The sequence below is a fragment of the Eggerthella guodeyinii genome (assembly GCF_009834925.2).
Taxonomy (GTDB): Bacteria; Actinomycetota; Coriobacteriia; order Coriobacteriales; family Eggerthellaceae; genus Eggerthella; species Eggerthella guodeyinii.
This window is the reverse complement of sequence record NZ_CP063310.1, coordinates 3550820-3778557: the sequence shown is the minus strand read 5'-3', so window position 1 is coordinate 3778557 and position 227738 is coordinate 3550820. Positions and strand designations below refer to the sequence as shown.

The following is a 227738-nucleotide window of genomic DNA, read 5'->3' as shown; positions in this document are numbered from 1 at the left end:
TGCGAGGTGCGCGAACGGGAGCTGGCGGGACGCGTCGAGGTGGAGGCGGCGTTCAACTCGGTGGTGCCGTGCCGGTTGCGGCCGCTGTGCCGGTACTGCCCCTATTGGCGCGACCCCGATCAGGAGCTGATGACGATCGAGGACATCCTGGAGAACGTGCGGCACCTGCGCGAGCGCACGGCCATTCGCCAGTTTCACCTGAGCGGCGGGTCGGAGCGCGGCGAGGGGGACGGCGGCATCGTGTCCATCGTCGAGGCCATTCGGGCTGCGGGGTTCGAGGACATGGACATCGTGGTGAACTGCGGCGCCTCGTTCTCCGATGCCGATTTGCAGCGCCTCGCGCAGCTGCGCGTCAAGCGCGTGTTCTCCGTATTCGAGACGACGAACCCGCAGGTGTTCGCCGAGACGAAGCCCGGCGACGATCTGGACGAGAAAATGCGGTTCGCGCGGCGCATCGCCGCAGCGGGCATGGAGGTGGGCTCGGGGCTCATGGCCGGCTTGGGCCCGCACGAGCATGCGTGCGCGGACTACGCGAAAGCGCTGTTCGACCTGGCAGCCATCCCGAACCTGGCCTGCGTGTACGTCTCGAAGTTCCGCCACGCGGCGCGCATTCCCATGAACGGCCATCCCGAGTGCTCGCTGTCCGAAGCGCGTGCGCTGGTGGCCGCAGCGCGCCTCGTGCTGCGCGACGTGCACATCCGCGCCGCGGCGGGCTGGGGCGCGGACGAGGGCGCGGCGGCGGCCGACGCGGGCGCGGGATCGGTGACCGTCGCGTGCAGCTTCTCGAAAGGGCCGGGCCATTGGAGGCGCCCGGAGGATGCCTAGCTGGTGAGGGCGAAGCGGTTGCGGTCGTAGGAGATAATGCCCTCGCGCTGCATGCGGCTGAGCTCGCGCGACAGCGCGCTGCGCTCGATGTAGAGGTAATCGGCCAGCTCTTGGCGGTTGTAGGGGATGCTGAACGTGCGCGAGCCGGCTTCCTGGGAGCGTTCTTGCAGGTAGGCAAGCACTTTCTCGCGGGTTGACCGGTTCGCGAGCGTGTCGAGGCGCTTCACCAGCTGCATGTTCATGTCGGTGAGCGAGGCCACGAGGTTGCCCTTGATGCGGTTGATGTGCTTGATGCAGCAGGGGCAGCCTTCGATTTCCTGCGAGATGCTGAAGTCGATGGTGGCGCACGGGCCGGTGGCCACGATGTCCAGGCAGTTCGCCACGCAGAACTGCGGCGCCAGCTCGCTGGCGACGACGGCGTCTTCGCGGTAGCTGCCGAGGATCGACCGGTTGCCCGCGGCATCGTAGCGCACGATGAGCGCCTCGCCCTCGATGAGGTAGCGCGTGCACGACGTTCCGTGCGCCCGGCCAGCCAGGATGTCGCCCTTTTCGAACCGCGCGACGCGCGCGTTCAGGCAGCGTAGCACGGAGGCGCGCTTTTCGGCGGGGATGCCTTCGAGCAGCGACAGCTCGTCAACGGGTGCGTCGATGGTGGGAGAATCCGTATCGCTCATAACCGCTCCGCTCGGGAAGGAATATTCTGGTAGAAGTATAATACAAAAGGCTTCCGTCGCGTGTAGCGGCGGAAGCCTTTTGCGGAGAGAATCAGATCCTTCGGTAGGTTACGCCGATTGCTCCTGATGCCGATCTTTTCCAGGGCCGGTCTCCTTGATCTTCATAAAGCAGATAAAGTTGATGATGTATACGAGGCCGAAAGCGAAAAGCGTCCACCGCAATCCGAAAACGTGCTGGGCCGCATACGTGGACAGCCCGGACAGGGGCATGAGCGCATCGGTCATGAACCCGCCGACGATGGGGGACAGGAACCCGAAAATGAAGCCGATCGCGGTGATGAGGGCGAACGATGCCCCCGCCTTCGAAGCGGTCATGCCTTTGAGCTCCATCGGGACGCAGTACAGGGATGGCAGCCAGAAACCGTTTCCGAATGCGTACAGGGAGATGCCGATGAGCACGAACACGACGGAGACGTTCGCGCCAAGCGTTGCGATGAGGATACCGGCGAATTCGACCACTGATCCAACGAGGAACTGCGGCTTGCGCTTGCCTACCTTGCTCATGACCATTCCGCCTGCAAGGCATCCGATGAGCCCGATGCCGGGAAACGCAACCGAGGAAGCGAACCCTGCGATCGCATCGGAAAAGCCGCCCGATTCGGCAATGAACATGGGCAGGATGGTGGCGATGAAAGAGTAATTGATGTAGTCGAGGCTGAAGGCTACCACCAGCAAGCGAATCGCTTTGCGCGACCAAAGATCACGATACAAGTGTTTTTCCTCGACGCTCTCGCTCTCGTCGAGTGGGTCGGCGTAGTTAGGAAGGTTCTTCGCTTTCACGAACAGAACCCATACGGCAAGGATGACCAGGGCGATCAGCCCCCATATGCCAAGGCTGAACTCCCAGCCGAATAGCGAGGCGATTGGCGCTACCGCCGAGAAGCAGATGAGGGTGCCGATGAACGGGAAGAAGCCGTTCAGTGTGTTCATCTTCTCGCGACCTTTCGGCTTGAACCACTGCATGATAGCAGAACCGATGAACGGCACGCCGAATCCGAAGCCAAGCCCGAAAAGAGCCCTGCCGACGAGCAGGATGAGGTACGAACTCGACGCTGCGAAGTTGAGGAGCGTGCCGAACGCGACGAACCCCATGGTGAGCACGAACAGGTTGCGCGTGCCTATCTTGGTGTCGAGCGATGGACCGACGAGGCATCCGACGATGATGAACGGGTACATGATGTTGACGGGCAGGTTGAGGAGCGAGTTGTTGTCGAGTACCCCAAAATGCTCACCCAGGTTCAACAGGATGGGAGCCGGGGACATTTGAAGGATATAGCAGGTCAAGATGCCGAAAAACAACAAAGCAACCACTGCGGTGCCCGTCTTTTTCCCTGAAGGATTGTGAGCCATCGTGCTTCCCCTTTCAATAAGGTTCGGTGCGACGGCGATCTCGTTCCGCCGTCGCACCGGAGGATGTAGAGCCTACTTCGCCAGCGATTTCGGCACCTGCCTGGAGAAGCAGTGTATGCCGCCTCCCAGGATGTTCAGTGCGTAGGTGTTGATGCCGACGACCTCACGGCCGGGGAAGCATGCATGCAGCACGCGCAGCGCTTCGGCATCCTTCTCCTTGATGGCGTCGGGCAAGCCCTCGCTCCAATACTGCTGCGCGATCACCTTTTTGTTCGTGATGATGAAATTGGTGTAGCTTTGCGACGCGACGAAGGTGATGTCGCCTTCGGTATCCTTGGCGGCCGTCTCAAGGGTGCGCCCTACGTATCCGGCCAGCAGGCAGTCCTTGTCCTTGCCCTTGAAGTCGGCGGTATAGTACTGCACTTCGGGGACGGGGATGCGCACGATATTGAACGGCTTGCCGTCGAGGTTCGTTTGCTTGCTCAGGTATTCGTAGGCTTCGTCGAAGCGTTCTTTGTTCAGGCGGGCGATCTCGTAGCGCTGTGCCTCCTCATCGGAGATGAAGCCGAGCACGATGGTGTTCTCGTCGCAGAAACGCGCCATCTCGTCCATGTGGCAGTTGGCGCCGCCGGCCTTGAACGCCGTGGGTTCGTTGTCGGGGCCGGGAACGGGGCCGTCGCAGCAATCTTCGTCGTCGTAGGTGCCGCGGGGCACCCAGAGAATCTTCTCGATGCCGGCCGGACGCTTCATTTCCTGCTCGAATTCCTCTTTCGTGTACTGAGGGTTCCGTTTGGTCAGTTCGGTCTCCTCGGTGGTGAGCAGCACGCCGGCACCGTTGAACTCGCGGTCGCCTCCCTCGCTTACCAAGCGGGTGAACAGCACGGTTTCGATGCCGACGGTTTTCGCGTGCCAGCGGGAAACGCATTCCGTGACGGCTCCTTCGCGATGGTAGACCGTCGCGCCGCCCACGCCCCACATGCATTTGTTGAAGGATATGACCGCGCGCTCTCCTTCGTCGTTCATGACCACTTCCGCGCCGTAGTCGCGGGGCCAAGCGAGCGTGGCGCACGGCATGAACGTTTCCTCGTCGCCCTCTTTGATGATGACGGTGTCGGGTTCGAAGTCGACGAGCTCGACGTTGTCGGTGGGAATGCCGCGCGTGCCAAGCGTTTCGAGGATCTTCGAATGGTCGCATCCGCGCGCTTGGATGAGAACCTTCACCACGGGGACGAGCTCCTCGATGACGTTGAGGTACACGTCGAGCTGGGAGTGATCCTTCCAAACGAACTCTTCGTAAGGCCAGGTGACCAGGATAGATTCCTGTTCGGCCCACTCTGCAACGGCATGGTAGTTAGTGCTGGCCATGGTTCTTACCTCTTTCCGAGAAGGGTGGTTTAGTAGGCGTAGTTGGGCTCTCGCACGGTGAGCATGTTCTCCAGTTTTCCCAAGTAGTAGTCTTCCATCTGCTTGGAGGGATGCGTGCGATGCGGGTAGAGCAGGTAGGCGAGGATGCCCTTTTCGGCGTGGAGACGATTCTCCGCCTGGGGCAGCAAGGCCGATTGCGGGCCGTCCCACACGTCGTCGGTGATTTCCCAACCGCGGTTTCCCGGGAGGAAGTGCATGACCCAAGCCGTCGGCTTTGCCTTGCTCATGAGCTCGGCATTGACGGAGTACTTGGGATAAAACGTCGACTTGGCAAGCTCTTCGGGAAGGCGCACGTCGTAATACCAGGTGACGCCTGTATAGATGAAATCAACTTGATCGATGTAGGCGTAAGGGTCGTCGGTGACGATGAGCTTCCCGCCCGATTCGGCGCATTGGGCTTCGATATGGGCTCGCCAGTCGTCGCCGATGGAGTACTCTTTCGGGGAGCACAGCACGATGGTCATGCCCAGCTTGCTGAACAGCTCCTCTTGTGCCTTGAGCGTTACGCAGCAGCTGTACGGCGAGTCTTCGTTCGAGCTGCAATCGCCGATGTACATGAAGACGACGTCCTTGAGGCTCTTGTCCTTGGGCTTGCGCTCGATGACGGTGAGCAGGTCGGCGATGACCTGGCTGGGGTGGCGAGCGCTGTCGAGCATGTTGATCACCGGAACGGTCGAGTTCGACGCAAGCGCCTCAAGCACGGAGCTGTCGTTGATGCGCGCCGAGATGCCGTCGCACATGCTTGACAGCACCGCGGCAGTCTCCTTCCATGTTTCATGGGAGCCGGCGTGGGTTGCCTTCGTGTTCAGGAACAGCGCATGGCCGCCGAGCTGCGTCATGGCGGCCTCGAACGAAACGCGCGTGCGCGTGGACTCCATCGCGAACAGCATCGCGAGGCTCATGTCCTTGAGCAGCGGCGGTCGAATGCCCTTTTCGTACGCCTCCTTGAGCGTGATGGTGACGTCCATCAAATCCATGATCTCGTCCTGGGTGTAGTCTGCGAAACTCAGGAAATGCTTCACCTCTGCCATGCTGGGCTTCCTTTCTCTTGGCGGGCGCCACCTGCGATGCCGCCCCTCTATCCGGTAAACTACCAGCTGCGAACCTACTCAATCTATGACCTGACGAGGTGATTGCGATGGGTAGTTTTTGTCGAGGGGAATAACCCTCCTAGTGCCTGGAGACGTGCGAATCCATAACCCATGATCGTCGGGATAAGCTATGACTTTGAACATCAAAGTTCCTGGTAAACCGCTAAAAACGACTTTGATTCCTGTTGGATATGACTCGGGTGATGCGGGAGTATTGAGCTATAATCAGGGTGGTTGTGCTGAGATAATCGCGGAGTACTCGCAGTATGTTCGGGGGCGGCATGGACGATGTAAGCGATTTCTGGGTGGGCGAGGCGTTCTCTCTCGTAAACGATACGATATACGGGATATACAACGACGACCTCATGGACGTGTATCCGAAGTACTGCGCGCGGCTTGAGGCGCTTGTCCCCTTCGACGGATACTTCTATTCCTACTTCTATTACGATTCCAATCGGTGCAAGGCCTTCAATTTCGAAGCGAGCTCCAATATCCCCTCGGCATCTATCGAAGAGTATGTCGAAAAATATTGGGCGATCGATTACATCCGATGGTTTTTGGACTCGTCTGCCTCCGAGGTGTTTCGCGACACCGATGTGATCAGCCCGCTCGCGTACGAACAGTCGGCTTTCTTCAGGGGTTGGCTTGCTCCGCTCGGGTTCTTCTACTCGGCCATCGCGCCGGTGTCCAGCTGTGAGAAGACGATCGTTTCGCTCGACCTGATGAGGTCGAAGGACTCGGGCGACTTCTCGGATTCGGAGTTGGTGTTGCTACAGGGCTTCAATCGCCATCTGTGTTCTCGTTTCGTGGGCGAGTTCCCGCAGGGCATCACAGAAGCGCACTTCAAGGGGTTGAAGGGCAGCCTCAAGGATACGTTTTCATGCACGGATCGGGAGATGGACGTGATCGATCTGCTCGTGGCGAAGAAGAGTCGAAGCGAGGTGTGCGAGGAACTTTTCATCAGCGCAAACACACTGAAGAAGCATATCGCGAACATCTATCGGAAGCTGGGCGTATCCAGCGCGAACCAGTTTTTCCAGAAAGTTGCCGAATTCGAGAACCGCCCGCGATCGTGAGGAACGCGGGCGGTTCGAGGAGGGGGATCGGGTAGGTTGAAACGTTACGCCAGGTCGCCGGCTATGTGGCGGACGGCGTGGCGGGCGAACGTGATGGTGCGGCCGCAGGCGCAGCCCACGATGTACTCGGGGTAGTTGTTGCCGAAGATGCTGCCCGAGCAGTCGCCCGCGGCGTAGAGGCCCTCGATGGGCTTGCTCTGGGCGCCGAGCACCTGCATGTCCTCGTTGATGCGCAGGCCGTCCACCGTGGTCAGCAGCGAGCCGCCGTACCAGATGCCGTAGAACGGGGCCGTGCGCAGCTCGGACAGGCGGTAGGCTTCCTTGCCGAAGTCGGCGTCTTCCTGGGCGTCGTAGAAGCCGTTGTACTTCTCCACCTCGGCCAGGAACGCTTCCTTCGCCTCGCCCTGGAAGCCCAGCTTGTCGGCCAGCTCCTCGATGGTGTCGGCCTTCACCATGGTGCCCTTCTCCAGCTGGTCGGCATAGATCTCGTCGAGCGGGGTGTCGGCTTCCTTCGCCAGCAGCTGCTGGGTTTGACGCGAGCAGCCGATGGTGCTGAAGCGCTTGACGTCTTCCTTGAGGTTCGAGTCGAACACCTGGCAGAACACGCCGCCCTCGTGCTCGGCCGCCGCGAAGCAGCAGAAGTCGTAGGGGGTGGACTCGTTCACGAAGCGCTTGCCGTCGCGGGTGACCTTCATGAGCGGTTGCGAGCCGAGGTTGAACTGCTTGTCGGTACCTGCGAACGTGGCCACCTCGCCGGGGCCGCTGATGATGCCCGCGTTCTCGCCCGGCTTCACGGCGCCGCGGTCGAAGATCATCGGCGCGCCGATGCTGTCCTTCTGCGCGCCCGCCCACATGCCGGCCTTGATGCCCTCGCCCACGTTGTTCGGCGAGCCGTACTGCAGCGTGACGCAGCGGTCGACCATCGGGTTGCACGCGCGCAGCATCTCGGCGTTGCTCGTGTAGCCGCCCGTGGTGAGCAGCACGCCCTTCGCGGCGTCCACCTGGACGTATCCGCCGTCGGCCTCGAAGATGGCGCCCGTCACCTTGCCGGCGTCGTCCTGCACCAGCTTCACCAGCTTGTGGTTGTAGGTGACGTCGTAGCCCTTGTCGTTGATGTAGGACAGCAGCACCTTGTTGCGCTCGAGCGCTTCGCCGGCGGCGTCCTTGCCCGAGTAGTAGTGCTCCATCGGGAACAGGGCGAAGCTCGTGCCGCCGGTCTCGTGGTCGATGTCGTTGTCGAAGGCGCATGTCATGCCGGCCTCGGTGAGGATGGGGTCGATCCAGTCGACCACGCTGGCGCTCTCCTTGATCCACACGCGGATGACGCGCTGGTCGCACTGGCCCGAGGCGTAGCGCGAGAACTCGTTGAGCAGGCGGCCTTCGTCCACGTGCGCGCCGGCGGCCTCGGTGTACTTCGTATTGATGGCGCCGAACCAGTGGCGGCTGCGCTGGATGGAGCCGGACTTCTCGCACAGTATGAAGTCGAGTCCCAGGTCGGCGGCCGTGGCGGCTGCGGCCATGCCGCCGTTGCCCGCGCCGATGATCAGCAGGTCGGTCTGCTTCGTCTCCTTGATGTCGCCGGCCGTGATGTCGGGCGCGCTGCCCAGCCAGTCGGTTTGGGCGGACGCGTCGGCCTTGGTTTCGGCGGCATCGGCTTTCGTCGCGTCGCCGGACGTCTCGGCTTTGGCTTGCGGGGCGCATCCGGCCAAGCCGAACGCGGCGAGCGCGCCCGTGGCTGCGGCGCCCGTCAGGAAGTTTCGACGCGAAAGACCCTGTTCTGCGATGTTCTTCATGATTGTTCCCTCCTGAGAAACGATTGGTGAACCCTGGGGCCATCATGCCGCGCCGCGCGGGCGCTGTCCTCACCGTCAGGGGACCAAGTTCGCGCATTCGTCGCGTCCGCTCCTCTCACCCCCGTGGTACCAGAACGGTGGTTTCCCCTTGTCAGGCGGGGGTGAAGTGCGGTAGGCTTGCCTGCATCGGGGAAGCGGGCAACGGCCGGGGGAGGCGTATGATCGAGGTACGGAACACCATCAACGCGACGTGGGTTCGCTGTCTCGTCGCGTTGATCGCCGAGCTGTTCGGCACATGGCTGACCAATGCGGCGCTGTACCCGCAGTACATCGGCGTCATGTCCGAGGCGCGCGACGCATCGTCGCTCGTGGGCGTGATAACGCTCGTGGCGCTGGCGGTGTGGGCGCTCAAGAAGCCCTCGTCCATCAACGAGACCACCCTGACGGCGGGATCGTTCGTGCTGTACTCGGCGGGGTTCGCGCTCATCGTGCTGGGCATCGCGCAGCAATCGGCTCCCCTGCTGCTGGCGGGTGCATGCGTGCGCTCGGTCGGGTCGCGCTGGGTGGTGGTGCTCATGGGCATCTCGCTGTGCAAGCTCGACAAGCGCTCGTGCATGCTGTGCATCGCGTCGGCCCTGGTGGCAAGCTACCTGCTGCGACTTCCGTACATGGGCGCCGACGCGACGGTGAGCATGGCCACGCTGTTCCTGCTGCCGTTCATCATGTACGCCGCGTGCCGCCCGCTGGCGCTCGACATGCTCGCCGTCATCCGCGAGGCGGTGTCGCCGGCGGAGACGTCCATCACGCAGCCCGCGTCGTTCGTGCCGTTCGCGCACGGGCTGTTCGTGGCCATCTTCATCTTCCGCATCGCGTACGGGTTCGCGTTGACGTTCGGCTCGATCGACGGCAATCCGCAGCAGACGTTCTTCGGCTTGATGCCCATCGCCATCCTCTTGGTCATGGCCCTGCTGCCGAAGGTGCCGAAAGCGGATGTGTTGTACCAGGCCGCAGCGCTGTTCGTGGTGGGCGGGTTCCTCGCGGTGGTGGTGCTTGTGGGCCGCGCGCCCGGCGACATGGCGTTCGCGAACGGGCTGCTGTACGCGGGCAGTGAGTGCTTCGATGCGCTCATGTGGTTCGTGCTGGCCTCCATCGGCGCGCGCAACAAGGTGAACGCGCTGGCCGTGTTCGCGTGGGGACGCGCGGCCTCGTCGGCAGGCCTGCTGTGCGGCGCGACGGTGGGGCATGCGGTGAACGCCACGCCCGATCCGCTGACGGTGTCGGTGGGCATCGCGGTGGTGCTGTTCCTGTTCGTGGCGATGAACTTCACGGTGCTCAAGCCGTTCGGCTTCCAGGCAACCATCGACGGCGTGCAGTCGGTTGAGCCCGTCGCGGCGGCGGCCTCGGTGGGGCTTCCGGAGAAAAGCGCCGCCGTGGCCGCGCGGTACCGGCTGACGCCGCGCGAGACCGAGCTGCTCGAGCTGCTGGCGCACGGGCGCAACGGGCCGTTCATCCAGGAGAAGCTCGTGCTGTCGCGCAACACGGTGAAGACGCACGTGGCGAACATCTACGGCAAGCTAGGCGTGCATTCGCAGCAGGAGCTCATCGACCTGGTGGAGCAGGCCGACGAGCGATAGGGGGCTCGAGGGATTGTCGCGCGGATGCGCTACTCGCGTTCGGCCTCTTCGAGCTTGCGCCGCATGGTGCCCTTTCTGCGGCTGACCACGAGGTAGGCCGCGAGGGCGACGATGGCCACGAACGACATGGCCTCGAACAGGCCGCGATAGCCCCACACCGGCTGCACGATGCCCAGCAGCAGCGGGCCCACGCCCACGCCGATGTCGAGCAGGATGTAGAACGTCGAGTTCGCCAGGCTCAGCCGGTCGTCGGGCGCGATGCGCACGGCCAGCGCCAGGCCGCTGGCCTGGATGGTTCCCACGCCGAATCCCAGCAGCGCCGCCGCGATGAGCATGGCTGCGGGCCGGTACACGGTGGCCAGCAGGCCCATGCCGAAGATGAACGCGATGAATGCGGGGATCATCACCGCGCGGTCGCCCTTGCGGTCGAACAGCTTGCCGGTGAACGGACGCGTGACGAACGTCGCGATGGCGTAGACGACGAAGAAAAAGCTCGCGGGCGCTTCGAGCCCGCTTTCGGCGGCGAACGGCGTGAGGAACGCGAGCAGGCTGGAGTAGCAGAAGAACAGCAGCGCGCATACGGCGCTGATGGGAACGACGCTCGTCTCGAGGTAGTTCGCGATGCGCGGGCGCGGCACGCGGAAGCCGCCCGCTCGCTCGGTGCGCTCGCCGCGGGCGATGTCGTTCGCCTTCTGGGCCACGCGTTCGGACGGCACGGGAGTCTTCGGCACGCGAACTTGCGTTGCGGCCAGCAGGCAGGCGCCGGCTACTGCGGCGGTGACGATGAACAGCGTTTGGAACCCGGCGTTCTGCGTGAGAAACATACCCAGAAACGGCCCGATGGCCGCACCCAGCGTGACCGACAGCATGTAGTAGCCCACGCCCTCGCCTTTGCGGTTGTCGGGCACGAGCGCCGTAACGATGGTGCCGATGGAAGTGGAGCACATGCCGAAGGCGATGCCGTGGAGCAACCGCACGACGAACAGGAGCCAAAGCCCTACGCCGACCAAGTACAGCGCCGAAAACGCGACTTCCAGCACCGCTCCGATAATCAGCAGGCGCTTGCGGCCAACGCGATCCATGATGCGGCCGCTGAAGAGGCGTGCGATGAGCGCGCCGATGACGAAGATGCTGGCGGCGAGCCCTGCGGTGGACGCAGCCGCATCGTACGTTTTCATGGCGTAGTCGGCGACCACCACCATAAGACCGTAATAATTGAGCATGACCAGGAAATTCACGGTGGTCCCGAAGACGAAGTCCCTCGTCCAAAGCTTTTCCCGCGCTGTGGTGGCCATGTTAACGTGTCGCCCGGTCTTTCGTTTGCGGGGCGGGCGCGTCTTTCGCGATGAGCACGGCGATGGGGGAGCCCTGCACCACGGCGTAGCTGACGCTGCCGAGGAATCCCTTGACGCCGCCCTGCCCGCGGCTGCCCATGACGATGAGGTCGCACCCTTCGTCCTGCGCGCATTTCAGCAGGAGGTCGGCCGGCGAGCTGCCCTTCAGCAGGTGGGTGTGGGCCCTGTTCGGCACCTCGTCCGCCAGCTGCTCCATTTCGGCCAGCACCTTCTTCGCCTCGTCGAGCAGGACGGTCTCGGCGCCGGTGCCCAGGCCGTACAGCTTCACCACGTGGACGAACACGAGCTCGACGCTTTCATCCTGCGCGCCGATGGAGCGCGCCAGCTCGAGCGCTTTGGCGGAGGGTGCGGAGCCGTCGTAGGCAACCAGGACCTTGGAGCACCACATGGGCATCACGGCCTTTCTTCGAGGGGATGTGCCGTTCCCTCGATTGTAGTACGAATCGTTTCGGATTGGATAACGGCACGGTGGCAAGGGGTAGACGGTCTTGCGGGCGCGAAGATGTGCGGCTGGTGTTCGTCAACATAATCATTGACCCACCCTGCTTGCCCGGCTAAAATGAGTACTCGCGCATTGCTGCGAACGTGGGCCGTTAGCTCAGCTGGTAGAGCAGGGGACTTTTAATCCCAAGGTCGCGGGTTCGACTCCCTCACGGCCCACCATTTTCTTTTTCGCCGCAGCGTGTCCGAGCGTTTCGCTCACTGGGCCATCGTCCAACGGCAGGACTCTGGTTTTTGGTACCAGCTATCCAGGTTCGAATCCTGGTGGCCCAGCCACATTCTTGACGCGCTGTGGAAGGAATCTGCATGAACGCGCTGACGAAGAGACTGATGGCTCTGGCTTGTGCGGGTGCTTTGGCCGTCGCATTGGCCGGCTGCGCGTCGGGCGAGGCTGAAAGCCCGCAAACCGATGGCGGCTCGAATGCTCCTGCAGCTCAGGAAGAGCAAAAGCAGCCGCTCGATCTGACGGGCGAGTGGAAGCAGGTCAACTCCAATGCCGAGGACAGCTACCAGGTTGCGACCATCGGCGACGGGGCTATCGTGGTGAACTGGGTCGGCGACGGCGGCGACACGAAATCGCTGTACTGGGCCGGCACGTATGTGGCTCCTACCGAGGCCGCCGATAGCTACACGTGGGAGTCCCAGAACGACACGGCTCAAACCGCGAACGCTCTCATGGCGTCGGGTGACGAGACCAAGACGTTCGCCTACGAGAACGGTCAGATCAGCTACGAGCTGACAGCCCTCGGCACCACCATGACCGTGAAGATGGAACGCCAGTAACGCATTCGACCGCGCGTTGACGAGCTCCCGCTGCCCCGACGATTTGGAATCGTCGGGGCAGCTTGCTTGCTAGAGGACGATGAGGCGTGCGCGGAACGCGGAGATGACGCCGCCGTTGCCGGCGTAGTCGTCGCCGTATCCGCTGGTGTCGGAGGTGTCCACCATGTTCGCGAAGAAGCTGCAACCGACGTTCGCCACCGCGTACTCGATGCCGAGCCAGCCGGTTGCGTCGGGGTGCTGCGTCTCGTAGTAGCAGCGCACGCCCGTCACGGGCGAGCCGTCGCCGGCGCAGCCGTTCTCGAGGTCGTTCGCGTCGTAGCCGCGCACGGCGGGCAGCCAGCCGTTGTGCTGCGTGCATGCCTGGTACCAGCCGGGCATGTCGACGGCGAGGTAGAGGATGGGCGAGCCGTCGCCCGCGTAGCCGTCGCCCGAGCCGGACGTGTCCCGATGGTTCACCATCTCGGGCAGCCATCCCTGCGCTTGCGAGCACACGCGGTAGCGAAGGTCGGGAACGGTGGGGCTCGAGCCGGGGTCCGGCGCTTCCCAGGAGGGTGCGCTCCCGTTGCCGGCGTAGCGCAGGATGCCGTCCCAAGGATAGTCGTAGTAGGGCCGCGTGTTGGACTCCTGGCCGGTTTGGTCGCCCTCGCGGCCCCCGACGATGCCGCCGTTCTCGTTGATGCTGAACTGCATGAGCACGTCGGGGACGGCCGTCTTGCACATGGCCGTGTGGTCGCGCTCGTTGAGGTAGACGTCGCCCGGCTGCGCGACGTAGCTCATGGGCTCCCAGGCGAAGTTGCCGGTCGAGCACATGCAGCGGCGCATGTTGCCGGTGTAGGTGGCGCCGCCGCAGTCCACCCCGGCGGCCTCGTAGGCGCTGATGACGGCCGACGAGCAGTCGCGGTCGCCCCCGGCGAAGGAGTAGGCCTTGCCGTCGACGACGAGCGTCTCGCGGATGCCGTTGCCCCAGCGGTTCGAGCCCTGGGTGTAGCCGTGGCCGTTGTCGCCGTCGTGCGACACGAGGTGCTGCATGATCCGGACGGCCACTTCGTTCGGGGCGGCCATCAGTTGCTCCTCGCGATGGAGGCGACGTTCGCGCCCTCGTCCACCTCGGGTATGCCGACGACGCTGGTCAGCAGGCTCACGACGGCCATGGTCGCCGCCACGCCGAGCATCTGCGGCCAGTCCAAGGCCACGATGCTCACCAGGTCGGCGCCGATGAGCGTGATCAATGCCTGCGCCGCCGTCTTGACGGCGCGGATGGCGGCGGCTGCCGCCCACCGGCCGATGCTGGAACGCTTGTCCATGGTTGCGGGTTCTCCTTCTTCCGTCGTTGCGGTGCACATCACCGCGGGTTGCATCGTTCGCTCTGCGGCGATGCGTGGCTCGGCTGCTGTCGCATCGGCAGGACCGTTGAGGCGATACCTCATCACGGGCTCGTGGTCTTGGAGCACGGCATCGTGCGGGGCGTCGTCTGGTATCGTTCCGCTCAATTCGACGAGCTCGCCTGATTCGAGGCGCGTTTCCCAATGGCCTTCCTCGGGAACGTCGATCACGATGGCGACGTCCTTGCCGCCGTTGGGGTATTCGGCTACCACTTCTTCGTGAGACTCAGCTTCGGCATCCACCACGTAGCGGTGGAACACGCTGCGCCATTCGCTGTAGAGCTGGCCTTTCGTCAGATCGGGGTTGATGAGGGGGTTGTTGTTTTCGTCGAGTATGATCATGATTCGTCCTTTGCTAGGCGGTGCGTCGCCACGCGTAGAGGGTCTGATAGGCCGGCATGTTGTTCCAAGATTTGTTGCCAAGTGTTTTCTTCGATCCGATTGCTGGAGAGCCGATGTCCGTCCATGCAGAGTCGTTTGTTGCGATGCAGGGCTGGGGAACGCTCTCCCCGTTCGTATACTTGAGCCCCGAGTCGTATATGTAAGATGAGTTAAAAACTAGATTCATCGCATGGGTGTGGTTGAAGTCGATTGCAACACTGTTCGAGCCGCCGGTGGCGGTGCCGGCGTTGAAGTAGGGGAATCGACCGGTGATGGCCGTCCAGGTTCCTCCGAACAGCGAGGCGGGGCTGGTCGAAACGTAACTGATGTATACGGCGCCAACCGGGTAGGCGAGCAACCCGATGGCCTCCTTCGTCGTAACGCCGGTGCCTCCTCTCGCCACGGGAAGGGTGCCGCTCGTGATGTCGGTGGCCGCGTGCTTGTGGTTGGTCGGCGCATACCCCTCCGTGGGGCGATCTCCTCCGACGACCGAGATGGCAAGCCACTCCGTTTCGTTTACGAGCAGCGCGACGCGATCGCGCACGTTGGGATGGCAGCAACGCACGACGGGAACGGTTTCTTCTTGGCCGTCCGGCCGGACCGACAGAGTGGTGTCCGAGTCGAGGGCGGTGACCGTGCCGAAGCGCATCTTCAAAGGACGCTGGGTTGGACGTCCTGCCATGAGTTGGGCGATTTCAAACGCATCCATGGTCGTTCCTTTCTCCTATCGAGTGCTGAACATTGCGAGCAGGGCCGTGGCCATCGCGCCGGCGCATGAGGTGACGATGACCCAGTACAGCCGCTGCAGCTGTGACAAGATGGCATCCATACGAGCTATGAGCTGGGTTTTCTCGAAATCCCGATCCTCAAGCTCGTCAACGCGCTTGTCCAACCGTGTAAAGTGCTCCTCATGAGCGGTATGGTTGTCGCAAAACGCCATGCCCTTATCCTTTCAGGCAGCGTTGGAATTCGGTGGTGCATTCCATGCCGGGGCGCAGGGCCATGGTCTGGCGTACGGCGACGAGGTCGTTTCGCCGAATGCCCGCGCGGTCGTACACGAAGTCGCAGACGTCGCCCATGGTCATCGGCAGGTAGGCATGGACGATTTCGAACGTTTCCGCAATCGATGTTTTTGCCGCTAGCAGCGACGCCGCCTTCGCTTCGAGCTCGTCGCTGCCGGCGATGTCGCTGATGCTTTCCTTGTAGACGATGCGCCGTCCTCGTGCGGCAGTGGAGAACGGACTGGCCGGGTCGTTGTTCTCCGCTGTGGCGGCCAAGGGCGCATCGTTGCTCGCGCTCGTGCACGTCACGGTGACGACGTTCGGCACTGAAAACGTGTCGCATTCGCGCACGACGCCGCTGCGGTAGACGCAAGCGTCGTCGTCTCGCAGCGTGAAGGAGGGCGCGCGATCCGCCGGGTTGACGTAGGGGCGCAGCAGTACGTTGCCGAACCCGTCGCAGGTGGCCGATTCGAAGCCGGCGAAGCTTAAAAGCCAGTTGACGGCATCGAGCTTGCTGGCGTCCTCGTCGTCGAACACCGCAGGAGCGGTCAGTTTAGCCGTCGATGTCGACGCCACCACGTCGAGACCGGCTCCGGTGACGAGCTCCTTCGCCTTCTCGAGCGCTCCGTCGCCCGCCGCCAACACGAGCGGGGCTTCGAGTGCGTCTTCGGCGAGCACCTGCAGCACCCCGTACAGGTCGGCCGTGCCTTCTTCGATGGCGCCGCGGTAGGTGCTCGACGGGGTGGCCACGAGGTAGGTGCCGTGGGCGATGCTGATCCGCTCGCCGGTTTGCGGGTCGAAGCTGTCGGAATACACGCGCAGCAGATCGCGCCCGAGATCCGGTTCGTCGACGTAGGTGAGCGAGCCGGAAACCTTGATAGCCGTTCGATCGTTGCGTTCGAGAGAGCCGCCGGTGATGCCGACGAGTTCCTCGGTCTCTTGGCGATCATCCCACGTGACGCGCACGTACCTGAACGTGTCGATGCGACCGCTAGAGGACCAGTCCATGCGCCCTCACCTTCCTTCCGCTCAGTTCCACGCCTTTGACCAACGGATTCGCTGAGGATGTCGACAGCTTGCACGTGATATGCGCGGGCTCTACGGCGCCGTGAGGATAGCGGACGATCTTGATGCCGCGATCGTTCGCTAGCCGCTCGAATGCGGAGGCCATCGATGGCGCGTCTGCCCAGTCGTCCGGCGTCGTGTCAGCACGCCACCAGACGCTGCCCGAGATCTCGGATGAGGTTTGGGTGGCCGATCCGTAGAACACGAGCGGGTCCTCGTTTCCCTCGGTGTCGATGATCTCGCTGTCGGGCTGTCGGTCGGTGCTCCATGCCACGTCCATCGCCACCTTGGCCACGTCGGCATAAGAGTGTGAGGCGTTGAAGTTGATGAACACGAATCCGCGGGACGGCACGACGACGGGCGTCTCATTGAGCGAGGTGAGCCCGTTGTCGGTGTAGGCCACTACGCGGTACGTGAGCTGCTGATCGAGCGGAGGATACTGGTCGACCGCGCCCGTGCCGGATGGCACTTTGTCGGCGATGCAGGTCAGACGCCCGTCTGCGTTTTTCCGGAAGATGCCGAGCGATGCTGTCGCCGGCAGGTCGACGCCGCTGTGGTCGCCCGAGAAGCAGGAGATGGAGACGCGCCCGTAGACGGAGTCCCGCTCGACGATGAGCTCGGGGACGGCCGGTTCTCGATATGCGGTCTTGAACGTGCGCGTTGTCTGCACGCCAAGCGACGACGTGGATATGGCGGAAACCGTGATCGTGAATGACGAATTATTTTCGGGCAGCATTTCGTTGGAGCCAATATCGATGGTTTTCGTCTCGCCCTGGATCGTTTTGGAAAACAGCGTGGTTCCGTCGCTCGACTTCACGGTTACGGTTGCCTGCTGCTGTCGGCCTGAGGGATCGCCATAGTCCCAGGCTACACGGACGGGCACGTCGATGAGGACCTGGCCGTCGGCGGCGGGGGACGTTATGGTGACGGTCGGCACCTGGTAGACACGGAACGTGCGCGTGCTCGACCATGCGCCGAAATCGGCATGCGCGCCCTTCGTGCGCACGCGCCAGGCAACGGTGGCATTGATGTCCCAGGTTGCAGCAACGTCGAGGTACTGCTTGTCGGGTGCAGCATGCGTGGTCCAGGTGGTGCCGCCGTCGATTGACGTCGCGACTTCCGCGCTCGTCTGCGCGCTTCCGTCGATGGGGTTGTGCACCCACGTGAAGCGCACGGTTTGTTGGGTTTTCGGCACCACGACGCCCGAAGCGGGTGCCAGCAGGGTGGGGGCGGAGGGGGCGATGATGGTGATCACCTTGTTGGAAGGTTCCGACCAGGCGCTTGCGAGGGGGTTTCGCGTGGTGCGGACGCGATAGTAGAACGTTCCGCCGCCTGGCGTGTCCTCGAATGACGTGACGTTGCTGGACGTGATGGTGCGTATGATCGCCCACGTTGAGGAATCGGTCGAACGCTGCACTTCGGCCGCCGTGGCCGTGAGCGCGGGGTTGTCCATCGTCACGGTGACGACGGTCGCCGTCTTGCGCACCGCCGTGACGTTGGTCGGTGCCGCCGGCGTGTTGTAGGTGGTGCCCGACTCCTTGTATCCGCTGTTGCCGGCGGCGTTGCTTGCGCGGACGCGGTAGGCATACGCATGGTTGGCGCTGGTGGATGCGTCGACGTACGACGTCGCCGTGCCGGAGACGCTCGCGATCTGCGCCCACGAGCCTCCGTCGATTCGGCGCTCAACCTTGATGGCTGCGTACAAGCCCGACACCGACGTGCCCAACGTCCACGAGACGGTGTTCTTCGTGTCGGAGTTGCGCGCGTTCGTGCAGGCGGTGCAGCTCGGCGGCGTGGTATAGGTGAAACCGGAGGTGGCATACGCGCTGGATCCTGCGGAGTTGCTGGAGCGGACGCGGTAGCGATACACGTGGCCGGCGGCCGTGGCGGTATCGGCGTAGGAGGCGCTGGTGCCGTCAATGCTTGCGATCTGGCTCCATGTGCCGTTGTCCACCTGCCGCTCGACGAGGATCGAAGCGTACGGATGCGTTGTGTCGGGGTGGTTCGTCCAGCTGAGGTTCATGCGGGCGTCGCTCGCGCGTGCGGCCGTCAGCGCCGTGACCGGCTTGGGGGCGTACACGGGCAGCGCGGGGATGGTGACCCAAAGTTGGGCCTCCGCCGATCCCGCCCACGCGCCGTAGCCGTTGACCGTCGTGCCACGAACCCAGGAGAAGAACTTGAGCGAATAGGAAGCGCTTCTCCTGTTGAACGGGCCGAATTCGCGGGTGTAGTCGGCGACGGTTTCGGTGCCGTTGAGCACGCCGCTCGCCGAGTCGCTTGCGAGGGCGTAGCCGCTGCTCTCATAGTAATATCCGACGTAATTGTAGACGCCGTACTGATACGCGGCTTCCCATCCTGATCCGGAGGTGGCCACGCCTCGCACGGAAACCCAGACTTGCGTGTCGTTCGATCGGCTGATCGAGGCCTCCACGCCGGCATACAGCGCTCGTTGGTCTCCGTAGGGTTGGTTTGCGCTTGACCATTGCATTGCTACATCGCCCCCATTCGTATCTGACGGCGGACGCCGTTCCAGAGCGTGGTTGCCGCCTTCGTGGCGGTTGGGTCTCCGGAGAGGTCCACCTTTTCAATCGTGTAATAGTTGTTCGTCACGGAGCCGAACGTGCCCAAAGCTGTGGCCAGCGCCTCGTTGAGCCCGAAGCCGCTCACCAAAGTGCCGATGGCGCTGCGGGAGAGCTCTGGCATGTTGAGCCCGACGGGGATGTCGATGGCGGGGAGGTCGGTTTTCGCTGCATCGACCACGTCGTCGGTCAGCGACTTCATGGCATCGACGGCGTCCTGAGCTTTGTCGGCGATGCCGTTCGCGAAGCCTTCGGACACGTATCCGCCGATTCCCTTGAACACTTTCGACGGCGAAGCGATGCCCAGCAGCGACTTCGCCCAGCCGATCGCGTCGTCGATGACGCCTCCGATTGCGTTGATCACGCTCTGGGCGGCACCGGTTATGCCGTCGACGATGCCCTTTATCAGGTTCTCGCCGGCGGACATCATGTCGTCTGCAAAGCCCTTCACCTTGTCGATGCCTTGGCGAATCAAGTTGCTCAGCGCGTTGCGCAAGTTGTCGAGCACTTGGGGAACCGCTTCCACCACCTTCTGGAAGAGTTCTCGCGCTTTCGTTCCCATAGAGTCGAAGAACGTCGACACGTGGTCGATGCCTTTTCCGATGAGCTCGCTGACTTTGGACAGCAGCGAGTCGATGATTTTGGGAACCGCGTCGGCAATGGCCATGAACAACGTGACGGCGGCCGCCAGCAGCACGGGAATCAGGGTCGGCAGCGCTTCGCATACCGCATCGATGACCGTGGGAATGGCGTCGATGAGCGCAGGGATGATCTGCGGCAGAGCTTCCACCAGCGCCGTGAATAGCTGAATACCGCCCTCGATGAGCTGGGGCAGGAAGGCGACCAACGCCTCGATGAAGCCGGTGATGAACTCGGGAAGCTTTTCAAGCAGAGGGGGAAGCACTTCGATAAGCGCTTGTCCCAGAGCGAGAAAGAATTGCAGGCCTGCTTCCAGGAGGGCTGGCATGTTTTCGATGAGGGCGGAGCATAATCCTTCGATGAAAGTGGGAAGCTGCTCGATCAAAAGGGGGAGGACTTCGGTTAAGGCGCTGACGAACGTGGTGAACAGCTGAATACCCGCTTCCAGCAGCGTTGGTGCGAGTTCGACGAGCGCTTCCCCAAGCGATACGAGCATATCGGCCAATCCGGCGATAAGCGTCGGCAGCACTTCGGGCAGCACTTCGACGATCCGGCTGAAGGCATCGACGAAGGCGCTGGTAAACGCCGGCATGATTTCCACGACTTGATCGACGAACTTCGGAAGAGTTTCGCTGATCTGCTGTGCGACTACGGGAAGGTTCTCGGTGATGCTCGTCAAGCTGGCGATGGCCTCGTTCGCCATCTCCCCCAGGTTTTTGCCGCTTCCCACTGCCGAGATGCCGAGCGCGAGCAAACCTCCAGCGAGTGCGCCCACCCCTGCGGTGGCGGCGGTGATGCCCTTCGACATCCTCCCTGCTATCGAGCCGATGCCGCTCAATGCAGAGGACAGGGCGCCGCCCGTTTTCTCCGAGATGCCAGAGAAGTGCTCGCTGAATGCGGCGGCCGCATCGGACGCGGCTTTTCCGAGCGAGCCGGTCAGCGTCGACAGCACGGGTCCGACCTTCTCGGTGATGCCGGAGAACTTCTTGGCCACGGCGTCGCCGATGTCGGCGAGCTTCTCCGCAACGGCGTCCTTGATCGCCCCGAACCGGTCGGCGATGGGGGAGATCAGCCCTTTTACGGCATCTCCGAGCCCCGACAATTTCGAGGCAGCGCTCTTGATGGCGTCGAATTGCTCGGATGCGACTTCCGCTGTTTTCCGAAACGCCTCGACGGCGCCGTCCTTGAACGTTGTAGCCGCGTCGGCGATGGCGCTGCCCATGTTTTTGACACGCTCGATGACAGAACTCACGAGTTCGCCGAGGGCGGACTGGATGGTCTTTTGGGCGGTGAGGGCGCTTTTCACGATGCCGGTGATCGCGCCGGTCAGATCGGTCAGCGACTTGGGAACTCCGGCGATGTTTCCAAGCTTGGCGAAAGCCGCTCCCAGTTGGGCAAGCTGCTTGTTGGTTTCCTGCACCAGGGTGTTTACCGCTTTGGTGAACCGCTCGGGGTCGAGCGTGGCTTCGACGGTGACTTCGGTATCAGGCATGGGGCTTCCCCCTGTTCTTCAGGCTGGTTGTTTTCATTGACTGCTCCTTTGGGTTTCAGACGGTTCGTGCGTACGTGAGAAGAACCTCCTTTCTCTCGGTGCGATCCGTAGAATGTCAGGGGTGTCACTTGCGTTCGGTTGGAAAAATCGAGCCCCGCGCAGGGGCGCGGGGCTCGATTCGATATCTGCATTGCGGATGGCGCGACGATGTCTATACGCCCAGAGCCCAGCGGTAGCGGAGGTTGGTGAGGGCCAGAGCCTCTTCCTCGGTTCGAGCTGGCAGCATGAGGGCGGTTTTGCGCTTCATGAGCCGTTCGGAGGCATCGCGTCCCATCTTCTTCTCGTCGGGAACGGCGCCGCGCACGCTGATGGCGTCCATCGTGCTCGAGGCTTCGCTGAGGTTTCGAAACAGCGACCAGAATTGCCACCAGTGCAGGCGCAGCGTTCGGTCGGTCAGATCGAGGCCGTATTCGCGCTGGAAGTCGGCGATGACGCGGCCGGCGTCCCAGTCCCAGTCGAAGACGCGCGTGCCGGCTCCTGCGCGCCCTCCGGTGGGGGAAGGAGGGCGGGGCTCGAAGAGGTTGAAGAATCCGAGCGCCGCCTCGAGGGCGGCTTCCGGATGCTCGACAACCGCTTCGGGCAGCTCGAGGGCCCCTGCGCGCGACGACGCGGTTCCGAAATACAGGAACAGCAGGGTGCGCGCTTTGTCGTCGTCGCCCACCGTGGGATCGTCGGTCAGCCTCATGACCTGGATGCCCGTTCGATGCGATGCGTTCAAGGGAACGCAGGCCCCGCCAACCGCAACGGTTGACGGTGCCTGCTCCAGAAGGATGTTGGGATCCATAGCCTAGGCGTCGGCGTTCTGCCAATCGATGTCGGGCAGATAGGTGCTGAGCGTGGCTTTGAACGAGGTGTCCACGCGGCTCTTCGCTATCTCGGAATACAGGTAGGCGAACAGCTCCAACCCGTCGATGAAATCGAACGGCCGGTTCGCGAACACGTCCTCGAACTGCTCTTTGCCCAGCAAGGCGATCAGGTAGTTGTGCACGTCGGCGGACAGCGCGTTGGTGCGACCCTCGGTCATCTTCGCGTAGTCGGTGTGCTGGAGCTTCTCGCTCCAGCGTTCGACTTTGTCCAACATGGAGGCGTCGCCCATGTTGATGGCGTACTGCTTGCCGCAGATCGTGACGTCTACGGTGTGGCTGGAAAACTCGAATCCCATGTCATCTCCTTCTTCGTGTGGTCGGTGCTATCCCTGCGCGGGCGCGTCGCCGGCGGCGAACGCCTTGGTCGTCGGATTCCACGTGCCTTCGGTCCAGCCGTCGTCGGCCATGCTCAGCGAACCGCCCGTGACCACCGGCTGACCGCCGTTGGCGTTGCTCGGGTCCGCGGGGTTGAACATGAAGGCCGCCATGTCGGCCGTCTGCGCGCTTGCCGTGCCCAGCCACGTGTACACGCGGCACACCTCGCAGGCGAGGTCGGACTCGTTGCGGTGTTCCATGACCCATGCCTCGAGGGCGCCGCCCTTCACCGTGTCCTTGGTCCAGTTGATGGAGCACGCACGGCCCTGCACGAACGTGGGGGACACCTTGCGGTCGAGCCACGCAGGCTCGTAGGTCTTGGGGTCGGCGCTCGGCTCCCACGTCAGCAGCTCGGTGGCCTGCGTCCACGTCGGTTCGGCGCTGGTCCCGGTGTTGATGTAGTACTCAAGCTCGTTGCCCCACACGGGTACGGTGTTTTCGCTCATAGTGTTGTTCCTCTCATCGATGCGCTTGGTATTTCAAGGTGAGTTCGGTTTTCCAGTCGGCATGGCCTTCGGTCGAGTCGATGCGACTGGGCAGGGTGTCCGACGAGACTCCCCAGGGCGTGCGTCCGGCCCCCAAATCGATTTCGGCCCGTTCGACTTCCGACGCGATGCGGGCGAGGAGCGCTCGTGCATCAAGCCGTCCCTGGTCATCTTCGGCGATCAAGTGCAGCTCCAGGGAGAATCGATAAACCGCGATGCAGCTGCCGTCGAGATAACGCCGTTCGACGGGATCACCTCCCAGCGTCTGCATGATGATGCAGGGAAGCTGAAGAGCGTCCGTCGGGGCGTGCTCGTACGTGCAGCTTTTGATTTCAGAAGTTTGGGCGATGACCGCCTCGAGGGCTTCGAACACGCAGGCGGCCACGTCGACGTGCTCCGTACGGGGGTTCGTCATTGCGTTCACCTCCTTTCGTTTGATCGAGCGGGCGTTCCGGATGCGGTCCGAATCGGGTTCGTGCTCGGTTCGGCGTTCGCAACGGGTTCAGGATGTCGAAGGTGTCACCGGAAAACGGGCGAGAACCTCATTCCGGTCGATTCTTCTTGCGCGGATTGGTTCCGGTCTTCTCGCGCATGCGACGCAGCCTCGTCTTCGCGGCGTCGTAGCGGAGTTTGAGCACGCGACATTCCCAGGTTTCCATGGCTTCGAGATAGCGGGCGTCTTCGGCGCTCCGTTCGGATTGCCGCGATGCGGGCACGTATTTCTTGCAGGGGTAGGGCGGCAGGCGTTTCGTGGCGCGTTCGGCTTCGGTTTTCTCGTAGATGGCGCGCTCGCGGGGCTTCATGGTGGCAAGCGCATCGGCGCACGCTTCCTCGCGGCGAACGAGTTGCTCGCGCATCGTGCAGACGCGACACCAGCCGGTGCTCTTGCTGACGCTCGTGCGCCAGGTGGCGCATCGATCGCACCAGACGAGCTTGACCGTCGGCTGTTCGAGGGGCAGGCTCAGCTCGAGGGCCGCTCGCTCGACGGAGGCCGTGTCGCGCTCAAGCGCTCGGGCGATGTCGGCAAGGGGCTGTTTTCCCGCGGCGTTTCTCAGGTAGGTGCGCTCGGGCTCGCTCCAGGGGCGCGATGCGAACGGGGTGCTCCGGGACGATCCGTAAGGTTGTGTCATGGCGGTTCCTTTCGAGCGCAAGAATGTCGGGACGAGGCCCTGCTCCTGGTCAGAGTAGAGCCGGCACTAAAATTACAGTGAGTGTCACTTATTCTGATTCGAAAGGTCAGGAATATGCATGCTCGGAACGGGCATTTGACGGGGTACTGTCGCGATAACGGCAGATTGAACTGGGAAGATAGAGCATTGATAGTCCATGTGCACCTGCCAACCTTCCCGAATCGTATGCCTGCTGGTCAGTGTTATACTATAATTAAACTTATATATCTTGTAAAGATTAATTATAGTAAACTATAGATCATTGAGGTTTTGTTGAGTCTGGGAGATTGAGGTCATGATGGGGGTTGGCGAAGGCATCAGGCGGATCCGTTCGCTGCATGGATTGACGCAGGAAGAGCTGGGGAAGATCGCCGGCGTTTCGTCGATGGCGGTGTCGCAGTGGGAAAACGATCGTGCCGTTCCCCGATTGGGAGCCGTGCAGCGCATTGCCGACCACTTCGGCATCAGCAAGAGCGAGATCCTCGAAAGCGAGGCGGCCGAGCGCGTCGTCGGGTCGGTGCACTACGAAGTGACGTCGCTTACCGCGCCCGTGTACGGTCGCATATCGGCGGGCGATGCGCTTGAGATGCTGCCTGCAGACGATGAGGCCTACGTCATCCCCCCCATTGCGAAGAACCATCCCAACGGGTTCTTCCTCACGGTCTCGGGCGATTCGATGGACAAGATCATGCCCGATGGGTCGCTCGTTTACTTCGACAAGGACGTGGACGTGCGCAGCGGCGACATCGTCGCGGTCACGGTGAACGGCGACGATGCCACGATGAAGCGCATTTTCTTCGCGGGAGACACCATCGTCTTGCATCCCGAAAGCAACAACCCCGCGCATCGCGACCGCTCCATCGATGCAAGCGACCCCGACGCCCCCAACGTCCGCATCCTCGGAAAAGCCGTCTGGCACTACCTCGTCTACGACGACCGGTTGTAGGAGCGCAAAGGGGCCGCAGTCGAAAGATTGCGGCCCCTCGTAGGTTGGATTCTACTTAGCTTGCAGCGCCTTTACCAATTTTGTGAGTTCGTCGAGCTTTGTCTGCATCTTCGGAATCTCTTCATAGGCGCTGAGTCCGTACGTTCGCGCCCAGGTGAGCAGCTGCCATGCGGGGATGTCGCTGCCGCCGTGCGTGTCGGTGATCCCGTGGTCCCAGACGTCGTCCTCGGCGTTCATGGCGTAGTAGCGACCCCACGACAAGTGCTGGTATGCCGGGTACGTTTTTCCGTTCGGGTCGGTGATGGGAAAGTTCCAGATTTCAGATGCAGTAGGCATGTCGCCACCTTCTCCTTCGTTGTCCAATACGCGTCGCACCATCCACGTGATGCATCCGTAAGCCTCCATCCAGGTCTGAGCCCTTTTCTCCGAAGGTCCCATGCCTCCTGGATGGCCGATCATCGTGCCGTTGCCGCAATACACTTCGATGTGGCAAAGGTACTGCGAAAAATCCCAAAGGTCGCGATAGCTTGCTGTCATGAGGATCAGGTCGCCCGCTCGCAGTTCGTTCCACGGAATCTCGCTCGGGTAATGCCCGCGTGCGATTTCGAGTCCGGCACTTGATTGTTCTCCGGTCCAACCGCCGACGTCGATATCCGCTACTTTTCGATACGCCCATCTGACGGCACCTGAGCAATCCGTGCCCCCATAGCGTTCTGGGTCGGAGCGTTGCGGTTCGTCGTTGGTGTAGTACCACGCCCCAGCAACTGAACGCATTGCTGAGACTATGTCACTTCCCGTTGCCATTGCTCACCTCCTCTGCTATGTGGCAAGCGAGCATCTCGTCATTTTCGATGACTTCGCCATTGCCTTTCGGAGGATGATCCACCTCTTCGTTCATCGATGCTCCTTTCCTTCCTCCGGCCGATACTGCATCGCACGTGCCTCGAGGCTTGGACGACGTCGTCCTGCGCGACGATTGCATCATGCCGAAGGTGTCACTTCTCTCTGCTTCCCTCCTTGACTGTGCCCTTGGGGCACGGGGTAGGCTCTTGGTGCTTGAAAGGACGAGAGACGGGAGGAGACATGGGGGAAGAACGACTCGTGACCCGGCGGACGGCGGTTGGGGGTGCGCTCGCGCTGGGCGCGACCGCGATGACGCTGGGCTGCCTGGGCGGCGCACGCGCGCCCGCGCATGCACAGGAGGGGGCCGGCGCGCCCGCTCCATCAGGGGAGACATCGAAGCAAACGCAATACGGATTCCTGCTCAACGTGAAGAACTGCGTCGACTGCGGCGAGTGCGTGGAGGCGTGCCGGCTGTGGAGCCGCACGCCTGCAAGTATCGAGGCGCGGCGCACGGTGAGCACGTACGAGATCGCCGGCAAAGAGGTGCACGTGTCCACGTCGTGCATGCACTGCGCGGTGCCCGCATGCGCGTCGGTGTGCCCTGCGGGCGCCATCTCGAAGGGAGACGGAGGCGTGGTGACGGTGGACAAGGACCGCTGCATCGGGTGCAAGTACTGTTATCAAGCGTGCCCCTACGGCGTACCTCACTACACCTCGTCCGGCATGGACAAATGCGACTGCTGCCTGGGCAGCGGCGTCCCTCTCGGCGAAGTGCCCCATTGCGTGCGCGCCTGCAAGGTGGACGCGCTGAGCTACGGGCCGCTCGACGACCTCGTGGCGCAGACGAAGGGCAGGGCTCAGCGCGTCGACGGCAGCACGGGCCCCTCGTATCTGCTGTTGCGTTCGTGAGGAGGGGAACATGGAACCAATGCAAACGATATGGGGATGGCAACCGGCGCTCTACCTGTTCTTAGGAGGCGTCGGCGCGGGCGCATTCATCGCGGCGGGCATGCTCGTGCTCACGGATCGCGAAGGGTCGCGCAGCGTAGCGGGCGCATCGATGTGGGCGGCTCTCGGCTGCCTGGGCGTCGGCCTGCTGTTGCTGCTGTCGGAGCTGACGAATCCGGTGCGCGGTCTGTTGCTGTGGCAGAGCTTCAGCAACGGCTCATCGTGGATGACGTTCGGCGCTTGGGCGGCGCTGCTCGCGCTCGTCGCGTTCACGGTATCGGCGCTGCTGGTCACCCGCACGACGCACGCGTTCGTGCTGAAGCGCTGGCCTACGTTCGCCGCGCGCGAGCATGCGGTGTGCACCGTGCTCGTGTGCGCGGGCATGGCGCTGGCCACCTGCGTGGCCGTCTACACCGGCATGCTACTCATGAGCGTGCCGGGCGTGCCGCTGTGGAACACGTTGCTGCTGCCGTGCCTGTTCACGGTGTCGGCGCTCGACACGGGCGTCGCGCTCGTGGAGGTGGTGTCCGTCGTGCTCGCGAAACGGGAGGAACTCGAAGCTCGGTCGCGCCGTCTACTCAAGGGCTCGGTGGTGGCGCTCGTGGTGTTGGAAAGCGCGGTGCTCCTGCTATTCGTGCAGACCATGCTGGCCGGCAACGTGACGAGCGCCTGGTCGCTGGGTTCGCCCGCCGCCACGGCGACGATGTCCGCGCAGATGCTGACGACGGGCTCGCTGGCCCCGTTCTTCTGGGGCTTGCTCGTGGCATGCGGTCTTGTGGTGCCGCTTGCGGCGGCGCTCGTCGGCCTCGTCGTCGGCTGCAAACGGGAGAAGCCGAGCGCGGCCGTCCATGTGGTTGCGGCCGTGGGCGCGATCGGGGCGCTCGCAGGAGGTTGCACGCTTCGATTCCTCGTTCTGCTGGCCGGCGTTCACGCCGACCTCGTGGCGGATTCGGTGATGAGGCTTTTCTCGTGACACGCGGGCGCCGCATGCGCGCCCGGCACAACAACATCGCACCGCGACGGTGCATCGGATAAGGAGGAATGGTCATGCAAGTAAGGAAGATCGGCCTGGTGATAGCTTCGATGTCGTGCGTAGTGCTCGTCGCTGCATGCGCCGGATGCGCGCAGCCGGCAGAGGAGTCAACGCCCGACCCCGAGGTGGTCACGCAGTACCTACCCGAGGTCATCGAGCAGGATGACGGCACGCGCATCCAGCGCACGCCGACAGAGGGCGAGATCACCACGGCGCTCGACACCTCGTATACGTACCACCTGCCCGAGGGGGCGTACCCGTTCAACACGTACTACCTGAAAGCCGACGACAAGGGATGCAACTCGTGCCATGACGACCTGGCGCAGACGCTCAACGACATGGAGGCGTTCGACCACGTCGACCTGTCGAACTCGTTCGGCATCCAGACGACCGTGCAGATGTGCAAGGATTGCCACACCTTCGGCTACGGCTATCAAACGAACCAGAACTCGTTCGGATCGCTCATCCACGGCATCCACGACACCACCGACAAGGCCGAATGCTGGAACTGCCACGTGGGCACCGGCACCGGCGACGGCATGGAGCTGTGGGACGAGAAGAAGCACTCCCAGCTGCGCGGCATCACGCCGGTGGCGGACGTGACGGGCGACTTCTCGTTCAGCCAAGACAAGACCACGCCGGTGGTCGATCTGTTCGACTTCGGCTGGGACTACTTCGATCTGGACTACCTGCGCACCGACAACACGAAGAACGACGTGCCGCTTGACCAGGAGATGTACGATACGTGGACCATTACGGTGAGCGGTGCCGTCGACCACGAGGTCACCTACACGCTGCCTGAGCTCATCGATAAGTACCAAAGCGAAACGAAGCCCATCACGTTCCACTGCACGCTCAACCCGACGGGCGGCCCGCTCATCGGCAACGCCGAGTACACGGGCGTCCCGCTCAGCAACCTGCTGGAAGAGGCGGGCATCAGCCCGGACGCGGGCGCGCTCACCTTCATGGCTCCCGACGGGTTCACCGAATCGGTGCAGATGGCGAACTTCTCCGAGGCGTACGTCTGCTACGAGATCGACGGCGAGAAGCTGCCGTGGAAGCAGGGCTACCCGGTTCAACTCGTGGTGCCGCATTCCGGCGCTCCGGCCAGCGTGAAGCAGATTTCCGACATTGTGGTGAACACCGCTGACGAAGCTGCCGAGATCCACGAGTGGAACGGCTGGCCCAAGGAGACGGAGAGCACGGCGTACTACACTCCTGAAGGATGGCCCTTCACCGACGACAACGGCTATCAGAACAAGCCAAACGTCGCGCTGTTCGATTTCCAGGAAGGCCAGGTCATCGAGACGAATAAGCCCTACACGTTCACCGGGTACGCCACGGCGTGGGACAAGCAGATCGCCGCGGTGGAGTTTTCGATGGACGGCGGTGTCACGTGGACGCGTTTCGAGACGCCGGGCGTGTCGCGGGACAATTGGGTCATCTGGAACTTCACGTACACGCCCGACACCGATTCGGCGTACGTGTTGTCCATTCGCTCGGTCACCGATGAGGGGGACGTGACCGCGGAGCCCATCGAAGTCATGTTCAACGCTCAGTCGAAGTAGCGGGGGAGGAGCAGCTATGAAAGCAACGGGAAAGAAGCTTGCGGGTTTGATCGCGGGCGGCGCTTTGGTGGTGTCCACCGCGCCCGTCGCCCAGCTCGCGCTGGCGGACGAGCCGGGTGCGACGGCCGAAGGCGGCGGTTCGGCATCGCTCGCCCAGGCGGTGGTGCATGCGATCGCGAACGAAGGCGCGAACGAGACGATCGAGCATGTTCAGGGCGCGTTCGCGTGGAACCAGAACGTCGTCACCGACAATGAAACGCTTGCACGCACGCTGTACGACGGCTCGGCGTACTTGTGCGGCGCGCAGGGCGCGGAGGCGACGGGCGCTGAGCGGGCGAGCGCGACGAGCATCGCCTCCATCCGCGTGACGGGCGACGTGGGCCATGCGTTCACCGCCTCCATCGACGAGTTCTTGCAGAAGGCGCCGATGAAGAAGATCATGGGGTGCACGTGCGCCGGCAATCCGGCCGATGGGCGGGCGAGCGCGAACGCCGAGGTGGGAGGCTTCCAGCTGGCGGCCCTCATCGACGAGGCCGACCCGGTGGAAGGCGCGAACACCATCACGTTCACCTCGGCCGACGGCTACGAGGTGGCGCTGCCGCTGCGCTATGTCACGCAACGGTACAGTCTCATCGTCACCACGGTGAACGGCGATCCGGCCGACAGCGTCATCGGTTGCTCGAACCAGCTGTGGCTGGGCTCGACCGCCGCGCGTTCGTTCGCGCGCGACGTGGTGGAAATCGCCATCACGGAGGAGGCCGAACCTCCTACAGCACCCGGTGCGCCGGCGAGCGCGAACACGCCGAACGTCGGCGTGACGAAGGCGGCGTCATGATCGGCACGGTGAGGGGCGAGGCGGGGCGACCCGTTACTGTGGAAGGCTATGCGCAGGATTTCGGCTTCCCCGTGGCGGCCGTGCAATTCTCGTGCGACGACGGCGGCACATGGACGACGTACGACACGCCCGATGCGGCCGATGACCGCAACGTAAACTGGACGTTCACGTTCACGCCGCCGCGTTCCGGACGCTACGAGCTGCTCGTGCGCGCCGTGAGCGCCGACGGGCGCGCCACGCCGCAGCCTGCGCGGGTGGCAGTGGACGTCGCGCCCGCTCGATAGCGCTTGAACATCCCAACGCGCCAAGCGCCCGCGGCGGCTCGCGGGCGCTTGGCGCATGCTTATCGCTCGACTGTGAGTTCGTGGCAGCTTTTAGGAGAAATTCGTCGTCGGACGCTCTCGTGTGGTGGCGAGACAAAAACCGATAGAGCTTCGACCAGGTACGATGCAAATTCCAAGAATCGACGTGGCTTGAATCAGCCGATTATTTCTGCTGGAACGACGAATATCTCCCGAAAACTGCCACGAATAGCTGCGGCGGCCTTACGCAGGCGTGAGCGCCGTTCGGACCGTTGCGAGATCGCGGCCGTCAATCCAGCAGTACGGGGAGCTCCAGCTTGTAGAGCATCTCGCGGCCTTCGAAATGGAACGCCGGCGTCTCGGCGATGATCTCGCCGTAGTAGTCGCCCGCTACGCAAAACCCATGCTCGTCGGCGTAGTCCAACAACGCGTTCAGGCCGTCGATCTCGCTGTTGTGCTGGGCCTCGTCCGAGTAACTCTGCTTGTACAGCGTGAGGTAGTCGCCGGCGGGGAAGGCCTCGGCTCCGTACGTGCGTGCCACCTCGTCGTCTTCGACGATGATGAACGACGCGTCCAGCGTGAAGTCGCGCCGCTCCAGGTTCTCTTTTGCGATACGGCAGCCCACGTGGTGGAACAGCGAGGGCGGCAAATCGTGGTCGAGCATGTGGCGCTTCGTCAGGCGCAAGTTGAGCTCCCATTCCTGCAAGAACGGCACCACGTTGTAGTCGAGCACCCGGGAGTTCGGGTTGAAGATTTCGAACGCGAGGACGTGCCGTCGCGGCATGTGCTCGAGGATGACGGTGTCGAACAGGGGCTTGTTCTGGTAGCGGCGGTAGTTCGTCAACAGCTGCGAGGCGTTCTGCCGCGCGATGGACAGCCGCAGGATCTCCTCGTCGATGGCGGTGCGATGCTCCTCCAGCAGCTTGACTAGGCTGGCCGAGTCGTCATCGAGCAGCTCCTTGATCTCGGCCAGCGAAATCCCCAGGCTTTGCAGCTGTTGAATCATGTCGATGGTGGAGCACTGATCGTACGAGTAGAAGCGATACCCCGTCTCCTCGTCAACGCGGTGCGGTTTCAAGAGCCCCATCTCGTGATACAGCCGCAGCGTTTTCTTGGTAATGCAGTTCAGTTCGGCGAACTTGCCGGTGGCCAGATCGTTCACGATTTCCCCCTTCTCGCGAACATCTATAGTACCATTGCCGGCATCCTAAATGGGTGTCCCGAATGGGGACTGTCTCCGTTCAGGACGTTTAGCCCAGCAGTTCGAAAGGCACGGCGTCTCCGATGCCGGAGGTTGCTAGGACGTCGCCGTCGGTGGTGACGAACACGGCTTCGAGCGCGGGGTCGGCTTCGACGAACGCGAGCGCGCGGTCGGCTCCCATGATGATGAGCGCGGTGGAGAGCCCGTCGGCGTCGAGCGAGGTGCGCGCCACCAGGGTGGCGCTCAGCAGGTCGGTCTGCGCGGGGAAGCCGGTGCGCGGGTCGAGGATGTGGTGGTACAGCGTGCCGTCCCGCTCGAAGGCGCGCTCGTAGACGCCGCTCGTCACCACCGACCCGTCGCGCACGGACACGGTGGCGAACGAGTCCAGCAGCGGGAGCGCACTCGAGGGGAGGGGCTTGCGGATGCCCACCCGCCACGGCGTGCCGTCGGGCTTGCCGCCCATCACGGCCACGTTGCCGCCGAGGTTGACCAGGGCGTGCTCCACGCCGCGCTCGCGCAGCAGCGCCAGGATGCCGTCGGCGATGTAGCCCTTCGCGATGCCGCCCAGGTCGATGCAGGCTTGCGGGTCGCGCAACGTCACGGTCGTCCCCTCCACGGAAACGCCGCGGTAGTCGACGTGCCGCAGCGCCGCGGCCATGTCCTCGCGCGCAGGGATCACCTGCTGCTTGAAGTCCCACCGCTGCGTGGCGCTTCCCATGGTCACGTCGAACAGCCCGTCGGATCGTTCGCAGTACGACAGCGCCGTTTCGATGAATGCCGCCAGCTCGGGGTCGACGTCGGTGGGGCGTCCCTCCGCGCGGTTGAGCCGGAACAGCTCGCTTGCGGGGTCGACGCGCGAGAACAGGAACTCGGAGCGGTCGCACCACGCCACGGCCTCGTCGAGGATGGCCTCATCGTCGGTTGAAGCGCTGATGGTGTTCGTGGTGTTGAACCGAAAGAAATCCCGAGAAACCATGCCGATCCCTTCAAGCTGGCTCGCAATACGTTACCAAACCAGTATACTTTCTTTTGGCGCGCGTCGGGAGGGCGGCGCACAAGCGGCGCGTCGGACGATCGCGCGGCTCGCGAACGGCGGAGGGAAGGCGTATGGCGCGACCCGAACAACGAGGCATCGGCATCATCCAGCGATTCGACGCGTTCGACACGCTCGCCTTCTTCGCGTTCTGCATGAGCGTGCCGCTGTTCCTTCCCGTGCTCGAACTGTGGCACGGCATGACGGCACCGGTGTCCGCGTCCTGGTCGTTCTTGCCGTCGGTTCCCTTCGCCAGCGCGATGTCGTTGGCGGCCATGTTCACGGCCCTCGCGTTCCTCTTCATCTGCCTGCTCAAGACGGCGCATGCGCGCGTGAGCCGCACCATCATGCTGGTGGCGCTCGTCTGTTACGCCGTGGGGTACGCCCTGCTTGACCTGTGGAGCTTCGGCATGCTCGACGGATCCCTCGTCGAGGCCGGCTGCGGGCTCATGATGGGCTTCGGGGCGGCCGTCATGTGCCTCGTGTGGGTGAGCAGGCTGCACGTGCTGGAATTCAGGCGCGCGCTCATGGTGACGTGGGTGGCCGGCTGCGCCCTGTTCGCAAGCGCCGCCCTGCTGCCGCTTCTGGGGGCGACGCCGGCGCGCATCGTGCTCAGCGTGGCGGCGGCGCTGTCCGTCGCGGGTTGCGCACGGCTGTTCTTCCGCTCCGAGCGCGAGGACGAGCGATCGGCGCAAACGGGCGTGAACTGGTGGGACGTGTTCGGCCATCTCGACGTGTCCGTGGTGGAGGGGACGGGGGACTTCAAAACGCCGCTCGCCCGCGCCCTGTTCTTCGCGGTGATGCCGTTCGCCATGCTGCTGCTGTTCGTGGCCGACAACAGCCTGGCGCAGGCGATGGACTGGGGCGTGGCCCCGCTCGCGCTGGCGGGTGTGCTGGCGATGGCGATCATGGTGCCGCTCATGCGCATGAAATCCGACCAGGCGCTCATCAACTTCTCGTACCGTTTCTTCCTGCCGCTCGTCGCCTTCGCGGCGTTCGCGGCCACGACGTTCGTCGATCCGCCGCTGCAGCGCGCGGTGATGGTGGTGGGCTCGCTCGCGTTCTGCGCCGTCTACGCGCTCGTGATGTCGGCGATGCTCGTCACCATGGCGGGGCGCATGCGCTCGCTCGCCCTGCCGGCCGCGGGCATCATGATCATCGTCGGCTGCCTGGTGTGCCTGCTGTCGGACGCCAGCATGGACTCGGGCGTGCTGGGCGCCTACCAATACCAGGTGCTCATCGTGCTGTTCGTGGCGATGGCCGTGGTGCTCATGGTCACGCCCAGCTCGCGGTTGTGGCGCGTGATGCTCGAGGGCATCGATGCCGTGGAGTCGAGCGCCCTCGACGCTCAGGAGGGCTACGTCCGCCGCTGCGCCGAGCTGTCGGAGGCGTACCACCTCACCGCGCGCGAGGCCGAGATCTTACTGCTGCTGGGCCGCGGCCACACGTCGAGCTTCGTGGCCGATGAGCTGACGGTGGCGGAATCCACGGTGCGCAGCCATCGCAAGAACATCTACCGCAAGCTCGACGTCTCGTCGCGCGAGGAGCTGTTCAAGCTGCTCGACGGCGAGGGCGATCGGGGCGACGAGGGCGTTTAACCGTTCTCCCCCTTTTCGTTTAGAAGGAAAACACCAGGTAAAAGCCAAGTTCCCTCGTTTTGACGATGGATTCGGTTCCCGATAGCCCGTATGGTGGCCCCGTTGTCCAGGGATACCAAAGGGAGGCTCTTATGGAACTGCAGGTCACTCGTCGTGATTTCTTCAAGGGTAGCATCGTGGTCGCGCTGGGCGCGGCGGGCGCCGGCGTGCTCAGCTCGTGCGCGGGTGGAAACGCCGCAGCCAAAACCGACGGCGCGACGGCCGCCGCCGACGCGGGCGACGCCGCCAAGACGGTCACGCTTCATCGCGGCTATGGCGCAGCGCACGGCGACAAGTGCTTCACCAGCGTGGTCGTCGCCACGGCCGAGGACGGAACCATCCTCGCCGCCAGCGTGGACGACTACCAGTTCATGGCGGCCGACTCGGCGGGCATCACGCCCGTCCCGAACTCGGACGCCGGGTTCGCGGCCGGCTACGCCGAGGGCCAGGTGCTCATGTCGAAGACGCAGAACAACGATGCGTACTCGGCCATCATGAAGGAGAAGGCGCAGGCCACCACGCCGTGGCTCACGTCGATGAAGGCTATCGAGGGCTACTGCGCGGGCAAGAAGGCCGCCGATCTGACGAAGACGAACCTCGACGCGGTGTCGGGCGCCACCCTCGTCGACGCTCCCAACTACCTCAAGCTCGTGTCCGACGTGGCCCAAAGCGGCGACATCGTGACGACCGGCACGTACGCCGGCGACGGCTCCGACCTCAAGCTGGGCCGCGTCAACGCGGCGGCGCACGGCGACAAGGCGTTCGCCGAGGCCGTCTCGCTCGTGCAGGGCGACGTGCTGGTGGCTGCGAGCATCGACGAGTTCCAGTTCAGCGACGCGGCCACCGACGGCCTCGTGCCCGTGCCGAACTCCGACGCCGGGTTCGCCGACGGCTACGCCGAGGGCGTGGTGCTCATGTCCAAGTCGGTGAACTCCGACGTGTACAGCGCCATGATGAAGGAGAAGGCGCAGGCCACCACGCCGTGGCTTGGATCCATGTCCGCCATCGAGGCGTTCATCGCCGGTCAGAAGATCGCCGACGTGAAGGCCAAGGGCCCCGACGCGGTTTCGGGCGCCACGCTCGTCGACACCGCCGGGTACGTCGAGGCCGCCGTTTCGGCTGCCAAGACGGCGTAGCGTCCCCGCGTTCCGTTCCCCTCCGCGAAGCGAGCCGGTCGTCCTGCGAACCGGCTCGCTTCGCCGTTGCCGCAGACGTTTCGCGCCGTGCGGTGCCGGGCGATGCGAGGCGCCCTTCGCCGTCCCGCTTGCGTATAATGGACCAGAGAGATCAAGGAGGCGGTTCATGGACGGTTTGCCGTACGGATGGCGGGAGCGCTCGCCCAAACAAGTTGCCGCCATCGTGCTGCTCATCCTCATGGCGATGGTGCTCAGCTTCGTCGAGCTGCCCGTGGTCCCGGGTGCCGAGTGGCTGAAGTACGACCCGTCGGGCATCGTGTCGCTTTTGGCCACCATCCTGTACGGGTCGTGGATCGGCGTGGGCGTGGCCGTGGCCTCCTGGATTCCGCACCTCGTCACCGACCCGCTGGGCGCGTTTATGAACATCATGGCCACTGTGTCGCTCATCCTCGTGGTGGGCACGGTGTACCGCCGCAAGCCCTGCCTGCTGCATGCGGTGCTGGGGTGCGCCGCCGGAGTGGTGGTGTCCTCGGCGGTCTCCATCTGCCTGAACTTCGTCGTGACGCCGCTGTACATGGGCGCCGCCTACGAGCAGGTGGCCGCGTTGGTACTGCCGGCGCTGCTGCCGTTCAACGTGTTCAAGGCGCTGGCGAACTCCATCGTGGCCATCGTCTCGTACCGCAAGCTGGCCTCGCTGCTCGAAGATCAGGAAGGTAACCCGCTGGCTTCCGGGCGCGAACGGTTGTAGCTATCGACATTACAGCGATGATATCCTATAGTGTGAGAGCCGCGCAGGCCCGATAACGAAGAGAGGAGCTTCCTCTATGCAGATATCCAGCAGGTTCACCTTGGCGGTCCACATCTTCGCCTGTATCGATACGTTTCACGACGACAGGAAGGTCACGAGCGACTTCCTCGCCGGCAGCACTAACGTGAACCCCGTCATCGTGCGCAAGATATTGCTGCAGCTGAAGGCGGCGGGCCTCATCGACGTGGCACGCGGCCGCGGGGGCGCGACCATCGCGAAGCCCCTGGCGGACATCACGTTTCTCGACATCTACCACGCAGTCGAGTGCATCGGGGACGACAAGCTGTTCCATTTCCACGACAACCCGAATGCCGCTTGTCCGGTGGGGCGGAGCATCCATTGCGTTTTGGACGACAAGCTCGACCGGGTTCAGAAGGCGATGGAGGACGAGCTTGCCGGAATCACGCTCGAGGACGTAATGCGTGATGTCCGAACGTGCATCGACGAATAGCGTCAGAGCGACGATCGCGGGAAAGGGGCTTGAGCCCCTTCTCTTTTGCCAAATTTCATTGTAACCATTGACATTACAACTAAGCGACCTTACTATACAACTTGTAACCAAGACGGTTACAAATAGCCGATACCTTATAGGAGGATCATCATCATGAAGAACGTAGTCGAGTTCCTTACTGCGAATCCGGTCCAGTACCTGGCCACCGTCGGCCGTGACGGAAAGGCGAAGTGCCGCCCCTTCATGTTCGCGGGCGAGAAGGACGGCAAACTGTGGTTCGACACCAACATCACCAAAGATGTCTACAAGGACATGCAGGAGAATCCCGAAATCGAGATCAGCGTCTCCTCTCCCGATTACGCATGGATCCGCCTGCACGGCACGGCCGTCTTCTCCGACGACATGGCCGTCAAGGAGATGTGCATTGCCAACCCGATCGTGAAAGGCCAGTACGAGACTGCCGAGAACCCGATCTTCACCGTGTTCTATCTGGACAACCCCCATGGTTCCATTGCCGACTTCTCCGGCAATCCTCCGTACGAGTTCTAATCTCCGATAGGCAAGGACGCAGCCCCTCGTGCTGCCGGTCGCGTCTGCGATCGGCAGCACGAGGGGCCGTATCGACGGTGGAAGAATTCCTGGCAACCCGAACCAGCGTGAAGAAGGCGGTCATCAATGTTTTCAAAGACATCGACAGGGAGGTCTACGAGGGATTGCTCCGGTAGCGTCGACGGCCTACGGGCGGCGCTCGATAGGGCGGACGCTGTACTGATCGGTGCCGGATCAGGGCTTTCGACCGCTGCCGGCTTCACCTATTCCGGGGCGCGCTTCGAGCGGTTCTTCTCCGACTTCATCGACGCGTACGGCATCCCGGATCTCTACACGGGAGGATTCTGGCCTTTCAGCTCGCTGGAAGAACGGTGGGCATGGTGGAGTCGGCATATCTACTACAACCGGTACGTGCCTGCCCCCAAGCCCGTCTACGACGATGTGCTGCGACTCGTGCGGGACAAAGACTATTTCGTGCTGACGACCAACGTCGACCACCAGTTCCAATCCGCAGGGTTCGACAAGAAGCGCCTGTTCTATATGCAGGGCGACTACGGCTTGTGGCAATGCTCCGCGCCGTGCCATAGCGAAACGTACGATAACGAGGCTGCCGTGCGCCGCATGGTTTCCGAACAGGAGAACATGAGGATACCCTCCGGGCTGGTGCCCCGTTGCCCGAGATGCGGCAGGCTCATGACCATGAACCTGCGCGTCGACGGCTCGTTCGTGCAAGACGAGGGCTGGTATCGGGCGAAGGACCGCTACGACGATTACCTCCGTCGCCATGAGGGCATGCGCGTTCTGCTTCTGGAGCTTGGCGTGGGGATGAACACCCCTGTTTGGATCAAGTACCCGTTTTGGCGCATGGCGGAGCGTAACGAAAACGCCACGTACGCTTGCCTGAACCTTGGCGAGACGTATGCGCCTCCCGAAATCGCAGAAAGGTCGATATGCCTTGACGATGATATCGAATCAACGTTGAAACGTCTGATCGGATAAGCGTTCGCGGCAAGAACGTCCTGTACGCCGACACGCGCGTTGCGCAAACGTTGCAAAATCGCTCTTGACCCTTCGGCGGAATAGCCTAGAATAGGATGACATCAAGGACGCGAGCGCTTCTGAGCGCATCGAACGCGTCAAAGCCGACAAGGCGGCTGCGCTTCGCGCGAATACCTGGCGGTCCCGTTTCTGCGACGCGGACTGCGCGGCACGACCGCACGCCTGGCAAGCAGGTAGCATTCGGACCAGAAGGTTTGTTGGAATTCTGCGTCCTCAAATTCTCGTGTACATAACCGAATACTTTTGGTATCATCTATGGTTGCTGCTTAACGACGATATGCTTGAAGGAGCACTTTTGACCAAAGAAGATGTTATCGAGCTCGAGGGGACCGTCCTCGAAGCGCTGCCAAACGCTATGTTTAGGGTGGAGCTCGAAAATGGGCACAAGATATTGGCCCACATTTCCGGCAAGATGCGCATGCACTACATCAAGATCCTGCCGGGCGACAAAGTGACGGTCGAGCTGTCCGTCTACGATCTGAACCGCGGACGCATCACCTACCGGTTCAAGTAGCACCGCAAAGAGGTGCAGGTTGTGTCAACCTGTGCAGGATTTGTGTGCAAAGAGGGGGCTTGCGCCGTGCGCAAGCGGCACGAAGAGGAAAGCTATCACCTGCGGCTGGGTGTAACGATAGATATAAGAACGCATTAACCGAAAGGAAATGATTATGAAGGTACGTCCTTCGGTCAAGAAAATGTGCGATAAGTGCAAAATCATCCGACGCCATGGCAAGGTCCTCGTTATCTGCGAGAACCCGCGCCATAAGCAGCGTCAGGGCTAGGAAGAAAGAGGAGATATAACCTATGGCACGTCTTGTTGGTGTCGACCTTCCTCGCGACAAGCGCATTGAAGTCGGCTTGACCTACATCTACGGCATTGGCATGACCACCTCCAAGCAGATTCTTGCTGAGACCGGCGTTGACGGCAGCGTCCGCGTCAAGGATCTCACGGAGGATGACCTCACGAAGCTGCGCGACTACATTCAGGCGAACATCAAGGTGGAGGGCGACCTGCACCGCGAGGTTTCCCAGAACGTGAAGCGCCTCATGGAGATCGGTTGCTATCGTGGACTCCGCCATCGTCGCGGCCTGCCCGTTCGCGGACAGCGCACGCACACGAACGCGCGCACGCGCAAGGGTCCTCGTAAGCAAATCGGCGGAAAGAAAAAGTGAGGTAGTCTCAAGTGGCAGCTAAGAAAAACGTGCGCACGCGCATTAAGCGCTCTGAGCGTAAGAACATCGCCGTCGGCGCTGCGCATATCAAGTCTACGTTTAACAACACGATCGTGAGCATCACCGATCCTCAGGGTAATGTGATCTCCTGGCAGTCTGCCGGCACGGTTGGTTTCAAGGGTTCGCGCAAGTCCACGCCGTTCGCTGCGCAGATGGCCGCCGAGGCCGCTGCGAAGACGGCTATGGAGCATGGCCTGCGTAAGGTTTCCGTGTTCGTGAAGGGCCCGGGTTCGGGTCGCGAGACGGCTATCCGCTCTCTGCAGGCCGCCGGCCTCGAGATCGCCAGCATCCAGGATTGCACACCCATTCCGCACAACGGTTGCCGTCCGCGCAAGCGTCGTCGCGTGTAACTGAAAGGATCTAAGAATTATGGCTCGTTATACTGGAGCGGACTGCCGTCTGTGCCGTCGTGAAGGGGCGAAGCTTTTCCTTAAGGGCGATCGCTGCTACACGGAGAAGTGCGCACTCGAGCGCCGCAACTACGCGCCCGGCGAGGCCGGCAAGAAGCGCATCAAGGAAAGCGAATATCGCAACCAGCTGCGCGAGAAGCAGAAGACCAAGCGCATCTACGGTGTGCTCGAGAAGCAGTTCCGTCATTACTACGATCTCGCCGGTCGTCAGAAGGGCGTGACGGGTGAGAACCTGCTGCGCATCCTCGAAAGCCGTCTCGACAACGTCGTGTACCGTCTCGGCTTCGCGAAGTCTCGCGCCGAGGCTCGCCAGCAGGTGCGTCACGGTCACATCACCGTGAACGGCCGCCGCGTCGACATCCCGTCGTTCCGCGTCAAGCCGGGCGACCTCGTGGCCGTCGCGCCGAAGGCCAAGGACCTGCTCGTCATCAAGAGCGCGCTCATCTCGAACGAGCGCGTGCAGGTGCCTGCATGGCTCGAGGTCGACATCGAGAAACTTCAGGGTAGCGTACTTGCTCTTCCGCAGCGCGATCAGATCGATCTGGACATTCGCGAGCAGCTCATCGTCGAGCTTTACTCGAAATAATCGCGGCATAGTTAGGAGGCTTATCCCACATGACAGAGTTCATGAGGCCTACGGTAACAACGGAAGAAGTCAACGACACTGTCGCACGTTTCGTGGTCGAGCCGCTCGAGCGCGGTTACGGCTACACGTTGGGCAACTGCATGCGCCGCGTTCTGCTCTCCTCGCTGGATGGTGCGAAAGCCACCGCCATCCAGATCGAGGGTGTGCAGCATGAGTTCACGACGGCTGAAGGCGTCATCGAGGATATCACCGATATCGTCTTGAACGTCAAGGGGCTCGTGTTCTCCGCGTTGAACGATGACATCGAGGAAGCCACGGCACATGTGTCGGCGGAGGGTCCTTGCACGGTGACGGGTGCCGATCTCGACATCCCCACCGAGTTCACGCTGGTCAACCCGGAGCACGTCATCGCCACGGTCGCCGACGGCGGCCAGCTGGACATGACGGTTCGCATCGGCGTGGGCCGCGGATACGTGTCGGCCGAGCGCAACAAGCGCACGGAAGATCCTATCGGGGTCATCCATGTGGACTCGCTGTTCTCGCCGGTTCGTCGTTGCACGCTCAACGTTACCGACACCCGCGTGGGTCAGCGCACCGACTACGACAAGCTCGTGCTGGAGGTTGAGACGGACGGCAGCATCACGCCGACCGAGGCCGTGTGCCGCGCGTCCAACATCATCAACCAGTACATGGGAGCGTTTTTGAGCCTGTCCGACGTCGTCGACGAGGAAGAGGGCGAAGTTCCGTCCATCTTCGCGCCGGAGGGCCAGGAGTCCAATGCCGAGCTGGACAAGCAGATCGAGGACCTCGACCTGTCCGTTCGCTCGTACAACTGCCTGAAGCGTGCCGGCATCCACTCGGTGCGCCAGCTCGTTGAGTTCTCCGAAAACGACCTGCTGAACATCAGAAACTTTGGTGCGAAGTCCATTGAAGAAGTGAAGGACAAGCTCATTTCCATGGACCTCAATTTGAAGCTATAGGAGATACGAATCATGCGACACAACTACAAGGGCCGCAAGCTGGGCACTGACTTCAGCCACACCAAGGCCATGAAGAAGAGCTTGGTGAACGCCCTGTTCCTGAACGACCGCATCAAGACGGTCGAGTCCCGCGCCAAGGAGATCCGTCCGAACGTCGACAAGATCATCACGTGGGCCAAGCGTGGCGACCTGCATTCTCGTCGTCTCGCCATCGCGGCTCTGGGCGATAAGGATCTCGTGCGCGAGATCTTCGAGAAGGTCGAGCAGGGCATGTTCGCCGACCGCCAGGGCGGCTACACCCGCATCATGAAGCTTGGCAACCGCAAGGGCGACAACGCTCCTATGGTGATCATGGAGCTCGTGACCGAGCCCGTGAAGAAGAAGGAAGAGCCGAAGCCCGCCGCCAAGAAGGCGACGAAGAAGGCTGCTCCGAAGAAGGTCGAGGCTGCTGAGGAGGCTCCCAAGGAGGAGACCGCCGAAGCCAAGGCCGAGGAGAAGGTTGAGGCCAAGGTCGAGGAAGCCGCCGTCGAGGCTGCCGAGAAGGCCGAGGAAGCTGCCGCCGAGAACGCGGAAGCCGCCAAGGCTGAGACGGCCGACGCCAAGGAGGAAGAGGCTGCCAAGTAGCCCTTCTTTCCAGATAGTATTCCGAACGGGGACCTGCGGGTCCCCGTTCTGCGTTTCGGGGCCTGCCATCGAGGCGTTGCAGCTCCGTTGTCGCGCGGTTTCCCCACCGCGCCTATCCCCGTTCTACCATACAGAAAGAGGCGCTGCCGTTTCGGTACGCGCCGTATCTCGTTGAAAGAGGATCGTATGGCAGAACACACCACCGCTCCGGAGCCGGCTGAACAGGCTCCCGTCGAGGACGATGGCAGCCCCGACATGGCTGCCGAAGTCCTGCGCCATGCGCAGGATATGACCGACGACATCTTCCGTCACGGCCCCGAGGCCGCCGGCGACGTGAAAGCCCACGTGCAGGACATGACCGGCGACGTGCTGCATCACAGCCGCGTGGCCGCCGGCGACGTGAAGCGCGAGACGCCCGTGCTGATCGGCCACTTCTGGGAGACGCTCGGCGACCTGTTCGGGTCGGGCAAGGACGAATCCGAGAAAGCGGACGCGTCGGACGAGGCGTCGGACGACGGTACGAAGGATTAGAGGACGGCGAACCCCGGACGCTGTCGCACAGCCGTTTCGCTATCGTAGCGCTGCGGTGGTCGAGCGCGCGGGTCCCCCTCAGTACAATTGAGGGGTGAAGACGTCAAGCAATGCACGGTGCTTCGCGCCGTACGAAGTGAAAGGAGTCCGACATGGTTAAGACAACCACGAAGGAAGACATCCGCATCGACAAGGACGATGCTGAGGAGCTGAATCGCGAGGCGGCTGAAGATCTCGAGCGCATCGAGTACGAAGTGAAGCGCGAAGCCGAGCAGTACGTGGAAGCCGTCGACGGCGACGGCAACGAGAAGGAATCCGTCGAGGCGGCTGCCACCGCCTTCGATTTCGATCGAGCTGAAGCCGAGACGGAAGAACTGCTGATCAAGACAACCGGCGAAGCCGACGAAGCGTAACCCGACACCCCAACTTTTATTCGGAAGGAATACGATCATGGCTCAGAACGATACGACGAACGACGTGAAGAACGCGGCGCAGGATGCGGCGCACAACGTGAAGAACACCGCCCAGGATGCCGCCCACGACGTGAAGAACAACGTCAAGGACGCCTATCACGAGGCGAAGGCCGGCATGGCCGAGCGCAAGGCCGAGGACGACGCCGCGAAGAGCGAGCACCAGGTGGCACAGCAGACGGGTGACCCCGCGGCCGCCATGCGCGCGCAGCAGCACGAGCAGCGTCGCGACAACAAGCCCGAGGACTTCATGGAGTCCGTGAAGGACTCGCTGGGCAAGGCCGGAGAGGCCGTCAAGGAGGCCGCCGTGGAGGCCAAAGACAACGTCAAGGAAGGCGTCGATCACATCAAGGCGCGCATGTAGCGTCGCTTGGCGCAACGCGCATCTCCGCAATCCCTGCAATCCTCGAAGCCCGCGGCCGTGCTGCGGGCTTCTTCGCGCCTACGCGCGGCGCTTCGCCGGAAAGCGATGCTTCGAAGCGCCTGCTTGCGTGATGGCGGGCAACGCTTTGAGCACGCCGGCGGCGACGGAGCCGGTGAGCGTGCCCATGACGCAGGCGGCGATGAGCATGACGGGCAGGTTGATGAGGATGGCGGTGGTGTGCATGAGCGCCATCGCCATAAGCAGTTGGCCCGCGTTGTGCAGGATGGCGGAGAGAACGCTGGTGGCCACGATGCCGAACAGGTCGAGCTTCCAGGCCGCCAGCATGCCGACGAAGGCGAGCGCGCTGCCGGCCAGGCTGTACAGCATCATGGAGGGCGCCCCTACGAAGAAGGAGATGACCAGCACTTTCAGTATCATGATGCCGAGCGCCCAGCGCGGTCCCATCAGGTACAGGGCGATGAGCACCGCCACGTTGGCCAGGCCCAGCTTCACGCCGGGGATGGTCACCGGCAGCACGATGGTGGACTCGACGTAGCACAGCACCAGGGTGAGCGCCGCGAACAGCGCAAGGCGGGCGACGCGGAGGCTTCTCTCGGTCATGTTAGTTCTCCTCGTCTTCCACGATGCCCACGATCAGCTTGTGCGGCATGCAGATGATCATCTCGGCGGCGTTGTCGATGGAGCCTTGGTCGATGCAATCGTGCCCCGGGCAGTCCGAGGATTCCATGCGTGCGGAGCCATCGGCCACGGTGACGACGTTCGTTCCCAGCGAGGTGGTGAACGTGTAGGAGCCGTCTTGGTCGAGCGGCAGCAGGTGCGTCTGCCCGTCGCCGTCGGCGACCTGGAGTTGGCGGTGGTCGGCGTTGGCGGCAACCGCCAACTGGATGCCGCCCCAGGCCAGCAGCGAGGCGGCCAGCACGGCGGCGATGAAGATGATGCCCGTCTTACGAGGGCGGGCCGATGCGGGATGCTTCATAGGGCTTCGATCTCCAATCCGTCCGTCGAGGTGACGGTTCCGTCGGTTCTCATGTACACGACCTGCATGTCGCCCTGCTGCTGCACGAAGCCCGGACCGTCGTCGGGCCCCATGAGGAAAGCGATAGTGGACAGCGCGTCCCCGTCGAGGGAGCGCTCGCTGACGATGGTAGCGCTGGCCGTTCCGGTGCGCGCGGGCATGCCGGTGCGCGGGTCCAGCAGGTGGTGGTAGAGGACGCCGTCGCGCAGGAAGCTGCGCTCGTTGATGCCGCTCGTCACCACCGAGCGATCCGCGACCGACGTGGTGGCGAACAGGGTTCCGCGCGCTTGGTTGGGGTCTTGCAAGCCCACGCGCCATGCGCTGCCGTCGGGCTTCGTGCCCAGCGCGTACGTGTTGCCGCCCAGGTTGACGAGCGCGCTGCGGCAACCGTTGTCGCGCAGGAAGCCCACGATGTCGTCGGCGATGTAGCCTTTCGCAATGCCGCCGAGGTCGAGCTTTGCCAGCGGGTCGGTGAGGGTGACGGTGCGTTCGTCCAGGCCGACGGTGCGGAAGTCCACGTGCTCGAGCGCGTCGTTCAGCGCCGCGTCGTCGGGGACCACGCCGTTCTTGAAATCCCAGAGTTCGGACACGCTGCCGATGGTGGGGTCGAACAGGCCGTTCGAGAGCTCGCTGTAGCGCAGCGCCGCGGCCAGCAGCTCCGCGGTTTCCCCGTGCACCTCCACGGGCATGCCGTCGGCGTGGTTGATGGCGTAGACGTCGCTGCCCTCGAGCGTGCGCGAGAAGATGCGCTCGAAGTACTGCAGGCGCTCCTCCACCTGGGAAAGCGCTTCACCGGCTCCGTAGGCTTCGATGGTGACGACGGTGTCGAAAGCGAACGCGGACAGCTTTTCGGGTTTGTCGGCGTCGCCTGCCTCCGATGCGTCCGCGGACGCGATGGTACCGCAGCCGTGCAGGCAGGCGGGAACGGCCGCCCCGAGAAGGGTGAGCGCGGAGAGCGAAACGAACGATCTGCGGGTGAGCATGTTCCTCGTCCTTCCTCGGTTCGAGCGGGGTTCAAGGGGTCCTCGGCGCCGCCCAGGGAGGGGGAGGGGGCGGCGCCGAGGCCGTGCGATGCGGAGCGTGTGCGCACGCGTCCGCGCGGGTCGGTTAGTTCTGGGCGATGGCTTCCGCAGCCAGCTTCCCGGAGGTGAGCGCCCAGCCGTTGTTGGCGCCGGAGGGCGAGTTGGAGCCCATCACGCCGCCGACCACTTCGCCGGCCGCGTACAGCCCCGCGATCGGCTGATCGCTCGTGTTCATGACCTGCAGCGACTCGTTGATGACGAGGCCGCCCATGGTGGTGGCGTAGCGGGGCTTCTGCTCCACCAGGTAGTACGGGCCGTCACCGATCTTGTTCTGCAGGTACTCGCCGGAGCGGCCGAATTCGTCGGTGCCGGCATCGACGCCTGCGTTGTACGCGTCGATCGTCTGCTGCAGCGTCGCAGCGTCCATACCGACGGTTTTCGCCAGATCTTCGATGGAGTCGCCGTGGGCGAATACCGGCGTGGAGCTGCCGTTCTCCTCGAGCCATCCCTCGACGGCCTTCTCGCTGAAACCGGTGTCCTTGAGCTTGGTGCTCCACACGTCGTAGTTTTCCTGATCCATCAGCAGGTACAGCATGGAATCGGTCTGCTCGACCTCCGCTTCCAGGATGTCGTGGTTGCTGGCCTTCTCGTTGACCACGCGCTCGCCCTCGGGGTTCACGAGGATGGCGCTCATGGGCCATACGAGGATGTTCCCGTCGATGGTGGACTTGGCGCGACCGGCCGAAACTTCCACGCCGTTGGGGTAGCGCTTGGCGTACTCGAGCATGCGGGTGGCCGCGTTCACGTCGTCGGCGGTGGCCATGGTCAGGCCGTCGCCGGTGGAGGAAGCCAGGCCGTAGTAGAGCGAGGTGTCCTTCAGCTCGTCGGTCAGCCACTCGTCGCTGTTGCCGTAGCCGCCGGTGGCCAGCACCACGGAGTCGGCCTTGATGGTGTAGGTGGTGCCGTCTTTGGCCGTGGCCACCAGGCCGGTGACCGCGCCGTTGTCGGTGGTCAGCTTGTCGGCCGTCGTGCTCAGCAGCACCTCGGCGCCGGATTCGGCGACGGCCGTGCGCAGCGACTCGGTGGCGCCGGCGCCACCGCCCGCATAAGCAAGCTCGCGGTCGTGGGTGTACTCGGCCAGGTCGTGCAGGCCGCCTTCCATGTTGTACTCGACGCGGCAGAACTCGTGCACCCAGTCGGTGGTTTCGCCGACGTTGTTGGCGTACAGGCTGATGAGCTCGGGCACGCAGATGTCCTCGCCGTTCGCCTGGAAGTCTTCGATCATCGACTCCGCGGAGTCGTCGGTGACGCCCGCTTCCTGCTGCAGCTTGCTGCCCGTAACCACCTGGTTGCCGCCGCTCACGGAGATGGAGCCGCCCAGGCGGTACGTCTTCTCGACGAGGATGACGTGCTTGCCCAGCTCTTGCAGGCGGATGGTGGCCGCCATGCCGGCACCGCCGCCGCCCACGACCACCACGTCGGCTTCCTTCTCGACGGTGGCGGTGGACTGCTCGGAGGTCGGCACCTTCTTGAGCGCGCTCGCGTCGCCGCCGGCCTGCTCAACCGCGTCGGTGACGGCGGCGATCAGGCCCATGCTGGAAAGCGTGGCGCCCGACATGGTGTCGACGCCCAGGCTTTGGTACTTCACGATATCTTCGGGCAGCGTCTCGAGCGCGCCCGTTGCCACCGTGGGGGTCTCGGACTGGGAAACCACGTCGATGGACTCGATGGCGGTGTCGCTAAACGTCACCTCGACGGTGATGTCGCCGCCGTTGCCCGAGCCGACGCCCGTGTACGTGCCGGCGTTGTAGTGCGCCTCCTGGGTGGACGAGCTGCTTGTACCCTGGGGAGCGCAGCCGACCAGCCCCGAGAAAACCAGCATCAAGCTCAGCGCGCATGCGAAGAACCATGCGCCCCTTCCCCTCGATCGAACGACCCGTTGCGATGCGGCGGGTTCGGTCCGCTTCTCTCTCATCGTACCTCCTTCGTCAGTGTTCATTGCAGAGCCTCCTGCTCCTTGCCGCATACTACGAAGGACGGGGATGCGCCGGTAGACCCCCAACGGGTTCACTTTGCCGTCGCGGGGGATGCGCCGGCGCGCGGCCCGTAGACCCCAAACGGGTTCATTTCGGCGTTTCTCCACGTCGATGCGGTATAGTGTTCCCGAACATCACGGGGAAGGGGTGCGGTGCGGGCATGCAGTTTCTGAGAACCATACGACCGAGCCATCTGGGTCTTATGACCATCCACATCTGGATATACTGCACGACCCATCGTCCCAGCCCGACGGACGACGTGTCCATCATGTCGGTTATGTACCTGGCGCTGTCGGCGTTCCTGATCGCGGTGGTGCTGGGCTCGAAGCGGTGCGCGCTGTCCGATGCGGCGAAGCGACGGTTGGACGTGGTTGCCGGCGCATGCATGGCTGCGGCGGCGCTGCTGCTCGCGTTGCCGCTCGCCTCGGAGGCGGTGGGCACGGCGCTGGGAGCCGCGCTCGGCGGCATCGGGGTGGGCTGGGCGTACATGCGCTGGGGCGAGTTCTACTCAGAACTGGACATCCACTATGCGACGCCGCTGATCTTCCTGACCATGGCGCTGGGTTCCGTGGGCAAGACCATCGTCGACTTCCTTCCCGCCGCGCCCGCCACGGTGGTGCTCGCGTGCCTGCCGCTGATCACCTTCGCCGCGATGCGCCGCTCGCTTGCGACCGTCCCCGACGCGCCCCAGCCCGCGCGCTACTACAACGAGCGCACCGTCGGGTCGCTGTGGCGGCTGGTGGCCGGCATCGCCGTGTACAGCCTGACGGTGGGCATCATCCAGTCGCTGTTCCTGGAGGCCGAGCCTTCTCCCTACTTCGCGTCGGTGCTCGTGCATCACGGCGGCGAGGTGCTGCTGTCGCTCGCGCTGTTCGTGTGGGTCGTGGGATTGAAGCGGGGGCTGAGCTTCAGCCGCACGTGGCGGCTCGTGCTGCTGCTGGTGGCTACCGCGCTCATCTTCGCACCGTATCTGGAAGAGGTGTTCGGAAGCTACCTGTTCGCGCTCATCCGCATCGCGCAGACGTTCCTCATTCTGTTCCTGTTCCTGGCGCTGGCCGACATCGCCCGGCACAGCACGTACCGGCCCATCACCGTGTTCGCGGCCGGTTGGGTGGCGTACTCGCTGCCGTTCGCGCTGGGGAAGATGGCGGGCGACGCGCTGCAGACGTGGGGGCACGATGCCTCGATGATCATGTCGTTGATCGTGTGGGTGCTGGTCATCGCCACGTTGTTCTTCTTGGACGAGTCGTCGGCGGGCAATCACCTCGTGTTCACGGAGCTCAACGACGGCGGCGACGAGGACACGCCCGCCAAGCGCATGGGCGCCATGCAGCAGACGTTGGACGAGCCGGGTGCCGCCGACACGCTGGCGTTGCGGTGCGCGGCCATGACCGAGGCGTACGCGCTGACGCCGCGCGAGAGCGAGATCCTGGAGCTGCTGGCGCGCGGGCGCAGCAAGGCGTACATCGCCGACGCGTTCTTCATCTCCGAGAATACGGTGCGCGGCCACGTGAAGCGCCTGTACGCGAAGCTCGACGTGCACAGCAAGCAGGAGCTGGTCGACCAGGTGGAGGCCGTCGAGATCTGACGCGCGCGGCGGTTCGCTAGGGTCGCGCCGATCGCGCCGACTGCGCTGATCGCGCTGATCGTGCGGGATTGTCAACCCGGTTGGTGCGCGGCGAGGGGCGTTGTGGCATACTGCCAGCATGCGCATCAACGTCAGCTCTTACATCCCAGGAACCTCGCCGGTGCACGCGTGCGACGCGCGCGTGAAGATCGTGCTGCTCGCGGCGTATTCCGTCACGTTGTTCCTCGTGCGCTCGTGGGCGGGCATCGCGCTGTGCGCGCTGCTGTTCGCCGCGGTGGCGGCGGCGTCGCGCGTTCCGATCCGGCGGTTCTTCGGCCTGCTGGTGCCGGTGTACGTGATCGTGGCGTTCACCGTGCTGTTCAACGGGTTCTCGTTCGACGTGTCGCAAGCCGTGGTCGAGGCGCCGGCAGCGCTCGGCGACGTGTCGGCCGGCATCTTCACAACGTGGGCTCCCGTGCCGCTGATCGGGTCGTTCGGCCTGGTGCCGGCAGGGCTCGCGCGCGGTTGCTTCTTCGCGCTGCGCATCGTGCTGCTGGTGGTGGGCAGCCTCGTGGTCACCTACACCACCACGTCCACCGATTTGACGAACGCCCTGGGCGACTTCCTGCGCCCGCTCAAGCGCATCGGCGTTCCCAGCGACGACATCGCCATGGTGTTCTCGCTCGCGCTGCGGTTCATTCCCGTGACGGCCGAGGAGTTCGGCCGCGTGCACGATGCTCAATGGGCGCGCGGCGCGTCGTTTGCCGAGGGCAGCTTGTGGGAGCGGCTGCGCGCGTGGCAGACGGTGCTCATCCCCCTGTTCGTGGGGCTGTTCCGCCGCGCCGACTCGCTGGCCGTGGCCATGGACGCACGCTGCTACGGCGCGCCCGACGCGGAGCGTACCTCGTTCGCGCCGCGTGCGTTCTCGCTGTCGAGCGGCGCGGTGCTGGCCGCAGGGTTGGCGGCGTGCGCGGGGATGGCCGTGTGGCTGTAGGAGATCGATGCATCATTTGATGTCGTTTTGGCTGGCTCATAGTATACTGATCACATCAAATGATGTGATTTGGGGTGTTGCATGGGGGAGGCTGCCGAACGCTGGAAGATAGAAGAATAAGAAGGCGGGTTGATGATGGAGCCTGTGAAACGGCTGCTATGCGAGGACTGCCGGGAGGAAGTCGACGCGACGTACGAGACGCGACACCATGTCGAGGAAGTCCGCGGCGTGACGGTCGAGGCCGATATCGAGCATTTGATTTGTCCGAAATGCGGAAGCTCCATCGGATGGGCTCCCCTTGTCGACGAGGGGTTCGAAAAGCTCTATCGAGCATATCGAGAAAAAGCGGGCGTTATGCAACCCGAGGAGATCGTGGCGTTGCGGAAGAAGTACGGGTTCTCCCAGCGGGTGTTCGCGGCGATCCTCGACATCGGCGTGGCCAGCCTGCAGCGCTATGAGCGCGGTTGCCTCGCCTCCGATTCCCATGCCCAGCTGCTGGCCAACGCGCGCGACCCTCGATTCTTGCTGAAGTGCCTGGAGCAGGGCGCGCGCAAGCTCTCAGATGAGGAGCGGGCGAGCGCGCGCGACGTCGTGCGGAAGCGCGGCGTGTCCCGCATCGACTACGCGGTGATCCGGTTCGACGCGATGGACGGGATTGCGCGAGGGGAAGGGCTCGATACCGGCATGCGCCTGTTCGACCCCGATCGCGCTCGCGAGACGGTGGTATACCTCGCCGAGCATGCGCGCGACCTGTACCGGACGAAGCTGAACAAGGTCCTGTTCTACCTCGATTTCGCGGCGTATCGCGAAACCGGTGCGGGGTTCACTGGCTTGCGATACGCCAAAGCGCCGTTCGGTCCGGTGCCCGATCAGTTCGAGCTCTTGATGGCGGGGCTGATCGACGGCGAGGCGCTTTCGCTGCGTGAGCAGGGCAACGGCCAGGTGGTCGTTGCGGAACGCCCGGCGAACCCGGCCGTGTTTTCCGCATCGGACATGAGCCTGCTCGAGGCGGTGTGCTCGTTTGCCGACGGGTTCGCCTCCGCCTCGGCGCTGTCCGACTACTCGCATGGGGAGCGCGGGTGGCTCGAAACGGAGGTCGGCGATCTTATCTCGTACGAATTCGCCTCCGACTTGCGATGGGACGGGGGAAGCTCGTGCTGAGGATCGGGGAGTTCTCGCGGTATGCGCGGCTGTCCATCCGCATGCTGCGCCACTACGATGCCGAGGGCGTGCTCGTGCCGGCGGCGCAGGATCCCGCGTCGGGGTACCGGTTGTACGCCGTCGAGCAGCTGGCGCGGGCGAACCGCATCAAGGCGCTGCGCGACCTGGGGTTCCAGGTGCGCGACATCAAGCGTCTGCTGACGCTGGACGACGACGCGTTCGCCGACGAGCTGCGCTGCCACCAGCGTACGCTCGACGCCGAGGCGGCGCGTGTGGAAGAGCGGCGGACGGCGTTGCGGGGCCTGCTGGGCGCCGTGGAGGCCGGGGAGGCGCGGCAGGCGTTCGAGGTGCAGATGAAGAGCGTGCCGGCCTACGACGTGGTGACGCTGCGCATGGAGCTGCCCGACTACGACGACGAGCGTCTTGCCTGGGAGCGGCTGGGCGCGCTCATGCACGAGCACGGCATCGAGCCGTCGAAGCCGTACACGGAGTTCTGCACGTTTCCGGCCGACCGCTCGGAAGAAGCGGACGTGCGCGACGGCGTGATCGTGGAGGTGTCGGTGGCCACGGACGCGCGCCCGACGTGCGGCGAAGGGGCCGGCGACGAAGGCTGCGGCCTGCGCTTCCATCGCAGCGCGGCGCTGCCGCAGGCGGCGAGCATCATGGTGTACGGTCCCTACGACCGCATCGCCGGGGCGTACGCGTCCTTCGCCCGCTGGTTGGAGGAGCACCCTATGCTGCGCGCGGCGGGCGATACGCGCGAGATCGCGCACCGCGGTTGCTGGAACGCCGACGACCCGTCCGACTATCTCACCGAGTTGCTGATTCCGGTCGAAAGCGCTTGACCCTCACATCGTGTCAGGGGATAGGCTCCTGGTTGTGCTCCGTCGGCTTGCCAGCCGACGGAACCGCCGACGCTGCGACCGTACGTGGCACCCGGCCTTCACGCGATGTCAAGGACTCACGTACCGAAGTACGCTTCGCCCTTGCCATCCCGCGAATTCCGGGCACCACGTACGCTCTCGCTGACGTTGCAAACTACCTGCGATGAGAGGAGCTTTCCATGGAGGAGTACGTCATTCGCCCGATCGGGCATGTCGAGGCGCACGAGGATGGCAGCGCCACGTTGAGGATCGACGAGCCGTACCGCGCCGGGCTGCGCGGGTTGGACGGGTTCGGCCACCTCGAAGTGCTGTGGTGGAGCCACCTGGCGGACGCCGACGAGCTGCGCGGCCTGGTGGACGCGGGACGCCCGTACGTCGGGCTCGACTACGACCTGGGCATCTTCGCCACGCGCAGCCCGATGCGCCCCAACCCGGTGTCGCTGACCACCGTCGAAGTGGGCGCGATCGACGTCGAGGCGGGCACCGTGGAAACGCCGTACCTCGACGCCGAGGACGGCACGCCGCTGGTCGACCTCAAGCCCTACACGCCCAGCATCGATCGCATCGCGACCCCGCGCGTGCCCGCCTGGTGCGCGAACTGGCCGAACGACGTCGAAACATCCGGTGATTTCGACTGGGGCGCCGTGTTCCGGTTCTAGATTCCTTGTTCTAGCGCGGTGAAACGACGCGCAGCCCGGACGCGGAGGGAGAGCGTCCGGGCTGCGACGGGAAGGGGCGAATGCTATTCGGCGCCCGCCAGCTTGCGGCCGGTGACGTAGCCGAACGTCAGGCACGTGCCGCCCAGGTTGTGACCCGGGAAGTGCGTGGAGTAGCAGTTGCAGTACATGTCGCCCACGGTGGATCCGAGGCAGTACAGGCCCTCGATGACCTCGTTGTCCTCGTTCATCACCTGCATGTCGTCGTTGCAACGGATGCCGCCGGTGGTGGTGAGGAACCAGGGCGTGCACTTGATGCCGTAGAACGGGCCGTTCTTGACGGGCAGCAGCAGCTCTTTGCGCTTGCCGAACTCCTCGTCGACGCCCTTGTCGCAGTAGCCGTTGTAGGCCTCGATGGTCTTGAGTGCCTCGTCCTTCGGCAGGCCCAGCTCCTCCACGAGCTTCTCGATGGTGTCGGCCTTGATCATCTTCACCTCGATGTCGCCCGAGCCGTTCATGTTGATGGTGCCCGGCCCGTCGATGGTGGTCTGCCAGTAGGCGCGCACGTCCTCAGGCGTCTCGAACACCTTGGGGCCGTCCACGTAACGGTGGTTCTGCCACTGCGGCTCGTTCGCGTAATCGTCGTCCCAGATGGCGTACGCGTAGTGTCCTTTCTCGTGGGTGAGGGCCAGCGCGCCGTGCGAGATGACGTTGTCCTCGTTGGTGTAGCGGCGGCCGTCCGAGTTCACCATGAGGCCCTGGAATGCGCGCACCTGGCGGGTGATGGAGCGCCACTGGAAGCAGAAGATCATGGGCGTGGGCGTCTCGTTCTTGTCCACGGCCGCACCCGCCCAGTACGCCATCTTGTGGCCGGAACCGTCCCAGATGCCGCCGAAGTCGGTCTGGTGCGCGGCCCAGGGGATGAGCTTCTCCAGCATCTCCTTGTCCTGGCCGAAGTCGCCCGTGGCCATGACCACGCCCTTCTTGGCGTTGAACCGGGCGTAGCCGTCGCCGGTCTTCGCAACCACGCCCACCACCTTCTCGCCGTCTTTGACGAGCTGCTTCGCCTCGGTCTGGTAGCGGATGTCCACGCCTTCCTTCGCGCAGTACGCCGCCATGTTGTCGCACACGTCCTGCTGCGGGTTGTCGTCGGGGCCCTTGCCGTTCGGGCCGTCGAGGAACTCGTGCGTGCCGGGGAACTCGCCGTTGATGTTCTCGGGATCCTCGTACCAGTGCTCCATGACGGGGGTGAGGTCGCTGCCGCCCACGGAGCTGGCCGTGGTCATGCGATCGATGAGCCAGTCCATGGCCTCGCCCGAGCGGTTGAAGTGCGTCATCCACTTGCGGCCGTCCACGCGGTAGGAGTGGTAGCCCATCATGCGCTTGTAGCGCTGGGCGATCTCCTCCACCGAGCACTCGTAACCCTTCTCCTTCGTCAGCTTCGAGTTCATGGCGTAGATGGAGCCGCCGCGGCCCACCACGTGGTCCATGCGCTCGAGCAGGACCACGTTCAAGCCGTTCTCGGCGGCCGACAGCGCGCAGCACAGGCCCGAGAAGCCCGCGCCCACGATCACGACGTCGGCTTCGACCGTCTCTTTGATGTCGCCGTCGGCGATGGGCTCGGGCGCGGTTTCGAAGTCGTAGGTGCCCGTCGCGTCCTTCGCGCTGGCCTTGGAAGCGCCGGCCGTGCCTTCTTTCGGCTGGGCCGCGCATCCGACGAGCGCGCCCGCGCCCGTGACGGCGGCGGTTGCCGCCGCGCCTGTGACGAAGGCTCCCTTCAGGAAGCTGCGTCGATCCATGCTGGGGATGGCTTCTTGCGTCATGATGATCCCTTCCTCCTTGACGAACGGCGGCCTGCGAAACGAAACGCCGATGCCGCCTGCCCCGTGCCCTCCGCACCGAGCTCTGTCCGCACCGTATCACGGGGCGCTCGGGCGTTTCGTCGCCCGTCGCAGGGAAAACGCCGCATCGTCCGTTTTCACCCCGAGGGGTGAGGCGCGACGAGGTATCCTGAACGCAGGGAGAAAAGGGAGGGTTATGCCGAACGAACACGTGCGCAATCTGTTCAACGCGCCGAGCGAGCGGCGCGGCGTCGTCGCGGGCGTCTGCCAGTCGGCGGCGGGGCGCGGGCGCATCGCGCTGACGAGCGCCTGCTACACGGTATGGCTGATCGCATGCTGCCTGGGGCCTGCGGTGTCGGTGCCGCTCGGCGGCGGCGCGGCGGCGGCCGTGCCGGCATGGACGGGCCCGCTGCTGGCCATGGCCGTGGCCAGCACGGTGATCGCCGTCTGGTTCAAACGCACGCGTCGCGTGCCGGACGGCCCGTCGTGGCTGGTGGCGCTCGCGTCGATCATGACGCTGGCCGCGGCGCTCCATCTGGTGTGGGCGTTCGACCGCTCGCTGCCGAGCGCTGCGGATGCCGCCCTGTACGCGCTGATGAGCGTGCTGGCGGGCATCGGGGCGGCGCTGTTCCGCGTGGAGATCGACCGCGTGTTCGGATGGATCGGCACGCAGCAAACGCTGTACCAGGGCATGCTGGGCACGCTGGCGGCCCTCGTGCTGACGACGGCGGGGTTCGCCGGCGGCGACGACGCGACGGGGGCGCCGCTCGCGCTGTCCGGCATCGCGCTCGTGCTGCCGTTCGCGGCGATGCTGCTGCTGCGTCGCGTCGTGGGCAGCTTCCCGCGCATGCGCTACTTCCAGCACGGACGCGACGTGCCGCTGCCGTTCCCCGCCAAGTTCGTGGCGACGTCGGCGGTGCAGGGCGTTGCGGCGGGCGTGCTGTACATGAGCCTGTTCCTGTTCGGCGTGCCCGCTTCCGGGTCGTCGAACACGGCCGTCGGGCAGCTGATCGCGGTGGTGCTGCTGTTCGCGACGCTTGTGTTCTTGCGGTTGGACTTCAACCGGTTCATCTACAAGGTGGCGTTCTCGTTCGTGGCCGTCGGGTTTCTGCTGCTGGCAGCGCTGCCGAGCGCGCCGCAGGTGGGCTTCGTGGTGCTGGCTGCCGGGTTCTGCTACCTCGACCTCGTGCTGTGGAGCCTAGGCGCCTGCCTCATGAAGAACATGGGGCTGCCCGCCACGTGGGTTGCCAGCTGCCCGGGCGCGGCGCTGTTCTTCGGCGTGCTCGTGGGCGGGGCGGTGACGCACGCAGCCCTGGGCGGGCGTCCGCTCGAGGATGCGGCGATGCTCGCCAGCTTCGCCGCGTGCTTCCTGTTCGCCTGCGCGCTGTTCCTGTCGAGCGGCAGCAACTTGAAGTACGGCTGGGGCACCGTGCTGCCGGGCGAAGGGAGCCTCGAAGCGGGCGACCTTGCGGGCGTCGTGCGGTTCGTGGCCACGGAACGCGCGGTGACGCAGCGGGAGACCGAGGTCATGCTGCTGTTGGCGCAGGGTAAGTCGCGCCGCGCCATCTGCGAGGAGCTCACCGTGTCGCCCGACACGGTGAAGACCCACGTGCGCGCCATCTACCGCAAGTTGGACGTGCATTCCCAGCAAGAGCTCATCGACCGCATCGTGGCCGAGCGCGAGCACCTCGTCGACGACGCCGACGAGGTGGCGCTGGGGTAGGGACGTGGGACGGTTTCGCTCCGGCGACCGCTTGTCGACAATGGTGGGGAAACGGTCAAAGGAGCGGTGGCTGCGCTTCCGACGTGCTATGATTACCGCGAAGTGCATCTTTGCCGTGCCGATGCGGCAAAGCGGAAAAACCTACTAGGAGGCATGCATGAGCGTCATCATCGATGTGTTCGGTCGCGAGGTTCTCGACTCGCGCGGCAACCCGACCGTGGAAGTGGAAGTCGTGCTGGAAGACGGCGCGTTCGGCCGTGCCGCCGTGCCGTCGGGCGCTTCGACGGGTGCGTTCGAAGCCGTCGAGCTGCGCGACTGCGACAAGGGTCGCTACCTCGGCAAGGGCACGCTCGACGCGGTCGCCCACGTGAACGAGGAGATCGCCGAGGCGCTCATCGGCGTCGAGGCCGACGACCAGCGCTTCATCGACGACATCATGCTGCAGGTGGACGGCACCGACAACAAGGGCGCGCTGGGCGCGAACGCCATCCTGGGCGCGTCGCTGGCCTGCGCCAAGGCCGCTGCCGAGTCGGCCGAGCTGCCGCTGTACAAGTACGTCGGCGGCGTGAACGCGCACCTGCTGCCCACGCCTATGATGAACATCCTCAACGGCGGCGTGCATGCCGACAACAACGTGGACTTCCAGGAGTTCATGATCATGCCGGTGGGCGCCAGCTCGTTCGCCGAGGCGCTGCGCTGGTGCGCCGAGATCTACCACACGCTGAAGAAGGTGCTGCACGACGCGGGCCTCGGCGGCGGCGTGGGCGACGAGGGCGGCTTCGCCCCCAACTTCAAGACGAACGAGGAGCCGCTCGAGTACGTCACGAAGGCGTGCGAGGCTGCCGGCTACAAGCCCGGCGTGGACATCATGTTCGCCATGGACCCGGCTTCCACCGAGTTCTACAACGCCGAGACGGGCAAGTACGTGCTGGCGGGCGAGGGTCGCGAGCTGACGAGCGCCGAGATGGTGGACTACTGGGAAGCGCTCGTGGAGAAGTACCCGATCATCTCCCTGGAAGACGGCATGGCCGAGGAGGACTGGGACGGATGGAAGGCGCTCACCGATCGCATCGGCGACCGCGTGCAGCTCGTAGGCGACGACCTGTTCGTCACGAACTCCAAGCGTCTGGCCAAGGGCATCGAGATGGGCTGCGCGAACGCCATCCTCATCAAGGTGAACCAGATCGGCAGCCTCACCGAGACGCTCGAGGCCATCGAGATGGCAAAGCAGGCCGGCTATGCCTGCGTTATGAGCCATCGCTCCGGCGAGACCGAGGACACCACGATCGCCGACCTGGCCGTGGCCGTGAACACGGGCCAGATCAAGACGGGCGCGCCGTGCCGCTCCGACCGCGTGGCGAAGTACAACCAGCTGCTCCGCATCGAGGAAGAGCTGGATACCGCCGCCCAGTACGCCGGCATGAACGCGTTCTACAACATCAACCGCTAGCGGTTGCGAGGGCTTGACGGCCCTCGGGTTCGGCGAAACGGAAAGGGCTGCCTGTGGGCAGCCCTTTTTCATGCGGGGAAGGGGCGAGCGCGCTACGCGCCCACCTGCATGTCCATGTCGGGGGCGGGGTGCTCGAGCGCGCCCTGGGCCAGCATCTCGGCGCCCACTTCCACGTACTCGTCTCCGGCTTCGGTGCACATGAGCGCCACCTCCTCGTCGGACAGCGTGCGCGACACGCGCGCGGGCATGCCCATGATCAGGCTCCTCGGCGGGAACTCGCGATGCTCGGGCACGAGCGCGCCCGCAGCCACCACGCACTCGTCGCCGATCTTCGCGCCGCTCATGACGATGGCGCCCATTCCCACCAGCACGTTGTCGCCGATCTCGCATCCGTGGATGATGGCACCGTGCCCGACCGTGCAGTGGCGGCCGATGATGGCGGCGTCGCCCGACGACACGTGAACGAGCACCCCTTCCTGAAGGTTCGATTCGTCGCCCACCACGACGGGCTCCAGGTCGCCGCGCAGGTGCGCGCCGGCGAATACGGTGACATCGCGACCGAGGGTCACGTCGCCGACCAGGCTCGCGGCGGGGGAGATGCGTGCGGTGGGGTGGGCTTTCACGCGATGGTAAAGCGGTTTTTCTGCTGCGGTCATGGCGGTCTCCTTATGCGTTGGCTCGGTTGCTCGCTTCCATTATCGCCGAGGGGCGCGGCCGCGGCCATCGGCAGATCGCGACGATTGGGTGGAGCGCGCATTCGCCGCGGCGTCCGCGCGGTTGCCGAAGCCGTCAAACTTGCTGCGCAACACTATACTGCAAGCGCTATAATGGGCCGACGAAGGAAAGGGATGTGCAACCATGCCAGAAATGATCTCACTTGAAGAGGCCCGCGCGCTCGTATTGTCGCACGTGGCTCCCTTGCCGGTGGAAACCGCGCCCGTGCTGGAAGCGGTCGGCCGCGTGGCTGCCGCCGATTTGAAAAGCGATATCGACATCTCGCCGTTCGCCCACTCGGCGATGGACGGGTTCGCGGTGCGCGCGGCCGAGCTGGCCGGGGCGTCGCCGGAGACGCCCGTGGAGCTGGACGTCGTCGCCGAGATCGCGGCCGGCGACGTGTACGAGGGGCCCATCGCGGCGGGCCAGTGCGTGCGCATCATGACCGGCGCGCCGATGCCCGACGACGCGGACTCCGTGGTGAAGTACGAGATCGTCGACGTGGTGACCGGCGATGGCAAGCCCGGCAGCCGCGTGGCGTTCGCCGCGCCTGTCGACGAGTGCTCCAACGTGCGCGAGGCGGGAGAAGAGGCGAAGGCCGACGAAGTGGTGGTGTCGCAGGGCGAGGTCATCGGCTCGGCCGGCGTCGGGTTCCTCGCGGGCTGCGGCATCGTGGAGGTGCCGACGCACCGCCGCCCGCGCGTGGCCGTCATCTCCATCGGCTCCGAGCTGGTGGACCCCACCGAGGTGCCTACGCCCGGCAAGATCCGCAACTCGAACAGCTATGCGCTGGCCGCATGCGCGCAAGCCGCCGGTGCGGTGCCCACCATCCTTCCCATCGTGGAGGATACGAAGGAGGCTCTCGCGGCGGCCGTGTCCACGGCGGTGGACCAGTACGACTTCGTCGTGACGAGCGGCGGGGCGTCGAACGGCGATTTCGATTTCATCAAGCCCGTGGTGTCCGAGTTGGGCGATCTGCTGATGACCACGGTGAACATGCGTCCCGGCAAGGCACAGACGTTCGGCATCGTGCGCGGCACGCCCGTGTTCGGCCTGCCCGGCAACCCGGCGGCGGCCTACGTGGGCTTCGAGATGATCATCCGCCCGGCGCTGCGCAAGATGCAGGGATACGCGCACTTCGAGCGCCCGTCCGTGATGGCGAAGCTGTCGCGCGACGTGAAGAAGAAGGACCCGCGCCGCATCTTCCTGCGCGGAACGTTGTACAAGGACGAGGGCGGCGACTACGTGGTGGCGCCGGCGAAGAACCAGAGCTCGGGCCTGTTCGGCGTCATCCAGCGCAGCAACTGCATGGCCATCCTGCCGGAGGGTCTCGACTCCCGCACTGCCGGCTCGCCCGTCCAGTGCGTCCTGCTCGACGTTTCCGAAGAGGTGAGTTTGTAGATGGAGCCTATCACGTTTGCCATTATCACGTGCTCTGATACGCGTGGAATGAAGGAGGATACGGCGGGCGCGGCGCTCGAGGCGCTCATCGCCGAGAACGGCTGGACGTGTGCGAGCCACGTGGTGGTGCCCGACGAGCGGCCGTTCATCGCGTCGGCCATCGTGCGCGCCTGCGACGAGCAGGACGTGGACGTGGTGCTGACCTGCGGCGGCAGCGGGCTCTCGCTGCGCGACGTGACGCCCGAGGCCACGATGGACGCCTGCGAGCGCAACGTGCCCGGCATCGCCGAGGCCATGCGCGCCCACTCGCTGGCCATCACGCCGTACGCCATGCTGTCCCGTGCGCTGTGCATGCAGCGCGGGCGGCACCTGGTGATCAACCTGCCCGGTAGCGAGAAAGCCGCCCGCGAGAACTGGGACGGCGTCGTGAAGGCCCTCCCGCACGCCGTCAAGATGATGGCCGGCGGCGGCCACTAGCTTCCGTTCGAGTGCGCCGCAAGCCCTCCGTTCCGTTCTGGGCGCGAATCGGCACCCATGCCAATAAACAGGTAGAATCAGGCCCCTGGAAGGCGCGAGGGAATTGCGCCACCAGGGGTTTTGCGTATCACGGCGACGACGAGCCTTGGAAAAATTGGCATAGGTCCCGATTCGCGCCCAGAACGGAACGGAGGGGGGCTTGCCTCTCGCTCAGAACCCTACGGTCATGTGCAGGTGGTAGAACACGATGCGGGTGACGAAGACGGCGAGCAGCACGAGGACGCCGGCGGCGACGCGCAGGGCGAGCGTCGTGCGGCGGGATTGGACGCGCTTGAGCGACAGGCCAGCCAGCGCGAGGGCGACCGCGCCCACGGCGAGGTGCACCCCGATGGTGGTGGGGTAGTACGGCGCCAGCGTGCTGGCCGAGAATTCGTTGTTCGCGATGCCGCCGAGGCTGCCCTGGTGCAGCGCGAGCACGACGGTTCCCGCCACGAGGGCGAGGCCGGCCAGCACGACGAGCGCGCACTCGAGGGCGCGCGGCCGAACCCGTGCCAGCTCCAGGAACAGCAGTCCCAGCACCGGCCCGGCCAGCAGCGCGGCCAGCACGAGGTTCGCCGGCGTGTAAGGCGTGTCCCAGGTGGGAACCGTGTCCACGCCGTACGCCATCGACGTGCACGCGATGAGCGCGACGCCCGCCAGGCAGGCGAGCGCCAGCCACGGTTTCGCCACGGCGTCGGGGAAGCGCTCCTTGAACGCCATCATCCAGTACGAACCCACCAGGAACAGGAACGCCACGGCGCTCAGCACCTCGTTGGACAGCGGCGAGCGGCCGATGCCCGAGAACACGTGCAGCGCGTTCGCCGGCGTGCCGAGATGGGTGGCCGACGCGATGAACCCCACGAGCACCACGCTGAACGGACACGCGATCATGCGGTCGATGCGCACCGACGCCGCGTGGTCGTGCGACCAGAGCCGCACGAGCGCGAGCGCCAGGAACGCCACGACGCCCGCCGGTGCGAGCGAGGTGAACAGCCCGAGCGAGAAAGCGTCGAATCCGCTGGTCATAGGTGAATCTCCGTCCGGTTGACGATGCTTCCTCCCCGCTCCTCGGCGTGCGCGACCGCGGGCGACGGCAGGATGAGGAGGTTCGGCTGCGTCGCCGTCTCGTCGGGCAGGGGCAGGATGGAGCGCACCGTGTCGGGGTGGCGGCTTGTCAGCTCGGACACGAGGCCGAACTCGAGCGCGCGCACGGGGCAGGCGTCCACGCAGATGGGCTGCTTGCTCTCGGCCACGCGATCGCGGCAGCCGTCGCACTTGCTGCTGCGCTTCAGGTGCGCGTCGATGTGGGGCGCGTGGTAGGGGCAGGCCATGGTGCAGTAGCCGCAGCCGATGCACTTGCTGGCATCGGGCCATACCAGCCCCAGCTCGTCTTTGTGCATGGCGCCGGTGGGGCACACGCGGGTGCAGACGGGGTTGTTGCAGTGGTTGCAGGAGACGGACACGTGGTACGCGAACGCGTCCTGGGAAAGCGAGCCGTCCGCGTCGAGGTGCCACGAACCGCCCTCGTAGTCGATGACCATGCGAAAGGCCATGTCGGGGCCGTGATCGTGGTAATCTTTGCACGCCAAGACGCAGGTTCTGCACCCGGTGCAACGCGTGTTGTCGTAGAAGAATCCCCGTGGCATGATGCCGCTTTCGGTCGAGAACGATGCAAGGTAAACGATTTTACCATGGGCTTCCCCCTCCGACGCGACGCGCCGGAGGGGGAAGCGGCCAAGGGAGGGTGCTTACGCCACGCCCGTCACTTCCTTTTCGTTGGCGATGGCGCCGGTGGTGTCGCCGGGATCCTTCGCCGCGGGGCAGGGAAGGATGGCGATGGAGGGCGTCGTCTGGTCGGGCGACGGCATCGGCGCGATGCCGGCCACCGTCCCCGCGTGCTTCGAGCGCAGCTCCTCGATGTCGCCGAACTCGAGCGCGCGCAGCGGGCAGGCGTCCACGCACAGGGGGTTTTTGCCCTCGGCCACGCGGTCGGCGCAGCCGTCGCACTTCACGCCCTTGCCCAGCTCCTTGTCGACGATGGGCACGTTGTAGGGGCACGTTTCCACGCACACGCCCGCGCCCGTGCATTTCTCCTGATCGATGGCCACGAGGCCCGTCTCGGTGTCCTTTGTGATGGCGCCCTGGGGGCACTTGGCCATGCATGCCGGCATGGCGCAATGCTGGCAGCCCAGCGACACGTGGTAGGCGAACGCGTCGGACGTGTAGGTGCCGTCGCCCGCGTCGGTCCAGGCGCCGCCTTCGTAGTCGTACACCTTGCGGAACGCGATGGTGGCGGACAGGTCCTTGTAATCCTTGCACGCCATCTCGCAGGTGCGGCAACCCGTGCAGCGCGTGCTGTCGAAGTAGAATCCGTACTGAGTCATGTCGTCTTTCCCCCTTTACGCCTTGGTCACTTGAGCGATGATGGAGTGCGCCGGGCCGTTGCCCTTGGCGTACGGCGTCGGCCGGTACGTGGTCAACGTGTTGACGCACGCGCCCTCGTCCACGCGATCGCCGCTCATGTTGGCCTTGTGCCACGCGCCCTGCGGGATGCCGATGGTGCCGGGGATGATGCGAGGCGTCACCTTGGCCTCGATGCGGATCTCGCCGGCCGGGCTCTTCACGGCCACCGTGTCGCCGCTGGCGATGCCGCGCGGCTCGGCGTCCGCGGGGTTGATCCACAGCTGCTGGCGCGCCACCTGCTCGAGCTCGGGGATGAAGCCGAACGAGGAGTGGGTGCGGCTCTTGTGGTGGAATCCGGCGCAGTACAGCGGGTACTCCTCCGTCGTGGTGCCGTAGCCCTGGAACCCGGGGGTGAACACGGGGATGGGGTTGATCGTGTCGCCCTCTTCAAGCTCCCAGGTGGAGGCGATCTCGGCAAGCTGCTCGGAGTAGATCTCGATCTTGCCGGACGGGGTGCCCAGCGGGTTCTTCACCGGGTCGGTGCGGAACGCCTCGAGGCCGATGCAGGGCTCCAACGCGCGCTTGTACACGCCCTGCTCCTTGATCTCGTCCCAGCTCGGCATGTTGCCGTCAGCCTTCGCGCCCGCTTCGTAGAGCTCCTTGATCCAGTCTTCCTGCGTCTTGCCCTCGGTGAAGGCGTCCTTCATGCCGAACTTGTCGGCGATGTCGGCGCACACGTCGTAGCTCGTGCGGCACTCGCCCGGCGCGTCCTGCGCGGGCCCGCCCACCACGACGGCCGTGTAGTACTCGGAGTAGCCCTGGGTCTGCATGTTCAGCTGCTCGGAGCGCATGGCGTCGGGCAGCAGGATGTCGGCGTACTTCGCGGAGTCGGTCATCACCGTGTCCCACACCAGGATGAACTCGCACTTGCTCTCGTCGGCCAGGATCTCGTGCGTGTAGTTGATGTCGCCGTGCTGGTTCGTCAGGCAGTTGCCGGCGTAGTTCCAGATGAACTTGAAGTCGCTCTGCAGCTTGTCCGCGCCGATGACCCCGGCGTTGGTGGCGGTCATGTCCTTGCCGTGGTCGACGGCGTTCACCCACTGGTACACGGGGATGGCGGTCTTCACGGGGTTCTCGAACGGCAGGCTGCCGACGAGGTAGGTGGGCGGTTCGGCTTCGCGCTGGCCGGTGTTCGTGCCGGGCAGGCCGATCTTGCCGATGAGGATGGGCAGCATGCAGATGGCGCGCGTGGCGTCCTCGCCGTTTGTGTGGCGTTGCGGACCCCAGCCCTGCACGATGAAGGGCGCCTCGGCGGCGGCGATGTCGGCGGCAAGCTCGCGGATCTTGTCGGCCGAGATCTGCGTGATGGGGGCGGCCCACTCAGGGGTCTTCTCCACCATGTCGTAGCCGGTGCCCATGATGTAGTCCTTGTAGGACTTGCTCTGGCCCTTGGCGCTCTCGGGCATGGTGTCCTCGTCGTAGCCGACGCAGTAGGTGTCCAGGAACTCCTTGTCCACCAGGTCGTTCGCGATCCATTCATGCGCGATGGCCGAGCACAGCGCGGCGTCGGTACCGGTGCGAATGGGCAGCCACTCGTCGGGATGGCCCGAGGCCGACTCGTTCAGGCGGTAGTCGATGTTGACGATCTTGCCGCCGCGCCCGACGACGGCCTCGCGCACCTTCGCGAAGTCCCACACCGCGTTCGCGCCGCCCATGCGGGTTTCCGCCGGGCTGTTGCCGAACATCACGACGAGGTCGGACGCGCGCTCGGCCTCGGAGAACGAGGAAGCGTTCACGGCGTCGTACGGGCTGAAGACGCTGCCTTTCTCCTTGTCGCTGCCGTACATGAACGGCATGATGGCCTGCAGCATGTTCGTGGAGTAGTCGTACGCCTGGTTGACGTAGCCGCCGAGGAGGCTGAGCAGGCGCAGGCCCGGCTGCTTGCCCGTGCACGAGTACATGCCGGTGGCGTAGTTCACGTACACGGCCTCGTTGCCGTACGTGTCGATGACGCGCTTGAGCTCGCTGGCGATGGTGTCGATGGCCTCGTCCCAGGAGATTTCCTCGAACGCGCCCTCGCCGCGCTTGCCGACGCGCTTCATGGGCTTCGTCAGACGGTCGGGGCTGTTGAGCCAACGGCGCATGGAGCGGCCGCGCAGGCAGGCGCGCGCTTGCAGGTCGGTGTCGCCGGTGTTGTCGGTCTCCATGTAGACGATCTTGCCGTCTTGGGAGTGCCACTGGAAGATGCAGTTGCCGCCGCAGTTGACGTTGCACTGGCTCCACGCGATCTGGTCGGTGGCCGCTGCCGTGCCCTCGCCGGCCGCGTCCTGCTCGCCCTTCGGCGTGCAGCCGTAGAGCGCCGTCGATCCGGCGGCGCCGGCAAGCGCCAGGCCGGCCAACGATCCCTTGACGAACGTGCGGCGCGACAACGTCGATTCGTTCATGGTCATGGTTCCCTCCTCTAAATCCGATTGTTCCTCTCGCCTTTTCAAACGTACCCGAAACAACCGGCCGACGAATCACACTCGTCATGTGATTTAAGAGCAAAACCCCAGGTGGGGATTATCATCATTCCTCGAAACCCCCCGATCGGGGTCCCACCTATGCTACCATGCTTAAGCATCACGAGACGGGGAGGGGGTTGCAGGACCATGGCTCGAACGATGCCGCGCATGCACGTGTCCAGTTGGGGCTACGCATGCTTCCTCACGGTGAACGCCACATCCATTTGGGGCGGCGTCTTCCCGTTTTTGCCGCTGGAGTTCCAGACCGCCGAAATCACCCTCACGTTCTTCTTGGCGCAGGCGCTCGCGTTCGGCGGCGCGTTCGTGGCGAGCATGTTCGGGTCGTACTACTTCCCGCGCGGGGCGCGCGTGATGCTCGTGTCGCTGAGCGCCATCCTCGTGTTCGCCGGCTCAGCCTGCCTTATCGCCGCCATGTACACGACGATGATCACGCTTGCGCTCGTGTTCGCCGGCGGCGTGCTGTTGGGCATCGGATGCGCGGGCATGTTCATGCTGTGGCAGCGCTACTTCGCGTCGTTGTCGGCGACCGAGGGCAACCTGCGGCTCATCGTGGGCACGGCCATCGCGCCGCTCATCTACTTCGCGCTGTACCTCGTGCCCATCGCGTTGACGGCGTTCCTCATCCCGCTCGTGTTCGTGCCCCTGTGCGGCCTCTGCATCGCGCTGTCGGTGCGCGAGATGCAGGTGGACCAGCCCATGTTTGAGGATGTCCCGCAGCAGCATCCGCGCGTGTATCGGCAGGTGGTGGCCGACTATTGGCGCAGCGCGCTGTGCGTGGGATCGCTCGCGTTCGCCAGCGGCGTCATCCGCGGCATCGCGCTTTTGCACGAGGAGATCGGGGCGGTGGTGAACAGCGCGTCCATGCTGGGCTCGCTCGTGTCGGCGGCGGTGCTGCTGGTGCTGTGGTACCGCATGAGCTTCCGCTTCGGGCTGACCTCGGTGTTCCGCGTGGTGTACCCGCTCATCATCACGGGGTTCCTGCTGCTGCCGTTTTTGGGCGCGACCTACCTCAACCTGTTCGCGGCGCTCACGTACATGGTGTTCTCGCTCGTGCAGATGCTCATGATGATGCAGTGCGCGCAGATCTCGCGCGATCGCGGCATCAACCCCGTGTTCATCTACGGGTTCTTCGGCGGCGTGGCCTACATCATGCAGAGCGCCGGTTTCCTGCTGGGGTGGGTGAGCGATTTCGTGTCGGTGGACGGGCGCGAGTGGCTGTTCGTCGTGGCCATGGTGTCGAGCTACGTGCTGGGCCTCACGCTGCTCGTGGCCACCGGCACGCTGTTCAAGCCGCTCGTGGCGAAGGGCACGGTGACGGCCGACCCCATCGAGTTTTTGGCGGCCGGCGTGTCGGAGGAGCCGCGGCAGCAGAAGGCGGCCAAGCCCGCAGCCAAGCGCCGCCGCAACCGCCCCTCGGCTTCCGAGGATGCCGGCGTCATCCGCGACCGCACGTCGAAGCAGTGCCTCATGCTGCAGGAGGCGCACGGGCTGTCGACGCGCGAGACCGAGGTCATGGAGCTCATCGCGCGCGGCAACAGCATGGCATCGATCGCCGAGCGCCTGGTCATCAGCGAGAACACCGTGCGCACGCACGCGAAGCACATCTACACGAAGCTCGACATCCACCGCCGCCAGGAGCTGCTGGACATGCTGGAGGGGTGAGACCCTTTGCGATGCGGCGCGGCGTGCGCGCCCGCAGGCCGCGTCTCCGCGCCCTAGGGCGGTGGGGAAAGCGCCTTGCCTCCTTCCCACCCCTCGTGCCAGTGCTATACTGATGCCCGATCGACTGAAAGGCGTAGAGCATGGCACAGGATCTTCCCAACGGGTTCACCGGTTTCTCGCAGCGCAGGCCCAACGGCTTCGTGTCCGCGAGCGCGGCGATGGGCACGCCGCGGTACGTGGGCGCGCAGCCCCCCGCGAACGGCGCGGCCGGCAGCAGGGGCGCGTACGAGGCGGCCACGGCAGCGTTCAGCAGCGGCGCCGAGGGCGCGTTCCAGTACGCGCGCGACCACGCGCGGCCCGATGGTGAGCCGGCCCAGTTCGATCCCGACAAGCTGCGCCTCATCCCCGACATCGACCGCCGCTGGGCGTGGACGGAGATCGACCTCAACGCCATCCGCCACAACACGAGCGCGGTCAAGCAGCGCATCGACAACGGCGTGCGGCTCATGGCCGTGGTGAAGGCCGACGGGTACGGTCACGGCGCGGTGCGCTGCGCCAAGACCGCGCTGAACTCCGGCGCCGACTACCTGGGCGTGGCCACGGTGAACGAGGCCATCGAGCTGCGCGAAGCGCTGGTGAACGCCCCCATCCTCATCCTGTCGCAGCCGCCCGAGACGGCCATTCCGCTGCTGCTGGCCTACAAGGTCATGCCGAGCGTCTACACCTCCGAGTTCGCCATCCAGTACGCCGAGGCGGCCGACGCGTTCGGCGTGCGCGCACCGTACCACCTGGCGGTGAACACGGGCATGAACCGCATCGGCGTGCGCCACGACGAGGTGGTGGAGTTCATGGGCCAGGTGAGCTTCCATCGCGCGCTCGACCTCGTGGGCACGTTCACGCACTTCGCCACCGCCGACTCGGCGGAGACGCTCGACTTCCAGATCCAGGTCAAGCGCTTCATCGAGGCTATCACGGCGCTGCGCACGGCGGGCGTCAACCCCGGCATCGTGCACGCGGCGAACTCGGCGGCCGCCATCCGCTATCCCGACGTGCAGTTCGACATGGTGCGCCTCGGCATCGGCATGTACGGCCTGCATCCGTCGGGCGTCACGCGCCCGATGATCGATCTGCGCCCCGTCATGAGCGTGCACGCGCGCATCACCGACGTGCGCACCGTGCCCATGAGCGAGGGCGTGAGCTACGGCATGAACTACCGCAGCCCCGGCAGCGTGAAGATCTGCACGGTTCCCGTGGGGTACGCCGACGGGCTGCGCCGCGGCCTGTCGGGCCGCACCGACGTGATTCTCAAGGGCCAGCGCTGCCACCAGGTGGGCAACATCTGCATGGACCAGTGCATGTTCGAGGTCGATCTGCGCGTGTACGGCAGCCGTCGCCGGCTCGATCCCCTGATCGGCGACGAGGTGCTGCTCGTGGGGCGCGAGGGCGATTCCGTGATCACCCTCGACGACATGGCGAACACGCTGGGCACCATCAACTACGAGCTGGCCGTCGGCTTCGCGTTGCGCATGCCGCGCGTGTACGTGTAACAAGGGAGGACTCGCATGACCAAGCCGCATATCCCGCTCGACGAACTTCGCTCGCAGGTGGAAGGGTGCCGCAAGTGCCCGCTGGCCGACGGGCGCACGCAAACCGTGTTCGGCGTGGGCAACCCCGAGGCGCGCGTCATGATCATCGGCGAAGCGCCCGGCAAGAACGAGGACCTGCAAGGCGAGCCCTTCGTCGGCGCGGCGGGCAAGTATCTCAACGAGCTGTTGGCGGTGGCGGGCCTCACGCGCGAGGACGTGTTCATCGCGAACGTGCTGAAGTGCCGCCCGCCGGGAAACCGCGATCCGCGCCCCGAGGAGATCGAGCTGTGCACGCCCTACCTGCGCGAGCAGACGCGCACCATCGATCCCGAGTTCCTCGTGACGCTGGGCAACTTCTCCACGAAGTTCATCCTGAAAACCGATATCGGCATCACGCGCCTGCACGGCTCGGTGCAGCGCGCCGGCAAGTTCAAGGTGTTCCCCATCTTCCACCCGGCGGCGGCGCTGTACGACGGCTCGAAGCGCGAGGCGCTCGAGAACGACTTTGCCACGCTGGGCGAGTTGCTGCGCGCAAGCGATGCGGAGAAGGTTGCGGCGGCGGCCGCGGCCGCGGCCGCCGAAGCCGCCAAAGAGCCCGAGCAGCCCACGCTGCTGTAGCGATTTCCTGTGCTTAATGAAAGACATTATCAATTACTTTCATTAAGCACTTAAGCTCGCCGTATTGCAATGTGGGATTCGGCTATCGAGGTGCCGAATCCCACATGTTGAAGGAACCTACCTAAAAGGATTCTTGGAGGGCATGGAGGGCTTGTAGGCCGGGTTCTTCACTTTTCCCGAACCCATGCATTTCGGGCACGTGATAGCTCCACCGGTATCCGGCCTTTTGATGACGCCTTGCCCCTGGCAGTTTCCGCAACGCATATACTCTTCCATACGGCACCCTTTCTCTTTAATGCGAGTCATGTTTGAGTCAAATGCATTACCTAGACGAAACGATTAACGCATTTTTTTGATGAGGCGTTTTGCCGTTTCTTCGTCGCAAGATTCGCCGTTTTCGATCAACATCTGACGGACTTTCTTCCAGTCGTCTGCCGTCGAAAGGCTGGAAAGCTGATTCAATTGCGATGTGGTCAACCGACGCAAAATCTCTTCTTCGAGTCCCATGTTCTCTCCCTTCTCGTTGATGTTCGTATCGTGAGTCGTCGCGATGCGAACATGCCTGCAAACTGTATTGTTCTCCTTTATTCGATCCAGCTTTCCACTATGTCCTGAATCGTTTGATTGAGGGCGGAGTAGTACATACGCTCTTCTTCAACGGCAGCCGTATCGGTAACTGCTTTTCTGAGCGCTCCGCCCACGGAAAAGGCCCCCTTCGATTCTGCAACGTTTAGCCGTTGCATGCCGGCAGAAGGCGAGCCGTGTTGGACGATGGCGACTTCAAGTATTCCAGCGACTTTATTCAACCCTACGAGGAAACCGCAGTAATTCGAACGTTCTGTAAATTTGAAGAGGATGCCAGGCTGAACTTTCTTGCTGAGCAGACCTCCTGTTTGGATATCGTCGTACTGAGCGGAAACGGCGATCGAGCACTGCGTTTCCATGTGCTCGACAACGGAGGCTCCCAATGATCGAGCCAATTCTTCGGCATCGATGCCGGCTGCTCCGGAAATTCTCTCAGTCCATTTGCAAAACGGATTTTCCGGCAGAGGATCTTTGTACTTGAACACGTTCGCTCCTTCCGAATTTCACCATGGTTGATCCGGTGCAATAAAGGTTGCAAGTGAGCGACGCTTGGCAACTTGCGGCAGCTTTCACCAGCGAAAGCCATTATCGCGACGGCAACAGTTACATTTTATACTGGCGCCAAGAGAAGAAACCTTAGTTGTTTGTACATGATTTCGTTTAATAATTACATAGCCTTTATGGGCGAAATAATGTCGGATTTGAATCAGGGTGGCTTATAGCCACTTCTTGCGTTTGAACAGGATGATCTCGACGATGACGAGGATCACGGACACCGCGATGATGGTCTGGTAGCCCCAGCGCCAGTCGAGGCCGGGCATGTTCGCGAAGTTCATGCCGAACCAGCTGGTCAGCAGCGTGAGCGGCGCGAACAGCGTGGTGATCACCGTGAAGAACTGCATCGTGTTGTTCTGCTGCAGGTCGATTTGCGTCTGGTACAGCTCGCGCAGCTGCAAGCTGTATTCCTTGAGGGTGAGCGAGCGCTTCAGCAGGCGCTCGGCTTGGCGCTCCAGCACGAGGAACAGGCGGCTTTCCTCGTGCGTGAGCAGCTTGTTCTCGTTTTCGGCGATGCCGCTGGCCATGTCGACGAGCTGCTGGTAGTACGTGTCGATGCGCAGCAGCTTGCGCCGGAACGTCAGCATGTTGCGGCTGCTGGCGTCCATGCCCCGGTCGATGATGGACTCCTCCACGTCCTCCATGCGGTCCTCGAGGTCGGCCAGGAACGAGAGGTCGTTCTTCACGAGCAGCTTCATGAATTCGAACAGGCAATGGCCCACGGTGGGCTGCTTCACGATGTGCTGCGTGGCGATGACGTCGAGCACGGGGGCGCAGGTGTCGCCGTCGTCGAGGAACACGAGGTGCGTCGCGTCGAGGTAGAACGCGAAGCAGCGCGGGTCGAACAGCACGTGGTCTTTGTCGGGCACGGCGAACGAGCCGATGAGGCAGTGGGGGAACACGTCGAGGTAGGTGTTCTCCACGGTTGAAATCGAGCGCAGCGATGCTCGCATGTCGGGGCTGAGGAAGCGCGCCTTGTCGATTTCGAGCGTGGTCAGCACCTCGACGATGGGCTGATCTGCATCGATGGGCGTGCCCGCGGGGGCGGGCTCCAAGTGGTTGTTCAGCAGGTAGAGGTGGGCCATCGTGCGTTCTTTCAACGGGGCTGAGGCGGTGCGCCCGCGTGTCGGGCGATTCCTCAGCTTACCACGCAGCATTGCCCCATCCCGCCCCCGGCGCCGCCCGTAAGGGGATTGTTGACGCCTGTCGGGGCGCTGCGAGAACCCTTCCGGTGGGATTTCCTCCACTGGCCGGGTGGAAACACGCTTGAAACAAAGGGGCTGGGACCCCTTTGCTATACTGGCGATAACATCTACGAGACGGCACCGCTTTCGGTGCTGCTTTTGTATCTGAGACGAGAAGGGCGAAGACGTGTATCCCATCGAACAGGTAGAGGCGCTCAATCCCGAGGTGACGCGCATGGTGGTGCGTGCCCCCGAGATCGCGAAAAAGATCAAGCCCGGTCAATTCATCATGCTGCGCATCGACGAGCAGGGCGAACGCATCCCGCTCACCATGAACGACTGCGACGCGCAGGCCGGCACCATCACGATCATCTTCCAGGCGGTGGGCGCCACCACCATGCGTCTCGCCCAGATGAAGGCGGGCGACGCGCTGCTCGATTTCGCCGGGCCGCTGGGGAACCCCACCGAGCTCGCAGGTGCGAAGCGCGCGTGCGTCATCGGCGGCGGCTTGGGCACGGCTATCGCGTTTCCGCAGGCGAAGTGGCTGCATGACAACGGCTGCGAGGTGGACGTGATCACCGGCTTCCGAAACAAGGACCTCGTGCTGCTGGAAGACGAGATCAACCGGCATTCCACGCGCCAGATCATCATGACCGACGACGGCTCGAACGGCAACAAGGGCCTGGTGACGCAGGCGCTGCAGCAGCGCATCGACGAGGGCGCGGACTACGACCTCGTGCTGGCCGTGGGCCCCGTCATCATGATGAAGTTCGTGGCCGCCACCACGAAGCCCTACGGCATCAAGACGTACGTCAGCATGAACCCGCTCATGATCGACGGCACGGGCATGTGCGGCGGCTGCCGGGTGAAGGTGGGCGACGAGTACCTGCACGCGTGCGTGGACGGCCCCGACTTCGACGGTCATCTGGTGGATTTCGACGACGCCATGCGCCGCGGCGTCATGTACCGCAGCTTCGAGAGCGCGGCGCGCGAAGGCCGCGATTGCAACGAGCGGAAGGGGGCCTAGCATGGCGCGGATGAGCTACGAAGCCAACAAGCAGAAGACGCGCGTCCCCATGCCGGAGCTCGACCCCGTCGAGCGCGCGCAGACGTTCGAGGAGGTGGCGCTGGGCTACTCCGAAGAGGAGGCGGTGACCGAAGCGCGCCGCTGCATCCAGTGCCCGAACACGCCGTGCGTGAGCGGTTGCCCCGTGGGCGTGCCCATCCCGCAGTTCATCGCGCAGGTGGCCGAGGGCAACTTCGCCCGCGCGTACGCCATCGTGAAGAGCGCGAACTCGCTGCCCGCCATCTGCGGCCGCGTGTGCCCGCAGGAGACGCAGTGCGAAGGCGTGTGCACGCGCGGGAAGAACGGCGAGCCCGTGGCCATCGGGCGTTTGGAGCGCTTCACGTCCGATTGGGCGTTCGAGCACCCCGAGGAAGCGGCTGCGGCCATGGAGGCGTTCGCGCGCGAGGCCGAAGGCGGCGAAGCCGATGACGACGCGCCGACGTCCGTCGATCTCTCCGGCAAGCGCGTGGCCGTCGTGGGCTCGGGCCCGGCGTCGCTGACGTGCGCGGGCGAGCTGGCGAAGCTCGGCTGCGACGTGACGGTGTTCGAGGCGCTGCACAAGGTGGGCGGCGTGCTGACCTACGGCATCCCCGAGTTCCGCCTGCCGAAGGACCTCGTGCAGCGCGAGGTGTCGAAGCTGGGCGACAAGGGCGTGTCGTTTGAGGTGAACGCGCTGGTGGGCAAGCTCTACGACATCGATGAGCTCATGGAGGACCGCGGCTTCGACGCCGTGTTCGTGGGCACGGGCGCGGGCCTGCCCAGCTACCTGGGCATCGAGGGCGAGGGCCTCAACGGCGTGTCGGTGGCAAGCGAGCTGCTGACCCGCGTGAACCTCATGAAGGCGTATCTGTTCCCTGAGTACGAGACGCCGGTGTACGCCGGCAAGAAGTGCGTGGTGGTGGGCGGAGGCAACGTGGCCATGGACGCCGCGCGCACGGCGAAGCGCCTGGGCGCCGACGTGACCGTGGTGTACCGCCGCGGCCGCGACGAGATGCCGGCGCGTGCCGAGGAAGTGCACCATGCCGAGCAGGAGGGCATTCACTTCCAGCTGCTGACGAACCCGACGCGCATCCTGGGCGACGAGAACGGCTGGGCGTCGGGCGTCGAGTGCGTGCGCATGGAGTTGGGCGAGCCCGACGCGAGCGGGCGGCGCCGTCCGACGGTGGTCGAAGGCAGCGAGTTCGTCATCGACATCGACATGCTGGTGGTTGCGGCGGGCTCGAAGACCAACCCGCTGATCGCGAAGACCACCCCGGGGCTCGAGGTGACGCCGCGCAGCCTGATCGTGGCCGACGAGCGCACAGGAGCCACGTCGAAGCCGGGCGTGTTCGCCGGCGGCGACGCCGTCATCGGCGCGGCAACCGTCATCCTCGCCATGGGCGCCGGCAAGCGCGCGGCAGCGGGCATCGCGGAGTATCTGGTTCCGAAGGCCTGACGGCCTTCGGAACCCGCCGACGCTGCGCCGCGAAGCAAGTCCCCGAAGGGGGCGGGGCGCTGTGGCACCCGATCTCGCGGCGAGGCCGAGGACTCGCGTACCGAAGTACGCTTCGCCCTCGCCCTCCCCGCGAGATCGGGCACCACAGCGCCCCTCGCTGACTTACTGCGCCAACCCGCGCGCCCATTATGCGCCCTGCGGGCGCATGGGCGGGTCGCTTCGCTCCCGCCCGACCACCCGCGCGGTTGTTCTCGCGCTGCGCGCGAGGCGCGGGTCGCTTCGCTCCCGCGCGTTTCGCGCTTGCGCGCGAACGAATGTTTCACGTGAAACATTCGTCTCGATCCCCATCTCATCAGGAGGTCCCTATGTCGTTCGATCCTATCGCCTACATCAACGAGCCGCGCTGGTTGGAGTCGCGGCTGGGGCTCGACCGCATTCGCGAGCTGCTCGACCGGCTGGGCCGGCCGCAGGATCGCCTCAAGTTCGCCCATGTGGCGGGCACGAACGGGAAGGGCTCGACCTGCGCGTACCTGGCCTCCATCCTCCAGGCAGCGGGGCTGCGCACGGGGCTGTTCACCAGCCCGTACCTCATCACGTTCGAAGAGCGCATCCGCGTGGATGGCGCCAACATCACGCTCGACGAGCTGACCGAGGCGACGCTGCTCGTGAAGGAGCAGGCCGAGGCCATGGCCGACCATCCCACCGAGTTCGAGCTGATGACGGCGGTGGCGCTCGTGCACTTCGCGCGCCGGGGCTGCGATATCGTGGTGCTCGAAGTGGGCCTCGGCGGGCGCCTCGATTCGACGAACGTCATCGACGCGCCCGAGGCGGCCGTCATCGCGCGCATCGGCCTCGACCACACGAAGCTGCTCGGCACCACGCTGGCCGCCATCGCGGGCGAGAAGGCCGGCATCGTAAAGCCGGGATCCGCCGTGGTGTCGTGGCCGCAGGACGCCGAAGCGATGGCCGTGGTCGAGCAGACGGTCTCGGCGGCGGGCGATACGCTCACCGTGCCCGATTTCGCGTGCTTGAACGTGGGCCCGGTGGAGTGGGGCGCTTCCGGCGCGCCCGCGCGCTCGTTCTCGTACGGGCGCTTCGCCGACCTGCGCACGAAGCTGCTGGGATCGTACCAGCCGGCGAACGCGGCGCTGGCCATCGAGGTGACCGAAGCGCTGCGCACGCGCGGATGGGCCATCGACGACGACGCGGTGCGTCAGGGCGTCGCAGGCGCCGCCTGGCCGGGGCGCTTCGAGATCGTGCGCGCGGGGGAGGGCGAGCCGACCGTCGTCGTGGACGGCGGGCACAATCCCCAGGGTGCCCGCGCGCTCGTGGATTCGCTGGCCGACGTGTTCCCCGGTCGCAAGCCCGTGTTCATCATGGGGGTGCTTGAGGACAAGGACTACCCGGCCATGCTGGAAACCGTGATGCCGCTCGTCGGGGGGTTCGTGGCGGTGACGCCCGACAACCCGCGCGCTCTTTCCGCCGACAGGCTGGCGCGCGCCATCCGCTGGACGGGGCAGGACGTGCTGGGGTGCTCGGCGCACATGCGGCCTCACGTCGCGCGCGACATGGCCGACGCGCTGGCGAAGGCGCGCGAGCTGGCGGGGGCCGACGGCCTCATCTGCGCGTTCGGCAGCCTGTACTCGGTAGGCGCGCTGAAAGAGCAGCTGGAGGGGTAGACGTCTTCTGCCCGGGTGCTGCGGGGGGGGGGGTCGGAATGCGTGCGTTGGGGCAGCCCCTCCCCATGGCGCGAAAGGGCGTCTGCGGCCTAACGACCGCACGTCGCGCCGATTCGGCAAGGAAGCGGCATGCGATCGGCGCGGAGCAAGACGCGCGCATGCCGAAGCTTCCGCCGCGCTAGGGAAGAGGATAGGCCTCTATTCCCTATTCTGCAGCAGGTCGATCAATTCCTGCTTCGAATGCACGTCGAGTTTCGTGTAGACGTTCTTGGCGTGCGTGCGCACCGTGTTCTCCGACAGGCACAGCGCCTCGGCGATGTAGGACTTGCTGCGTCCCTGGGCGATGAGCAGCGCCACTTCCGTCTCGCGCTCCGAGAGGTCGAACGCGTCGCGGAACCACTCCTGCGGGTCCGGCTGGGCCTGCGCGCTCGGCATCGCCGCGGGGGCCGGCGTCGAGGCTCCCGCCCCTTCCATCTCCGCTCGCCTCGTCTCGCGCGCCGCGCCCGCCGCGCTTCGCCGGGCGGGAGCCGCCACGTCTTCGGTGAACAGCGGCCGCAGCTTCAAAATGCCGTCCGACAGCAGCAGCGCCATGCTGGCGGCCAGCGCGAACACCACGATGCCGATGACGGCGGTCACCGCGTACGACGAGGCCCCCATCGCGCCCAGCACCATGATCAGCACGCGGCCCGCGTCGCGCGACAGCACGCGCGACGCCCAGGCGAACCCGTACACGGCGTACACGTCGGTGGTGGTGTGGCGCGCCACGTCCTGCAGCGTGATCCACAGCACGCCCAGCATGAGCGTGTCGGCGATGTTGACGGTGGCGATGGCCAGCCCCGTGAAGTGCCCGGGGAACACCGACAGGATCAGCATGCCCGCGGCCACCAGCATGATCTCGATGCGCCAGAGGAACGAGAAGCTCAGCCGCTTGCGCTTCACGATGAACCACCAGATGATGAACAGGCTGATCACCACGACGCCCATCTGGTGGACGACGCGTTGCAGCGCGTCCATGGGCACAGGCTCGCCGGCGGGGAAGCCGCGCGAGATGCCCAGCGCCAACCCGAACACGGCCAGGCCGCCGAAGATGAACAGCATGGTACTGCGCGGCTCTTTGTCGTAGATCGGCTCGGGCGCGGGCTGCGGTCCCACGTCGGTCTTCATGGCGCGCTGGTAGCACAAGAGGGCGATGGCCGGCATGAACATGCTCACCGTGTAGCTGAGCGCCTCGGGCAGGAAGCTGAGCGCCAGGCCGCCGAGCGATCCGAGGGCCAGCGACAAGAATCCGTACAGCACCGACTGGCGCAATCCCAGCCGCACGTACGCCGCCGTCCACATGCCGCCGCCCAGCGCGCCGCCGATGCCGGCGCACACGCTGGCCACCGCCAAGATATCGACGGCACCGGTTTCCTTGCCCGCCAGGATGAGCACGGTGGAGAACGTCATGACGGCGAAGCCGAGCCACGCCACCGTCGTGCGGTTGCCCTTTGAGAACGGCTTGCGCAGCGCGATGGCCGCGCCGATGACCATCACCAGGCCGTACGCGAGGTTGTTGACCACCGTGAACAGCCCGTCGTCGCTTTGCGTGTACGACGCGAACAGGTTCACCTGCAGCCAGACGCGCGTGGCCGCCAGCCCCAGAAACGACGGCAGGAAGGCGCCGCCCATGAGGGCGCGCATCTGATTCGTTCGAGCGGTTGCGCTCGCGTGCGGCATCGATCCTCGATTCTTGCAGGGGGACGAAGTACGGCAACCAGTATATACGAGCACGCCCGAGCGCGTGCACTACGCGTAGTCTGCGCCTCACACCTTCCGGGTGAAACCCGGCGGCATCGGGTGTTTTTCACCCGGAAGGTGGCTTCTGAGGTGCGCGCATCGTGCGTAGAGTGCAGGGCATGAAGCATCACCCCAGGGAGGAAAGGATCAATCATGACGGGAATCAAGACGGGACGCACCGCCACTGCTGCCACCGAGACGACGAGGGCTTCCATGCCGCTGACGCGCCGGCAGTTCGCTCAGGCGCTGACGGGCGGTTTGGCCACCATGGCGTTGGGCAGCCTGTTCGGCTGCGCGCCGCAGCAGGCCGCGGCGGCCGAGGCGCACGAGACAGTGGACTTCGACGTGGTGGTTCTGGGCGGCGGCGGTGCCGGCGTGACGGCGGCGGGCCAGGCTGCGGCGGCCGGCGCGAAGACCGTGCTGCTGGAGAAGATGGCGTGGCTGGCCGGTTCCAGCTCGCTGGCCCTCGGCACGTTCTACGGCGCGGGCACGCAGCTGCAGAAAGCCGCGGGCATCGAGGACGATCCGTCGGGGCTGCTCGACTACTTCCTGTCGCGCGGCGGCGACAAGCTGGACTACGACGTGCAGAAGTTCTGCGCCGAGCACTTCGGCGAAACCATCGACTGGCTGACGGGCGAGCTGGGCGTGCCCTTCAAGGAGACCGTGTCGAAGAAGGGCAAGGATCCGGTGCCGCGCGGCCACAACTGCGCCAACAACGCCATGGACGCGCTGCGCGCCGTCACGGCGTACGCTCAGGAGCACGGCGCCGAGTTCCACTTCGGCACCACGGTGGAATCGCTTGTGGTCGATGACGGCGGCGCGGTGACCGGCGTGCTCGCAAAGCGTGGGAACGGCTCGACGGTGCTCTACAACGCGAAGAACGTGATCGTGTCCACGGGCGGGTTCTGCCGCAACGTCGAGATGATCGACGAGTACTGCCCCGACTACTCGGGCGTGTACACCGAGGTGGGCGTCGGCTGCACGGGCGAGGGGCTGCAGATGGGCCTCGACATCGGCGCGGACTACGTGGGCCACGGCGGCACGAACGGCATCCTCGCCTGTCCCGTGGAGCCGGGCCAGTCGAAGCTCATCAGCAACAAGGCGCTGTGGATCAACTCCAAGGGCGAGCGCTTCGCCAACGAGGCCGGCCAGACGCACGACATCTACTACGACGTGGCGCACTTCGACGATCAGAAGTTCTTCGCGGTGTACGACCAGGCCATGGTGGACGCGCTTGACGAGGATCTGCGCAGCAAGCTCGACTTCGGCTTGGAGCAGGGCATGTTCGCGAAGGCCGACACGGTGGCCGAGGCGGCGGCAGCGCTCGGCATCGACGGCGCTGCGGCGCAGACGGCGCTCGACGCGTACAACGAGCTGGCCGCGTCCGGCGAGGATACCCAGTTCAAGAAGAAGGCCGAGAACCTCGTCCCGCTCGCGGAGGCTCCCTTCTACGTGCTGACGATGGGCGTGTGCACGCACGGCAGCTTCGGCGGCTATCGCGTGAACACCGAGTTCCAGGTGCTCGACACCGACGGTCAGCCCATCCCGCACCTGTACGCGGCCGGCGAAGTGTGCTGCGGCACGTTCGTCTACGACGACTACCCGGCGGGCGGGTGCGGTCTGAACTGGTCCTACACCTCCGGTCGCTTCTCGGGCGCCAACGCGGCCAAGGCGGCGCTCGCGTAAGGTTTTCCGCTGGCCCGATTCTCCCTGGACAAGCGAAGGCCCGCCGATCGGCGGGCCTTCGCGGTGCTGCTGGATGGTACTGCGTGCGCTGTCGCGCTTACAGCGAGTCGATGTACTCCACGAGGCTGCCCACGGTGTCGAGGCCCTCGGGCTCGCCGAAGTCCACGTCGCAGGCCTCTTCGAGGTCGCAGATCAGCTCCACCATGTCGAGCGAGTCGATGCCCAGCGAGTCGAACGTCGAGCTCTCCTCGACGGTGCTCGGGTCGATGTCGAGGTTCTCCTCGAGGATGGTCTTGATGGTGTCGATGGTTGCCATGCCGCTCCTATCGTCTAGTTTCGGTGGCACCCATTGTATCGGACAACGCGCGAAGAGTTAACCGACGGGCAGGAGTTCGGTAATCTCCACAAAGGTGCACACGGCAAGCTGCTCGTCGGCGTCCTTCAGCTTCCCGATGACGGATTCGTCTTCCACGAGGGTCGCTTTCACCACCGAGCCCTGGTGGCGCAGCTCCTTCGTCTCGGCCGTCGGGTTCGGCACGTCGAAGGCGATCATGCCGATCTTCGCCCGCTCGAAGTTCGCCTTCGTCTGGTTTTCGGCCCAGGCGAACGCGACGTACGTTCCGTCGATCATGGCCGCGGGCACGAAGATGGCGATGTTCGGCGTGCCGTCCTCGTTCGATGTGGAGACGACGCATTCGGTCTGGTACGCCATGACGGCGTCTTGCAGCTGCGTTTCGGTGAAGGTGGTGTACTTGTTCGTGGCCAAGCTTGCGGAGGATACCGCGTCGACCCACTCGTGCACTTCGCCTGCGCTCGCACCCGCCTCTTGCTGCGGCGCTTCGGCGGCGGCGCTTTGCTGCTGCGGCGCGCATCCCGACAGGCCCGCGCCCGCCATGATGCCGAGAGCGCCCGTCGCCGCGATACCTTGAATGAACGAGCGTCGGTTGAGCTGCTTGCCCTGAGATTGTTCTTCCATGGTTCATCCCTTCTGACAGAGGGGCGCGCATCCGCTCGCCCCGTTCCCTTGCTTTCTGGATTCTGCCTCGAAGACGGCGGTTCACCGTGCCGCCTTTTGCGGTATTTCGCCCCGTTTCGCCTCTGCCCTGTTTTGCGGTATTTTTCGTTTTGGCCGTTTGAGGCGCGAGGTGTGCGGGGCATCGGGGCCGTTCAACGGTTAGAATACGGAGGTACTTGACGCGAGAGGGGATCATGCAAGACAGCCGCTACGCAACGCAGGCAGCAGACTACCGCCGGTTCTTCGTCAACGGTCGGACGCTGGCGCTTGCGCTGGGATACGGGCTGTTCCGGGGTGCCAATTCCCTGCTGTACTCCTCGGCGCTCGCTTCGGTTCCCACGTCCACGCTGTTCATCGCCGACATGTCGTTCTCCATGACAACCGCACTGTCGTCGCTGCTGTGCGCGCTCACGGTGATGGCGCTTGCGTGGAAGGGCCTCATCCCCGGCTTCCGCCTGCCCGTGGTGCTGCCGGCGCTGCTGCTGCTCCTGGTTGCCGCTCCCGCCGTGGCTCCTTGGATCGCCCCCGGCTCATCGGGGGTGTTCGTGCTCCTGGCGCTGACGTACGGCGTTGCATCGACGTGCTTGAACCTCTCGTGGCTCGAGGTGGTGGCCCATCAGACGCCGGCGCGGATCGCGGGCATCCTGGCGCTGGGCATGCTGGTGAAAAGCGTGATCACGTTGGCGTGCGGCAGCCTCATGGGCGTGCCGTTCGTCGTCGCGGTGGGCGTGCTGCTCGTCGGCGCGGTCGCGTTGCTGCTGCGCGCGAGGGGCCGCGCGTGGCTCGATTCCTCCGAAGACGACGCGGCGCCCGCGACGTTCAAGGCATATCGCCAGGGTGCGATGGGAATCGCCGACGCGTTGGTGGTCTCGATCGTCCTCGAGGCGACGGTGAGCATCCTCAACGGGTTCTTCCTCGGCGTCGCCACCGACGGGTCGGGCATCATCTCCGCCGTCGGGGCCATTTCGGCGGCGCTCGTGTTCTGCTTCGTCGTGGTCGTCGTCGCCCGCGCGGTGGACGTGGAGCGGCTGTACCGCTATCTGTTCCCGATACTGCTGGCGCTGGTGGTGCTGCTGCCGCTCACGCTGGGAAGCTGGGCTTCGCAAGCGCTCCAGGGCCTGCTGGTGCTCGTGTACGAGTTCATCTCGTTCAGCGCGCTGTACTTCATCCTGTGCCAGATACAGCGGAAGAAGCTCAAGACGTACGTGCTGTTCGCGTTCGCCACGGCGTGCATCCGCCTGTCGCAGCTGCTGTTCGGCATGGCGGGCTATTGGCTGGGAGAGGCGTCGGGCAGCGAGGCCGAGGGTTTGTACTGGATCGTCACCATCGCGGCGGTGTACGGGCTTTCCATGCTGCTGCTGTACCTGACGCGGCGGCGACCGTCGACCGACGAGAAGCGCGTGATCGTGGTCACCGGGGAGGATCGTTTCGCGGCGCGCGCCGAAGAGCTGGCGGCCGAATACCGCATCACGGCGCGCGAGTCGGAGATCATGCTGCAGCTTGCGCGGGGCCGCTCGGCCGCGTTCATCGCCGACGAGCTGGTGTGCTCGCCCGCCACGGTGCGCACGCACATGAAGAACATCTACGCGAAGCTCGGCGTGCATTCGAAGCAGGAGCTCATCGACCTGTTCGCCGACTGAGGGCGGCGCGCACGGCAAAGGAAAACGCCGGCGATGTGGAATCCGCCGGCGTTCGTTCGTGCGAGGTTGGGGAGGCGAAACCGCTTACTCCTCCGCCTGCTTGAGGAGGCCGTAGCCGCCGTCGTCGCGACGGTACAGCACGTTCACGAGGCCGCTGTCGCGGTCGGTGTAGGCGAAGAAGTCGTGGCCCAAGAGGTCGATCTTCACGAGCGCTTCCTCTTCGGTCAGCGGCTCGAACTCGATCGTCTTCACGCGCACCACTTCGTCGTCGGACAGTTCCTGCATGAGCCCGTCAACGTCCAGCTCGCCGGCGGCGGAAGGCTCGATGCGGATGGTCTCGTCGGCGGCGCGCAGCTTGCGGTCGACCACCTTCGTCTTGTACTTGCGCAGCTGGCGGACGACCTTGGCGGCGGCCACGTCGATGGCGGCGTACATATCCTCTTCGTGTTCTTCGACGCGAATGATGTGGCCCTTCGTGCGCAGCGTGACTTCGCAGACGGCAGGGCGAGGATTGGCGGGGTTCTTCTCAACGAACAGCACGATTTCGGCTACGAGCGGATCGATGTCCATGACCTTCATGGAATTGCCGATCTTCTCCTCGGCGTACTCGCGCAGCGCGTCGGTTACAGGCATTTTGCGTCCGGTGACGGTAATGCTCATAGCGATCACCTCTTACCTCGTTGCGAATAAAAAAACAGCTCGGTCGTTGTCATCGCACCTGGTCATACGAGCGAATGGGTGATATGCCCTCCACGCGAATCCCAAGCCGACTCCTAACGCCTAAGCTGATGAGTACAGAATAGCGCAATTCATGATATTTTGGCCGGGCATTTTACTTTGTTGTGAAATCGATCTAAAAACGGGTAACAATCGAGCGGACGCACCAGGTAATTGGGGGATAATACGGCAAACGACGAAGCCGAAAGGGCGACATGACCGAACAGAATCAAGACGGAACGCAGCGCATTTTCATCAACGAAGTGCAGCGTCATCAGGCACGATACAGGAAACTCATCCAATTCACCCACTCGTCGACGAAGGCGGCCGGCGTCATGCTGCTGGCGGCCGTCGTGGCGCTCATCGTGGCGAACACGGGCGCGTACGAGGCGTTCTTGGAGTTCTGGCACACCGAGGCGGGCTTCTTCTTCGGCGACGCGTTCGCGGGCATGTCGCTGGCGCACGTGATCAACGACATCTTCATGGCTGTGTTCTTCCTGCTGGTGGGCTTGGAAGTGAAATACGAGCTGACGGTGGGCGAGCTGACGAACATCCGCCAGGCGCTGCTGCCCATCATGGCTGCCATCGGCGGCGTGCTGGCCCCCATCGGCATCTACCTGGTGTTCAACGCGACGAATCCCGAAACCGTGCAAGGCTGGGGCGTCCCCACCGCCACCGACATCGCGTTCGCGCTGGGTATCCTGGCTTTGTTGGGCAACCGCGTTCCCAGCGGCGTGCGCGTGTTTTTGAGCACGCTGGCCGTGGCCGACGATATCATCGCCATCCTGGTGATCGCCGTCTTCTACGGCCACAGCCCGTCGATGTTCTGGCTGGCCATGGCCGCCGTCGTGCTGGTGGTGCTCGTGCTGATGAACCGCAACCACATCTACTCGCTCGTGCCGTACCTGCTGGTGGGCGCCGTGCTGTGGTACTGCGTGTTCATGTCGGGCGTGCACTCCACCATCGCGGGCGTGCTGCTGGCGTTCGTCATCCCCTCGGGGTCGCGCGTGAACCTCAAGAGCTTCATCACCTGGTCGGGCGACAAGGTACGCGAGGCACGCGATGCGTTCCAGCCTGAAACGCCGGTTATCGCGCAGGGCGACTACATCAAGACCGTGACGGCTCTCAGCCGCGTGGCGGGCCAGGTGGTGCCGCCGGCGACGCGTCTCGAGCACAAGCTGTACCCGTGGGTGTACTTCGGCATCCTGCCGCTGTTCGCGTTGACGAACGCCGACGTCAGCTTCATCGGCATGGACGTGGGCGCCATGCTCACCGACCCGGTGCTGTACGGCGTCATGCTGGGCCTGCTGCTGGGCAAGCCGCTGGGCATCATGCTCATGAGCTTCATCATCGTGAAGAGCAAGCTGGCCTCGCTGCCCGAGAACGTGAACTGGTTCCATATGCTGGGCGCCAGCATCCTGGGCGGCGTGGGCTTCACGATGGCCATCTTCGTGGCGAACCTCGCGTTCACCGACGAGATGCACATCGCCACGGCGAAGCTGGCCATCCTGGCGGCGTCGCTGATCGCGGGCGTGCTGGGCTTCGTGTTCCTGCTGCTGCAGGCGAAGGCGGCGCAGAAGCGCGGGGTGGCGTACCTGTCGGCCAGCGGCGACGACGTGACGCGCCAGACGGCGGGCAGCGAAGCGGCGCGCGAGACCGAGGAGCTGCTGCGCGATATCGAGGACCCGAGCCTCAAGAGCGAGGTCGAAGAAGCGAAGAAGCGCGGCGGCGTGTTCGAGATCGTCGTCGACCTGGGCCCGACGGGCCTGCTGGGCGGCGGCTCCATCGGCGATGTCCGCGAAGCGGTGCGCAACGAGGTGGTGCGCGTGCTGAAGGAAGAGGGCAAGGACGACCTGCTGGAGCAGATGCAGCGCGACTTCGACGACGAGGGGAAGCCGCCCCTGCTCAGCGTGGAGGAGGCCCTGGTGCGCGAAGGCGGCGAAGAGGCGCGCCAGCGCGCGCTGCATCGCGAGGAGGAGGACGTCGAGGGCATGGCGGGCGCGCCCGACGCGCCCCGCGAGTCGGGCGCAGTCGATGCACCCGGCGCTTCCGGCGATCCCGACTCCGAGAGCAAACGGTGATCGCGCCGTTGCGCTATACTTTTTAGTCTTGATAGTCTTGACGATGGAAACTGCGTTGCGAAGGAGCGATATGGAAGCTGCCGCTATCGTGTTGGCCGCGGGTGCGGGCACCCGGATGAAGTCCAAGAAGCCGAAGGTGGCTCACGAAGTGCTGGGTAAGCCGCTCGTTCGCTGGGTGGTGGACGCCGCGCGCGATGCGGGCGTCCAGCGCGTGGTGTCCGTGGTGGGGCATGCGCGCGAGCAGGTGGAGCCGCTGGTCGGCGACACGCAGACCGTGGTGCAGGTGGAGCAGAACGGCACGGCGGGCGCCGTGGCCGTGTGCAAGGACGCGCTGGCCGACTTCGACGGCTCGCTCGTGGTGCTGTCGGGCGACTGCCCCCTCATCACGTCCGAGACCATCGCGCGCCTGGTGGCCACGCGCGAAGAGGCGGACGCGGCCGTGGTGGTGCTCACGATGGAGCTGGACGACCCGTTCGGCTACGGGCGCATCGTGCGCGACGAGCAGGGCGCGGTGGCGCGCATCGTGGAGCAGAAGGACGCGACGCCCGAGGAAGCGGCGCTCGGCGAGTGCAACTCCGGGTTCTACTGCTTCGACGCCCGCGCGCTGTTCGCGGCGCTCGAGCAGGTGAGCAACGACAACGCCCAGGGCGAGTTCTATCTGACCGACGTGCTGGAGATCTGCCGCAACGCCGGCCGCCCCGTGCTGGCGCTGGCCTGCGACGATGCGGCCGAGTGCCTTGGCGTGAACTCGCGCATCCAGCTGGCCGAGGCCACGAAGCTCGCGCAGCGCCGCATCAACCGCGCGCATATGGCCGCCGGCGTGACCATGGTCGATCCTGAGCTCGTGTGGATCGGCCCCGACGTGACCATCGCGCAGGACGTGGAGCTGCTGCCGAACGTCACGCTCATGGGCTCGACGAGCATCGGCGAGGACAGCGTCATCGGCCCCGACTCGCGCCTGACCGATACGACGGTCGGACGGGGTTGCGTTGTGGACGAGACGGTGGCCGTCGAGGCCCAGGTGGACGACGGCGCCACGTGCGGCCCGCGCGCGTACCTGCGTCCGGCGGCGCACCTGTGCGAGGGTGCGAAGGCCGGCACCCACGTGGAGATCAAGAAGTCCACGGTGGGGAAGGGCTCGAAGGTGCCGCATCTGTCCTACATCGGCGACACCACCATCGGCGAGGACGTGAACATCGGCGCCGGCTCCATCACCTGCAACTACGACGGCAGGAAGAAGCACGCCACCACCATCGGCGACGGCGCGTTCATCGGCAGCGACACCATGATGGTGGCCCCGGTGAACATCGGCGCGGGCGCCATCATCGGCGCGGGTTCCTGCATCACCAAGGACGTGGCGCCCGATTCGTTGGCGCTCACGCGCCCCGAGCAGCGCGAGATCCCCGGCTGGGCCGCCAAGAAGCGCGGATAGCAAGGATAGCGACACGAAGGGGAGGGGCGACGCGGTCGCCCCTCCCCTTCGTTTCTACCGCATCGCTTGCAGCAGCGTGAGCGCGTCGCCGGGTGTGAGCGCGGCCACGGGGGCGTGCTTGATGAGCAGCTCGTCGCTGGTGATCAGGTACGTCGCGTTCGACCGTTGCGCCGCGGCGACGATCAGGTTGTCCTCGAGGTCGTTGTGGAGGTTGCGGAGGCCGCATGCTTTCCACAAGTCCGATTCGTCTGACCCTACGGCGGTGGCCTGTTCCCGCATGTTGCCCACGCATCCCCAAGCGATTTCGGTCGCTGCCGCCGCATCGCGTTCGGTGAGCCTGCCGTTCTCGTTGCGCATGTCTCGCTTGAAGGCGTTCGCGGTCAGGTAGAACACGTCCTTGACGATGGCGGTGGGGTACAGCAGCGGATAGCCGTGCTCATGCGCGAATAGCATGAAGGACATCGCTGCGGCATGCCCTGGACGGTTGGCAAGAAAGTAGTCGAGCCAGATGTTCGTGTCGACCAGAAGGGAAGTTTGCTGGCTAGGCATCGAGGCCCCGTTCCCGAAGGCGCTCGAGCAGGGCGTAGTCGCGCATCTCTTCGTACGATGCGTTCATCGTCCAGTCCGAAGGCTTGATTCCGTGTCGCTCGTACGCATCGGCGACGATGTTCGCGCCCCTGATCGTGATTTCCCGCCGCCGCGCGCGCTCTTCCTCGGCTTCGCGCTTCTCCGCTTCGTCTTCGGCGTCGAACAGGTTTTCTATGGCGCGCGGGTTGTGCGCGTTGTTCGCGGCGTAGTCCCACAGCTTGCGAATCGCCTGCGACGGCGTGTAGCCGGCGCGCTCCAGCGCCGCATCGCCGCGCTCCTTGAGCGAGCGGCTGATGCGCGTGTTCATCTGCACCATGTCCGTTGTCATCGCGTACCTCCTCATTCGTTGCTATACGTATAGTATAGCAACGAATAGGCGTAAAGCAATACGCGGCCTCTATCCTAGGACGGGGAATCGCTGGGGGTGCGCGCGGCTTGCATCGTGCCGAAGGCAGAGCTGCGTGTATACTGGCGGAAGGATTGTCGGGCGAGAAGGGGCGGCGGCTGTGGAGAGCGAACCGGTTCGGAGCCATCGGGGGCGGCGCGTGGCGATCGTGCTGGGCATCGTCGCGGTGCTGGCGCTGGTGGGAGCGCCCTTGGCGCTGTCGGCAGCCATCTATGAAGACAACTTCGGCTCGCGTTTGCATACGGCGGCGTTCACGGAGCGCAGCCCCGAGGAGTTCCCCGGCCTCAGCGAGCGCACCTCCACCTTCGTCTCCGACAAGGGCCAGCAGCTCGCGGGCTATCTCTACACGTCGGCCGACGCGGGCGTGGCCGAGGACGGCGCGGGCGCGAAGGGCGTCGTCGTGATCGCGCACGGCCTGGGCGGCGGGTGCAACACGTACATGGACGTGGCGAACCGCTTCGCGGCCAGCGGCTACGCGGTGTTCGCCTACGACGCCACGGGCAACGACCGCAGCGAGGGCGACGCCGTCGGCGGGCTGCCGCAGGGCGTCATCGACCTCGATCGCGCCCTCGACACCGTGGCGCAGGACGACCGCCTGCGCGACCTTCCCGTCATGCTGTTCGGCCACAGCTGGGGCGGTTACGCGGTGGGCAGCGCGCTCGCCGACCATCCCGAGGTGAAGGCGGTCGTGTCCGTTGCGGGCTTCGACACCTCTGCGGCCATGCTCGAAAGCCAGGGCCGGCAGATGGCGGGCGACGCCATCGTGCTGCTGATGCCGTACCTGTCGCTGTACGAGCATCTCAAGTTCGGCTCCTACGCCGACGCGTCCTCCCTCGAGGGGTTCGCGTCGTCGCAGGCGCAGGTGCTCGTGCTGCACAGCGCCGACGACGCCACCGTGCCGCCCGAGACGGGCATCGACCGGTATCGCGAGGAATTCGGCGACGATCCGCGCTTCACGTTCGTCGAGTTCGAGGATCGCGGCCACAGCTTCCTGTACTACTCGGACGAAGCGCGCGACAACATCGCCGCGTTCAACGAGGACTACTACGCGTATTGGGAGGCCAACGACGGTGCGAACGACGCCGACCTGATGAACGCGTGGCGCGCCGAGCATTTCGACAAGGGGACCTGCCTCATGCTCGACGAAGACCTCATGAGCAGCATCGTGTCCTTCTACGACGAGCAGGTGCGTTAAGCGCCGGTTACCCCAGGTCGTTCCCCTTGCTCATCCATTATTGGTGGCGTTTTCGCACCCTCGGTCACCCATAAATATCCGGGTGCGTCGCGTTCTTTCACGAACAACGGACGTTTCCCCTCCGCTCGCTGCGCCGTAAGGTAAAGCTGCTCGAAGCCAGACGAGACGAGCAGAAACGGGGGAACCATGAGCAACGACACGCAGGCCGCAGCCGCAACCGCAGCTGCGCCGGCCGCCGACGAGGCCGCCGCAATTGTCGACGCCGTCGTCAAGCGCCTCAACGCCAATCGCGCCAACACGCTGGCGCTGTGCGCCGTGCTGGCCGTGTGCGAGCGGCGCATGCCCTATCGCGATGCCGAGGCGCTCATCGACGAGCGGCCCGAGCTGAACCTCAGCACGCAGAACGCCCACGCGCTGCTGCGCATCATGGTGGATTGCGGCGGCGTGGAAGCCGTCGAGGTTCCCGAGCCCGCGTACGCGCCGGGCGAGGAGAAGCAGGACCGGCCCATCGACTACACCGTGGAAACCACCGCAGCCGGCCGCGCCGCGCTCGCGCGGTTCGAACCTACGAAGCGGTTCGCCGACGTGCTGCGCGACGAACCCGCGGTCTACGCGCAGGCGTACGCCGCCGTGCTCGCCCTCTGCGAGGACGGCGCGACGAAGGCCGCCATCGAGCGAGCGCTCGAGGGCGACCCCGCGCTCGGCGACCCCAAGCAGGTGTATCCCAGCTATTTCATCTCCAAGTTGGAGACCGTAGGAGGTCTTACATGGGACGGCTCGTGGAAGACGACGGATGCCGGCCGGCAGATGCTGGCCATGGTCGGGTAAAGCGCTGCCCGATCGCCCTGGCTCCGCGCGCGAGCGGGCGTTCCATCTGAGATACGAGCAACCAAGCACCACCGGCAATGACGAGATACAAGACGAGATACAAGGAGGAGGGAACATGACACAGCCTACCATCACGCGACGCAGTTTCGTGAAGTCGGCGGCGGCGCTGGGCGCCGCATGCGGTCTGGGCGTTGCCGTGAGCGACGACCTCGTGCACGTCGATCCGGCGCATGCCGATACGGGCGGCGACGTGAAGATCGTGAAGACGGCCTGCCGCGCCTGCATCGCAAGCTGCGCCGTGCTGGCGCATGTGAAGAACGGTCGCGTCATCAAGATCGAGGGCAATCCCGAAAGCCCCATGAGCCAGGGTGGCCTGTGCGCGAAGGGTATGGCCGGCATCCAGGCGCTGTACCATCCCAACCGCAACAAGTACCCCATGCGCCGCGTGGGCGAGCGCGGCCAGAACCAGTGGGAGCGCATCACCTGGGACGAGGCCATCACCGAGATCGCCACGAAGCTCATCGAGATCGACGAGAAGTACGGCTCGGAATGCGTGGCCGTGTCCACCGGCGGTGGCGGCAACCCGCACTTCAGCAACGTGAAGCGCTTCGGCGAGGCCATCAACACGCCCAACGTGTGGGAGCCTGGCTGCGCGCAGTGCTACCTGCCACGCATGGGCGCCTCGCAGCTGTCGAACGGCATGGGCAAGCCGAACAACCTGTCCTTCAGCGACTCCAATGGCTGGGACTACTACTTCACCGACTCGCCGGTGGACTCCCTCGTGCTGTGGGGCACCGACCCGGCCAACAGCTCGGTTGCCACGGGCGGCCGCGCGCTGGCCGAGCTGCGAGCTCGCGAGCAGGGCTTGAAGACGGTGGTCATCGACCCGCGCATGACGATGGACGCCGCCAAGGCCGACGTGTGGCTGCCCATCCGCCCCGGCACCGACGCCGCGCTGCTCATGGCGTGGACGAAGTGGATCATCGACAACAAGAAGTACGACGAGGACTTCTGCACGAACTGGACCAACATGCCCTACCTCGTGAACCCTGAGACGCGCCTGACCCTCAAGCCCACCGAATGCGGCCTCGAAGGCACCGACGCCGATTACGTCATCTGGGATCCGGCGCAGGGCAAGCCCGTCGTGCTGGAGTACCCCATGAACGAGGGCGTCACCCCGCCGCTGTTCGGCACGTACGAGATCGACGGGAAGCAGTATCCCACGGGCGGCCAGCTGCTCAAGGAGAGCGTGGAGGAGTTCACGCTGGCGAAGGCGGCCGAGATCTGCTGGCTCGACGAGGGCCAGATCGAGAAGGCGTTGGAGATCTACACGACGGGCCAGTCCGGCATCATGCAGGGCGTGCCCATCGACCAATACGAGCAGTCGCAGCAGTGCGCGCTCGGCGCCCTCAACCTCGAGTACCTCATGGGCAACGTGCAGAAGCCCGGCGCCATGCTGCAAAGTTTCAAAGCCTGCCCGGCGCGCGACCAGATTCCCAACACGCCGCGCTTCCTGAAGAAGGAGAAGATGCTCAAGCGCCTGGGCGTGCAGGAGCACAAGGGCCTGCTCGACTGGGACATGGCGTTCATTCCCGCGGTGTTCAAGGCCATGAAGGACGGCGATCCCTACCAGATCCATGCATGGTTCGAGCGCTCCGGCAACAAGCACGTGGTGCTGGGCAACGCCACCTGCCTCGACGAGATCGTCCCGAACCTCGACTTCGTTTGCCACATCTTCATGTACCCGACGGCGTTCTCCGTGCTGTGCGCCGACATGCTGCTCCCCTCTGCCGAGTGGCTGGAAACCAACCTGGTCATCCCGCAGCTGAACGCCATCGTCATCCGCCAGGCGGTCACCCACCTGTTCGAGACGGTGGAGGAGGGCCTCATCTGGACGCAGATCGTGCAGAAGATGGCCGAGATGGGCAACGTGCATGCGCAGGAGGCCTTCACGGCCGAGGGCACGAACGGCATCCCGATGTACAAGAACGAGTACGAAAAGCAGAAGCTGCACCTCAACAACCTGAAGATGAGCTGGGAGGAAGCGGCCGAGAAGGGCGTGTTCGAGTGGTGCACCGAAGAGGAGTACCGCACGTACTACGGCTATAAGGCGGTTGACGAGGCCACCGGCAAAGCCAAGGGCTTCGGGACGCCTTCCAAGAAGTGCGAGGTGTACTGCGAGTCCAACACCATCCTGGGCCGCACGGGTTTCCCCTGGTCGCAGTGCTTCGAGGAGAAGAACCTCGTGCTGGAGCCGGCGTCGAAGGATTACGAGCCGCTGTGCTACTACAAGGAGCCGGCTGAAAGCCCGCTCACGGACACCGAGTATCCCCTCGTGCTGACCGAAGGCCGCCTGCCGATGTACCACCACGGCACGCTGCGCAACATCCCGTACCTGCGCGAGATCTACCCCGTCCCCGAGATGTGGATCCATCCGGACGACGCGGCAGCCTACGGCGTGGAAGACGGCCAGTGGTGCACCATCGCCAGCCGTCGCGGCGAGACGCATGGCAAGGCGCGCGTGACCACGGCCATCGCCAAGGGCGTCATCTACCAGGAGCGGTTCTGGGCGCCCGAGCTGCTGGACACCGATCCCGAGCGCGCGTACAAGGTGATGAACATCAACGTGCTGACCAAGAACGATGAGCCGTACAATCCCGAGTACGGCACCTATACCCTGCGCGGCTTCCAGGTGAAGGTCACGCCTGACGCGGCCGCACCCGAAGGCGTGTGGACCGAGCCCGAGCAGTTCGAGCCCTGGATGCCGCAGCCGAGCGATCCCACCGAGGAGGTGTTCGAGTATGGCGCATAACTGCATCGTCGTGAACCTCGACCGCTGCACGGGCTGCTATTCCTGCGAGATCACGTGCAAGATGGAGAACGACATCGCCCTGGGCGAGCATTGGAACAAGATGCTGCAGCGCGGTCCCTTCGGCGACTATCCGAACATGACGCGCTATCCGCTGCCCACGATGTGCCAGCAGTGCGCCGACGCGCCGTGCGTGCACGTGTGCCCCACCGGCGCCAGCTACCGCGACGGCAACAACGTCGTGCTCATCGACCGCGAGAAGTGCATCGGCTGCAAGTACTGCATGATGGCCTGCCCCTACGGCGTGCGCGACTGGAACAAGGCGTCGCAGACCGTGGAGAAGTGCACGCTGTGCGGCCACCTGACCGCGAACGGCGAGCTGCCCGCGTGCGTGAAGAGCTGCAGCGCCGGCGCCCGCTTCTACGGCGACCTCGACGATCCGAGCTCCGACGTGTCGAAGGAGCTGGCGAAGTACGATGCGGCCGACATCCACGAGCTGCCGAACGTGGGCAACAACCCCTGCACGAAGTACATCATGACCAGCATGCACGGCGAGTGGATGGAAGGGGTTGAGTAGCATGGACATCCAATGGTCCCTCGTTCTGTTCACGGCCATCGCCAGCTGCGGCACCTGGGTGTCGGTGGGCGTTGCCGTCGACGAGCTGCGCGGATGCACGAAGCGCACCAACCTGTTGGCGTCGGTGACGGCGCTCGCGCTGGCCGTGGTGGGCGGCATCGCGTCGGTGACGCACCTGTCGCACCCCGATCGCATCATGGCCGTGCTCAGCCACCCCACGCCGGGCATCTTCCTGGAAGCGCTGCTCATCGGCCTGTTCATCGTGGCGGTAGCCGTGTACCTGATCCTGTTGAAGCGCGATGCGTCGGCCGGGGCGCGCAAGGCGGTCGCCGTGGTTGCCGCGGTCATCGGCATCGTGTTCAGCTTCGCGAGCGGCTACTCCTACCTGATGGAGGCGCGCGCCACGTGGAACACCATCGCGCTGCCCCTGGGCTACCTGGGCTTCGGCGCGGCCAGCGGCTTGAGCCTGTACCTGCTGCTGGCGGCCCTCAAAGGCGAGGCCGCCGAAGCCGTCAAACTGGCGGGCGCGGAAACCGCCGTCGGCGGCGTGCTGGCGCTTGTGAGCGGCCTGGCGTTCGGTTTCGCGTCGGGCGCGGCTACGGGCGACGCCGCGGCCATCTTCTGGGTGGCCCTCGCGTGCGGCGGGCTCGCGCCCCTCGTATGCGGATGGCTGGCACGCAGCAAGCCCGCGTCGGGTGTGACGCTGGCGGGCATCGCTTTCGCCGGCGGCATCATCGGCTCGATCGCGTTCCGCGCCGTCATGTGGATGGTGGGCACGGCGGTGGCCAACTACTTCGGCATCGTCCTGTAGGTTCGCTCCGGCGGCGCCGCTCGGCGGTGCCGCCGGATGCACGAGGAAGGGGGCTGCGATGGAGCAGCATGATCGCGACGAGCTGGCTGCGGTGAACGCCGCACGTCAGGGTTTTTACGAGTTTCTGGCCAGCATGTACAAGCTGGAGCTGACCGACGAGCAGATCGAGGCGCTGGCGAAGCAGGAGCTTCCCGTCGACGCCGCGTACGTGGGGGCGGGCTACGGCATCGTGAAGGAGTACCTGCGCCATCGCGATGCGGGCACGCGCCAGGAGCTTGCGGTGGACTATGCGCGCGTGTTTTTGTGCGCGGGCATGTACGAACAGCTGATGGCGCCGCCGTACGAGTCGGTGTACACGAGCGAGGAGCACCTGCTCATGCAGGACGCGCGCGATTCCGTGGTGGCGTGCTACCTCGACGAGGAGCTGGGGTTGCCGGCCGACAACACCACGCCCGAAGACCACCTGTCGTTCGAGTTCCAGTTCATGGCGAAGCTCGTCGAGCGCGCGAGCGCGGCGCTCGAGGCGGGCGACGCGGCGCGTTACGCCGAGCTGTGCGCGAAGCAGCGCGCGTTCTTCGACGAGCACCTCGCCGCCTGGGTGCCGCGCCTGTGCGCCGACGTGCGCGCGTACGCGACCACGTCGTTTTACCGCGGCATCGCCGACATCACCGAGGGCTTCCTCGAGCTGGAGGACCAGATGATCGGCCAGAGCGCCCAGGCGGCGTGAGCCATGGCCGCGTACACGCGCCGCGCGTTCGCGGGCTTCTGCACCGCGGCGGTGGCGTTCGTGGGGTTCGGCGGGGCCGTGAAAGCGGCTGACGGCGCGGCCGAAACCTCGCTGGTGCGGCCGCCGGGGGCGCAGGACGAGCTGCGCCTGTTGGCCTCGTGCGTGAAGTGCGACCGTTGCCGCAGCGTGTGCCACACCGGGGTCATCGGCGTGGCCGAGGTGGGCGACGGCGTGCTGCGCGCCCGCACCCCCAAGCTGAACTTCCATCGGGGAAGCTGCGACTTCTGCGGCGACTGCCTGCGGGTATGCCCCACGGGCGCCATCGGGCCCTTCGATCCCGACGTCGACAAGATGGGCGTGGCGGTGGTGCAGAAGGATCGCTGCGTGGCCTACTACCAGGGATGCGTCGAGTGCCAGAAGGCGTGTCCGTACGAGGCGATCTCGCTGGACGGCAGCGGCCACCCGGTGGTGGACGACGCCCGCTGCAACGGGTGCGGCGTGTGCGAGGACGTATGCCCGGCGCTCGTGTACCGCAGCTTCGCCGGCGGCTCGCGGCGCGGCATCGTGGTGGTGAGCCCCAGCGCGTACGAGCGGCTGGGGAAGACGGTGGTGGAGGACGAGAGCGAGATGAGCGCGAGATGAAACGGAACTCCAACCTGCTGCGCACCCTGTCCGCGCTGGCGGTGATCGCGCTCGCGTGCGTGGGCCTGGCGCTGCACACCGGCACGGGCACGCCTTCGGCCTGGGGCGTCTTCGACGTGGCGGCCCTGTGCCCGCTCGGCGCGGTGGAGGCGGCGCTCGCCAGCAAAACCGTAGTGCCCCCGATGCTGATCGCGCTTGCGGTGGGCGTCGTGCTGGTGGTGCTGTTCGGGCGCGCGTTCTGCGCCTGGGGCTGCCCGATCCCGCTGCTGAGGCGCATCTTCGGCCTCAAGGAGCCGAAGCGCACGCGCCGCCCGTCCGACGCGCTCGACCTTCCCGCCTCCCAGCGCGGCGGCGCGGCCGACTCGCGCAACTGGGTGCTGGGCGGCGCGCTGCTCTCCACGGCCGTGTTCGGGTTCCCGGTGTTCTGCCTCATCTGCCCGGTGGGCCTCACGTTCGCCACCCTTATCGCAGTGTGGCGCCTGTTCCAGTTCAACGAGGTGGCGCTGTCGCTTTTGGTGTTCCCGGCCATCCTCGTGCTGGAGGTGGCAGTGCTGCGGAAATGGTGCAGCCGCTTCTGCCCGCTGGGGGCGCTGCTGTCGCTCGTGGCGCGCTTGAACCGGACGTTTCGCCCGGTGAGCAACGAGGCTGCGTGTCTGCGCTCGTCCAAGGGCGAGCCCTGCCATCAGTGCGCCGAGGTGTGCCCCGAAGGCATCGACCTGCACGACGCGTCCGTGTCGGCCCCGCTCAACGAGTGCACGAAGTGCCGCGCGTGCGCCGATGCCTGCCCCATGCATGCCGTCACGTTCCCGTTTCTGGCGACGCGCGGCGATCGCGACAAGGCGGCGGGCGGGACGGCCGAGGCGGGGGAAGATGAGCGGGTGCTAGAATAGACCGAGACCATACGGGGAGCGCGGCGCAGGCGATGGGCCGCGCGATGGGGAGGTTCATGATGCGTACGGAGGAAGCGGGCAACGGACGGGGCGATCGTGCGCGGTTTTCGGCATCGAGGCTGCTCGAGGACCTGGACGAACAATGGCCCAGCATGAAGTTCCTGGGCTTCGGCGCCTACTACGCGTGGATATTCCTGTGCTACAACAGCGACGTGCTGTACGGATGGGCCGGTCCCTCCGTGGGAAACAGCGCCATGCTGGTTATGTACTTGGCATCGACCACGGCGCTGGGGCTCGTGCTCATCGTCGCCGGCGTATTCCATCGCGTTGCCGCGCGCATCGTCGAGTCGCGCCTGATGGTGGCCGTGATGGCGGGAGTGGCAACCGCGGCAACGCTCGTGGTGGCGTGGTCGTCGCCGTCCGGGGCGCAGGACGCGCTGTTCGTGGTGGGCTGCGCGCTCACCGGCGTGGGCACGGGGTTCGTCGCGCTGCGCTTGGGATCGATGTACAGCACGGTGGGCGCGCGCCAGGCGTTCATGTACACGGCGGGATCGTTCATCTTCGCCGGCATGCTGTACTTCGTCTGCATCGGGCTGCCGCAACCGGTGGGACTGCTGATGACGGCCAGCCTGCCGCTGCTCGCGGTCGTGTTCACCATGGCGGCCGCCCGCGCCTCGGGCCGGCAAGTCGAGGACGTGGTTCCCATGCGCGAGCTGCCGCGCGGCTACTTCATCCGCCTCGTGGTGGCGGTGGCGGTGTTCTCGGTGATCGCGGGCGTGGTCAAGGGGTTCATGGCGCTGCAGCAGCCGCTTTCGTCGATCACCGACCAGGGCGTCATCATCGTGTTCGCCACCGGGTGCACGGCGGTGCTGCTGTTCGTGCTGGTGGGGCTGCTGGTGCGCGAGTTCGACATCAGCCAGCTGTACTATCCCATCATCATCCTCACGTGCCTGGGCAACCTCGCGGTGCCGCTGTTCGGCGGCTTGGGTGTCATCCAGGGCGAGCTGGTGAGCATCGCGTACAACCTGTTCATCCTCATGGTGTGGTGCCTGCTGGCCAACGTGGCGAACCGCACCGACCTGTCGTACGTGCGCGTGTTCGGCTGGGGCCGCGGCGCATCGGCGGCGGGCACCACCATCGGCTGGTTCGCCGGCTCGTCGTTGGCGCCCGTGCTGATGGAGAACGCCAGCAACATGGTGGCGCTTGCCATGGGGATGGTGTTCGTGCTGCTCGTGGTGTCGATGGTCATCCTCAACGAGCGCACGATCGGCACGGCGCTCAAGAAGACCCGCAACGCCCAGACCAACCAGGCCACGGGCGATTTCTTTCCCAGCGGCAGGGGGCTCGAGGGCGGGTCGGACGGTGCGGCGCCGGGCGCGGGCGAGGACTTCCCGCGCGAAGGGGCCTGGACGAAGAGCTGCAACGCGCTGGCCGAGCAGGCGGGCCTGTCGACGCGCGAGCGCGACGTGCTGTTCCTGCTGGGGAAGGGCTACACCATCGAGTACATCGCGGGCGAGCTGGGCATCTCGTTCAACACGGCGAAAAGCCACATCCGCAACGTCTACGCGAAGGCGGGCGTGCACTCCAAGCAGGAGCTGCAAAGCCTGATCGAGGAAGGCAAGAACGTGCGCTAAGCCCTTTTGCGCGCGGCGGAGGCTCAGGGGTGCGCGCTCGTTCCCCGCCCACCCCTTCCTTGCGGTCAATCTGCGAAGATGGCCAAGTTGCCCCTGTGCGGGCGTGCTGCCTGCGGATACAATAGTGCCCATGAGACAGGGGGCGACGGCTGCGGGGTGCGGCGGCCCCAGGGTGAAACGAAGGAGCGCGCACATGACGGAAGTGCAGAAGAGCATGGCCTTGTTCTCGGGGTCGGTCAACCCCGAGCTTGCCGAGGAGATCGCGAAGGACCTGAACGCGTCGCTCGGCAACGTCAAGCTTGAGAAGTTCGCGAACGGCGAGATCTACGCGCGCTACCAGGAGAGCGTCCGCGGCGCCGACGTGTTCCTCGTCCAGTCGGTGTGCGGTGCCGTCGGCTACGACGTGAACGATGCGCTCATGGAGCTGCTCATCATGGTGGACGCCGCGAAGCGCGCCTCGGCCCGCTCCGTGTCGGCCGTCGTCGCCCATTACGGCTACGCGCGCCAGGACCGCAAGGCGGCCCCGCGCGAGCCCATCACCGCCAAGCTGGTCGCCGACCTGCTGGCTGCCGCCGGGGTGGACAACGTCATCACCATCGATCTGCACCAGGACGCCATCCAGGGCTTCTTCGACCTGCCGGTGAACCACATGACCGCCATGCCCATCTTCGTCGACTACTTCCGCAGCATGGGCCTCGACAAGGAGAAGCTGTGCGTGGTGTCGCCCGACGTGGGACGCGCGAAGGCCGCCAAGAAGTTCTCCACCATGCTGGATTGCGACATCGCCATCATGCACAAGGACCGTCCGAAGCACAACCAGGCCGAGATCACGGCGCTCATCGGCGACGTGCAGGGCAAGGTGTGCATCCTCAACGACGACATGATCGACACGGCCGGCTCGCTGGTGGCCGCGGCCACCACGCTCAAGGCGAAGGGTGCCGAGAAGGTGTACGCGTGCGCCACGCACGGCCTGTTCAGCGGCCCGGCGTACGATCGCATCGCGAACTCCATCATCGAGGAGGTCGTGGTGACGAACACGGTGCCCGTGCCGCTCGAGCGCCAGACCGGCAAGGTGAAGGTGCTGTCCGTGGGCCCGCTGTTCGCGAAGACCATCAGCAACGTCTACAACAACGGCTCCGTCGCGTCGCTGTTCGAGTAGGGGGTTCCGCTGTTCTACGAACAGCGGAACGGGCCGACGCTGCGAAAGGCCGTGGCGCCCAATCTTCGCGCGATGGCGAAAGCTCGCGTACCGAAGTATCCCCTGCGGGGACTTCCTTCGGGGCGCGCTTCGCCTCCGCCATCCCACGAATCTCGGGCACCACGGCCTTTCTCGCTGAATGTACGAACGACTTGCGAGTGGAAAGCTGGTTCTCATGTTTTTGATCGTGGGCCTGGGGAATCCGGGCGCGGAATACGAGCATACACGGCACAACGCCGGGTTCGACACGGTGGATCTCATCGCCGACGAGGTGGGCGCGCGCTACTGGAAGACGGAGTGCGGTGCGCTCACGTCGAAGGGCGTGTATCGCGACCACGACCTGGTGCTGGCCAAGCCGCAGAGCTACATGAACACGTCGGGCGGGCCGGTGAAGCAGCTCATGAACGCGTACGGCGTGGATGCCGAGCATCTCATCGTCGTGCATGACGAGCTGGATATCGACCCGGGTACCGTGCGGGCGAAGTTCGGCGGAGGGCACGCGGGGCACAACGGCCTGCGCTCCATCTGCGACAAGCTGGGCACGCGCGACTGGTACCGCGTGCGCGTGGGCATCGGGCGTCCGCCGGGACGCATGCCCGTGGTGGATTGGGTGCTGTCGCAGCCCAAGAAGGACGCCGCGGACGACTTCGTGCAGGCCACCGACCGCGGCGCGCAAGCCGCGTTGTCGCTGGTGCAGGTAGGTTTGGAGAAGACCCAGCAAGCATTCAACTAACGCGCACCCGCCCTCGCGGCGGGTGCAATGCCAACCATGCGAAACCTGAAGCATGGCACCTCCTTATTTCATGTTGTATACTAACCTGAAATAAGGAGGTATGCATATGGGCACGCTGCATAAGGAGTTTTGGGCGAGCGAAGGCCAAGGGCGCACCCGTGCCGAGCGACGCAGCGGGTCGTACGAGTATTATCTTCCCACCCCGCTCGCATCGCTCCACATGGCGCTCGAGCCTGATGTGGTGGGGGACGTCGCCCGTGCGGAACGTGCTATCGAGAAGCTCAACGTCGAGGCCGAGGCGCTCCATAGCTCGGAAGGGATCGCGCGCCTCTTGCTTCGGGCGGAAGCCGTGTCCTCGTCGCGTATCGAAGGTTTGAGCATCGGGGCGAAGCGTTTGTTGAAAGCCGAGGCCAACCTCACGGATGGATCGTTTCGGCACGACGAAGCGGCTACGGAGATCGTTGGAAACATCCACGCCATGCAAGATGCGCTCAACGCCGCGCAAGGTCCGGGTCTTGTCACGACGGAAACGATCCTTCGCATTCACCAAAGACTCTGCGCCGATACTCGCATCGAGCGTTTCGGTGGGATGATCCGCGAGCGGCAGAACTGGATAGGGGGAAACTCTTACAACCCCCTGGGTGCCGAGTACGTTCCGCCGGCACCTCGGCACGTTGCGGGCTTGCTTGACGATCTTGCCGGATACTGCAACGACGAGGTTGCGTCCCCCGTGCTTCAGGCGGCGTTGGCCCATGCTCAATTCGAGAGTATTCACCCATTCGTGGACGGGAACGGAAGAACCGGCAGGGCTCTCGTACATCTCCTATTGAAGCGCCGGGGTCTCGCGCCTAACCTGGTACCGCCCATCTCGCTTGTGCTTGCGACGCATGCCGAATCGTATGTGAGCGGACTTGCTGGATTCCGTTCGCTCGATTCCGATGAGGAGGGTTTGCATGACGGCATCAACGACTGGGTTTCGTTTTTCGCCGGAGCATGCCTGACCGCTTGCGAGGAGGCCGCTGCCTTTGAAGAGAGCGCCGCTCGCTTACAGCGCGAATGGCGCGAGAAGCTCGGGCCGATCCGAGCGAACTCCGCGCTCGACGTGCTGCTGCCCGAGCTCGTCGGAATGCCCCTGTTCACGATGAAGATGGCAGCGGCGTCGACGGGTCGAGCCGTCAGCGCGGTCACCTTGGCGGTGAACAAGTGTCTCGAGTCGGGTATCGTGGTGCTCATGAGGGACCAGAAGCGCAATCGCGGCTTCGAGGTGCCAGACGTGATCAACGAGTTCAACATCTTCGAGCGCCGGCTTGCAAGCCCTGCCGGCAACACCGTCGTGGCAAAGCCGTCGCGTGCGGTGCCCGACAGCCTCTCGAAGAAACGCAGGGGAGTAACGTCGTCGCACTAGTTTGTTGCCGTTCAACTAACGCGCACCCGCCCTCGCGGCGGGTGCGTTTTCATTTCAGCAGCAGTAAGAATTCCACGAGTACGAAGCCGGCGAGGAACAGCAGCAGGCCGCCGATGGCGCGCGCTTGCTGCTTGTCGGCTCCCGTGCGTTTCTCGAGGTCGCTCGTGCCGGGGTGGAAGTTCACGAGCGAGAGGCCCTTTCCGGTGATGAGCATGTAGAACGCCGGTGCGAGCATGGCTAGCAAGGCGAGCCCGAGCAGCACGTACACGTACAGCTTGCCGACATCGACAGGCAGCGTGAATTCCGTCAGCTGGAAAGCCGCGAAGAGATAGACGGCCTGAACGCAAGCCATGATTGCATACAAGATGGCGAACGTGGGAAACATAGCGGTTACGGGGCCGTTGACGACAATCCAGTCTTCCCGCCCGGTTTCGCGCTGTCGCTCTACTACGGTGTAAAGCCCTACGAGGGCAAGCTCGATCACGGCGATGATGTCCGCTGCGACGAACAGCTCGGCTTTCGATCCCCATCGATCGGCCCCGTTCGTTCCGTAGTGCAGCGGGACGATGTCTGGCAGGAACGGCTGGGCCAGCGCGGTGAGGAGAACCGGCAGCGCGGCCAGCGCGAGCAGCACCGCGATGCGCGCCCGGCTCATGCGGTAGGCGGGCGGTTCGAGCTTGTCGCTATCGCTTTCGGCCATAGGCGCCTCCTTCCGTCGGAATTCCAGTATACCGGAATCGAAGGGTCGGCCGTGCCGGTGCGGCTCCAAAGGGGGAGCTGTGACGAGTTCGAAGGTGGTTTCGGACGGTTTGCGCTGATCTGTCGAGCGTGAGCGCTGCCGTCCGCGCTCCGTAGGCCGTGTTTGCATTTTCCGGATAGGGCGCTTGGGATATACTGGAATGCGCTGGTTGAAACGGAGGGTAGGCGACGTGCAAGCATGAAACGAGTGAAGAGCGAGCGAATGAGCGTGTACGCGCTGTTCGCCATCGTCGTGCTGGCGTCGGCGTCGGGCAACCTTTCGCAAACCGCGGTCAACGCCATGCTGGGCGACATCATGATGGAGTTCAACCTGACGGTTGAACTGGGGCAATGGCTGACCACCGTCTACATGCTCGTGCTGGGCATCACCGTTCCGGTGGCCACGTTTCTCTCGCGGCGCTTCTCGGTGCGGCAGCACGTGTTCATTGCGCTCGCGTTCTTCCTCGTAGGGGCGGTGGCCGATCTGCTCGCGCCCAACTTCGGCGTGCTGCTGGGCGGCCGCGTGTGCCAGGCCGTTTCCACGGGTATGCTCATGCCCCTCATGCAGACCATCGCCATGACGCGCTTCCCGCGCGGCCGGCAGGCGACGGCGATGGGCATCGCCGGCATCGCCATGGGCTTCGCGCCGAACATCGGCCCCACCATCGGCGGCGCGATGAGTTTCTCGCTGGGGTGGCGCAGCTTCTTCGTGCTGCTCGTGGCCATCATGCTGGTGCTGGGCGTGGCGGCCGCGATCGCCATCAGGCCCTCGGCGGCTCCCGACAAGGGCGCGCGGCTCGACGTGGTGTCGCTCACGCAGTCCACGCTGGGATTCGGCGGCCTGTTGCTGGCGTTCTCGAACGCGAGCAGCTTCTCGTTCGAGAGCCCGTTCATCTGGGTGCCGCTCGTGCTGGGCGCGCTGTTCCTCGTGCTGTTCGTGAGGCGGCAGAAGCGCGTGGACGATCCGCTGATCAGCATGGATATTTTCGCGTCGCCGCAATTCCGCGCAGGCTTCATCGCTCAGAATTTGCTGAACGCTTCGTTCATGGGCGTGACGCTGATCGTGCCGCTGTACGTGGAAGGCCTGTGCGGCGGCACCGCGCTCGAGGCCGGGATGGTGCTGTTGCCCGGCACCGTGACCGCGCTCGTGCTGAACCCGTTGGCGGGCGTGCTCACCGACAAGGTGGGCGCGCGCCCGGTCGCGCTCGTGTCGGGCGCGTTTCTGGCGACGGGAGCCGTGCTCATGTCGTTCCTCAACGCGGACACGCCGCTGTACGTGACCACGTTGTGCCAGGCCGTGCGCGCCGTGGGCGTGTCGGGGCTCGTGGGGCCGCTCACGTCGTGGAGTCTCGCGCAGCTGCCGCGGCCCATCGTGGCGGACGGCTCGTCGTTCTGCATCTCGGCTCGTCAGGCGTGCGCGTCGCTCGGCACGTCGGTGATGGTGTTCCTCGTCGCCGTGGTGGGCGCGTCCGCGGTGGGGGTGGCGAATCCGGCGCTGGCCTACCAGCTGGCCTTCGGCTTCTCCGCCGTGATGGCGGTTGCCACGCTGGGCTACATCGCGGCGAAAGTGCGCTAGCTGCGAAACGTGCACGAGCGCAGCGAGCGGAGCGGTGCGCGACCCATCTTCGCCCGAAACACACGCTTCGGGTGCGAAAACCGTGTTTTACGGGCGAAAACGAGCCGTCTCTTCAAGATAGACGAGACGCTCTTCGGCAATCGTGCGAATCATGGCGTAGAGGTCCTGTTCCAATGTGCAAACTTCCTCCTCGGTTTTCGCGGTTGCGTAGATTCCGGCGGCCATGGCCCGTATCGTGTCCAGTGCTTCGTTGTATGTGTTCATTCGCGTCTCCGACCTCAAGTTGTTGTTGATTTGCTACACCTCAGTTTACTCGTTTTCCGTAGCGTATCGAGTATGGACATTCGGCTGGCATTGGGTTTGAGGATCAAGGAGCTGCGCGACGAGCGCGGCCTTACTCAGCGTCGCTTCGCGGAAACCGCGGGCATCGATCGAAGCTATCTGGCGGCCATCGAAAACGGCACTGTCAACGTGGGTATCAAGACCATTGAGCGCATTGCTTGCGGGTTCGAGCTCCAGGTCGGCGAGCTCATGCGCGATCTGTAGTTCCCTTAGTACGCCAGCGGGTTGTCCTCGAGGCCGTATTGGGCGAGGCGGTCGGCGTCGTAGACGCGGATGCGGGTGCGCGTGCGCTCGAGGACGCCCTCGTTTTCCAGCGCGGCCACCAGTTTCGTGCACGTGGTGATGTGGATGGACAGCAGCTCGGACAGCTGTTGCAGCGTCAGCTTGCACTCGATATCGTACACGCCGCGCTCGTCGCATTCCTGCGTGGCGCACAGCTTCTGCAGCCACATGATCATGCGCTTCGTGGACGACTGGTAGCCTGTGTTGCTGATACGGTGCCCCATCTGGGCGAACGACATGTGGCATACGTTGATGAACTCGTAGAACAGCTCGGGGTCGTCCTGGCTCAGCTCGTAGAGCTGGCGCTGCGTGAAGGCGAACAGCACGGTGTTCTGCGCCGCGATGAAGCGCGCCTTGTAGCGGCCGATGGACGCGTAATCGTTGTACTCCGCCGAGAAGGCGTTGCCGGCGTTGCGCCAGTACAGCGGCGCCACCTCGCCCGATTCCTGCTCGAACGTGGCGATGATCTGGCCTTCGTCGATGTAGTAGTAATACAGGTCGTCGATGGTCTTGGCGCTCGTCCGGATGTACTCGCCCTTGAAGAGTTTTTTCTTCTTCCCCTGGGATATGTACTCGGCGATCTTCAATCGGCGGAACGGCTGGTTCGGTATGAGGATGGATCGGTATTCCTGCTCGGTTGCCATGGTCCCCTCTTCCTGTGGCTCGGCGAAAAACCCAGGACAATACTAGCACTTGTGACAGCAAGCCGCCAACGCCGCCGCTCGTCGCGGCATGAAACCTGGTCTGCACCAGGAAACGTCGATGCCGCCGCCAGCATCGAAGCGGGGTGAAATACGGAAATCGGTTGTTGCGGGTGCGTCTAGAAGGGGTTGTTCGTCCCGAGTAGAGTTCGCCCTAGGAGAAGCGCGAGCCGAAACGGCCGCGCACCAGGGAGAAAGGACGAGGGGATGACGAGGTACGGAATGGCGATCGACCTGCGGCGATGCGCAGGATGCGGCGCGTGCGTGGTGGCGTGCCAAATGCAGAACAACCAGCGGCCGGGCGTGTCGTGGAACAACCTCGACGTGTACGAGTGGGGCACGCAGGTGGGTCAGAGCGGCCGTGCGTATGTGCCGCATGCGTGCGTGCAGTGCGAGCAGCCGAAGTGCGTGGACGCGTGCCCCACGGGGGCGAGCGTGCGGCGCGACGACGGCATCACCGTCATCGAGTACGATCAGTGCATCGCGTGCGGGTTGTGCCTGGCCGCGTGTCCGTACGGCGCGCGCAAGCTCAACCGCAAGAGCGAGAACATGTTCGGCGCCGACGTGCCCGCGCCGTACGAATCGTACGGCGTGCAGCGCGAGCTGGTGGCCGAGAAGTGCATCTTCTGCGAGGCTCGGCTGGCCGAGGGCAAGCAGCCGGCCTGCGTGGTGAACTGCCCGGGTCGGGCGCGTTACTTCGGCGACTTGGACGACCCCGAGAGCCCGGTGTCGAAGTTCATCGCCGGCGACGAAGCGGTGCTGCGCGTGGACGAGACATCGTTCTACTACCGTCCGGTCGACGGCATGCCGCTCGACGTGCTGCCGTCCAACACGCTGGCGTCGGCGAATTCCAAGCAGGGGAAGGAAGGGGCCTAACATGAGCGAGTTCGACAACGTTTCCCGTCGTACGTTCCTCAAGGGCTCGGCGGCGGTCGCGGGCGCCGCGCTGGCCGGGGGAGCCTACGAGATCGTGCATCCCGAAGGGGCCATCGCCGAAGAGGCGCCCGTCGAGGTGAAGCACACGTACTGCGACATGTGCAACCACGTGCCGAAGTGCGGCATCGCCGCCTCGGTAAAGGACGGCAAGGTGGTGCGCGTGGAGGCGCGCGACCAGTATCCCGCGTCTCCCATCTGCGCGAAGGGCGTTTCCAGCTTGCAGGAGCTGTACGATCCGCATCGCATCACGTACCCCATGGCGCGCACGAACCCGAAGGGCACGGGCGCGCCCGAGTGGGAGCCCATCTCGTGGGACGACGCGTACGCCCGCATCGCGAGCGAGTTCAACCGCATCAAGGACGAAAGCGGTCCCGAGGCGGTGCTGTTCTACTGCGGCGATCCGAAGGAGCCGCGCGGCGCCATGCAGCTCCTTGCCACGCTGTTCGGCTCGCCGACGTACGGCTCCGAAAGCTCCACCTGCGCGGCGGCCACGTGGATGTGCTCGCAGCTGGTGACCGGACAGCTGACCATGGGCTCCGACCCCACCGACGCCACAGCCAGCTGCCTGGTGTGGTCGCTCAATCCGGCCTGGTCGCAGCCGTACCGCTTCGGCGACATGATGAAGCAGAAGGAGCGCGGCTGCAAGTTCGTCATCGTCGATCCGCGCATCACGCCCACGGTGACCGGTATGGCCGACGTCCACCTGCAGCTGCGCCCCGGTACCGACGGCGCGCTGGCGCTCGGGTTCATGCACGTCATGCTGCGCGACAACCTCTACGACAAGGAGTTCGTGGAGACGTGGACGCACGGCTTCGACGAGCTGTCCGCCTACGTGCAGGAGTTCACGCCCGAGCGCGTGGAGGAGATCACCTGGGTGCCCGCCGCCAAGCTTGAGGAAGCGGTGCATCTGATCTGCGAGAACGCGCCCGCGACGCTGGTATCCAGCTCGGCCGGCGCGTGCCACGCCACCAACGTGGGCAACTTCCAGCGCGCGGTGTACTCCATCATCGCGTTGACGGGCAGCCTGGACGTGGCGGGCGGCCTGGCCATGGGCCCGGGGCTGCCGTTCGACTACTCGGCGTCCACCGCGGCGTTCCGCCTGGAGGGCATGTACGACGAGCAGGGCTTGCAGGACAAGCGCCTGGACAAGGACGACTTCCCCGTGTGGGCGCACTACTTCAAGATGATCCAGACCGCGCACCTGCCCGAGCTGGTGGCCGACGGCAAGATCCGCGCCGGCGTGCTGCTGGGCGTGAACTCCATGATGTGGCCGCAGACGCCGGAGTACCAGAAGGCCATCAAGGACATGGAATTCACTGTGGCCATCGACTACTACATGCGTCCCTGGACGCACGACCTGGTGGACATGCTGCTGCCGGCCGCCATGTGCTACGAGCGCATGGCCCCGCCCGCCATCTTCGGACGGAAGATATTCCATCGCGACCCGGTGGTGGAGCCGGCGGGCCAGTGCCGCGAGGACTGGCAGATCATCCTGGAAATCGGCTGCGCGCTGGGCTTCGAGGAGGAGTGCTACGGCGGCAGCGTGGAGACGGCGCTCGACGACATGTACCAGGGTGCGGGCATCGACATCTCGCTGGAGCTGCTGCGCGAGCATCCCGAGGGCTTCGAGGTGCCGGGCGGCACGAAGGATGTGAAGAAGTACGAAACGGGCGGCCTGCGCAAGGACGGCCAGCCCGGGTTCAACACGCCCACGGGCAAGGTCGAGCTGGTGTCCGAGGTGTTGAAGCAGTACGGCTTCGAGGGGCTGCCGGTGTACGAGGAGCCGGTGCACAGCCCGGTGAGCACGCCCGACGAGGCGAAGGACTACTCGCTGGTGCTGAACAGCGGCTCGCGCGTGCCGTACTACACGCACTCGAAGCTGCGCGATCTGCCGTGGCTCAACCAGTTCATGCCCGAGCCGGTGGTGCGCCTGCATCCGGACGACGCCGAGGCGCGCGGCATCACGGACGGCGCGCAGGTGCGCGTGTTCAACCAGTTCGGCGAGGTGACGATGAAGGCCGAGGTCACGAACATCGTGCTGCCCGGCGTCGTCGACGTCTTCCACGGCTGGCACCAGGCCGACATCAACCTGCTGACCACGCGCGACTTCGACCCCATCACCGGATTCCCTCCCTTCCGATCCGGCTTGTGCGAGGTCGAGCGCACGGGGAAGGGCAAGCTCACCGTGTAGCGCGGTGAGCGGGGGGGGAGGGGCGCTCCGTTTCGGGGCGCCCCTCCTGCGCTACGCGCCGCCCGCGCCAAGCGCGGGCGAATGTTTCACGTGAAACATTTGTTCTTGTTATCCCGCGCGATGCGGAGCAAGGGGTTCTAGGTTCCAGTTCGCTTTCTTGGGGGTGACGGGTCGGCGGGCGCGGCGGGAGCGGGCCTACACTGGGGCGCAGTATGCCGCGTTCCCGCCGAAAGGGTCTTCCATGATCGCATCCGCCCGTTCCCGTCTGAGCAAGCCGCCCGCGTACCGGTGGTGGATTCTCGTTGCCAACATGCTGGCGTACGGCCAGTTCTTCCTCACCGTGCAGGTGGTGAACGCGTTCTCGTCCACCGTGCAGGACCAGTGGCACCTGGCCACGGCCGATCTGGCGCTGCTGACCACGGTGACGCTGGCGGGCTACGCGCTGGCCAGCGCGGCGGGCGGCAAGCTGCAGGCGCTGTTCGGCGCGCGGCGCACCGTGGTGGGCGGCATCGTGGTGAACGTGCTGCTGGCGGCGCTGTTCCCCACGGTGGTGGGCGCCAGCTACGAGGGCATGATGGCGCTGCGCTTCCTCCAGGGCGTCGCCGGCGGCTGCATCGCCAGCTCGGTGGTGTCGTCAACCACGCTGTGGTTCCCCGTGCGGCAGCGCGGGATAGCGGAAGGCCTGCTCATGGGCGTGCTGGGCTTCGGCTTCGCGCTGGCGTCGTTCTTCGCGCCGCCGCTGTTGAGCACGGGGATGTCGTGGCAGTTCGCGGCTGCCGTGCTGGTGGTCGCGCCGGGCGCGATCATCGCCATCGTGTACGCGACGACGGTGCGCGACCTGGGCGCGGTGTACCCCGGCACCGATGCGGTGGCCGACCTGCTGCCGCCGGACGAGGCGACCGCACCTGAGGAAACGCCTGCCGCTCGCCCCGACACCATGGCGCAGGCGCGCAAGCAGCCGCGGTTCTGGGCCGCCATCGTCGTGGGGTTCGTGAACGGGTGGCTGACCTACGGGTTCGCCACGCTGCTGCCCCCGCTGCTCACCGGCAACCTGGGGTTCTCGGGCGACGCCGTGGCAAGTATCACGTCGGCCACGTTCGTCATCACGCTCATCGCGTCGCCTCTGGGCGGCATCCTGTCCGACCGTGTGTTCGGCGGGAGGCGCTGGCCCGTGCTGCTCGTGGGCAACGCCGTGTCGGTGGTGGCGCTCGTGGCGGTGCCGTTCGTGCCGCATGGCCTGGTCACCGCCGTGCTGGTGATCGCCTACGCGTCGGTGTCGCTGTGCTGCGGCACGTTCTGGACGCTGCCCAGCGAGCTGGTGCGCCCGTCGATCGCCGCGCAATCGACGGGCTTCATCACGGCGGTCGCCAACATCGGCAGCCTGCTGACGGGTTTCGCGCTGGGGGCGCTCATCGACGCATCGGCCTCGGCACTGCCCGCCCTCTACCTGTGCGCGGCGCTGGCCGCCGTCAGCGCCGTCGCCTGCCCGGTGATCAAGCAGTAGGGGCAGGCGGGTTCGCGGCGGCCGTGCGGGCGAGGTCGGCTTTCGTGACGTCGTCGGGCAGACCCGCCTGCGGCATGTCGAGCGTGCCGGCTTTCTCGCGACGGTGCAGGTCCCACAGCATGAAAGCGGCTGCCACGATGAAGGCGCTGCCGCCGACGATACCCACGGGCATGGGGCCCACGAACGGGTTGCCGCCCGTGACCGAGAACATGATGCCCGCGCTGACGAACGCGTTCACGGCGCCATGCCCCACGGCCGCGGCGAGGCAGCTTCCCGTGCGTACGGTGACGTAGGTGAAGAAGATGCCCAGCACGATGCAGAACACGCACATGGCGGCGATGCCGGCGAACGGCCAACCCGGGTACCCTACGCCGTAGTTGTGCCCGATGATGGTGAGCGGCGCGTGCCACAGGCCCCAGATCACGCCGGTGACCAGCAGCGTCGGCACGATGCGCATATGCGTGGCCATCTTCGGCACCAGGTAGCCGCGCCATCCCCACTCCTCGCCGAACGTCGTGAAGATGTTGAGCGCGGGTCCCAAGAAGATGGCGAAGGGCAGCTGGGCGAGCAGCATCATCATGACGGCGTCGTCTGGCAGCTCGGCACCGCTGGCGGCGTTGGCCTGCTGCACCGTGGCCGTCATGGTGGACATGGCAGGGTCGAAATCCTGCGGGAACAGGAGGTAGTACGCGGCGGTGCCGATCACGGTGAGCACTGCGGGCCCGAACCAGGCCACGGCGAACCAGGGCGCGGACTTCCCGAACCTCTTCGGCTTGATCAGGCTGTTCTTGAAGCCTCGCGCGTGACGAGGCGCGTGACGAGCACGCCCAGGGCGGGGAAGAACATGGCCGCTCCGGTGACGAACTGCGCGGCGACCGGCGGTATGCCCGTCAGGGCCCCCGCCGAGACGGGATAGACCACCCCGAACTCGTACGCCCACGTCAACCCGAACGTGACGGCCAGGAAAATCACGATGCGCTTCATAGCGTCCTCCTCGCTTTCTGAGCGAACAAATGTTTCACGTGAAACATCTCGATGTGGGAAGGCGCGCTTTCCGGAACGCCCCTTGCATCTTTGTTCCATCTGTTATAGCATAAATATAACAAATAGCGGCGAAAGGATCAAGTATGAACGCAGCGGTTCCGGTTTTGGCAGTGAAGGATGTGGTGAAGACGTTCGGTGCGAAGCGTGCCGTGGACAACGTGACGCTCGAGGCCATGCCGGGGGATATATTCGGGTTCGTCGGCCACAACGGCGCTGGCAAAACCACGCTCATCCGCGCCATCGTGGGCGTGACGGGCTTCGACGAGGGCGACATTCGCATCGCGGGCCAGTCGGTGAAGAGCGACGCGCTCGCGTGCAAGCGCGTGACGGCCTACGTGCCCGACAACCCCGACATCTACGAGTTCCTCACGGGCATCCAGTACCTCAACTACATCTCGGATATCTTCGAAGTGCCTGTCGACGTGCGGGAACGCCGCATCAAGGAGCATGCGGACCGGCTGAGCCTCACCTCGGCGCTGGGCGATCTCGTGTCCTCGTATTCCCACGGCATGCGCCAGAAGCTCGTGCTCATCGGCGCGCTCGTGCACGAGCCGACGCTGCTCGTGCTGGACGAGCCGTTCGTCGGCCTCGATCCCGAGGCGTCCTTCCATGTGAAGGAGATGCTGCGCGAGCTGGCCGATCGCGGGTCGGCCGTGTTCTTCTCGAGCCATGTGCTGGAAGTGGTGGAGAAGCTGTGCAACAAGGTGGCCATCATCAAGCAGGGCTCGCTGCGCGCCTACGGTCCGACGGCCGAAGTCGTCGGCGACGAGAGCCTGGAGGACGTGTTCCTCGACATGATCGACCGGAATGCGCAAGGGTAGGGGACGGCTATGAAATCCTTCGTGCTTCTGCTGAAAATCCAGTTGTTGGGCCTGTTCGGCATCAACAAGACGCTGCACGCCGACCCGGCGAAGGCGAAGCGCACGCTGGCCATCGCGGCGCTGGCCGTGGCGGCCGTGGTGCTGTTCGCCGGCGTGTACTCGTCGGGCGTGGCGCAGGCGCTCGTCCAGATCGGCCTGCCCGAGGCCATCCCGCTCGTCGCGGTGCTCGTGGGCGCCGTGGCCGGAGCCGTGGCGGCGTTCCTCAAGACGAACGGCGTGCTGTTCGGCTTCAAGGACTACGACCTCGTGATGTCGCTGCCGGTGTCCGTCTCGTCGGTGGTGCTGTCGCGCATTGCGTCGCTGTACGCCATGAGCCTCCTGTTCGGCCTGTTGGCGATGGTGCCGGCGTTCGCCGTGTACGCGGCGAACGCGGGCGTGACCGCGGTGGGCGTCGCATGCATGGCGCTGTCCGTGGTGCTGGCGCCGCTGCTGCCGCTGGCGGCGGCCATCGTGCTGGCCGTGCTCATCGCGGCGGTGTCGGCGCGCTTCAAGCATGCGAACATCGTGGTGATCGTGCTCACCCTGGCGGCCACGCTGGCGGCCGTGTTCGGCTCGTTCGCGCTGTCCGGCCAGGCCGACGACCTGGAGGCCATGACGGCGCTCGGCACGGCGCTGACGACCCAGCTGGCATCCGCCTTCCCGCCGGCCGTGTGGGCTGCGGCGGGGATCGTCGACGGCGACCTCGTGCAGTTCCTGGCGTTCGCCGCGGTGAACCTCGTGGCGGCGGGCGTGGTGCTCGCGCTCATCGTGCGCCTGTTCGTGCCGGTGAACACGCTGCTCATGTCGTCGCGTCCGCGCGGGACCTTCTCCTTCGACGGCAAGGGCGCCGCCGGCGCGAAGGCCAGCACGCCGCTGCGCGCGCTCGTGGTCAAGGAGGCCCGGCTGTTGGTGGCCACGCCCATCTACCTGATGAACGCATGCATCGGCTACGTGCTCGTGTTCGTGGCGGCCGTCGCCGTCGCGGTGGGCACGGCGACGGGCATGGTGTCGCTCGACGCGCTGCCGCCGGAGCTCGCTCCGCTCATGGGCACCGTGCTGCCCTGGGGCCTCGCGTTCTTCTGCAGCATCTCGTCCACCACGGCCGCGTCGGTTTCGCTCGAAGGCTCGGCGCGCTGGCTCATGCTGACCGCGCCGGTGCCCGCGAGCACGGTGCTGGGTGCGAAGGCGGCTATCAACCTCATCATCGGCGTGCCGTTCCTCGTGGTGTCGGCGCTGCTCATCGCGGTGTCCGTGCCGCTCGATGCGCTGTCGGTCGCAGCGCTGTTCGCGGTGCCGCTCTCAGCATGCATGCTGGCCACGTTTGGGGGCCTCGCGCTTGACGCGCGCCGCCCGCGCTACGACTGGACCACGGTGTACGAGCCGGTCAAGCGCGGTATGCCCGTGTTCGTGGTGGTGTTCGCCGGCATGGGGTTCTTCGTGGTCGGCATGGCGGCGGCGACGCTCCTCGGCTCGGCGGGCTCGATTCTGTTGGCGCTGCTCGCGGGCGCGGGCTCGCTGGCGCTGTACCGCGCCACGGCGAAGCGCGGGCTTTCTGCATGAGGAAGATCGGCTGACGAAGGAAAGGATGTATCATGGATGGCTACGGCGAGAAAACGACGCGGCGCAACGGCGGCAAGGTGCTGGAGGGCCGTGCGGGGTTGGCGGTGGCCGTGGCGCTTGGCGCGACGACGCTGGTGTTGGCGGTGCTGCAGTGGTTCTTGCTGCCCGACCAGGTGGTGACGCACTTCGGCGTGACGGGCGAGGTCAACGGCTGGTCGCCGAAATGGTTTCCCGTGCTGCTGTCGACGGGGCTCGGGTTGTTCGGCTCGGTATGGCTGGGCTTGTCGCGCGAGAAGACGGGGCTGCTGCTGGCCGGCATCGGCGTGGCGGTGGGCATCATCGACCTCGTCGTGAACGTGTTCGTGTTCTAAACGAAGGAGGGTCTGCATGATCATCCGCATAGATCAGAAGTCGGAAGAGCCGCTGTACCTGCAACTGCGCGGTCAGATCATCGCGGCCATCGCCACGGGCGAGCTGGAGCCCGGCGCGGCGCTGCCGTCCGTGCGCGCCCTGGCCAGCGACTTGGGCATCAACCTGCACACGGTGAACAAGGCGTACGCCGTGCTGCGCGACGAGGGGTACGTGCTCATGCGCGGCCGCTCGGGCGCCTACATCGCCGACCCGTGCGAGGACGATCGCGCCGATCGCGCCCAAATCGAGCTGGCGAAGATGGAGGACGGCCTGTTCGAGCTGGCGCTGGCGCATCGCGCGCGCGGCGGCTCGTGGGGCGAGTTCCTGGAATGCGCGCAGCGCCAGGCCGCGCGCGCCTACGGGGCGGGCGAGCGGTCCGACGCGCCGGATGCGCGTGCGGCGGACGATGCGCGCGACGCGGACGGCGAGAGCGCCGTGTCGTGCGAGCCGGCGCTCGGGGGAGGTGCGTGGTAGTGGAAGGGTTCGACCCGACGGTTATCATGCTGGTCACGGCGCTGCTCGTGCCCATCGTCGGCGCGTTCATGGCCGTCACCCCGTACCTCATGCGCCGCGGCGAGGTGTTCACGGTCACCGTTCCCACGGCCGAGCAGAACGACCCGTACGTCAAAGGGCTCAAGCGCCGGTACGCCGTCATCGTCGGCGCGGCCACGGTCGCGTTCACCCTCGTCGGGTTCGCCTGCGCGGCCGCGGGCAACGTGAGCGGCGTGATGGTGGTGCTGATCGTCGGATCGCTCGCGCTGACCGCGGGCGGCTACGGGCTCATGCTGGCGTACCGGGCGAAGATGACCGCGTACAAGAACGAGCGCGGCTGGGAGGCCGACGTGCAGGAGTCCGTCGCGGTGGTGGGCGAGCAGCCCGTGCCGCACGCCATCTCGGTGAAGTGGAACCTGCTGTACCTGCCCATCATGGCGGTCACGTTCGCGGTGGGCGCGATCGGTTACGCGCACATGCCCGACCAGATCCCCATGCACATGGACTTCGACGGCACGGTGAACCGCTACGCCGACAAGACCCCGCTCGTCCTGTGGATGCCCGTGCTCATCCAGGCGTTCATGGGCCTGTGCTTCGCGTTCTCCCACTGGACCATCGCGCGCTCGAAGAAGTGGGCCGAGCCCGGTGCGCCGGCCACGTCGGCGCTGGCGTACGGCCTGTTCGCCCGCGCGCAGAGCATCTACCTCGTGGTGGGCGGCGTGGTGATCGCCATCGCGATGATCGCCATGCCGCTGTCGTTCATGAACCTGATCAACCTGGGGCAGGCGGCCATCTTCGTCATGATTGCCGCGATCGTGCTGTGCGTCGGCGGCATGGCGGTGAGCCTCGTGTACGGGCAGGCCGGCTCGCGCGTGTTCAAGCGCATGCAGACGTCCGACCAGCTGCTGGTGGACGACGATCGGTATTGGAAGTTCGGCGTGTTCTACTTCAACCCCGACGACGCCAGCCTGTTTTTGCCCGAACGCTTCGGCGTGGGCTGGACGCTCAACTGGGCGCGCCCCGCCGTGTGGGCCATCGTCGTCGGCGGCCTCGCGATAACGGTCGCGTTCGTCGTGGCGGTGATGGTGCTGTTCTAGGGGCGCCGTGCGCGCTACACGTTGTCCTCCAGGTCGATCTGCATGAGCGCCACGTTCTCGCGCAGCCGCTTGTACGAGGCGCGGGGCAGCAGCCCGTCCTCGTAGCGCGACTGGATGGCCTCCAGTTCCAGCCGCAAGCCCTGGAGCTGGAGTTCCACGGCCTTGTCCGCGGTGGTGGTGAGCGCGGTGATGGAGGGGTTCGCGGCGCGCGTGGTCTGCACGAGGCGCTGGTACTCCAGCAGCAGCGCGCTCACGTTTTCGGTGGACTCGTCCGACGTGGGCGAGGCGAGCTCGGCCTGCAGCTTCTCGATGACGTGCCCGTTGCTGCGCAGGCGAAGGTCGCGCTCGGCTTGCGCGCGCTCGGCGAGGTCGTCGCCGGGCAGCGCCTCGACCAGGCGGTGCCAGCCCGCGTGCACCAGCGTGCGCACGCGCAGGTAGGCGATCTGGAACGACACGCGATCGGCGTGGTGCTTCAGCAGGTTCTCGGTGCGCGAGAGGCGCTTGACGTGACGGTAGCCCACCAGCTGGTCCACTTCCTCGCGTTCCAGCAGGTCGAGCACGAAATCGCGCTCCCATCGGTTCGCGCGCAGACGCAGCGGCATGATGGGGTCGTCGGGCAGCTTCGTCTCGTTCTTCAAGCGGGCGATGCGCTCGTTGTAGGCGTGGATGACCGTTTGCGTGGCGGCGCGATTCTCGCTGGTCTGGCGGGCGGCCAGCTCTTCGATGACCGACCGGAGTATCTCGATGTTGGCCTGCTCCTCGTCGAAGCGGCCCTCCTCGACGGACTCCTTCTTCGGGGCGATCAGCGGCACCGCGAACGTCGCCAGCAGCATGGTGACCACGATGACGCCGCACGCCAGGAACAGCAGCAGCTCGCGCTGGGGTATGGTGAACGGGATGGTGAACACGACGGCCAGCGTGATGGTGCCCTTCGGGCCGGCGAGCGTCATGATGGCGGTGGAGCGGAGCTCGTCCATCGTCATGCGTCCTGAGCGTTGCCGGTGGAGCCGGTCCATGATCAGCACCCACAAGAACCTGACGGCCAGCATCAGCAGCGTGATGCCCAGGATGTAGCCGATGAGCACGCCGTTGTCGATGGTGACGTTGGCCCAGGTGCGCTGCATGGCGCGGGGCAGCTGCGTGCCGAGGAGCACGAACACGATGCCGTTGAGGGCGAACGACAGCACGCGCCATACGCTGGTCGATACGATGTTCATGCGCGAGACGGCGGGCCCGATGGTGCGCGGCGACACGACGTTGAGCAGGCCCGCGGCAACGACGGCGATGATGCCGCTCGTGCCCAGCCCGTTGGCCACCAGGTAGACGATGAACGGCACGAACACCTCGAACAGCACGTGGAACGTGGAGTTCTCGAGCCCCCACGAACGCACGCGGCGCACGATGAAATTGCCCAGATAGCCCAGCCCCACGCCCACGAGCATGCCGCCCACGAAGGCGAAGAAGAAGTTGGCGGTTGCGCCGACGAGCGAGAACGTGCTGGTCACCGCGGCGGCGATGGCGAACTGGAACGACACGATGCCCGAGGCGTCGTTGATGATGGATTCGCTTTCCAGGATGTTGCGGGAGCGCGCGGGAATCTTCACCTGCTTGGACAGCGAGGCCACCGACACGGCGTCGGTGGGGCCGAGCGCGGCGCCCAGGGCGAACGCGGCGGCCAGCGAGATGGACGGGATCAGCCAGTTGACGGCGAAACCGACGATGAGCGCCGACGCGATGACCAGCCCGACGGCCAGCGACAGCACGGGGCGCCTGTTCTCCCAGAGTGCCTTCTTGTCGAGGTGCTTGGCTTCGTCGTACAGAAGCGGGGCGATGAACAGCACCAGAAACAGGTTCGGGTCGAAGTCGATGTTGATCTGGGTGCCCATCACCAAGGCGATGATCAGGCCCAAACCGATTTGGATGAGCGGCGACGACGCTTTGGGAACCAGCTGGTCGATAACGGACGAGAGTAGCACGGCGGCCAGCATCAGCAGAGAGAGTTCAAGGAGCTCCACGCAATGCCTCCTTCGGAAATTGGTCGGGGGCTTCCCCCTATTGTAACGTAACGATTCGTTGACAGCGGGTAGGTCGTCGGCATTCGAGACGGCGAACCCTCGATTCGTGTATAGTGGACGGGAGAGGTCGGTGGTAGAGGGGAGGAATACCATTGGAGACCGCATACTTGCATGAATACGTGGTGTTCTCGCGTTCGCTCAACTACGCGCAGGCTGCTTCCGAGCTGTTCGTGTCGCAGCCGGCGTTGCGCGCTCACATCCACGCGCTCGAGGACGAGGTGGGGGCGCCGCTCACGGTGAAGCGCCAGGGCGCGCTCGAGCTTTCGCCCACGGGCAAGCTGTTCTTGAAGAAGGCGCGCGCCATCGTGAAGCTCACGGACGAGAGCGTCGAGGAGTGCCGCGCGTTCTCGGCCGCCTCGTCGTCGCTCGTGGTGGGCACGCTGGACTATCCGCCGTTCGAGGAGGTACTGCTGCGCGCGCTCGCCGCGTTTCGGCAGGAGCGTCCCGACCAGCACGTCGAGATCCTGTTCGCATCGGGAACATACGCGAACGTGGAGTCGGTGGCCGGCGGCAAGGTCGACGTTTCTATATTCGCGCACGTCAGGCCGCTCTGCGACCGCGCTCCCGGCCCGATCGACGTGGGCGAGCGCATAGCCTCGTTCTTCCTGGCCACGGGCGAATGCTGCTTCTGGATGAACCGATCGTGCCCCCTGTTCGAGAAGGAGCGCATCGCGGCGAGCGACCTGGACGGGTACACGCTGTTGCTGGGGAACTCCAGCAACTTGATGGACGCGGGCGGAACGGTCGCGGACTACTTCTCCGCCGCGGGCGTGCGCATAGAGCCCGACAACCAGCCCTGCGGTAACTACCTCGATCTGTACCTCTCGGGGGTGGGAGAGACGTTCGGCATCGCGCTGGCCGGGTCGCGCTCCGGTTTGCGGACGAGCCCGGATATCAGGATATTCTCGGTGGAGGACTTCGCCATCCCTTGCGACCTGCACGTGCTGTACGACGAGCAGCGCCTCGATTCCTGCGGTCGCGAATTCTTGGACGGGCTGCGCGCTCTCGCCGCGGAAGGCGTCGGCTGACGCGCGTGCGGCAAAGGGCCGCGCCGCCGGGGAGGGGGCGGCGGCGCGGCTTGCGAGCGGGCGGCGGGCGCTAGGCCTGGGCGTCGATGATGGCGCCTGCGGCCATGTAGCCGCCCACGAACGAGAGCCCCACGTCGCCGAACAGGCCGTTGAACGGCTTGCCGGCGATGTTGTTCTCGCCGTTCGATCCGCCGGCGGTGTGCCATCCGGCGTACAGCCCCTCGATGACGGCGCCTTCCAAGTCGATGACCTGCATCTGCGGGTTGATGCGCAGGCCGCACTTCGTGGCGAACAGGTTGCCGCCGATCTTCGCGCCGTAATACGGCGGGTCGCCGATGGGGATGAGCCACTCGGGATCGTACTTGTACGTGGGAACGCTGTCCTCGCCCGCCTCGCACGCCTTGTTCCAGTCTTCGACGGCTTTCACGAGCACGCCCTCGCGCAACCCGAGCTCCTGTTCCAGCTCTTCGATGGTGTCGCATTCCTTGACGGTGCCCGCGTCCACCATGATCTGGAACGCGTTGCGCCAGTCGCGCTGCCACTCGGGCACGCGGTCGACGAGCGGGTCGTCGTCGGGGATGACCTTGCCCACGCGGCACACGGACTGCTTGAAGAAGTTGTCGCCGACGAGCTGCTCGAACTTCGAGTCGAAGCACACGTACGTGCGCCCGCCCGGCTGGCTCATCTCCACGGCGCCTTGGTCGGTGAGCGCCGTGACCAGGGTGTTGGGATCGGTGTTGAGGAACGGGTAGGACGAACCGGCCGTGCTGAGGAACGGCACGCGCTGCCCCGTGCGGTTGATGAGCAGCCACGGCTGGCGCACCGCCTGGTTGCCGTCCTTGTTGACGTGCGCGTTCATGGCGGTCGCGAACTCGTCGTAGGGCTCCCACTCCACGCTGCCGTCGAAGCAGGCCACCGAGTCGTAGCCCGACAGGTCGGCACCTGCGCCGAGGCCCATGCGGATGCACGCGCCGTCGTTGTAGGGCGGCGTGGCCACGTTGACGATGCCGCGCAGGCAGGTGGGCGTGTACTTGGCCAGCATCGCGCGGTTCATCTCGAAGCCGCCGGCGGTGAGCAGCACGGCTTTCTTGCCGTGGAAGAACTTCTCGCCGTCGGGCGTCTTCGCCTTGATGCCCACCACGGTGCCGCCGTCCATCACGAGCGCGAGGGCTTCGGTGTTCGTGCGGATGTCCACGCCGTGAGCTTTGGCCGTTTCGGTCATGATCTCGAAGGGGTAGTGGTTGATCTCGATGGAGTTCTTCGCGGTGATCTGACCGTCCCAGTACAGGCTCTTCATGCCCGACGGCCCCTTGCTCGACGGGGCCCAGGGCACGTCCATCGCGTCGGCCATCCAGTCGATGCACTGCGGCCCCTCAACGGCCATGGCGTACAGCAGCTCGGGATCGACGGTCATCTGCTGCAGGTCGTTGATGTAGGTGACCACGGCGTTCGGGTCGTACGGGTAGGTGGGATAGGCCCATTCGACCTCGTTCGCCATGCGGTGGCCGCCGAGGTTCACGAACATGCCGCCGTACGACGTGGTGCCGCCCGTCTTCTCGTTCTTCTCCAGCATGATGACGCTCATGCCCGCGTCGGCGAGGCGCACCGAGCCGGTCATGCCGCCGCCGCCCGACCCCACCACGATGACGTCGGCCTCGACGTCCCACGATGCGGGCGCCTCGACGGGCTCGATGGGGGCCGCGGCCGCCTCGAACGCGGCTTTCGCCTTGTCGCTTGCGTTGCCGTCTGCGGCGGGCGCCGTCGGCGAGCACGCGGCGAGCGCCCCGCCCGCCGCCGTGGCGACGGTTGCCGTGGCGGCCGCCTTGAAGAAGCCGCGCCTGCTGAGGTGGTGCTGGTGCTGGTCGTGCTGGTTGGATGCGTGCGCTTTGTCCATGGATCCTCCTTGTTCGAGCGATGCCCCCTCCCTGGGGATGGCTCTATAGTACGGTGGGGTTTACCAGGTGAAACGCAGGGAACTCCTCCCTTGCGGCCGAAGTTGTGCGCCCTCTGATCGAAAAACGGCGCGCGCCGCCGTTTTTCCTCCTGCGCTCCGAAGCCCCGATCGGTCTCGGCCGTTTGGTATCATGGGGCGAACGAGGAGGAGCTCGTGGCGTTGAAGGAGGGGTCATGGGGACGTTGGAACGAACGCGAACGCGAACGCGGATGTGGATGCGATGGGCGAGCGCGCTCGTCGGTTTGTGCGTCGGCGCGGCGTGCTGCGCCGGGCTGATGGCGGGATGCGCGCTCTCGGGGCCATCCGTCGATCCCGAGGACCAGGTGGCGAACTGGGCGCCCGATCCTTCGAACTACGATTTCCACCTGCTGCTGGACGACGCGTGGGAGCACGGCGATTCGCTGACGTACGCGAGCGGCGAGCCGTTTGCGGTGCCGAACGACGAGACGGGCATCGCGTTCGTGGGCATCGAGGACGGCATCGCGCGCTTCCGCGCGAACCTCACCTGCGAAGGTGGCGACCCGTGGGAGCTGTACTTCGCGTGGGGAGACGTTCCCGACGTGGGATTCGTGGACGCGGGCATGCCGTTCGACGGCGTCTCGTCGGCGGAGCAGACGGCTTTCGGCCAGCCGTACTTTCCCGCCAGCACCATGACGGTGTTCCGCTGCCTCGTCTTCGACGACCTGGAGCCGGGCCCGGTGCAGCTCGATCTGCTGGCGCGGGTGCCCGACGAGGCGCTCGAGGGGGACGTGGCGCAGCAAGCCGCGGCGGCCGCGCGGCGTTTCGAGCAGACGGCGCTTACCGTGGACGGGACGTTCAAGAGCGGCGGCATGACCTCGACGTCGTACCGCCTCGCGCTGGCCGAGGGCTTCGAGGATGAGGTGCGCGCGCAGGTTGCCGGCGAGGCGACGGGCGCGCCGCTGTTCACGATGCAGCGCCTGGCGTACGACGAGATACCCGACATCGCGTGGCCGAACTGCTGGAGCGCCCTTATGCGGGAGCAGTCCGAGGGGCAGCGCGCGTCGCAAAACGCGGCGCTTCCGGCCTAGCGGACCGGCGGCGGGCGCGGCCTTCTCGTGGAGCGGGGGCCCGCTTCGGCACCATGCGCTATAATCGGCCTTCTGGGACTATGCGAAGAAGGATGGCTTCATGGCGTTTCTGCTTGGATGCGAGAAGGTGCGGGTCGAGTTCCCCACGAAAGAGGTGTTCTCCGAGGTGTCGCTGGGCGTGGACGAGGGCGACCGCGTGGGCATCGTCGGGCGCAACGGCGACGGCAAGTCGACGCTGCTGAACCTGCTGGCGGGCACGCTCGAACCCGACGAGGGCCGCGTGCTGAAGAACGGCGCCGTGCGCGTGGGCGTGCTGGGGCAGGCCGACACGCTCGATCCCGACGCGACCGTGGAGCAGGCCGTGGTGGGCGACCTTCCCGAATACGTGTGGGCCAGCGACGCGCGCATCCGCGACATCATCGCCGGGCTGGCCGGCGACATCCCCTGGGACGCGCAGGTGGGGACGCTGTCGGGCGGACAGCGCCGCCGGGTCGACCTCGTGCGGCTGCTCATCGGCGATTGGGACGTGCTGGCGCTCGACGAGCCCACGAACCACCTGGACGTGCGCGCCATCACCTGGCTGGCGAACCATCTGAAAACCCGCTGGAAGAAGGGCGCGGGCGCGCTGCTCGTGGTCACGCACGATCGCTGGTTCCTCGACGAGGTGTGCCTGCGCATGTGGGAGGTGCACGACCAGCGCGTGGAGCCGTTCGAGGGCGGCTTCTCGGCCTACATCATGCAGCGCGTGGAGCGCGATCGCCTCACGGCGCTGGCCGAGCAGAAGCGCCAGAACGAGCTGCGCCGCGAGCTGGCCTGGCTCTCGCGCGGCGCGCGGGCGCGCGCGACGAAGCCGAAGTTCCACGTGGCCGCCGCCCAGGAGCTCATCGCCGACGTGCCGCCCCTGCGCGACGAACTGGAGCTCAAGCGCATGGCCATGGCGCGCCTCGGCAAGCAGGTGGTGGATCTCGAGCACGCGACCGTGCGTTTCGGCGAGAAGACCATTCTCGACGACGTGGACTGGATCATCGGCCCGGGCGACCGCTACGGCATCGTCGGCGAGAACGGCACGGGCAAGACCACGTTGCTGCGCGTGATCCAGGGCTTGCAGCAGCTGAATGCGGGCGAGGTGAAAATCGGCAAGACCGTGCGCTTCGCCGTGCTGTCGCAGCATCTGGACGACCTGTCCGAGCTGGGCGACGACCGCGTGCGCCAGGTCATCGGCCGCTACAGCCGCCGCACGATGCTCGACGGCAAGGAGATGACGCCCGCGCAGCTGCTGGAGAAGCTGGGGTTCAAGCGCGCCGACCTCAACGAGCCGGTGCGTGACCTGTCGGGTGGGCAGAAGCGCCGCCTGGCCCTCATGCTCATCCTGCTGGACGAGCCGAACGTGCTCATCCTCGACGAGCCCGGCAACGATCTGGACACCGACATGCTGGCCGTGGTTGAGGACTTGCTGGACGCCTGGCCGGGCACGTTGCTGCTGGTCACCCACGACCGCTACCTCATGGAGCGCGTCACCGACCACCAGTTCGCCCTGATCGACGGCAAGCTGCGCCACCTTCCGGGCGGCGTGGAGGAGTATTTGGCCCTGGCCGACGCTTCCCCCTCTTCCGTGGCGGCCGGCAATCCCGCACGTCAACGCCCCGCGCGCACCGCCGACTCGGACGCCTCCGGGATAGAAGGCTCTTCCTCGCCCGAAAGCTCCCGCCTCTCCGGCGGCGAGCAGCGAACCCTCCGCAAGCTCATGCAGTCCAACGAGCGCAAGGTGGAAACCCTCAACGGCAAGATCGAGGACGTCCGCGCGCAGATGGCCGCCGCCGATCCCACCGACTTCGCCGCCCTCGGCGACTTCCAAGCCCAGATCGGCGACCTTCAGCAGCAGATCGACGCCCTCGAGGAAGAATGGATGGAAGCCGCCGAAAAACTGGGAGAGTAGCTGCGTTCGGGTTCGATCGCGTCTGCTGCGCGCGAAATCGGCTATGGTACAATTCCGCCATGGAGCAAGGGGAGGAAAGCGGAAGCGGCGAGCGCGTGCAGATGGTCGACCGGTATCTTCATACCGGTTCTTTCGCGGCGTTCAGATCGACGTTCTTGCCCGGTTTGATCCTCGCTTTTTTCGGCATAGGTTTCTACCGCCTTTGGTACCAGTTCAACTTCTACAACCTGCATTTTTCAGCCGACGTCGGCATGGTGACGGTGGGCGCGAACATCGCCCGCGTCGTGGTGATCGCGCTGCTCGTCCTGCTCGTGTACAAGGCCGGTTTCACGCGCGCAACGCGCGGCGTGTTCGTATGGTCCGGCTTCGTGCTGATGACGGCTTCGAGCTTGCTCTACCTGCTCGACCTCTTTTTCGGCACAACCGACCTTGAGGCGCTGCGCGTCGTCGTCGGGGGAATAGGCTTGGTTGGCGGCGAGATCATCTGGATATTCTTTCTCGAGCGGCTGCGTCCTGGCGAGCTGTTCTTCTATGCTGCGGGCGGGTTGGCCCTGTCGTGCGTGCTCTCGCTTGTGATGGGGTATTTGGACCCCGTTGTTTCGGGCATGATCAACCTGTTCGTCCCTGCGCTGTCGGTGTTCGCTTACTGGCAGGCGATGACGCGGCTTGACGAGCGCGCCGGGACGACGCAGATCGGCCGGGACGACGGCATGGGGAAGGCGCCGGGAACCGACACGCTCTACGAATCGGGCCCGTTTCACTCGGGCGCCGTGCACGCGCTGATCGCGTTCTTTCTCTACGCGCTGCTGTTGGGCATGGCGCTTGGATACCCCGATGGGCGTCAGCGAGAGTTGTCGCAAACGGTGCGCTCGATTCACCAGGTGCTCGTGGTGCTGCTGATCGTGTTCGTCGTGTGGCTCGTGCTGGTGCGGGGCCGTTCGTTCAAGTTGTCCGGATACTGGCTGTTCCAGAACGCGCTCATGATGGGCAGCATATGCTTTCTGATGAGCGGATCGAGCGGGTCTGAAGAAGCCAGCACGTTCCTTCTGACCAATGCGGTGACGTGCTTCTATATTCCCCTCGTGTTCTTCATCTGCCTCATTGGCCGCCATGTTCATTACCAGACGACGCTGGTGTACGCGGTGGTGTACGGGGGATCGCTGCTGTGCATGGCCGTTGGGCGCGTTGTCGTGTACGCGGTCGGGCCGACGCTCGATCACAGCTTGTGGCTGCTCATCGCGATGGCGATCGTGGTGCTGGTCGAAGCGACGCTCATCATGAGGCCCCGTTTCATGGGCGACTATCCTATCGGGTTCGAGCTTGGAGAGATGCGACGCGAGGCGTCGGTCAAGGCTGTCGAGGCTCGGGTCGTCGATCCGGTCGCAGCGTTCGCAGGGCGGTACGGCTTGAACGACACCGAGAGGGCGATCGTGTCGCTGATCGCTCAGGGTCGAAGCCGCACCTTCATTGCCCAAGCGCTCAGCTACTCGGAGAACACCATCCGGAATTACACGAGGACGGTGTACCGCAAAGTCGGCGTGCATTCGAAGCAAGAGCTGCTCGATAGGGTCGCCGAGTCGCGAGACGCGTGACGGCGAAAGATCGCCCCGGTCGCTCGCGGGGGGGCGTGCGACCGGGGCGTAAGGGAGCGCAGGGATGCGCTTAGCTTGTCGCGTGCTGCGCTGCCTGCGTGCCGGCTTGGCGCCCGAACGTGATGCAGTCGGCAATGGCGTTGCCGCCCAGCCGGTTGCTGCCGTGAATGCCGCCGGTGCATTCGCCGCATGCGTAGAGGCCGGGAATGACCTGGCCGTCCGCGTTCATGGCCTGCGTGTCGACGTTGATGCGGATGCCGCCCATGGTGTGATGAACCGTGGGAACCTTGCGGCACGCGTACCACGGCCCTTCGGTCAGCTGCTGGTCGGCGGTATTGTTTGCTTTGAAACCGAACGGGTCTTCGGTTTCGCCTGCAACGACCTGGTTGTACACGTCGATGGAAGCTTGTAGCTTTGCGGCGTCCATCTGCGTTTGCTCCGCCAGGTCTTCGACGGTTTCGCCTTTCACGATATGACCGAGCGCCAGCATGTTCTCGATGGTCGCACCATTCGCGTCAGGCTCGGTTTCCGAAGGGTAGCGCACCTTGTTGACGACGATCCAGTACGTCGATTCGGGCTGCGCGAAGATGGCCTTGCACAGCGTGTCGCGTTCGGCCCCTTCGTTGACGAACCGCTCCCCGCTCTTGTTGACGAAGATGCGGTTGCGCCCTGAGGTGCGGATGTCTTCCATGAGGCCGGTGCCGGGCGTGCCGCACGGATGCAGCTGGATGTCCGACAGCCCGACGAGTTCCGCGCCGGCTCCCTCGGCAAGCTTGAGGCCTCTCCCTGCGCGCACGGCTTGATGTTCGTGCAACCGATGGTGTCGTCGAGCTTCACGTCGGCCCACACGCCGTCGTTGACGAGTTGGCGGTACTCGACGTTGGCACCGAACCCGCCGGTGGCCACGACGATCGATTTCGCGTTCACGGTGACGTCCTGGTTGCCGCGATGCACGGCTTTCAGGCCGGCAACGGCGCCGTTCTCGAGGACGAGCTCTTTCGCCTGGGTCTCGTGCAGCACGATGAGCTGGTCGGCGTGGTCCGCGATGAACATTTCGAAAGCACGGATGTAGGTGTTCCCCGACGGTGTGGCGGGGTAGTGGCTGCGCTCGCCGAGCGAGCCGGTGGCCGATCCCGTCTCGCTCTTGAACTCCACGCCGAGCGATTCCAGCCAGTGTACCGAGTCGAGCGCGTTGTCGGTCAGATAATGGATGAGCTCGGGCGTGCCCTGCTCGTGTCCTCCTTCGTAGGTGGTCTCGTAGAACAGTTCGACGGAGTCTTCGATGCCCTGCTTCTGCTGGCGTTCCGGGTCGACCGCGTTGAGCGCGCCTTCCGAGACGTTCGTGGATCCGCCCGTGATGCCGCATTTTTCGACCACGACCACCTTGGCTCCGGCTTGCACGGCGGAGATGGCGGCCGTCAGACCCGCACCGCCTCCGCCGATGACGCATACGTCGGCATCGTAGGACGATTCGATGCTGTCGTCCGAGCCGGGGGCCTGCGCGAGGGCTTTCGCCGCATCCGCTTGCTCAGCGCAATCCTTCACGCCCTGCTGGAGGCACATGCTGGACAGGGTGGCGCCGGTGACGGAGTCCACATTGAGCGTTTGGTACTCCATGATCTCGTTTGACAGGTTTTCGAGCGCCGACGCGCCGACGCCGAGCGATTCCTGGCTCGTGCTGGTGTCGATGGCGGTGATGGCGTTCTCCGAAAACGTCACATCGATGGTGAAGGGGGCGTTGTGCCCGGTGACGTTGGCGGTGTACGTGCCCGCCTTCCATCCTTGCGCAACCGCGCCGCCCGTGTTTGCCGGCGTGCACCCTGCAAGGCCGAATCCCATCACGCCGCCGCAAGCGCCGAGGAACGCCGCCCCCTGCAAGAACGTGCGTCGATTGATGCCGCCTCCCTGAAACAGCGCCGCACCGCTTGCGGCCCCTCGTTTCGCGGTCTCTTCGATCAGGTCATGGTACCGTGAATCCTTCATGTACAACCCCTCCTTCGCCCACGACGTGCGGGCATTCGGTGTTCCCTACGGGTCGAAATCGTAGGGCGAGGGAGGGAGGAGGTGCTAGACGCAAAGGGTACCCAGCGGTGTCCAAAAGGTACTTTCCTGCTACTTCCAGGTGCGGTCGGGGCCGGCGGCGGGGTTGGTGGGGTGGTGCGGGGCCGTCGGGGCTTGGGGCGGAACGGGGGCTTCGGGGCCGCGGGCCCAGGGGTCTTCCTTGGCGTCCTGCTGCGCGTACTTCATCCAGGCGTCTTCCTGACGCGCTTCGGCGATCCAATCGTCCTTCGACTTCGACAGCACGCTGCCGATCAGACAGGTGATGCCGCACAGGATGCCGCCCACCACGAACGCGATCCAGCTGATGTAAAAGCCACCCTGGCCGTCGCGGATGAGGTCGCGCAGCTCGTTCTTGTCGAAGCCGTCCCAGCCGCCGACCTGGTCGAACAGCGGCACGAAGCCCCATACGAGGAACACGATGGTGGCCAGCAGCATGATGACGCCGCAGACGACGCCCATGATGCGATCGGCGCGGATCTGCTCGGGCGTTTTGACGATGGCGGAGGCGGGCAGGTCGGCGCCGAGGTCCTGGCGGTGCGCGATGTAGGTGAGCTCGGATAGGTCGTACTTCGATTTCTGCATGCCGGCCCAGATGAGGATGCCCACGGCGATGGCGAGGATGAACATGAAGGGGGCGATGGCGAGCTCTTCGAGCGAGACGCCGCCCACGAGGATGGTGCCCTCGTCGGGCGTGAGGCCGATCAGCATGATGACGTCGAGCAGGATGATGCCCACGCCGAGCGCGGTGAGCAGGGGGAAGCGCCGGCCGAAGCGATCGAGCGCGGCGTCCGAGTACCGCGGCTCGATGGAGGGGTTGCGGCGCTTGAACTCGCCGTGGCTGAGGCTGCCCATGACGAGGAGCACCACGCCGATGACCACGCACGACAGCAGCGCGACGGCCTGCAGGTTCCCCGGCCATCCGAGGGCATCGAGCAGCCCGTTCAGGCCCACGCCTACGAGGATGCACGCCACGCCGGCCACGACGGACAGGTTGAAGCGGTTCATGTGCGCGTCGTAGCGCTCGGTGTCGCCTTCCCGCGTCACGACGACGCTGCCGCGCATGAGGTCGTCGAGTTTGACGTTGAACAAATCGCACAGCACGAGGATCTTGTCCATCTCGGGGTAGTTCGTGCCGGCTTCCCACTTGCTGACGGTCTGACGCGACACGCCCAGCTGCTCGGCGAGCCCTTCCTGCGTGATGCCGTAATGCTGCCGCAGGTATACGAGGTTGTCGGCGAAGCTCATGATGGTCCCTTCTCAAACGTTGTTTGCATGATACCCGAAGCGTCGGCCCTTGCGGCTGCGCTTCGACGGTTCCCATCATGCGGTTGCACGCCCGCGCGTTCTACCAACCTGGCGGTGCGTTTCGCTATTTTTCGCGCACGCTCAGGTTGCGAAGCCTATTGAGCTGGGATTTTGTAAAACAGGTTTCAAGTTCGTGCAAAGTCCGCGTGCGGGCTCACGCGGCTTGGAGGGGGCGGCGTACAATGGCGGCATACGATGGATTTCAAGGAGGCCTTTCTGATGATCAAGCTTATCGCCAGCGACATGGACGGCACGCTGCTCGATGGGAACCAGTGCGTGCCCGACGGAACCTACGACCTCATCCTGCGCCTGCGCGACGCGGACATCCGATTCGTGGCCTCGTCGGGGCGGCGCTTCGACACGCTGAGCGAGCTGTTCGAGCCCGTGGTGGAGTGCATGGACTTCGTCGCGTCCAACGGCGCGCAGGTTATCATCGAGGGCACGCTGGTCGATCGCGAGGTGTTCTCGCACGCGGCGCTGCGTCGGCTGGCGCACACCTGCAACCTGTTCGACACGCTGCATCTCGCGCTGTTCGACGAGACGCGCAGCTACCTGTTGGACGACGAGGCGCGGTTCGAGCGCGAGGTGGACAAGAACCTGCCGAACCCCGTGCGCGTGTTCGACGTGCCGTCGCCCGAGGTGAACATCCTGAAGGCCTCGGTGTACTGCGACGAAGGGGTCATGGACATGGCGTATGCGCTCACGCGCGAGCTGGAGGCCGACTTCGTGTTCGCGCCGTCGGGCAACAAGTGGATCGACGTCATGCAGCGCGGCGTGAACAAGGCCACCGGCATCGAGCAGGTGATGGCGGCTCACGGCGTGCGAGCCGAGGAAGTGATGGCGTTCGGCGACTCCATGAACGACTACGAGATCCTGCGCATGGCGGGCACGAGCGTTGCCATGGGCAACGCTCGCTCGGCCATCAAGCAGATCGCCACGAAGGTGATCGGGACGAACGTCGAGCACAGCGTCCAGCGCGAGCTGCGCGCCCTCCTCGACATCATGGGGTAGAAGGCGGCGAGCTCGGTTCGCCTTTGGCGGAGCGCTTGCGTGCAGAACGAGGCCTTCCGGCGTGCCGCAGCAGGGAGCCGGAAAACCTTGGCGCACCGGGCCTCCGCTCCCTTTCCGATCCTACCCGTTCACGACAAATTCGCTGGTGGGGATGCGCTCGGTTGCGTGGCGGTCGGGGCTGGTGGGGTCGCAGGCGGCGTGCCCGACGGCCAGGATGTTCACCGGCTCGAGCGACGGGGGAAGCGCGCACGCCTCGCGCACGATTGCGGGATCGAAGTTGCAGATCCACACGCTGCCGAGGCCGAGATCGGCGGCAGCGAGCATCAGGTGGTCGGTCACGATGGAGGCGTCCACTTCGGCCGACGACCAGCCGTCCACTCGCCGCTTCCATGCCCGCTGGGCGTCGACGCACACGACGAGCGCGAGCGGCGCGCCGTGCAAGTTGGCCGCTTCTCCCAGGTGGGCGAGGCTTGTTTCGCTCGTTGCGCAGACAATGCGCACCGGTTGGCGGTTGGCGGCGGTGGGCGCGACGCGTCCCGCTTCCACGATGGCGTCGATCAGCTCTTGGCTGACGGGGGCGGGCTGGTAGGCGCGGATCGAGCAGCGCTTTCGTGCGAGGTCGAGAAACGACATGGAGTGCTCCAATCTCTCGGGTTGGGGTTCCGGTGTTCGGTCGCCTTTCATCCTACGCTTTGCTATCTTCGGAACAAGTAGACACTTTTTTGGAATATACTACCCAAAAAGATAGTATTGGACGGCAGGTCGAGCGACGCGCCGCACGACGCGTCGAGTGCCCTGCCGAATGCTGCATCGAGCGAAAGAGGCTGCGCATGAAAACCTGTCCCAGCGCGTACCATTGCCCCGTGGAGGCCACCATCGACATCGTGGGCGGCAAGCACAAGGTGCTGATCCTGTGGCACCTGAGCAACGCGCGCGTGCTGCGCTTCGGCGAGCTGCAGCGCAGGATGACGCAGGCCACGCCGAAGATGCTCACCCAGCAGCTGCGCGAGCTGGAAGCCGACGGCATGGTGCATCGCGAGCTGTACCATCAGGTGCCGCCCAAAACCGAGTACTCGCTCACCGAGCGCGGGCGGAGCTTCGTCCCCATCCTCAACCAGATGTGCGCCTGGGGAAAGGTCGTGCTGGACGACGCGGACGCCGCGACGTCCGCCGTCCCCGCCGCCCCCGCAGCCGTTCCCGCCGCGCCTCCCGCGGGTTGACCGCGCCTGCCCGGCGCGGTATGCTGGGCGACGCTGTATCCGCCTCAACGAGAAGGCACGCATGAAACTCTGCAGAGTAACGGCTCCGCGCATGATCGCCGATGAAGCATCGCACGGAGCACCGGGACATACTCATCGGCATCGATAGGCGCGCTGCCCAGGTCAGGCACGCCTCCTCTTCGATGCCGGCATGACGGAATCCTTTGAGCGTCGCAGGTGATGATTCATCTGCGGCGCTTTTTTGCGCGCAGCGCCGGACGCGCCGGTCGCGTCCCGCTCGCATTCCGCATTCCGTTTCCCGAATTCTCAGAGGTGAGCAACCGTGTCGAAAGCACCTACCAAACTCGAATCCAACGTTCCTCTTTCCTTTACCGAGGGGCCGCTGTTCCGGCAGCTCCTCGCCTTCGCGCTGCCGCTCATGGCGGTGAACCTGCTGCAATACGTGTACCAGGCGGTCGACATGGTGGTGGTCGGCCAGGTGATGGGCGCGGTGGGGCTCGTGTCCATCAGCAATGCGACCAACGCCACGTTCATCGTGAACGCGTTCGTCATCGGCCTCACGGCGGGCGGCGGCGTGGTGATCGCGCGGTTCGTGGGCGCGCGCGACGTGGCCGGCCAGCGGCGCGCGTACGCGGCCACGATCGTGGTTGCGCTGGCGGGGGCGGCGGCGATCGCCGTGCTGGGCACGATGCTGGCGCGTCCGGCGTTCACGGCCAACGCCGTGCCCGAGGCGGCGCTCGACGGTGCCTGCGCCTACACCGTGGTGCTGTGCTGCGGCTCCGTCGGACCCTTCCTCATGAACGCTGCAGCCGCCTTCCTCAAGGCGCAGGGCGACGCGCGCACGCCGTTGGCGCTGGTGGGGGTTGCCCTGCTCGTGAACGTGGCGCTCGACCTCGTGCTGGTGGGGCCGGCAGGCCTCGGCGTGGTGGGGGCGGCGTTCGCGACGGTCATCGCGCAGAGCGTGGCGGCGGTCGGCGCGCTCATCGCGGTGCGTCGGCGCTTTCCCGGCGGGCGTCTGGCCGGCGTGTTCTCCCGCGGTGCGCGCGGCGGTGCGCCGCTGCGCGCGAGTATCGGCGAAGTGCTGCACGTGGGCGTGCCCTCCGCCGTGCAGATGGCGGTGGTGAACCTGTCGTACGCGCTGGTCACCGGGCTGTTGAACCGCTACGGGACCGACGTGGCCGCCGCGGCCGGCGTCGGCCTGCAGATCAGCACCATCGCAGGGCTGCCGTGCTGGGCCATCGGCCAGGCCATCACCACGGCGGCCGCGCAGAACGCGGGCGCGGGCGCATGGGGTCGGGCGCGCGACGTGGCACGCCTCGGCGCCACGTTCAACGTGAGCGTGATCGTGGGCGTGCAGGTGGTCGTGCAGCTGCTGGCCCCGCTGATCGCGAGCGCGTACGGCCTGACGGATCCCGCGACGCTCGACATCGCCGTGCTGTACCTGCGCATCACGTGCAGCGTGAACGGCCTGTTCTATGCGGCCATGTACAGCTTCGATTCGTTCGCGCTGGGGGCCGGCTCGCCTCGCCTCGTGCTGGTGAACTCGCTCATCGACGCGTTCGTCGTGCGCTTCGGCCTGGCGTTCCTGCTGAGCGGCGTGCTGGGCTTCGGCTACGTGGGCATCTTCGTGGCGCAGGCCGCGTCGCCCGTGATCCCGGCCCTCATCGGCACCCTCTACCTGCGCCATTGGACGCGCACGCGAGGCGCGTAAGGGGAGGGCCCCAAGCCGCATTCGATCGGGCGACGGCGGGCGGGGGCGTACCGCCCGCCGCGCCGTCGTCCGCGTCGTTAGCGGCGGTTGAAGGGCTGGAGGGTGGCGGGCAAACCGCCTTCCATGATGAGCTTCGGCTCGCCCTCGATGAGCGGCTGGAAGTACGCGATCGCCTCCGGCGTGATGCCCTGGTAGTTCGGCAGCATCCACTCGTCGGGGAAGCGCTTGACGAAGTTGGCGAACTCGCTGGCGGGCCCGGCGAACACCTCGGCCTCGTAGCGCCCCTCGGCGGCAGCGGCGGCGTTGCGGCGGATGCCCACCACCTGGCCGGTGAACGCGGGGTCGGCGCTGCGCATGTGGGCGCTCATCCCCAGGTCGTACGCCTCATTCACGTCCACGAGGCTCTGGGCGAAGTTGCTGGAGCGCGCCGCGCGCGACAGGTCTTGCACCACGCCGCGCGGCACGATGCCGGCGTCGACGATCATCTGCTTGAGCGTCTGTCCGGCTCCGCCCAGCACCGCGTGGCAGAAGCCGTCGTTGGCCGCGTCGCCCGCGGACAGGTAGGTGCCGTCGGCGTAGCGCGCGCCCTCCGACACCACGATGTAGCATGCGCCGGTCTCGTCGAGCTTCGCGCGCACCGCAGCCAAAAACGCGTCGCGCTCGAAGTCCATCTCGGGCAGCACGAGCAAGTTAACGTCGCCGGTGACGCAGCAGCTGGCCGCCAGCCAGCCCGCGTCGCGGCCCATGGCCTCGAGCACGAACACCTCGGGGCGCGTATAGGCGTCGTAGTCGAGCCGCGTGGCGTGCGTGATCTGGCAGGCCACCTTCGCGGCGCTCGGGAAGCCGGGGCAGTGGTCCACCGGCACCAGGTCGTTGTCCACGGTTTTGGGGATGCCGACGAAGCGCTTGCCCGGCGCGTTCTCGGCCGCCCATTCGGCCAGCGCGTCGACGGTGTCCATCGAGTCGTTCCCGCCGATGTAGAACATGGTGTCGATGTCGTGGGCGTCCATCACGTCCGCGAGGCGGCGGAAGTCGGCTTCGTCGTCGCGCTTGAGCTTGTAGCGGCACGTGCCCAGCGCCGACGAGGGGGTTTGCTTGAGCAGATCCAGGTTGCGGCTCGAAAGGTCGGTGAGGTCGTACAGCTGGTCGGCCAGCACGCCCTCGATGCCGTGGATGCCGCCCAGCACGCGGTCGTACAGGGGGTTCAGCTGGTTCGCGCGGATGACGCCGGCCAGGCTGGCGTTGATGACGGCGGTGGGCCCGCCGGATTGTGCAACAAGGCAGGTGCTCATGGGTCGATGCTCCTGTTCTCTCTGATCGCGTTGGCGCATGCGCCTTAGTATGAAGGTGGCCGCAGCGCGCGGCAAACTTTTTCTTGCCTTCTCCACCGGAGTATCGTAGGATACATACCGTTGGTATGTATTCACGTGTGGAGAGGAGGGCCGATGGCTCGCAACAAGCATCCCGAGGAGACGGTGAACCGCATCCTCGACGTGGCCCTCGCTCTGTTCTTCGAGAAAGGATACGACAACACCAGCATCCAGGACATCATCGATGGGCTGGGCGGCCTCACGAAAGGCGCGGTGTACCACCACTTCAAGTCGAAGGAAGACATCCTGTCGGCCGCCCTCGACCGCGACAATGCGGCGCTGTACGGCGAGCTTCGCCGCATCCGCGACGACGGCAGCATGAACGGAGCCGAGAAGCTGCAAGCCCTGTTCGCGGCTTCTATCGCCGGACCGCAGATGGACCTGTGGGCCAACGCCGCGCCCGATGTGGACCCGGTGAAGAACGCGCGTCTGCTGGGCATGCAGTACCAATCGGTGTTCGACGAGACGGTGCCCGACTTCGTGCAGCCCATCGTGGAGCAGGGCGTGCGCGACGGCAGCATCGTCACGGATTATCCGCGCGAGTTCAGCGAAGTCATCGTGCTGTTGGCGAACTTGTGGGCCAGCCCCATGTTCCGCGCGTGCACCGCCGAGGAGCTGCGTACGCGCATCGACTACTACATCGACATCGTGAAAGCGCTTGGCGGGTTGTCTCTGGCGGAGGACGGGCTCGCATGCATCCTGGAAGGGTACCGCAGTCAATTCCATGAAAGGTTCGATGCCGTGAACTCGTAGATAATGCGAACGAATGTTTCACGTGAAACATTCCGGTATGCCGAAGAAACAGGCGAGGGGAGGTCGAGCTAGGCTTGGATCTCGCCCGAAGCTCCTGAGCGCTCTTCGCGCACCGGAACCGCGGTTGCTTGGCAACCTTCTTTTTTGTCCAATATACATACCAACCGAACGTATGTAAATGAAAGGAACCATCATGAACACATTGCTCAATCGATCGTTCGTCTCGGTGATATTCGCGCAGATCGCCTCGCTGTTCGGCGATGCGGTGCTGCGCTTCGCCCTGCCGCTGTACGTGCTGAACCAAACGGGGTCGGCGGCACTCATGGGCGCGGTGTCGGCCTGCGCCTGGATTCCCTACATCGTGCTGACGCCCATCGGCGGGGTGGCGGCCGACCGCGTGAACAAGCGGCGCATCATGGCGGCGCTCGACGCGATCTTGGCGGTGACCTGCGGCGCCTTCCTCGCGCTCGATGGCGTTATCGACCTCGTCGGCCTGTCCATCTGCGCGCTCATCATCCTGTACGCGGCGCAGAGCGTCTACCAGCCCACCGTGCAGGCGGCGGTGCCGTTCATCGTTCCGCGCGAGGGCATCGTACGGGCAACCGCCATCGTCAGCCAGATCAGCGCGCTGTCGGGCCTCGTGGGCCCCGTGCTGGGCGGCCTGCTGTTCGGCCTGTTCGGCATCGAGCCGGTGGTGTTCGTGTCCGGGGTGGCATTCGCGCTGTCGACGCTGGTCATCGTTGCTTTCGTGCGCATTCCCCGCGATGCCGTCGAGCGCAGCTCGGTGGGCGTGGTGCGCACCGTGGTAAACGACATCGCAGAAAGCTTCTCGTTCCTGCGCCATGAACGCACGGTCATCCTCAAGGTCATCTTCCTCGTCGCCGGCATCAACCTCACGTTGACGGCGTTCATCCTCATCGGCGCCCCGGTGACCATCACGCAGATACTCGGGCTACCGAACCAGTACATGGGCTTCGCCGAGGGCGCCATGGCGCTGGGCGGTTTGGCGGGCGGCATCTCGGTGGGCGTGTTCGCGAAGCGCTTGAAGCTGAGCAGCGCGCCGCTGTTCCTGCTGGTGTCGGCGTTGGGACTGCTGCCGATCGCCGTGGTGCTGGGCGTGCCGATGGACGCGATGGCGGCGTACGGCATGGTGGTGGCGGGCCTGTTCGTGTCCATGGCGTGCGCGACGATGTTCAGTATCCAGGCCATCTCGTTCGTGCAGCTTGAAACGCCCGGCCATCTGGTGGGGAAGGTCATCGCGCTCACCATGTCGCTGTCGAACTGCGCCCAGCCCATCGGCCAGCTCGTCTACGGCGGGCTGTTCGATACGCTGCGCGGAAACCTCGTACCGGTGGCGGTGGGCACGGCGGCCGCCGCGTTCGTCATCGGGTTGATCACGTTCCGCGTGCTGAAGAAGGGCCTGGCGGATCTGCCGGCGACGAACGACGCCGTGGCGGACGATGCGCTCGAGGTTGCCTGACGCGGAAGCGAGCACCCCGGCTCCCCGTTCGGCGCACGATGGTCGAAAGAGCTGGGGTATGTGCTGTCGACACGCGATTCGCGTCCTGGTGCACGAAAACAGGCGACGTGCGAACCTTGAAGGCCCTCATAGTCGATCGCAGGGTCGGGCTTCGGCATGCATACCTCGCCTGATGGACGGACTCACGCCTACGACCTGGGGATTCTCGCGAGGTGACGCGGCGCGTCCCCGCTCAACAGCATCGGGAGGTTTCGCACGTCGAGGTTTTTTGTGCAAAAAGCGCCCGATCGCGATCCTTTCCCCGCAGACAAGCGTCTCGGGGAAGGGAGGGGCAAGACAAAAGCTTTCTGCGGAACGCCGCTTTGGCTGCGGAGGCGCTACAGGTTCGCGTCCATCTCGAACGACAGGCGGGAATCCTCGGCCCCTGCCATGACGAGGTCCTGCACGAGGGTGCGCGCGTCGGCCAGCAGCTCGTCCATGAAGGCGCGGTTCGCTTCGGTGAGGGCCGCGGTCAGCTCCTCGCCGGAGAGGCCTGCGCTGGACGCGTCGGTGGCGACCACGAACGCGTGCGCTTTCTGGCGGCATGCGGCGAGGAAGTCGTCGACGGGCTTCGCCGCCAGCGCGTAGCGGCTCTCGGCCAGCATCCCCAGCGTGCGCAGCAGCCAATACGCGCTGTCGCCCTCGGGGCGCTCGTCGGCGCGCTCCCAGGCGGGGTGCGCGGCCGACGCGTTCGCGAAGAACGGCACGAATGGCGAGAACGCCGTGGTGGCAAGCGCCACCCAGTGCACGCCGGCGCGCTCGGGCGGCAGGTTGGGGCGCACCTGCAGGATGTGGCCCTCCTGCGTGCGCGACAGCGAGACGGCACGGTAGCGCGTGCGGGTGCGCTCGTCGCCGTCGGAGCCGAGCGGGTCGAACGCCGTGCCGTTGTAGTGCGAGCTCAGCAGGTACGCTACGTCGTCGACGCCGATCAGGCGGTTCGCGCGGCGGATGAACGGCAGGTCGAGGTCTTCGGGCTGCTGCACCGCCTCGGGCGTGAGGTAGCGCTGGCCGAACCACACGCGCGGCGCGTTGTAGTGCCGGTCCTGCTGCGTGTACGTGCCGAAGATGCGGCGGAAGTCGAAGGTGCCCGGGCGCGGGTTCAGCCGATTCCCGTCGACGAAGGCGCAGATGCCGTCCGAGGTCATGAAGTCGTCGGAGGCGAAATCGACCTCCTGGATGGAGATGCGGTTCGCGCACACGGCATACGCGTCGTCGGGGATGCGCTGCGCCGCCCACTGGTGTCCCGTGGCCAGCTCTAGGTACCACACTTCGTCCGCGTCGGCCACGAGGATGCTGTTGCTCTCGGCCGACCCGTGCGCGGCCACGATGTCGCCGATGCGCCGCACGGCTTCGCGCGCCGACGCGACGAACGGCAGCACGACGCTGAGCAGGGCGTCTTCGGCCAATCCGTCCTCCACCAGGGGGTCGAGCGCCAGCACGCGCTCGTTGGCGTACGTGCTCTCAGTGGCGCTCATGGCCACGCCGGCCGCGTTGATGCCGGCTTCCTCGTACAGCCCCTCGCTCGGGTCGCCCTCGGGCGTGGACGTGTAGCGCAGGGCAGCGCCGTCAAGCTCCATCGTGAACCCGTTGCCCGCCGACACGAACTGCTCGCGCGTCCAGCGGCGCTCGGGCACCACGGTGAACCGCTTCGGCGCGCAGGCGCGCACGTTGTCCTCGGTGCGCGCGATCATCGTGGAGCCGTCGAGCGAGGCCGCCTTCCCCACGAGGACGGACGTGCAGGCGCAATGGGTTTGACGAGCCATGGAAACCTCCTGGTCGAGGGGTGGGCGCCGTGTGGGCGCGCCTACATTCTACGCCTATTCCGCCAGCGCGAGCTTCGTCTTCACGATGCGCCGCACCGATTCGTCGATGCGCGCTTCCGTCAGGCGGCCGTCGTGCACGGCGTCGAGCACGCCCTGGTAGGTGGCGACGAAGTCCTCGGGCATGAGCACGAGGTCGACGCCCGCCTCGAGCGCTGCGACGCCCACCTGCTCGGGGGCGACGTCGCCCACGGCGCCCATGCCCATCGAGTCGGTGATGATGAGGTTCTGGTAGCCCAGCTCGTCGCGCAGCAGGTCGGTGACGATGGCGGGGTTGATGGAGGCGGGCGTGTCGTCGCCCGTGGCGTTCGGCACCGAGAGGTGGCCCACCATGATGAACGGCACGTCGGCCGCGATGGCCGCCTTGAACGGGACCAGCTCGAAGGCGCGCAGCTCGTCGAGGGTTTTCTCGGACACGATGGCTCCTTCGTGGCTGTCGCCCGCCACGCCGCCGATGCCGGGGAAGTGCTTGGCGCTGCACAGCATGTTCGCGCTTGCGAACCCTTTGACCTGCGCTTCCACCATAGTGGCCACGAGCTGCGGGTCGGTGCCGAACGAGCGCAGCGCCATCACGTCGACGGCGGGGTCGCCGCAGATGTCGGCGTCGGGGGCGAAGTCCACGTTGAAGCCCAGGTCGTGCAGGTACGTGCCGATGGTGTGCGCGACGTCCTCGGCCGCCGCGGGGTCGCCGGCGGCGCCGACGTCGGCCATGTCGCCCACGTTCTCGATGGCGAAGCCGGGGTTGCCCGCGATGCGCGTGACGGTGCCGCCTTCCTCGTCCACGCAGGTGAACAACGGCAAGCCGACGGCTTCCTCGGAATACGCCTGCACGTTGGCCAGCATGGTGGCGGTCTGGTCGGGGTCCAGCAGGTTCTTCTGGAAGTAGGCGATGCCGCCCACGGGATAGGTCTGCAACGCCTCCTCGGTGGCGGGGCCGGCCTGCGTGGCGGTGTCCACGCCCGTGATGGATTCGGGGCGCACGATGAACAGCTGCGCCACCTTCTGCTCGAGGGTCAGGGAGGCCACTTTGTCGGCGGCGCGCTCGTCCAGCGTGGGCTCGTGCGGGGCCGCAGGGGCGGGCGTCGGGGCTGCGGCGTTCTCGTCGGGATCCGACGGCGTGCCGAACTCGGTCGAAGGCTGCTCGGGAACGGCTTCCGGCTGCGAGGCGACGCACCCCGTCAACGGCGCGAGCAGGCACGCCGCAAGCGCGCAGAGAACCAACCAACGTGAACGCATGCATCCCCCTTTGTCCTCGTCAAACCGGCGCGCCGTGCAGCGCGCCAAGCTCTCAGTATAGGGCGGGGCGCCGGCGAATCGCCGGTCATGATGCCGCTTTGAAAAAGGGTTGAAGCTCGCCGGTAACGTGGCGAAGCGGTCGCCGTCGTGCGGTGCCGCGCCGCGCTAGTCCGCGTCCGCGACGACGCGCTAGTCCACGCCGCGCAGCTGGGCGCCCGGCACCACGGCTTGCAGCTCGGGCAGCAGGGCGCGCAGGTCGTCGGGATCCCAGGCGTGGAAGCGGCCGGTGCCGCCCAGCACGCTTTCCGCGTCGATGAAGCTTTGCAGGTGCCACGCCCGCACGCCCTGCACCCACGCGGCCAGCGCGCGCAGGTCGTCGGCGGTGTGCAGCTCGCGCACCACGGTGGTGCGCACCTCGTAGGGCAGGTCGCCGGCGCGCAGGAAGTCGAGGGACGCCTGCACCGGCGCGAGATCGAACGCGGGCACGCCGACGGTTTCGGCGTACCGCTCCGGCGCGTTCTTCACGTCCATGGCCACGCAGTCCACGAGGCCGGCCTCCACGAGGGCGCGCAGGCGGTCGGGGAAACTGCCGTTCGTGTCGAGCTTCACCGCGAATCCCCGCTCGTGCACGCGGGCGCAGAAGTCCTCGATGCCGGGCTGCAGCAGCGGTTCGCCGCCCGTGACGCACACGCCGTCGAGCAGCCCCTGGCGCTTGTCCAAAAACGCGAAGAACTCGTCGAGCGAGACGGCGTCGGCGCTTGCGGCCGTGGTCGCCTCGTGCGCCGCGCCGCCCGTCACCAAGTCGGCGTTGTGGCAGAACGGGCAGCGGAAGTTGCAGCCCGGCGTGAACACCGTGGCCGCGGTCTTGCCCGGGTAGTCGAGCAACGTGAGCTTCTGCAAGCCGGCGATGCGCACGGTTACGCCCCCTCGTCCGCGCGGCGGGGGCCCGAGCGCGCCTTGCCGCTGAGCTCGTCGATGTCGATGGCCCACACGGCAGTGTGCGGCCCTTCCAGCTCCATCGCACGCCCGATGCCGTGCTTCGCTTCGGGCACGTACTTCATGCACAGGTTCACCAGCGCGTGCTTGAACTCGCCCACGTCGGACACCTCGCGGATGCGGCCGAACGCCATGACCGACTGGAAGCTCGTGGTGAAATCGCCGTCCTCGAAGAACGCTCCGACGCCCGTTACCGCGGTCGCGCACACGCGGTTGTCGCGTCGGAAGTCCGCCGCCTTGTGGCCGCCTTCGTTCGTGGCGTGGAAGTACAGCGCCTCGCCCGTGCGCACGAAGGAGAGCGGCACGCCGTAGGGCATGCCGTCGTCGTCCACGGTGGACACGGTGACGAACTCCGCGGCGTCGAGCACGGTCAGCGCCTCGTCGCGCGACATCGCCCGCTCAGCGCGGCGCAGGGGAAAATGGGTCATGGCAGCTCCTTCGGATGCGAAACCTACAGTGCGTTCGGCCTCCCATCATAGGATGTTGCATCCGTCCACGCAACGTGCCGTTTGGACGAAGGCCCCGGAATACGACGTCTTCCAGGGCCTTCGCTTCTTCGCATGCTGCCGCGTTCGCTACGCTTTGGCGTGTGCGGCAGCGTTTTTGCCGGCGAGGTAGCCGCCGTGAGTGCACAGGGCGATGGCCATGGCACCGGGATAGTAGTCGCCCCAGTATTCGCGACTGCTCGATATTCCCGCTGCGTACAAGCCGGGGATAGGCTGGCCGTCCGCTCGGATTACCTCGAAGTCGCCGTTGGTTTTCACCCCTCCGGCAATGGCGCGGATGATGCTATAGGCGAGCACCCCGTAGTAAGGGCCTTCCTTCATGGGCGTCAAGAAGCTCGCCTCCTTGCCGAACGCGGTGTCCTCGCCGCTTTCGCACAGTGCGTTGTACGCGTCCAACTGGGAGGCCAGTGTGCTCGCATCGACCTCGATCAGCTTCGCCAGCTCTTCGATCGTGTCGGCTTTGTATGCCCGTATCTTGCTGTCACCTTTCTCGGTTTTTAACAGGAGCTCGTCCATGACCCATACCTTGCGGGCCACGGCTTCGTCCATGATGGCCCAGCCGGCGCAGGGACGGTCGGGGTCCATGAAGTACTGATGCTGCACATGGTTGTTGGGGGCGTCTTCGCGTACCTTGCGCTCGCCGTGGTAATCGACCAGCATGCACTCGAAGGGGAACTGGTCGAACGGTTGGCCGCACACGGGTTTGTTCTCGGGCTCGAACGCAAGGCTGCCGCTCATGGGCTGCTGCGATTCGTACACGGCGGCTCCGGCTTCGATGGCCAGTTCCATGCACGTTCCCGTGTTTCCCGCACCCGTCGAGGTGATGTCGTGGATGGATTCGGGGGAGTACGTTTTCACCATCTCGGGGTTGCGCCCGTAGTCCCCGCTGCACAGCACCACCGAGGAGGCGCGGTAGGTCTTCACGCCGCGCGGCGTTTCGCACACCACGCCCGCCATCGCATCCCCCTCGAGGATGAACTTGGTCACCCCGGTGTTCATGAACACGTCGACGCCGTTCGCGGCGCAGGCTGCTTCGAGACCGCGCATCAGCGCCTCTCCGCCCTTGGCCAACGGCTCCTTCGAGCCGAGGCGGATGGGGATGTTGTTGCGCAGCATGCCGGTGGAGGCGGTGGGCATGAGGTTGCCGTTCAGCCCCACGGAGTATTCGAAGCCGACATCCACGAGGAACTCCATGACCTCGGGGCTTGCCTCGCACAGGTCGCGCACGCGTTCGACCGTGGGATACTCGCACGTGGTGACGGCGTTTTCTATCCATTTGGCGTACATTGCCTCGACGTCGTCGGGGGTTGGGGCGATGTACGTGATGCCGCTCGAGAAGACGGCCGTGCCAAGCACCCCCTGCTTTTCCACGAGGGCGACGTGCGCGCCTTCCCGCGCGGCCTCGATGGCGGTGCACAGTCCCGCCAGCCCTGCGCCCACCACCACGACGTCGTACGAGAATTCCTCGTCCTGCACTTCGACGGGGATCTTCACCTTGCGCATGGCGTCGGCGTCGCCACCTGCCTGAGAAACGCAATCAGCGATGGCGTCGATGACCGCGTAGCTGGTCAAAGTGGCTCCGGACACCACGTCGACGCCGAGCGATTGAGTGTCGATCACGTTCGCCGGGATGGTCGCGTACACTTCCTCGCAGATGCCCACGCTTTGGTTCTCGTCGAGGATCTCGATGTCGATGATGGACGACTCGTCGAAGGTGGTCGACAGGTAGACGTAGCCCGCCATGCCCTGTGCGGCCGCCCGATACGTTCCCGGCTTGAAGCCCGATTGCTCCGCAGCGGCCTCCTGGGTGCATCCTGTTGCGACTCCCATGAAGCCGGCTGCGGCGGCGATGCCGGCGATTCCGGACATCCCCACGAAATTCCTCCGAGTAATGGTGCTCATAGGTACCCCTCTCTCCTTTGATCGTGTTATCGAGGCGGGGTCCACGTTAGCGTGGATGATGGTCATCACCGCAATGGATGAATTCAAGAAAACGACTGGATGATCGGCCTTTTTCAGACGGTCCAATCGGCGAACGCCTGATGCAGCTGCTCCTTGGAATGTACGTCGACCTTGCGGTAGACGGCGTTCACGTGGGTGCGCACGGTACCTTCGGACAATCCGAGGAGCCGTTCGATCTGCCCTCGCGTGCAGCCGTCGAGCAGAAGCGCGAGGACCTCCTCCTCGCGTGCGGAGACGCCGTGGGCGGAAGCGAAGCTGTGGAGCGTTCTCGATGGGAGCGCGACGCTGTCGTCCGAATCGTCGGATTCGCGATGGGCTCGACGTTCGGCTGCACCGAAAGAACCGACGGAGCCGATGGAGGGCAGGGCGATGGCGATCACCGTCACGCATAGCAGCACGTACACGATGCCGAGCACGAGGTCTTCTTCCCCGATGCCGAACGAGGCCGTTCCGGAAAACAGTAGAGAGCCCGCGACGTTGAACAGGCAGGCGATGCCGTTGATCCTGAAAGGCGGGATGCGCAGCTGACGCACGCATTCCATGAACGTGATCCATATGATCGCCCGGCAGAACAGCTGGCAGCCCATGGTGATGGCCGCCACCGTGGGGTCGCCGTCCGGCGCGGTTCCCAGATGCGAGGCGGTCATCTGCAGTCCGGCAAGCACCACCACGAGCGCGAGGGCGCATTTCACCTGGCTGGGAAGGCGGCGCGGTACAACGAAGATGAGCAGGGTGAGCGTCGCAACGATCAGACAGACGAGCGGAAGCGAGCCGTCGATTTGCGCGAGGTACCCTTCGTGCAAAAGCCCCCAAGGGCCGATGCTGCTCAGCGACCTGAGCGATGACGCGAGCACCATCGCGAACGAAAGCTGCAAGAGCATGAGCGCGGTTCCGAAAAAATTGCGTGCGTCGTAGGCTCTCGGCATTCCGCCGTCTTGCGGACGTGATGCGATCGCGCTCTCAGCCTCGTTGTCGTCTTCGGTTTTCGCCTTCGCGCCGTCGCGAGCTGCCAAGCGCTCGGAGGCGAACAGGCACAGGCCGCTGGCTGCGGGAGCGATGGTGCACGCGATCAGCTGGACATCGAGCGAGCCGTAGAAGCTCAATGCGCTTGACACGGCGCACTCGCCAACGATGCCGACCATGGTGGCCAAGGCCGCCCATCGAGAGGGGAGCTCGTGAATCAACCTGATGAACAGGGGCACCGAAAGGAGGAGAAACCCAATGCCTGCTGCAAAAGCGCCGAGCGGCAGCAGGGTTGTGGAGCTCAGCAGTGCCGTATCCGCCGTTCCTTGGCGCGCCGAAAGGGCTATGATCAGAACGAGCGGGGACAAGCCGATGCCGACCAGAAGCCCTATGGCTCCTTGACGACGTTCGAGGGGGCGGGCGAGAACCACGAACAGCAGGGCGCTGGCGAGTCGTCCCCCTACGTACCAGTCGCTGAGCGTCGTGCCGTATTCGCCGCTTGGGTCGGGTAGGAGAAGCGCACTGTATCCGAAGAGGTTGCTCCATATTCCGACAAGCATGATGCCACAGACGAGGAGAGCTACCCGAACGCACGTATGATGACGGCGGAGCGAAGCGTCCGCCATGTTGTCCGAATGGTCTGTCTGATTCATGGTGCCGGTCCCCTGACGAGATGCGATCTCTCCGCTCGCCATTCTAGCATAGTCCGTTGCGTGCAGAGCAGCCCTTGCCGCTCGCCGAATGGTTCGACGCGGAGCGTCTGCAAAACGGTCCGCGCGGTGCTTTGTTCTAAACGCGCAGGTCGCTTTTCGTAGAGCGCCGTCGAGCGCCCGCGCAAAACCCCAGATGGCAAAACCTACCATATATAGTTGTGCTTTGTGGTTGTATCTTCAACATGTGGGTGACAGTCATTGACTGACCCCCACGACGCTGGTAGGGTGTGGTCTACCGCAAACGAGGCGCGGCCCAACTGCCCGAGGCCGCATAAACGAAGCGAATCCACAGCAAAAGGAGCGAGCATGTACGAGGTTCAGAAGCGCGACGGCAAGATCGCGGAATTCGATATCGCAAAGATTTCGAGCGCCATCGCCAAGGCGTTCGACGCGTTGGAGAAGCAGTACCATCCTTCTACGATCGACCTGCTGGCCCTCAACGTGACCGCGCATTTCGAACCCCGCATCAAGGACGGCATCGTCAGCGTCGAGGACGTGCAGGACAGCGTGGAGGAGGTGCTTTCCACAGCCGGGTACGCCGACGTGGCGAAGTCCTACATCCTGTACCGCAAGCAGCGCGAGAAGGTGCGTAACGCCAACGCGACGCTGCTCGACTACAAGGATCTCGTGGACCAGTACGTCAAGGTGGAGGACTGGCGCGTGAAGGAGAACTCCACGGTCACGTACTCCGTCGGCGGCCTGATCCTCTCGAACTCGGGCGCCATCACGGCGAACTACTGGCTCAGCGAGATCTACGACGACGAGGTGGCGAAGGCTCACCGCAACGCCGACATCCACCTGCACGACCTGTCCATGCTGACGGGCTACTGCGCAGGGTGGTCGCTCAAGCAGCTCATCCAGGAAGGCCTCGGCGGCGTGCCGGGCAAGATCACGTCGAAGCCGGCCAGCCACCTGTCCAGCCTGTGCAACCAGATGGTGAACTTCCTCGGCATCATGCAGAACGAGTGGGCCGGCGCCCAGGCGTTCTCGAGCTTCGACACCTACCTCGCGCCCTTCGTGAAGGTCGACGACCTGTCCTACGAGGAGACGAAGCAGTGCGTCGAGTCGTTCGTGTTCGGCGTCAACACGCCGTCGCGCTGGGGCACGCAGGCACCGTTCAGCAACATCACGCTCGACTGGGTGTGCCCGGCCGACCTGCGCGATCAGCCGGCCATCGTGGGCGGCAAGGAGATGGACTTCACCTACGGCGACTGCAAGGCCGAGATGGACATGGTGAACAAGGCGTTCATCGAGATCATGATCGAAGGCGACGCGAACGGCCGCGGCTTCCAGTACCCCATCCCCACCTACTCCATCACGAAGGACTTCGATTGGAGCGAGACGGAGAACAACAAGCTGCTGTTCGAGATGACCAGCAAGTACGGCACCCCGTACTTCTCGAACTACATCAACTCCGACATGGAGCCGTCCGACGTGCGCTCCATGTGTTGCCGCCTGCGCCTCGACCTGCGCGAGCTGCGCAAGAAGTCGGGCGGGTTCTTCGGCTCGGGCGAGTCCACGGGCTCCATCGGCGTGGTCACCATCAACATGCCGCGCCTGGCCTACCTCGCCACCGACGAGACCGACTTCTACCGTCGCCTCGACCATCTCATGGACGTCTCCGCGCGCTCGCTGCACACGAAGCGCGAAGTGGTCACGCGCCTGCTCGACGCGGGCCTGTACCCGTACACGAAGCGCTATCTGGGCACGTTCGAGAACCACTTCTCCACGATCGGCCTGGTGGGCATGAACGAAGCGTGCCTGAACGCCCAGTGGCTGCGCGCCGACATGACGCAGGAGCCGGCGCAGGCGTTCACGAAGGACGTGCTCAACCACATGCGCGCCCGCCTGGCCGACTACCAGGAGCAGTACGGCGATCTGTACAACCTCGAGGCCACGCCGGCCGAGAGCACCACGTACCGCTTCGCCAAGCACGACAAGGAGCAGTTCCCCCAGATCATCACGGCCAACGAGCAGGGCAAGCCGTACTACACGAACTCGTCGCACCTGCCGGTGGGCTTCACCGACGACGTCTTCAGCGCGCTCGACGTGCAGGACGGGCTGCAGACGCTGTACACGTCCGGCACCGTGTTCCACGCGTTCCTGGGCGAGAAGCTGCCCGACTGGAAGGCGGCCGCCACGCTCGTGCGCAAGATCGCCGAGAACTACAAGCTGCCGTATTACACCATGTCGCCCACGTACTCCGTGTGCAAGAACCACGGCTACATCGCCGGCGAGGTGTACGAGTGCCCGTGCTGCCACGAGGAGACCGAGGTGTACTCGCGCATCACCGGCTACTACCGTCCGGTGAAGAACTGGAACGACGGCAAGTCGCAGGAGTTCGCCGACCGCGTTGAGTACGACCTGGGGCATTCGCATTTGACGCGCGAAGGCTCCGTGGCCGTGACGGCCGCGGCCGAGACCGCCGGACAAGCGGGCTCGCACGTGACGGTTCCCGTCGCGGAACCCGCCCCCGACCACAGCACGCTTCCCGCGGGCCTCTACCTCGTCGCCACGCGCACGTGCCCGAACTGCAAGTTCGCCGCGGCCGAGATGGATGCCGCCGGCATTCCCTACGAGGAGCTGCTGGCCGAGGAGAACGTGGAGCTCGCTCAGCGCTACCGCATCATGCAGGCGCCGACGCTGCTGTCCGTGTCCGCCGACGGCTCCGTGGACGTCATCCCGGGTGCTTCGGCCGTGTTCCAGCGCATCAATGCGATGAAAGCGCAGGTGACCGCCTAACCACTGGCTTCGGCCGGTTTGAAACCGGGGCGCACCCGTCACCACACTCGCGAACGAGCCACCAGCACACCAGCAGCAAGCGCCCAGCAATCTCCGGGGCCGGATCGAAAGATCCGGCCCTTTTTTCGGTGTGCGGGAGTTACGTTTTTGAAGAGGGCCCGGTCTGCCCTTCAACGATTTCGGGTGGCTGCGACACGAGCTAGAGAGACTTGGGCGGCCGCGGGACCGCTCCCGAGCGAAGTTCCCGAGTTATGCACCCTTGTGTCATCGAAAGCTCCCGAAAAGCGCCCGGTTCCCGAGTTATGCACCCTCGCGATGCCCCATGTGCGACGCCTTGCTCGCACGGATGACTTCCGACCTGGGGTTATTCTAAACTTTCGCGCGCAAGGCACTCGATGGAGGGCGATTGGATCTGCCATGAGGGTGCATAACTCAAGAACCGGACAGCTGTGGCGACGATGCGATGGTCGGGGCGTATTGGGAGATCGGCCGCCAGATCGTGGAAGCGCAGGGAGATCGCGCCGAGTACGGCAAGCACCTGATGGAGTACCTGTCCGAGCGGCTGACGACGGAATTCGGGAAGGGGTTCACCGAGCGTGCTCTTCGGCACATGTGAGCTGGTCCCACTATCGCCTGCTCATACGTGTGGAGGACGAGAGAAAGCGCTTGTTCTATATGCGCGAAGCCGTCGATCAGCGGTGGACCGTGCGCAGCCGTGCGTCAAGAGGTGAAGCAGCTTGAGCCGACTACCGAAGCCGATGGGCTGCTCAAAGACCTCCTTTGTGCAACGAAGGACGCCACCGTGGCCAAGTACTCCGCGTTGGCCGACAAGAAGGGACTGTTCGCGTCGCGCTACATGCTTTGCCTGCCAACCGAGGAGGAGCTGGCGCGAGCCCTCGAGCCTACGAACGCCCTGTTCCTCGAGTGAAGTCGATGGGGAGGGCGCGTCTCGCTCGGCGCACCCTCCCCGCAGCTTATCCCTCGACGACCTCGGTGATGGTGTAGAGCTTGGGTTCCTCGAGGCCCTCGGTCGTTCCCTGCTCTTCGAAGAGTGCACGCTGGGTATCGAGGTACGCGCGATACGTCTCTTCGAAGCCGTCGACCGGCGCGATGACGTACGATTTCGATTGCGTGCTTCCATCGGCAAAGGTGGCGGTCAGCTTGAGCTGCGATTGCGAAAGCGCCTGCGACGCGTCGGCTGCTTCGGCGGCAAAGGCCGCGTTCATCGAAGCCAGGTACTCGTCTCCTTCGCTGCGCACAAGCTGCTCCATGAGAGTTTGCGTTTCCGTGCGCATAGTGAAGGGTACGAGGAGGTGGCAGCTGATGAGGTTTTCGCGCAGGTCCTGGCTCTCGTAGTCAACGGTGAACGTGCTTTCGTCGTTGATGGTGTACCCGTTCTCGACCGCGGGATCGTCGTCGCCGTATACGCCGTGAGCGCGAAGGAACTCCTCTTCGTCGTACGACTCGAAATAGGCATCGTTGCCTGAGATCTCGTACGTGATCGACTGGATGTTCTCGCCGGTGCACGTGACGTCGAATATGAAGGCGTATACGTGTCGGCCATCTGCGTACTCCTCGCCGGTGAGCAGGTTTATCTGCCCCATTGAGCTGCCCGGGCTGAACCTCCCAAGGCTCACCTCGACCGTTTTCCCCGGCTCGGCTTCGGGGTTCTCCGCCGCATAAGCGGCGAGCGTGAAGAAGTTGCCGTTGGGATTGTCCGGCGAGACGAGGGGAGCGTCGGATTGCTCGGGAGCGGGTTTCATGGCGATGCTGCCGACGATGCCGATGCCTGCAGCGAGCGCGAGCGCGCATGCGCCTGCCGCAACGAAGCGATGCATGGTGTGCGGCCGTTGCGGGGCGTGTCGTGAGGCGGTCCTCCGCGAAGTCGAGCCGCTTTCTGCTCGTCGCGTTTCTTGCATAACGGTGTCTCGGACGTGATCGGGCAGGTCAACGTTGTTCATCAGGGAACGGTACTCGTGCATATTCGCATGTTTCACGTGCGGCCTCCTGTTCCAGATCGAGTTTGAGCCGTTTCCGCGCACGGTGCAGCCGCGTGCGCACGGTGGCAGGATTGCAGCTGAGCAATCGTGCGATTTCCTCAAGGGGATAGCCCTCGAAGTAGTGCAGATGCACAATCAAACGCATGTCGGCGGGCAGGCGTGTAACCGCATCCCACACATCGCTCGTGACGAGGGCTTGGGCGGGCGCTTCAAGGTTGGCGAACGCGGGCGATGCGGCATCGGTCGCATCGACGTGCCGCTTCCATGCCGACCGATGCAGCGCGCGGCAACGATTGATCGTGACGCAGATGAGCCACGCTTTGAGATGCTCGTCATTGGTGAACGCGGTCGCGTCTTGAAGCAGGCTGATGAACACGTCTTGCGCCACATCGTCGGCGTCGAAAGGCGAGCGCGTCTGGTTGAGCGCGATGCGATACACAAGCGCGCCCCATCTTGTCAGGGCGTGTTCCATGAAGCGCTCGGATCGGGGATTGTTGTCGATGTTGGCCACCTCCTCATCTGTAATATGCGACAGATGAGGGAAACGTTCCCTCGCGATCGAACTTTTTCGGAAAAGACGCGATTCTGTCCAGCGTACGCTACTCCTCAACGATCTCGGTGATGGTGTAGGTTGTCGGGTCGTCGAGGTCGGAGGCGGCTATGACGTACACCTTCGTTTGCGACGAGCCGTCGGCGAACGTGACGGTCATGGTAAGCCGGGAAGCCGAGATCTCCTGCGCAGCACCCTTTTCGACGGCGGTGTCTAGCTGGCGGCTTGCTTCTTCCGAATGTCCCTCGGCTCGCAGTCTGCGGTACGCTTCGAGGCCGGAATCCGACAGAGGGAATCCGATGTAGAGTTCCACGATGCGCTCATCGTCGATCGATTCCTGGTGATCGTAGTCGAACGTCACGGACTTAGGGTAATGGTACGTATGGACGCCGTTTTCGTGCTGCTCAGCAGTGACGGTCTTGTCGATGATCTCGAAGTAGCTGCGCTCGCCCTCGATTTCGTACGTGATCGACTCGATGTTGCTTCCGGTGCAGTACACGGGGAAGTGGTACTTGTAGCCGGCCCACTCCCAGCTCCAGAACGTGTCGTCGGCGGGGTTGTACCACGGGCCGCTGAAACCGCCGCCGCCCGTGAATTCTTCCGTGTGGAGCGTCGCTGAGTTGCCCGATTCGGCGTTCGCATCGGTTTCGGGGTTCGCATCGGGTTCGATGGGTTCGGCTGCCTTGTCGTCGAGATTGCCGAAACCAACGGGCGAGTTGAGGGCGAGCGCAGTTGTTCCGAGGCCCACCACGAGTACGAGGCAGGCTGCTATCGCGAGAATCTTGATGCGGCTGCCCCTGAAAAGAGCCGGGCGCCCGCCGCTGCGACGCGCGCGTGCTTCGCCAAGGACGGCTTCCTTCAGCTGGTCAGAGGCGTGCGCATCGCGCATCATGGCGCGGTAATCGTCCATGGTCGGCCGATGGCCGGGTGTTCGGTTTTCGCCCATAGCTCAACTCCTTTCCGGTTCGGTTCGGGCTGATATGGCTGCGTCCTTCTCGTTTTGCAGCGTGGTTCTCAGTTGCTGGCGGGCTCGGTGGAGGCGGGTCCGCACGGTGCTGGGTTGGCACTCCACGATGGCCGCGATCTCTTCGGTGGCGTAGCCTTCGACGTAGAACAGGTGCACCACGGCGCGCAGGTCGGGCGGCAGCGCGCCGACCACCTCCCAGATGTCGGCGCGGAACGCGTCGGGCGCGGCGACTTCGACGTGCTGTCGCTCGAAGCCCTCGGTGCGACGGTTCCAAACCGAACGTGTCAGGTCGCGGCAGCGGTTGATGGTCACGCGCAGCAGCCACGCCTTCAGATGCTCGTCGTTTTCGAATGCGGTGTCGTTCTCCAGCAGGCGCATGAACACGTCTTGGAACACGTCGTCGGCGTCGCTCGGCGAGCCGGTCTGCGCAAGCGCGACGCGCAGCACGGTATCGCCCCAGGCGCCCATGGCGCGGCGGAGGAACGCGTCCGAGCGCAGCGGTTTCGAGCTGCCGCGCGCGACGGCGCGGTTCGTGTGTCGTTGGAACGGTAAGCGCATGCATTCACCTCTCTGGTACCAATACGGGTGGGAAAGGGGGATTGTTCCGGAGAGGAGGAAAAAATCCCCGCGGCGCTGGGAGGGGGTGGGCGCCGCGGGGTTTCCGTTAAGGCAGTTCGAGGCTGCCGATACGGTAGGTGGCGGTGGTGCGACCGCCGTAAGAGGTGTTGCGGTAGTGGTACGAGAACGTGGGGTCGGCCAGCTCGTCGACGGCGACAACGTGCAGCACCGTGAACGTCTTCGTCTCGCCGGGCTGGATCGGCATGAAGAACGAGCTCCCGTTCCAGCTGTTCGTCGGATGCTCGATGCCGCTTGCCCACAGCGGCCAAGAAGACTTGCTTTGAGCGAAGAACTGCTCGCCGTCCAGCTCCTTGATGGTGCCGAACCAGCCCTGTGCCGTATCCGCGTACAGCAGCTTGTCCGAGGTGTTCTTTACCGTAACGTCGATGGTCGCGTACGCGAATCCCTCGCTGATGGAACCGTCCTCCTCGATATGCAACTCGCCGAAGGGCGCCTGGTGGAGCGACGCGAGATCGGCCGCCGTTACCCCCTCGGGAAGCTGCGTGCTGGCGGTACCGTTCGTGCAGGTCAGCAAGCCTTCGGTTGACCCGCTCGATGCCTGCTGATCGTCGGTCACGTTGGTGGGAAACCGCACGTCGATCGTCTCGCCCAGGCGCAGCGGGTTCTTGCACACCACCCAGCTGTCCTCGGGCGTGACCTCCTCCTCGGGCTCCGCGGGCGCCTCTTCCACCGAGGGCTCGGCGGCCGGCTCGGTGAGCGGGCGATCGAGGCTGGGCAGCTGCTCGTCCGCGAACGGGAAGGGCTCGCAGGTTTCCTCGACCACGGTGCCGTACAGGGTGTGGATCCAGGTGAATCCCTCGTTGCGCTTGTTGAGCATCTCCTGCACGCCGCCCTCGAACGGGTCGACGATCTGCGGGATCAGCTCAAGCTCGGGCGTGGCATTCGTTTCAGACGGCACGAGCTTCGCCTTCACGTCGGCGGCGGTCAGCTCGATGGTCTTCGTGGCGTGGGTGCCGTCCGCCTTCTCGATGGTGATGGTGAGCGTGGCGCCGTCGAGCGTGTCGATGTAATCCTGGTAGCCGGTGACCACGCCGGCATCCTCGTTCGTCCACAGTCCGAAGCAGTAATCGGACAGCCGCGAGCCCGCTTCGTCGGTGACGGGCAGATCGATGGTGCTGCCCAGTCGCTGATAGCACTTCACGCCGACGCTTTCGCTGTCGGGCTGCTCGCCCTCGGTGGGGGAGCTGATCGGCTGCACCAGGTCGTACGCGCTGAAGAACGCCCCTTCGCCGATGAGCGTCGTGTTCCATTCGAGCGCCTCGGCCCAGCGATCGGGGCTGGTGCCCGACGTGAACTCGTCGTAGGTGTAGCGGTACAGCTCGCCCTTGTCGATGTGCGCCTGCACGCGCACGATGTCGGTGCCTTCGATGCGGAACATGCAGCCGGTGTACACGCCCTCGTCGGCGTAGCGGTCGTCCGGCGGCACGCGGAACAGGATGTCGGCCTCGAACAGGATGCGCCCGTCCTCGCCCATGGCCAGCAGCGAGTTGCCCGACGCCCCGTAGGCGTTGATGGCGAATCCGAGCGGCTGGCCGTGCTTGGCGAAGTGGGGCAGCGCCAGCGACAGTCCCACGATGGATGCGAGCAGCAGCAGGCACGCCGCTATCGCGAAGCCCCTGAATCGGTGCCGCTTGACGGAGAACGTCGCAGGTGCAGGGCCTGTTTCGGCGGCTTGATGGCGCGGTCCGGTCGGTCTGGTTTGCTCGCTCTGCTGGCGCTCGATGCGATCGAGGACGGCGCGCGAGAGGTCGCGCGGCGCGTGGGCCCTGTTCATCAAAGCGGCGTATCGGGTCAAAGGGTCGTCAGTCATGGGGCACCTCCTTTCGGGGGTCGCAGGGGTCGGCCGCGATGAGCGGAAGGGTCGCAGCAAGCGTGCTCTCCCGCTCCTTCCGACCCGTCAACAGGTCTTTCACCCGCGCGCGGGCGCGTGACAGCCAGGTGCGCACGGTGGCGGGCTGGCTGTTCAGCATGCGGGCTATCTCGTCGGTGGTGTAGCCTTCGACGTAGTGCAGGTGCACGGACGAGCGCAGGTTGTCGGGCAGCTGGCCCACCGCGTCCCACACGTCGGCGTCGGCGGGGTCGCGCACGAGTTCGGCAACGTCGTCGCGCACGGGGTCGAACGCGACGGTGCGGCGGTTCCAATTCGATTTCGCCAGGTCGCGGCAGCGGTTGATGGTCACGCGTAGCAGCCACGCCTTCAGATGCTCGGTGCTCGTGAACTCGGTGGCGTCGCTGTACAGCCGCATGAACACGTCTTGGTACACGTCCTCGGCGTCGGCCTTCGAACGCGTTTGGCCCAGCGCCAGGCGATACACGGCATCGCCCCAATCGGCCATGGCGCGCGCCATGAACGCCTCGCTGCGGCGCGGCTGCGCGCGGTTTTCTGCTGACATCGACTCACCCCCTTGCTCAAGCATACGAGCCAGGGGGCGCAATTGTTTCAGAGAGTTTCGAGTTTGCGGGTTTTACGCCAGAATTTCGCCGGGATGCACCCACTGTCCGTGCTTTTTCGTGTTCGGCCCGTGCTGGATGGCGAACGTGGGGCAGCGATGCAGGCACGCGAGGCACTGCGCGCACGTGTCCGCCGTCCATACGGGCGCGCCGTCCTCCATGCGGATGGCGCCCACGGGGCAGTTCCGGGCGCACGCGCCGCAGCCGACGCAAGCGGGTTCCACGAAGAACGGCGCGGTGGATCGACGGGCGCGCCAATGCGCGTGCATGAGCGAGCCGACGAGGGGCGGCCCCGTGCGGATGCGATGCGCGCCCGTCTCCCGAGCGCGCACGCGCGCGGCGATGTCGTCGATGCGCGCGTCGGCCTCGCGCGTGATGCGCAGGTTGCGCTCCCCGTCCGACACGTCGAACAGGGGCGTCCAGGTGTCCACCATGCGCACGCCGAACGCGGCGGCCAACGGGATGCCCCGGTCGCGCAGCGCATCGGCGGTCATGGCGCGCGTCGTGCCGCTGAAGTTGCCGAACGTGGCCACGAGGTAGGCGTACGGGCTTGCGCCGCCGCTTGCGCGGAGGTCGAGGGCGTCGAAGAAATCGGTCATGAGGGTGGGCAGCCCCATGAAGTACGTGGGCGTGACGAAGCCGACGGCCTCGCCCTCCGCAAGCTCGAACGACGCGCCCCCGGCTTCCCGGCACGCGAGGATCGAAACGGCGCGGTCGTCGAGCGCGTCGGCGAGGCGGCGCGCCACGTGCTGACTGTTTCCGGTGGCTGAATAGTAGAAGATCATCGGTTCCTCCCGCATCGCGCAGCATGCGTGCGCCTGTGCATCTGTCAAATTCTGGACACTTGTCAATTGCTGGAATCAACCATAGAATGAGCGGCGGGACAGCGCAAGAGACGGCTTCGCCCGCTCTGTCAAACGTTGGACGAATCGCGCGATTCTGCCCAGGATGGAGGCGGCTGCACCCAGAAGCGCAAACGTCGAAAGGAAGGCCGGCGATGAAGTACGACGTGTCGAAAAAACCCACGCGCGGGGCGCAACGCACGCTCGACGCCTTCTCGGGGTCGCTGCTGGCCCTGCTGGCCGAGCAGCCGTTCGAGCAGGTGACGGTCAACGAGCTGTGCCAGCGCGCCGGGTATCCGCGCGCGACGTTCTACAACTACTTCGACGACAAGTACGACCTGCTGGATTACGGCTGGATGCGCATCGGCGCGCATCTGCGGTTGGACGAAGCCTCGTCGATGGACGCGGAGGAGGGGCTGCGCACGTGCTTCGACCGCGCGTACGACCTGTGCGTCGCCCATCTCGACGCCGTCAAGCGCACGCTCGCCCACAATGCCGGCTCGGGCTATCTGCTGAACCACCTGCGCGGCATCATGCAAACCGAGATCCGCGCGCTGCTGCGCGCGTGCCCCGAACGCGTGGCGAGCCGCATCCCCTACGAGCTGATCGCCGATCATTACGGCAACACGCTGTTCCTCGTGCTGGAATGGAGCCTGCTGGGCGAGCGCCGCTGCACGAAGGCGCAGGCGTACGAGTACCTGCGCTACCTCCTCGCCGGGGTGCTGCACGACGTTCCGCAAGGGGGGACGCAGGGTGGGACGGAGGACGGCGACGCTACAGCCGACCTGCCACCGCGTGCGCGACGATGAACGCGAGAGCCGCGACGAACAACCCGTTGTGCCAGGTGGAAGCATGGGCGAGCTTCGAGCGAAGCGGCGGCATCATGCAGGCGCCCGACGCGACCAGCAGGGCCAGCGCCGCCCAGCCGAACGCGTAGGCAAGCGGGTTGGCACCCGACGCGTAAACCGTCGCGCACGCGCCGTGGACGATCACGGCCGCCACGAGGATCATCGACAGCGTCCGGTGGCGCGCGCGGCGTTTGTCCGATGGGGGCGCGGATCGCGCCGCCCGCTTCTCGCGGGCGGATCGCACCCATGACACGACCATGGCGACGACGAGGGCCAGCGCGACGAGGGCGCTCACGATTTCAGCGATAAGAACGAGGATCACAACATGCTCGCTTTCTTTGTTAGCCTTGGATAACAAAGAAGCATGGTAGCGGAACGCGCCGCATAACGCAAAAGGCCGCGTCCAGGACGCGGCCTTGCGAGGTGCAAAAAACCGGGGAGGGGAGAGCGGGAGGTTACTCGACGCCCACGATGACGTCGGTGGACTTCACGATAGCCAGGGCGGCGGCACCCTCGGCCAGGCCCAGGTCCTCGATGGCCTCGTTCGTGATGGAGCCCATGATGCGCGCGCCCTCGGCGGTCTCGATGGCCACGTGGCCGTTCACGGCGCCCTTCTTCACGGACACGATGGTTCCGGCGATCTGGTTGCGAGCCGAGATGCCCTGGATGCGCTCGGAGCCGGCGGCGAACATCACGTTGCTGGCCTTGATGATGGCGACGGCGTCGATGCCCTCTTTGAGGCCCAGGTCGTTGATGGCTTCCATGGTGATGTCGGCCTTCACCGTGGTGGAGCCCAGGTCGATGGAGACGACGCCGTTGACGGCGCCCTCGGCGACGGCGGACACGGTACCCTTGAGCTGGTTGCGAGCGGAAATCTTCATAGCAGGTTCCTTTCGTTGGGGGCTTCCGTCCTGTCCGGAGCCCGTTCGGTATGGTTGCAGTATCGCGGGTTCGGACGCGGTGCGGAAGAGGTCCGCGGAAAATGACTCCGGTTCGTGCATTCTCGTTCACGCTCGTGCATTCTCGTGCACGAAACCGTGCGAACCCGTGGAGGAGCCATGAAGCTTGTGCGTTGCGCCGCGCCCGATAGGGTTTATACTGAGTCGAAGATTATGTGTGCATGAGGACGATTTCGAGGATGGACGACCGTGCGGTATCTCGTGGACGGCTACAACGTGACGAAGCGCGATCCCGCGACGAGCGGGCTCTCGATCGCCGAGCAGCGCGACGCGCTCGAGCGGCGTCTGCGCGCCACGGCTGCGCGCGTGCTGGGTTCGTCATCGTACACGATCGTGTGGGACGCCGCCGGCGGCGAGGGCGTGGTGCGTCCGGCCGGCGACAAGGTGGCGTACACGCGCCTGCCCACGGCCGACGACGCCATCGTCGAGCGCGTGCGCCGCGCGTCCGAGCACATCGGCGTGGTGACGTCCGACCGCGAGCTGGCCGAGCGATGCCGGGCCGTCGCGCTGCATGGGATCGACGTGCTTCCCTCGGAGCGCCTGTTCGCCGGCGCCTCCGCGCCCGCGAAGTCGAAAGGCGGCCGTGGAAAGCGGAAGCCGATGCCGCGCGACGTGGGCATTCCGGCGAACGCGAACGAGATCAACCGCGAGTTGAAGAAGCTGTGGGGCATCGAAGACTGACGGAGGGGGCGGCATGCGCAACGACGACGCGTTGACAGCGGACGAGGTGGCCGGCTTGCTGCAGGTGAGCCGCAGCTCGGTCTACAAGCTGGTGAAGGCCGACGAGCTGGCGTCGTACCACGTCGGCCGCAAGATGCGCTTCACGATGGGCGACGTGGAGAACTACATCGCGCGCTCGAAGCGCGCGAAGGCCGCCGCGGTGACGGCCGCCGCCCTGCCGCGCGCAGCCGTGTCGGCCCCGGCCCCGCAGCCGGCTCCCGCCTCGTTCGTGCTGGCCGGCAACGACATCGTGGGCGACATCCTGGCGAACTACCTGGGAGCCACGAACACTGCGGTGGACCGCATCTACGAGGGCAGCTACAACGCGCTGGTCGACCTGTACCGCGGGGCGGCCCACGCGGCGCTCACGCACCTGTACGACGGCGAGACCGACTCGTACAACGTCGCCGCGGTGAAGCGGCTGCTGCCGGGCGTGCCGCTGAAGGTGGTGCGCCTCGTGCGCCGCCGCCAGGGGCTCATCGTGGCGAAGGGCAATCCGAAGAACCTGCGCACCTGGGACGACCTGCTGCGACCGGGTGTGCGCCTCGTGAACCGCGAGTGCGGGTGCGGGTCGCGCATCCTGCTGGACGAGCAGCTGGCGCGCCGCGGCGTTTCGGGGGCGGCCATCGAGGGCTATGAACGCGAGGCGAACTCGGCGCTGTCGATGGCCTCGTTCGTCGCCCGGGGCGCGGCCGATGCGGGCATCGGCGCCGAGCGCGTGTTCCGCCAGGTGGAGGGCGTGGATTTCCTCCCGCTGCAAGACGAGTGGCTCGACATCGTGCTGGTGAAGCGTCCCGGCTGCGAGCGCGCCGCCGACGCCATCGCGAAGCTGGCCCGCACGCGCCCCTTCCGCGAGGAGATCGGCTCCATCGTGGGCTACGACGCTTCGAGCATGGGAGACGTGGTGTTCGAGCGATAGCAAGTCGCAGGGTGGGCGCAAAACGAGGCGCCTCCTACACTCCCAGCGTCATATGCAGCGCGTAGAACGTGAAGCGCACGGCGAAGCATGCGGCCAGCGCCAGCACCGCGCTCGTCGCCGTCAGCGCCAGGCGCGCCATGCGCGCGCGTTGCGCGGCGGCGAAGGGGTCGTCGCCCGCGCCGATGGCGCGCCGCAGCGCTCCCGCGCCGCCCAGCGCGATGGCAATCGCCTCGCACGCGACGTACGCGCCGATGACCAGCGGCATCGCCGGCACCAGGTCGACGGCGCGCGTGGTGGTGGTCACGATGCCGGGCAGCTCCTGCCACTGCATCCCCAGCACCACGGCGTTTCCTGCAGCGGCAAGCGCGGCCAGCGCCAGCAGCGCCGCGGTCATGCGCCCGCTCGGCTCCTGGCGCGCCAGCAGCAACCCGAACAGCCCTACCAAAGGCCCGCTCGACAGCGCGTTCAGCCACAGCGTCAGCGGGGCGGTGGGCAGGTTCCACGTGGGAACGGAGGGCACCGAGTACGCCACGGCGATGTACCCCACGAACACGAAGCCCGCCACCGCGGTGGCGGCCAGCCACGCGACGCGGAAAGAGCGTCGCAGGTCGTCGCGGAACGACAGGATCCAGTACACGCCGCCCAGCGCCAGGAACGCCACGGCGGCCACCACCTCGTTCGACAGGGGCGAGCGGCCGATGCCGGTGATCACGTACAGCGCGTTCGCGGGCGTTCCCAGATGGGTGGCCGACGCGATGAGCCCCGAGATGGCCAGCACGAGCGGTACCACGAGGTAGCGGCTGATGGCGCCGGCGCGCTCTTCATCGCGGGCCAATACGATGGCGAGCGCCATGGTGAGGTATCCCATGACGCCCGCCGGAGCGATGGTGGTGAACAGCACGAGAGTGATCTCGTTGAGCGCCGTCTCCATGCCGCTGCTGCCCCTTTCCGTTGCCGCGCCCGTTTACAGCGCGATGCCCATGTACAAGCCGTAGAACCCGATGCGCGCCACGAAGATGCCCACGGCGACGACGACGCACGCCGCCACCAGGAGCGTCGGCGCGAGCCTCCGCTTCGCCGCGCTGTACGTCAGCGCGGAGGCGAGGATGCCGCATGCCGCGAACGCGCCCAGCAGCACCCAGATGGCCGGCACCAGCTCGGCGGCCGACGACCAGATGTTGCGGATGGCGTCGAGCCCCGCGATCTGCACGCCGAAGCCCACCGTGCCCACCGCCACGCCGGCCAGCGTCAGCGCGAGCGCCACGGCTCCCGCACCCTTCGGTAAGCTCACCTGGGCAAAGCCCACGGTGCAGAAGCCCAGCACCGTGCCGCCCGCCAGCATATAGCCTTCCATCTGCACGATGGACAAGGGCGTGTTCCACGTGGGGATAGTGTACATCATGTAGGCCAGCCCGCAGAAGGCGGCGAACACCACGGCCAGCACCACGAGCGCGGCCAGCAGCCCCTTGCGCACGGACGGCGACAGCTTTCCGGCCAGCGCCAGCACCCAGTACACCACGGCCAGCGCGGCGAACGCCACGCCGACGAGGATCTCGTTCGACAGCGGGGACGAGCCGACGCCCGTAAACACGCCGAAGGCGTTGAGGGGGCTCGCGAGGTGCATGAACGCGCCGAGGAAGCCCACGGCCAGCACGACGAGCGGAAGGGCCGTCCAGCGATCGAGGCGCTTCGCAGCCGCGTCGTCGGGCGCGCCGACGAAGAACGCGTATGCCAGCGCGATGAACGCTCCGGCGCCCATCGGCGCCAGGGTGGTGAACACCGCCAGCGCGGTGTGCTCGAATCCGGTTCCCATGTTACTTCACCTCCGCGGCGTTGGCGACGACGCACGACGTGGAGCCGCACGGCTGCGACGAGGCGCAGGCTTTGATGAGGAAGTTCGGCGTGGTCACGCTGGGGTCGGGCAGCGGCGCCACGGCGGCCAGCTCGCCGTCGCTCGGCAGGCTGTCCATCGGGCCGAACGACAGGGCGCGCATGGAGCACGCCTCCACGCACACGGGCTGCTTTCCCGCGGCCACGCGCTCGGCGCAGCCGTCGCACTTCACGCTGTGGCCCTTGTCGCGGTCGACATGCGGGTTGCCGTAGGGGCAGGCCAGCTCGCAGTAGCCGCAGCCGATGCAGCGGCGCGTGTCAACCGACACGATGCCGTTGTCGTCCTTGTGCATGGCGCCGGTGGGGCACACGTGCGTGCAGGCCGGGTTCGCGCAGTGGCTGCACGCGAACGAGGTGTAATACGAGTAGGAATCCGTGGTCCAGGTGCCGTCGGCCGCCTGGTTCCACGAGCCGCCTTCCAGCTCGTACACGTGCCGGTACGACAGCTCGAGCGGCAGGTCATGGTAATCGCGGCACGCGGCCTCGCACGTTTTGCAGCCCGTGCAGCGCGTCGCGTCGAAGTAAAATCCGTACTGCGTCATGGCTTACCCCTCCACCTTCTCGATCGTGCCGATCACGCTGTGCTGGCCCGTGCCCTTCGACACCGGGGCGCAATGGCGGCTGGTCAACGTGTTGCTGCATCCGCCGTGGTCCACGCGGTCGCCCTGCATGTCGGCATCGTGCCACGCGCCCTGCGGGTACATGATGACGCCGGGGATCACGCGGTTCGTCACCTTCGCCGTGGTGCGGATCTCGCCCTGCGCGCTCACGAGGCGCACGGGATCGAGGTCGGCGATGCCCTGGCGCTCGGCGTCGATCGGGTTGATCCACGCCTGGAACGGCGACAGCTTGTGCAGCACCTCGTTGGCGGCGTACGTCGAGTGCGTCGTGCCCTTGTGGTGGAAGTCCACGATCTGGAACGGGAACTCGTCGGTGGTGGCGTCGGGTCCGTCGAAGCCCGGATAGTACACGGGGATGGGCGAGATCACGTCGCCGTCCTGCACCGTCCACGTTTCGGCCATCTCGGCAAGCTCGGGGGAGTAGATCTGGATCTTGCCCGTGGCGGTTTTCAGCGGGTTCGCCTCGGGGTCGAGGATGAACTTGTCCACGTCGGTGGAGGGCTCGATGTCGTAGGTGAACGCGCCCATCTTCACGCCCTCGTCGTACGGGGGCAGCTCGGGCTTGTCCTCGCGCAGCTCGTCGTAGAGCTTGCGGCACCAGTCCTCGCGCGTCATGCCGCCCTCGGAGTACTCGTCGTACACGCCCAGGCGCTTCGCCAGCTCGCCGCACACTTCGTACACTTCGCGGCGTTCGAACTTCGGCTCGTAGAGGGGCTGGCCGAAGCGGATGCCCTCCACGTCGTTGCTCTCGCCGGCGGCCGTCAAGCTGTACGTTTCCTGCGGGGTGAGGTCGGGCAGCACGATGTCGGCCCAGTTGCACGAGGCGGTCCACGCCACGTCGTATTGCAGGATGAACTCGCACAGGCTCTCGTCGCGCAGGATGTCGGTGGTGAAGTTGATGTCGGCGTTCTGGTTGGCCATCATGTTGTTGCCGTAGTTCACGAGGAACTTGATGCCCACCTTGAGGCCGTCGGCGTTCTGGATGCCGGCGTTCGTGGCGGTGAGCTTCGCCCCGTCGCGGATGGCTTCGGGCCACAGGAAGTTCGGGAACTTCGTCTTGACGGGGTTGTCTCCCGTGGGCAGCGAGCTCAGGCCGATGTCGTCGTTGCCGATGGTGCCGCCCGACGTGGTTCCGGGCTTGCCCACCTGGCCGACCAGCTGCGGCAGCACCATGATGGCGCGCGCGGCGTTGTCGCCGTTCGTGTGGCGTTGCGGCCCGAGGCCCTGGCAGATGTAGCACGGGTCGGACTCGGCGATCTCGTGCGCCAGCTTCACGATGCGCTCGGCCGGGACCTTCGTGATGGAAGCGGCCCACGCGGGCGTCTTCTCCACCTGATCGTAGCCGGTGCCCATGATGTAGTCGCGATACGACAGGTGCTTGCCGCGTGCGTCCTCGGGCATGCTCTCCTCGTCGAAGCCCACGCAGTACGTGTGCAGGAAGTCGAGGTCCACGAGGTTCTGCGAGATCAGCTCGTGCGCGATGCCCGCCACGAGCGCGGCGTCGGTGCCCGGCACGATGGGGATCCATTCGGCGCCCTGGTTCGTGCACGTCTCGTTGCGGCGCGGGTCGATGACGATGATGCGGGCGTTCTTCTTCTCGCGCACCACGTTCAAGTCGTACCCCGGGCCGTCGCCGGCCATGCGCATGTCGTTCGGGGCGAAGCCGAACAGCACCACCAGCTCGCCCTCCTGGATGGTCTTGAGCGAGCGGTTGCCCCACGACTTGCCGTAGGTGTACGGCACGGCGCCGAAGCTGATGGCGGCGCTCGAGTAGCTGCCGTAACGGGTGACTTCGCCGCCCAGCAGGTTGAACAGGCGGAAGAACGGGTTGTTCATCATGATGTTCTGCTCCACGCCCGAGCATTCCTGGATGAACACGCTCTCGTTGCCGTACTTCTCGGTGATGCGCTTGAACTCGCTGGCGATGGTGTCGAGCGCCTCGTCCCAGCTGATGCGCTCGTACTGGCCGTCGCCGCGCTTCGTTCCCTCAACGCGCTTCATGGGGTAGTTCAGGCGGTCGGCGCTGCCCAGCCACGGGCGGATCGAGCGTCCGCGCAGGCAGGCGCGCGCCTCCACGGCGCCGAACGACGCATCGCCGGTGTTGTCCGATTCCACGTACTTCAACTCGCCGTCCTGCACGTGGCACTGCAGCACGCAGGCCCCTCCGCAGTTGACGTGGCAGTGCGTCCATACGATGCTCTCGCCGTTGCCGCTCTCGTCGCCGTACGCCTGCGGCGTCGGCGCGTACAGCGTGCTCGCCGCGGTGCCGCAGGCGGCGAGCGCTCCCAGCGCTCCGGCCGATGCGACGAACGTGCGGCGGGTCAGCGTGGTGCGATCTGTAGACATGCAACCCCCTCCATTCTCGTTTCATGCGAGGCCTCCCAACGGTGGCGCGGCCTCTTCGTCTGCGGCAGACTATAGGTGCTCGCCGCTCGCGATGTTGTCACCAGAATGTTGTGATATTTGTATATTACCAGGTCAAAAGCATCACCCTGTCACCATGTTAGCTGGCGGCGTCCGACGCGTCTGCTAGAATGACCCTACGGTGATAAGGAGGGGGACTCTCGCACATGCGCGCTCCATCAGCATTGAAACCGGACGTGCCAAGCTTCGGCTACGCGACGTTTCTGTCCATCAACGCAACGTCCATCTGGGGCGGCATCTACCCCTACTTGCCCGCGTTCTGCCAGACGTCGCTCACCACCATCGTATTCTACACGGTTCAGATCGCCGCGTTCTGGCTGGCGTTCTGCGCGGCCATGGCCTTCACGTGGGCCCGGCCCGGCCTCTCGCGCGGGGCGCACGTGCTGGCGTTCTCGGTGCCGCTCGCGTTCGGGCCGCTCATGTTGGTGGGGGCCATGTACCTGGAATCGCTCGCGTTGGCATTGGTGGTGGGCGCGGCGGCGCTCATCGGCGTGGGGTCGGCAGGCTATCTCATGAGCTGGCAGCGCGTGTTCGCCTCGCTCGACAGCGCGCGGGGCAACCTCGCGCTCATCAAGGGCACCGGCTTCTCGGCGCTGCTGTACTTCTTCCTGTGCTTCATCCCCACGGCGCTCACCGCCTACCTTATACCTTTGGTGCTGGTGCCGCTGGCCGGGCTGTGCCTGTGGATCGCCGCGCACGCGACGGACGCGCAGCAGCCCATGTTCGACGACGTCCCGCGCGAGCACGCGGTGGTGTACCGAAACGCGCTGCGCGAGAGCTTCCTGCCGGCGCTGTCGGTGGGCGCGCTCGGGTTCTGCTCGGGCGCCATCCGCTTCATCGCGGTCACGCACCAGGAGCTGCTCAGCACCATCAACATCTTCTCGATGTTCGCGCTGCTGGCCGTGGTGGCCGTGTTCTACGGGGCGTGGCGGCGGCGCACCATCCACGTGGACCTCATGAGCGTGTTCCGCGTGCTGTTCCCCATCGCGGCCACGTGCCTCATCGTGCTGCCGTTCGCGGGCCCCGAGTTCACCACGGTGGGAAGCGGCGTGACGTACGCGTGCTTCATGCTGGCATGCGTGCTCATGATGATGCACTGCGGCCAGATCTCGCGCGACAGCGGCATCAACCCGGTGCTCATCTACGCGTTCTACGGCACCATCACCTACTTCATGCAGATGTGCGGCTACCTGGTGGGTTACGCCTCGGGCAGCGCGGCGGGGCTCGGCGTGGAGCAGCTGTCGTTCGTGGCGCTCGTGGCCCTGTACGTGATGCTGCTCATCGCGCTGGTGGGGCGCAAGGTGGGCAAGCTGCACACGAACCGCCTCGAGTTCCTCATGCTCACACCGAAGGCGCCGCAGAAGGAGACGTCGGCGGAGATCGCAGTGACGCAGGCGGTGCGCGCCCGCGACGTGGCAACGCCGGCCGGTGCGGACGCGGGGCCGCAGCTGGCCGACCGCGTGTCGAAGCGCTGCAAGCGCCTGAGCGAGCTGTACGGCCTGTCCAGCCGCGAGGCCGAGGTCATGGAGCTGCTCGTGCGCGGCTACTCGGGGCCGGCCATCGCCGAGATGCTGTTCATATCCGAGAACACCATGCGCACCCACTCGAAACGCATCTACGCGAAGCTCGACATCCACAAGAAGCAAGAGCTGCTCGTGCTGGTGGAGCAGATGTAGGGAGGACGCGCTCTTGGCGCGCCCCGCCGCGCCACGGGGCGCGGGGGGGGGGGTGGGCGCGGTATACTGCGTGTAGGAAACCGAGGCGGGGGAAAGGGCGTGCGGGCGTGCAGGTGGATGCGGCGAGAAGGACGCGGCTGCTCGTGGCGGTGGCCGTCGTGGGGTTCGGGCTGCTGCAGGGCGCGCGGCTGCTCGACCTGGGCACGGGACCGTATTCGCCCGAGCCCTACGCCATCGCGGGCATCGCGGCGGGCGGCGTCACGTACCTCAGCGTGGCGATCCTCTCGTACCTCGGGCGGCTCGATCGCGCGTTGCCCCTGTTCGTGGGCGGTTGCTGCGCGCTCGCGGCGCGCGTGGCGCTGGCCGCCAGCCCCGAGACGCTCGGCATCGTGCCCTTCGTGGCGGCGCTCGCCGGCGGCGTGGGCTGGGCGCTCATCATCCTGTGCTGGATGCAGGTGTTCGCCAGCTATCGTCCCAGCTGGGCGGTGCCCATGATCGCGGCCGGCTACGTGGTGGACACGCTGCTCGTGCCGGTGAGCACGGCCCTGTTCCCGCTCGGGCGCGATCTCATGTTCCTGGCGGCCCTCGTGATTTCGCTCGTGGCCCTCGGCGCGTGCATGCGCGCCGACGAATCGGTGGCGAAGGTGATGATGCCGCAGGACGCGCCCGCCACGTCGATGGCCGAGCTGGCCGCGCGCACGAAGCGCGCCGTGGCAGGCGCCGTCGTGTTCTCGACCTCGTGCGGGTTCGTCGTGCAGATGGACATCGCGGGCGGGATGCACTACGCCCAAACCGCGGTCACGTCCATCCTTGGCGTGGTCGTGTCGTTCACGCTGTGCCTGGGGCTCGTGCTCGTGCGGCCGAAGAAGGCGAGCATCGACGTGGCCTATCCCGTGTCGGCCCTGGCGCTCATGTCGGTGCTCATGTTCCGCAGCGCGAACCCCTCCGACACCACGTGGTCGGGCCCGCTCATGGTGGTGCTGCTCATCACGTTCTTCTGCCTCATCTGGATGGCGTTCACCAGCGAGGCCTACGAGCGCAAGCTGCCGTCGTTCTTCCTGCTGGGCCTCGCGGTGGGCGCGTCGCAGCTGTCCATCGCCGCCGGTCGCGCGCTTGCCACCACCGACGTGGGCGCGCTCGCGTCTCAGCACTTCGACACGGCGCTCACCGCCATCATCTGGCTTTTGGGCGCGTCGGTGGCGCTGCTGTTCCTCAGCTACCTGTGGCTGTTCGCGAAGAGCAAGGAGAGCGGCTACGTGGACGCGCCCGACGAAATGAGCGAGCCCACCGCGTCCATCGAGTCGCTCAACGCCGCGGCGCTCGAGCTGCTGCGCGACACCTACGACCTGTCCGCGCGCGAGTTCGAAGTGGTCGGCGAGTTCTCGTCGGGCCGCAGCGCGCGCTACATCGCCGACTACCTCATGCTGTCGGAGCACACGGTGAAGACCCACCTGCGCCGCGCCTACGCGAAGCTCGACATCCACTCGCGCCAGGAGCTGCTCAACCTCATCGACCGCATGGAAACGACGATTCACCAGCGTCGATAGAGCCCCGCATGGCGAAAGCCGCCGGAGGGGAGTCCGGCGGCTTTCGCATGGAGGGGAGGGTGGGAACGATGGGGGTTACGCGGTTTCGGCGGCGACGTTCTTGCCGGCGATGCGGCCGAACACGATGGAGCTCATCTGCCAGTTTCCCGAGATGGTGATGCTGCCCAGCGGGCCGCCCGTGCACATGCCCGCGGCGTACAGGCCGGGGATCACGGCTCCGTCGAAGTCCACCACGCGCGCTTCGGCATCGGTTTCCAGGCCGCCGTGCGTGTAGATCTCGCGGCACGTCTCGGCGGGGCCGGCGTAGAACGGGGCCTGGTCGATGGGCGTCATGTGGTGCGGGTCCTTGCCGAACTCCTCGTCCACGCCCGTCTCGCAGAACCCGTTGTAGCGCTCGATGGTGGCCAGCGAGGCGGCCTGCGGGATGCCGAACACCTTCTCCATCTCGGCCGCGAGGCCCTCGAGCGTGTCGGACTTCGCCATGAAGCCGCCCGCCACGAACTCGTCCAGCTTGTCGGCTGTGAACTTCATCGAGCCGGTGGCGTCGGGCACGTGCCGGCCGTCGATGACGGGGTAGTAGACGTTGCCCGGCAGGTCGACCACGTCGAGCGCGATGTCGCCGCGCGACTGGCCCTCGTCGGTGAAGCGCGTGCCTTCGGGCGTGAGCAGCACCTGGTTCACCGCGCGCGTGACGCCGGCCGGCGCCACCTTCTGCTCCATGACCTCGGGCACCGAGTAGTAGGGGTCGAACATGATGTACTCCATGTGGCGCACCGAGGCTCCCGCCTTCTGCGCGGCGCGGATGGCCTCGCCGGTGTAGGGGCCGTAGGGCATGCCGAAGGCGGCCAGCGTCTCGGCGCACTTCTGCACGGTCTCGGGTACGGCTTTGAGGTGGCGGGGGATCAGCACGTCGTCGTCCGACCAGGGGCCGGTGCAGATGACGACGCCCTTGCGCGCCTTGATGCGCTTGTCGTCGGCGACGACGCCGACGATGCGGCCGCTCTCCTCGTCGCGCACGAGCTCGGTGAGGGGTGTGTCGGCCATGATCTCGCCGCCGGCCGCCTGGATGGCCGCCGAGAGCTTCACGGTGAGGTCGCCGGGCGTGGCCAGGATGTACTTGCCTTGGCCGTGGCGGCCGTCGGACACGCGCAGGGTGTCCTTGAACTCGCAGCCGTGGTCGATCATCCAGTCGAGGCTGTCGGCCGAGTTGTCGCAGTACACCTTCGCGAGCGCCTCGTCGGCGGTGCCGTACGACACGCGCATCGCGTCTTCCAGCATGATCTCGGCGCTGTCCTCCACGTCGTCGAAGTTCTGCGGAAGGTGCAGCTTGGAGTCGTAGGCGCAGTACTGCTCGCACACGCTGGTGATGCCGCCGGTCATCTTGCTCTTCTCGATCATGATGACCTGCGCGCCCGCCTCGAGCGCCTCCATGGCCGCGGACACGCCCGCAGCGCCCGAGCCCACCACCACGACGTCGGTCTCCTCGTCCCACGAGCCGTCGCCCGTCTTCGCCGAAGCGTTGCCGGCGCACGCGCTCAGCGCCGTGACGCCCAGCAGGCCCGCCGCGCCGATGCCGGCGCCCTTCAGGAAGTTCCTCCTCGAGAGGCCGTTGTGCTGTGCGGTTGCGTTCGTCATGTCGTTCTCCCTTTCCCGTTCCCTTAACCTTGTTCGGTTGCGGCGCGATCTCCCCGATCGCCGCCGATGGGATGCACTATGCGCCCGCCCGGCCGAAGCGCTATCGCACGAAAGGGTCCCTCGCTGTAACACGAAAGGTATGAATTACGCGTTATGCCTGGTGGGAGAGTGTGGTGCTTCGATTTGGGCCCACTTCTTCGGGGCACGTCGTGCCGAGCAGCTGCGACCTCAGTCTGATCTGTTTCAGTTCCCAGTCGCTCGCCCGGGGACGGCATCTTCTTCCCAGCCGTTTCGCCATCGCATGGGCGACTTTGTCCATTTCCGACCGCATGTGCAATTGCTCGTTGGTGACGGTGATGACGAGGATCCCCCGATAGGCCAGAGCGGTTCTGCGCGCCGAGTCCTTTACCTGCTCGGCGCTTCCCGCGTGGTGAAGCCGGCTGTCGTACTCGACGTCCAGCTTTGCGTCGGGCCAGAACAGATCGCAGCGGCACGTTCGGCCGACGTCCTGCCCCCGAGCTTTCTCTGGGATGAGCACCGGGTGGTTCAAGGTTGCCTGTTGGAATCCGTAGCCGCCGAGGCGTCCCGGAAAGCTGCTGAGTATGGAAAGCTGCGATTCCTTGGGCGATTCCGAATTCGGCAGTATGTGCGGAACGACTTTGCGCGCTGCGTCGACGCCGCGGAGATTCTGCACAGGGGAGAGGAACGACTTGAATTTCATCGCGGTGGTCAGCGGTGGCTGGTTGGGGATCATGTCGCTGCCCGGTAGGGCTGGCAGTCGGTAGCTTCCGCAGAACTCGTAACCCGTTTCGACGAGGTTCGCGAAAGCGGCCGCGCGGGCTTCGAGCAGCAGGCACAGTTCCGGGCAGGCGACGAACACCCCATCGCCCACGTTGACGAAAGCCGATGGGGGAATTCTCTTGTCGAACACGCTACTGGTCATGTGTGCGGTGCGGACGCGCGAAAACGTGTTGGGAACGATGAAGTGCACCGGGTTCGAGTGCTGCTTGAGTCCAATGCGCTCGAGACGTTCCAAATCGCATACGCTCGGCTTGGCCTCATCGTACGAGTCTGAGCGAAAGCCCCCAGGCTCGCCGCGCCGTGCAAGCAGCGCGCGTGTTCGCGACGGTGAGCGTTCGGTGCGCCAGAACTCCATCGACGAGATATGTCCAAGGACGATTTCCATGCTTTCAGCGTACCATGCTGGCTGAAGGATTGAAAGAGCAAAAACAATGTTTGATCAGGTATTATGCGTTAGATTCGCGTGAGATTTCCGCTGGATTCGCGCAAGAACTCTGCCAGATTCGCTTAAGATTTCGTTTGATTCTCTGAAGTAGCAGCTCCGGGACCTCCGACCCCGACCTGACCCCGATCCCGAACTCGACCCGCCCTGCCCACTTTGGGCGCAAAACGGTACCCATGACAATTTTGAGTTGCGTTTCAAACGCTTCGCGTTCTAAATCGCAAGCAAAACCCCAGATGGCGAAAAATACGGATGTGCCCCTTCCTCCGATTGCGATGCATTTTTTTGTCATGGGTACCGTTTTGCGTCCAAAAATCGCAACGTCGTGGGCTCGCCTACGGCGGCGTCCGACAACGTGCATATCGCGTGTGCCGCCCGCGTCTTTGCCGGTGACACCGCACCTTGATTGTGGGACAATGGGAGACGAACTATTCGAATTCACGCATGTTAGGTATGAGCGCCCATGTCTGCCCAGTTCAACATTAGAGCGGCCGACCCCGCGTCCGTGGTGCGCCTCGAACGCGAACTCGGTCTGCCCCGCTTCATCGCCGCGACGCTCGTCGCGCGCGGCATCGACCAGCCCGCAGCCGTCCATCGCTTCCTCGAGCCGTCGCTCGAGCGCGACTGGTTGGATCCGTACATCATCCCGGGCCTGTCCGACGTCGCCGACGCGCTGGAGGCCGCCATCAAGCGCGGCGACCACATCCTCGTGTTCGGCGACTTCGATCTCGACGGCATCTCGGCCACCACCGTGCTCACCCGCGGTTTGCGTGCCTTCGGCGCGCAGGCTACGCCGTTCATCCCGCTGCGTTTCGAAGAGGGCTACGCGCTGTCCGAGGCCGCCATCACGCGCGCGTGCTCGTATGGCCCGGACTTCATCGTCACGGTGGACTGCGGCATCGCCTGCAAGGTGGAGGCTGCGGCCGTGGTGGAGGCGGGCCTCGGCCTGGCCATCACCGACCACCACGAGCCCGTCGACCTCGTGCCCGAGGGCGTGCCCGTGGCCGACCCGAAATGCGACCCGGATTGCCCGAGCTCCATCCTGGCGGGCGTGGGCGTGGCCCTCAAGCTCGTGCAGGTGCTGGGCGGCCGCCTGGGCCAGCCGCACCTGTGGCGCGACTTCACCGACTTCGCCACGCTGGGCACGGTGGCCGACCTCATGCCCATGCGCGACGAGAACCGCGCCCTCGTGGCCGACGGCATCGCGCGCATGAACGGCGCGCCGCGTCCCTGCATCGCCGCGCTGCTGGCCACCAGCGGCGCCGCCGACAAGCCCATCAGCGCCACGAACCTCAGCTTCTCGGTCATCCCGCGCCTCAACGCCGCCGGTCGCATGGGCGACGCGCAGCTGGCGCTCGACCTGCTCATGACCGACGACTTCGAGGAGGCGAACCGCCTGGCCTCCAAGCTGGAATCGGTGAACGACCAGCGCCGCGCCATCGAGGCCGAGCTGTCCGAGATCGCGAAGGCCCAGGCGGCCGAGATCTACCACGGCCAGCGCGCGCTCGTGGTGTCGGGCGAGAGCTGGCACGAGGGCGTGAAGGGCATCGTGGCAAGCCGCCTGGTCAACACGTACGGCGTGCCCAGCCTGCTGTTCACCATCGACGGCGACGAAGCGCGCGGCAGCGGCCGCAGCGTGGGCCAGGTGAACCTGTTCAAGGCCGTGGAAGGCGCGTCGGACCTGCTCACCCGCTTCGGCGGTCACGAGGCGGCCGTGGGCGTCACGCTTCCGGCCGACAAGCTGCCGGAGTTCGAGCGCCGCCTGTGCGCCTACATGGACGCGCTGCCCGAGGGCGCGTTCCACCCGCTCGTCAAGATCGACGCCTGCGTCAGCCTCGACGAGCTCACGCTGGACAACGTGGCGCAGCTGGACAAGCTGGCGCCGTTCGGCCAGGAGCATCCCGTGCCCGTGTACCTCGCGCGCGACGTGATGCTGGCGAACTGCCGCGCGGTGGGCGCCGAGAAGAACCACTTCTCGTGCACGCTGTCGGACGGACGCGCCACCGTGTCGGGCATCATGTTCCATTGCACCGACATCGAGTCGCTCATGCGCACCGACAGCGTGGTGAACGCCGCGTTCGAGGTGCAGATCGACGAATGGCGCGGCCGCAAGTCGGTGAAGGCCATGCTGCAATCGCTTGCGCCCGCGCGCACATGCGGCGCGCTGGAAGCGTGCCTCAATCCCGAGAACCTCAGCTTCGTGGCCGATCTGTACGCCACGAGCGATGCCGAGCTGTGCGCGAACGCGCCGCACCGTCCCGAGGACGTGGAGGCCTACGAGGCCGCCCGCGCCGCGAACCGCGCCTGTTGGGAGCGCAAGGCCCAGGAGGATCCCGCGGCGCTCGAGCAGGAGATCGTCCACGCCATCATCGGCGACAAGCCGCTGCACGACGCGCAGCGCGCCATCCTCGACCACCTGCGCGCCGGCCGCTCCACGTTGGGCATCATGGCCACGGGCCGCGGCAAGTCCCTCACGTTCCAGGTGCACGCCGCCACGCGCGCGCTGGCGAACCACGAGGCCAGCCTGTTCGTGTACCCGCTGCGCGCGCTCATCGCCGACCAGGCGTTCCACCTGCGCGAAGCGCTCGACGCCTTCGGCATCGGCGTGATCACGCTCACGGGCGAGAGCACGCCCGACGAGCGCCGCCAGGGCTTCGCTGGCCTGGCCGACGGCACGTACGACATCGCGCTGACCACGCCCGAGTTCCTCGCGTGGCATGCCGACGAGTTCGCCGCCACCGGTCGCGTGCGGTTCGTCGTGGTGGACGAGGCGCACCACGTGGGCCTCGCGAAGGCGGGGCAGCGCGTGGCCTACGCCACCATCGGCGCCGCCATCGCGAAGCTGGGCGCCCCCGCGCCGGGCGCGGGGGCGGAAGCGGCCGGCGAGCGCCAAGCGCCCACCGTGCTGGCCCTCACGGCCACTGCCGACGACGACGTGGCCGCCGCCATCAAGCGCGAGCTGCCGGTGGACGCATGCGTGTACGACCCGGCGTCGCGCCCCAACCTCGAGGTGGACGACCAGCGCAACCTCAAGAACCGCGACGACTACCTGGCGAACCTCATCGCGTCGGGCGACAAGACGGTCATCTACGTGAACTCGCGCGAGCAGTCCGTGGCCGTCGCGCGCGCCCTGCGCAAGCGGGTGCCGCAGCTGGCGCCCCTCATCGGCTTCTACAACGCCGGCCTCGCGCGCGCCGAGCGCAAGCGCATCGAAGAGCTGTTCCGCACCGACGCGCTGTCGGTGCTCGTGGCCACGTCCGCCTTCGGCGAAGGCGTGGACATCCCCAACATCCGCCACGTGGTGCTGTACCATCTGCCGTTCAACGAGATCGAGTTCAACCAGATGAGCGGCCGCGCGGGCCGCGACGGCAAGCCGGCGGGCATCCACCTGCTGTTCAACCGCGGCGACTGCTCGCTCAACGAGCGCATCCTGCGCGACATGACGCCCGACCACGATTGCCTCGCGCAGGTGTACCGCCGCCTGCGCAGCCTGCAGCGCGACAGCGCCGAGGCGTTCTTCACCATGAGCAACGCCGACCTCGCGAAGGCGGCCGCCACCGACGCGTTCCCCGTGAGCCCCGCCTCGGCGGCCTGCGGCGTGGCCGTGTTCCGCGAGCTGGGCCTCATCGAGACGCACACGGCGTTCGGCGAAGGCGGCATGGCGCGCTCCATCCACGTGGTGGAAACGCAGGACAAGGTGGAGTTGACGGACAGCGTACGGTACCGTGAAGGTTTGGGGGAGCGCGAGGTGTTCCACGCATTCCGGGACTGGGCGATGAAGAGCGATTCTGCTACCCTCCATATACGCGTGTCGCGTCCCATTTTGCCGGGTGACGCGGCGGGCGTCGCGCGCTAGCGCGCACGCTTGAAGGGAGGATGACCAATGGGCAAGAGCAACCATGAGGAGCTGCTGGGCAGCGCGCCCGAGGCGACGTCGAACAAGCAGACCGTGGAGGATAACCTGCTCGGCCGGCCCCACGTGGCCGAGAAATCGTTCGCGCCCGAGGCCAAGAAGGACGCCCTCGCGTCGAAGACGCCCGAAGAGCGCTTCGCCGAGCTGCAACGCCTGACCTCGGTCTATCTCTCCGAAGAGGACGAGGCCATGCTGGCGAAGGCGTTCCGCTTCGCGAGCGAGGCGCACGAGGGGCAGTGCCGCAAGAGCGGCGAGCCGTTCGTGGCGCACCCCGTGGAAGTCGCCATCATCCTGGCCGATTTGCGCATGGACGTGGAAACGCTGTGCGCCGCGCTGCTGCACGACACCGTGGAGGACACGAGCGTGACGCGCGACCAGGTGGAAGAGGAGTTCAACGCGCAGGTGGCGCAGCTGGTGGAGGGCGTGACGAAGATCACGCGCATCGAGGTGGAGAGCCTCACCGACGAGCAGGCCGCCACCATCCGCAAGATGTTCGTGGCCATGAGCAAGGACATCCGCGTCATCGTCATCAAGCTGGCCGACCGCCTGCACAACATGCGCACGCTCGGCGCGCTGCGCGAGGACCGCCGCATCTTCAAAGCGCGCGAGACGCTGGAGATCTACGCGCCCATCGCGCACCGCCTCGGCATCAACAACATCAAGTGGGAGCTTGAGGACCTGTCGTTCTACTACCTCGAGCCCAACAAGTTCAAGCAGGTCAGCCGCATGGTGACGGAGAGCCGCTCCGAGCGCGAGGGCTATCTCGACCAGATCATCTCCATCCTGCACGACGAGATGGACAAGGTGAACATCCAGGCGCAGATCATGGGCCGCCCGAAGCACCTCTACTCCATCTACCAGAAGATGACGAAGAAGGGCAAGGGCTTCTCCGAGATCTACGACCTCATCGCCGTGCGCGTCATCGTGAAGTCGGTGAAGGACTGCTACTCGGCCCTCGGCGCGGTGCACACGCTGTGGCACCCGATGCCCGGGCGCTTCAAAGACTACATCGCCATGCCGAAGTTCAACATGTACCAGAGCCTGCACACCACGGTCATCGGGCCGGCGGGCCGCCCGCTCGAGGTGCAGATCCGCACCGAGGACATGCACCGCCAAAGCGAGTACGGCGTGGCGGCGCACTGGCGCTACAAGGAGAAGGGCGGCAAGAGCGGCGACGAGCTGGACCAGCAGCTGGCGTGGTTGCGCCAGATGGTGGACTGGCAGGACGAGTCGCAGGACTCGCGCGAGTTCCTCAAGGACCTCAAGGTGGACCTCGCGCCCACCGAGGTGTTCGTGTTCACGCCGAAAGGCGAGGTCATGAGCTTGCGCGCCGGGTCCACGCCCGTGGACTTCGCCTACGCCATCCACACCGAGGTGGGCAACCACTGCGTGGGCGCGAAGGTGAACGGCGCCATCGTGCCGCTGACCTACGAGCTGCAGCTGGGCGATCGCGTGGACATCCTCACGCAGAAGAGCGCCAGCCCCTCGCGCGACTGGCTGGGCCTCGTGAAAACGCCGAGCGCGCGCAGCAAGATACGCTCGTACTTCAGCAAGGTCAGCCGCAGCGACGATCTGCAGAACGGCCGCGACAAGCTGACGCGCGAGATGCGCAAGCACGGCCTGGGCATCTCCAGCGCCCAGTCGATGCGCGCGCTCAAGTCGGTGGCCGATCACATGGGGTACAACGACGCCGACGACATGCTCGTGCACATCGGCACCGGCAAGGAAAGCGCTCAGCACGTGGCGAACCGCCTGCTGAAGATCCTCGTGGACAAGGGCAAGGAAGCCGAAACCGCCATGGACTACGTGGCCGGCGACATGTCCACCGGCAAGCTGCCCCCGATGCTGACCAGCGTGAAGGCGCCGAAGAAGCACGAGGCGCACACGTCGAACGGCGTGGTGGTGAAGGGCGTCGACGACGTGCTCGTGCGCCTGTCGCGCTGCTGCAACCCCGTGCCGGGCGACGATATCCTCGGCTTCGTGACGCGCGGCCGCGGCGTATCGGTGCACCGCGCCGACTGCCCGAACGCGCAGGACCTCAAGCAAACCCCTGAGCGCATCATCGACGTGGCCTGGGAGAACGATCTACCGAAGAACACGTCGTTCAAGGTGGAGGTGTTCCTCGACGCGCTCGATCGCATGAACCTGCTGCGCGACGTGGCCGTCATCCTGTCGGAGCAAGGCGCGAACGTGCTGTCCAGCTCCACCACGTCGCATCGCGACGGCATGGTGGAGATGCGGTTCCTGTTCCAGGTAAGCAGCATCAACCATATCGATATCGTGCTGAGCAAACTGCGCGGCATTGAAGGAGTGTTCGACGCGCGCCGCATGGTGCCCAAGGCCGGCGGCGGCAAGAAAAAGACTAGGAGCGACTCATGACCACCAAGGTGAAGGGCACCTGCGTGCCCGTCGAGTACCTCGTGCTCGGCCCTATCGAGAACAACGTGTACATCATCTCCGACGGCAAGGCCACCATCGTGGTGGACCCGTCCTGCAAAGCCGACGAGATTCTCAAGGCCGTGGGGAACCGCACGGTCGACGCCATCATCCTCACGCACCGCCACTCGGACCACGTGGGCGCCGCCAAGGAGCTGCGCGACAAGACCGGCGCCACGGTCATCGCCTCGGCCATCGACGCGCCCATCATCACGGGCGAGAAGAAGCTGCCGCGCGACGACATGCGCTTCGCGCCGTGCCCGGTGGACCATGTGGTGAACGACGGCGACATCCTCAAGATCGGCGACATGCCGTGGAAGGTCATCCTCACGCCGGGTCACACGGAGGGCGGCATCTGCCTGTTCATCGACCCGCGCTTCGGCACGAACCCCGAGGGCGCGCCGGTGCTCATCTCGGGCGACACGCTGTTCTGCGGTTCCATCGGCCGCGTGGACTTCCAGGGCGGCGACATGAACGCCATGCGCCGCTCGCTCAAGCGCCTCGCCGTGCTGCCGGACGAGACGGTGGTCCTGCCGGGCCACAACAGCATCACCAAGATCGGCAACGAACGCAAGCGCGTCTTCGCGTACTACGCGTAGGAAACCGGGCCCGGCGCGAATGCGCCGGGCCTTTTGCTTGCAGGGAGCGCAGCGCACGCCACGCGGTTCGCTGTTTCACGTGAAACACGCCACGCGACTCATGCCTCGGCCTGCTTCCTCCCGTGCATCGCCAGGGCTATCGCGAGGCAGGCCAGCGCGAAGGCGCCGAAGGCGGCGAGGCCCGGCACGTTCGTGCCGAACAGCAGCATCGACGTGGACAGCACGAGCGGAGGGAAGAAGCCGCCGAGGCCGCCCATCATGGACACGATGCCGTTCGCAAGGCCGGCCTGCTTCGTGAAGTACGTCGGCACCAGCTTGAACACCACGCCGTTGCCGATGCCGCATGCGAGGCTGATCAGGTAGATGCCCGCCAGGTACACCGGCAACCCCGGCGCGACGGCCAGCACGGCGGCGCCCGCGACGATGCCCGCGAATACGAGGGCCAGCAGGCGATAGCAGTCGAACCGGTCGGCCAGCCAGCCGCCCAGCACGCGCACGGCCGCAGCCGCCACGATGAACACCGAGGTGGCCATGCCCGCCGACACGCCGTCCATCGCATAGTGCGACGTGAGGAAGTTCGGCAGGTACACGGTCAGCGCTACGAACGCGCCGAACGTCACGAAGTAGAACAGCGACAGGTACCACAGGCGCACGTCGCTGCCGATGGCCCTCAGCTGCTCCCTGATGGGCGTCTTCACACGCGGCTCGTCGCGATCGCCCAGCACGAAGTTCAGCACGATGAACGCCGCCAGCAGCACGAGGTACAGCTTGACGGCGGTGCGCCAGCCGAAGGCCACGGCGGCCACGGGCGCCAGCCAGGTGGTGAGCGCGGTGCCCATGTTGCCGAAGCCGTACACGCCGTTCACGAAGCCGTGGCGCTCCTTCGGATAGTACTTCGGCAGCGACGTGACGCCCACCGAGAACACCGCGCCGGCGATGCCGAGGAACGTCCCGCCGATGAGCAGCCCCTGGTAGGAGGTCGTTTCGCTCAGGAACCACACGGGCACCACGAGCACGGCGAAGCTGGCCAGGAACACGGTACGCGCTCCGAACAGGTTCGCGCAGTAGCCGAACGGCACGCGCAACACCGAGCCCAGCACCACGGGGATGGCGGTGACGAGGGCCACTTGGTCGGGAGGGATGAAGATGTCCTGCTTGATGTACGGAAGCAGCGACGACAGGATGACCCACACCATGAATCCTGCGATCAGGTCAGCCGTCTGCAGCGGCAGTTGAATGCGCTTGTTCATATCGATTTCCTCCCCCCGGTGCCTCGCGGTGCCGTATGCCGGCGCAGCGACGCGGAAACCTTCCCCCTGATTCGCTTACTGTATCACGCATCAATGCGATGCGGGTTAACTCCTATCCATTTAAGGGGTTTTCCCCGCGGCGCTTTCTTCGCGGCTTTACCTGGATTTTGCCGTTTCCCCCATAATCCGACGTGAAAAGAGCGAGGAGCCCCTTTCGCTTTGTTAGATTTACGTTAAACTGGGGAATGCTGAACCTTTTTGCTGTTGTTGTCGAGAGGGATTTCGTGACCATAGAGTGGGCTTCGTTCATCGCTGGGCTCGCGTCCAACCCGATCCTCGTGGTTGTGACCCTGCTCAACATCGGCGTCATCGTCGTGAATGGGGCGACGGACGCTCCGAACGCGATCGCAACCGTCGTATCGACAAGGGCTATGAAGCCGAAGCCCGCCATCGTCATGGCGGCTGTCTGCAACTTCCTGGGGCTGCTGGTGGTTTCTCTGTTTACCGCCGCCGTCGCACACACCATATTCAATATGGTCGATTTCGGAGGCGACTCCCAGCAGTCGCTCATCGCTCTCATGGCCGCCATGGTGGCCATCATCGTGTGGGGCACCGTGGCCTGGTATTTCGGCATTCCCACCAGCCAAAGCCATTCGCTGATCGCCGGCCTCACGGGCGCGGCCATCGCGCTGCAGGGCAGCTTCGACGCCATCAACGGCGCGGAGTGGATCAAGGTGGTGTACGGCATTCTTTTGTCCACGCTGCTGGGCTTCTTTCTGGGTTGGCTGAACTCCAAGGCGCTTGGACGCGTCTGCCGCAACATGGATCGCAAGAAGACTTCGCGCTTCTTCCGTTGGGCTCAGGTGGCCTCGGGCGCGGGCGTGGCGTTCATGCACGGCGCGCAGGACGGCCAGAAATTCATGAGCATCTTCGTGCTGGCCATCACGTTGGCCACGGGCGTGGGGCAGGCCGATCAAATGATCCTGCCCATCTGGCTCATGTTCTTCTGCGCGCTCAACATGGGGTTGGGCACCGCCGTCGGCGGCGAGCGCATCATAAAAAGCGTCGGCCTGGATATGGTGAAGCTCGAGCCGTTCCAAGGATTCGCCGCCAGCGTGGCAACGTTTTTCTGCCTTATGCTCTCCACCTTCGCCGGCTTGCCGGTTTCCACGACGCACACGAATACGACCGCCATCATGGGCGTGGGCGCAGCGAAGCGGAAAAGCGCGGTGAAGTGGGGAATTGCAATCGATATGGTGAAAACGTGGGTGCTGACGTTTCCGGGGTGCGGTCTGCTCGGATTCGCGTTCGCCCACCTGTTCTTAATGTTCTCGTAAAGGAGGACCCTGTGGGCAAGAGGGACAAGTTCGATTATTTCGATGCGTTCGAGAAACAGACGGAAGTTGCCGTTCAGGAAGCCGAGCTGCTGATCGAGGCCATCGAAAGCTTCACCGAGGCGGAGCATCTCAAAGAGGTCATGGAGCGCGCGCACGAGCTGGAGCACAAGGGCGACGAGATCAACCACGCCATCTTCAAGACGGTTGCTACCGATTTCATCACGCCTATCGAGCGCGAGGACATCATCAACATGTCCCAGTACCTCGACAACATCATCGACTACATCGAAGACGTCATGCAGCGCTTCTACATGTACGACGTGCACTTCATCCATCATGACGCGCTCGAGTTCGCGCATCTCATCAAGAAGAGCTGCGAGGCGCTCGACAAGGCCATGGAGGACTTCCGCAACTTCAAGAAGTCCAAGACGTTCAAGCAGCTCATCGTGGACGTGAATACGTACGAGGAAGAGGCCGACCAGCTGTACATGAAGGTCATCCGCAAGCTGCACACCCACGACCGCGAGAACCCCATGCGCGTGCTGGTGTGGTCGCAGATCTTCGACCGCATGGAGAAGTGCTGCGACTCGTGCGAGCACGCCGCCGACACGATGAACTCCATTCTGTTGAAGAACGTGTAAGGATCGGCAACGACCCGCTAAGGGGGCCTCATGGGCAAGAAGCGCAAGGCGGACTATTTCGACCTGTTCGAAAAGCAATCCGAGGCTGCGGTGGCCGAAGCGCAGCTGCTCATCGAGGTGATCGACAGCTACACATCGGGAAAGAGCGTGCGCGAGCTGATGGAGCGCGCGCACGCTCTGGAGAACGAGAGCGACGAGTACAGCCACGCCGTCTACAAGATGCTGTCGCACGATTTCATCACGCCCATCGAGCGCGAGGACATCATCGCGCTGACGCAGAACCTGGACAACCTCATCGACTTCATCGAGGATGTGGTGCTGTGCTTCTACATGTATCGCGCGAGCGACATGCACGAGCACGCGCGCGAGTTCGCGGTGCTCATCAAGAAGAGCTGCAAAACGCTGGATAAAGCCATGAAGGATTTCCGTCATTTTAAGAAATCGAAGGCCATCAGGCAGCTCATCATCGACGTGAACGCCTACGAGGAAGAGGCCGACCGGCTGTACCTCAAGGTGAACCGCAGCCTCTACGGCAAGGAGCACGACGACCCGCTGCGCGTGGTCATGTGGCTGCGCATCTTCGACCGCATGGAGAAGTGCTGCGACACCTGCGAGCACGTAGCCGACACCATGGGCGGGATCCTGCTGAAGAACGCATAGGGCGCGCCTGCGTTCCGCGGCGCGCCCGGGCGCGTGCTATTTCCGCGGCTCGAAGGGGTCGCGCTCTTCCTCCTCGTCCGTGCCGACGATGCGGCGTAGCTCTTCCCGGTTCACGATGATGCGGTCGCTGGGGTCGCTGGCGCCCACGGCGCTCGACGACGTCGGCGGCTCGGCCTCGTGCGCGGCGGACGTCCGGTCGCCCTTGCTCCGCTCCGCCACGTACTCGCCGTTCATGCGCGCCCAGAACACGCGCAGCTTCTCGTAACCGTGCCGCTCCTTGTCGCGTTCCACCTTGCCCTTCGGCGGCCGCACGCGGTTCGCCACCGAGCGCACCGGCTTCGACACCGCGCGCGTCACCACGTCGGAGTAGTCGCGCGGCGGCTTCGTGCGCCAGCCGAAGAACAGCGACGCGTAGCGCAGCCCCAGCACCAGCACGACGCAGGCGAGGGCGGCGTAGTTGTCCAGGATGTGGTTCTGGCTCATCAGCGCGTAGGCGATGCAACCCACGAGCGCGGCGCTGCCGTACAGGGCGCCCGCTTGGAACGCCTCGGGCTCGCGGTTCATGCACACGTCGCGCAGGATGCCGCCGCCCACGGCGGTGATGGTTCCCAGGATGATGGACGGGATGATGTCGAGCCCCGCCGACAGGCTCTTGCTGACGCTGATGACGGCCCACAGCGCAACCGACAGGTTGTCGAGCAAATCGACGATGGGATCGAGGTAGGTGGCCAGCTTGCCGAAGTAGAACACCACCACGCCCGCGATGGCGCACGCCAGCACGAGCGTGGGTTTCTGGAAGGCGTAGATGCCGTAGTTCTGCAGCAGGATGTCGCGCATGATGCCGCCGGCCAACCCGGTGAGGATGGCGATGCACGCCACGCCGAAGATGTCGTAGCGTGCGCGCACGGCGCTCATGGCGCCGGACAAACCGCCGGTCAGCGCAGCGGCCATTTCCAGCCAGAACGGGATGGTGAGGGCGACGTCCAGCATGGGGGCTTATGCTTCGCCGACGGGCGGCGCGTTGACCGCGCCGTCCTCGACCGACACCACGAGGGCCACCACGGGCTCGCCCGAGAAGTCCAGCTCGTGCGTGATGGCGCGCGCCGCTTCGAGGTCGAATCCATCCTCGTCGAACGCGAACAGGTTGTCCTGCGCCCTCCCCAGCGCCTCGTCGAAGAGGTCCCAGAAGCCCACCGTGCGCACTTCGCCCGTGAACGGGTTCTCCCACGCCTCGTGGGCGCGGTTGTCGAACGGGCTCTCGGTGAGGGCGACGGGGCGGTGGCTCATCGACTTGTAGAACGAGAAGGGACGCAGCAGCTCCTCGACGCGCCCGATGACGGCGCGCTTGCGGCCCGAGGGCGAGTAGAACAGGCGCTGCGCCATGCGGAAGTCCTTGACGGCCGTCTCGAACATCGTGGCGGGGATGATCTCGCCGTACACGGTGAGGGCGACGTAGGCGTACATCTTCGAGATGACGTGCAGCACGAAGTCGCTCGCGTTGAGGATCTCGGTGGACGGGTTGAACGTGGCCACGGTTTCGTTGCGCCGCTCGAACAGCACGAGCTCGTCGAGCTCGCTCTCGATGATGCCGTGCACCTCGCTGCCGTCGGCGCGCGACAGGCCGGGCTCGCCGGCGTCGCACAGCTGGTACTCGTGGAAGAACACGAACGGGTGCATGGTGGAGTCCAGCGTGTAGTGGCACAGGAAGCCCAGGGCGTAGGCGCGGCCCACCTCGAGCTCGGCGCTTCCGAGGATGCCGAGGGAGTTCTTGAACGCGGCCAGCAGCTCGCTCGGCTTCTTGTTGTGCATGGTGGAGCCCAGGCGGTTGTGCTCGCGCAGCTGCGGGCTGAGCACGGTGTAGAACAGGGGGTCGGGCCCTTGGTTGCCCAAGAGGAAGGCCTCGGCTTCGTCGCGCGAGCCTCCGATGAGGGTGTACAGGCGGTCGTAGACGTCGCGCCCGAAGAAATCGTGTGTTATGAGTGCGGGCATGGGGGATGACGCTCCGTTCTGACTTGAATTTTACCGGTGACGCTCAGCGCTATCATATACAATGAGCGAGGACTTGTTAACCTTCGGTTTCTCACTTGTGAAGAAGGAATCCCCGAGTTGACGGAAACGAGACGAGAGGCGTGGCCATGGCAGGCAAGCTGACGAAGCAGGAGAAGAGCTGGATTCTCTACGATGTGGGCAATTCGGCCTTCGTGCTGCTTGCGACGGCGCTGATCCCCGTGTACTTCAAAACGCTGGCCGAGCCGGGTTCGTCGGTGGTGGTGGCGTGGGGCTACGCCGAGACGGTGGCCTCGCTGCTGCTGGCGCTGCTCATGCCCATTCTGGGAAGCCTTGCCGACCTCAAGGGCAACAAGAAGAAGTTCTTCATCGGCACCGTGGGCACCGGCGCCATCGCGCTGGCCGCGCTGGGCATCCCCACGGCGGCGCTCGCATTCCTCGTGATCTACGTCATCGCCTCCATCATGCTGAACGGCTCGATGGTGTTCTACGACGCCTTCCTCGTGGACGCCACCACCGACGAGCGCTACGACGAGGTGTCGTCGCAGGGCTACGCGTGGGGCTACATCGGCTCGTGCGTGCCGTTCATCCTGTGCCTCGTGGTGGTGCTGTTGGGGCCGGGCGTGGGCATTCCCATGGACGTCGGCATGAAGATCGCGTTCCTGATCACGGCCGTGTGGTGGGTGGTGTTCAGCATCCCGCTGATCAAGGACGTGCATCAAACGCATTATAAGGAGCGCGCGACGCATCTCGTGCGCGACACGTTCAGCGGCCTGCTGCGCACGCTCAAGCGCATCTGGAAGGACCGCCGCCTGCGCCTGTTCATGCTGGCGTTCTTCTGCTACATCGACGGCGTGCACACCATCATCAAGATGTCGACGAGCTACGGCACCGACCTGGGGATCGACTCGACGCAGCTGGTGCTGGCGCTGCTGGTGACGCAGTTCGTGGCATTCCCGTCGGCCATCGCCTACGGGCGGCTATCCACGAAGTTCGGCACGAAGCGCATGCTGCTCGTGGCCATCGGCGCGTACTTCTTCATCACGCTGTTCGCGGCGTTCTTCCTGCGCGAGGCCGTGGAGTTCTGGATGCTCGCCATCTGCGTGGGCCTGTTCCAGGGCGGCATCCAGGCGCTGTCGCGCAGCGAGTTCGGCAAGCTCATTCCGAAGGAGCACGCCAACGAGTACTACGGCTTCTTCGACATCTTCGGCAAGTACGCCGCCGTCATGGGCACGTTCCTGGTGAGCCTGTTCACCCAGCTCACGGGTAACTCGTCGCTGGGCGTGCTGTCCATCGCCGTGCTGTTCGTGCTGGGCTTCGTGCTGCTGTGGCGGATGCCCCAGAGCAAGGAGTAGCGCGCGCCGGGCCCGGGCTTTCCGCGTCGCGGGGGAGTGCTTGGGCTTGCAGCTTCCGGTTGTGCCCCCCGCGGTGCCGCCTCAGCGCGTGCGCGCGGGGTAATAGCTGCGGCTGCTTTCCGAGAACAGGCATGCGACCAGCACGAAGATGCCGATCAGCACCGTCGCGCCGACGGCCTTGCACGTGGTGCCCAACGTCTTGTCCATGCGATCTCCTCACCTCGAAGCTGACAACTTCAACTATACCGGGGCTTCTTGACGGGTGCCTTGATCGCCCCTTACGCGCGGCTTACGTCTTCGTAAGGCGGGGGACGGCGGGCGGCGGGTAACGGTTTGGGGGACGGAGGGGTGGTGGTCGCGCGGAGCGCGGTAGGCGTTTTGCGTCGATGTGGCGCCTTCGCGGGGCGAAAAACGTTTCGTGAGGCCGTTTCTGCTAAAAATTTCAACTTATGAACGAATTGCTGGCATGAGCGAAAAAGCCGACCTGGGGTTTCTTTGGTCCGCTCGCGAAAAGCGAGCTAAAAATCGTTCATAAGTTGAAATTTTTAGCAGAAACGGTCGCGTAGCACGATTTTCGGCGATGTCGTTTGCGGGGTGGCGCGCGGGACGAAGGCGCACCCCCGCCCGGCGCGGGGGTGCGGGGCGGCCGAGGCGTGAACTCGGATATCGTCCGCATCGCGTCCCGGCTTCGCGCTACTCCTGGAGGGCTGCGTCTTCGAGGTCGGGGGCGGGGGAGCCTTCGCTTGCGGGGCGGGTGCGGGGGACGGCGGTTTGGACGAGGTGGCGCGTTCCCAAGAGGCCGACGAGCATCACGAGGCTCAGCAGCGCGAACGTGATCTGGGTGGCCTCGGTCTGCACCTGGGCGTGGGAGGCTGCGAAGCCGTCGGCTGCGGCGGCGCTCATGCCGTAGGGCTCGATGACGGCCAGGAACCCCTCGTTGCTGGTGTAGGCGGCGCTCTGCTCGATGAGCAGCGGCCGCGCGTCGGCGTCCACGGCGTCGGCGGGAAGCGCTCCCGCCATGCCGAACGACAGCGTCAGCAGCAGCGACGTGCCCGCAGCGGCCGTGCCCAGGGCCATGCCGATGTTGCGCGCCGCGCCCTGCATGCCGCCCGATTGCTGCGCGTCGCGGCCCGACACGGCCGACGCCACGGCGTTGTTCGCCTGCGAGTTCACCGCGCCCACGCCGAACCCGCCGAGGCACACGCCCGCGAACAGCGTGGGCCCCACGCCGTCGCTTGTCACCCCGAGGGCGATGAGCGCGCAGGCGGCCGCCATGGCGGCGAATCCTCCGCGGATGAGCAGGCGCGACGACAGGTGCGGGGCGACCTTGGGCAGGAAGGTGGCCAGCACGAACATCGGCAGGGCCGACAGCAGCGAGAACACGCCGGTCTGCAGCGCGGAGAACCCGGCCACCAGCTGGAGGTGCGGCGTGATGACCATGCCCTGCGCGCCCATGTAGAAGAACGGCAGCGCCACCGCGACGAGGCCCGCGCGCACGGGGCGGCTCTCGATGAACGATCGGGGGATGAGCGCGCTGCCGTGCACGCGCTCGATGCGCCGCTCGACGGGGATGAGCACCACGAGCAGGACGAGCCCGCATGCGGCCAGCGGCAGCGCCGGCGAGATGCCGAAGAGGGTGAAGGGGCATCCCGTGGTGGGCGCGACCACGCCCCATGCCGAGACGCGCGACACGCCGAACAGGAACATGCCCAGCCCGAGGGCCGCCAGCGCGGTGCCGACGCCGTCGAGGCGCGCGGGCTTGCCGGTGGCGTGCAGCGCGGGCAGCAGCGCCGTGCTGAGCAGGACCAGGACGAAGTAGAAGCCGAGCGTGGCGAAGGTCATGCGGAATCCGGCGCCGTCCATGAGCGCGCCCAGCGCGAGCGGCGACAGCGTGGAGATGGCCGCGGCCCCGGCGATGGCCCCGAACGCGATGGCGCGCCGCCGACCCTGGAACAGGCCGGGGACGAAGCCGAGCACGGCGGGCGTCACGAGGCTGGCGCCGAGCCCCATGACGAGGCGGCCGGCCCAGGTGAACGCCAGCATGGTGGGGGCGCATGCAGCGAACGCCTCGCCGACCACGGCCAGCACGAGCCCGATGCGCAGCGTCTTGCGCCAGCCCCACGACACGCCCAGCATGCCGCCGGCGATCATGAAGGCTCCCGCCACGAGCGCGTACACGGTGTTCGCCACCTGGATGTCGCCCAACGAGGCTCCCAGCTGGGATGACAATTGCGATACGGCGATGTTCATGGCGGCGTTGTCGCTGGTGGTGCCCACCTGCGCCAGAACGAGCGCGGCCAGCGGCGCGTACGAGGAGGCTCCGTTCGAAGCGGGTGCGGCGGTGTGAGATTGGGATCGAGCTGACATGGAAAACCCCTTTAGCCGAGATGCAGGTCGATGCTGCGAATCCGGTTCCGCCTTGTATTGTAGGCCGCACCGGGAAACGACATGCCAACGGAAATTGCCGGAGTTGCGGCAACCTTGCCGTGCCGTGAGGGGCGGTTTGCCGGAGCAACGGAACGCGCGCATCGCGTACGCCAGGTACGCCTCGAAACGGGTGCAGTACCATGGGAGGTGGAACGTTTCATATCCGCCGAGTTCAAATCAGGGGGTTGGCGATGAACGCGAGGCAAGGCGCATTGCTGCGCGAATTGCTTGAGGCAACCGAATTCCAGACATGCGATTACTTCGCCGGCCGCTTGGGATGTTCCGAGCGCACCGTGCGCAACGATGTGAAGGTGATCGCGACGTTTCTCCAGCACGAAGGGTTCTCGTCGCAGATCGTGGGCAAGCGCGGCGCGGGGATGCGGCTCGTGCTGGCGCAGGGCGAGGGCAACCGCCTCGTGCGCGTGCTCGACGAGAGCGAGTTCTCCATGCAGCCGCGCTTCGAGCGCCTGTGCCAGGAGATGACCATATTCGCCTGCGCGCCCGGCACGCACACCGCGGAGTCGCTGGCGCACCGGCTGTACACGAACAAGCAGCAGATCCAAGCCGACGTGCGCTGGTGGCAGCGCATCCTGGCCCCGTACGGCATCGGGCTGACCACCGGGCGCAGCATCGCGCTCGAGGGCACGGAGTGGGTGGTGCGCGGGTTCGTGATGTCGGTGCTGTTCTCGTTCTCGGCCCGCGCCGTGAAGCAGCGCATCGAGCCGTGGCTGACGGGCGAGGGCGTGAGCAAGCACGACCAGGGGTTCTACGAGCGGTGCATCGACGAGGTGCAGGAGTCGCTGGGCTTCCGGTTCTCGAGCAACGCGCAGTGGCAGCTCACCGTGTATTTGAAGGTCGTGGTGGCGCGCATCCGGCTGGGCTGCACGATATCGTCGCATGCGAGCCATCGCGCGCTCTCGCCGTACTTCTCGGACCTGCGCGTACGGCTGGAGCGCCATTTCGGCATCACGGTGTCGCTGGCCGAGATGCACCTGCTGCAGGACATGGCCGATTGCTGCACCTGGCAGTGGAGCTCGAAGCTCATGGACCAGTACGTGCCCGACGAGCGCGCGTTCGGCATCGCGCGCGACATCGTGCGGGCGCTGGCCGATAGCTTCCAGAGCGAGGTGCCGCCCTCGTACGTCAAGCCGCTCGGCATCCTCGTGGAAAGCGGGCTCACGCGTCGCGCCTGCGGGTTCACCATCAAGAACCCCAACGAGCTGACCGTGAAGTACGACACGATGGACAGCTTCTGCCTGCTGTCGTCGGTGCTCGTGGACGTGGGGCCGGTGCGCGAGGCGTACCTGAACGGCTCGGACTATGCGCGCATCGCGCTCGTGCTGCTGGAGTACCTCGAGCAGGTGGACTACCAGCGCCGGTACCGTGCGGGGCTCGTGGTGAACTGCGGCATCGACATGGCGCTGTTCGGCAAGCACCGCATCGAGAAGCTCATGTCGAAGGTGCGCGTGGCCGATATCGTCACCGAGGACGAGATCCAGATGGAGTGCGCGCGGTCGAACGTCGGCCTGTTCGACCGTTTCGACTTCCTCATCTCGTTCGAGCCGCTGGCGGTGGACTTCCCGTCGGTGGTGGTGTCGAGCACTATCGACGAGCGCGACATCGAGCGCATCGTCGCGTCTATCCCGCTGTGGAAGAGCGGCCACGAAGCCGAGCTGCCCTGGGTGCACCGCAAGCTCAAGCGCGGCCCGAAAAACGTGGGCGTGGTGCGCGGGCTGTGCGACGATCTGCTGGTCAACGGCGAGATCGACATGACCTACGAGCGATTCGTGTGGCTGTTCGAGACGCTGTCGTTCGTGAAGGGGCGCACGCTCGTGCTGGCGCTCTGCTGCGAGGGCGTGCAGCGCACGCGCGCCGTGCTGTACCAGATGGAAGGCGATGCGCACGTGTTCGGGAAGCGGTGCTCCATGGCCGCGGTGCTGCTCGTGCCCCTCGCGGATCGCGGCGACCTGACGCCGGCGACCGAGGGCTTCAAGCGCCTCCTGGAGGCCCACGCCGACATCGCGGACGTGGCCGACGAAGGGGACTTCTTCAGCAGCTTCCCGGAGTAGGCGCAACGAGACGCAAAAACGCTGCGGCCCCTGGATTCCAGGGGCCGCAGCGTTGTAGGGGGGGTGCAGGCGCGCTCAAGGGACGATAAGCGCGCCTGCGCGGAATGGGCTGATGCTACTCGTGTGCGTACACCTGCTCGCCTTCCTTGATGGTGGCGATCACGGTTACGTCGCGCAAATCGGCGGGGTCGATGGCGAAGGGGTCGCGGTCGAGGATGGCCAGGTCGGCCAGCTTGCCGGCTTCCAGCGTGCCCTTGCGATCCTCCTCGCCGTACTGGTAGGCGCCGTTCACCGTGATGGCGCGCAGGGCGTCGTACACGCCGACCTTCTGGTCCTCGTCGAGCTGCACGCCCTTCTTCGTCACGCGGTTCACGGCGCACCAGGCGGCCTCCAGCAGGTTCGGGCGCAGCACGGGCGTGTCGGTGTGCAGCGTGAAGGGCAGGCCGGCGCGCAGGGCGTCGCCGCACGCGCTGATGCGGCCGCCGCGCACGGGCCCGAAGTTCTTGAGGTGCACGTCGCCCCAGTACCAGATGTGCGACGAGAAGATGGACGGCACCATGTGCAGCTCGGCCATGCGCTCGTACTGGTTGGGGCGCATTGTCTGGCAGTGGATCATCACGGGGCGCAGCTCGTGCTTGCGGGGGTTGTCGGACGCGTCGAGCGCGGCGGCGTACACGCGCAGCAGCTGGTCGCCGGCCGCGTCGCCGTTCGTATGGCATAGCAGCTGGTGCCCGCCGTCGATGGCCTTCTTCGCGAAGGCGATGGCATCCTCGTCGGTCATCGTGCCGTACGCCACCCAGTCGTCCTCGCCTTCGGGGCCGCTGACGTAGGGCTCGGTCATCCACGCGGTCATGCCCTGCGGCGAGCCGTCTAGGAACATCTTGAGGCCGCCGATGCGCAGGTGCCCCCGGTACGTCGGGCCGTCGTAGGCGGCGTACTGCTCCAGCATGGCGTCCACGTCCTCGCCGTGCATGGGGTAGGCCACCACGTCCAGCTTGAGCTTGCCGCTTTCGGCCATGCCGCGCAGCAGCTCGGCCATCGATGCGGGGGTGGCTCCGTCCTGGCAGGTGGTGATGCCGTGCTCGAGGTACACGAGCTGCATGTCGTCGGCGATGGCGTTGAGGTCGAGGTTCATGCGCGGCTGCGTGACGGCGTACAGGGCGTTCACGGCCGCGGGCTCCTCGGCGTAGCCGTCGGGCTCCTGCGTGCCGGCCACGCGTCCGTAGCGGCCGCCTTCGGGGTCGGGCGTGGACGCGTCGATGCCGGCCATGTCGAGCAGCAGGCTGTTCGCCACGGCCATGTGGTTCGAGGCGTGCACGGCCAGGATGGGCACCTCGGTGGACACGGCGTCGAGCACGCTCTTGTTGGGGTGGTGCCCCTCGGCGAGCTCGTTCTGATCGTAGCCCGTGGCCATGACCACGCCGTCGGGGCCCACGTTGCGCGCGGCGATGAACTCCCGGATGACGCGCTGGATGTCCTCGAACGAGGTGCACAGCGACAGGTCGGCGTACAGGACGTACTGCATGGAGCCGCCGAAGTGGCCGTGCGGGTCGATGAGGCCGGGCAGCACGGTGGCTTCCTGGAGGTCGACGGCTTCGGCGTCGGGAGCCTGGCGGCGGGCCTCGTCGAGCGGCCCGACGAAGGCGAGGGTGCCGTCGTCGGCGACGACGAGCGCCTCGGCCCGATCGTCTTCGGCGACCATCGTGTAGAAGGTTGCGTTGTGGAAAAGCGTGGTCATGGGAACTCCTTACCTTGGGTGGTGCGGGGCGTGCAGGGCAAAAGAAACGGGTGGGGTGCGATCCCACCCGTAGAGGTGCCGTTATTTCAGCGAGGGCCGGGCGCTGCGCGGCGCGCAGCGCCCGGCGTGATGCGGTATCAGACGGGCGTGGGCTCGAGGTCCTCGTCGCCCGCGGTCGCAACCGGCGCTGCTGCAGCGGCGGTTGCGCCTTCCTCCTCCTTCTTGAACACGGTGATCCAGCGCGTGGTGATGAGGCCCGCGAGGATGACCACGGCCGACACGCCGTATCCGGTGATGGTGGAGTTGACGCGCGCCTGGGAGTTGATGGCCACGAGCTCGGCCTTCTCGGTGTCGGACATGGGGATGTCGGCGATGGCCTGCTCGAACTGCGAATCGCCCATCAGCGTGAGGTTGCGCTCAGACACGGCCGCGCGCACGGCGGGGGTGATGGTGGGGTTGGCGTCCATGGCGGAGTTGATGTTCGAGGTGATGCCGAACAGCAGCACGGCGCCGACGGCCGCCACGCCGATGGCCTGGCCCACGTTGCGCATGGTGGTCTGGATGCCGCCGGACTGCGAGGCGTCGCGCTCGTTCACGGCCAGCGCCACGATGTTGTTCGTGTGCGAGCTCACGATGCCGGCACCGGCGCCGGCCACGGCCAGGCCCACCCACATGAGCGGCGTGACGACGCTGCCCTGCAGCGACAGGCCCATGGGGATGAAGGCCAGCGCCATGACGCAGTAGCCGATCTGGATGACGCGACGCGGGTTGGCGTTCGGGATGAACTTGGGGATGCCCATCGAGAAGAGGAACGTGGGGATGCCCACGGCCAGGGCGGACACGCCCATGAGCATGGGCGACCAACCGGCGACGAGCTGCAGGTAGGGCGACAGCAGGATGGCTTGCAGGCCCATGAAGAAGAACGTGATGGCCGAGGCGATGAGGCCGGCGCGCACCTGCGGGGTCTTGAGGAACGACTGGGGGATCAGGGCGATGCCGTTCTTCGCCTCGACGCGCTTCTCCACGAACACGAGCACGACGAGCACGATGAGGCCGAGCGCCGCCATGGGCAGGGCCGGCGAGATGCCGAAGATGGTGAAGGGGCAGCCTGCGAACGGCTCGATGAGGCCCCAGGCCGAGATGCGGGACAGGCCGATGAGGAACAGGAACAGGCCCACGGCGGCGAGGCCGGTGCCGATGCCGTCGAACTTGAGCTTCTCCGTGGACTTCTCGATGGCCGGGATCTTCAGCGACATGACCAGCACGAGCACGAAGTACACGGCCAGCACGCCGTACGTGATGCGGAAGCCGCCCACCTGCATGATGATGCCGAGGAACAGCGGCAGGAACGCCGAGAGGCCCGACGCGGCGCCGATGCAGCCGAATGCGAGCATGCGGTTCTTCCCGTGGTAGATGTGGGGGATGAGTCCCAGCACCGAGGGGATCATGAAGCTGGCTCCGAATCCGACGAGGATACGGCCTCCCCAGATGAAGACCGTCATGTTCGGCGACAGCGCCATGACCAGCTCGCCCGCTGCGCACAGCGCGGCGCCCATGCGGAAGTTCTTGCGCCAGCCGATGATGGTGCCCACGAGTCCGCCGGCGATCATGAACGCGCCGGCCATGAGCGAGTACACCATGTTGGCCAGCTGGATGTCGGGCGTGGTGGCACCCAGGATGTTGACGAGCTCGGTGTTGGCCAGGCCGAGCGCGCCGTTGTCGCCCGACGTCCCCATCTGGGCCATGATGAGCACGAGGATGGGCAGGACGAGAAACTTCTCGACGGTCCCTTCCTTCGATGCTGCGGGGTTCTTCTGATTCATGCTTCCTCCTTGTCTGCGTGTGAGCAGGTCTGCTGGCGCTCATTCTAATGACGCGAACAGGGCGCGTTGGCAGAATCAGTTCCGGAGCAACGGCAAAACGGAGACGGGGCCCCGTGCGAAGAGCGTCGACGACGGCGCGACGGCGCGGGCGATGAGGTTGCATGAAAACGCAGGTGAGCGGCATGGTTTCGCGTTTTCCGATTCCGGGTGAGCGACGGGGTCGGCGCGGGCGCGGCCTCCGGCAAGGGCGCGGCCCGTGCCGGAGTTCCGGCAGCGGTTCATCCGCGAACCCCGCAGTTCGCTTCCTATAATGCGGGACGTTCACCCTTGAGAGGAAGGTGCTCCATGGAGGTTTCCGCAACGGCCCAGAAAGCCCCGAAAACGTTCTCCGCCTACGCCGCCAACAAGTGCCTCATCGGCTACGGCCTGGTCAACGGCATCGTCAACGCGGCGGTGTTCGCCGCCATGCACGCGGCGCAGCCCGAGGTGGGGTTCGGCCTGCCCGACATTATGATGGATCTGACGCTGACGGGCGCCATCCTGGGCATCATCCTGTTCGCCTGCGTGGTGCCGCTGACGCGCCACGACATGAACGCCGCGCGCTTCGCCCGCCCCGAGGCGCTGCCCTCTTTCGTGCGGCTGCTGCCGCGTTCGTACGTGGGCGCGATGCTGGTGCTGGGGCTCGTGGCCGCCGTCGCCGCCGTGGCGGTTGGCCTGGCGTTGGCGTTGATCGTGGGCATCGTGCTGCCGTTGCCGCTGCACTTCGTCACCATGATGGTGCTCAAGGGCTGCGTGTGCGCCTGCATCGGCGCCCTGTCCGGCTTCCTCACCATCTCCTACGTGGTGCGCGGCTAGCTAGCGGGCGCAACCTGTCGGACGCCGCGCGTAATTCTCGTTAAGCCCGATCGACCTCCACGCCTCGCCTTTCGCGATACGGTATCATGCGTACCGTATCGCATCTTCTTGAAGATCGCTTCTCGTGCACAGGGGAAACGGAGGGGCTCGTGGTTACCGTTGCGGACATCATCGCACTGCCGGCGTTCAAGAACGTGGAGCTCGTCGCTCCCTGCGAGGGGGCGGAGCGGCGCGAGGTGCGCAACGTGGGCATCCTCGACTGCCCTCCCGACTACAACGAATACAGCGTGTACGTGGCGGGCGAGCTCATCCTCACGAACCTCGGGTTCGCGTTCGGCAACCCCGGCATGGCCGAGAAGTCGCTGCTGACGATGCTGCGTCGCGACGTGGCTGCCATCGCCATCAAAACCGTGTACGAGCCTCCCATCAGCGACGTCGTGCGCAAGGAGAGCACGGCGCGCGGGGTGCCGCTCTACCTGTACGACGGCGCCTACCACGAGACGGTGGCGTACCAATCGCTCGACCTGCTGCAGCGCGATCGCGACGAGCTGGACAAGGGCAAGGCCCTCGACGAGCTGCTGACCACCCACGACGGCGACCAGGTGCGCACGCGGCTGAGTGCGCTCGTGGGCGTGACGGGCTCGAAGCTGCAGTGCTTCGCGTTCGCCCTGCGCGCGGGCGACCCGTGCGCGTTCTACGCCATGCTCGACTCGGTGTCCTCGGGGCTGGGGACGGTGAGGGACGGGTGCGCGGCCGTCGAGTCGGCCAGCGTGTGCCGCTACCGTGATCATATCCTGGCGTTCGTGTCCTACGGCTCGGCCGGCGACGAGGAGCAGGCGGCCGCCGAGCGCCGCTGCATCGCCGTGGCCTCGGTGGAGGGCAGCCTGCACTGCGGCGTGAGCGAGGCGGTGCACCTGAGCGACGGCGACCTGGCCATCCGCCAGGCGCTTGCCGCGGCCGCGAGCGCGCAGCGCCACGGCGACCAGCTGGTGCGCTGGTCGGGCTTGCACCTCTCGGCCTTCGCGAGCGCCGCGCGCCACGACCGTCTGTTCATGAGCGCGAGCGAGCTGTACCGCTCGATGCTGGCCACCTACGACGAGGAGCACGGCACCGAGCTCGTGCGCACGGCCGAGGCGCTGGTGAACTGGCACGGCGACGTGAAGGTCATCGCCGAGGAGCTGCACCAGCATCCGAACACCGTGCGCTACCGCATGCGCAAGATGAAGGCCGTGCTGGGCATCCCCCACGAGGACGACAAGGTGTTCATCAACCTGCTCAGCCTCGTGTTCCCTCCCGATCTGGACGCTCGTCGCCGCTGAACGGGGAGGGCACCTTCTGCTTGCTGAGGAGGTTCGCCGTCACGTACGCCGCGAGGCCGGACGCCATGCCCGCCACGATGGGGATGGAGCTTGCTGTTCCCACGACGACGAAGCAGCCCGTCACCGCCACGGTGCTCGCGCCCAGCGCGTACAGCCCCGCTTTCGGGCTGAACCGCTTGAGCACGAAACTGGCCACCAGCGGCACGAACACGCAGCCCGACAGGTACCCGTAGCAGATGTCGATCCCCACCAGCACATCGTTGATCCACAGCGAGCACACCATCACCACCACGCCGATGAGCAGGGCGAACAGACGCGTGATGGTCACTTCCTTGAGGTGCGCCGTGCCCTGGGCCGCTCCTTTGCGGACGAACCGCAGGTACAGGTCGTTGTACAGGATGGTGGACGACGCCAGGATGGTGCCGCTCGACACCGACATCGTGGCCGCCATCGCCGCCGCCAAGATCAGCCCGCGCACCCCGACCGGCAAGAACGTGGACACGCCCACCACGAACGCGTTCTGAGGGTTGTCCAGGTGGGGCAGCAGCACGAACACGCTCATGCCGATGACGACGGTGGCCAGCGCGTAGAATACGCTGTACACGCCCGCGCAGACGGTGCCCGTTTTCGACACCTTCTCGTTCTTCGCGGTGAAGATGCGCTGCCAGATGTCCTGGCCGATGATGAGCCCCGGCACGTACAGCACGAGGTAGGCGAAGCTCTTGTCGAAGCCCATGCTGCCCACCGACAGGTACGCCTCGGGCACCTTGCTGACGAGCGCGTCCCAGCCGCCCGCCGCCGAGATGCAGAAGATGGGGGCCAGGATGAGGATGCCCACCGTTTTCACCACGAACTGCACGATGTCGGTCATGGTGACCGACCACATGCCTCCCACGAACGTGTACAGGATGACGATGCCGCCTCCTACCAGCATGGACAGCGTGGCGTCGATGCCCGTCACGCCGTTGATGATGGTGCCGATGGAGATGACCTGCACCACGCTCAGCGTGAGCGTGTAGATGAGCGTGAGCGCCGAGCTGAACACGCGGGCGATGGGGCCGTAGCTGCTCTCCACCACCTCGTTCACGCTGAGAGCGCGCAGCTTCGAAAGCTTGCTGGTAACCAGGAAGCCGGCCGCGACGAGCCCCAGTCCGATGCTCAGGTTGAGCCAGATGCCGCCGAGCCCGAACTCGTAGCCCAGCTGGGCGCTGCCGATAGTGGAGCCGCCGCCCAGCGTGAGCGCGGCCATGCAGCCGAAGAACAGGGGAAACGACAGCCGCCTGCCGGCCACGAGGTAATCTTCCTTCGTTTTCGCGAACCGCGCCGCGATGAAGCCGATGGCCACGATGACGATGAAGTACAACGCGATGATGACGTAGTCGATAGGCGATAGAACCATCTGCGACCCCCGCTCCGTTGGAAGAACCCGCTTGCGCGCTTTCATCCTAGATTCCTGTTGCCCTGTGTCCCTTGTTCGGTCGGACAAAGCGCGCGGCTCGGGTTTTGTCCGACTGTCCAGAGGGGCTCCCTCTCGCCGCTGCGTATGATGCTTCTCGTAACCTGGCCTGCCAGGAGGGGTCGCACCATCGGGCGCGGCGTCCGTCGGGGATTAGGGCGCAAGAGCATCCATCGAAAGGAGCTTCACATGACCGAGTCGGTATTCCAGGGACGCAGCCTCCTCTCCACGAGGGACTACACGAAAGACGAGCTGATGTACCTCATCGGGTTCGCCGAACATCTCAAAGACCTGAAGAAGTGGGGCGTCGAGCATCGCTACCTCGCAGGCAAGAACATCGCGCTCTTGTTCGAGAAGACGTCCACCCGCACCCGCGCCGCGTTCACCACCGCGTGCATCGACCTGGGCGCGCACCCCGAGTATCTGGGCAAGAACGACATCCAGCTGGGCAAGAAGGAGACGGTGCGCGACACCGCGCTGGTGCTGGGCAGCATGTTCGACGGCATCGAGTTCCGCGGCTTCAAGCAGGAGCACGTCGAGGATCTGGCGAAGTACAGCGGCGTGCCGGTGTGGAACGGCCTCACCGACAAGGAGCATCCCACCCAGATGCTGGCCGACTTCATGACCATGAAGGAGAACTTCGGCACGCTGGAGGGCCTCACGCTGGCCTACTGCGGCCAGGGACGCAACAACGTGCAGAACTCCCTCATGATCACCAGCGCCATCCTGAGCGTGAACTACGTGAACGCCACGCCGGCCGAACTCGAGCCCGACCCGGCCATCGTCGAGGTGGCGCGGGCCTTCGCCGCCGAGAGCGGCGCTACCATCACGGTGACGAACGACCCGGTGGAGGCCGTTGCGAACGCCGACGCCATCTACACGAACGTGTGGGCGGCCATGGGCGAGGAGTCCCAGTTCGCCGAGCGCGTGAAGCTCATGTCGCCCTACCAGGTGAACGCCGAGCTGCTGTCGCACGTGAAGAACCCGGACTACATCTTCCTGCACTGCCTGCCGGCCTTCCATAATGCGGAGACCGAGTACGCCGCCGATATGGCCGAGCGCTTCGGCGTGAAGGAGATGGAAGTTACCGACGAGGTGTTCTATTCCGACCACGGCCGCCAGTTCCAGCAGGCTGAGAACCGCATGCACACCATCAAGGCCATCATGGCGGCCACCCTGGGCGATCTGTACATCCCCTGCGTCTAAACACGCTTCCCGGTACGCCGTGCGGCTCTGCGCAGGGTCGCACGGCAGGCTCTGTCTGCGAGGATGCCGCTTCTGCGGCACCCTTGGGCAGCTGCGCCCCGCTGTGCCGGAAGCGTCGAGGAGAGGAGCATCCATGTCAGACAACGAGCCCGAGAAGGGCAAGAAGAAATTCAAGATGCCGAACACCTACGTCATCCTGTTCGGGGTCATCTGCTTCATCGCCGTGCTCAGCTGGTTCGTGCCGGGCGGCGCGTACGAGCTGAACGCCAACGGCGACGCTATTTCGGGGACGTACCACATCGTGGAGTCCAACCCGCAAGGGTTGTGGGACGTGTTCATGGCGCCCATCACGGGCATGCTGGGTTCGGGCGCCATCAGCGGCGCCATCGCCATCTCGCTGACCATCTTGCTGTTCGGCAGCTTCCTCGAGATGATGGAGGAAACCGGTGCGGTGAAGACGGCGCTCAAGCGCATCACCATGAAGAACCAGAACAATATGCACCTGCTTATCGCCATCCTTGTATGCCTCATGTCGTTCCTCGGCACCTTGGAGGGTGCCTACGAGGAAGGAATCGTGTACTTCCTCATGTTCGTGCCGGTGATCCTGGCGCTGGGGCTGGACACCGTGGTGGCCATCATGATCGTGGTGCTGGGCACGCAGGCCGGCTGCCTGGCCTCGACGGTGAACCCGTTCGCCACGGGTATCGCGTCGGGTATCGCGGGCATCTCGGCCGGCGACGGCATGGGCATGCGCGTGCTGATGCTGGTGGTGTTCACGGGACTCGTCATCTTCATCATCAACCGCTACGCCGACAAGGTGAAGGCTCATCCCGAGAAGTCGGTCCAGTTCTTCCGTCGCAAGCTCGATCTTATCGAGTTCCCGGTTTCGGCTGACGAGAACTTGGAGCTGTCCGGCCGTCAGAAGGGCGTGCTGGCCATCTTCGTCCTCACGTTCGCCATCATGGTGGTGGGGTGCGTGCCGTGGACTTCCATCAACCCTGATTGGACGTTCTTCGAGCAGTTCGTGTCGTGGATCGGCGTCACGCCGGTGCTGCGCGAGGTGCTGGGCAGCGACATCACGCCGTTCGGTTCGTGGTACTTCCCCGAGATCGCCATGCTCGTGATGGTGATGACGTTGCTCGCGGGCATCGTCATGCGCTACAAGGCCGATAAGATCATCGACACGCTGATCAAGGGCGCTGCCGGGCTCGTGTCCACCGCGTTCGTCGTGCCGCTGGCGCGAGGCATCCAGGTGGTGATGGACGGCGGGCAGATCACGCCTACCATCCTGCACATGTGCGAGAGCACGCTGTCGTCGCTGCCTCCCGTCGCGTTCGTGATCGTGGCGCTGGTCTGCTACTTCCTCATTGCGTGCCTCATCCCGTCGTCGACCGGCCTGGCCGCCGCGACCATGGGCATCATGGCGGCGCTCTCGCAGTTCGCCGGCGTGGACGTGGCCATCATGGTGACCATCTACTGCATGGCGCTCGGCCTGGCCAAGATGATCTCGCCCACCTCGATCGTGGTGATGACCTGCACCTCGGCCGCCCACATGAGCTACGGCGACTGGGTGAAGCGCGCCGCTCCCATCGTGGGCTTCCTGTTCCTCGTGTGCTGCGTGTTCCTCACCGTGGCCGTGATGCTGTAACCCTCCGTGCTGCCCCGGGGCGCCCCGCGCCCCGGTATCCCAAGCGATTTCGTGAATGGTCCAATGAAAGGAGCCTCCCATGGCTGAAGAAGAAAAAGTGTACGTGTCCAACGCGACGAACCCCCTGAAGAAAGTGATGATGTGCTCGCCGCGCTACTACCAGTTCAACGGCATCAACGTGATCACCGCCGAGTGGATGAAGAAGGGCGACCAGGAGAAGAACGACGTCATGGTGGCCGAGTGGCAGATGCTCGTGGACGCCTACAAGGCCAACGGCATCGAGGTCGTGGAAGTGGAGGCGCGCCCCGAGTTCGAGGTGATGACGTTCGCCCGCGACTACGGCTGCATGATCAAGGAAGGCGCCGTGATCGGCCACTTCCGCCATCCGGTTCGCCAGGTCGAGGCCGTGGCGTACGAGAACAAGCTCAAGGAGATGGGCGTTCCCATCGTGGCGCGCGTGAACGCGGGCTGCATGGAGGGCGGCGACTTCTGGATGATCGACGAGCACACGCTGGCGTGGGGGCAGGTGGACCGCACCGACCAGGCTGGCGTTGACAACCTGCGCGACCAGCTGCAGAAGTTCGGCTACACCGTGGTGGGCGTGCCGTGCCCGCCGGACAACCTGCACCTCGACATGATCTTCAACATCGTGGCCCCGCAGGTGGCGCTGGCCTGCATCGACCAGCTTCCCTACAACTTCCTGCAGATGCTCAAGCGCCGCAACTTCGAGCTGATCCCCGTGGCCAGCGAGGACATGTACAAGCACGGCTGCAACGTGCAGTGCATCGGCGACGGCAAGGTCATCGCCATCGAGAAGAACAAGCACATCAACGACAAGATGCGCGCGTTAGGCATCGACGTGATCGACGTGCCGCTCGACCAGATCCTCCATGCGGGTGGCGGCCCCCACTGCCTCACGCAGCCCATCGAGCGCCCGTAACCGCGCCGCATCGAAAGGCAGGGCTGTCATGAAAGTTTTGATTTGCGACCATCCCGACTCCATGATGCCCGACCACACGCTGGAAACCGAGACCCTGCGAGCGGGTCTCGGTGCCGACGTAGAGGTCGAGGTGTACGAGTACGAGGACGACAAGCGCGACGAGTTCTTCCAGCATCTGGCCGACGCCGACGCGCTGCTCACGGCGTTCGTCACGGTGGACGCCGAGGCCATGGACCACGCGCCGAAGCTCAAGGTGGTGTCGCTGAACTCCACGGGATACGACCAGGTGGACTTGGAGGAGGCCACGAAGCGCGGCATCGGCGTGTGCCCCATCGGCGAGTACTGCACGTGGGACGTGTCGGAAAGCGCCATCGCGTACATGAACGCGCTCAACAAGCACTTCAAGTTCTACCAGAGGGAGATCGACGAGCGCCACAAGTGGGATTACGCCGCCGCTCCGCAGTGGCCGCGCCTGGAGGACCAGGTGTTGGGCATCGTGGGGTTCGGCAAGATCGGGAAGTGCACGGCCGAGAAGGCGTCGGGCCTGGTGAAGCACGTTATCGCGTGCGATCCGAACGTGGACGACGTGGCGTTCGCCGAGTGCGGCGTGACGCGCGTGAGCAAAGACGAGCTGCTGGCCCAGGCCGACATCATCGTGAACCACATGTGCCTGACCGACGACAACGTGCACTACTTCGACGAGGCGGCGTTCGACGCCATGGTGCGCCGCCCCATCTTCATCAACCTGGGTCGCGGCCTGTGCGTGGACGAGGAAGCGCTCGTGGCGGCGCTCGACGCGGGCAAGCTGCGCGCGTTCGGCACCGACGTGCTGTACGACGAGACGCCCGACTTGGCCACGAACAAGCTGGTGGGACGCGACAACGTGATCATCACGCCGCACTCCGCGTTCTACTCGACCACGGCCATCGAGGACTTGGAGCGTTTGAGCTGCGAGAACATCGTCCACTTCCTGAAGGGGGAGAAGGAGCGGGTGTTCAAGCTGGTCAACGAGGTGTAGAACACGCGGCGGCGCGCGGGTGCTCCGCGCGCCGCCGAGCCGGCATCCGCCAGTCGGTCCGCCGCCGGCTGGCGGATGTTTCACGTGAAACATCCGTTCTGAAACGCCCGATTGTTTCACGTGAAACATCTTGCATGCCGCGCGGTGCGGCTTCTGCGGTATCATGGGCTGGACAGGTTCCGGGAGGAGGCCCCATGATCACGGTTGCGGACATACTGGCGTTGCCGGCCTTCGAGCAGGTGCAGCCCATCACGCAGTGCGTCGGCGCCGGCGCGCGCGAGGTGCGCAACGTGGGCATCCTCGACTGCGCCCCCGACAAGGACGACGGGTACGCTTCGTACATCCCCGGCGAGTTCATCGTGACGAACCTGGGCTTCGCCCGCGACGATCCCGAGCTGTCGGAGCGCTCGCTGCTCGTTCTGATCGCGCGCGGCGTGTCGGGCATCGCCTTGAAGAAGGTGTACCGCCCCATCGTGAGCGAGTGCGTGGTCGCCGCCGCCGAGGAGGCGGGTGTGCCGCTGTACCTCTACGACGGGGGCTATCACGAGGTGGTGGCCTATCAGGCGCTCGACCTCATCCGTCGCGATGCCGAGGAGTCCGACAAGGGGCGCATCCTCGACGAGCTGCTGTCGGGCCACGACCCGCAGGCCACGCGCGGGGCGCTGTACGAGCTTGCGGGGACCACCGGCTCCACCGTGCAGTGCGTCGCCGCGGCGCCGCGCGCGCTCGACGAGTGCTCGCTGTACGCGACCCTCGACGCGCTGAGCGCGGTGCTGGCCGACTTCAAGCGCGATTGGGAGGTCGTGGACGCGACGTTCGTTTTCCGCTACCACGGCGCACTGCTCGCGTTCGTTTCGTACGCGCAACCGCCTGCGGGCGTGCGCTCGCGCTCGGAAGGCGACCTCGTCGCGCGCATGCGCACCGCGGGTTCGGTGTCGCTGGGCGTGGGCGAGGAGACGCCGCTCTCGGACGGCGACATGAGCGTGCGCGAGGCGCTCGCGGCGCTCAAGACGGCGCAGATCGAGAACGAGGACGTGGTGACGTGGGCCGACCTGCATCATGACGCGTTTCGCGCGGCGGCGTGCGAGGGCCGCCTGTTCTGGCGCACCGCGGCGCTGCATCGCGCGCTGCTGGAGGAGTACGACGACGCCCACGGCACCGAGCTCGCCGCGACGGCCGAGGCGGTGGCGCGCGCCTACGGCGACCTGCGCCTGGCGGCCGAGGCGCTGCATCAGCATCCGAACACGGTGCGCTACCGTCTGCGCAAGGCGAAGGACGTGCTCGGGATGGCCGATTCCCCCGACCGCGAGTTCACGTTCCTGCTGGGGCTCGTCTACCTCGATCACACGAACCCCCTGCTGCAACCCTGACGCTCGTTCTGGCTCGTTGCGCCCGTGCGCGATTTCATGGCGCTCTGTGCGGAAAAATCGGACTTTTGGGAGTTTTTTCTCGGCCTTGGCGTGACGGAACGTCTTTCGGCGGAGCGCTCGCCGGCAAAACACCAGGTCGCGTATTCGTCCCGGTGCACAATGCGAGGCTCGGATTGCCAAAAACCCGATTTTTCCGCACAGAGCGTTGGCTCAATGGTAAACCACCGTTGTACGATCGGCCAAAAGCGGCCGGCCAGGTTCTCCGTTCGTCCAAACGCTTCTTTTCCCCAGCGCAGTACGCTGGATGCAACGAAAAGGAAAGGAGCACCTCATGTTTGGAAAACTGAACGAACAAGCCACGTCCGCCCTGCTGTCCCTGGAATCCGGCGATCTGTCGTACTGCCTCAAGCTGGCGAAGCGGTTCGAGCATATGGGCATCGAGAGCGAGCAGGCGAGCAACGCCCTGTGTGCGCTCGTCGAGGGCGGCGAACTCGAGGCTATCTACCAGGCCGGATAGCGTTCCCTCAGCTGGCCGCCTTGATGGCGCGGTCGCGCGGTGCCAGGTTCTCGAGCTGTTCGAGCTCCTTCAGGCAGGCGTGGATCGTCTCGGCCGCGCTTATCACCCGGGGGTCCGCATCGGCCCGCCACGCCACGACGAGCGGGAACCCGAACGGCGCGCCGTCGAGCCGGTCCACCAGGACGACGTCGTCGCGCCGTGCGCAGTACAGGTTGGCCGTCGCCTTGGGCGTGATGTACAGCGCCGTGCCGAAGTCGGCGATGAGCAAATCGGAGAAGCTCTGCATGCTGCCGGGCGCGTACGACAGGTGCGGGTCGGCGCCCAGCATCCGGTCGATCAGGATGCGATCGTGCTCGTAGGCCAGCATGCTTTCCGTCATGATAGAGGCTCCCACCAGGTCGTCGCGCGAAAGCTGGCGCTTCGCCGCCAGCGGGTGCGAGGCCATCATGGCGATGACGGCCGGGAACGGGCGCGCCGGGCGGTAGGCGAGGCCGCGCGCCAGCGCCTCGTCGACGAGGCGGGGAAAGTACGAGAAATCGCACAGCAGCGCGATGTCGGCGCGGTCGGTGTCGAGGGGCGCGAACGGCTGCTCGCGGAACTCCCGGTCGACGAACTGGAACGGCACGTCGAGGCGCTCGCTCAAAAGCGAGGCGAGGGACGCCGTGGGCGTGAGGCAGGCGATGCGCACGCGCCCGGCCGCCTCCTCCCGAAACCGCGTGCAGCGCGCCACGGTGCCTTCGAGCGTTTCGAGGGCCGACTTCGCGCCGTCGAGGAACAGGGCGCCTTCCTGCGTGAGCGCGTTGTCGTTGTCGCGGTCGATCAGCTTCAGGCCAAGCTCGCGCTCGAGGTTCGCGATATGGGTGCTCAGGGTCGATTTCGCGATGAACAGCTCTTCCGCCGTCTCGCTGAAGCTGAGATGGCGGGAGAAGGCGATGAACTCCTCAAGGTATTCGGTCCTCATCGGCGGGCGCGGTTCCTTTCTTCCGATGTGTCGACGGTCGTTCTGGAAACCCGAACGGGCTTTCGTACGGCAGGCGGTGCCGCACGGGGCGTTCGGAGTTCTCGAACGCGCTGTGCCCATCATAATGTTAGTTGTAGCTAACTATGTTCGAAATTTGTAAACAGCCCGTTAAATTCATGAACGGGATTCGCGTTTTCACGCTTGTCGCCGCGCGCTCCTCATCGCATAGTGATGGACGATCATGTAGGAGAGACGGTTGGTTGCGGCCCCGATGCGGGCTTTTGTTTTCACGTTGAGTTAGCTTGGTCTAACAAAATAAGGCGCGCGCCGATCGCGCGCGGCGCAAGGCCAGGGGTGCGACCATGAGACGAAAGGATATGCGAATGATCAGATCGAGGCAGAGGTTCGCGTTCGCGAAGCGCGGTGCGGCGGTGATGCTCGCAGCGACGCTGACTGCGGGCATGGTGCCGACCATGGCGCTTGCGCAGGCGGGCGGATCGAGCGCGGCGACGGCGGCTGCCGCCGCGGCCACGAACGACGGGTTCTACCTGGAGGAGGGCCAAACGTACTCCGTTGGCATAACGTGGTCCAACGATTTTGGCATGGGAACTCGGTTTCTCGGGACTCAGGCCCAGCTTGTGTACACCGGCGGTGCCTACATTGCGAAGCTCATGTTGACGAGCGAAGGCCAGACATACGCCGACAATGCTGTTTTGACCTATAACGGGGTGGACTACGCTTCCGAGAACGGCACATTTTCGTTGCCGCTGTCTTCGTTGACGAGCGGACTCCAGATTACTATTACCAAGATGGGCAACATGCCGATGAAGCCCACTGTCGACGTCGCGCTCGATTTGAGCGGGCTGCCGACGGAGCCGCCGGTGGTCGAGCCCGAGCCCGAGCCCACGCCCGACCCCGAACCGACGCCGGATCCCGACCCGGAGCCGACGCCCGAGCCTGACGAGCCGGGCGATGCCGACGACGATGCGTATGCGATTGCGAACGCAACCTGGTATCTCGTCAAGGACGGCGTTCAGGAGGAGACCGCCACCGATCGCATGTCGAACTTCTTCGGCAACACGGTTCAGTACGCGGACAACGGCGACGGTACCTACACGCTGCGCATCGACGCATCGGGCGTCGCCGGTCTTCAGTTTTGGATGAGCTTGAACAACGGCGATAAGAGCTACGGCACTTTGGATGGCGAAGTCTACGTCTTCTCCTTCGTCGTGAACTCCATCAGCGAAGGGATCAACCTCCAGCTTGGGTACACCGCCGGGAATCACGTCGGCTCTCACGATACGAATCTCTACCTGGCGGGAGCTGAGCCGACGCCTGATCCGGATCAGCCGGGCGACGGTGATGGTGACGGCAACGACGATACCATCGTGGAGGGCAAGGAGTACACGGCCGGCATCACGTGGGCGCAGTACGGCGCGATGGCCTCCCGCTTCATGGAATCGGAAGCGATCATCGTCTACCGGGACGGCGCCTACGCGGTGAAGCTGCCGGTCACCGCGACGGGCGCGGCCGCTGCCGGGTTCGCCCTCACGTACGATGGCACGAAGTACCCGGTGGAGGACGGTGCGTTCGTCCTGGCCTTCAAGGAGCTGCCCTCCAGCATCGAGGTGTCGCTGAGCTCGGACAACATGCCCATGGTGATCACCGACACCATCACGTTCGACCTGAGCAACGTGCCCGACGCAGACGACGGCAGCGGCGACGTTGAAACGGTCGACAAGACCGCCTTGAATGCCGCTATCGCCGATGCGAAGGCGCTCACGCAGGGCAACAAGACCGACGAGGCGTGGGACGCGCTGCAGGCGGCCATCGCTTCGGCCGAGAAAGTCGCCGCGAACGAGAACATCCCGCAGCCGGGCGTCGACGGCGTGACCGCCCAGCTCAACGCCGCTATCGAGACGTTCAAGACCAGCGCTGACAAGGAGACCCCGTCGGGTCAGTACGGCATGGTGGTCGGCAAAACGTACACGGCTTCCGTGAGCTATGCGGGCACCGGCTCGTTCGCCGGCATGCAGGACATGCTCCAGCAGATGGTGACCAAGTACTTCGGCACCGCGGTGGAGCTGAGCCTGCTGGAGGACGGCACGTTTGACGTGGTGGTGTACTTCGGCGGCTCCACGGGCTACGACGACGCCATCGGCGACCTCACCTACAACGGCCAGGCCGTCAAGCAATCCGCCAACAAGACGTACACCGTCAACGTGCCCTCGCTCGAGAGCGCGATCGATCTGGCCCTGCACGTGGGCGGCTCCATGAACATGGACATCACGTACGCCATGACGGTGGACACGTCCACCATCGCGCTCAAGAACGGCGACACGCCGGTGACGAGCGTCGACAAATCAGCGCTCCAGAGCCTGGTGGACCAGGCCTCCGCTCTGACGCAGGGCAAGAAGAGCGATGCGGCGTGGGAGAGCCTGCAGAGCACGCTTTCCGCGGCCCGTGCGGTTCTGAACGACGCCAACGCCTCGCAGGACGCGGTCAACCAGGCCGCCACGTCGCTGAAGGAGGCTATCGATCGCTTCAACGCCAGCGAGAACGTCGCGTTCCAGGTGGGCCACACCTACGAGGTGCCCATCGCGTTCTTCAAGCAGGGCAGCGTGACCGAGAAGTCCATGGCGGCGCAGTACTTCGGCGACACGGCGCTCGTGCGTCCTCAGGAGAACGGCACCTTCACGGTGAGCTTCGCCGCGTCGGGGCAGGGCTTGGAGTACATCAAGTCGCTGTCGTACCAGGGCAATGCGATCGCGCAGAGCGGCAACCAGTTCACGCTGTCCATCCCGGCTGCCGAGAACGATACGGTGATTCCCATCAGCATGTCCATCACCATGATGGAGCAGCTGGGCATCGGCCAGTCGCAGGTGGCCGACATGCACCTGTACCTCTCGCAGGCGAAGGACCTGGGCACGGGCCAGACCGGCTTGGCCGCCTCGTCGTCCAACCTGGCCCAAACGGGCGATGCCACCGCGGGTCTGATGACCCTGGCGGGCGGCGCGCTCGTCGCGGGCGCCGCGGTTGCGATGACGGCCCGTCGCCGCATGACCCAGCGGAAGTAAGCATCTACTGAAAGGCACGGTATGACCACGCGTATTCGATCTGCATGCGCGGCGGCCTGCGCCCTGGCAACGGTGCTCGTCCTCGTGGCGAGCGCCGTTTCCCCGGGGCCGGCGTTCGCCGCTGTTTCGGCTGTGTACACGGCCGCGACGAACCCCACCTACGAGAACCCTGCGACGGGCGCCATCGAAGACGCCGCCGGCAGCAGCAACGTCGCGCTGGCCGAGTCGATGGTGACGAGCATCGTCTATGAGAACGCCCTGATCGAGCGGGACACGGACGGCACGCTGTACGCAAGCCTGCGCTTCAAGCTGGCCGACCAGATCAGCAGCATCGCCCTCGAGGTGTCTGCGGACGGATCGTCGTACGAGCCGGTCGAGGCCGCGCAGATGCAGACGGGCACCGACAGCGCCACCTCCACGGCGACGGCCGACTACCGCTTCGCGATTCCCAGCGAGACGGCGACCGTCCGCTGCTCCATGGACGTGATCCCCATGGGCCGCGCGGTCGTCTACTTCATCTCGTTCGGGGCGCTTCAGGAAGGCGATGTGGACGGCACGTTCGTGCAGACCGTGACGCCGGGCGAGGGCACCGAGGACGCGGCTCCCGCGGCGGCCTCGGCCACCGACGCCGACGCCTCCGGAACGTCCGGCGACGCGGATGCCGCCGAGGACGAGCCCGTGCAGGACGCCGACGATTTGACCGGCACGTCGCCGAACGAGGGCGTGCAGGAGTTCGACGAGGAGGGCCGCGAGGTCACCGGCGGCAAGCAGGCGGAAGCGTCGCTCGACGGCGGCACCCTCGCGTTGATCGCGGGGATCGCCGCGGGCGTGATCGTGGTTGCCGGCGTGGCGGTGTACGCGGTCTACCTGCGCCCGAAGCGCGCGAAGCAGGCGAGCGCCGCCGCAGCGGCAGCCGCCGCCGCGAGCGCGCCCGCAGGCTCCGGCCGCGACAAGGCTTCCGACGCCGGCGAGGCGCTCGATGCCGATGAGCGTGCGAGCCGTGCCTGAGCGCGTGTCGACGACCTGCGGAATCGGGAGGGCGGCGCACCGTGCGGGCGCGCTCGTCCTCGCGGCGTGCCTCGCCTGCTCGCTGCTGTTGGCGGGGTGCGTCGACCAGCATCCCGAGCGTTCGGAGAGCGAGGACGGCTCCTACGAGCCGCGGATCGTCGCCACCTCGCCTGCCATCGCCGAGGTGTGCGACAGGCTCGACCTCGACCTGGTGGGGGTGTCAACCACCTCGCGCGGGTTGCCCGAGCGCTACGCCGACGTGGAGCGGGTGGGCACGTCCATGTCCCCCGACCTGGAGCTGTTGAAGTCGCTGCGACCCGATTACGTCCTGTCCCCCAACTCGCTGCAAAGCGACCTGCAGCCCAAGTACGCGTCCATCATGGAGGCGTCCGTGTTCCTGAACCTGCGCAGCGTCCAAGGCCTGTACGATTCCATAGCCTACCTGGGCGATAAGTTCGACCGCCGGGAGCAAGCGCAGGCGCTCGTGGACGAGTACGAGGCGTTCATCGAGGACTATCGCGCCCGTAACGGCAGCGAGGAATCCCCGAAGGTGCTCATATTGATGGGCGTCCCCGGCTCGTACGTGGTGGCCACGCCGAACAGCTACGTGGGCAGCCTCGTCGAGCTGGCCGGCGGCGAGAACGTCTACGCCGACGCCGACGAGGAGTTCATCAACGTGAACACCGAGGACATGCAGGCGCGCGACCCCGATATCATCCTGCGCACGTCCCACGCCCTGCCCGCCCAGGTGATGGCCATGTTCGCCAACGAGTTCGCCACGAACGACATCTGGAAGCACTTCCGCGCCGTGCAGGAAGGCCGGGTGTACGACCTCCCTTCCGACAAGTTCGGCATGAGCGCGGATTTCGACTACCCCGACGCGTTGGAGGAGCTGCGCACCGTTCTGTACGGGGAGGAAGAGGGGAGCGACGGGACCGTCGTGGGCGAAGCGGCCTCCGCCGCAGCCGAGGCGACGTCGTCAACGGAGGATGCCGACGCCGTGGCCGACGCCGCTGCCAGCATCGCGGGCGGCGCGGGCTCGAGCGGCGTCGCCAGCATCGTGGACAAACAGGGATAAGGAAGGTATCGCATGGTAAGCACCTTGCGCAAAGGGGCGGCGTTCGTCGTGACGGCGGTGGCGCTCGTGGGGCTGTTTCTGGTTGCCGTGAACACGGGCAGCTTGCAGGTGAGCCCGGAGCAGCTGCTCAACGGCCTGTTCGTGGCCTACGACGACACGGTGTCCACGATCTACGACCTGCGCTTCCCGCGGATATTCATCGCCATGGCGGGCGGCGCGGCCACGGCGGTCTCGGGCGTGCTGCTGCAGGCGGCCATCCGCAACCCGCTGGCCGACCCGGGCATCATCGGCATCAGCTCCGGCGCGTCGCTCGTGGCCGTGCTCATGACGGCGTTCTTCCCGGCGCTGTTCCTGTTCACGCCGCTGTTCGCGTTCGCGGGCGGCATGGCCGCGTTCCTCATCGTGTACAGCCTGTCGTGGCGCGGCGGCCTGGCGCCGCTGCGCATCATCCTCGTCGGCGTGGCCGTGAGCGCCGTGTTCACGGGCATCATGTCGGCGTTCGATTCCGGGACGGGTTCCTCCATGAGCGGCGTGGCCAGCCTGGTGGACGCGAACATCACGATGAAGACCTGGGACGACCTGTGGACGCTCGCAAGCTATGCGGCCGTGGGGCTGCTGCTGGCGCTGTTCGCGGCGAAGCGGTGCGACCTGCTGGCGCTCGAGGACAAGACGGCGCGCTCGCTGGGCATCGACGTGAACAAGAATCGCCTGGCCATCTCCGCCGTGGCCGTGCTGTTGGCGTCCATCAGCACGGCCATCATCGGGCCGATCAGCTTCCTCGGCCTCGTCGTGCCGCATATCGCGCGGCTGCTCGTGGGCACGGCGCATCGGGTGCTCATCCCGTACTCCATCGTGTTGGGGGCGTTCTGCCTGCTGCTGGCCGACACCATCGGCCGCACGGTGGCGGCTCCGTACGAGATCAGCGCCGCCGTCATCATGTCGATCGTCGGCGGACCGGTGTTCATCCTGCTGTTGAGGAAGGCGCGGAACAACTATGGCGAATAACGTGTTCACGATACGGGGGCTGTCGTTCGCGTACGACGACCAGCGCATCTTCGAGGGCCTCGACCTCGAGCTGCGCGAAGGCGTGGTCACCACGCTCATCGGCGCGAACGGCTCGGGGAAGTCGACGCTGTTCAACCTCATGACGAAGAACCTCAAAGCCCAGGCGGGCAGCATCTTCCTGCGGGGCGGCGACGTGAGTCAGCTGCGCCTCAAGGATTTCGCGAAGCTCGTCGCCATCGTCCACCAGCGCAACACGGTGCCGGTCGATCTGTCCGTGGAGAAGCTCGTGGCGTACGGGCGCTTCCCGCATCGCGGCATCGGGCACGCGACGGACGCCGAAGAGGACGAGCGCATGGTGGCATGGGCGCTGGAAACCACGGGCCTCACCCCGTTCGCCAAGCTTCCCGTCTCGTCGCTGTCCGGCGGCCAGGCGCAGCGCGCGTGGATCGCCATGGCGCTGGCGCAGGGTTCGCAGGTGCTGCTGCTCGACGAGCCCACCACCTTCCTCGACGTGCGTTACCAGCTGGACATCCTGCATCTCGTCCGGCAGCTGAACCGGGAGTACGGCATGACGGTGGTCATGGTGCTGCACGACGTGAACCAGGCACTGCACTACAGCGACCACCTGGTGGCGCTCGCCGGCGGGCGGGTCGTTGCGCAGGGCGACCCGTGCGACGTGGTGACGCCGGCGCTGCTCGAGCAGGTGTACGACGTGGCGCTCGAGGTGGCCACGGTGCGCGGGCGGCCGTTCGTTTTGCAGGTGTAGGCGTCGCTGAGGCGCTCGCTTGTTGTTTCCCCGTGAAAAAACGGCAGGTGGCGGCGGTCGCTCTGGCTCGGCAAGCAGGTTGTTTGGTATAGTGGACAGCCGATTGGGTTCAACCTGACGAGAAAGAGCACCATGTCGCTAATCGTAGCAAAATTCGGGGGCACGTCCGTCGCTTCGCCTGAGCGCATCCAGATGGTCGCGAAGAAGCTCATTGCGAAGAAGCAGGCAGGGCACCAGGTGGTTGCCGTCGTGTCCGCCATGGGCAAGACCACCGACGAGCTCGTAGGCCTCGCCGCCTCGCTCAACGACAACCCGCCGGCGCGCGAGATGGACCGTCTGCTGTCCACGGGCGAGCAGGTGTCCATGACGCTGCTGGCGATGGCCATCGAGGCGCGCGGCTACAAGGCCATGAGCTTCACGGGCCGTCAGGCCGGCATCGAGACGGACGGCATGCACGCCAAGGCCAAAATCGTGAAGGTGCACAACGAGCGCATCATGGAAGCCCTGAACAAGGGCGTGATCGCGGTGGTGGCCGGGTTCCAGGGCATCGACGCCAACGGCGACATCACCACGCTCGGCCGCGGCGGCTCCGACACCACGGCGGTGGCGGTGGCGCACGGTCTGGGCGCCGACGTGTGCGAGATCTACTCCGATGTGGACGGCGTGTACACGGCCGACCCGCGCGTGTGCCCGCGCGCCAAGAAGCTCGACGTCATCTCGTACGACGACATGCTGGAGCTGTCCAGCTCGGGCGCCGGCGTGCTGCAGATGCGCGCCGTGGAGTTCGCGCGCAAGTACCAGGTCGTCATTCATTCCCGCTCGGCGTTCTCCGACGCCGAAGGCACCTATATCAAGGAGGAGACCGACATGATGGAGGAAGCCGTCATCACCGGCATCGCCCACGACACGTCCGAGGTGAAGTTCACCATCCGCGGCGTGCCCGACATGACCGGCGTGGCCGCGAAGGTGTTCTCGGCGCTGGCGGGCAACACGGTGAGCGTGGACATGATCATCCAGAACATCTCGGAGGACGGCATCACCGACATCAGCTTCACGTGCCCCGGTGCCGACCTGCCCCGCGCGAAGGAGACGGTGGAGCGCATCTTACCCGACATCAACGCCCGCGACTACGACGTGGACGAGGACATCGCGAAGGTGAGCCTCGTGGGCACGGGCATGAAGTCGTCGCCCGGCGTGGCGGCGCGCGCGTTCTCGACGCTCGGCGAGAACCAGATCAACATCCTGGCCATCTCGACGTCGCCCATCCGGCTGTCCGTCGTGGTGGACGGCGCGCAGGCCGCGGCGGCCGTGCGCTGCCTGCACAAGGCGTTCGACCTCGATTCCGACAGCGTGTTCGAGGAGACGCAGCTGAGCGCCGAGGAAATCGCCGCGAAGATGAACAAGGGTAGATAGGGGACTGACGATGACTTGGACAAAGAGGATGCCGGCGAACCCGGTGGTGGCCGTGGCGGGCGCCACGGGCGCGGTGGGCGCCGAGTTCTTGCAGGTGCTGCACGACGTCGACTTCCCGGCGGCCGAGGTGCGCGCGCTCGCGTCCGCCCGCTCGGCGGGCAAGGCGCTGCCGTTCTTGGGCTGCGGCCAGGTGCCGGCGGGCGACCTCACGGTGCAGGAAATGACGCCGGAGTCGTTCGAAGGCGTGGACATCGCGCTATTCTCGTGCGGCGCGGGCGTGTCGAAGGAGATGCGCGAAGCCGTAGCCGCGGCCGGCGCCGTGATGATCGACAACTCCAGCGCGTTCCGCATGGACGAGGACGTGCCGCTCGTGGTGCCCGAGGTGAACCCGGGCGACGTGGCGTGGCACAACGGCGTGATCGCGAACCCGAACTGCTCCACCATCCAGATGGTGGTGGCTTTGAAGCCGCTCTACGACCTGTCGCCCATCAAGCGCGTGGTGGTGTCCACGTACCAGGCGGCCAGCGGCGGCGGCGCGCCGGCCATGGCCGAGCTGTACGACCAGACGCGCGAGTTCCTCGGCGGCACGCCCGACGACGAGCTGACCGTCGAGGTGTTCCAGCATCGCATCGCGTTCAACTGCATCCCGCACATCGACAAATTCCTCGAGGACGATTCCACCAAGGAAGAGTGGAAGATGGTCGTCGAGACGAAGAAGATCATGGGCGACCAGGGCATCCGCGTGGCCGCCACGTGCGTGCGCGTGCCCGTGCTGCGCTGCCACGCCGAGGCCGTGTACGTGGAGTTCGCCGACGAGGTGAGCGTGGAGGCCGCGCGTGCGGCCCTCGAGGCGTTCCCCGGCATCGTGGTCATGGACGACTGCGCCACGAACACGTACCCCATGCCGGGCCTGCTGGCCGGCACGAACGAGACGTACGTCGGCCGCCTGCGCCGCGACGACACGGTGGACCACGGCCTGGCCATGTGGGTGGTTGCCGACCAGATCCGCAAGGGCGCGGCCCTCAACGCCGTGCAGATCGCGCAGCTGCTGTTGCCGTAGCGCGAGAGCGCGCAGCGAGCTTGCTCCGGCGGCCGCCCTTGGGCGGCCGCCGTGCGTTGCGGGAGGGTTTCAACGCCACGGCGCCCTGATGCGCCAGCCGGTTTCCGTCACGTCGACGAACAGCAGCCCCAGCAAGAACAGCGCCGCGGCCGTGTACCCGCACCCGGCGATGACGAGGGATGCTATCCCGATTGCGTCCATGCATGCTCCTTTCCGTTCGAGAAGCAGCATACGGACGCGCGCGTTAAGAGGATGCGAAAGACGCGCCCCGCACGTTAACATTGCGCAAAGACGCCGCACATCCCGGACGCCCTACTCGTCCTGCGCGTCCTTTCCGCAGCGGGCGTTCACCAGGTCGACGATCTCCTGCTTCGCGTGCACGTCGAGCAGGGCGTAGATCTTCTTCGTGTGGGTGCGCACGGTGTTTTCCGAGATGAACAGCTTTTTCGCGATGGACGGCACGTCGTAGCCGTGCGCCAGCAGGTCGAGCACCTCGGTCTGGCGCGCCGACAGCCCGCGCTCGGCGGCCAGCTGCGCGCACGCCTGCTGCAGCACGTCGACGCCGCTGGGGGCGGCCTCCTTCGGGCGCGCGGCGCTCTTCCGCACGAGGATGAACATGACCAGCGAGCAGCCGTACAGCAGCACGAACACGCTGGTGACGATCTGTGTCTCCTGCGACAGCGAACTGCGTCCGATCACGGCCGCCAAACCTTGCCCGATCAGGCGCGACGCGTATGTGACGCCCGCGAACAGCGCGTACACGAACACGAGTCCGAGGCCGCGCTCGCTCGCGATGGAGATGCACGACACCATCATGACGATGGAGAACAGCGTGAATCCGAAGCTGCCCACGAACAGCACGAGGGTGCGGTACTGCTCGGCCACGAAGGGGAACGCCAGGAACGCGGTGATGAGCACGGGGAACAACACGACGTACGCCTTCGAGATGGTCGTTTCCTTGTCGAGCGCCAGCCAGACGACGGCCAGGATCGCCGCCGATACGAGGTTCGCCGCGAACACGATGGCGCAGCTCTCGAAGAACGCGAGGTCGTCGGAGAACGCCACCGATCCGATGACGGGCGAGATCACGCCGATCATGACGATGCACAGCAGGGGCTTCCAGAAGCGGCTGCGGATGAGCAGCGGCACGCGCGGCGCTGCGCCTGCAGGGGGCGTGGCGACGGGCGCCGTAGCGGGCGCGCCGCCCTCGAACCGCAGGGTGAAGAACAGCAGCACGAGGTTGCAGAACGCCAGCAGCGACTCGGTGAACAGCAGCCCGGCCTGGCCGAACGCGAAGAACAGCCCGAAGGGGAGCAGCGACAGCACCGATCCCAGGATGATCTGCTTCTTCGTCTCGCGCGGCTCGCTGAGCGACAGCACCGTCTCCCAGCAGATGAAGCAGCACGTGGTTCCCACGCCCACGAGCACGGCCGACACGGTGAGCATGACGGCCGACGACGTGACGAAGAACCCCAGCAGGAAGATCATGCCCGCCGCGATGAGCAGCACGGCCTCGAAGAACGGCGCGCGGTCGAACAGCCGCGGAAAGCGCGTCGATCCCAGGAAGTAGACGAAGAACGCGACGATGTTGCTGAGCGACACCGGCGTGCTCCAGCTGTCCTGCGCGCTCGCGCCGAACGCGAACTGCGGCAGGAACGAGAAGCCCCACAGCGAGAACGAGTTCATCGCCAAAAAGCAGGCGAACCCCGTGGCCACCAAGAACAGCTGAGTTTTCTTCGTATGCGCCATAACCCCTCCCCAGGCATATTGTAGGCGAAATCAGGGGACGCTTCGATGGCCGACGCCCAAAAAGACGTGCCGATGATCAGCGAATTTGCCAATTCACCTGATCTATGTGACCCCTTTTCGAGCGAAACACCAAGCGCGGGTGAACGCGCGCCGCCCGCGTTCGTGCAAGACTGAGCCCGTGTTCCGCAACCGATCGCAAGGAGGGAAATCGCATGGAACTGAATCGCCGAGATTTTCTCAAAGGGGCTTTGGCAACAGGCGCGTTGGCGGCTACGGGAAGCGCGCTCGCGGCATGTTCGCCTTCGGGCGGCGCTGCGTCCGGCGCGGCCAGCGCGGGCTCGGCAGCGGGCGCGTCCGACGTGCTGACGGCCGACAGCTACCAGCAGATGAAGTGGAGCTTCGAGATTCCGCCCGAGCCGGTGGCCGATGCCGACATCGCCGAGACCATCACGCACGACATCGTGGTGGTGGGCGCGGGCATGGCCGGATTGTGCACGGCGGTGTCGGCCGCCGAGCAGGGCGCCGACGTCATCGTGTTCTCGGCTAGCAGCAAGCCCATCAGCCGCGGTGGCTCGAACCACGCCATCGGGTCGAAGTACCAGAAGGCGAAGGGCATCGATTATTCGCCCGAAACCGCGCGCGAGATCGTGAAGGCCGAGCAGACCGCCGGCACGTACCTCATGGACAAGAAGAAGTGGGAGCGCTGGATCAACCACTCGGGCGAGTCCATCGACTGGACCATCGACCATATGGAGAAGCAAGGCCTCAAGTGCTGCCTCGAGCCGGGCTACTACGATCCCGACGGCACCATCACCGTCCCGCCCGCGTCGCACAACTTCTACACCGATGAGCAGCCTTTCGGCGCCCTGTACGGCGCGCCGCTCGAAGCGCAGGCGTACGCCGATATCTTCACGGGCGATTTCGGCGGCGAGATACACTACAAAACCGTCGCGCAGTACCTCATCCGCGAGGATGACAACACCGGGCGCGTGTCGGGCGTCGTGGCGCAGCGCGAGGACGGCTCGTACGTCAAGTACGTGGCGAACAAGGCCGTGGTGCTGGCCACGGGCGACTTCTCGAAGAACCCCGACATGATGGCGAAGTACAGCCCGTGGGCGTGGGAGCACTTCAAGGACGCGCTCTCGTTCGGCGACGTGGATTACGATGCCGAGCTCGTGTACTCGGGCCTCATGCCCGGCGACGGCCAGAAGATGGGCCTGTGGGTGGGTGCCGCCTGGCAGAAGACGTACCCGGTGCCGCCCATGATCAACGGCGGCGCGTCGGGCCCGGCCCACGGCGTGATCTCCAACTTCTGGGGGCTCAACATGGACATCCACGGCGAGCGCTACCAGAACGAGTGCACGAACTTCGCGTACGGCGCCATCTCGGTGCTGCAACTTCCGCAGAAGACCGCCTACGCCGTGTGGGATAAGGCGTACGCCTACACGCAGGACGAGTGGGAGCAGTTCGGATGCTGCATCGACCACGAGAACGGCATCATGCCGCTCACGCCCGACGAGGTGATCGCGTCGTGGGACAAGAACGCCGAGGGCGGCAAGGAGTCCATCGGCACGGGCGCCACGTACTACAAGGCGGACACCATCGAAGAGCTGGTGAAGCAGATGGACGGCATCGACCAGGAGCAGGCGCTGGCCACCATCAAGCAGTACAACGAATACGCCGAACAGGGGCTCGACGAGCAGTTCCACGTGAATCCCGAAATCCTGTTCCCCATCTCCACGCCGCCGTTCTACGCCACGAAGATCACGGGCGCCACGTTCCTCACCGTGTGCGGCGGCTTGCGCACCGACGAGAACATGCAGGTGTGCGACGAGAACGACACGCCCATCGAGGGTCTGTACAACACGGGCATCATGACCGGCGACTTCTACGCCAACACCTACAACTTCGTCATGCCCGGTCAGAACCTCGGCGCCGTGTGCGGCACCCTGTCCTACCTGCTGGGTCGCGACCTGGCTGCATTGTAAGCACAGCTCGAACTTCTGCTGTTCCTCCCTCCATGCGGCCGCCTTCGGGCGGCCGCGGCTCGGTGAGGTCGGCGACTTCTCGTCGTCCTTGTTCGATAATCTGGCAGAAAAACCGAGGTAGGTAAATAATATGCGCATTGGAAAAATCGCGACCTGGGATTTTCTGATATGAGCGTGCAGAAAATGGTCGAATTATTTACCTACCTCGATTTTTCTGCCACAATCGGCATCGATGGCTGACACCGCCGTCGGATGCCGACGTAGAGCGCATCCCCCCTCGCCGCGGACAAGGGGCTGACGGTCGAGGAGGACGTGCTCGTGGAGCGGGTGATGGAGCCGGTCCCGAAGGGCGCGACGAATCTTGATATTTCCTGCGCAAAACGATAGCCGGGGCGATGCGCCGCCTTCGTCGGTGCGGACGTGGTTTGCTCTATACTGTTTCCCATGAAGAAGATCAGACTTGATACGCTGCTGGTTGAGCAGGGGTACTTCGCGGACGCCGGCGCGGCGCTGCGCGCGGTGCTCGCCCACGAGGTGAAGGTGGACGACGTGTACGCCACGAGCGCGGCGCTCAAGGTGGCGCCCGACGCGGAGGTCGTGGTGAAGAACCGCAAGCGCTTCGTGTCGCGCGGCGGCCACAAGCTGCAGGGCGCGCTCGACGCGTTCGGGCAGCGCGTCGAAGGCCTGCGCTGCCTGGATATCGGCTCGTCCACCGGCGGTTTCAGCGATTGCCTGCTGCAGGCCGGCGCGGCCAGCGTGGCGTGCGTCGACGTGAACTACGGGCAGCTGGCGTGGAAGCTGCGGCAGGACCCGCGCGTGGCGGTGTTCGAGCGCGTGAACATCAAGCTGGCCGACCCGGCCGAGCTGGGCGCGCCCTTCGACGTGCTCGTGGCCGACCTCAGCTTCATCGGCCTCGCGGCGCTCGCGCCCACGTTCGCGCGGTTCTCGCAGCCGGGCACCGTGTTCATCGGCCTCGTGAAACCCCAGTTCGAGTCGCGGCCCGACGAGACGGAGCACGGCGTGGTGCGCGACGAGGCCGTGCGGCGGCGCACGGTGGACGAGGTGCGTGCGGCGCTGGTCGCTGCGGGGTTCGGCGTGGCAGGCGTGGTGGAATCGCCCATCACGGGGCCCGAGGGCAACGTGGAATACCTCGTGCGCGCGGTGTTCGAGGGGAGCGGGGTGGCGGATTGAGCGCGACCGAGCAGCAGGTGCCTTCTTGGGATTTCAAATCGTTCGCGGCACGGTACCTGCCGGGCTTCTCGTTCTCGTTTCTGGGAACGGGCCTCGTGCTCGTGTGGATACAGTGCATCCTGTACGCGCGCTACATCTGGGTCGATTCCGGGCTGACGACGGTCGCCATCAACTTCGCGCGCTGCGGGTGCATCGTCGTGCTGGGCGCCGTGGCGCTGCACCGTGCGTTCTCACCGAGGTTCGAGAACGTGCTCGGCTGGATCTCGGCCGGGCTCATGACGCTGGGCAGCCTGCTGTTCTTCGTGCAATCGCTGTTCCCGTCGTTGCCGTTCACCCTGGTGGCGGCCGTGTGCTCGGGCGTGGGGCTCGCATGGGGCGGCGGCATGTGGATCACGTTCTACATCCGGCTGGGGTTGCGCGAGGCGCTGCTGGCGGCCTTCGCGTCGCTGGCGCTGTCCACCGTCATCGGCATCTTCATCGGCATCGTGGAGGAGAGCACGGCGTTCTTCGTCAGCATGCTGCTGCCGATGGTGACGCTGGTCATGTACTTCCAGGCGCAGAAGACGCTCGACGAGCGCGAGCGGCGCGGCATCGTGGCGCCGCCGCCCGACGACGTGTACGCCGCCGAGCCGCGTTCCACCATCGTGCGGCTCGTGGTGGGCATCGCCCTGTTCAGCTTCGTGCTGGGCGTGTCGCGCGGGTTCCCGTTCGGCGAATCCATCAAGCTGTCGCCCGTGTTCCACCTCGTGCAGCACCTCGGGGTGACGGCCGCCGGCCTCGGCATCATCTGGTGGACGCTCGTGAAGGGGCGCGGGTTCAAGTTCGCCGTGCTGTGGCAGGCGCAGCTTGCCGCGCTGGCGGTGGGCGTGATCCTGCTGTCGACGCTCGATCCGCTGGTCAGCGAGGTGGGCGCCACCCTTATCGCCATCACGAACCTGTTCCAGGTGGGGTTCTTGTGGTTCGTGTCGTACGACGTGGCGCGCCATCGCGCGCTGCCGCCGTACCTCATCCTGGGATTCTTCTGGTTCTTGCACCTGTTCTTCCGCGAGAGCGGTCGGTTGGCGATGTGGTGGCTCGGCGATGCGGGCGGGGCCGAGCAGATGCTCATCGTGGCCACCATGATCTGCCTGCTGGCCGTGAGCGTGGGCTTCCTGCTGACCGACTCCATCCCGCGCGTGCGACCGCTGTTCGCCGAGGTGTGCGGGCGCTGCCGGTTCCGCACCGAGACGGAGACGGCGCTGCGCGAGGGTCGTCTGACCAGCGTGGACGAACGCGTGTGGCGCCCGGAGGAGCACGGGGCGGCCCCGCTGGCCGCTGCGGCTCCGGTGGCGACAGCCTCGGCGGCCTCGCGGGTCCCGACGGCCCCGGCAGCTGCGATCGAGCCGCCCTTCGACCGCGAGGCGTACGTGCGCGAGCGCTACGGCCTGACGAACCGCGAGGCCGAGGTGCTCATGCTGCTGGCCGAGGGCCGCAGCTCGTCCTACATCGCCGGCGAGCTGGTGCTGTCCGACAACACGGTGCGCAGCTACGTGAAGAACATCTACCAGAAGCTCGACGTGCACTCCAAGCAGGACGTCATCGACTTCGTGAAGGCGCTGTAGGCGCTCGCGCGTCGCGGAATCTCGCCCGTTGCTCTCTCGCGCCGTGAATGTCCCCCAGGGGAACGGGGGCTGTCCCCGTGCGGGGCATCCGCCCGAAACGCACCGCGCCCCGGCTGGGAGGCAGCCGGGGCGCGCGGGAGGGAAGGGACGTCGTCGAGAGTGGCGTGCGGCGCGAGGCGCTAGGCGTTCGCGAGGGCGCTGCGAGCGGAGATGCGGCCGAAGATGAGGCACTCGGCGATGTTGCCGCCGCCCTGGTACACGCCGCTCCACACCGAGCCGAACTCGCCGGCGGAGTACAGGCTGGGAATAGGCTTGCCGTCGGGATCGAGGATCTCGCCCTGGGCGCTGCGCACGGGGCCGCCGTCGGTGTTGAGGAACGACGGACAGCACAGCTGCGCGTAGAACGGGGGCGTGGTGATGGGCGTCAGCGTCTTCTCGGGACGATGGAAGTACACGTCCTTGCCGTTGGCGCAGCACTCGTTCCACTGGTCCACCGTGGCGGTCAGCTCGTCTGCCGGCACGCCCATCTGGCTGGCGAGGTCTTCGATGGTGTCGGCGGAATAGGCCAGCTTGTCGGCCACGGGGTCGCTCGTGGTGTCGGCGGGGATGGCGCCGGCCTCGAGGCCCGCCTGGTCGAACACGAACCATGCCTTGCGCGGCTGGGCCAGGTGCGGCCACTCGCCGCCGATCTGCATATGGCCGTGGCGGCTGCCGACGGAGACGGACGGGTCGTCCCTGTAGGCTATGTCGGACTTGTTGCTGTAGCCGTCCCAGTCCATGTAGTAGCGGCGGCCGTTCACGCCCACGGTGATGCCGTACTGCTTCGGGCACGGCGAGATGATCTGGTTGTTCGTGAACTTCGTGTTCTCGAGGTCGCGGCCGGCCATCCAGAAGCCCGCCACGTGCTCCATGTGCCAGAAGTCGGCGCCGATCTTCATGCAGGCCTTGTGGCCGTCGCCCGTGTTGCCCTCCTCGACGGCGGGATGGGCGCCGCCCTGGCCGATGAAGTCCTGGCGCATCGTGGGGTTGGCCTCGAAGCCGCCCGTGCACATGATGACGCCCTTGTTGGCCTTGACGTTCTTGCCGTCGATGACCGCGCCGAGGATCTGCTTGGTGCCGGGGTCTTGGATGAGCTCGCTCATCGGGGCGCCCGTACGGTACTCGATGACGTCGGAGTGGTCGGCGATGACGCGGTCGAGCAGCTTCGTGATGTGCTTGTCGCCCTTGATCTCCACGTCCTTCTTGCCGGCGACGGTCAGCTTGCCCAGCGCGTAGCAGTGCTCGAACTCGGGCCACTCGGGCGTGGACTTGAGCGGGTCGTCCTTGGTGGTGGGGGCGATGATCGACGCTTCCTCGACCACGCCGCCCAACGTGTCGAACACCCAGCTGTAGTTCTCGGCGGCGCCCTTGGCGTAGGCGGCGATCACGTCGTCGGGCGTGGTGCCCTCCTCGCCGCGCATCTCCAGCATGTACTGGTTGAACGCTTCCTCGTCCTCGGCGTACACGACGGTGCCCTTGCAGTACGGGCTGTTGCCGCCGGGCATCGTGCCCTTCTCGGCCAGCAGGCACGTCGCGCCGTTGCCCTCGAGCGCCACCGTGATGGCGGCGGCCTGGCCGGCGCAGCCCGCGCCGATGACCACGACGTCGAACTCCTCGTCCCACTTCGTATCGGTGCCGGCAGCCGCGGCGGCCGTGCCGCCGTCTCCGGTGTTGGCGGAGCCCTGCGGCGCGCAGCCGACGATGCCGAGGCCGGCGGCACCGGCGAGGGCGACGCCGGCGGTCTTCAAGAACGTGCGACGGCTCTGCTCGAACGGGGTGCTTTCTTTCATGATGGTCCTCCCTGTCTCCGTGGTGCTGCGATGCAGCTTTCCGGTCCGTGCGCATCCACCGGCCCTCCCGTCGCTGCCGGGATGCTGCGATGGTTCCCGCGCATCGGACGAGGAGCATGCTATCCCGCCCGCCGTTACGGCGGCACCCCCTAAGTGCAGCGTTTTGGTAGGGAATGCGCGCACCCCGCAAAATGCGGGGGCAGGGGGTGGTATGCTTGCGAACTGGGAAAACGTTAGATCGGGCACCGCGGCGCGAAAGGATGCTTCATGAGCGTGATCGGCAATATACTGTGGTTCGTCTTCGCGGGGTTCTGGCAGGGCGTGAGCTGGTGCCTCGTCGGGCTGCTGTGGTGCATCACCATCGTGGGCATCCCGGTGGGCACCCAGTGCTTCAAGATGGCGGGGCTCGCGTTCTTCCCGTTCGGCAAAGAGGTCGAGTACGGCGGCGGCGCGGGGTCGGCTGTCCTCAACGTGCTGTGGTTCATCTTCGGCGGCGTGTTCTTGGCGCTCGAGGCGCTGCTCAACGGCGTGCTGCTGTGCATCACCGTCGTGGGCATCCCCTTCGGCCTGCAGTGCTTCAAGCAGGCGAAGCTGGCGCTGCTGCCCTTCGGCGCGGTGGTGCGCGGGAAGTAGGCGCGGCGGCTGCGGCGAGCTCGCCGCGCCGCAGCCGCCTTACGCCTGCTGCTCGAACAGCACGAGCAGCTCTTCCTTGTTGCCGGTCTGCGTTTTCTGGTAGATGTGCCGCAGGTGCGTCTTCACCGTGTTCTTCGAGATGAACAGCGATTCGGCCACGTAGTCGAGGCGGTGTCCCGTCACCCACAGCTCGAGGATCTCGCGCTCGCGCGCCGTGAGCCCGGCCGTTTCAACGATGCGGTCGAGACGGCGTTGCAGCACGTCCTCCGCATCGACGATCACCTCGGTCGGATGATCGCTCGTGGCGAAGAAGTACATGCCCGGCACGAGGATGAGCAGCGCGAGGATGGACAGCGCTGCCGGGTCGAGCGGCGCGAGCATGCCGACGCCCGTGCCGATCGCGCGTCCCAGCTCGGTGGCGATCAGGCCGAGCCCGCACACGAGAAACGGGCTGGTGCGCGTCTTCTGCGCGATGTCGAGCAGGATGAACCACAGCGCGATGGACAGGCACTGCTGCGTGGCCAGGATGATGCAGTGCTGCGCGATTTTGTACGGCTCGGACGACGCGCCCGAATCGGCGCCGATGAGCAGTCCCGACAGCGCGTAGCATACGGCCATGATGCCCGCGAACACCACGAGCGCTTTCTGGAAGTCTCCCTGGCGCCTCGATACGAGCAGCGTCACGATGAGCACCGCGGCCAACGCGTTGCCGGCGATGATGGACCACCACGAGATGAAGCCGCCCGTCTCGGCCGACCCCGGCAGGATGGCGCTGGCCGCCATCGCGCAGCAGATGCCGGCCAGCAGCTTCCACGACGGCTGCATGGTGCCTAGGCCGCCCGCGAGCGCCACGTAGGGCGGGGAGGACGGCGAGCGGCGCAGCACGACGATGAGCAGGATGGATCCGAGCGGCAGCAGCTTCATGAACGAGACCGACCACGTGCCGGGCAGCACCTGGATGAGCGCGAGCACGGCGACGGCCAGGGCGAGCGAGCCGGCGGTGCGGGCGATGATGGAGCGCAGGGGAAGCTGGGCGTACGCCTCGCCCCAGGCGAGGTCGATGATGGGCAGCACGAGCGCCGACAGCAGCAGGTCGACGGTGAGGAACTGCTGGGGCAGCACGCCTGCGGCGGTCAGCGGGTAGCCGAGGCCGCCGACGATCTGGACGATCATGGCGGCCGCGATGAAGCCGGAATGCAGGCGCGCGGGCGACAGCCGTTTCCACAGCGCGGTGGTGACGAGGGCCGATACGGCGAAGGCGCAGAAGAACGCGAAGCGCGTGCTCACGAGAGCGCCGGCGTCGGAGAAGCCGCCTCCCAGCGACGGCGTGGGCGACAGCACGAGCAGCAGGGTTGCCAAGTACAGGCCCCTGCCGAGGTACAGCCACGATGCTGCGGTTCCCGATGCCCCTGGTGTGCGCGTCAAACGCCCCTCCTCGCTTGCTGCTTCGCTGCTTCTCGGAGCTTCCATTATAGCCAAAACGCGGCCCGGAGGGGCCGCGTTCGGTGGCTCGGGCGCGGGGAGGGGAGGGCGCGCCCGAGCATTCAGGGGAGGGATGGCGATCGGTGGGGCGGAGGGGCGGCCGGCCGTCCTACGCTTTCCGCTGCTCGATGTCCTCGGGCGCGGTGGTGGCCAGGCGCTTGCCCAGCAGCATGCCCTCGGTCATGCACAGCCCCAGGCTCATGCCGCTGATGGGCGTGCAGTAGTTCACGATGTAGCGGTTGCCCGAGTTGTTGCCGGCGGAGTACAGGCCGGGGATGGGGAACAGGTCGGAGTCGAGCACGCAGCCGTTGAAATCGGTGTCGAGGCCGGTGGTCTGGCAGAGGCCGACGTAGATGTCCTCGGCGTTGCCGGTGACCGCGTAGAACGGCGGCGTGGTGAGCGGCTTCATGATGCGCGCGTCCACGGCGAAGTCCTCGTCGAGGCCGGCTTCGGCGTACTGGTTCCACTTCTCCAGCTCGGACAGGGCGTTGGCCTTCTGCTCCTCGTTGTAGCAGCCGATCTTGTCGAGCAGCTCCTCGAAGGTGTTGGCGCAGTACACGCCGTCCTTGCTGGGCTCGGTCGACGAGGGGTCGAGGGCGGCCATCTGCTCCTGCAGCGGGTCGATGCCGTGGAAGGTCACCTTCGACGTGAGGTTGATGGCGCCGTGCGCCGGCGGCATGCACGCGATGGTGTCGAGGTAGTTCGCGTCGGCCACCGAGACGATGACGCCCTTCGGCTGGCGGCTGGACTGGTAGCCCGAACCCTCGGTGCCGCCCGCGCACTCGTTGCAGAAGCGCAGCCCGCGCTGGTTGAGCAGCATGAAGCCCGGGCCCCACGGTGCGGTTTCCCAGGGACCCGACTGGCCCGTGTTCATGCCCGTGCGCGGGCCGGCCTCCACATGGCCGCCTGCCCACACGCCCAGCTTGATGCCCGCGCCGTCCTTGACGCCCATGCCGCCGGAGGTGGCCAGCTCGATGTTGCCGTAGTTCTCGGCCAGGTGGCGGTACTCGTCGTTGATGTCGCGGATCATGTCCTCGTTCGCCTGGAAGTCGCCGGCGGTCAGCACCACGCCGCGCGTGCCCGTGTAGCGCACGTAGCTGTCGTCGTCCTGGTTGCGCGCCACGACCGCCACCACGCGCCCGGAGTCGTCCTTCTCGAGGTACTCGGCGTACGTGTTGAAGTGCCACGCGGCGCCTTCTTTGATGGCCTGCTCGCGGTGATGCGTCATGACCACCGGGCCCCATTCCCAATCGGAGCCGCCGCCCGTGACGGGACGGTGGACGATGGTGGACTTGTAGAACTGGTAGCCGGAGGGGTCCATGACCATGCGGTCGTCGGCTTCGGCCGAGTAGATGTTCACGCGGTCGGTGTTGTGGTAGAAGTCGGGGTCCACCTCGTCGATCTCGGAGATGCTCCAGTCCATGATCTGTCCGGAGTAGTCGACGAAGTTGCGGATGAGACGCTGGTTGCTGCGGTTCGCGTTGCGCACGAGCCAGTTCGTCATGAAATTGACCTTGTCGATGCGGTCGGCACCGTGCTCGATCGCCCACTCGCTGTTGATGATGGCCACCTCGCCGCCGATGTAGAAGAAGCTGTCCTCGGGCTGCGCTTCCACGACGCAGACGCTCGCCCCGTTCATGGTTGCCGAGCGCGCCGTCCAGGTTCCCGCCTGGCCGCCGCCCACCACCACGACGTCGAAGGTGCCGCCGTCGGCGATCTTCGCCTCGTCGACCGGCTCGGGCGGGGTGCGCCAGTCGGCCGCCGCCTGGCTTTGCCAGCGATGCTCGGGCTTCGCGCTGCCGTCGGCCGCGTCGGCCTCGGCGACGGCCGACTTCGGGCTGCACCCGGCCAGCGCCCCTGCCGCGGCCAGGCCGGTGACGGCTGCGCCCGTGAGGAAGGTGCGGCGCGAGAGGCCGCGGTTCGCTTTGTTCTGTCCGTTCGTTCCGTTCTCGTTGTGCTTCATGGTCGTGATCCTTTCATTCCCCATCTTGGCCCTCCTGTGCGCCGCTCGGCGCTGCCAAGGTTCGTCGTGCATCATGCCCGGCAACGTGGGATCGCGCGTCATTCCTCAGAGGTGAATGTGCGAACGACCGGCAAAAAAGAAAAATCACCCCTGAGGAATGACGCGGATTTTCGCGTCAACCACCCGCTTCGTCAGGGTGGGCGCGCGCAAGTCACTGCTGAACGGGTGGCGGTTCCACCCGCAACGGGGGGACTGTCGCGAACGCGTCGAGCCTACTATCGAAAGCGTAAGGGCGGCATGAGCCGTGCGGATCGAAGGAGGAACGATGGAACAGTTCAGCAGGCGGAGTTTTTTGAAAGGCGCAGGGCTGGCGGCAGTGGGAACCGCTGCGGTCGGGCTGGTCGGATGCGGGTCGGCTGCCGCGCAGGAGCAAAAGGATTGGTGGATGCCCGAGGCGTGGGACGAGGAAACCGACGTCGTCGTGGTGGGGTACGGCGCGGCTGGCGTGGCCGCCACCATCACCGGTCTGGACGCCGGCCTGGGCGTGATCACGCTGGAGAAGTCGAGCGAGCCCGACGGCGGCAACCTGGGATGCGCGACGGGCTGCATCCAAACCTGCATGAAGCCCGACGATGCCGACGGCATGGTGGAGATGCTGCGGCATTTCAACCAGGGGTCGGTGAGCAAGGAGGACGGCGACGTGCTGTATCCCGCCATCGTCGAGCAGGAGATCGAGGCGGGCGCGTGGCTCGACTCCCTCGAGGACCTCGAAATCTACTGGGTTTGGCGCGATTACGGCGATCCCTCGCGCATGACCGGCGAAGTGGCCTGGTCCGAACGCGGCGATGCGGGCGGTTCTGAGCTGTTCGGGAACTTCCACGAAATCGCGGTCGACAAAGGGGCCGATATCCGGCTCGCCACGCCGGCGAAACGCCTCGTGCAGAATCCCGAGACGAAGGAAATCCTCGGCGTCGTCGCCGAAGGCTCCGGCGGCGACATCGCCATCAAGGCCAAAAAAGGCGTCATCATGGCGTGTGGCGGGTTCGAGGGCAATCCCATGATGCAGCAGTGGTACACCGGATGGGGCATCCACCTGTTCCCGTGGGGCACGCCGCACAACACGGGCGACGGCCACCGCATGTGCGTCGAAGCGGGGGCGCAACTGTGGCACATGGACTGCTCCGAGATAGGATCGCCGTGCTACCGTCTGCCGTCCGAGCAGGTAGGGTGCTCGGTGAGCATGCAGTCGGCGGGGCATTTCCCCGACGCCTCGTCGTGGCTCTTCGTCAACTACAAAGGCGAGCGTTTCGTGAACGAGACGAAGAACCTTTCCCATGCACCGCAGCACACGCGCAAGCGCACGGTGTGGTACGACATGGACACCGACACGTACGAGTTCTCCAACCTGCCGTACTGGATGGTGTTCGACCAGGCGACGTTCGACGCCGCACCGCTGTACATCCAGTCGACGAAGCCGAAGTCGCTCGTGTCGTACGCGGGCGTTCACCAGCTGCTCGGCCAGGAATGGACGAACGCCTGGGCGCTCGAGCAGGGGTGGATCGTGAAAGCCGACACCATCGAAGGGCTCGCTGCGTCGATGGTGGGCACGTCTCCTTCGGGCACGAAGTACGAAGGCGTCGACGCCGCGGCGCTGGCGGCGACGGTGGAGCGTTGGAACGCCAGCTGCGAGGCGGGCGCCGATCCCGATTTCAAACGCGATCCCGAGACGATGGCGGCGTTCGGCGACGGGCCGTTCTACGCCATCGAGATGGGCATGGGCATGATCAACACCCAGGGCGGCCCCAAGCATAACGAGCACAACCAGACGCTCGACACGAACGACGAGGTGATTCCCCGCCTGTACAACGTGGGCGAGTTCGGGTCGCTGAACGGCGGCAACTACAACCTGGGCAACATAGCCGAGGCGCTGACCACAGGCCATTTCGCCATGCTGCATGCAGGCGATCTCGAGCCGTGGGATGCGAGCGACGGAAAGTAGGAGCGCTCATGAACGTATCCGCGAAGAAAGGAATGCGCGCGTTGGCTCCCGCGGCGATCTTGCTCGCGCTGTGCGCGTCGCTTGCCGGGTGCGGCGGCACGCCGCAGCAAGCGGGCGGTGAGGCGGGCAAGGCGGGCGATACGGCCCAGGCGGCGGCGAGCGACGCTCCGTTCTCCTGGTCGGCCGATGCCGATTGCGGTCTGTGCCATGCGACGCAGTCGTCGTCGCTGACGGACTCGTCGTGCCAGGTTTCGGCCAACCATGCCAACCTGCAATGCGTGCAATGCCACACCGATGAAAACGGCCTTGCCGCAGCCCATGACGGCGTCACGCTGGCCGATACGAAGGGAGCGAAGAAGCTGTCGAAGACTTCGGTCGAGCAGGATGCGTGCGTGAGCTGCCACGCCGACGCGGGCGCACCCGAGGCCGCCGCGTCCTCGACGGCGCTCACCGACGACCAAGGCACGACGGTGAACCCGCACGACCTGCCGCAGAGCGCAAGCCACGACACGTTGACCTGCGGAAGCTGCCATACGATGCACGATGAGAAACCGCTTGAAGAGACGGCGGCCGCAGCGTGCACGCAGTGTCACCATCAGAACGTGTACGAGTGCTACACCTGCCACGAGTAAGCGAGTCTCGCTGAACGACCCCGCGTGCCCGCCGCTCTCCCTCCCGGCGGCGCGGTACGGCCTGACGGCCAAGATCGCCCTTCCCTCGGCGATCTTGGCCGTCCGCATGCGCTATCGGCGCTCGTTCACCAGGCGGATGAGCTCTTCCTTGCTGTGCACGTCGAGCTTTGCGTACAACTGCTTCGTGTACCAGCGCACGGTGTTCTCCGACAGGACGAGAATGTCGGCGATTCCCTTCTTAGTGTGTCCGCGGTAGAGCAGCTGCATGATCTCGCTTTCGCGATCGGACAGAGAGAATTCATGCTTCACCTGGCCCCATCCCCTGTCGGGGTCGTCCACGGGATACGAGGGTGCAGGCTGCTCGTCGTGCAGGTTCTGGGCGGTCATGAAAAAACAGCTGGCCAGGAACACGAACACGCAGATGGCCGTCGCTTGCACGATGTGCTCCTCGATGGGGAGCGTCCCGTAGGCGCTTGCGAGGGCGCTGTACGCTGCGATGCCGCCGGCGACGGATGCTTCGTACAGTCCGCGACCGATGCCGAACACGAAGCAGGGGTGCTGCGCGCTTCGCTGGGCGAGCTTGATCAGCACGAGGTACAACAGCACGAGCACGAGGTTGCGCGCCAGGGAAAGCGAGATGTAGTCGATGGCGGACGAGGCGCCGGCTACGAACCAGAGCATGAGCAGCAGGAACGTCAGCGCCAGCAGCATCGAGTTGGCCAGCGCCTTCGCCCGTGCGTTGTCCTCTCGGGCGACGAGCCACATGAAGAGGAGGAAGGGCAGCAGGGCGCGCAGCGCATAATTGGCGAAGGCGATCGCGTGCTCGTGCGACGAGCTGGGAATGGCCCCCTGCAGAATGCTGAATATGATGCCGTTGCCGAAAATCACGGCGTACACGATGACCTGGACGACGAGGAAAAGGGAGGACGATCGGCGCGGCTGCTTGCGAAGCGTGGTAGCACCCGGTCGATTGACCAGGAGGTTCGACGTCCCATCCCAAGCGCGGCGCGCGCAGATGATGGAGCCGAACGGCAGGACGCAGGCGACGGCGAGGACGGGAGCGGTGCCGGTCAGGGAGAAGATGCTCATGACGAGGCAGATGAGGGCCCCGAACGAGAACCCCAGCAAGATGAATCCGCAGGCGTCTTTGGTTTTCATGCTGCTGTAGATGAGGAACCACGACGAGAAGCAGAAGGCGATGCCGAGCCCGCTTATTGCTCCCGCAGCGACCTGGGCGAAAACGGGCAGCGCCACCGAAGCGATGCCGAGCAGCGGCGTGACGCAGAGGGCGACGGCGCTGAGCGGATGGAAGAGGACGTGCGGGTCGCGTTCGGCACCGGGTCGAAACAGCAGGGCTATGGCGAGCAGGGCCGCCAGCATGCCCAGATGGAAGGCGAGTTGAAAGGCAAGCGTGTCGAACACCACGCGTTGGCTCACCACGAACATCCAGGCTTGCGGGAAGCAGAGGCCCAAGAACAGCGCATTGCGTTTCGGTCGGTAGACGCGCGTCAGCTGGTCGATCATCGATATCCCCTCCTGCTTGAAGGGGCGCCGCGCGCTTCGCGTTTCTCCCCCGCGCCGCGCCCTCGTTTCGAGCTTATCAGGTGAACTCGATCCGAACAAGGATGATGCGATGGCGCAGGTTTTTTGGAATTATGCCGATGACCTGGGAATACCGTGCATTGTGCCAACGCGCGCGCAAAGTCCACCCCGATCGGGTGGGGCGCAGACGATCGCGGTTTCGGCACGCCTTGAGATCCGCTGCTCTCCATGCTATCATATGTTGTACGTACAACATTGGAGGTGCAACATGGCTGATGCGATGGTGACGGCGCG

At 65.5% G+C, this 227738-nt stretch carries 202 protein-coding genes, 2 tRNA genes and 1 pseudogene (2 of these 205 running past the window's edge); 116 read left to right on the top strand and 89 right to left on the bottom strand.

Annotation, left to right across the window (positions count from 1 at the left end; translation table 11 throughout):
• Window positions 1-825, top strand: partial view of a radical SAM protein gene (locus GS424_RS16225; RefSeq protein WP_160941462.1) — the 3' portion only. It extends 156 nt beyond the left edge of the window; the window shows 825 of its 981 coding nt (coding positions 157-981); the start codon falls outside the window, past its left edge; its stop codon occupies window positions 823-825.
• Here the strand turns inward: GS424_RS16225 and GS424_RS16220 are convergent.
• The 4 genes from GS424_RS16220 to GS424_RS16205 form a co-directional block, all read right to left on the bottom strand.
• Complete coding sequence (locus tag GS424_RS16220; RefSeq protein WP_160941461.1) at window positions 822-1499, bottom strand: Crp/Fnr family transcriptional regulator; 678 nt, start codon at window positions 1497-1499, stop codon at window positions 822-824. The genes GS424_RS16225 and GS424_RS16220 overlap by 4 nt on opposite strands.
• A gap of 108 nt (window positions 1500-1607) precedes the next feature.
• A complete protein-coding gene (locus GS424_RS16215) occupies window positions 1608-2909 on the bottom strand; it encodes an MFS transporter (protein ID WP_160941460.1) in 1302 nt (433 codons plus the stop codon).
• A gap of 72 nt (window positions 2910-2981) precedes the next feature.
• The gene (locus tag GS424_RS16210; RefSeq protein ID WP_160941459.1) at window positions 2982-4274 is read right to left on the bottom strand and encodes an agmatine deiminase family protein; all 1293 of its coding nucleotides are present in this window, start codon (window positions 4272-4274) and stop codon (window positions 2982-2984) included.
• A 29-nt stretch (window positions 4275-4303) separates the two neighbouring features.
• Window positions 4304-5365, bottom strand: a complete 1062-nt coding sequence (locus tag GS424_RS16205) for an ornithine carbamoyltransferase (RefSeq protein ID WP_160941458.1) — start codon at window positions 5363-5365, stop codon at window positions 4304-4306.
• A 341-nt stretch (window positions 5366-5706) separates the two neighbouring features.
• On the opposite strand from GS424_RS16205, the gene GS424_RS18035 reads away from it, so the two are divergent.
• Window positions 5707-6501 (top strand): helix-turn-helix transcriptional regulator, encoded by a 795-nt coding sequence (locus GS424_RS18035; protein WP_244977593.1) that lies wholly within the window; start codon window positions 5707-5709, stop codon window positions 6499-6501.
• 44 nt (window positions 6502-6545) lie between these two features.
• On the opposite strand, the gene GS424_RS16195 is transcribed toward GS424_RS18035, so the two are convergent.
• A complete protein-coding gene (locus tag GS424_RS16195; protein WP_160941457.1) occupies window positions 6546-8294 on the bottom strand; it encodes an FAD-binding protein in 1749 nt (582 codons plus the stop codon).
• A 218-nt stretch (window positions 8295-8512) separates the two neighbouring features.
• Between GS424_RS16195 and GS424_RS16190 the strand changes: the two genes are divergently transcribed.
• Window positions 8513-9928: a response regulator transcription factor gene (locus GS424_RS16190; protein ID WP_160941456.1), complete on the top strand. Its 1416-nt coding sequence runs from the start codon at window positions 8513-8515 to the stop codon at window positions 9926-9928.
• 29 nt (window positions 9929-9957) lie between these two features.
• Here the strand turns inward: GS424_RS16190 and GS424_RS16185 are convergent, their stop codons facing one another.
• Together GS424_RS16185 and GS424_RS16180 are read right to left on the bottom strand one after the other, a co-directional pair.
• Window positions 9958-11166: an MFS transporter gene (locus GS424_RS16185; protein WP_244977592.1), complete on the bottom strand. Its 1209-nt coding sequence runs from the start codon at window positions 11164-11166 to the stop codon at window positions 9958-9960.
• 58 nt (window positions 11167-11224) lie between these two features.
• Window positions 11225-11677, bottom strand: coding sequence for a universal stress protein (locus GS424_RS16180; protein ID WP_244977591.1), 453 nt, complete (start codon window positions 11675-11677; stop codon window positions 11225-11227).
• Window positions 11678-11870: 193 nt separating this feature from the next.
• On the opposite strand from GS424_RS16180, the gene GS424_RS16175 reads away from it, so the two are divergent.
• From GS424_RS16175 to GS424_RS16165, 3 genes are all read left to right on the top strand, one after another.
• Window positions 11871-11946 (top strand) — tRNA-Lys (locus tag GS424_RS16175).
• 40 nt (window positions 11947-11986) lie between these two features.
• Window positions 11987-12060 (top strand) — tRNA-Gln (locus GS424_RS16170).
• 30 nt (window positions 12061-12090) lie between these two features.
• Window positions 12091-12567, top strand: a complete 477-nt coding sequence (locus GS424_RS16165; protein WP_160941454.1) for a hypothetical protein — start codon at window positions 12091-12093, stop codon at window positions 12565-12567.
• A gap of 69 nt (window positions 12568-12636) precedes the next feature.
• Here GS424_RS16165 and GS424_RS16160 read toward each other — a convergent pair whose 3' ends face one another.
• The 12 genes from GS424_RS16160 to GS424_RS16105 all read right to left on the bottom strand — a co-directional run bounded on the left by GS424_RS16160 (window position 12637) and on the right by GS424_RS16105 (window position 24022).
• Window positions 12637-13629 carry an endolysin-like domain-containing protein gene (locus tag GS424_RS16160; RefSeq protein WP_160941453.1) on the bottom strand — a complete coding sequence of 331 codons (993 nt, stop codon included), beginning with the start codon at window positions 13627-13629 and terminating at the stop codon, window positions 12637-12639.
• Window positions 13629-14291: a holin gene (locus tag GS424_RS18030; RefSeq protein ID WP_244977590.1), complete on the bottom strand. Its 663-nt coding sequence runs from the start codon at window positions 14289-14291 to the stop codon at window positions 13629-13631. Before GS424_RS18030 ends, GS424_RS16160 begins: the two co-directional genes overlap by 1 nt.
• Window positions 14292-14304: 13 nt before the next feature.
• On the bottom strand, window positions 14305-15039 hold the full coding sequence (locus GS424_RS16150) for a phage baseplate protein (protein ID WP_160941452.1): 735 nt from the start codon (window positions 15037-15039) through the stop codon (window positions 14305-14307).
• A 15-nt stretch (window positions 15040-15054) separates the two neighbouring features.
• Entirely contained in the window at window positions 15055-15270 is a 216-nt protein-coding gene (locus GS424_RS16145; RefSeq protein ID WP_154332785.1) for a hypothetical protein, read from the bottom strand.
• A 4-nt stretch (window positions 15271-15274) separates the two neighbouring features.
• A complete protein-coding gene (locus tag GS424_RS16140) occupies window positions 15275-16339 on the bottom strand; it encodes a hypothetical protein (RefSeq protein WP_160941451.1) in 1065 nt (354 codons plus the stop codon).
• Entirely contained in the window at window positions 16323-18827 is a 2505-nt protein-coding gene (locus tag GS424_RS16135) for a fibronectin type III domain-containing protein (RefSeq protein ID WP_160941450.1), read from the bottom strand. Before GS424_RS16135 ends, GS424_RS16140 begins: the two co-directional genes overlap by 17 nt.
• A 59-nt stretch (window positions 18828-18886) precedes the next feature.
• Complete coding sequence (locus GS424_RS16130; protein ID WP_160941449.1) at window positions 18887-21106, bottom strand: phage tail protein; 2220 nt, start codon at window positions 21104-21106, stop codon at window positions 18887-18889.
• A 211-nt stretch (window positions 21107-21317) separates the two neighbouring features.
• The gene (locus tag GS424_RS16125; protein WP_160941448.1) at window positions 21318-21950 is read right to left on the bottom strand and encodes a Gp15 family bacteriophage protein; all 633 of its coding nucleotides are present in this window, start codon (window positions 21948-21950) and stop codon (window positions 21318-21320) included.
• Window positions 21951-21953: 3 nt separating this feature from the next.
• Window positions 21954-22328 carry a hypothetical protein gene (locus GS424_RS16120; RefSeq protein ID WP_154332790.1) on the bottom strand — a complete coding sequence of 125 codons (375 nt, stop codon included), beginning with the start codon at window positions 22326-22328 and terminating at the stop codon, window positions 21954-21956.
• A gap of 27 nt (window positions 22329-22355) precedes the next feature.
• A complete protein-coding gene (locus GS424_RS16115; protein WP_154332791.1) occupies window positions 22356-22853 on the bottom strand; it encodes a hypothetical protein in 498 nt (165 codons plus the stop codon).
• Window positions 22854-22866: 13 nt separating this feature from the next.
• Entirely contained in the window at window positions 22867-23307 is a 441-nt protein-coding gene (locus GS424_RS16110) for a hypothetical protein (RefSeq protein WP_160941447.1), read from the bottom strand.
• Between the two features lie 127 nt (window positions 23308-23434).
• Window positions 23435-24022 (bottom strand): hypothetical protein, encoded by a 588-nt coding sequence (locus GS424_RS16105; protein WP_160941446.1) that lies wholly within the window; start codon window positions 24020-24022, stop codon window positions 23435-23437.
• A 334-nt stretch (window positions 24023-24356) separates the two neighbouring features.
• Here GS424_RS16105 and GS424_RS16100 point away from each other — a divergent pair, with 334 nt between their 5' ends.
• Window positions 24357-25007, top strand: a complete 651-nt coding sequence (locus GS424_RS16100) for a LexA family protein (RefSeq protein ID WP_160941445.1) — start codon at window positions 24357-24359, stop codon at window positions 25005-25007.
• A gap of 51 nt (window positions 25008-25058) precedes the next feature.
• On the opposite strand, the gene GS424_RS16095 is transcribed toward GS424_RS16100, so the two are convergent.
• Window positions 25059-25811, bottom strand: a complete 753-nt coding sequence (locus tag GS424_RS16095; protein ID WP_160941444.1) for an NlpC/P60 family protein — start codon at window positions 25809-25811, stop codon at window positions 25059-25061.
• A 279-nt stretch (window positions 25812-26090) separates the two neighbouring features.
• Between GS424_RS16095 and GS424_RS16090 the strand changes: the two genes are divergently transcribed.
• The 5 genes from GS424_RS16090 (at window position 26091) to GS424_RS16070 (ending at window position 30518) form a co-directional block, all read left to right on the top strand.
• Window positions 26091-26759, top strand: coding sequence for a 4Fe-4S dicluster domain-containing protein (locus GS424_RS16090; RefSeq protein ID WP_244977589.1), 669 nt, complete (start codon window positions 26091-26093; stop codon window positions 26757-26759).
• Window positions 26760-26769: 10 nt separating this feature from the next.
• Window positions 26770-27771 carry an NrfD/PsrC family molybdoenzyme membrane anchor subunit gene (gene nrfD, locus GS424_RS16085; protein WP_160941443.1) on the top strand — a complete coding sequence of 334 codons (1002 nt, stop codon included), beginning with the start codon at window positions 26770-26772 and terminating at the stop codon, window positions 27769-27771.
• Window positions 27772-27845: 74 nt separating this feature from the next.
• On the top strand, window positions 27846-29399 hold the full coding sequence (locus GS424_RS16080) for a molybdopterin-dependent oxidoreductase (protein ID WP_160941442.1): 1554 nt from the start codon (window positions 27846-27848) through the stop codon (window positions 29397-29399).
• Window positions 29400-29415: 16 nt separating this feature from the next.
• Window positions 29416-30234: a molybdopterin-dependent oxidoreductase gene (locus GS424_RS16075; protein WP_160941441.1), complete on the top strand. Its 819-nt coding sequence runs from the start codon at window positions 29416-29418 to the stop codon at window positions 30232-30234.
• Entirely contained in the window at window positions 30231-30518 is a 288-nt protein-coding gene (locus GS424_RS16070) for a molybdopterin-binding protein (protein ID WP_160941440.1), read from the top strand. Before GS424_RS16075 ends, GS424_RS16070 begins: the two co-directional genes overlap by 4 nt.
• A 307-nt stretch (window positions 30519-30825) precedes the next feature.
• Here GS424_RS16070 and GS424_RS16065 read toward each other — a convergent pair whose 3' ends face one another.
• Together GS424_RS16065 and GS424_RS16060 are read right to left on the bottom strand one after the other, a co-directional pair.
• Entirely contained in the window at window positions 30826-31698 is an 873-nt protein-coding gene (locus GS424_RS16065; RefSeq protein ID WP_160941439.1) for a MerR family transcriptional regulator, read from the bottom strand.
• An 88-nt stretch (window positions 31699-31786) separates the two neighbouring features.
• Complete coding sequence (locus GS424_RS16060; protein WP_160941438.1) at window positions 31787-32713, bottom strand: FAD:protein FMN transferase; 927 nt, start codon at window positions 32711-32713, stop codon at window positions 31787-31789.
• Window positions 32714-32844: 131 nt separating this feature from the next.
• Between GS424_RS16060 and GS424_RS16055 the strand changes: the two genes are divergently transcribed.
• The 16 genes from GS424_RS16055 (at window position 32845) to GS424_RS15980 (ending at window position 43608) form a co-directional block, all read left to right on the top strand.
• The gene (locus GS424_RS16055) at window positions 32845-34368 is read left to right on the top strand and encodes a helix-turn-helix transcriptional regulator (RefSeq protein ID WP_160941437.1); all 1524 of its coding nucleotides are present in this window, start codon (window positions 32845-32847) and stop codon (window positions 34366-34368) included.
• A gap of 131 nt (window positions 34369-34499) precedes the next feature.
• The gene (locus GS424_RS16050; protein WP_160941436.1) at window positions 34500-35543 is read left to right on the top strand and encodes a TAT pathway signal sequence; all 1044 of its coding nucleotides are present in this window, start codon (window positions 34500-34502) and stop codon (window positions 35541-35543) included.
• Between the two features lie 166 nt (window positions 35544-35709).
• Window positions 35710-36291, top strand: a complete 582-nt coding sequence (locus GS424_RS16045) for an ECF transporter S component (RefSeq protein WP_160941435.1) — start codon at window positions 35710-35712, stop codon at window positions 36289-36291.
• Window positions 36292-36367: 76 nt separating this feature from the next.
• Window positions 36368-36802 carry an Rrf2 family transcriptional regulator gene (locus tag GS424_RS16040; RefSeq protein ID WP_160941434.1) on the top strand — a complete coding sequence of 145 codons (435 nt, stop codon included), beginning with the start codon at window positions 36368-36370 and terminating at the stop codon, window positions 36800-36802.
• Window positions 36803-36955: 153 nt separating this feature from the next.
• A complete protein-coding gene (locus GS424_RS16035) occupies window positions 36956-37351 on the top strand; it encodes a pyridoxamine 5'-phosphate oxidase family protein (protein ID WP_154332800.1) in 396 nt (131 codons plus the stop codon).
• A 126-nt stretch (window positions 37352-37477) separates the two neighbouring features.
• Window positions 37478-38350 (top strand): SIR2 family NAD-dependent protein deacylase, encoded by an 873-nt coding sequence (locus tag GS424_RS16030; protein ID WP_160941433.1) that lies wholly within the window; start codon window positions 37478-37480, stop codon window positions 38348-38350.
• A gap of 355 nt (window positions 38351-38705) precedes the next feature.
• Window positions 38706-38924, top strand: coding sequence for a translation initiation factor IF-1 (infA, locus tag GS424_RS16025; protein ID WP_009306918.1), 219 nt, complete (start codon window positions 38706-38708; stop codon window positions 38922-38924).
• A 154-nt stretch (window positions 38925-39078) separates the two neighbouring features.
• On the top strand, window positions 39079-39192 hold the full coding sequence (gene rpmJ / locus GS424_RS16020; protein ID WP_006363204.1) for a 50S ribosomal protein L36: 114 nt from the start codon (window positions 39079-39081) through the stop codon (window positions 39190-39192).
• A gap of 22 nt (window positions 39193-39214) precedes the next feature.
• On the top strand, window positions 39215-39583 hold the full coding sequence (gene rpsM, locus GS424_RS16015) for a 30S ribosomal protein S13 (RefSeq protein ID WP_114546334.1): 369 nt from the start codon (window positions 39215-39217) through the stop codon (window positions 39581-39583).
• Window positions 39584-39594: 11 nt separating this feature from the next.
• The gene (rpsK, locus tag GS424_RS16010) at window positions 39595-39993 is read left to right on the top strand and encodes a 30S ribosomal protein S11 (protein WP_009306916.1); all 399 of its coding nucleotides are present in this window, start codon (window positions 39595-39597) and stop codon (window positions 39991-39993) included.
• A 19-nt stretch (window positions 39994-40012) separates the two neighbouring features.
• The gene (rpsD, locus tag GS424_RS16005; protein WP_154332801.1) at window positions 40013-40639 is read left to right on the top strand and encodes a 30S ribosomal protein S4; all 627 of its coding nucleotides are present in this window, start codon (window positions 40013-40015) and stop codon (window positions 40637-40639) included.
• A gap of 29 nt (window positions 40640-40668) precedes the next feature.
• The gene (locus GS424_RS16000) at window positions 40669-41619 is read left to right on the top strand and encodes a DNA-directed RNA polymerase subunit alpha (protein ID WP_101720734.1); all 951 of its coding nucleotides are present in this window, start codon (window positions 40669-40671) and stop codon (window positions 41617-41619) included.
• Between the two features lie 12 nt (window positions 41620-41631).
• Window positions 41632-42243 carry a 50S ribosomal protein L17 gene (gene rplQ / locus GS424_RS15995; RefSeq protein WP_154332802.1) on the top strand — a complete coding sequence of 204 codons (612 nt, stop codon included), beginning with the start codon at window positions 41632-41634 and terminating at the stop codon, window positions 42241-42243.
• 186 nt (window positions 42244-42429) lie between these two features.
• Window positions 42430-42774: a hypothetical protein gene (locus tag GS424_RS15990; protein ID WP_160941432.1), complete on the top strand. Its 345-nt coding sequence runs from the start codon at window positions 42430-42432 to the stop codon at window positions 42772-42774.
• Between the two features lie 152 nt (window positions 42775-42926).
• The gene (locus GS424_RS15985; RefSeq protein WP_154332804.1) at window positions 42927-43187 is read left to right on the top strand and encodes a BAG1 BAG family molecular chaperone regulator 1; all 261 of its coding nucleotides are present in this window, start codon (window positions 42927-42929) and stop codon (window positions 43185-43187) included.
• A gap of 37 nt (window positions 43188-43224) precedes the next feature.
• Window positions 43225-43608, top strand: a complete 384-nt coding sequence (locus tag GS424_RS15980) for a hypothetical protein (RefSeq protein WP_160941431.1) — start codon at window positions 43225-43227, stop codon at window positions 43606-43608.
• A 78-nt stretch (window positions 43609-43686) separates the two neighbouring features.
• Here the strand turns inward: GS424_RS15980 and GS424_RS15975 are convergent, their stop codons facing one another.
• The 4 genes from GS424_RS15975 to GS424_RS15960 all read right to left on the bottom strand — a co-directional run bounded on the left by GS424_RS15975 (window position 43687) and on the right by GS424_RS15960 (window position 47641).
• Window positions 43687-44229, bottom strand: a complete 543-nt coding sequence (locus tag GS424_RS15975; RefSeq protein ID WP_160941430.1) for a Gx transporter family protein — start codon at window positions 44227-44229, stop codon at window positions 43687-43689.
• Window position 44230: 1 nt separating this feature from the next.
• Window positions 44231-44605 carry a NusG domain II-containing protein gene (locus GS424_RS15970; RefSeq protein WP_160941429.1) on the bottom strand — a complete coding sequence of 125 codons (375 nt, stop codon included), beginning with the start codon at window positions 44603-44605 and terminating at the stop codon, window positions 44231-44233.
• On the bottom strand, window positions 44602-45627 hold the full coding sequence (locus GS424_RS15965; protein WP_160941428.1) for an FAD:protein FMN transferase: 1026 nt from the start codon (window positions 45625-45627) through the stop codon (window positions 44602-44604). The genes GS424_RS15970 and GS424_RS15965 overlap by 4 nt, the downstream gene beginning before the upstream one ends.
• Window positions 45628-45751: 124 nt before the next feature.
• On the bottom strand, window positions 45752-47641 hold the full coding sequence (locus GS424_RS15960) for an FAD-dependent oxidoreductase (RefSeq protein ID WP_160941427.1): 1890 nt from the start codon (window positions 47639-47641) through the stop codon (window positions 45752-45754).
• A 221-nt stretch (window positions 47642-47862) separates the two neighbouring features.
• On the opposite strand from GS424_RS15960, the gene GS424_RS15955 reads away from it, so the two are divergent.
• The 5 genes from GS424_RS15955 (at window position 47863) to GS424_RS15935 (ending at window position 52967) form a co-directional block, all read left to right on the top strand.
• Window positions 47863-49290, top strand: coding sequence for a response regulator transcription factor (locus GS424_RS15955; protein ID WP_160941426.1), 1428 nt, complete (start codon window positions 47863-47865; stop codon window positions 49288-49290).
• 118 nt (window positions 49291-49408) lie between these two features.
• Window positions 49409-50263 carry an energy-coupling factor transporter transmembrane component T family protein gene (locus tag GS424_RS15950; protein ID WP_160941425.1) on the top strand — a complete coding sequence of 285 codons (855 nt, stop codon included), beginning with the start codon at window positions 49409-49411 and terminating at the stop codon, window positions 50261-50263.
• A gap of 132 nt (window positions 50264-50395) precedes the next feature.
• The gene (locus tag GS424_RS15945; protein ID WP_244977588.1) at window positions 50396-51424 is read left to right on the top strand and encodes a type II TA system antitoxin MqsA family protein; all 1029 of its coding nucleotides are present in this window, start codon (window positions 50396-50398) and stop codon (window positions 51422-51424) included.
• Entirely contained in the window at window positions 51418-52269 is an 852-nt protein-coding gene (locus GS424_RS15940; RefSeq protein ID WP_160941424.1) for a MerR family transcriptional regulator, read from the top strand. Before GS424_RS15945 ends, GS424_RS15940 begins: the two co-directional genes overlap by 7 nt.
• 218 nt (window positions 52270-52487) lie before the next feature.
• Window positions 52488-52967, top strand: coding sequence for a TrmO family methyltransferase domain-containing protein (locus tag GS424_RS15935; RefSeq protein ID WP_160941423.1), 480 nt, complete (start codon window positions 52488-52490; stop codon window positions 52965-52967).
• 83 nt (window positions 52968-53050) lie between these two features.
• On the opposite strand, the gene GS424_RS15930 is transcribed toward GS424_RS15935, so the two are convergent.
• Window positions 53051-54787 carry an FAD-dependent oxidoreductase gene (locus GS424_RS15930; RefSeq protein WP_160941422.1) on the bottom strand — a complete coding sequence of 579 codons (1737 nt, stop codon included), beginning with the start codon at window positions 54785-54787 and terminating at the stop codon, window positions 53051-53053.
• A gap of 214 nt (window positions 54788-55001) precedes the next feature.
• On the opposite strand from GS424_RS15930, the gene GS424_RS15925 reads away from it, so the two are divergent.
• Both GS424_RS15925 and eno read left to right on the top strand, forming a co-directional pair.
• Complete coding sequence (locus GS424_RS15925) at window positions 55002-56528, top strand: LuxR C-terminal-related transcriptional regulator (RefSeq protein ID WP_160941421.1); 1527 nt, start codon at window positions 55002-55004, stop codon at window positions 56526-56528.
• Between the two features lie 157 nt (window positions 56529-56685).
• Window positions 56686-57978: a phosphopyruvate hydratase gene (gene eno, locus GS424_RS15920; RefSeq protein WP_154332820.1), complete on the top strand. Its 1293-nt coding sequence runs from the start codon at window positions 56686-56688 to the stop codon at window positions 57976-57978.
• Between the two features lie 92 nt (window positions 57979-58070).
• Here the strand turns inward: eno and GS424_RS15915 are convergent, their stop codons facing one another.
• A complete protein-coding gene (locus GS424_RS15915; protein ID WP_160941420.1) occupies window positions 58071-58634 on the bottom strand; it encodes a gamma carbonic anhydrase family protein in 564 nt (187 codons plus the stop codon).
• A 202-nt stretch (window positions 58635-58836) separates the two neighbouring features.
• Here GS424_RS15915 and GS424_RS15910 point away from each other — a divergent pair, with 202 nt between their 5' ends.
• Window positions 58837-60093 carry a molybdopterin molybdotransferase MoeA gene (locus GS424_RS15910; protein ID WP_160941419.1) on the top strand — a complete coding sequence of 419 codons (1257 nt, stop codon included), beginning with the start codon at window positions 58837-58839 and terminating at the stop codon, window positions 60091-60093.
• Window positions 60094-60570 carry a MogA/MoaB family molybdenum cofactor biosynthesis protein gene (locus GS424_RS15905; RefSeq protein ID WP_160941418.1) on the top strand — a complete coding sequence of 159 codons (477 nt, stop codon included), beginning with the start codon at window positions 60094-60096 and terminating at the stop codon, window positions 60568-60570.
• A 210-nt stretch (window positions 60571-60780) separates the two neighbouring features.
• Here GS424_RS15905 and GS424_RS15900 read toward each other — a convergent pair whose 3' ends face one another.
• The 4 genes from GS424_RS15900 to GS424_RS15885 form a co-directional block, all read right to left on the bottom strand.
• Entirely contained in the window at window positions 60781-61635 is an 855-nt protein-coding gene (locus tag GS424_RS15900) for a dimethyl sulfoxide reductase anchor subunit family protein (RefSeq protein ID WP_160941417.1), read from the bottom strand.
• On the bottom strand, window positions 61632-62255 hold the full coding sequence (locus GS424_RS15895) for a DMSO/selenate family reductase complex B subunit (RefSeq protein WP_160941416.1): 624 nt from the start codon (window positions 62253-62255) through the stop codon (window positions 61632-61634). Before GS424_RS15895 ends, GS424_RS15900 begins: the two co-directional genes overlap by 4 nt.
• A gap of 102 nt (window positions 62256-62357) precedes the next feature.
• A complete protein-coding gene (locus GS424_RS15890) occupies window positions 62358-62993 on the bottom strand; it encodes a 4Fe-4S dicluster domain-containing protein (protein WP_154332826.1) in 636 nt (211 codons plus the stop codon).
• A gap of 15 nt (window positions 62994-63008) precedes the next feature.
• Entirely contained in the window at window positions 63009-65462 is a 2454-nt protein-coding gene (locus tag GS424_RS15885; RefSeq protein ID WP_160941415.1) for a DMSO/selenate family reductase complex A subunit, read from the bottom strand.
• Window positions 65463-65663: 201 nt separating this feature from the next.
• On the opposite strand from GS424_RS15885, the gene GS424_RS15880 reads away from it, so the two are divergent.
• From GS424_RS15880 to GS424_RS15870, 3 genes are all read left to right on the top strand, one after another.
• Complete coding sequence (locus GS424_RS15880; RefSeq protein WP_160941414.1) at window positions 65664-67199, top strand: helix-turn-helix domain-containing protein; 1536 nt, start codon at window positions 65664-65666, stop codon at window positions 67197-67199.
• A gap of 140 nt (window positions 67200-67339) precedes the next feature.
• Window positions 67340-68746: an alanine racemase gene (gene alr, locus GS424_RS15875; RefSeq protein WP_160941413.1), complete on the top strand. Its 1407-nt coding sequence runs from the start codon at window positions 67340-67342 to the stop codon at window positions 68744-68746.
• A 15-nt stretch (window positions 68747-68761) separates the two neighbouring features.
• Entirely contained in the window at window positions 68762-69403 is a 642-nt protein-coding gene (locus tag GS424_RS15870; RefSeq protein WP_160941412.1) for a uracil-DNA glycosylase, read from the top strand.
• 339 nt (window positions 69404-69742) lie between these two features.
• On the opposite strand, the gene GS424_RS15865 is transcribed toward GS424_RS15870, so the two are convergent.
• The 3 genes from GS424_RS15865 to GS424_RS15855 form a co-directional block, all read right to left on the bottom strand.
• A complete protein-coding gene (locus GS424_RS15865; RefSeq protein WP_160941411.1) occupies window positions 69743-69910 on the bottom strand; it encodes a hypothetical protein in 168 nt (55 codons plus the stop codon).
• A 77-nt stretch (window positions 69911-69987) separates the two neighbouring features.
• Complete coding sequence (locus GS424_RS15860) at window positions 69988-70473, bottom strand: hypothetical protein (RefSeq protein WP_160941410.1); 486 nt, start codon at window positions 70471-70473, stop codon at window positions 69988-69990.
• A 231-nt stretch (window positions 70474-70704) separates the two neighbouring features.
• Entirely contained in the window at window positions 70705-71628 is a 924-nt protein-coding gene (locus GS424_RS15855) for a magnesium transporter CorA family protein (RefSeq protein ID WP_160941409.1), read from the bottom strand.
• A 286-nt stretch (window positions 71629-71914) separates the two neighbouring features.
• On the opposite strand from GS424_RS15855, the gene GS424_RS15850 reads away from it, so the two are divergent.
• The 3 genes from GS424_RS15850 to GS424_RS15840 all read left to right on the top strand — a co-directional run bounded on the left by GS424_RS15850 (window position 71915) and on the right by GS424_RS15840 (window position 75907).
• Window positions 71915-72754, top strand: a complete 840-nt coding sequence (locus tag GS424_RS15850) for a sulfide/dihydroorotate dehydrogenase-like FAD/NAD-binding protein (RefSeq protein WP_160941408.1) — start codon at window positions 71915-71917, stop codon at window positions 72752-72754.
• 1 nt (window position 72755) lies between these two features.
• Window positions 72756-74228 carry an NADPH-dependent glutamate synthase gene (gltA, locus tag GS424_RS15845; RefSeq protein WP_160941407.1) on the top strand — a complete coding sequence of 491 codons (1473 nt, stop codon included), beginning with the start codon at window positions 72756-72758 and terminating at the stop codon, window positions 74226-74228.
• Between the two features lie 365 nt (window positions 74229-74593).
• Window positions 74594-75907, top strand: coding sequence for a bifunctional folylpolyglutamate synthase/dihydrofolate synthase (locus tag GS424_RS15840; RefSeq protein WP_160941406.1), 1314 nt, complete (start codon window positions 74594-74596; stop codon window positions 75905-75907).
• Between the two features lie 198 nt (window positions 75908-76105).
• Here the strand turns inward: GS424_RS15840 and GS424_RS15835 are convergent, their stop codons facing one another.
• A complete protein-coding gene (locus GS424_RS15835) occupies window positions 76106-77587 on the bottom strand; it encodes a helix-turn-helix transcriptional regulator (RefSeq protein ID WP_244977586.1) in 1482 nt (493 codons plus the stop codon).
• 249 nt (window positions 77588-77836) lie between these two features.
• On the opposite strand from GS424_RS15835, the gene GS424_RS15830 reads away from it, so the two are divergent.
• Complete coding sequence (locus GS424_RS15830; RefSeq protein WP_160941404.1) at window positions 77837-79369, top strand: FAD-dependent oxidoreductase; 1533 nt, start codon at window positions 77837-77839, stop codon at window positions 79367-79369.
• A 97-nt stretch (window positions 79370-79466) separates the two neighbouring features.
• Here GS424_RS15830 and GS424_RS15825 read toward each other — a convergent pair whose 3' ends face one another.
• Both GS424_RS15825 and GS424_RS15820 read right to left on the bottom strand, forming a co-directional pair.
• Window positions 79467-79685: an acyl carrier protein gene (locus tag GS424_RS15825; protein ID WP_009609420.1), complete on the bottom strand. Its 219-nt coding sequence runs from the start codon at window positions 79683-79685 to the stop codon at window positions 79467-79469.
• A gap of 57 nt (window positions 79686-79742) precedes the next feature.
• Window positions 79743-80345, bottom strand: coding sequence for a Tat pathway signal protein (locus tag GS424_RS15820; RefSeq protein WP_009609440.1), 603 nt, complete (start codon window positions 80343-80345; stop codon window positions 79743-79745).
• Window positions 80346-80578: 233 nt separating this feature from the next.
• Here GS424_RS15820 and GS424_RS15815 point away from each other — a divergent pair, with 233 nt between their 5' ends.
• Window positions 80579-82024, top strand: a complete 1446-nt coding sequence (locus GS424_RS15815) for a response regulator transcription factor (RefSeq protein ID WP_114513300.1) — start codon at window positions 80579-80581, stop codon at window positions 82022-82024.
• Window positions 82025-82108: 84 nt separating this feature from the next.
• Here GS424_RS15815 and hpf read toward each other — a convergent pair whose 3' ends face one another.
• On the bottom strand, window positions 82109-82684 hold the full coding sequence (hpf, locus tag GS424_RS15810; protein ID WP_015761403.1) for a ribosome hibernation-promoting factor, HPF/YfiA family: 576 nt from the start codon (window positions 82682-82684) through the stop codon (window positions 82109-82111).
• Between the two features lie 272 nt (window positions 82685-82956).
• Here hpf and nhaA point away from each other — a divergent pair, with 272 nt between their 5' ends.
• Complete coding sequence (nhaA, locus tag GS424_RS15805; RefSeq protein ID WP_244977585.1) at window positions 82957-84822, top strand: Na+/H+ antiporter NhaA; 1866 nt, start codon at window positions 82957-82959, stop codon at window positions 84820-84822.
• 70 nt (window positions 84823-84892) lie between these two features.
• A complete protein-coding gene (gene glmU, locus GS424_RS15800) occupies window positions 84893-86254 on the top strand; it encodes a bifunctional UDP-N-acetylglucosamine diphosphorylase/glucosamine-1-phosphate N-acetyltransferase GlmU (RefSeq protein WP_160941403.1) in 1362 nt (453 codons plus the stop codon).
• Window positions 86255-86308: 54 nt separating this feature from the next.
• Here the strand turns inward: glmU and GS424_RS15795 are convergent, their stop codons facing one another.
• Window positions 86309-86803: a type II toxin-antitoxin system VapC family toxin gene (locus GS424_RS15795; protein ID WP_160941402.1), complete on the bottom strand. Its 495-nt coding sequence runs from the start codon at window positions 86801-86803 to the stop codon at window positions 86309-86311.
• On the bottom strand, window positions 86796-87170 hold the full coding sequence (locus GS424_RS15790; protein WP_160941401.1) for a type II toxin-antitoxin system RelB/DinJ family antitoxin: 375 nt from the start codon (window positions 87168-87170) through the stop codon (window positions 86796-86798). The genes GS424_RS15795 and GS424_RS15790 overlap by 8 nt, the downstream gene beginning before the upstream one ends.
• Window positions 87171-87348: 178 nt before the next feature.
• On the opposite strand from GS424_RS15790, the gene GS424_RS15785 reads away from it, so the two are divergent.
• The 12 genes from GS424_RS15785 to GS424_RS15730 all read left to right on the top strand — a co-directional run bounded on the left by GS424_RS15785 (window position 87349) and on the right by GS424_RS15730 (window position 100697).
• Window positions 87349-88443 (top strand): alpha/beta hydrolase, encoded by a 1095-nt coding sequence (locus tag GS424_RS15785; RefSeq protein ID WP_160941400.1) that lies wholly within the window; start codon window positions 87349-87351, stop codon window positions 88441-88443.
• A 186-nt stretch (window positions 88444-88629) separates the two neighbouring features.
• Entirely contained in the window at window positions 88630-89271 is a 642-nt protein-coding gene (locus GS424_RS15780; protein WP_160941399.1) for a hypothetical protein, read from the top strand.
• Window positions 89272-89386: 115 nt separating this feature from the next.
• Window positions 89387-92083: a molybdopterin-containing oxidoreductase family protein gene (locus GS424_RS15775; RefSeq protein ID WP_160941398.1), complete on the top strand. Its 2697-nt coding sequence runs from the start codon at window positions 89387-89389 to the stop codon at window positions 92081-92083.
• The gene (locus GS424_RS15770; RefSeq protein WP_154332842.1) at window positions 92073-92657 is read left to right on the top strand and encodes a 4Fe-4S dicluster domain-containing protein; all 585 of its coding nucleotides are present in this window, start codon (window positions 92073-92075) and stop codon (window positions 92655-92657) included. Before GS424_RS15775 ends, GS424_RS15770 begins: the two co-directional genes overlap by 11 nt.
• A gap of 1 nt (window position 92658) precedes the next feature.
• Window positions 92659-93468, top strand: a complete 810-nt coding sequence (locus tag GS424_RS15765; protein WP_160941397.1) for a dimethyl sulfoxide reductase anchor subunit family protein — start codon at window positions 92659-92661, stop codon at window positions 93466-93468.
• A gap of 58 nt (window positions 93469-93526) precedes the next feature.
• Window positions 93527-94195 (top strand): TorD/DmsD family molecular chaperone, encoded by a 669-nt coding sequence (locus GS424_RS15760; RefSeq protein ID WP_160941396.1) that lies wholly within the window; start codon window positions 93527-93529, stop codon window positions 94193-94195.
• Between the two features lie 3 nt (window positions 94196-94198).
• Window positions 94199-94837 (top strand): 4Fe-4S dicluster domain-containing protein, encoded by a 639-nt coding sequence (locus GS424_RS15755; protein WP_154332845.1) that lies wholly within the window; start codon window positions 94199-94201, stop codon window positions 94835-94837.
• Window positions 94834-95727, top strand: a complete 894-nt coding sequence (locus GS424_RS15750) for a 4Fe-4S binding protein (RefSeq protein WP_160941395.1) — start codon at window positions 94834-94836, stop codon at window positions 95725-95727. The genes GS424_RS15755 and GS424_RS15750 overlap by 4 nt, the downstream gene beginning before the upstream one ends.
• A 56-nt stretch (window positions 95728-95783) precedes the next feature.
• On the top strand, window positions 95784-97361 hold the full coding sequence (locus GS424_RS15745) for a helix-turn-helix transcriptional regulator (protein ID WP_244977584.1): 1578 nt from the start codon (window positions 95784-95786) through the stop codon (window positions 97359-97361).
• Between the two features lie 193 nt (window positions 97362-97554).
• Window positions 97555-98520 (top strand): ribose-phosphate diphosphokinase, encoded by a 966-nt coding sequence (locus GS424_RS15740; protein ID WP_160941394.1) that lies wholly within the window; start codon window positions 97555-97557, stop codon window positions 98518-98520.
• Window positions 98521-98734: 214 nt separating this feature from the next.
• Entirely contained in the window at window positions 98735-99292 is a 558-nt protein-coding gene (gene pth / locus GS424_RS15735) for an aminoacyl-tRNA hydrolase (protein WP_154332848.1), read from the top strand.
• A 106-nt stretch (window positions 99293-99398) separates the two neighbouring features.
• A complete protein-coding gene (locus tag GS424_RS15730) occupies window positions 99399-100697 on the top strand; it encodes a Fic family protein (protein WP_160941393.1) in 1299 nt (432 codons plus the stop codon).
• A gap of 49 nt (window positions 100698-100746) precedes the next feature.
• On the opposite strand, the gene GS424_RS15725 is transcribed toward GS424_RS15730, so the two are convergent.
• The gene (locus GS424_RS15725; protein ID WP_160941392.1) at window positions 100747-101397 is read right to left on the bottom strand and encodes a DUF1648 domain-containing protein; all 651 of its coding nucleotides are present in this window, start codon (window positions 101395-101397) and stop codon (window positions 100747-100749) included.
• A 261-nt stretch (window positions 101398-101658) separates the two neighbouring features.
• On the opposite strand from GS424_RS15725, the gene GS424_RS15720 reads away from it, so the two are divergent.
• On the top strand, window positions 101659-103011 hold the full coding sequence (locus GS424_RS15720) for a DHA2 family efflux MFS transporter permease subunit (protein WP_244977583.1): 1353 nt from the start codon (window positions 101659-101661) through the stop codon (window positions 103009-103011).
• Window positions 103012-103098: 87 nt separating this feature from the next.
• Here the strand turns inward: GS424_RS15720 and GS424_RS15715 are convergent, their stop codons facing one another.
• Entirely contained in the window at window positions 103099-103275 is a 177-nt protein-coding gene (locus GS424_RS15715; RefSeq protein WP_160941390.1) for a hypothetical protein, read from the bottom strand.
• Between the two features lie 72 nt (window positions 103276-103347).
• Here GS424_RS15715 and GS424_RS15710 point away from each other — a divergent pair, with 72 nt between their 5' ends.
• Entirely contained in the window at window positions 103348-103557 is a 210-nt protein-coding gene (locus GS424_RS15710) for a helix-turn-helix domain-containing protein (RefSeq protein WP_160941389.1), read from the top strand.
• 5 nt (window positions 103558-103562) lie between these two features.
• Here GS424_RS15710 and GS424_RS15705 read toward each other — a convergent pair whose 3' ends face one another.
• On the bottom strand, window positions 103563-104279 hold the full coding sequence (locus GS424_RS15705; RefSeq protein WP_160941388.1) for a Crp/Fnr family transcriptional regulator: 717 nt from the start codon (window positions 104277-104279) through the stop codon (window positions 103563-103565).
• Window positions 104280-104543: 264 nt separating this feature from the next.
• Between GS424_RS15705 and GS424_RS15700 the strand changes: the two genes are divergently transcribed.
• The 3 genes from GS424_RS15700 to GS424_RS15690 all read left to right on the top strand — a co-directional run bounded on the left by GS424_RS15700 (window position 104544) and on the right by GS424_RS15690 (window position 108967).
• Window positions 104544-105212 (top strand): 4Fe-4S dicluster domain-containing protein, encoded by a 669-nt coding sequence (locus GS424_RS15700; protein ID WP_160941387.1) that lies wholly within the window; start codon window positions 104544-104546, stop codon window positions 105210-105212.
• Between the two features lies 1 nt (window position 105213).
• Window positions 105214-107463: a molybdopterin-containing oxidoreductase family protein gene (locus GS424_RS15695; protein WP_160941386.1), complete on the top strand. Its 2250-nt coding sequence runs from the start codon at window positions 105214-105216 to the stop codon at window positions 107461-107463.
• A 241-nt stretch (window positions 107464-107704) separates the two neighbouring features.
• The gene (locus GS424_RS15690; RefSeq protein ID WP_160941385.1) at window positions 107705-108967 is read left to right on the top strand and encodes an MFS transporter; all 1263 of its coding nucleotides are present in this window, start codon (window positions 107705-107707) and stop codon (window positions 108965-108967) included.
• Here GS424_RS15690 and GS424_RS15685 read toward each other — a convergent pair.
• Together GS424_RS15685 and GS424_RS18025 are read right to left on the bottom strand one after the other, a co-directional pair.
• Window positions 108957-109682, bottom strand: a complete 726-nt coding sequence (locus GS424_RS15685) for a CPBP family intramembrane glutamic endopeptidase (RefSeq protein ID WP_244977582.1) — start codon at window positions 109680-109682, stop codon at window positions 108957-108959. The two genes, GS424_RS15690 and GS424_RS15685, sit on opposite strands and share 11 nt — an antisense overlap.
• A gap of 62 nt (window positions 109683-109744) precedes the next feature.
• A complete protein-coding gene (locus GS424_RS18025; RefSeq protein ID WP_244977581.1) occupies window positions 109745-109951 on the bottom strand; it encodes a hypothetical protein in 207 nt (68 codons plus the stop codon).
• 143 nt (window positions 109952-110094) lie between these two features.
• On the opposite strand from GS424_RS18025, the gene GS424_RS15680 reads away from it, so the two are divergent.
• The 5 genes from GS424_RS15680 to GS424_RS15660 are packed head-to-tail and all read left to right on the top strand — an operon-like array spanning window position 110095 to window position 114431.
• Complete coding sequence (locus tag GS424_RS15680) at window positions 110095-110832, top strand: ABC transporter ATP-binding protein (RefSeq protein ID WP_154332856.1); 738 nt, start codon at window positions 110095-110097, stop codon at window positions 110830-110832.
• A 9-nt stretch (window positions 110833-110841) separates the two neighbouring features.
• Entirely contained in the window at window positions 110842-112431 is a 1590-nt protein-coding gene (locus tag GS424_RS15675) for a hypothetical protein (RefSeq protein ID WP_160941384.1), read from the top strand.
• A gap of 32 nt (window positions 112432-112463) precedes the next feature.
• Window positions 112464-112802, top strand: a complete 339-nt coding sequence (locus GS424_RS15670; RefSeq protein ID WP_160941383.1) for a DUF1648 domain-containing protein — start codon at window positions 112464-112466, stop codon at window positions 112800-112802.
• A 16-nt stretch (window positions 112803-112818) separates the two neighbouring features.
• Window positions 112819-113316 carry a GntR family transcriptional regulator gene (locus tag GS424_RS15665; protein WP_160941382.1) on the top strand — a complete coding sequence of 166 codons (498 nt, stop codon included), beginning with the start codon at window positions 112819-112821 and terminating at the stop codon, window positions 113314-113316.
• Window positions 113316-114431, top strand: coding sequence for a DUF1648 domain-containing protein (locus GS424_RS15660; RefSeq protein ID WP_160941381.1), 1116 nt, complete (start codon window positions 113316-113318; stop codon window positions 114429-114431). The genes GS424_RS15665 and GS424_RS15660 overlap by 1 nt, the downstream gene beginning before the upstream one ends.
• Before the next feature lie 14 nt (window positions 114432-114445).
• On the opposite strand, the gene GS424_RS15655 is transcribed toward GS424_RS15660, so the two are convergent.
• Complete coding sequence (locus GS424_RS15655) at window positions 114446-116446, bottom strand: cation:proton antiporter (RefSeq protein ID WP_160941380.1); 2001 nt, start codon at window positions 116444-116446, stop codon at window positions 114446-114448.
• Between the two features lie 152 nt (window positions 116447-116598).
• Here GS424_RS15655 and GS424_RS15650 point away from each other — a divergent pair, with 152 nt between their 5' ends.
• Window positions 116599-117534: a LysR family transcriptional regulator gene (locus GS424_RS15650; protein WP_160941379.1), complete on the top strand. Its 936-nt coding sequence runs from the start codon at window positions 116599-116601 to the stop codon at window positions 117532-117534.
• Between the two features lie 70 nt (window positions 117535-117604).
• On the opposite strand, the gene GS424_RS15645 is transcribed toward GS424_RS15650, so the two are convergent.
• Window positions 117605-119428, bottom strand: coding sequence for an FAD-dependent oxidoreductase (locus GS424_RS15645; RefSeq protein WP_160941378.1), 1824 nt, complete (start codon window positions 119426-119428; stop codon window positions 117605-117607).
• A gap of 275 nt (window positions 119429-119703) precedes the next feature.
• Here GS424_RS15645 and GS424_RS15640 point away from each other — a divergent pair, with 275 nt between their 5' ends.
• The 3 genes from GS424_RS15640 to GS424_RS15630 all read left to right on the top strand — a co-directional run bounded on the left by GS424_RS15640 (window position 119704) and on the right by GS424_RS15630 (window position 124065).
• Window positions 119704-120537, top strand: a complete 834-nt coding sequence (locus tag GS424_RS15640) for a hypothetical protein (protein ID WP_160941377.1) — start codon at window positions 119704-119706, stop codon at window positions 120535-120537.
• 100 nt (window positions 120538-120637) lie between these two features.
• Window positions 120638-122473 (top strand): ABC-F family ATP-binding cassette domain-containing protein, encoded by a 1836-nt coding sequence (locus GS424_RS15635; RefSeq protein WP_160941376.1) that lies wholly within the window; start codon window positions 120638-120640, stop codon window positions 122471-122473.
• Between the two features lie 59 nt (window positions 122474-122532).
• The gene (locus GS424_RS15630) at window positions 122533-124065 is read left to right on the top strand and encodes a helix-turn-helix transcriptional regulator (RefSeq protein WP_244977580.1); all 1533 of its coding nucleotides are present in this window, start codon (window positions 122533-122535) and stop codon (window positions 124063-124065) included.
• A 70-nt stretch (window positions 124066-124135) separates the two neighbouring features.
• On the opposite strand, the gene GS424_RS18095 is transcribed toward GS424_RS15630, so the two are convergent.
• The 3 genes and pseudogenes from GS424_RS18095 to GS424_RS15620 form a co-directional block, all read right to left on the bottom strand.
• The gene (locus GS424_RS18095) at window positions 124136-124861 is read right to left on the bottom strand and encodes an FAD-dependent oxidoreductase (protein WP_280527511.1); all 726 of its coding nucleotides are present in this window, start codon (window positions 124859-124861) and stop codon (window positions 124136-124138) included.
• Window positions 124862-125001: 140 nt separating this feature from the next.
• A pseudogene (locus GS424_RS18090) lies at window positions 125002-125904 on the bottom strand (FAD-dependent oxidoreductase); the annotation flags it as partial.
• Window positions 125905-126177: 273 nt separating this feature from the next.
• Window positions 126178-127371 carry a helix-turn-helix transcriptional regulator gene (locus GS424_RS15620; RefSeq protein ID WP_160941374.1) on the bottom strand — a complete coding sequence of 398 codons (1194 nt, stop codon included), beginning with the start codon at window positions 127369-127371 and terminating at the stop codon, window positions 126178-126180.
• A gap of 279 nt (window positions 127372-127650) precedes the next feature.
• On the opposite strand from GS424_RS15620, the gene GS424_RS15615 reads away from it, so the two are divergent.
• Window positions 127651-128442 carry an HAD family hydrolase gene (locus GS424_RS15615; protein WP_160941373.1) on the top strand — a complete coding sequence of 264 codons (792 nt, stop codon included), beginning with the start codon at window positions 127651-127653 and terminating at the stop codon, window positions 128440-128442.
• 120 nt (window positions 128443-128562) lie between these two features.
• On the opposite strand, the gene GS424_RS15610 is transcribed toward GS424_RS15615, so the two are convergent.
• Window positions 128563-129075 (bottom strand): nitroreductase family protein, encoded by a 513-nt coding sequence (locus GS424_RS15610; RefSeq protein ID WP_160941372.1) that lies wholly within the window; start codon window positions 129073-129075, stop codon window positions 128563-128565.
• Between the two features lie 197 nt (window positions 129076-129272).
• On the opposite strand from GS424_RS15610, the gene GS424_RS15605 reads away from it, so the two are divergent.
• Window positions 129273-129662 carry a winged helix-turn-helix transcriptional regulator gene (locus tag GS424_RS15605; RefSeq protein ID WP_160941371.1) on the top strand — a complete coding sequence of 130 codons (390 nt, stop codon included), beginning with the start codon at window positions 129273-129275 and terminating at the stop codon, window positions 129660-129662.
• A gap of 322 nt (window positions 129663-129984) precedes the next feature.
• Window positions 129985-131373, top strand: coding sequence for an MATE family efflux transporter (locus GS424_RS15600; RefSeq protein ID WP_244977579.1), 1389 nt, complete (start codon window positions 129985-129987; stop codon window positions 131371-131373).
• A gap of 77 nt (window positions 131374-131450) precedes the next feature.
• Here the strand turns inward: GS424_RS15600 and GS424_RS15595 are convergent, their stop codons facing one another.
• Window positions 131451-132665: a diphosphate--fructose-6-phosphate 1-phosphotransferase gene (locus GS424_RS15595; protein ID WP_160941370.1), complete on the bottom strand. Its 1215-nt coding sequence runs from the start codon at window positions 132663-132665 to the stop codon at window positions 131451-131453.
• Window positions 132666-132818: 153 nt separating this feature from the next.
• Between GS424_RS15595 and GS424_RS15590 the strand changes: the two genes are divergently transcribed.
• Entirely contained in the window at window positions 132819-133496 is a 678-nt protein-coding gene (locus GS424_RS15590; protein WP_160941369.1) for a TetR/AcrR family transcriptional regulator, read from the top strand.
• 193 nt (window positions 133497-133689) lie between these two features.
• The gene (locus GS424_RS15585) at window positions 133690-134976 is read left to right on the top strand and encodes an MFS transporter (protein WP_160941368.1); all 1287 of its coding nucleotides are present in this window, start codon (window positions 133690-133692) and stop codon (window positions 134974-134976) included.
• A 377-nt stretch (window positions 134977-135353) separates the two neighbouring features.
• On the opposite strand, the gene GS424_RS15580 is transcribed toward GS424_RS15585, so the two are convergent.
• The 6 genes from GS424_RS15580 to GS424_RS15555 all read right to left on the bottom strand — a co-directional run bounded on the left by GS424_RS15580 (window position 135354) and on the right by GS424_RS15555 (window position 143151).
• On the bottom strand, window positions 135354-136778 hold the full coding sequence (locus GS424_RS15580) for a C69 family dipeptidase (protein WP_160941367.1): 1425 nt from the start codon (window positions 136776-136778) through the stop codon (window positions 135354-135356).
• A gap of 54 nt (window positions 136779-136832) precedes the next feature.
• Window positions 136833-138071 (bottom strand): glycoside hydrolase family 3 protein, encoded by a 1239-nt coding sequence (locus GS424_RS15575; RefSeq protein WP_160941366.1) that lies wholly within the window; start codon window positions 138069-138071, stop codon window positions 136833-136835.
• 189 nt (window positions 138072-138260) lie between these two features.
• Window positions 138261-138986, bottom strand: coding sequence for an anaerobic ribonucleoside-triphosphate reductase activating protein (locus tag GS424_RS15570; protein ID WP_160941365.1), 726 nt, complete (start codon window positions 138984-138986; stop codon window positions 138261-138263).
• Between the two features lie 2 nt (window positions 138987-138988).
• Entirely contained in the window at window positions 138989-139495 is a 507-nt protein-coding gene (locus GS424_RS15565; RefSeq protein WP_160941364.1) for a pyridoxamine 5'-phosphate oxidase family protein, read from the bottom strand.
• Window positions 139496-139642: 147 nt separating this feature from the next.
• A complete protein-coding gene (locus GS424_RS15560; RefSeq protein ID WP_160941363.1) occupies window positions 139643-141475 on the bottom strand; it encodes an FAD-dependent oxidoreductase in 1833 nt (610 codons plus the stop codon).
• Window positions 141476-141588: 113 nt separating this feature from the next.
• On the bottom strand, window positions 141589-143151 hold the full coding sequence (locus tag GS424_RS15555) for a helix-turn-helix transcriptional regulator (protein ID WP_160941362.1): 1563 nt from the start codon (window positions 143149-143151) through the stop codon (window positions 141589-141591).
• 366 nt (window positions 143152-143517) lie between these two features.
• Here GS424_RS15555 and GS424_RS15550 point away from each other — a divergent pair, with 366 nt between their 5' ends.
• From GS424_RS15550 to GS424_RS18085, 3 genes are all read left to right on the top strand, one after another.
• Window positions 143518-145953 carry a ribonucleoside triphosphate reductase gene (locus tag GS424_RS15550; protein WP_160941361.1) on the top strand — a complete coding sequence of 812 codons (2436 nt, stop codon included), beginning with the start codon at window positions 143518-143520 and terminating at the stop codon, window positions 145951-145953.
• A gap of 463 nt (window positions 145954-146416) precedes the next feature.
• Window positions 146417-146569 (top strand): DUF1016 N-terminal domain-containing protein, encoded by a 153-nt coding sequence (locus GS424_RS18175; protein WP_244977578.1) that lies wholly within the window; start codon window positions 146417-146419, stop codon window positions 146567-146569.
• A 186-nt stretch (window positions 146570-146755) separates the two neighbouring features.
• Window positions 146756-146881, top strand: a complete 126-nt coding sequence (locus GS424_RS18085) for a hypothetical protein (RefSeq protein WP_280527510.1) — start codon at window positions 146756-146758, stop codon at window positions 146879-146881.
• Between the two features lie 46 nt (window positions 146882-146927).
• Here the strand turns inward: GS424_RS18085 and GS424_RS15540 are convergent, their stop codons facing one another.
• The 7 genes from GS424_RS15540 to GS424_RS15510 form a co-directional block, all read right to left on the bottom strand.
• Window positions 146928-147950, bottom strand: coding sequence for a hypothetical protein (locus GS424_RS15540; RefSeq protein WP_160941360.1), 1023 nt, complete (start codon window positions 147948-147950; stop codon window positions 146928-146930).
• Window positions 147901-148464 carry an RNA polymerase sigma factor gene (locus GS424_RS15535; RefSeq protein ID WP_244977577.1) on the bottom strand — a complete coding sequence of 188 codons (564 nt, stop codon included), beginning with the start codon at window positions 148462-148464 and terminating at the stop codon, window positions 147901-147903. The genes GS424_RS15540 and GS424_RS15535 overlap by 50 nt, the downstream gene beginning before the upstream one ends.
• Window positions 148465-148552: 88 nt before the next feature.
• Entirely contained in the window at window positions 148553-149449 is an 897-nt protein-coding gene (locus tag GS424_RS15530; RefSeq protein ID WP_160941359.1) for a hypothetical protein, read from the bottom strand.
• 3 nt (window positions 149450-149452) lie between these two features.
• Window positions 149453-150028: an RNA polymerase sigma factor gene (locus GS424_RS15525; protein WP_160941358.1), complete on the bottom strand. Its 576-nt coding sequence runs from the start codon at window positions 150026-150028 to the stop codon at window positions 149453-149455.
• 106 nt (window positions 150029-150134) lie between these two features.
• Window positions 150135-151919 carry a hypothetical protein gene (locus tag GS424_RS15520; RefSeq protein WP_160941357.1) on the bottom strand — a complete coding sequence of 595 codons (1785 nt, stop codon included), beginning with the start codon at window positions 151917-151919 and terminating at the stop codon, window positions 150135-150137.
• Window positions 151912-152502, bottom strand: coding sequence for an RNA polymerase sigma factor (locus tag GS424_RS15515; protein WP_160941356.1), 591 nt, complete (start codon window positions 152500-152502; stop codon window positions 151912-151914). The genes GS424_RS15520 and GS424_RS15515 overlap by 8 nt, the downstream gene beginning before the upstream one ends.
• Before the next feature lie 72 nt (window positions 152503-152574).
• On the bottom strand, window positions 152575-153345 hold the full coding sequence (locus tag GS424_RS15510; protein ID WP_160941355.1) for an EFR1 family ferrodoxin: 771 nt from the start codon (window positions 153343-153345) through the stop codon (window positions 152575-152577).
• 212 nt (window positions 153346-153557) lie between these two features.
• Here GS424_RS15510 and GS424_RS15505 point away from each other — a divergent pair, with 212 nt between their 5' ends.
• Window positions 153558-154211 (top strand): TetR/AcrR family transcriptional regulator, encoded by a 654-nt coding sequence (locus tag GS424_RS15505; protein WP_160941354.1) that lies wholly within the window; start codon window positions 153558-153560, stop codon window positions 154209-154211.
• Here GS424_RS15505 and GS424_RS15500 read toward each other — a convergent pair.
• Complete coding sequence (locus GS424_RS15500; protein ID WP_160941353.1) at window positions 154177-154572, bottom strand: hypothetical protein; 396 nt, start codon at window positions 154570-154572, stop codon at window positions 154177-154179. The two genes, GS424_RS15505 and GS424_RS15500, sit on opposite strands and share 35 nt — an antisense overlap.
• Window positions 154573-154705: 133 nt before the next feature.
• Complete coding sequence (locus GS424_RS15495; RefSeq protein ID WP_160941352.1) at window positions 154706-155131, bottom strand: TOBE domain-containing protein; 426 nt, start codon at window positions 155129-155131, stop codon at window positions 154706-154708.
• A gap of 267 nt (window positions 155132-155398) precedes the next feature.
• Between GS424_RS15495 and GS424_RS15490 the strand changes: the two genes are divergently transcribed.
• Window positions 155399-155890, top strand: coding sequence for an NYN domain-containing protein (locus tag GS424_RS15490; RefSeq protein WP_160941351.1), 492 nt, complete (start codon window positions 155399-155401; stop codon window positions 155888-155890).
• Between the two features lie 13 nt (window positions 155891-155903).
• Complete coding sequence (locus tag GS424_RS15485; RefSeq protein WP_160941350.1) at window positions 155904-156848, top strand: substrate-binding domain-containing protein; 945 nt, start codon at window positions 155904-155906, stop codon at window positions 156846-156848.
• Between the two features lie 34 nt (window positions 156849-156882).
• Here GS424_RS15485 and GS424_RS15480 read toward each other — a convergent pair whose 3' ends face one another.
• The 4 genes from GS424_RS15480 to GS424_RS15465 are packed head-to-tail and all read right to left on the bottom strand — an operon-like array spanning window position 156883 to window position 161704.
• Window positions 156883-157779 (bottom strand): dimethyl sulfoxide reductase anchor subunit family protein, encoded by an 897-nt coding sequence (locus GS424_RS15480; RefSeq protein ID WP_160941349.1) that lies wholly within the window; start codon window positions 157777-157779, stop codon window positions 156883-156885.
• A gap of 33 nt (window positions 157780-157812) precedes the next feature.
• Complete coding sequence (locus GS424_RS15475) at window positions 157813-158661, bottom strand: dimethyl sulfoxide reductase anchor subunit family protein (protein ID WP_160941348.1); 849 nt, start codon at window positions 158659-158661, stop codon at window positions 157813-157815.
• A gap of 1 nt (window position 158662) precedes the next feature.
• The gene (locus GS424_RS15470; protein ID WP_160941347.1) at window positions 158663-159280 is read right to left on the bottom strand and encodes a DMSO/selenate family reductase complex B subunit; all 618 of its coding nucleotides are present in this window, start codon (window positions 159278-159280) and stop codon (window positions 158663-158665) included.
• A gap of 3 nt (window positions 159281-159283) precedes the next feature.
• Entirely contained in the window at window positions 159284-161704 is a 2421-nt protein-coding gene (locus GS424_RS15465) for a DMSO/selenate family reductase complex A subunit (RefSeq protein WP_160941346.1), read from the bottom strand.
• A gap of 224 nt (window positions 161705-161928) precedes the next feature.
• Between GS424_RS15465 and GS424_RS15460 the strand changes: the two genes are divergently transcribed.
• Together GS424_RS15460 and GS424_RS15455 are read left to right on the top strand one after the other, a co-directional pair.
• Window positions 161929-163458, top strand: coding sequence for a helix-turn-helix transcriptional regulator (locus GS424_RS15460; protein ID WP_160941345.1), 1530 nt, complete (start codon window positions 161929-161931; stop codon window positions 163456-163458).
• Between the two features lie 107 nt (window positions 163459-163565).
• Window positions 163566-165005, top strand: coding sequence for a response regulator transcription factor (locus GS424_RS15455; protein ID WP_160941344.1), 1440 nt, complete (start codon window positions 163566-163568; stop codon window positions 165003-165005).
• 75 nt (window positions 165006-165080) lie between these two features.
• On the opposite strand, the gene GS424_RS15450 is transcribed toward GS424_RS15455, so the two are convergent.
• Together GS424_RS15450 and GS424_RS15445 are read right to left on the bottom strand one after the other, a co-directional pair.
• On the bottom strand, window positions 165081-166640 hold the full coding sequence (locus GS424_RS15450) for an FAD-dependent oxidoreductase (protein ID WP_160941343.1): 1560 nt from the start codon (window positions 166638-166640) through the stop codon (window positions 165081-165083).
• A 151-nt stretch (window positions 166641-166791) separates the two neighbouring features.
• Window positions 166792-167826, bottom strand: coding sequence for a hypothetical protein (locus tag GS424_RS15445; RefSeq protein ID WP_160941342.1), 1035 nt, complete (start codon window positions 167824-167826; stop codon window positions 166792-166794).
• Between the two features lie 520 nt (window positions 167827-168346).
• Between GS424_RS15445 and recJ the strand changes: the two genes are divergently transcribed.
• Genes recJ through GS424_RS15430 form a run of 3 tightly spaced genes read left to right on the top strand, consistent with a single transcriptional unit; the run spans window position 168347 to window position 174831 of the window.
• Window positions 168347-171739, top strand: coding sequence for a single-stranded-DNA-specific exonuclease RecJ (gene recJ / locus GS424_RS15440; protein WP_160941341.1), 3393 nt, complete (start codon window positions 168347-168349; stop codon window positions 171737-171739).
• Window positions 171740-171766: 27 nt separating this feature from the next.
• Window positions 171767-174175: a RelA/SpoT family protein gene (locus tag GS424_RS15435; RefSeq protein WP_160941340.1), complete on the top strand. Its 2409-nt coding sequence runs from the start codon at window positions 171767-171769 to the stop codon at window positions 174173-174175.
• Window positions 174172-174831 (top strand): MBL fold metallo-hydrolase, encoded by a 660-nt coding sequence (locus GS424_RS15430; RefSeq protein ID WP_160941339.1) that lies wholly within the window; start codon window positions 174172-174174, stop codon window positions 174829-174831. The genes GS424_RS15435 and GS424_RS15430 overlap by 4 nt, the downstream gene beginning before the upstream one ends.
• 98 nt (window positions 174832-174929) lie before the next feature.
• On the opposite strand, the gene GS424_RS15425 is transcribed toward GS424_RS15430, so the two are convergent.
• On the bottom strand, window positions 174930-176081 hold the full coding sequence (locus GS424_RS15425; protein WP_160941338.1) for a nitrate/nitrite transporter: 1152 nt from the start codon (window positions 176079-176081) through the stop codon (window positions 174930-174932).
• Window positions 176082-176365: 284 nt separating this feature from the next.
• Between GS424_RS15425 and GS424_RS15420 the strand changes: the two genes are divergently transcribed.
• The 3 genes from GS424_RS15420 to GS424_RS15410 are packed head-to-tail and all read left to right on the top strand — an operon-like array spanning window position 176366 to window position 178719.
• The gene (locus GS424_RS15420) at window positions 176366-177418 is read left to right on the top strand and encodes an inorganic phosphate transporter (RefSeq protein ID WP_015761374.1); all 1053 of its coding nucleotides are present in this window, start codon (window positions 176366-176368) and stop codon (window positions 177416-177418) included.
• An 11-nt stretch (window positions 177419-177429) separates the two neighbouring features.
• Complete coding sequence (locus GS424_RS15415) at window positions 177430-178059, top strand: DUF47 domain-containing protein (RefSeq protein ID WP_160941337.1); 630 nt, start codon at window positions 177430-177432, stop codon at window positions 178057-178059.
• Window positions 178060-178089: 30 nt separating this feature from the next.
• The gene (locus GS424_RS15410; protein ID WP_160941336.1) at window positions 178090-178719 is read left to right on the top strand and encodes a DUF47 domain-containing protein; all 630 of its coding nucleotides are present in this window, start codon (window positions 178090-178092) and stop codon (window positions 178717-178719) included.
• Between the two features lie 36 nt (window positions 178720-178755).
• Here the strand turns inward: GS424_RS15410 and GS424_RS15405 are convergent, their stop codons facing one another.
• Both GS424_RS15405 and GS424_RS15400 read right to left on the bottom strand, forming a co-directional pair.
• Window positions 178756-179709, bottom strand: coding sequence for a trimeric intracellular cation channel family protein (locus tag GS424_RS15405; protein ID WP_160941335.1), 954 nt, complete (start codon window positions 179707-179709; stop codon window positions 178756-178758).
• Window positions 179710-179715: 6 nt separating this feature from the next.
• The gene (locus GS424_RS15400) at window positions 179716-180708 is read right to left on the bottom strand and encodes a zinc dependent phospholipase C family protein (protein WP_160941334.1); all 993 of its coding nucleotides are present in this window, start codon (window positions 180706-180708) and stop codon (window positions 179716-179718) included.
• Between the two features lie 146 nt (window positions 180709-180854).
• On the opposite strand from GS424_RS15400, the gene GS424_RS15395 reads away from it, so the two are divergent.
• The gene (locus GS424_RS15395; protein ID WP_160941333.1) at window positions 180855-182081 is read left to right on the top strand and encodes an MFS transporter; all 1227 of its coding nucleotides are present in this window, start codon (window positions 180855-180857) and stop codon (window positions 182079-182081) included.
• Between the two features lie 81 nt (window positions 182082-182162).
• On the opposite strand, the gene GS424_RS18080 is transcribed toward GS424_RS15395, so the two are convergent.
• Both GS424_RS18080 and GS424_RS15390 read right to left on the bottom strand, forming a co-directional pair.
• Window positions 182163-182288 carry a hypothetical protein gene (locus tag GS424_RS18080; RefSeq protein WP_268891925.1) on the bottom strand — a complete coding sequence of 42 codons (126 nt, stop codon included), beginning with the start codon at window positions 182286-182288 and terminating at the stop codon, window positions 182163-182165.
• 486 nt (window positions 182289-182774) lie between these two features.
• Complete coding sequence (locus GS424_RS15390) at window positions 182775-184448, bottom strand: MFS transporter (RefSeq protein ID WP_160941332.1); 1674 nt, start codon at window positions 184446-184448, stop codon at window positions 182775-182777.
• Window positions 184449-184699: 251 nt separating this feature from the next.
• On the opposite strand from GS424_RS15390, the gene GS424_RS15385 reads away from it, so the two are divergent.
• On the top strand, window positions 184700-186577 hold the full coding sequence (locus tag GS424_RS15385) for a BglG family transcription antiterminator (RefSeq protein ID WP_160941331.1): 1878 nt from the start codon (window positions 184700-184702) through the stop codon (window positions 186575-186577).
• A 115-nt stretch (window positions 186578-186692) separates the two neighbouring features.
• Here the strand turns inward: GS424_RS15385 and GS424_RS15380 are convergent, their stop codons facing one another.
• The gene (locus GS424_RS15380; protein ID WP_160941330.1) at window positions 186693-188315 is read right to left on the bottom strand and encodes an amidohydrolase; all 1623 of its coding nucleotides are present in this window, start codon (window positions 188313-188315) and stop codon (window positions 186693-186695) included.
• 137 nt (window positions 188316-188452) lie between these two features.
• Window positions 188453-190138 (bottom strand): MFS transporter, encoded by a 1686-nt coding sequence (locus GS424_RS15375; RefSeq protein ID WP_160941329.1) that lies wholly within the window; start codon window positions 190136-190138, stop codon window positions 188453-188455.
• Between the two features lie 345 nt (window positions 190139-190483).
• On the opposite strand from GS424_RS15375, the gene GS424_RS15370 reads away from it, so the two are divergent.
• Window positions 190484-190993 carry a hypothetical protein gene (locus GS424_RS15370; protein WP_154332912.1) on the top strand — a complete coding sequence of 170 codons (510 nt, stop codon included), beginning with the start codon at window positions 190484-190486 and terminating at the stop codon, window positions 190991-190993.
• Window positions 190994-191142: 149 nt separating this feature from the next.
• Entirely contained in the window at window positions 191143-192312 is a 1170-nt protein-coding gene (locus GS424_RS15365; protein ID WP_244977576.1) for a helix-turn-helix domain-containing protein, read from the top strand.
• On the opposite strand, the gene GS424_RS15360 is transcribed toward GS424_RS15365, so the two are convergent.
• A complete protein-coding gene (locus GS424_RS15360) occupies window positions 192269-193711 on the bottom strand; it encodes a sodium:solute symporter family protein (RefSeq protein ID WP_160941327.1) in 1443 nt (480 codons plus the stop codon). The genes GS424_RS15365 and GS424_RS15360 overlap by 44 nt on opposite strands.
• Before the next feature lie 246 nt (window positions 193712-193957).
• On the opposite strand from GS424_RS15360, the gene argF reads away from it, so the two are divergent.
• The 6 genes from argF to GS424_RS15330 all read left to right on the top strand — a co-directional run bounded on the left by argF (window position 193958) and on the right by GS424_RS15330 (window position 200467).
• Window positions 193958-194974, top strand: coding sequence for an ornithine carbamoyltransferase (gene argF, locus GS424_RS15355; RefSeq protein WP_114555446.1), 1017 nt, complete (start codon window positions 193958-193960; stop codon window positions 194972-194974).
• 133 nt (window positions 194975-195107) lie between these two features.
• Window positions 195108-196622, top strand: coding sequence for a YfcC family protein (locus GS424_RS15350; RefSeq protein ID WP_160941326.1), 1515 nt, complete (start codon window positions 195108-195110; stop codon window positions 196620-196622).
• Window positions 196623-196701: 79 nt separating this feature from the next.
• The gene (locus tag GS424_RS15345; protein WP_160941325.1) at window positions 196702-197562 is read left to right on the top strand and encodes a dimethylarginine dimethylaminohydrolase family protein; all 861 of its coding nucleotides are present in this window, start codon (window positions 196702-196704) and stop codon (window positions 197560-197562) included.
• Between the two features lie 28 nt (window positions 197563-197590).
• A complete protein-coding gene (locus GS424_RS15340) occupies window positions 197591-198580 on the top strand; it encodes an NAD(P)-dependent oxidoreductase (protein WP_160941324.1) in 990 nt (329 codons plus the stop codon).
• A gap of 194 nt (window positions 198581-198774) precedes the next feature.
• Window positions 198775-199950, top strand: a complete 1176-nt coding sequence (locus GS424_RS15335; protein ID WP_160941323.1) for a PucR family transcriptional regulator — start codon at window positions 198775-198777, stop codon at window positions 199948-199950.
• A 331-nt stretch (window positions 199951-200281) separates the two neighbouring features.
• On the top strand, window positions 200282-200467 hold the full coding sequence (locus tag GS424_RS15330) for a hypothetical protein (RefSeq protein ID WP_101723563.1): 186 nt from the start codon (window positions 200282-200284) through the stop codon (window positions 200465-200467).
• A gap of 7 nt (window positions 200468-200474) precedes the next feature.
• Here the strand turns inward: GS424_RS15330 and GS424_RS15325 are convergent, their stop codons facing one another.
• Window positions 200475-201428, bottom strand: coding sequence for a LysR family transcriptional regulator (locus GS424_RS15325; RefSeq protein WP_160941322.1), 954 nt, complete (start codon window positions 201426-201428; stop codon window positions 200475-200477).
• A gap of 383 nt (window positions 201429-201811) precedes the next feature.
• Between GS424_RS15325 and GS424_RS15320 the strand changes: the two genes are divergently transcribed.
• From GS424_RS15320 to GS424_RS15290, 7 genes are all read left to right on the top strand, one after another.
• Window positions 201812-204505, top strand: coding sequence for an LPXTG cell wall anchor domain-containing protein (locus GS424_RS15320; RefSeq protein ID WP_193666530.1), 2694 nt, complete (start codon window positions 201812-201814; stop codon window positions 204503-204505).
• Between the two features lie 21 nt (window positions 204506-204526).
• Window positions 204527-205513 carry a heme-binding Shp domain-containing protein gene (locus GS424_RS15315; RefSeq protein WP_160941319.1) on the top strand — a complete coding sequence of 329 codons (987 nt, stop codon included), beginning with the start codon at window positions 204527-204529 and terminating at the stop codon, window positions 205511-205513.
• Window positions 205491-206591: a heme ABC transporter substrate-binding protein IsdE gene (gene isdE / locus GS424_RS15310; RefSeq protein WP_160941318.1), complete on the top strand. Its 1101-nt coding sequence runs from the start codon at window positions 205491-205493 to the stop codon at window positions 206589-206591. Before GS424_RS15315 ends, isdE begins: the two co-directional genes overlap by 23 nt.
• Before the next feature lie 12 nt (window positions 206592-206603).
• Complete coding sequence (locus tag GS424_RS15305) at window positions 206604-207596, top strand: FecCD family ABC transporter permease (protein ID WP_160941317.1); 993 nt, start codon at window positions 206604-206606, stop codon at window positions 207594-207596.
• Window positions 207586-208362, top strand: a complete 777-nt coding sequence (locus GS424_RS15300) for an ABC transporter ATP-binding protein (RefSeq protein WP_160941316.1) — start codon at window positions 207586-207588, stop codon at window positions 208360-208362. The genes GS424_RS15305 and GS424_RS15300 overlap by 11 nt, the downstream gene beginning before the upstream one ends.
• Before the next feature lie 132 nt (window positions 208363-208494).
• Window positions 208495-209775, top strand: coding sequence for an aspartate kinase (locus tag GS424_RS15295; protein WP_015761366.1), 1281 nt, complete (start codon window positions 208495-208497; stop codon window positions 209773-209775).
• 10 nt (window positions 209776-209785) lie between these two features.
• Complete coding sequence (locus GS424_RS15290) at window positions 209786-210835, top strand: aspartate-semialdehyde dehydrogenase (protein WP_035585668.1); 1050 nt, start codon at window positions 209786-209788, stop codon at window positions 210833-210835.
• A 69-nt stretch (window positions 210836-210904) separates the two neighbouring features.
• Here the strand turns inward: GS424_RS15290 and GS424_RS18075 are convergent, their stop codons facing one another.
• Entirely contained in the window at window positions 210905-211036 is a 132-nt protein-coding gene (locus tag GS424_RS18075) for a hypothetical protein (RefSeq protein WP_015761364.1), read from the bottom strand.
• 111 nt (window positions 211037-211147) lie between these two features.
• Window positions 211148-212584, bottom strand: a complete 1437-nt coding sequence (locus GS424_RS15285; RefSeq protein WP_015761363.1) for a helix-turn-helix domain-containing protein — start codon at window positions 212582-212584, stop codon at window positions 211148-211150.
• 212 nt (window positions 212585-212796) lie between these two features.
• Between GS424_RS15285 and GS424_RS15280 the strand changes: the two genes are divergently transcribed.
• The 3 genes from GS424_RS15280 (at window position 212797) to GS424_RS15270 (ending at window position 217364) form a co-directional block, all read left to right on the top strand.
• The gene (locus GS424_RS15280) at window positions 212797-214572 is read left to right on the top strand and encodes an FAD-dependent oxidoreductase (protein WP_015761362.1); all 1776 of its coding nucleotides are present in this window, start codon (window positions 212797-212799) and stop codon (window positions 214570-214572) included.
• A 444-nt stretch (window positions 214573-215016) separates the two neighbouring features.
• Window positions 215017-215763, top strand: a complete 747-nt coding sequence (locus GS424_RS15275; protein ID WP_015761361.1) for a TlyA family RNA methyltransferase — start codon at window positions 215017-215019, stop codon at window positions 215761-215763.
• Window positions 215760-217364, top strand: a complete 1605-nt coding sequence (locus tag GS424_RS15270) for a helix-turn-helix transcriptional regulator (protein WP_160941315.1) — start codon at window positions 215760-215762, stop codon at window positions 217362-217364. The genes GS424_RS15275 and GS424_RS15270 overlap by 4 nt, the downstream gene beginning before the upstream one ends.
• 179 nt (window positions 217365-217543) lie before the next feature.
• Here GS424_RS15270 and GS424_RS15265 read toward each other — a convergent pair whose 3' ends face one another.
• On the bottom strand, window positions 217544-219193 hold the full coding sequence (locus GS424_RS15265) for an FAD-dependent oxidoreductase (protein WP_160941314.1): 1650 nt from the start codon (window positions 219191-219193) through the stop codon (window positions 217544-217546).
• A 267-nt stretch (window positions 219194-219460) separates the two neighbouring features.
• Between GS424_RS15265 and GS424_RS15260 the strand changes: the two genes are divergently transcribed.
• Window positions 219461-219826 (top strand): YccF domain-containing protein, encoded by a 366-nt coding sequence (locus GS424_RS15260; protein ID WP_160941313.1) that lies wholly within the window; start codon window positions 219461-219463, stop codon window positions 219824-219826.
• Window positions 219827-219865: 39 nt separating this feature from the next.
• Here GS424_RS15260 and GS424_RS15255 read toward each other — a convergent pair whose 3' ends face one another.
• A complete protein-coding gene (locus GS424_RS15255; RefSeq protein WP_160941312.1) occupies window positions 219866-221251 on the bottom strand; it encodes a helix-turn-helix domain-containing protein in 1386 nt (461 codons plus the stop codon).
• Window positions 221252-221417: 166 nt separating this feature from the next.
• The gene (locus tag GS424_RS15250) at window positions 221418-223271 is read right to left on the bottom strand and encodes an FAD-binding protein (protein ID WP_160941311.1); all 1854 of its coding nucleotides are present in this window, start codon (window positions 223269-223271) and stop codon (window positions 221418-221420) included.
• 325 nt (window positions 223272-223596) lie between these two features.
• On the opposite strand from GS424_RS15250, the gene GS424_RS15245 reads away from it, so the two are divergent.
• Window positions 223597-225270 carry an FAD-binding protein gene (locus GS424_RS15245; protein ID WP_015761354.1) on the top strand — a complete coding sequence of 558 codons (1674 nt, stop codon included), beginning with the start codon at window positions 223597-223599 and terminating at the stop codon, window positions 225268-225270.
• Window positions 225271-225278: 8 nt separating this feature from the next.
• On the top strand, window positions 225279-225902 hold the full coding sequence (locus GS424_RS15240) for a hypothetical protein (RefSeq protein WP_015761353.1): 624 nt from the start codon (window positions 225279-225281) through the stop codon (window positions 225900-225902).
• Window positions 225903-226013: 111 nt separating this feature from the next.
• On the opposite strand, the gene GS424_RS15235 is transcribed toward GS424_RS15240, so the two are convergent.
• Window positions 226014-227426 carry a helix-turn-helix transcriptional regulator gene (locus GS424_RS15235; RefSeq protein WP_015761352.1) on the bottom strand — a complete coding sequence of 471 codons (1413 nt, stop codon included), beginning with the start codon at window positions 227424-227426 and terminating at the stop codon, window positions 226014-226016.
• Window positions 227427-227712: 286 nt separating this feature from the next.
• Here GS424_RS15235 and GS424_RS15230 point away from each other — a divergent pair, with 286 nt between their 5' ends.
• A protein-coding gene (locus tag GS424_RS15230) for a type II toxin-antitoxin system RelB/DinJ family antitoxin (protein WP_101723545.1) crosses the window boundary here: on the top strand, window positions 227713-227738 show its start. 295 nt of this gene lie beyond the right edge of the window; only the first 26 of its 321 coding nucleotides appear in the window; it begins with the start codon at window positions 227713-227715; the stop codon falls past the right edge of the window.

Coding starts and splice junctions, on each gene's coding strand:
- GS424_RS16220 (WP_160941461.1), bottom strand. CDS start 1,499: ATGAGCGATACGGATTCTCCCACCATCGACGCACCCGTTGACGAGCTG.
- GS424_RS16215 (WP_160941460.1), bottom strand. CDS start 2,909: ATGGCTCACAATCCTTCAGGGAAAAAGACGGGCACCGCAGTGGTTGCT.
- GS424_RS16210 (WP_160941459.1), bottom strand. CDS start 4,274: ATGGCCAGCACTAACTACCATGCCGTTGCAGAGTGGGCCGAACAGGAA.
- GS424_RS16205 (WP_160941458.1), bottom strand. CDS start 5,365: ATGGCAGAGGTGAAGCATTTCCTGAGTTTCGCAGACTACACCCAGGAC.
- GS424_RS18035 (WP_244977593.1), top strand. CDS start 5,707: ATGGACGATGTAAGCGATTTCTGGGTGGGCGAGGCGTTCTCTCTCGTA.
- GS424_RS16195 (WP_160941457.1), bottom strand. CDS start 8,294: ATGAAGAACATCGCAGAACAGGGTCTTTCGCGTCGAAACTTCCTGACG.
- GS424_RS16190 (WP_160941456.1), top strand. CDS start 8,513: ATGATCGAGGTACGGAACACCATCAACGCGACGTGGGTTCGCTGTCTC.
- GS424_RS16180 (WP_244977591.1), bottom strand. CDS start 11,677: ATGCCCATGTGGTGCTCCAAGGTCCTGGTTGCCTACGACGGCTCCGCA.
- GS424_RS16165 (WP_160941454.1), top strand. CDS start 12,091: ATGAACGCGCTGACGAAGAGACTGATGGCTCTGGCTTGTGCGGGTGCT.
- GS424_RS16160 (WP_160941453.1), bottom strand. CDS start 13,629: ATGGCCGCCCCGAACGAAGTGGCCGTCCGGATCATGCAGCACCTCGTG.
- GS424_RS18030 (WP_244977590.1), bottom strand. CDS start 14,291: ATGATCATACTCGACGAAAACAACAACCCCCTCATCAACCCCGATCTG.
- GS424_RS16150 (WP_160941452.1), bottom strand. CDS start 15,039: ATGGATGCGTTTGAAATCGCCCAACTCATGGCAGGACGTCCAACCCAG.
- GS424_RS16145 (WP_154332785.1), bottom strand. CDS start 15,270: ATGGCGTTTTGCGACAACCATACCGCTCATGAGGAGCACTTTACACGG.
- GS424_RS16140 (WP_160941451.1), bottom strand. CDS start 16,339: ATGGACTGGTCCTCTAGCGGTCGCATCGACACGTTCAGGTACGTGCGC.
- GS424_RS16130 (WP_160941449.1), bottom strand. CDS start 21,106: ATGCCTGATACCGAAGTCACCGTCGAAGCCACGCTCGACCCCGAGCGG.
- GS424_RS16125 (WP_160941448.1), bottom strand. CDS start 21,950: ATGGATCCCAACATCCTTCTGGAGCAGGCACCGTCAACCGTTGCGGTT.
- GS424_RS16120 (WP_154332790.1), bottom strand. CDS start 22,328: ATGGGATTCGAGTTTTCCAGCCACACCGTAGACGTCACGATCTGCGGC.
- GS424_RS16115 (WP_154332791.1), bottom strand. CDS start 22,853: ATGAGCGAAAACACCGTACCCGTGTGGGGCAACGAGCTTGAGTACTAC.
- GS424_RS16110 (WP_160941447.1), bottom strand. CDS start 23,307: ATGACGAACCCCCGTACGGAGCACGTCGACGTGGCCGCCTGCGTGTTC.
- GS424_RS16105 (WP_160941446.1), bottom strand. CDS start 24,022: ATGACACAACCTTACGGATCGTCCCGGAGCACCCCGTTCGCATCGCGC.
- GS424_RS16100 (WP_160941445.1), top strand. CDS start 24,357: ATGATGGGGGTTGGCGAAGGCATCAGGCGGATCCGTTCGCTGCATGGA.
- GS424_RS16095 (WP_160941444.1), bottom strand. CDS start 25,811: ATGGCAACGGGAAGTGACATAGTCTCAGCAATGCGTTCAGTTGCTGGG.
- GS424_RS16090 (WP_244977589.1), top strand. CDS start 26,091: ATGGGGGAAGAACGACTCGTGACCCGGCGGACGGCGGTTGGGGGTGCG.
- nrfD (WP_160941443.1), top strand. CDS start 26,770: ATGGAACCAATGCAAACGATATGGGGATGGCAACCGGCGCTCTACCTG.
- GS424_RS16080 (WP_160941442.1), top strand. CDS start 27,846: ATGCAAGTAAGGAAGATCGGCCTGGTGATAGCTTCGATGTCGTGCGTA.
- GS424_RS16075 (WP_160941441.1), top strand. CDS start 29,416: ATGAAAGCAACGGGAAAGAAGCTTGCGGGTTTGATCGCGGGCGGCGCT.
- GS424_RS16070 (WP_160941440.1), top strand. CDS start 30,231: ATGATCGGCACGGTGAGGGGCGAGGCGGGGCGACCCGTTACTGTGGAA.
- GS424_RS16060 (WP_160941438.1), bottom strand. CDS start 32,713: ATGGTTTCTCGGGATTTCTTTCGGTTCAACACCACGAACACCATCAGC.
- GS424_RS16055 (WP_160941437.1), top strand. CDS start 32,845: ATGGCGCGACCCGAACAACGAGGCATCGGCATCATCCAGCGATTCGAC.
- GS424_RS16050 (WP_160941436.1), top strand. CDS start 34,500: ATGGAACTGCAGGTCACTCGTCGTGATTTCTTCAAGGGTAGCATCGTG.
- GS424_RS16045 (WP_160941435.1), top strand. CDS start 35,710: ATGGACGGTTTGCCGTACGGATGGCGGGAGCGCTCGCCCAAACAAGTT.
- GS424_RS16040 (WP_160941434.1), top strand. CDS start 36,368: ATGCAGATATCCAGCAGGTTCACCTTGGCGGTCCACATCTTCGCCTGT.
- GS424_RS16035 (WP_154332800.1), top strand. CDS start 36,956: ATGAAGAACGTAGTCGAGTTCCTTACTGCGAATCCGGTCCAGTACCTG.
- GS424_RS16030 (WP_160941433.1), top strand. CDS start 37,478: ATGTTTTCAAAGACATCGACAGGGAGGTCTACGAGGGATTGCTCCGGT.
- rpmJ (WP_006363204.1), top strand. CDS start 39,079: ATGAAGGTACGTCCTTCGGTCAAGAAAATGTGCGATAAGTGCAAAATC.
- rpsM (WP_114546334.1), top strand. CDS start 39,215: ATGGCACGTCTTGTTGGTGTCGACCTTCCTCGCGACAAGCGCATTGAA.
- rpsD (WP_154332801.1), top strand. CDS start 40,013: ATGGCTCGTTATACTGGAGCGGACTGCCGTCTGTGCCGTCGTGAAGGG.
- GS424_RS16000 (WP_101720734.1), top strand. CDS start 40,669: ATGACAGAGTTCATGAGGCCTACGGTAACAACGGAAGAAGTCAACGAC.
- rplQ (WP_154332802.1), top strand. CDS start 41,632: ATGCGACACAACTACAAGGGCCGCAAGCTGGGCACTGACTTCAGCCAC.
- GS424_RS15990 (WP_160941432.1), top strand. CDS start 42,430: ATGGCAGAACACACCACCGCTCCGGAGCCGGCTGAACAGGCTCCCGTC.
- GS424_RS15985 (WP_154332804.1), top strand. CDS start 42,927: ATGGTTAAGACAACCACGAAGGAAGACATCCGCATCGACAAGGACGAT.
- GS424_RS15980 (WP_160941431.1), top strand. CDS start 43,225: ATGGCTCAGAACGATACGACGAACGACGTGAAGAACGCGGCGCAGGAT.
- GS424_RS15975 (WP_160941430.1), bottom strand. CDS start 44,229: ATGACCGAGAGAAGCCTCCGCGTCGCCCGCCTTGCGCTGTTCGCGGCG.
- GS424_RS15970 (WP_160941429.1), bottom strand. CDS start 44,605: ATGAAGCATCCCGCATCGGCCCGCCCTCGTAAGACGGGCATCATCTTC.
- GS424_RS15965 (WP_160941428.1), bottom strand. CDS start 45,627: ATGCTCACCCGCAGATCGTTCGTTTCGCTCTCCGCGCTCACCCTTCTC.
- GS424_RS15960 (WP_160941427.1), bottom strand. CDS start 47,641: ATGAGAGAGAAGCGGACCGAACCCGCCGCATCGCAACGGGTCGTTCGA.
- GS424_RS15955 (WP_160941426.1), top strand. CDS start 47,863: ATGCAGTTTCTGAGAACCATACGACCGAGCCATCTGGGTCTTATGACC.
- GS424_RS15950 (WP_160941425.1), top strand. CDS start 49,409: ATGCGCATCAACGTCAGCTCTTACATCCCAGGAACCTCGCCGGTGCAC.
- GS424_RS15945 (WP_244977588.1), top strand. CDS start 50,396: ATGATGGAGCCTGTGAAACGGCTGCTATGCGAGGACTGCCGGGAGGAA.
- GS424_RS15935 (WP_160941423.1), top strand. CDS start 52,488: ATGGAGGAGTACGTCATTCGCCCGATCGGGCATGTCGAGGCGCACGAG.
- GS424_RS15930 (WP_160941422.1), bottom strand. CDS start 54,787: ATGACGCAAGAAGCCATCCCCAGCATGGATCGACGCAGCTTCCTGAAG.
- GS424_RS15925 (WP_160941421.1), top strand. CDS start 55,002: ATGCCGAACGAACACGTGCGCAATCTGTTCAACGCGCCGAGCGAGCGG.
- eno (WP_154332820.1), top strand. CDS start 56,686: ATGAGCGTCATCATCGATGTGTTCGGTCGCGAGGTTCTCGACTCGCGC.
- GS424_RS15915 (WP_160941420.1), bottom strand. CDS start 58,634: ATGACCGCAGCAGAAAAACCGCTTTACCATCGCGTGAAAGCCCACCCC.
- GS424_RS15910 (WP_160941419.1), top strand. CDS start 58,837: ATGCCAGAAATGATCTCACTTGAAGAGGCCCGCGCGCTCGTATTGTCG.
- GS424_RS15905 (WP_160941418.1), top strand. CDS start 60,094: ATGGAGCCTATCACGTTTGCCATTATCACGTGCTCTGATACGCGTGGA.
- GS424_RS15900 (WP_160941417.1), bottom strand. CDS start 61,635: ATGACCAGCGGATTCGACGCTTTCTCGCTCGGGCTGTTCACCTCGCTC.
- GS424_RS15895 (WP_160941416.1), bottom strand. CDS start 62,255: ATGCCACGGGGATTCTTCTACGACAACACGCGTTGCACCGGGTGCAGA.
- GS424_RS15890 (WP_154332826.1), bottom strand. CDS start 62,993: ATGACTCAGTACGGATTCTACTTCGACAGCACGCGCTGCACGGGTTGC.
- GS424_RS15885 (WP_160941415.1), bottom strand. CDS start 65,462: ATGACCATGAACGAATCGACGTTGTCGCGCCGCACGTTCGTCAAGGGA.
- GS424_RS15880 (WP_160941414.1), top strand. CDS start 65,664: ATGGCTCGAACGATGCCGCGCATGCACGTGTCCAGTTGGGGCTACGCA.
- alr (WP_160941413.1), top strand. CDS start 67,340: ATGGCACAGGATCTTCCCAACGGGTTCACCGGTTTCTCGCAGCGCAGG.
- GS424_RS15870 (WP_160941412.1), top strand. CDS start 68,762: ATGACCAAGCCGCATATCCCGCTCGACGAACTTCGCTCGCAGGTGGAA.
- GS424_RS15865 (WP_160941411.1), bottom strand. CDS start 69,910: ATGGGACTCGAAGAAGAGATTTTGCGTCGGTTGACCACATCGCAATTG.
- GS424_RS15855 (WP_160941409.1), bottom strand. CDS start 71,628: ATGGCCCACCTCTACCTGCTGAACAACCACTTGGAGCCCGCCCCCGCG.
- gltA (WP_160941407.1), top strand. CDS start 72,756: ATGGCGCGGATGAGCTACGAAGCCAACAAGCAGAAGACGCGCGTCCCC.
- GS424_RS15840 (WP_160941406.1), top strand. CDS start 74,594: ATGTCGTTCGATCCTATCGCCTACATCAACGAGCCGCGCTGGTTGGAG.
- GS424_RS15835 (WP_244977586.1), bottom strand. CDS start 77,587: ATGCGCGCCCTCATGGGCGGCGCCTTCCTGCCGTCGTTTCTGGGGCTG.
- GS424_RS15830 (WP_160941404.1), top strand. CDS start 77,837: ATGACGGGAATCAAGACGGGACGCACCGCCACTGCTGCCACCGAGACG.
- GS424_RS15825 (WP_009609420.1), bottom strand. CDS start 79,685: ATGGCAACCATCGACACCATCAAGACCATCCTCGAGGAGAACCTCGAC.
- GS424_RS15820 (WP_009609440.1), bottom strand. CDS start 80,345: ATGGAAGAACAATCTCAGGGCAAGCAGCTCAACCGACGCTCGTTCATT.
- GS424_RS15815 (WP_114513300.1), top strand. CDS start 80,579: ATGCAAGACAGCCGCTACGCAACGCAGGCAGCAGACTACCGCCGGTTC.
- hpf (WP_015761403.1), bottom strand. CDS start 82,684: ATGAGCATTACCGTCACCGGACGCAAAATGCCTGTAACCGACGCGCTG.
- nhaA (WP_244977585.1), top strand. CDS start 82,957: ATGACCGAACAGAATCAAGACGGAACGCAGCGCATTTTCATCAACGAA.
- glmU (WP_160941403.1), top strand. CDS start 84,893: ATGGAAGCTGCCGCTATCGTGTTGGCCGCGGGTGCGGGCACCCGGATG.
- GS424_RS15795 (WP_160941402.1), bottom strand. CDS start 86,803: ATGCCTAGCCAGCAAACTTCCCTTCTGGTCGACACGAACATCTGGCTC.
- GS424_RS15790 (WP_160941401.1), bottom strand. CDS start 87,170: ATGACAACGGACATGGTGCAGATGAACACGCGCATCAGCCGCTCGCTC.
- GS424_RS15780 (WP_160941399.1), top strand. CDS start 88,630: ATGAGCAACGACACGCAGGCCGCAGCCGCAACCGCAGCTGCGCCGGCC.
- GS424_RS15775 (WP_160941398.1), top strand. CDS start 89,387: ATGACACAGCCTACCATCACGCGACGCAGTTTCGTGAAGTCGGCGGCG.
- GS424_RS15770 (WP_154332842.1), top strand. CDS start 92,073: ATGGCGCATAACTGCATCGTCGTGAACCTCGACCGCTGCACGGGCTGC.
- GS424_RS15765 (WP_160941397.1), top strand. CDS start 92,659: ATGGACATCCAATGGTCCCTCGTTCTGTTCACGGCCATCGCCAGCTGC.
- GS424_RS15760 (WP_160941396.1), top strand. CDS start 93,527: ATGGAGCAGCATGATCGCGACGAGCTGGCTGCGGTGAACGCCGCACGT.
- GS424_RS15755 (WP_154332845.1), top strand. CDS start 94,199: ATGGCCGCGTACACGCGCCGCGCGTTCGCGGGCTTCTGCACCGCGGCG.
- GS424_RS15750 (WP_160941395.1), top strand. CDS start 94,834: ATGAAACGGAACTCCAACCTGCTGCGCACCCTGTCCGCGCTGGCGGTG.
- GS424_RS15745 (WP_244977584.1), top strand. CDS start 95,784: ATGATGCGTACGGAGGAAGCGGGCAACGGACGGGGCGATCGTGCGCGG.
- GS424_RS15740 (WP_160941394.1), top strand. CDS start 97,555: ATGACGGAAGTGCAGAAGAGCATGGCCTTGTTCTCGGGGTCGGTCAAC.
- pth (WP_154332848.1), top strand. CDS start 98,735: ATGTTTTTGATCGTGGGCCTGGGGAATCCGGGCGCGGAATACGAGCAT.
- GS424_RS15730 (WP_160941393.1), top strand. CDS start 99,399: ATGGGCACGCTGCATAAGGAGTTTTGGGCGAGCGAAGGCCAAGGGCGC.
- GS424_RS15725 (WP_160941392.1), bottom strand. CDS start 101,397: ATGGCCGAAAGCGATAGCGACAAGCTCGAACCGCCCGCCTACCGCATG.
- GS424_RS15720 (WP_244977583.1), top strand. CDS start 101,659: ATGAGCGTGTACGCGCTGTTCGCCATCGTCGTGCTGGCGTCGGCGTCG.
- GS424_RS15715 (WP_160941390.1), bottom strand. CDS start 103,275: ATGAACACATACAACGAAGCACTGGACACGATACGGGCCATGGCCGCC.
- GS424_RS15710 (WP_160941389.1), top strand. CDS start 103,348: ATGGACATTCGGCTGGCATTGGGTTTGAGGATCAAGGAGCTGCGCGAC.
- GS424_RS15705 (WP_160941388.1), bottom strand. CDS start 104,279: ATGGCAACCGAGCAGGAATACCGATCCATCCTCATACCGAACCAGCCG.
- GS424_RS15700 (WP_160941387.1), top strand. CDS start 104,544: ATGACGAGGTACGGAATGGCGATCGACCTGCGGCGATGCGCAGGATGC.
- GS424_RS15695 (WP_160941386.1), top strand. CDS start 105,214: ATGAGCGAGTTCGACAACGTTTCCCGTCGTACGTTCCTCAAGGGCTCG.
- GS424_RS15690 (WP_160941385.1), top strand. CDS start 107,705: ATGATCGCATCCGCCCGTTCCCGTCTGAGCAAGCCGCCCGCGTACCGG.
- GS424_RS18025 (WP_244977581.1), bottom strand. CDS start 109,951: ATGAAGCGCATCGTGATTTTCCTGGCCGTCACGTTCGGGTTGACGTGG.
- GS424_RS15680 (WP_154332856.1), top strand. CDS start 110,095: ATGAACGCAGCGGTTCCGGTTTTGGCAGTGAAGGATGTGGTGAAGACG.
- GS424_RS15675 (WP_160941384.1), top strand. CDS start 110,842: ATGAAATCCTTCGTGCTTCTGCTGAAAATCCAGTTGTTGGGCCTGTTC.
- GS424_RS15670 (WP_160941383.1), top strand. CDS start 112,464: ATGGATGGCTACGGCGAGAAAACGACGCGGCGCAACGGCGGCAAGGTG.
- GS424_RS15665 (WP_160941382.1), top strand. CDS start 112,819: ATGATCATCCGCATAGATCAGAAGTCGGAAGAGCCGCTGTACCTGCAA.
- GS424_RS15645 (WP_160941378.1), bottom strand. CDS start 119,428: ATGGACAAAGCGCACGCATCCAACCAGCACGACCAGCACCAGCACCAC.
- GS424_RS15640 (WP_160941377.1), top strand. CDS start 119,704: ATGCGATGGGCGAGCGCGCTCGTCGGTTTGTGCGTCGGCGCGGCGTGC.
- GS424_RS15635 (WP_160941376.1), top strand. CDS start 120,638: ATGGCGTTTCTGCTTGGATGCGAGAAGGTGCGGGTCGAGTTCCCCACG.
- GS424_RS15630 (WP_244977580.1), top strand. CDS start 122,533: ATGGAGCAAGGGGAGGAAAGCGGAAGCGGCGAGCGCGTGCAGATGGTC.
- GS424_RS15620 (WP_160941374.1), bottom strand. CDS start 127,371: ATGAGCTTCGCCGACAACCTCGTATACCTGCGGCAGCATTACGGCATC.
- GS424_RS15615 (WP_160941373.1), top strand. CDS start 127,651: ATGATCAAGCTTATCGCCAGCGACATGGACGGCACGCTGCTCGATGGG.
- GS424_RS15610 (WP_160941372.1), bottom strand. CDS start 129,075: ATGTCGTTTCTCGACCTCGCACGAAAGCGCTGCTCGATCCGCGCCTAC.
- GS424_RS15605 (WP_160941371.1), top strand. CDS start 129,273: ATGAAAACCTGTCCCAGCGCGTACCATTGCCCCGTGGAGGCCACCATC.
- GS424_RS15595 (WP_160941370.1), bottom strand. CDS start 132,665: ATGAGCACCTGCCTTGTTGCACAATCCGGCGGGCCCACCGCCGTCATC.
- GS424_RS15590 (WP_160941369.1), top strand. CDS start 132,819: ATGGCTCGCAACAAGCATCCCGAGGAGACGGTGAACCGCATCCTCGAC.
- GS424_RS15585 (WP_160941368.1), top strand. CDS start 133,690: ATGAACACATTGCTCAATCGATCGTTCGTCTCGGTGATATTCGCGCAG.
- GS424_RS15580 (WP_160941367.1), bottom strand. CDS start 136,778: ATGGCTCGTCAAACCCATTGCGCCTGCACGTCCGTCCTCGTGGGGAAG.
- GS424_RS15575 (WP_160941366.1), bottom strand. CDS start 138,071: ATGCGTTCACGTTGGTTGGTTCTCTGCGCGCTTGCGGCGTGCCTGCTC.
- GS424_RS15565 (WP_160941364.1), bottom strand. CDS start 139,495: ATGACCCATTTTCCCCTGCGCCGCGCTGAGCGGGCGATGTCGCGCGAC.
- GS424_RS15560 (WP_160941363.1), bottom strand. CDS start 141,475: ATGAGCACCATTACTCGGAGGAATTTCGTGGGGATGTCCGGAATCGCC.
- GS424_RS15555 (WP_160941362.1), bottom strand. CDS start 143,151: ATGAATCAGACAGACCATTCGGACAACATGGCGGACGCTTCGCTCCGC.
- GS424_RS15550 (WP_160941361.1), top strand. CDS start 143,518: ATGTACGAGGTTCAGAAGCGCGACGGCAAGATCGCGGAATTCGATATC.
- GS424_RS18175 (WP_244977578.1), top strand. CDS start 146,417: ATGGTCGGGGCGTATTGGGAGATCGGCCGCCAGATCGTGGAAGCGCAG.
- GS424_RS15530 (WP_160941359.1), bottom strand. CDS start 149,449: ATGGGCGAAAACCGAACACCCGGCCATCGGCCGACCATGGACGATTAC.
- GS424_RS15525 (WP_160941358.1), bottom strand. CDS start 150,028: ATGCGCTTACCGTTCCAACGACACACGAACCGCGCCGTCGCGCGCGGC.
- GS424_RS15520 (WP_160941357.1), bottom strand. CDS start 151,919: ATGACTGACGACCCTTTGACCCGATACGCCGCTTTGATGAACAGGGCC.
- GS424_RS15515 (WP_160941356.1), bottom strand. CDS start 152,502: ATGTCAGCAGAAAACCGCGCGCAGCCGCGCCGCAGCGAGGCGTTCATG.
- GS424_RS15510 (WP_160941355.1), bottom strand. CDS start 153,345: ATGATCTTCTACTATTCAGCCACCGGAAACAGTCAGCACGTGGCGCGC.
- GS424_RS15505 (WP_160941354.1), top strand. CDS start 153,558: ATGAAGTACGACGTGTCGAAAAAACCCACGCGCGGGGCGCAACGCACG.
- GS424_RS15495 (WP_160941352.1), bottom strand. CDS start 155,131: ATGAAGATTTCCGCTCGCAACCAGCTCAAGGGTACCGTGTCCGCCGTC.
- GS424_RS15485 (WP_160941350.1), top strand. CDS start 155,904: ATGCGCAACGACGACGCGTTGACAGCGGACGAGGTGGCCGGCTTGCTG.
- GS424_RS15480 (WP_160941349.1), bottom strand. CDS start 157,779: ATGGAGACGGCGCTCAACGAGATCACTCTCGTGCTGTTCACCACCATC.
- GS424_RS15475 (WP_160941348.1), bottom strand. CDS start 158,661: ATGGGAACCGGATTCGAGCACACCGCGCTGGCGGTGTTCACCACCCTG.
- GS424_RS15470 (WP_160941347.1), bottom strand. CDS start 159,280: ATGACGCAGTACGGATTTTACTTCGACGCGACGCGCTGCACGGGCTGC.
- GS424_RS15465 (WP_160941346.1), bottom strand. CDS start 161,704: ATGTCTACAGATCGCACCACGCTGACCCGCCGCACGTTCGTCGCATCG.
- GS424_RS15460 (WP_160941345.1), top strand. CDS start 161,929: ATGCGCGCTCCATCAGCATTGAAACCGGACGTGCCAAGCTTCGGCTAC.
- GS424_RS15450 (WP_160941343.1), bottom strand. CDS start 166,640: ATGACGAACGCAACCGCACAGCACAACGGCCTCTCGAGGAGGAACTTC.
- GS424_RS15445 (WP_160941342.1), bottom strand. CDS start 167,826: ATGGAAATCGTCCTTGGACATATCTCGTCGATGGAGTTCTGGCGCACC.
- recJ (WP_160941341.1), top strand. CDS start 168,347: ATGTCTGCCCAGTTCAACATTAGAGCGGCCGACCCCGCGTCCGTGGTG.
- GS424_RS15435 (WP_160941340.1), top strand. CDS start 171,767: ATGGGCAAGAGCAACCATGAGGAGCTGCTGGGCAGCGCGCCCGAGGCG.
- GS424_RS15430 (WP_160941339.1), top strand. CDS start 174,172: ATGACCACCAAGGTGAAGGGCACCTGCGTGCCCGTCGAGTACCTCGTG.
- GS424_RS15425 (WP_160941338.1), bottom strand. CDS start 176,081: ATGAACAAGCGCATTCAACTGCCGCTGCAGACGGCTGACCTGATCGCA.
- GS424_RS15410 (WP_160941336.1), top strand. CDS start 178,090: ATGGGCAAGAAGCGCAAGGCGGACTATTTCGACCTGTTCGAAAAGCAA.
- GS424_RS15405 (WP_160941335.1), bottom strand. CDS start 179,709: ATGCTGGACGTCGCCCTCACCATCCCGTTCTGGCTGGAAATGGCCGCT.
- GS424_RS15400 (WP_160941334.1), bottom strand. CDS start 180,708: ATGCCCGCACTCATAACACACGATTTCTTCGGGCGCGACGTCTACGAC.
- GS424_RS15395 (WP_160941333.1), top strand. CDS start 180,855: ATGGCAGGCAAGCTGACGAAGCAGGAGAAGAGCTGGATTCTCTACGAT.
- GS424_RS18080 (WP_268891925.1), bottom strand. CDS start 182,288: ATGGACAAGACGTTGGGCACCACGTGCAAGGCCGTCGGCGCGACGGTG.
- GS424_RS15390 (WP_160941332.1), bottom strand. CDS start 184,448: ATGTCAGCTCGATCCCAATCTCACACCGCCGCACCCGCTTCGAACGGA.
- GS424_RS15385 (WP_160941331.1), top strand. CDS start 184,700: ATGAACGCGAGGCAAGGCGCATTGCTGCGCGAATTGCTTGAGGCAACC.
- GS424_RS15380 (WP_160941330.1), bottom strand. CDS start 188,315: ATGACCACGCTTTTCCACAACGCAACCTTCTACACGATGGTCGCCGAA.
- GS424_RS15375 (WP_160941329.1), bottom strand. CDS start 190,138: ATGAATCAGAAGAACCCCGCAGCATCGAAGGAAGGGACCGTCGAGAAG.
- GS424_RS15370 (WP_154332912.1), top strand. CDS start 190,484: ATGGAGGTTTCCGCAACGGCCCAGAAAGCCCCGAAAACGTTCTCCGCC.
- GS424_RS15360 (WP_160941327.1), bottom strand. CDS start 193,711: ATGGTTCTATCGCCTATCGACTACGTCATCATCGCGTTGTACTTCATC.
- argF (WP_114555446.1), top strand. CDS start 193,958: ATGACCGAGTCGGTATTCCAGGGACGCAGCCTCCTCTCCACGAGGGAC.
- GS424_RS15350 (WP_160941326.1), top strand. CDS start 195,108: ATGTCAGACAACGAGCCCGAGAAGGGCAAGAAGAAATTCAAGATGCCG.
- GS424_RS15345 (WP_160941325.1), top strand. CDS start 196,702: ATGGCTGAAGAAGAAAAAGTGTACGTGTCCAACGCGACGAACCCCCTG.
- GS424_RS15340 (WP_160941324.1), top strand. CDS start 197,591: ATGAAAGTTTTGATTTGCGACCATCCCGACTCCATGATGCCCGACCAC.
- GS424_RS15335 (WP_160941323.1), top strand. CDS start 198,775: ATGATCACGGTTGCGGACATACTGGCGTTGCCGGCCTTCGAGCAGGTG.
- GS424_RS15330 (WP_101723563.1), top strand. CDS start 200,282: ATGTTTGGAAAACTGAACGAACAAGCCACGTCCGCCCTGCTGTCCCTG.
- GS424_RS15325 (WP_160941322.1), bottom strand. CDS start 201,428: ATGAGGACCGAATACCTTGAGGAGTTCATCGCCTTCTCCCGCCATCTC.
- GS424_RS15320 (WP_193666530.1), top strand. CDS start 201,812: ATGATCAGATCGAGGCAGAGGTTCGCGTTCGCGAAGCGCGGTGCGGCG.
- GS424_RS15315 (WP_160941319.1), top strand. CDS start 204,527: ATGACCACGCGTATTCGATCTGCATGCGCGGCGGCCTGCGCCCTGGCA.
- isdE (WP_160941318.1), top strand. CDS start 205,491: ATGAGCGTGCGAGCCGTGCCTGAGCGCGTGTCGACGACCTGCGGAATC.
- GS424_RS15305 (WP_160941317.1), top strand. CDS start 206,604: ATGGTAAGCACCTTGCGCAAAGGGGCGGCGTTCGTCGTGACGGCGGTG.
- GS424_RS15300 (WP_160941316.1), top strand. CDS start 207,586: ATGGCGAATAACGTGTTCACGATACGGGGGCTGTCGTTCGCGTACGAC.
- GS424_RS15295 (WP_015761366.1), top strand. CDS start 208,495: ATGTCGCTAATCGTAGCAAAATTCGGGGGCACGTCCGTCGCTTCGCCT.
- GS424_RS15290 (WP_035585668.1), top strand. CDS start 209,786: ATGACTTGGACAAAGAGGATGCCGGCGAACCCGGTGGTGGCCGTGGCG.
- GS424_RS18075 (WP_015761364.1), bottom strand. CDS start 211,036: ATGGACGCAATCGGGATAGCATCCCTCGTCATCGCCGGGTGCGGGTAC.
- GS424_RS15285 (WP_015761363.1), bottom strand. CDS start 212,584: ATGGCGCATACGAAGAAAACTCAGCTGTTCTTGGTGGCCACGGGGTTC.
- GS424_RS15280 (WP_015761362.1), top strand. CDS start 212,797: ATGGAACTGAATCGCCGAGATTTTCTCAAAGGGGCTTTGGCAACAGGC.
- GS424_RS15275 (WP_015761361.1), top strand. CDS start 215,017: ATGAAGAAGATCAGACTTGATACGCTGCTGGTTGAGCAGGGGTACTTC.
- GS424_RS15265 (WP_160941314.1), bottom strand. CDS start 219,193: ATGAAAGAAAGCACCCCGTTCGAGCAGAGCCGTCGCACGTTCTTGAAG.
- GS424_RS15260 (WP_160941313.1), top strand. CDS start 219,461: ATGAGCGTGATCGGCAATATACTGTGGTTCGTCTTCGCGGGGTTCTGG.
- GS424_RS15250 (WP_160941311.1), bottom strand. CDS start 223,271: ATGAAGCACAACGAGAACGGAACGAACGGACAGAACAAAGCGAACCGC.
- GS424_RS15245 (WP_015761354.1), top strand. CDS start 223,597: ATGGAACAGTTCAGCAGGCGGAGTTTTTTGAAAGGCGCAGGGCTGGCG.
- GS424_RS15240 (WP_015761353.1), top strand. CDS start 225,279: ATGAACGTATCCGCGAAGAAAGGAATGCGCGCGTTGGCTCCCGCGGCG.
- GS424_RS15235 (WP_015761352.1), bottom strand. CDS start 227,426: ATGATCGACCAGCTGACGCGCGTCTACCGACCGAAACGCAATGCGCTG.